243 protein-coding genes, 2 tRNA genes, 2 riboswitches and 1 other annotated feature (1 of these 248 running past the window's edge) are annotated in these 230,686 nt (G+C 42.5%); of the genes, 164 read left to right on the forward strand and 81 right to left on the reverse strand.

Going from position 1 to position 230,686, the window contains the following annotated elements; all coding sequences use genetic code 11:
- The 3 genes from LC036_RS00655 to LC036_RS00665 form a co-directional block, all read right to left on the reverse strand.
- A protein-coding gene (locus LC036_RS00655; RefSeq protein WP_226576741.1) for a YtxH domain-containing protein crosses the window boundary here: on the reverse strand, window positions 1-13 show its 5' portion. Its footprint begins 395 nt before the window's first position; only the first 13 of its 408 coding nucleotides appear in the window; it begins with the start codon at window positions 11-13; its stop codon lies off the left edge, out of view.
- Between the two features lie 152 nt (window positions 14-165).
- The gene (locus LC036_RS00660; RefSeq protein WP_226576744.1) at window positions 166-702 is read right to left on the reverse strand and encodes a tryptophan transporter; all 537 of its coding nucleotides are present in this window, start codon (window positions 700-702) and stop codon (window positions 166-168) included.
- A gap of 125 nt (window positions 703-827) precedes the next feature.
- Window positions 828-1,256 carry an HIT family protein gene (locus LC036_RS00665; protein ID WP_226576746.1) on the reverse strand — a complete coding sequence of 143 codons (429 nt, stop codon included), beginning with the start codon at window positions 1,254-1,256 and terminating at the stop codon, window positions 828-830.
- A 144-nt stretch (window positions 1,257-1,400) separates the two neighbouring features.
- On the opposite strand from LC036_RS00665, the gene LC036_RS00670 reads away from it, so the two are divergent.
- Genes LC036_RS00670 through LC036_RS00680 form a run of 3 tightly spaced genes read left to right on the forward strand, consistent with a single transcriptional unit; the run spans window position 1,401 to window position 4,108 of the window.
- Window positions 1,401-2,144: an ABC transporter ATP-binding protein gene (locus LC036_RS00670; RefSeq protein WP_226579914.1), complete on the forward strand. Its 744-nt coding sequence runs from the start codon at window positions 1,401-1,403 to the stop codon at window positions 2,142-2,144.
- A complete protein-coding gene (locus LC036_RS00675) occupies window positions 2,137-3,351 on the forward strand; it encodes an ABC transporter permease (RefSeq protein WP_226576749.1) in 1,215 nt (404 codons plus the stop codon). The genes LC036_RS00670 and LC036_RS00675 overlap by 8 nt, the downstream gene beginning before the upstream one ends.
- Window positions 3,352-3,406: 55 nt before the next feature.
- Window positions 3,407-4,108 carry an EcsC family protein gene (locus LC036_RS00680; protein WP_226576752.1) on the forward strand — a complete coding sequence of 234 codons (702 nt, stop codon included), beginning with the start codon at window positions 3,407-3,409 and terminating at the stop codon, window positions 4,106-4,108.
- Here LC036_RS00680 and LC036_RS00685 read toward each other — a convergent pair.
- Window positions 4,105-5,283 (reverse strand): amidohydrolase, encoded by a 1,179-nt coding sequence (locus LC036_RS00685; protein WP_226576755.1) that lies wholly within the window; start codon window positions 5,281-5,283, stop codon window positions 4,105-4,107. The genes LC036_RS00680 and LC036_RS00685 overlap by 4 nt on opposite strands.
- 120 nt (window positions 5,284-5,403) lie before the next feature.
- Window positions 5,404-5,841 carry a ferritin-like domain-containing protein gene (locus LC036_RS00690; protein ID WP_226576758.1) on the reverse strand — a complete coding sequence of 146 codons (438 nt, stop codon included), beginning with the start codon at window positions 5,839-5,841 and terminating at the stop codon, window positions 5,404-5,406.
- Between the two features lie 136 nt (window positions 5,842-5,977).
- Between LC036_RS00690 and liaF the strand changes: the two genes are divergently transcribed.
- The 5 genes from liaF (at window position 5,978) to LC036_RS00715 (ending at window position 9,560) form a co-directional block, all read left to right on the forward strand.
- Window positions 5,978-6,796, forward strand: a complete 819-nt coding sequence (gene liaF / locus LC036_RS00695; RefSeq protein WP_226576761.1) for a cell wall-active antibiotics response protein LiaF — start codon at window positions 5,978-5,980, stop codon at window positions 6,794-6,796.
- A gap of 11 nt (window positions 6,797-6,807) precedes the next feature.
- Window positions 6,808-7,872 (forward strand): sensor histidine kinase, encoded by a 1,065-nt coding sequence (locus LC036_RS00700; protein ID WP_226576764.1) that lies wholly within the window; start codon window positions 6,808-6,810, stop codon window positions 7,870-7,872.
- Window positions 7,869-8,501 carry a response regulator gene (locus LC036_RS00705; RefSeq protein WP_226576766.1) on the forward strand — a complete coding sequence of 211 codons (633 nt, stop codon included), beginning with the start codon at window positions 7,869-7,871 and terminating at the stop codon, window positions 8,499-8,501. Before LC036_RS00700 ends, LC036_RS00705 begins: the two co-directional genes overlap by 4 nt.
- Window positions 8,502-8,643: 142 nt before the next feature.
- The gene (locus tag LC036_RS00710) at window positions 8,644-9,069 is read left to right on the forward strand and encodes a disulfide oxidoreductase (protein ID WP_226576769.1); all 426 of its coding nucleotides are present in this window, start codon (window positions 8,644-8,646) and stop codon (window positions 9,067-9,069) included.
- Window positions 9,066-9,560, forward strand: coding sequence for a thioredoxin family protein (locus LC036_RS00715; RefSeq protein ID WP_226576782.1), 495 nt, complete (start codon window positions 9,066-9,068; stop codon window positions 9,558-9,560). Before LC036_RS00710 ends, LC036_RS00715 begins: the two co-directional genes overlap by 4 nt.
- Before the next feature lie 37 nt (window positions 9,561-9,597).
- On the opposite strand, the gene LC036_RS00720 is transcribed toward LC036_RS00715, so the two are convergent.
- Window positions 9,598-10,104: an antibiotic biosynthesis monooxygenase family protein gene (locus LC036_RS00720; RefSeq protein ID WP_226576785.1), complete on the reverse strand. Its 507-nt coding sequence runs from the start codon at window positions 10,102-10,104 to the stop codon at window positions 9,598-9,600.
- A gap of 53 nt (window positions 10,105-10,157) precedes the next feature.
- Between LC036_RS00720 and LC036_RS00725 the strand changes: the two genes are divergently transcribed.
- The 5 genes from LC036_RS00725 to LC036_RS00745 all read left to right on the forward strand — a co-directional run bounded on the left by LC036_RS00725 (window position 10,158) and on the right by LC036_RS00745 (window position 17,039).
- Entirely contained in the window at window positions 10,158-12,359 is a 2,202-nt protein-coding gene (locus LC036_RS00725) for a transglycosylase domain-containing protein (protein WP_226576788.1), read from the forward strand.
- Between the two features lie 108 nt (window positions 12,360-12,467).
- The gene (gene hemE / locus LC036_RS00730) at window positions 12,468-13,505 is read left to right on the forward strand and encodes a uroporphyrinogen decarboxylase (protein ID WP_226576791.1); all 1,038 of its coding nucleotides are present in this window, start codon (window positions 12,468-12,470) and stop codon (window positions 13,503-13,505) included.
- A 13-nt stretch (window positions 13,506-13,518) separates the two neighbouring features.
- Entirely contained in the window at window positions 13,519-14,448 is a 930-nt protein-coding gene (gene hemH / locus LC036_RS00735; protein WP_226576794.1) for a ferrochelatase, read from the forward strand.
- A gap of 7 nt (window positions 14,449-14,455) precedes the next feature.
- Window positions 14,456-15,862: a protoporphyrinogen oxidase gene (gene hemY / locus LC036_RS00740; protein ID WP_226576797.1), complete on the forward strand. Its 1,407-nt coding sequence runs from the start codon at window positions 14,456-14,458 to the stop codon at window positions 15,860-15,862.
- Between the two features lie 163 nt (window positions 15,863-16,025).
- Window positions 16,026-17,039, forward strand: coding sequence for a LacI family DNA-binding transcriptional regulator (locus LC036_RS00745; RefSeq protein WP_226576800.1), 1,014 nt, complete (start codon window positions 16,026-16,028; stop codon window positions 17,037-17,039).
- A 288-nt stretch (window positions 17,040-17,327) separates the two neighbouring features.
- Here the strand turns inward: LC036_RS00745 and yhfH are convergent, their stop codons facing one another.
- Window positions 17,328-17,456, reverse strand: a complete 129-nt coding sequence (gene yhfH, locus LC036_RS00750) for a protein YhfH (RefSeq protein ID WP_226576803.1) — start codon at window positions 17,454-17,456, stop codon at window positions 17,328-17,330.
- Between the two features lie 123 nt (window positions 17,457-17,579).
- Here yhfH and LC036_RS00755 point away from each other — a divergent pair, with 123 nt between their 5' ends.
- The 3 genes from LC036_RS00755 (at window position 17,580) to LC036_RS00765 (ending at window position 21,074) form a co-directional block, all read left to right on the forward strand.
- A complete protein-coding gene (locus LC036_RS00755; protein WP_226576805.1) occupies window positions 17,580-18,311 on the forward strand; it encodes an MBL fold metallo-hydrolase in 732 nt (243 codons plus the stop codon).
- Window positions 18,312-18,377: 66 nt separating this feature from the next.
- A complete protein-coding gene (locus LC036_RS00760; protein ID WP_226579917.1) occupies window positions 18,378-19,379 on the forward strand; it encodes a lipoate--protein ligase in 1,002 nt (333 codons plus the stop codon).
- A 156-nt stretch (window positions 19,380-19,535) separates the two neighbouring features.
- Window positions 19,536-21,074 (forward strand): fatty acid--CoA ligase family protein, encoded by a 1,539-nt coding sequence (locus LC036_RS00765; RefSeq protein ID WP_226576808.1) that lies wholly within the window; start codon window positions 19,536-19,538, stop codon window positions 21,072-21,074.
- Window positions 21,075-21,478: 404 nt separating this feature from the next.
- Here LC036_RS00765 and LC036_RS00770 read toward each other — a convergent pair whose 3' ends face one another.
- A complete protein-coding gene (locus LC036_RS00770) occupies window positions 21,479-21,946 on the reverse strand; it encodes a DUF3939 domain-containing protein (RefSeq protein ID WP_226576811.1) in 468 nt (155 codons plus the stop codon).
- Window positions 21,947-21,991: 45 nt separating this feature from the next.
- Between LC036_RS00770 and LC036_RS18425 the strand changes: the two genes are divergently transcribed.
- Entirely contained in the window at window positions 21,992-22,123 is a 132-nt protein-coding gene (locus LC036_RS18425; RefSeq protein WP_264188057.1) for a hypothetical protein, read from the forward strand.
- 128 nt (window positions 22,124-22,251) lie between these two features.
- Window positions 22,252-22,785 (forward strand): competence protein ComK, encoded by a 534-nt coding sequence (locus tag LC036_RS00775; protein WP_226576814.1) that lies wholly within the window; start codon window positions 22,252-22,254, stop codon window positions 22,783-22,785.
- On the opposite strand, the gene LC036_RS00780 is transcribed toward LC036_RS00775, so the two are convergent.
- Window positions 22,700-23,122, reverse strand: coding sequence for a hypothetical protein (locus LC036_RS00780; protein WP_226576817.1), 423 nt, complete (start codon window positions 23,120-23,122; stop codon window positions 22,700-22,702). The two genes, LC036_RS00775 and LC036_RS00780, sit on opposite strands and share 86 nt — an antisense overlap.
- A 212-nt stretch (window positions 23,123-23,334) precedes the next feature.
- On the opposite strand from LC036_RS00780, the gene LC036_RS00785 reads away from it, so the two are divergent.
- The 5 genes from LC036_RS00785 (at window position 23,335) to LC036_RS00805 (ending at window position 32,288) form a co-directional block, all read left to right on the forward strand.
- Window positions 23,335-23,982, forward strand: a complete 648-nt coding sequence (locus LC036_RS00785) for a TVP38/TMEM64 family protein (RefSeq protein ID WP_226576820.1) — start codon at window positions 23,335-23,337, stop codon at window positions 23,980-23,982.
- Between the two features lie 54 nt (window positions 23,983-24,036).
- A complete protein-coding gene (gene lepB / locus LC036_RS00790) occupies window positions 24,037-24,576 on the forward strand; it encodes a signal peptidase I (RefSeq protein ID WP_226576823.1) in 540 nt (179 codons plus the stop codon).
- Between the two features lie 221 nt (window positions 24,577-24,797).
- Entirely contained in the window at window positions 24,798-28,298 is a 3,501-nt protein-coding gene (gene addB / locus LC036_RS00795) for a helicase-exonuclease AddAB subunit AddB (RefSeq protein WP_226576825.1), read from the forward strand.
- A complete protein-coding gene (gene addA / locus LC036_RS00800) occupies window positions 28,298-32,020 on the forward strand; it encodes a helicase-exonuclease AddAB subunit AddA (protein WP_226576828.1) in 3,723 nt (1,240 codons plus the stop codon). The genes addB and addA overlap by 1 nt, the downstream gene beginning before the upstream one ends.
- Window positions 32,004-32,288, forward strand: a complete 285-nt coding sequence (locus LC036_RS00805; protein WP_226576831.1) for an HNH endonuclease — start codon at window positions 32,004-32,006, stop codon at window positions 32,286-32,288. Before addA ends, LC036_RS00805 begins: the two co-directional genes overlap by 17 nt.
- A 107-nt stretch (window positions 32,289-32,395) precedes the next feature.
- On the opposite strand, the gene LC036_RS00810 is transcribed toward LC036_RS00805, so the two are convergent.
- The 6 genes from LC036_RS00810 to LC036_RS00835 all read right to left on the reverse strand — a co-directional run bounded on the left by LC036_RS00810 (window position 32,396) and on the right by LC036_RS00835 (window position 34,296).
- Complete coding sequence (locus LC036_RS00810; protein WP_226576834.1) at window positions 32,396-32,614, reverse strand: spore germination protein; 219 nt, start codon at window positions 32,612-32,614, stop codon at window positions 32,396-32,398.
- Between the two features lie 63 nt (window positions 32,615-32,677).
- A complete protein-coding gene (locus LC036_RS00815; RefSeq protein WP_226576837.1) occupies window positions 32,678-33,046 on the reverse strand; it encodes a spore germination protein GerPE in 369 nt (122 codons plus the stop codon).
- Window positions 33,039-33,242 (reverse strand): spore gernimation protein GerPD, encoded by a 204-nt coding sequence (locus LC036_RS00820; protein WP_226576840.1) that lies wholly within the window; start codon window positions 33,240-33,242, stop codon window positions 33,039-33,041. The genes LC036_RS00815 and LC036_RS00820 overlap by 8 nt, the downstream gene beginning before the upstream one ends.
- Window positions 33,242-33,793, reverse strand: a complete 552-nt coding sequence (gerPC, locus tag LC036_RS00825) for a spore germination protein GerPC (RefSeq protein WP_226576843.1) — start codon at window positions 33,791-33,793, stop codon at window positions 33,242-33,244. The genes LC036_RS00820 and gerPC overlap by 1 nt, the downstream gene beginning before the upstream one ends.
- A 43-nt stretch (window positions 33,794-33,836) precedes the next feature.
- Window positions 33,837-34,064 (reverse strand): spore germination protein GerPB, encoded by a 228-nt coding sequence (locus LC036_RS00830; RefSeq protein ID WP_226576846.1) that lies wholly within the window; start codon window positions 34,062-34,064, stop codon window positions 33,837-33,839.
- Between the two features lie 10 nt (window positions 34,065-34,074).
- Window positions 34,075-34,296 carry a spore germination protein gene (locus tag LC036_RS00835; RefSeq protein WP_226576849.1) on the reverse strand — a complete coding sequence of 74 codons (222 nt, stop codon included), beginning with the start codon at window positions 34,294-34,296 and terminating at the stop codon, window positions 34,075-34,077.
- Window positions 34,297-34,382: 86 nt separating this feature from the next.
- Between LC036_RS00835 and LC036_RS00840 the strand changes: the two genes are divergently transcribed.
- The 3 genes from LC036_RS00840 to LC036_RS00850 are packed head-to-tail and all read left to right on the forward strand — an operon-like array spanning window position 34,383 to window position 37,291.
- Window positions 34,383-35,573, forward strand: coding sequence for a DUF418 domain-containing protein (locus LC036_RS00840; RefSeq protein ID WP_226576851.1), 1,191 nt, complete (start codon window positions 34,383-34,385; stop codon window positions 35,571-35,573).
- 18 nt (window positions 35,574-35,591) lie between these two features.
- On the forward strand, window positions 35,592-36,791 hold the full coding sequence (locus LC036_RS00845) for a DUF2157 domain-containing protein (protein ID WP_226576854.1): 1,200 nt from the start codon (window positions 35,592-35,594) through the stop codon (window positions 36,789-36,791).
- Window positions 36,788-37,291, forward strand: coding sequence for a GDYXXLXY domain-containing protein (locus LC036_RS00850; protein ID WP_226576857.1), 504 nt, complete (start codon window positions 36,788-36,790; stop codon window positions 37,289-37,291). The genes LC036_RS00845 and LC036_RS00850 overlap by 4 nt, the downstream gene beginning before the upstream one ends.
- A gap of 105 nt (window positions 37,292-37,396) precedes the next feature.
- Here the strand turns inward: LC036_RS00850 and LC036_RS00855 are convergent, their stop codons facing one another.
- Window positions 37,397-38,596, reverse strand: a complete 1,200-nt coding sequence (locus LC036_RS00855; RefSeq protein WP_226576860.1) for an ornithine--oxo-acid transaminase — start codon at window positions 38,594-38,596, stop codon at window positions 37,397-37,399.
- Between the two features lie 159 nt (window positions 38,597-38,755).
- Here LC036_RS00855 and LC036_RS00860 point away from each other — a divergent pair, with 159 nt between their 5' ends.
- The 3 genes from LC036_RS00860 to LC036_RS00870 all read left to right on the forward strand — a co-directional run bounded on the left by LC036_RS00860 (window position 38,756) and on the right by LC036_RS00870 (window position 42,800).
- Entirely contained in the window at window positions 38,756-39,115 is a 360-nt protein-coding gene (locus LC036_RS00860; RefSeq protein ID WP_226576863.1) for a YisL family protein, read from the forward strand.
- Between the two features lie 263 nt (window positions 39,116-39,378).
- Complete coding sequence (gene asnB, locus LC036_RS00865) at window positions 39,379-41,220, forward strand: asparagine synthase (glutamine-hydrolyzing) (protein ID WP_226576866.1); 1,842 nt, start codon at window positions 39,379-39,381, stop codon at window positions 41,218-41,220.
- Between the two features lie 167 nt (window positions 41,221-41,387).
- Complete coding sequence (locus tag LC036_RS00870; RefSeq protein ID WP_226576869.1) at window positions 41,388-42,800, forward strand: alpha-amylase family glycosyl hydrolase; 1,413 nt, start codon at window positions 41,388-41,390, stop codon at window positions 42,798-42,800.
- A 166-nt stretch (window positions 42,801-42,966) separates the two neighbouring features.
- Here LC036_RS00870 and LC036_RS00875 read toward each other — a convergent pair whose 3' ends face one another.
- Complete coding sequence (locus LC036_RS00875) at window positions 42,967-43,827, reverse strand: DegV family protein (RefSeq protein ID WP_226576871.1); 861 nt, start codon at window positions 43,825-43,827, stop codon at window positions 42,967-42,969.
- A gap of 183 nt (window positions 43,828-44,010) precedes the next feature.
- Between LC036_RS00875 and LC036_RS00880 the strand changes: the two genes are divergently transcribed.
- Both LC036_RS00880 and LC036_RS00885 read left to right on the forward strand, forming a co-directional pair.
- Window positions 44,011-44,859 (forward strand): YitT family protein, encoded by an 849-nt coding sequence (locus LC036_RS00880; protein WP_226576874.1) that lies wholly within the window; start codon window positions 44,011-44,013, stop codon window positions 44,857-44,859.
- Window positions 44,860-44,921: 62 nt separating this feature from the next.
- The gene (locus tag LC036_RS00885) at window positions 44,922-45,836 is read left to right on the forward strand and encodes a BsuPI-related putative proteinase inhibitor (RefSeq protein WP_226576877.1); all 915 of its coding nucleotides are present in this window, start codon (window positions 44,922-44,924) and stop codon (window positions 45,834-45,836) included.
- A 30-nt stretch (window positions 45,837-45,866) separates the two neighbouring features.
- On the opposite strand, the gene LC036_RS00890 is transcribed toward LC036_RS00885, so the two are convergent.
- On the reverse strand, window positions 45,867-46,130 hold the full coding sequence (locus tag LC036_RS00890) for a NifU N-terminal domain-containing protein (protein ID WP_226576879.1): 264 nt from the start codon (window positions 46,128-46,130) through the stop codon (window positions 45,867-45,869).
- 130 nt (window positions 46,131-46,260) lie between these two features.
- Here LC036_RS00890 and LC036_RS00895 point away from each other — a divergent pair, with 130 nt between their 5' ends.
- Together LC036_RS00895 and LC036_RS00900 are read left to right on the forward strand one after the other, a co-directional pair.
- Window positions 46,261-47,091 carry a DUF2785 domain-containing protein gene (locus tag LC036_RS00895; RefSeq protein ID WP_226576882.1) on the forward strand — a complete coding sequence of 277 codons (831 nt, stop codon included), beginning with the start codon at window positions 46,261-46,263 and terminating at the stop codon, window positions 47,089-47,091.
- 15 nt (window positions 47,092-47,106) lie between these two features.
- Window positions 47,107-47,532 carry a hypothetical protein gene (locus LC036_RS00900; RefSeq protein WP_226576885.1) on the forward strand — a complete coding sequence of 142 codons (426 nt, stop codon included), beginning with the start codon at window positions 47,107-47,109 and terminating at the stop codon, window positions 47,530-47,532.
- Here the strand turns inward: LC036_RS00900 and LC036_RS00905 are convergent.
- The 4 genes from LC036_RS00905 to LC036_RS00920 form a co-directional block, all read right to left on the reverse strand.
- Complete coding sequence (locus LC036_RS00905) at window positions 47,529-48,095, reverse strand: DUF6944 family repetitive protein (RefSeq protein ID WP_226576888.1); 567 nt, start codon at window positions 48,093-48,095, stop codon at window positions 47,529-47,531. The genes LC036_RS00900 and LC036_RS00905 overlap by 4 nt on opposite strands.
- 293 nt (window positions 48,096-48,388) lie before the next feature.
- Window positions 48,389-48,598 (reverse strand): DUF3813 family protein, encoded by a 210-nt coding sequence (locus tag LC036_RS00910; protein ID WP_226576891.1) that lies wholly within the window; start codon window positions 48,596-48,598, stop codon window positions 48,389-48,391.
- Between the two features lie 2 nt (window positions 48,599-48,600).
- Window positions 48,601-48,747 carry a hypothetical protein gene (locus tag LC036_RS00915; protein WP_226576894.1) on the reverse strand — a complete coding sequence of 49 codons (147 nt, stop codon included), beginning with the start codon at window positions 48,745-48,747 and terminating at the stop codon, window positions 48,601-48,603.
- A 94-nt stretch (window positions 48,748-48,841) separates the two neighbouring features.
- A complete protein-coding gene (locus tag LC036_RS00920; RefSeq protein WP_226576897.1) occupies window positions 48,842-49,660 on the reverse strand; it encodes a Cof-type HAD-IIB family hydrolase in 819 nt (272 codons plus the stop codon).
- Window positions 49,661-49,840: 180 nt separating this feature from the next.
- Between LC036_RS00920 and LC036_RS00925 the strand changes: the two genes are divergently transcribed.
- The 5 genes from LC036_RS00925 (at window position 49,841) to moaD (ending at window position 52,396) form a co-directional block, all read left to right on the forward strand.
- Window positions 49,841-50,605 (forward strand): alpha/beta fold hydrolase, encoded by a 765-nt coding sequence (locus LC036_RS00925; RefSeq protein WP_226576900.1) that lies wholly within the window; start codon window positions 49,841-49,843, stop codon window positions 50,603-50,605.
- A gap of 104 nt (window positions 50,606-50,709) precedes the next feature.
- Window positions 50,710-50,994, forward strand: a complete 285-nt coding sequence (locus tag LC036_RS00930) for a metal-sulfur cluster assembly factor (protein ID WP_226579920.1) — start codon at window positions 50,710-50,712, stop codon at window positions 50,992-50,994.
- Window positions 50,995-51,189: 195 nt separating this feature from the next.
- Window positions 51,190-51,711, forward strand: coding sequence for a molybdopterin-guanine dinucleotide biosynthesis protein B (gene mobB, locus LC036_RS00935; protein WP_226576903.1), 522 nt, complete (start codon window positions 51,190-51,192; stop codon window positions 51,709-51,711).
- Window positions 51,708-52,166 carry a molybdenum cofactor biosynthesis protein MoaE gene (locus LC036_RS00940; RefSeq protein ID WP_226576906.1) on the forward strand — a complete coding sequence of 153 codons (459 nt, stop codon included), beginning with the start codon at window positions 51,708-51,710 and terminating at the stop codon, window positions 52,164-52,166. The genes mobB and LC036_RS00940 overlap by 4 nt, the downstream gene beginning before the upstream one ends.
- On the forward strand, window positions 52,163-52,396 hold the full coding sequence (gene moaD, locus LC036_RS00945; protein WP_226576909.1) for a molybdopterin converting factor subunit 1: 234 nt from the start codon (window positions 52,163-52,165) through the stop codon (window positions 52,394-52,396). Before LC036_RS00940 ends, moaD begins: the two co-directional genes overlap by 4 nt.
- 79 nt (window positions 52,397-52,475) lie before the next feature.
- Here the strand turns inward: moaD and LC036_RS00950 are convergent, their stop codons facing one another.
- Window positions 52,476-53,285 carry an undecaprenyl-diphosphate phosphatase gene (locus LC036_RS00950; protein ID WP_226576911.1) on the reverse strand — a complete coding sequence of 270 codons (810 nt, stop codon included), beginning with the start codon at window positions 53,283-53,285 and terminating at the stop codon, window positions 52,476-52,478.
- A 162-nt stretch (window positions 53,286-53,447) separates the two neighbouring features.
- Complete coding sequence (locus LC036_RS00955) at window positions 53,448-53,621, reverse strand: YjzD family protein (protein ID WP_226576914.1); 174 nt, start codon at window positions 53,619-53,621, stop codon at window positions 53,448-53,450.
- A gap of 134 nt (window positions 53,622-53,755) precedes the next feature.
- Between LC036_RS00955 and LC036_RS00960 the strand changes: the two genes are divergently transcribed.
- Window positions 53,756-54,274, forward strand: a complete 519-nt coding sequence (locus LC036_RS00960; protein WP_226576917.1) for a hypothetical protein — start codon at window positions 53,756-53,758, stop codon at window positions 54,272-54,274.
- An 83-nt stretch (window positions 54,275-54,357) separates the two neighbouring features.
- Complete coding sequence (locus tag LC036_RS00965; RefSeq protein ID WP_226576920.1) at window positions 54,358-55,305, forward strand: BMP family ABC transporter substrate-binding protein; 948 nt, start codon at window positions 54,358-54,360, stop codon at window positions 55,303-55,305.
- An 89-nt stretch (window positions 55,306-55,394) separates the two neighbouring features.
- On the opposite strand, the gene LC036_RS00970 is transcribed toward LC036_RS00965, so the two are convergent.
- Window positions 55,395-55,580, reverse strand: a complete 186-nt coding sequence (locus LC036_RS00970; protein WP_226576923.1) for a hypothetical protein — start codon at window positions 55,578-55,580, stop codon at window positions 55,395-55,397.
- A 185-nt stretch (window positions 55,581-55,765) separates the two neighbouring features.
- Here LC036_RS00970 and LC036_RS00975 point away from each other — a divergent pair, with 185 nt between their 5' ends.
- Window positions 55,766-56,704 carry a beta-ketoacyl-ACP synthase III gene (locus LC036_RS00975; RefSeq protein WP_226576924.1) on the forward strand — a complete coding sequence of 313 codons (939 nt, stop codon included), beginning with the start codon at window positions 55,766-55,768 and terminating at the stop codon, window positions 56,702-56,704.
- A 16-nt stretch (window positions 56,705-56,720) separates the two neighbouring features.
- Entirely contained in the window at window positions 56,721-57,962 is a 1,242-nt protein-coding gene (fabF, locus tag LC036_RS00980) for a beta-ketoacyl-ACP synthase II (protein ID WP_226576927.1), read from the forward strand.
- A 16-nt stretch (window positions 57,963-57,978) separates the two neighbouring features.
- Here the strand turns inward: fabF and LC036_RS00985 are convergent, their stop codons facing one another.
- Window positions 57,979-58,995: an LCP family protein gene (locus LC036_RS00985; protein WP_226576930.1), complete on the reverse strand. Its 1,017-nt coding sequence runs from the start codon at window positions 58,993-58,995 to the stop codon at window positions 57,979-57,981.
- A gap of 154 nt (window positions 58,996-59,149) precedes the next feature.
- On the opposite strand from LC036_RS00985, the gene LC036_RS00990 reads away from it, so the two are divergent.
- Window positions 59,150-59,350, forward strand: coding sequence for a hypothetical protein (locus LC036_RS00990; RefSeq protein ID WP_226576933.1), 201 nt, complete (start codon window positions 59,150-59,152; stop codon window positions 59,348-59,350).
- 90 nt (window positions 59,351-59,440) lie between these two features.
- Window positions 59,441-60,202 (forward strand): YjbA family protein, encoded by a 762-nt coding sequence (locus tag LC036_RS00995; RefSeq protein ID WP_226576936.1) that lies wholly within the window; start codon window positions 59,441-59,443, stop codon window positions 60,200-60,202.
- Window positions 60,203-60,239: 37 nt separating this feature from the next.
- Here the strand turns inward: LC036_RS00995 and trpS are convergent, their stop codons facing one another.
- Complete coding sequence (gene trpS, locus LC036_RS01000; RefSeq protein WP_226576939.1) at window positions 60,240-61,244, reverse strand: tryptophan--tRNA ligase; 1,005 nt, start codon at window positions 61,242-61,244, stop codon at window positions 60,240-60,242.
- 138 nt (window positions 61,245-61,382) lie between these two features.
- Window positions 61,383-61,579: a binding site (T-box leader), on the reverse strand.
- 52 nt (window positions 61,580-61,631) lie between these two features.
- Complete coding sequence (locus LC036_RS01005) at window positions 61,632-61,994, reverse strand: DUF3899 domain-containing protein (RefSeq protein ID WP_226579923.1); 363 nt, start codon at window positions 61,992-61,994, stop codon at window positions 61,632-61,634.
- Window positions 61,995-62,410: 416 nt separating this feature from the next.
- On the opposite strand from LC036_RS01005, the gene LC036_RS01010 reads away from it, so the two are divergent.
- The 8 genes from LC036_RS01010 (at window position 62,411) to spxA (ending at window position 71,340) form a co-directional block, all read left to right on the forward strand.
- Window positions 62,411-64,108 (forward strand): peptide ABC transporter substrate-binding protein, encoded by a 1,698-nt coding sequence (locus LC036_RS01010; protein WP_226576942.1) that lies wholly within the window; start codon window positions 62,411-62,413, stop codon window positions 64,106-64,108.
- 178 nt (window positions 64,109-64,286) lie between these two features.
- A complete protein-coding gene (gene opp3b, locus LC036_RS01015; RefSeq protein WP_226576945.1) occupies window positions 64,287-65,213 on the forward strand; it encodes an oligopeptide ABC transporter permease in 927 nt (308 codons plus the stop codon).
- 6 nt (window positions 65,214-65,219) lie between these two features.
- A complete protein-coding gene (gene opp3C / locus LC036_RS01020) occupies window positions 65,220-66,350 on the forward strand; it encodes an oligopeptide ABC transporter permease (protein ID WP_226576947.1) in 1,131 nt (376 codons plus the stop codon).
- Between the two features lie 16 nt (window positions 66,351-66,366).
- Window positions 66,367-67,425, forward strand: a complete 1,059-nt coding sequence (locus LC036_RS01025; protein ID WP_226576949.1) for an ABC transporter ATP-binding protein — start codon at window positions 66,367-66,369, stop codon at window positions 67,423-67,425.
- On the forward strand, window positions 67,422-68,360 hold the full coding sequence (locus tag LC036_RS01030) for an ABC transporter ATP-binding protein (protein WP_226576952.1): 939 nt from the start codon (window positions 67,422-67,424) through the stop codon (window positions 68,358-68,360). Before LC036_RS01025 ends, LC036_RS01030 begins: the two co-directional genes overlap by 4 nt.
- A 276-nt stretch (window positions 68,361-68,636) precedes the next feature.
- Entirely contained in the window at window positions 68,637-69,851 is a 1,215-nt protein-coding gene (locus tag LC036_RS01035) for a putative glycoside hydrolase (protein WP_226576955.1), read from the forward strand.
- Window positions 69,852-70,080: 229 nt separating this feature from the next.
- Complete coding sequence (locus LC036_RS01040; protein ID WP_226576958.1) at window positions 70,081-70,671, forward strand: GNAT family N-acetyltransferase; 591 nt, start codon at window positions 70,081-70,083, stop codon at window positions 70,669-70,671.
- 273 nt (window positions 70,672-70,944) lie between these two features.
- Window positions 70,945-71,340, forward strand: a complete 396-nt coding sequence (gene spxA / locus LC036_RS01045) for a transcriptional regulator SpxA (protein WP_226576960.1) — start codon at window positions 70,945-70,947, stop codon at window positions 71,338-71,340.
- A gap of 66 nt (window positions 71,341-71,406) precedes the next feature.
- Here the strand turns inward: spxA and LC036_RS01050 are convergent, their stop codons facing one another.
- A complete protein-coding gene (locus tag LC036_RS01050) occupies window positions 71,407-72,072 on the reverse strand; it encodes a TerC family protein (RefSeq protein WP_226576963.1) in 666 nt (221 codons plus the stop codon).
- 295 nt (window positions 72,073-72,367) lie between these two features.
- Here LC036_RS01050 and mecA point away from each other — a divergent pair, with 295 nt between their 5' ends.
- The 3 genes from mecA to pepF all read left to right on the forward strand — a co-directional run bounded on the left by mecA (window position 72,368) and on the right by pepF (window position 76,182).
- Window positions 72,368-73,072 carry an adaptor protein MecA gene (gene mecA / locus LC036_RS01055; protein ID WP_226576967.1) on the forward strand — a complete coding sequence of 235 codons (705 nt, stop codon included), beginning with the start codon at window positions 72,368-72,370 and terminating at the stop codon, window positions 73,070-73,072.
- 86 nt (window positions 73,073-73,158) lie between these two features.
- A complete protein-coding gene (locus LC036_RS01060; protein WP_226576970.1) occupies window positions 73,159-74,301 on the forward strand; it encodes a competence protein CoiA in 1,143 nt (380 codons plus the stop codon).
- 72 nt (window positions 74,302-74,373) lie between these two features.
- Window positions 74,374-76,182, forward strand: coding sequence for an oligoendopeptidase F (pepF, locus tag LC036_RS01065; RefSeq protein ID WP_226576973.1), 1,809 nt, complete (start codon window positions 74,374-74,376; stop codon window positions 76,180-76,182).
- Between the two features lie 380 nt (window positions 76,183-76,562).
- On the opposite strand, the gene LC036_RS01075 is transcribed toward pepF, so the two are convergent.
- From LC036_RS01075 to LC036_RS01085, 3 genes are read right to left on the reverse strand one after another with little or no spacing between them, the layout of a single operon-like run.
- Window positions 76,563-77,450, reverse strand: a complete 888-nt coding sequence (locus LC036_RS01075) for a ClpXP adapter SpxH family protein (RefSeq protein ID WP_319004420.1) — start codon at window positions 77,448-77,450, stop codon at window positions 76,563-76,565.
- Between the two features lie 2 nt (window positions 77,451-77,452).
- Window positions 77,453-77,845: a globin gene (locus tag LC036_RS01080; RefSeq protein WP_226576976.1), complete on the reverse strand. Its 393-nt coding sequence runs from the start codon at window positions 77,843-77,845 to the stop codon at window positions 77,453-77,455.
- 55 nt (window positions 77,846-77,900) lie between these two features.
- Window positions 77,901-78,482: a CYTH domain-containing protein gene (locus tag LC036_RS01085; protein ID WP_226576979.1), complete on the reverse strand. Its 582-nt coding sequence runs from the start codon at window positions 78,480-78,482 to the stop codon at window positions 77,901-77,903.
- A gap of 133 nt (window positions 78,483-78,615) precedes the next feature.
- Here LC036_RS01085 and LC036_RS01090 point away from each other — a divergent pair, with 133 nt between their 5' ends.
- The 3 genes from LC036_RS01090 to LC036_RS01100 are packed head-to-tail and all read left to right on the forward strand — an operon-like array spanning window position 78,616 to window position 80,946.
- Complete coding sequence (locus LC036_RS01090; RefSeq protein ID WP_226576982.1) at window positions 78,616-79,254, forward strand: GTP pyrophosphokinase family protein; 639 nt, start codon at window positions 78,616-78,618, stop codon at window positions 79,252-79,254.
- Window positions 79,255-79,268: 14 nt separating this feature from the next.
- Window positions 79,269-80,075, forward strand: coding sequence for an NAD kinase (locus tag LC036_RS01095; protein WP_226576985.1), 807 nt, complete (start codon window positions 79,269-79,271; stop codon window positions 80,073-80,075).
- Complete coding sequence (locus tag LC036_RS01100; protein WP_226576988.1) at window positions 80,059-80,946, forward strand: RluA family pseudouridine synthase; 888 nt, start codon at window positions 80,059-80,061, stop codon at window positions 80,944-80,946. The genes LC036_RS01095 and LC036_RS01100 overlap by 17 nt, the downstream gene beginning before the upstream one ends.
- A 110-nt stretch (window positions 80,947-81,056) precedes the next feature.
- On the opposite strand, the gene prpE is transcribed toward LC036_RS01100, so the two are convergent.
- Entirely contained in the window at window positions 81,057-81,788 is a 732-nt protein-coding gene (gene prpE / locus LC036_RS01105) for a bis(5'-nucleosyl)-tetraphosphatase PrpE (protein ID WP_226576990.1), read from the reverse strand.
- Between the two features lie 256 nt (window positions 81,789-82,044).
- On the opposite strand from prpE, the gene mgtE reads away from it, so the two are divergent.
- From mgtE to fabI, 3 genes are all read left to right on the forward strand, one after another.
- Window positions 82,045-83,409 (forward strand): magnesium transporter, encoded by a 1,365-nt coding sequence (mgtE, locus tag LC036_RS01110; protein ID WP_226576993.1) that lies wholly within the window; start codon window positions 82,045-82,047, stop codon window positions 83,407-83,409.
- Window positions 83,410-83,425: 16 nt separating this feature from the next.
- On the forward strand, window positions 83,426-85,288 hold the full coding sequence (locus tag LC036_RS01115) for a monovalent cation:proton antiporter family protein (protein WP_226576995.1): 1,863 nt from the start codon (window positions 83,426-83,428) through the stop codon (window positions 85,286-85,288).
- A gap of 440 nt (window positions 85,289-85,728) precedes the next feature.
- Window positions 85,729-86,508: an enoyl-ACP reductase FabI gene (gene fabI / locus LC036_RS01120; RefSeq protein ID WP_226576998.1), complete on the forward strand. Its 780-nt coding sequence runs from the start codon at window positions 85,729-85,731 to the stop codon at window positions 86,506-86,508.
- Between the two features lie 25 nt (window positions 86,509-86,533).
- Here the strand turns inward: fabI and LC036_RS01125 are convergent, their stop codons facing one another.
- Window positions 86,534-87,562, reverse strand: a complete 1,029-nt coding sequence (locus tag LC036_RS01125) for an EAL domain-containing protein (protein WP_226577001.1) — start codon at window positions 87,560-87,562, stop codon at window positions 86,534-86,536.
- A gap of 182 nt (window positions 87,563-87,744) precedes the next feature.
- On the opposite strand from LC036_RS01125, the gene LC036_RS01130 reads away from it, so the two are divergent.
- Window positions 87,745-88,296: a CotO family spore coat protein gene (locus LC036_RS01130; RefSeq protein WP_226577004.1), complete on the forward strand. Its 552-nt coding sequence runs from the start codon at window positions 87,745-87,747 to the stop codon at window positions 88,294-88,296.
- Between the two features lie 48 nt (window positions 88,297-88,344).
- On the opposite strand, the gene LC036_RS01135 is transcribed toward LC036_RS01130, so the two are convergent.
- Window positions 88,345-88,842: a CotY/CotZ family spore coat protein gene (locus LC036_RS01135; RefSeq protein WP_226577006.1), complete on the reverse strand. Its 498-nt coding sequence runs from the start codon at window positions 88,840-88,842 to the stop codon at window positions 88,345-88,347.
- Between the two features lie 190 nt (window positions 88,843-89,032).
- Between LC036_RS01135 and LC036_RS01140 the strand changes: the two genes are divergently transcribed.
- The 5 genes from LC036_RS01140 (at window position 89,033) to LC036_RS01160 (ending at window position 91,168) form a co-directional block, all read left to right on the forward strand.
- Entirely contained in the window at window positions 89,033-89,263 is a 231-nt protein-coding gene (locus tag LC036_RS01140) for a hypothetical protein (RefSeq protein ID WP_226577008.1), read from the forward strand.
- 65 nt (window positions 89,264-89,328) lie between these two features.
- Window positions 89,329-89,655 carry a DUF1360 domain-containing protein gene (locus tag LC036_RS01145; protein ID WP_226577011.1) on the forward strand — a complete coding sequence of 109 codons (327 nt, stop codon included), beginning with the start codon at window positions 89,329-89,331 and terminating at the stop codon, window positions 89,653-89,655.
- Window positions 89,652-89,879 carry a hypothetical protein gene (locus LC036_RS01150; protein WP_226577012.1) on the forward strand — a complete coding sequence of 76 codons (228 nt, stop codon included), beginning with the start codon at window positions 89,652-89,654 and terminating at the stop codon, window positions 89,877-89,879. The genes LC036_RS01145 and LC036_RS01150 overlap by 4 nt, the downstream gene beginning before the upstream one ends.
- Before the next feature lie 69 nt (window positions 89,880-89,948).
- The gene (locus LC036_RS01155) at window positions 89,949-90,245 is read left to right on the forward strand and encodes a hypothetical protein (RefSeq protein WP_226577015.1); all 297 of its coding nucleotides are present in this window, start codon (window positions 89,949-89,951) and stop codon (window positions 90,243-90,245) included.
- Window positions 90,242-91,168, forward strand: coding sequence for an MBL fold metallo-hydrolase (locus LC036_RS01160; protein WP_226577018.1), 927 nt, complete (start codon window positions 90,242-90,244; stop codon window positions 91,166-91,168). Before LC036_RS01155 ends, LC036_RS01160 begins: the two co-directional genes overlap by 4 nt.
- Here LC036_RS01160 and LC036_RS01165 read toward each other — a convergent pair.
- The 4 genes from LC036_RS01165 to LC036_RS01180 form a co-directional block, all read right to left on the reverse strand.
- Window positions 91,155-91,832 (reverse strand): DUF421 domain-containing protein, encoded by a 678-nt coding sequence (locus LC036_RS01165; RefSeq protein WP_226577021.1) that lies wholly within the window; start codon window positions 91,830-91,832, stop codon window positions 91,155-91,157. The genes LC036_RS01160 and LC036_RS01165 overlap by 14 nt on opposite strands.
- 112 nt (window positions 91,833-91,944) lie before the next feature.
- A complete protein-coding gene (locus LC036_RS01170) occupies window positions 91,945-92,373 on the reverse strand; it encodes a GNAT family N-acetyltransferase (RefSeq protein WP_226577024.1) in 429 nt (142 codons plus the stop codon).
- 6 nt (window positions 92,374-92,379) lie between these two features.
- Window positions 92,380-92,895, reverse strand: a complete 516-nt coding sequence (locus LC036_RS01175; protein WP_226577027.1) for a 2'-5' RNA ligase family protein — start codon at window positions 92,893-92,895, stop codon at window positions 92,380-92,382.
- Between the two features lie 29 nt (window positions 92,896-92,924).
- Complete coding sequence (locus LC036_RS01180; protein ID WP_226577030.1) at window positions 92,925-93,653, reverse strand: alpha/beta hydrolase; 729 nt, start codon at window positions 93,651-93,653, stop codon at window positions 92,925-92,927.
- A gap of 238 nt (window positions 93,654-93,891) precedes the next feature.
- On the opposite strand from LC036_RS01180, the gene LC036_RS01185 reads away from it, so the two are divergent.
- Together LC036_RS01185 and LC036_RS01190 are read left to right on the forward strand one after the other, a co-directional pair.
- Window positions 93,892-93,964 (forward strand) — tRNA-Val (locus tag LC036_RS01185).
- A 322-nt stretch (window positions 93,965-94,286) separates the two neighbouring features.
- A riboswitch (SAM riboswitch) is annotated at window positions 94,287-94,389 on the forward strand.
- Window positions 94,390-94,481: 92 nt separating this feature from the next.
- Window positions 94,482-95,495, forward strand: a complete 1,014-nt coding sequence (locus LC036_RS01190) for a homocysteine S-methyltransferase family protein (RefSeq protein WP_226577033.1) — start codon at window positions 94,482-94,484, stop codon at window positions 95,493-95,495.
- Window positions 95,496-95,603: 108 nt separating this feature from the next.
- Here the strand turns inward: LC036_RS01190 and LC036_RS01195 are convergent, their stop codons facing one another.
- Window positions 95,604-96,923, reverse strand: a complete 1,320-nt coding sequence (locus LC036_RS01195) for a DUF2254 domain-containing protein (RefSeq protein WP_226577036.1) — start codon at window positions 96,921-96,923, stop codon at window positions 95,604-95,606.
- 184 nt (window positions 96,924-97,107) lie between these two features.
- Between LC036_RS01195 and LC036_RS01200 the strand changes: the two genes are divergently transcribed.
- A tRNA-Val gene (locus LC036_RS01200) sits at window positions 97,108-97,180 on the forward strand.
- A 171-nt stretch (window positions 97,181-97,351) separates the two neighbouring features.
- Here LC036_RS01200 and LC036_RS01205 read toward each other — a convergent pair.
- Window positions 97,352-97,843 (reverse strand): hypothetical protein, encoded by a 492-nt coding sequence (locus LC036_RS01205; RefSeq protein WP_226577039.1) that lies wholly within the window; start codon window positions 97,841-97,843, stop codon window positions 97,352-97,354.
- 298 nt (window positions 97,844-98,141) lie between these two features.
- A complete protein-coding gene (locus LC036_RS01210; protein WP_226577042.1) occupies window positions 98,142-99,005 on the reverse strand; it encodes an SDR family oxidoreductase in 864 nt (287 codons plus the stop codon).
- A gap of 242 nt (window positions 99,006-99,247) precedes the next feature.
- On the opposite strand from LC036_RS01210, the gene LC036_RS01215 reads away from it, so the two are divergent.
- The 12 genes from LC036_RS01215 (at window position 99,248) to LC036_RS01270 (ending at window position 114,103) form a co-directional block, all read left to right on the forward strand.
- Window positions 99,248-100,720 carry a CoA-acylating methylmalonate-semialdehyde dehydrogenase gene (locus LC036_RS01215; protein WP_226577044.1) on the forward strand — a complete coding sequence of 491 codons (1,473 nt, stop codon included), beginning with the start codon at window positions 99,248-99,250 and terminating at the stop codon, window positions 100,718-100,720.
- Between the two features lie 293 nt (window positions 100,721-101,013).
- The gene (locus LC036_RS01220; protein WP_226577046.1) at window positions 101,014-101,904 is read left to right on the forward strand and encodes a nitrilase-related carbon-nitrogen hydrolase; all 891 of its coding nucleotides are present in this window, start codon (window positions 101,014-101,016) and stop codon (window positions 101,902-101,904) included.
- 255 nt (window positions 101,905-102,159) lie between these two features.
- Window positions 102,160-103,539: an NAD(P)-dependent oxidoreductase gene (locus LC036_RS01225; protein ID WP_226577049.1), complete on the forward strand. Its 1,380-nt coding sequence runs from the start codon at window positions 102,160-102,162 to the stop codon at window positions 103,537-103,539.
- 18 nt (window positions 103,540-103,557) lie between these two features.
- Window positions 103,558-104,844, forward strand: a complete 1,287-nt coding sequence (gene preA, locus LC036_RS01230; protein ID WP_226577052.1) for an NAD-dependent dihydropyrimidine dehydrogenase subunit PreA — start codon at window positions 103,558-103,560, stop codon at window positions 104,842-104,844.
- Window positions 104,845-104,866: 22 nt separating this feature from the next.
- Window positions 104,867-106,282 (forward strand): dihydropyrimidinase, encoded by a 1,416-nt coding sequence (gene hydA / locus LC036_RS01235; protein ID WP_226577055.1) that lies wholly within the window; start codon window positions 104,867-104,869, stop codon window positions 106,280-106,282.
- A 148-nt stretch (window positions 106,283-106,430) separates the two neighbouring features.
- Complete coding sequence (locus LC036_RS01240; RefSeq protein WP_226577057.1) at window positions 106,431-107,924, forward strand: NCS1 family transporter; 1,494 nt, start codon at window positions 106,431-106,433, stop codon at window positions 107,922-107,924.
- Window positions 107,925-107,938: 14 nt separating this feature from the next.
- Window positions 107,939-108,187, forward strand: a complete 249-nt coding sequence (locus LC036_RS01245) for a hypothetical protein (RefSeq protein ID WP_226577059.1) — start codon at window positions 107,939-107,941, stop codon at window positions 108,185-108,187.
- A 118-nt stretch (window positions 108,188-108,305) separates the two neighbouring features.
- Entirely contained in the window at window positions 108,306-109,898 is a 1,593-nt protein-coding gene (locus tag LC036_RS01250) for a PucR family transcriptional regulator (protein ID WP_226577062.1), read from the forward strand.
- Window positions 109,899-110,115: 217 nt separating this feature from the next.
- A complete protein-coding gene (locus LC036_RS01255) occupies window positions 110,116-111,456 on the forward strand; it encodes an aspartate aminotransferase family protein (protein WP_413229806.1) in 1,341 nt (446 codons plus the stop codon).
- Between the two features lie 22 nt (window positions 111,457-111,478).
- Window positions 111,479-112,609 (forward strand): alanine dehydrogenase, encoded by a 1,131-nt coding sequence (gene ald, locus LC036_RS01260; protein WP_226577069.1) that lies wholly within the window; start codon window positions 111,479-111,481, stop codon window positions 112,607-112,609.
- A 157-nt stretch (window positions 112,610-112,766) separates the two neighbouring features.
- On the forward strand, window positions 112,767-113,759 hold the full coding sequence (locus tag LC036_RS01265; protein WP_226577072.1) for an NADPH:quinone reductase: 993 nt from the start codon (window positions 112,767-112,769) through the stop codon (window positions 113,757-113,759).
- Window positions 113,760-113,848: 89 nt separating this feature from the next.
- Window positions 113,849-114,103 carry a phage holin family protein gene (locus LC036_RS01270; RefSeq protein ID WP_226577075.1) on the forward strand — a complete coding sequence of 85 codons (255 nt, stop codon included), beginning with the start codon at window positions 113,849-113,851 and terminating at the stop codon, window positions 114,101-114,103.
- 112 nt (window positions 114,104-114,215) lie between these two features.
- Here LC036_RS01270 and LC036_RS01275 read toward each other — a convergent pair whose 3' ends face one another.
- The 5 genes from LC036_RS01275 to rlmN all read right to left on the reverse strand — a co-directional run bounded on the left by LC036_RS01275 (window position 114,216) and on the right by rlmN (window position 117,898).
- Window positions 114,216-115,025 carry an undecaprenyl-diphosphate phosphatase gene (locus LC036_RS01275; RefSeq protein WP_226577078.1) on the reverse strand — a complete coding sequence of 270 codons (810 nt, stop codon included), beginning with the start codon at window positions 115,023-115,025 and terminating at the stop codon, window positions 114,216-114,218.
- A 10-nt stretch (window positions 115,026-115,035) separates the two neighbouring features.
- Window positions 115,036-115,638, reverse strand: a complete 603-nt coding sequence (locus LC036_RS01280) for a DedA family protein (protein WP_226577080.1) — start codon at window positions 115,636-115,638, stop codon at window positions 115,036-115,038.
- 79 nt (window positions 115,639-115,717) lie between these two features.
- The gene (locus LC036_RS01285; protein WP_226577083.1) at window positions 115,718-115,903 is read right to left on the reverse strand and encodes a hypothetical protein; all 186 of its coding nucleotides are present in this window, start codon (window positions 115,901-115,903) and stop codon (window positions 115,718-115,720) included.
- A gap of 225 nt (window positions 115,904-116,128) precedes the next feature.
- Window positions 116,129-116,593: an excalibur calcium-binding domain-containing protein gene (locus LC036_RS01290; RefSeq protein WP_226577086.1), complete on the reverse strand. Its 465-nt coding sequence runs from the start codon at window positions 116,591-116,593 to the stop codon at window positions 116,129-116,131.
- A gap of 219 nt (window positions 116,594-116,812) precedes the next feature.
- Window positions 116,813-117,898 (reverse strand): 23S rRNA (adenine(2503)-C(2))-methyltransferase RlmN, encoded by a 1,086-nt coding sequence (gene rlmN / locus LC036_RS01295; protein WP_226577089.1) that lies wholly within the window; start codon window positions 117,896-117,898, stop codon window positions 116,813-116,815.
- A gap of 207 nt (window positions 117,899-118,105) precedes the next feature.
- On the opposite strand from rlmN, the gene LC036_RS01300 reads away from it, so the two are divergent.
- Window positions 118,106-118,585: a M50 family metallopeptidase gene (locus tag LC036_RS01300; protein ID WP_226577092.1), complete on the forward strand. Its 480-nt coding sequence runs from the start codon at window positions 118,106-118,108 to the stop codon at window positions 118,583-118,585.
- A 43-nt stretch (window positions 118,586-118,628) separates the two neighbouring features.
- On the opposite strand, the gene LC036_RS01305 is transcribed toward LC036_RS01300, so the two are convergent.
- Window positions 118,629-118,964, reverse strand: a complete 336-nt coding sequence (locus LC036_RS01305; RefSeq protein WP_226577095.1) for a nucleoside triphosphate pyrophosphohydrolase — start codon at window positions 118,962-118,964, stop codon at window positions 118,629-118,631.
- Window positions 118,965-119,593: 629 nt separating this feature from the next.
- Window positions 119,594-120,187 carry a TetR/AcrR family transcriptional regulator gene (locus tag LC036_RS01310; protein WP_226577098.1) on the reverse strand — a complete coding sequence of 198 codons (594 nt, stop codon included), beginning with the start codon at window positions 120,185-120,187 and terminating at the stop codon, window positions 119,594-119,596.
- Window positions 120,188-120,338: 151 nt separating this feature from the next.
- Here LC036_RS01310 and LC036_RS01315 point away from each other — a divergent pair, with 151 nt between their 5' ends.
- The 3 genes from LC036_RS01315 (at window position 120,339) to LC036_RS01325 (ending at window position 124,231) form a co-directional block, all read left to right on the forward strand.
- Entirely contained in the window at window positions 120,339-121,343 is a 1,005-nt protein-coding gene (locus LC036_RS01315) for an NADPH:quinone oxidoreductase family protein (RefSeq protein ID WP_226577100.1), read from the forward strand.
- A 213-nt stretch (window positions 121,344-121,556) separates the two neighbouring features.
- Window positions 121,557-122,009 carry an SRPBCC family protein gene (locus tag LC036_RS01320; protein ID WP_226577103.1) on the forward strand — a complete coding sequence of 151 codons (453 nt, stop codon included), beginning with the start codon at window positions 121,557-121,559 and terminating at the stop codon, window positions 122,007-122,009.
- Window positions 122,010-122,275: 266 nt separating this feature from the next.
- Window positions 122,276-124,231: a phospholipase D-like domain-containing protein gene (locus tag LC036_RS01325; RefSeq protein WP_226577106.1), complete on the forward strand. Its 1,956-nt coding sequence runs from the start codon at window positions 122,276-122,278 to the stop codon at window positions 124,229-124,231.
- A 130-nt stretch (window positions 124,232-124,361) separates the two neighbouring features.
- On the opposite strand, the gene LC036_RS01330 is transcribed toward LC036_RS01325, so the two are convergent.
- The gene (locus LC036_RS01330) at window positions 124,362-124,916 is read right to left on the reverse strand and encodes a thermonuclease family protein (protein WP_226579932.1); all 555 of its coding nucleotides are present in this window, start codon (window positions 124,914-124,916) and stop codon (window positions 124,362-124,364) included.
- Window positions 124,917-125,030: 114 nt separating this feature from the next.
- Here LC036_RS01330 and LC036_RS01335 point away from each other — a divergent pair, with 114 nt between their 5' ends.
- Window positions 125,031-125,270: an indolepyruvate ferredoxin oxidoreductase subunit alpha gene (locus LC036_RS01335; RefSeq protein ID WP_226577109.1), complete on the forward strand. Its 240-nt coding sequence runs from the start codon at window positions 125,031-125,033 to the stop codon at window positions 125,268-125,270.
- 153 nt (window positions 125,271-125,423) lie between these two features.
- Window positions 125,424-125,612 carry a hypothetical protein gene (locus tag LC036_RS01340; protein WP_226577113.1) on the forward strand — a complete coding sequence of 63 codons (189 nt, stop codon included), beginning with the start codon at window positions 125,424-125,426 and terminating at the stop codon, window positions 125,610-125,612.
- Window positions 125,613-126,028: 416 nt separating this feature from the next.
- Here LC036_RS01340 and LC036_RS01345 read toward each other — a convergent pair whose 3' ends face one another.
- The 4 genes from LC036_RS01345 to LC036_RS01360 form a co-directional block, all read right to left on the reverse strand.
- Window positions 126,029-126,154 carry a YjcZ family sporulation protein gene (locus LC036_RS01345; RefSeq protein ID WP_226577116.1) on the reverse strand — a complete coding sequence of 42 codons (126 nt, stop codon included), beginning with the start codon at window positions 126,152-126,154 and terminating at the stop codon, window positions 126,029-126,031.
- A 108-nt stretch (window positions 126,155-126,262) separates the two neighbouring features.
- Window positions 126,263-127,486 carry a methyl-accepting chemotaxis protein gene (locus tag LC036_RS01350; RefSeq protein ID WP_226577119.1) on the reverse strand — a complete coding sequence of 408 codons (1,224 nt, stop codon included), beginning with the start codon at window positions 127,484-127,486 and terminating at the stop codon, window positions 126,263-126,265.
- Window positions 127,483-128,091 carry an ECF transporter S component gene (locus LC036_RS01355; protein WP_226577122.1) on the reverse strand — a complete coding sequence of 203 codons (609 nt, stop codon included), beginning with the start codon at window positions 128,089-128,091 and terminating at the stop codon, window positions 127,483-127,485. Before LC036_RS01355 ends, LC036_RS01350 begins: the two co-directional genes overlap by 4 nt.
- A 358-nt stretch (window positions 128,092-128,449) precedes the next feature.
- Window positions 128,450-129,001, reverse strand: a complete 552-nt coding sequence (locus LC036_RS01360; RefSeq protein ID WP_226577126.1) for a DICT sensory domain-containing protein — start codon at window positions 128,999-129,001, stop codon at window positions 128,450-128,452.
- Between the two features lie 485 nt (window positions 129,002-129,486).
- On the opposite strand from LC036_RS01360, the gene ilvE reads away from it, so the two are divergent.
- The 15 genes from ilvE (at window position 129,487) to LC036_RS01435 (ending at window position 144,533) form a co-directional block, all read left to right on the forward strand.
- Window positions 129,487-130,389: a branched-chain-amino-acid transaminase gene (ilvE, locus tag LC036_RS01365; RefSeq protein WP_226577128.1), complete on the forward strand. Its 903-nt coding sequence runs from the start codon at window positions 129,487-129,489 to the stop codon at window positions 130,387-130,389.
- A 416-nt stretch (window positions 130,390-130,805) separates the two neighbouring features.
- Window positions 130,806-132,521, forward strand: coding sequence for a biosynthetic-type acetolactate synthase large subunit (ilvB, locus tag LC036_RS01370; RefSeq protein WP_226577161.1), 1,716 nt, complete (start codon window positions 130,806-130,808; stop codon window positions 132,519-132,521).
- Window positions 132,518-133,039 (forward strand): acetolactate synthase small subunit, encoded by a 522-nt coding sequence (gene ilvN / locus LC036_RS01375; protein WP_226577165.1) that lies wholly within the window; start codon window positions 132,518-132,520, stop codon window positions 133,037-133,039. Before ilvB ends, ilvN begins: the two co-directional genes overlap by 4 nt.
- 23 nt (window positions 133,040-133,062) lie before the next feature.
- Window positions 133,063-134,094 (forward strand): ketol-acid reductoisomerase, encoded by a 1,032-nt coding sequence (gene ilvC, locus LC036_RS01380; RefSeq protein WP_226577168.1) that lies wholly within the window; start codon window positions 133,063-133,065, stop codon window positions 134,092-134,094.
- Entirely contained in the window at window positions 134,081-135,628 is a 1,548-nt protein-coding gene (locus LC036_RS01385) for a 2-isopropylmalate synthase (protein ID WP_226577171.1), read from the forward strand. The genes ilvC and LC036_RS01385 overlap by 14 nt, the downstream gene beginning before the upstream one ends.
- A 17-nt stretch (window positions 135,629-135,645) precedes the next feature.
- Window positions 135,646-136,752 (forward strand): 3-isopropylmalate dehydrogenase, encoded by a 1,107-nt coding sequence (gene leuB, locus LC036_RS01390; RefSeq protein ID WP_226577173.1) that lies wholly within the window; start codon window positions 135,646-135,648, stop codon window positions 136,750-136,752.
- Window positions 136,753-136,778: 26 nt separating this feature from the next.
- Window positions 136,779-138,191 carry a 3-isopropylmalate dehydratase large subunit gene (gene leuC / locus LC036_RS01395; protein ID WP_226577176.1) on the forward strand — a complete coding sequence of 471 codons (1,413 nt, stop codon included), beginning with the start codon at window positions 136,779-136,781 and terminating at the stop codon, window positions 138,189-138,191.
- A gap of 4 nt (window positions 138,192-138,195) precedes the next feature.
- Entirely contained in the window at window positions 138,196-138,801 is a 606-nt protein-coding gene (gene leuD, locus LC036_RS01400) for a 3-isopropylmalate dehydratase small subunit (protein WP_226577179.1), read from the forward strand.
- A gap of 14 nt (window positions 138,802-138,815) precedes the next feature.
- On the forward strand, window positions 138,816-139,775 hold the full coding sequence (gene ilvA / locus LC036_RS01405; RefSeq protein WP_226577180.1) for a threonine ammonia-lyase: 960 nt from the start codon (window positions 138,816-138,818) through the stop codon (window positions 139,773-139,775).
- A 224-nt stretch (window positions 139,776-139,999) separates the two neighbouring features.
- Window positions 140,000-141,163, forward strand: a complete 1,164-nt coding sequence (locus LC036_RS01410) for an iron-containing alcohol dehydrogenase (RefSeq protein ID WP_226577183.1) — start codon at window positions 140,000-140,002, stop codon at window positions 141,161-141,163.
- A 213-nt stretch (window positions 141,164-141,376) separates the two neighbouring features.
- Window positions 141,377-142,501: a D-alanyl-D-alanine carboxypeptidase family protein gene (locus LC036_RS01415; protein WP_226577185.1), complete on the forward strand. Its 1,125-nt coding sequence runs from the start codon at window positions 141,377-141,379 to the stop codon at window positions 142,499-142,501.
- A gap of 113 nt (window positions 142,502-142,614) precedes the next feature.
- On the forward strand, window positions 142,615-143,043 hold the full coding sequence (locus LC036_RS01420; protein ID WP_226577187.1) for a DUF1801 domain-containing protein: 429 nt from the start codon (window positions 142,615-142,617) through the stop codon (window positions 143,041-143,043).
- Between the two features lie 69 nt (window positions 143,044-143,112).
- Window positions 143,113-143,505: a VOC family protein gene (locus LC036_RS01425; RefSeq protein ID WP_226577191.1), complete on the forward strand. Its 393-nt coding sequence runs from the start codon at window positions 143,113-143,115 to the stop codon at window positions 143,503-143,505.
- 213 nt (window positions 143,506-143,718) lie between these two features.
- Entirely contained in the window at window positions 143,719-143,877 is a 159-nt protein-coding gene (locus tag LC036_RS01430) for a hypothetical protein (RefSeq protein ID WP_413229808.1), read from the forward strand.
- A 92-nt stretch (window positions 143,878-143,969) separates the two neighbouring features.
- Entirely contained in the window at window positions 143,970-144,533 is a 564-nt protein-coding gene (locus LC036_RS01435) for a DUF4256 domain-containing protein (RefSeq protein ID WP_226577193.1), read from the forward strand.
- A 142-nt stretch (window positions 144,534-144,675) separates the two neighbouring features.
- On the opposite strand, the gene LC036_RS01440 is transcribed toward LC036_RS01435, so the two are convergent.
- Window positions 144,676-145,437, reverse strand: a complete 762-nt coding sequence (locus LC036_RS01440) for an MBL fold metallo-hydrolase (RefSeq protein ID WP_226577196.1) — start codon at window positions 145,435-145,437, stop codon at window positions 144,676-144,678.
- A gap of 118 nt (window positions 145,438-145,555) precedes the next feature.
- Between LC036_RS01440 and LC036_RS01445 the strand changes: the two genes are divergently transcribed.
- Window positions 145,556-145,969, forward strand: coding sequence for an Lrp/AsnC family transcriptional regulator (locus tag LC036_RS01445; RefSeq protein ID WP_226577199.1), 414 nt, complete (start codon window positions 145,556-145,558; stop codon window positions 145,967-145,969).
- Window positions 145,970-146,347: 378 nt separating this feature from the next.
- On the opposite strand, the gene LC036_RS01450 is transcribed toward LC036_RS01445, so the two are convergent.
- The 6 genes from LC036_RS01450 to LC036_RS01475 form a co-directional block, all read right to left on the reverse strand.
- A complete protein-coding gene (locus LC036_RS01450; protein ID WP_226577203.1) occupies window positions 146,348-147,874 on the reverse strand; it encodes an AbgT family transporter in 1,527 nt (508 codons plus the stop codon).
- Between the two features lie 72 nt (window positions 147,875-147,946).
- Window positions 147,947-149,254, reverse strand: a complete 1,308-nt coding sequence (locus LC036_RS01455) for a hypothetical protein (RefSeq protein WP_226577206.1) — start codon at window positions 149,252-149,254, stop codon at window positions 147,947-147,949.
- Window positions 149,251-150,498, reverse strand: coding sequence for a M20 family metallo-hydrolase (locus tag LC036_RS01460; RefSeq protein ID WP_226577210.1), 1,248 nt, complete (start codon window positions 150,496-150,498; stop codon window positions 149,251-149,253). Before LC036_RS01460 ends, LC036_RS01455 begins: the two co-directional genes overlap by 4 nt.
- Window positions 150,495-151,799, reverse strand: a complete 1,305-nt coding sequence (locus LC036_RS01465) for an amidohydrolase (RefSeq protein ID WP_226577213.1) — start codon at window positions 151,797-151,799, stop codon at window positions 150,495-150,497. The genes LC036_RS01460 and LC036_RS01465 overlap by 4 nt, the downstream gene beginning before the upstream one ends.
- A gap of 2 nt (window positions 151,800-151,801) precedes the next feature.
- On the reverse strand, window positions 151,802-153,001 hold the full coding sequence (locus tag LC036_RS01470; protein WP_226577215.1) for a M20 metallopeptidase family protein: 1,200 nt from the start codon (window positions 152,999-153,001) through the stop codon (window positions 151,802-151,804).
- Between the two features lie 408 nt (window positions 153,002-153,409).
- Window positions 153,410-154,996 carry a M4 family metallopeptidase gene (locus LC036_RS01475; RefSeq protein WP_226577219.1) on the reverse strand — a complete coding sequence of 529 codons (1,587 nt, stop codon included), beginning with the start codon at window positions 154,994-154,996 and terminating at the stop codon, window positions 153,410-153,412.
- 379 nt (window positions 154,997-155,375) lie between these two features.
- Between LC036_RS01475 and LC036_RS01480 the strand changes: the two genes are divergently transcribed.
- Both LC036_RS01480 and LC036_RS01485 read left to right on the forward strand, forming a co-directional pair.
- Window positions 155,376-155,915, forward strand: coding sequence for a hypothetical protein (locus LC036_RS01480; RefSeq protein ID WP_226577221.1), 540 nt, complete (start codon window positions 155,376-155,378; stop codon window positions 155,913-155,915).
- A 53-nt stretch (window positions 155,916-155,968) separates the two neighbouring features.
- Window positions 155,969-156,760 (forward strand): class I SAM-dependent methyltransferase, encoded by a 792-nt coding sequence (locus LC036_RS01485; RefSeq protein ID WP_226577224.1) that lies wholly within the window; start codon window positions 155,969-155,971, stop codon window positions 156,758-156,760.
- A gap of 47 nt (window positions 156,761-156,807) precedes the next feature.
- Here the strand turns inward: LC036_RS01485 and LC036_RS01490 are convergent, their stop codons facing one another.
- A complete protein-coding gene (locus LC036_RS01490) occupies window positions 156,808-157,263 on the reverse strand; it encodes a hypothetical protein (RefSeq protein ID WP_226580056.1) in 456 nt (151 codons plus the stop codon).
- A gap of 53 nt (window positions 157,264-157,316) precedes the next feature.
- Here LC036_RS01490 and LC036_RS01495 point away from each other — a divergent pair, with 53 nt between their 5' ends.
- The 3 genes from LC036_RS01495 (at window position 157,317) to panF (ending at window position 159,509) form a co-directional block, all read left to right on the forward strand.
- Window positions 157,317-157,565 carry a hypothetical protein gene (locus tag LC036_RS01495; protein WP_226577227.1) on the forward strand — a complete coding sequence of 83 codons (249 nt, stop codon included), beginning with the start codon at window positions 157,317-157,319 and terminating at the stop codon, window positions 157,563-157,565.
- Between the two features lie 196 nt (window positions 157,566-157,761).
- Window positions 157,762-158,046, forward strand: a complete 285-nt coding sequence (locus LC036_RS01500) for a YhdT family protein (protein WP_226577230.1) — start codon at window positions 157,762-157,764, stop codon at window positions 158,044-158,046.
- Window positions 158,043-159,509, forward strand: coding sequence for a sodium/pantothenate symporter (gene panF, locus LC036_RS01505; protein WP_226577232.1), 1,467 nt, complete (start codon window positions 158,043-158,045; stop codon window positions 159,507-159,509). Before LC036_RS01500 ends, panF begins: the two co-directional genes overlap by 4 nt.
- 144 nt (window positions 159,510-159,653) lie before the next feature.
- On the opposite strand, the gene LC036_RS01510 is transcribed toward panF, so the two are convergent.
- On the reverse strand, window positions 159,654-160,214 hold the full coding sequence (locus LC036_RS01510; protein ID WP_226577235.1) for a hypothetical protein: 561 nt from the start codon (window positions 160,212-160,214) through the stop codon (window positions 159,654-159,656).
- A 283-nt stretch (window positions 160,215-160,497) separates the two neighbouring features.
- On the opposite strand from LC036_RS01510, the gene LC036_RS01515 reads away from it, so the two are divergent.
- From LC036_RS01515 to LC036_RS01525, 3 genes are all read left to right on the forward strand, one after another.
- Window positions 160,498-161,463: a hypothetical protein gene (locus LC036_RS01515; protein ID WP_226577237.1), complete on the forward strand. Its 966-nt coding sequence runs from the start codon at window positions 160,498-160,500 to the stop codon at window positions 161,461-161,463.
- A gap of 249 nt (window positions 161,464-161,712) precedes the next feature.
- The gene (gene fdhA / locus LC036_RS01520; RefSeq protein ID WP_226577240.1) at window positions 161,713-162,924 is read left to right on the forward strand and encodes a formaldehyde dehydrogenase, glutathione-independent; all 1,212 of its coding nucleotides are present in this window, start codon (window positions 161,713-161,715) and stop codon (window positions 162,922-162,924) included.
- Between the two features lie 99 nt (window positions 162,925-163,023).
- Window positions 163,024-163,173: a hypothetical protein gene (locus LC036_RS01525; RefSeq protein WP_226577242.1), complete on the forward strand. Its 150-nt coding sequence runs from the start codon at window positions 163,024-163,026 to the stop codon at window positions 163,171-163,173.
- A gap of 40 nt (window positions 163,174-163,213) precedes the next feature.
- Here LC036_RS01525 and LC036_RS01530 read toward each other — a convergent pair whose 3' ends face one another.
- Together LC036_RS01530 and LC036_RS01535 are read right to left on the reverse strand one after the other, a co-directional pair.
- A complete protein-coding gene (locus tag LC036_RS01530) occupies window positions 163,214-164,449 on the reverse strand; it encodes a Zn-dependent hydrolase (RefSeq protein WP_226579934.1) in 1,236 nt (411 codons plus the stop codon).
- A gap of 242 nt (window positions 164,450-164,691) precedes the next feature.
- A complete protein-coding gene (locus LC036_RS01535; RefSeq protein ID WP_226577245.1) occupies window positions 164,692-165,033 on the reverse strand; it encodes a winged helix-turn-helix transcriptional regulator in 342 nt (113 codons plus the stop codon).
- Window positions 165,034-165,151: 118 nt separating this feature from the next.
- Between LC036_RS01535 and LC036_RS01540 the strand changes: the two genes are divergently transcribed.
- On the forward strand, window positions 165,152-165,646 hold the full coding sequence (locus LC036_RS01540) for a lactoylglutathione lyase family protein (protein ID WP_226577248.1): 495 nt from the start codon (window positions 165,152-165,154) through the stop codon (window positions 165,644-165,646).
- 114 nt (window positions 165,647-165,760) lie between these two features.
- Here the strand turns inward: LC036_RS01540 and LC036_RS01545 are convergent, their stop codons facing one another.
- Window positions 165,761-167,395: a cell wall-binding repeat-containing protein gene (locus LC036_RS01545; protein ID WP_226577251.1), complete on the reverse strand. Its 1,635-nt coding sequence runs from the start codon at window positions 167,393-167,395 to the stop codon at window positions 165,761-165,763.
- Between the two features lie 581 nt (window positions 167,396-167,976).
- Complete coding sequence (locus LC036_RS01550) at window positions 167,977-168,426, reverse strand: hypothetical protein (RefSeq protein ID WP_226577253.1); 450 nt, start codon at window positions 168,424-168,426, stop codon at window positions 167,977-167,979.
- 343 nt (window positions 168,427-168,769) lie between these two features.
- On the opposite strand from LC036_RS01550, the gene LC036_RS01555 reads away from it, so the two are divergent.
- A complete protein-coding gene (locus tag LC036_RS01555) occupies window positions 168,770-168,994 on the forward strand; it encodes a hypothetical protein (protein ID WP_226577256.1) in 225 nt (74 codons plus the stop codon).
- A gap of 51 nt (window positions 168,995-169,045) precedes the next feature.
- On the opposite strand, the gene LC036_RS01560 is transcribed toward LC036_RS01555, so the two are convergent.
- Window positions 169,046-169,231: a YjzC family protein gene (locus tag LC036_RS01560; RefSeq protein WP_226577259.1), complete on the reverse strand. Its 186-nt coding sequence runs from the start codon at window positions 169,229-169,231 to the stop codon at window positions 169,046-169,048.
- Between the two features lie 300 nt (window positions 169,232-169,531).
- Between LC036_RS01560 and LC036_RS01565 the strand changes: the two genes are divergently transcribed.
- The 4 genes from LC036_RS01565 to LC036_RS01580 all read left to right on the forward strand — a co-directional run bounded on the left by LC036_RS01565 (window position 169,532) and on the right by LC036_RS01580 (window position 173,131).
- The gene (locus LC036_RS01565) at window positions 169,532-170,158 is read left to right on the forward strand and encodes an FMN-dependent NADH-azoreductase (RefSeq protein ID WP_226577262.1); all 627 of its coding nucleotides are present in this window, start codon (window positions 169,532-169,534) and stop codon (window positions 170,156-170,158) included.
- A gap of 123 nt (window positions 170,159-170,281) precedes the next feature.
- A complete protein-coding gene (locus LC036_RS01570; RefSeq protein ID WP_226577266.1) occupies window positions 170,282-170,806 on the forward strand; it encodes a YcxB family protein in 525 nt (174 codons plus the stop codon).
- Between the two features lie 119 nt (window positions 170,807-170,925).
- Window positions 170,926-172,236 carry a Glu/Leu/Phe/Val dehydrogenase gene (locus LC036_RS01575; RefSeq protein WP_319004421.1) on the forward strand — a complete coding sequence of 437 codons (1,311 nt, stop codon included), beginning with the start codon at window positions 170,926-170,928 and terminating at the stop codon, window positions 172,234-172,236.
- A 250-nt stretch (window positions 172,237-172,486) separates the two neighbouring features.
- Window positions 172,487-173,131: a fumarylacetoacetate hydrolase family protein gene (locus LC036_RS01580; RefSeq protein ID WP_226577270.1), complete on the forward strand. Its 645-nt coding sequence runs from the start codon at window positions 172,487-172,489 to the stop codon at window positions 173,129-173,131.
- Between the two features lie 42 nt (window positions 173,132-173,173).
- Here the strand turns inward: LC036_RS01580 and LC036_RS01585 are convergent, their stop codons facing one another.
- Together LC036_RS01585 and LC036_RS01590 are read right to left on the reverse strand one after the other, a co-directional pair.
- Window positions 173,174-174,613: an aldehyde dehydrogenase family protein gene (locus LC036_RS01585; RefSeq protein ID WP_226577273.1), complete on the reverse strand. Its 1,440-nt coding sequence runs from the start codon at window positions 174,611-174,613 to the stop codon at window positions 173,174-173,176.
- A 9-nt stretch (window positions 174,614-174,622) separates the two neighbouring features.
- Window positions 174,623-176,257, reverse strand: a complete 1,635-nt coding sequence (locus LC036_RS01590; RefSeq protein ID WP_226577276.1) for an acetolactate synthase large subunit — start codon at window positions 176,255-176,257, stop codon at window positions 174,623-174,625.
- A 153-nt stretch (window positions 176,258-176,410) separates the two neighbouring features.
- On the opposite strand from LC036_RS01590, the gene LC036_RS01595 reads away from it, so the two are divergent.
- Complete coding sequence (locus tag LC036_RS01595) at window positions 176,411-176,839, forward strand: hypothetical protein (protein ID WP_226577279.1); 429 nt, start codon at window positions 176,411-176,413, stop codon at window positions 176,837-176,839.
- Window positions 176,840-176,864: 25 nt separating this feature from the next.
- Window positions 176,865-177,179, forward strand: coding sequence for a hypothetical protein (locus tag LC036_RS01600; RefSeq protein WP_226577282.1), 315 nt, complete (start codon window positions 176,865-176,867; stop codon window positions 177,177-177,179).
- Between the two features lie 118 nt (window positions 177,180-177,297).
- Here LC036_RS01600 and LC036_RS01605 read toward each other — a convergent pair whose 3' ends face one another.
- The gene (locus tag LC036_RS01605; RefSeq protein ID WP_226577285.1) at window positions 177,298-178,044 is read right to left on the reverse strand and encodes an IucA/IucC family C-terminal-domain containing protein; all 747 of its coding nucleotides are present in this window, start codon (window positions 178,042-178,044) and stop codon (window positions 177,298-177,300) included.
- 201 nt (window positions 178,045-178,245) lie between these two features.
- Here LC036_RS01605 and LC036_RS01610 point away from each other — a divergent pair, with 201 nt between their 5' ends.
- The 13 genes from LC036_RS01610 to LC036_RS01670 all read left to right on the forward strand — a co-directional run bounded on the left by LC036_RS01610 (window position 178,246) and on the right by LC036_RS01670 (window position 194,459).
- A complete protein-coding gene (locus tag LC036_RS01610; RefSeq protein WP_226577288.1) occupies window positions 178,246-180,126 on the forward strand; it encodes an IucA/IucC family protein in 1,881 nt (626 codons plus the stop codon).
- Window positions 180,126-182,117, forward strand: a complete 1,992-nt coding sequence (locus LC036_RS01615; protein WP_226579940.1) for an IucA/IucC family protein — start codon at window positions 180,126-180,128, stop codon at window positions 182,115-182,117. Before LC036_RS01610 ends, LC036_RS01615 begins: the two co-directional genes overlap by 1 nt.
- A 3-nt stretch (window positions 182,118-182,120) precedes the next feature.
- Window positions 182,121-183,302: a type III PLP-dependent enzyme gene (locus LC036_RS01620; RefSeq protein WP_226577291.1), complete on the forward strand. Its 1,182-nt coding sequence runs from the start codon at window positions 182,121-182,123 to the stop codon at window positions 183,300-183,302.
- A gap of 140 nt (window positions 183,303-183,442) precedes the next feature.
- Window positions 183,443-184,081, forward strand: coding sequence for a lysozyme family protein (locus LC036_RS01625; protein WP_226577294.1), 639 nt, complete (start codon window positions 183,443-183,445; stop codon window positions 184,079-184,081).
- Between the two features lie 265 nt (window positions 184,082-184,346).
- Window positions 184,347-185,216, forward strand: a complete 870-nt coding sequence (locus LC036_RS01630) for an alpha/beta fold hydrolase (RefSeq protein WP_226577298.1) — start codon at window positions 184,347-184,349, stop codon at window positions 185,214-185,216.
- Window positions 185,217-185,237: 21 nt separating this feature from the next.
- On the forward strand, window positions 185,238-185,972 hold the full coding sequence (locus tag LC036_RS01635; protein WP_226577301.1) for a class I SAM-dependent methyltransferase: 735 nt from the start codon (window positions 185,238-185,240) through the stop codon (window positions 185,970-185,972).
- Between the two features lie 13 nt (window positions 185,973-185,985).
- Window positions 185,986-186,552 (forward strand): histidine phosphatase family protein, encoded by a 567-nt coding sequence (locus LC036_RS01640; RefSeq protein WP_226577304.1) that lies wholly within the window; start codon window positions 185,986-185,988, stop codon window positions 186,550-186,552.
- Between the two features lie 79 nt (window positions 186,553-186,631).
- Entirely contained in the window at window positions 186,632-187,417 is a 786-nt protein-coding gene (locus tag LC036_RS01645; RefSeq protein ID WP_226577307.1) for a hypothetical protein, read from the forward strand.
- A 196-nt stretch (window positions 187,418-187,613) separates the two neighbouring features.
- Window positions 187,614-188,564, forward strand: a complete 951-nt coding sequence (locus LC036_RS01650) for a GNAT family N-acetyltransferase (RefSeq protein WP_226577309.1) — start codon at window positions 187,614-187,616, stop codon at window positions 188,562-188,564.
- A gap of 55 nt (window positions 188,565-188,619) precedes the next feature.
- Window positions 188,620-189,477 carry a DUF2785 domain-containing protein gene (locus tag LC036_RS01655; RefSeq protein ID WP_226577311.1) on the forward strand — a complete coding sequence of 286 codons (858 nt, stop codon included), beginning with the start codon at window positions 188,620-188,622 and terminating at the stop codon, window positions 189,475-189,477.
- Between the two features lie 36 nt (window positions 189,478-189,513).
- Entirely contained in the window at window positions 189,514-190,014 is a 501-nt protein-coding gene (locus LC036_RS01660; RefSeq protein ID WP_226577314.1) for a GNAT family N-acetyltransferase, read from the forward strand.
- A gap of 87 nt (window positions 190,015-190,101) precedes the next feature.
- Complete coding sequence (locus tag LC036_RS01665; RefSeq protein ID WP_226577317.1) at window positions 190,102-190,818, forward strand: phosphatase PAP2 family protein; 717 nt, start codon at window positions 190,102-190,104, stop codon at window positions 190,816-190,818.
- 233 nt (window positions 190,819-191,051) lie between these two features.
- Entirely contained in the window at window positions 191,052-194,459 is a 3,408-nt protein-coding gene (locus LC036_RS01670) for a hypothetical protein (RefSeq protein ID WP_226577319.1), read from the forward strand.
- An 80-nt stretch (window positions 194,460-194,539) separates the two neighbouring features.
- On the opposite strand, the gene LC036_RS01675 is transcribed toward LC036_RS01670, so the two are convergent.
- Entirely contained in the window at window positions 194,540-194,719 is a 180-nt protein-coding gene (locus LC036_RS01675) for a hypothetical protein (RefSeq protein WP_226577322.1), read from the reverse strand.
- Between the two features lie 918 nt (window positions 194,720-195,637).
- Window positions 195,638-196,828, reverse strand: a complete 1,191-nt coding sequence (locus tag LC036_RS01680) for an MFS transporter (RefSeq protein ID WP_226577325.1) — start codon at window positions 196,826-196,828, stop codon at window positions 195,638-195,640.
- 114 nt (window positions 196,829-196,942) lie between these two features.
- Here LC036_RS01680 and LC036_RS01685 point away from each other — a divergent pair, with 114 nt between their 5' ends.
- Window positions 196,943-197,761 carry a helix-turn-helix domain-containing protein gene (locus LC036_RS01685; protein ID WP_226577327.1) on the forward strand — a complete coding sequence of 273 codons (819 nt, stop codon included), beginning with the start codon at window positions 196,943-196,945 and terminating at the stop codon, window positions 197,759-197,761.
- A gap of 168 nt (window positions 197,762-197,929) precedes the next feature.
- Here LC036_RS01685 and LC036_RS01690 read toward each other — a convergent pair whose 3' ends face one another.
- Both LC036_RS01690 and LC036_RS01695 read right to left on the reverse strand, forming a co-directional pair.
- A complete protein-coding gene (locus LC036_RS01690) occupies window positions 197,930-198,826 on the reverse strand; it encodes a metallophosphoesterase (RefSeq protein WP_226577330.1) in 897 nt (298 codons plus the stop codon).
- Complete coding sequence (locus LC036_RS01695; protein WP_226577333.1) at window positions 198,823-199,293, reverse strand: potassium channel family protein; 471 nt, start codon at window positions 199,291-199,293, stop codon at window positions 198,823-198,825. The genes LC036_RS01690 and LC036_RS01695 overlap by 4 nt, the downstream gene beginning before the upstream one ends.
- Before the next feature lie 157 nt (window positions 199,294-199,450).
- On the opposite strand from LC036_RS01695, the gene LC036_RS01700 reads away from it, so the two are divergent.
- Genes LC036_RS01700 through LC036_RS01710 form a run of 3 tightly spaced genes read left to right on the forward strand, consistent with a single transcriptional unit; the run spans window position 199,451 to window position 202,209 of the window.
- The gene (locus LC036_RS01700) at window positions 199,451-199,960 is read left to right on the forward strand and encodes an NADPH-dependent FMN reductase (protein WP_226577335.1); all 510 of its coding nucleotides are present in this window, start codon (window positions 199,451-199,453) and stop codon (window positions 199,958-199,960) included.
- Window positions 199,961-199,973: 13 nt separating this feature from the next.
- Window positions 199,974-201,551 (forward strand): GAF domain-containing sensor histidine kinase, encoded by a 1,578-nt coding sequence (locus LC036_RS01705; RefSeq protein WP_226577338.1) that lies wholly within the window; start codon window positions 199,974-199,976, stop codon window positions 201,549-201,551.
- A 4-nt stretch (window positions 201,552-201,555) separates the two neighbouring features.
- On the forward strand, window positions 201,556-202,209 hold the full coding sequence (locus LC036_RS01710) for a response regulator (protein ID WP_226577340.1): 654 nt from the start codon (window positions 201,556-201,558) through the stop codon (window positions 202,207-202,209).
- 73 nt (window positions 202,210-202,282) lie between these two features.
- On the opposite strand, the gene LC036_RS01715 is transcribed toward LC036_RS01710, so the two are convergent.
- Window positions 202,283-202,951, reverse strand: coding sequence for a type 1 glutamine amidotransferase domain-containing protein (locus LC036_RS01715; RefSeq protein WP_226577343.1), 669 nt, complete (start codon window positions 202,949-202,951; stop codon window positions 202,283-202,285).
- Window positions 202,952-203,586: 635 nt separating this feature from the next.
- Here LC036_RS01715 and LC036_RS01720 point away from each other — a divergent pair.
- Together LC036_RS01720 and dacB are read left to right on the forward strand one after the other, a co-directional pair.
- Window positions 203,587-204,105 (forward strand): GrpB family protein, encoded by a 519-nt coding sequence (locus LC036_RS01720; RefSeq protein WP_226577346.1) that lies wholly within the window; start codon window positions 203,587-203,589, stop codon window positions 204,103-204,105.
- Window positions 204,106-204,279: 174 nt separating this feature from the next.
- Window positions 204,280-205,776 carry a D-alanyl-D-alanine carboxypeptidase/D-alanyl-D-alanine-endopeptidase gene (gene dacB, locus LC036_RS01725; protein WP_226577348.1) on the forward strand — a complete coding sequence of 499 codons (1,497 nt, stop codon included), beginning with the start codon at window positions 204,280-204,282 and terminating at the stop codon, window positions 205,774-205,776.
- A 38-nt stretch (window positions 205,777-205,814) separates the two neighbouring features.
- Here the strand turns inward: dacB and LC036_RS01730 are convergent, their stop codons facing one another.
- Complete coding sequence (locus tag LC036_RS01730; RefSeq protein ID WP_226577351.1) at window positions 205,815-207,044, reverse strand: dicarboxylate/amino acid:cation symporter; 1,230 nt, start codon at window positions 207,042-207,044, stop codon at window positions 205,815-205,817.
- A 188-nt stretch (window positions 207,045-207,232) separates the two neighbouring features.
- Here LC036_RS01730 and LC036_RS01735 point away from each other — a divergent pair, with 188 nt between their 5' ends.
- The 9 genes from LC036_RS01735 to LC036_RS01775 all read left to right on the forward strand — a co-directional run bounded on the left by LC036_RS01735 (window position 207,233) and on the right by LC036_RS01775 (window position 211,852).
- Window positions 207,233-207,685, forward strand: coding sequence for a VOC family protein (locus tag LC036_RS01735; RefSeq protein WP_226577354.1), 453 nt, complete (start codon window positions 207,233-207,235; stop codon window positions 207,683-207,685).
- Window positions 207,667-208,344 carry a hypothetical protein gene (locus LC036_RS01740; RefSeq protein WP_226577356.1) on the forward strand — a complete coding sequence of 226 codons (678 nt, stop codon included), beginning with the start codon at window positions 207,667-207,669 and terminating at the stop codon, window positions 208,342-208,344. Before LC036_RS01735 ends, LC036_RS01740 begins: the two co-directional genes overlap by 19 nt.
- A 123-nt stretch (window positions 208,345-208,467) precedes the next feature.
- A complete protein-coding gene (locus LC036_RS01745; protein WP_226577359.1) occupies window positions 208,468-208,641 on the forward strand; it encodes a hypothetical protein in 174 nt (57 codons plus the stop codon).
- Between the two features lie 268 nt (window positions 208,642-208,909).
- Complete coding sequence (locus tag LC036_RS01750; RefSeq protein ID WP_226577361.1) at window positions 208,910-209,215, forward strand: hypothetical protein; 306 nt, start codon at window positions 208,910-208,912, stop codon at window positions 209,213-209,215.
- A 46-nt stretch (window positions 209,216-209,261) separates the two neighbouring features.
- Window positions 209,262-209,609 carry an alpha/beta fold hydrolase gene (locus LC036_RS01755; protein WP_226577364.1) on the forward strand — a complete coding sequence of 116 codons (348 nt, stop codon included), beginning with the start codon at window positions 209,262-209,264 and terminating at the stop codon, window positions 209,607-209,609.
- A 245-nt stretch (window positions 209,610-209,854) separates the two neighbouring features.
- Complete coding sequence (locus tag LC036_RS01760) at window positions 209,855-210,091, forward strand: alpha/beta fold hydrolase (protein ID WP_226577367.1); 237 nt, start codon at window positions 209,855-209,857, stop codon at window positions 210,089-210,091.
- Window positions 210,092-210,124: 33 nt separating this feature from the next.
- Window positions 210,125-210,469 (forward strand): DUF4260 domain-containing protein, encoded by a 345-nt coding sequence (locus LC036_RS01765; protein ID WP_226577369.1) that lies wholly within the window; start codon window positions 210,125-210,127, stop codon window positions 210,467-210,469.
- Window positions 210,470-210,534: 65 nt separating this feature from the next.
- On the forward strand, window positions 210,535-210,957 hold the full coding sequence (locus tag LC036_RS01770) for a hypothetical protein (RefSeq protein ID WP_226577372.1): 423 nt from the start codon (window positions 210,535-210,537) through the stop codon (window positions 210,955-210,957).
- 55 nt (window positions 210,958-211,012) lie between these two features.
- The gene (locus tag LC036_RS01775) at window positions 211,013-211,852 is read left to right on the forward strand and encodes a GNAT family N-acetyltransferase (RefSeq protein WP_226577375.1); all 840 of its coding nucleotides are present in this window, start codon (window positions 211,013-211,015) and stop codon (window positions 211,850-211,852) included.
- A 99-nt stretch (window positions 211,853-211,951) separates the two neighbouring features.
- Here the strand turns inward: LC036_RS01775 and LC036_RS01780 are convergent, their stop codons facing one another.
- Both LC036_RS01780 and LC036_RS01785 read right to left on the reverse strand, forming a co-directional pair.
- Window positions 211,952-213,484, reverse strand: coding sequence for a BCCT family transporter (locus LC036_RS01780; protein ID WP_226579943.1), 1,533 nt, complete (start codon window positions 213,482-213,484; stop codon window positions 211,952-211,954).
- 413 nt (window positions 213,485-213,897) lie between these two features.
- Complete coding sequence (locus LC036_RS01785) at window positions 213,898-214,905, reverse strand: hypothetical protein (protein ID WP_226577378.1); 1,008 nt, start codon at window positions 214,903-214,905, stop codon at window positions 213,898-213,900.
- 302 nt (window positions 214,906-215,207) lie between these two features.
- On the opposite strand from LC036_RS01785, the gene LC036_RS01790 reads away from it, so the two are divergent.
- From LC036_RS01790 to LC036_RS01810, 5 genes are all read left to right on the forward strand, one after another.
- Entirely contained in the window at window positions 215,208-215,393 is a 186-nt protein-coding gene (locus LC036_RS01790; protein ID WP_226577380.1) for a hypothetical protein, read from the forward strand.
- Between the two features lie 137 nt (window positions 215,394-215,530).
- Window positions 215,531-216,229, forward strand: coding sequence for an HAD family hydrolase (locus LC036_RS01795; RefSeq protein ID WP_226577382.1), 699 nt, complete (start codon window positions 215,531-215,533; stop codon window positions 216,227-216,229).
- Window positions 216,230-216,525: 296 nt separating this feature from the next.
- A complete protein-coding gene (locus tag LC036_RS01800) occupies window positions 216,526-217,437 on the forward strand; it encodes an esterase/lipase family protein (protein ID WP_226577385.1) in 912 nt (303 codons plus the stop codon).
- 216 nt (window positions 217,438-217,653) lie between these two features.
- Complete coding sequence (locus LC036_RS01805) at window positions 217,654-218,334, forward strand: HAD family hydrolase (RefSeq protein WP_226577388.1); 681 nt, start codon at window positions 217,654-217,656, stop codon at window positions 218,332-218,334.
- Between the two features lie 44 nt (window positions 218,335-218,378).
- Window positions 218,379-219,521 carry a serine hydrolase domain-containing protein gene (locus LC036_RS01810; RefSeq protein WP_226577391.1) on the forward strand — a complete coding sequence of 381 codons (1,143 nt, stop codon included), beginning with the start codon at window positions 218,379-218,381 and terminating at the stop codon, window positions 219,519-219,521.
- 54 nt (window positions 219,522-219,575) lie between these two features.
- On the opposite strand, the gene LC036_RS01815 is transcribed toward LC036_RS01810, so the two are convergent.
- On the reverse strand, window positions 219,576-219,734 hold the full coding sequence (locus LC036_RS01815; protein WP_226577394.1) for a hypothetical protein: 159 nt from the start codon (window positions 219,732-219,734) through the stop codon (window positions 219,576-219,578).
- A gap of 516 nt (window positions 219,735-220,250) precedes the next feature.
- On the opposite strand from LC036_RS01815, the gene LC036_RS01820 reads away from it, so the two are divergent.
- Window positions 220,251-220,760: a GNAT family N-acetyltransferase gene (locus tag LC036_RS01820; protein ID WP_226577397.1), complete on the forward strand. Its 510-nt coding sequence runs from the start codon at window positions 220,251-220,253 to the stop codon at window positions 220,758-220,760.
- Between the two features lie 184 nt (window positions 220,761-220,944).
- Complete coding sequence (locus LC036_RS01825) at window positions 220,945-221,484, forward strand: hypothetical protein (protein WP_226577400.1); 540 nt, start codon at window positions 220,945-220,947, stop codon at window positions 221,482-221,484.
- An 84-nt stretch (window positions 221,485-221,568) separates the two neighbouring features.
- Here the strand turns inward: LC036_RS01825 and LC036_RS01830 are convergent, their stop codons facing one another.
- Window positions 221,569-222,759, reverse strand: coding sequence for a NupC/NupG family nucleoside CNT transporter (locus LC036_RS01830; protein ID WP_226577402.1), 1,191 nt, complete (start codon window positions 222,757-222,759; stop codon window positions 221,569-221,571).
- Between the two features lie 135 nt (window positions 222,760-222,894).
- A riboswitch (purine riboswitch) is annotated at window positions 222,895-222,996 on the reverse strand.
- Window positions 222,997-223,313: 317 nt separating this feature from the next.
- Here LC036_RS01830 and LC036_RS01835 point away from each other — a divergent pair.
- The 9 genes from LC036_RS01835 (at window position 223,314) to LC036_RS01875 (ending at window position 230,619) form a co-directional block, all read left to right on the forward strand.
- Window positions 223,314-223,661 carry a VOC family protein gene (locus tag LC036_RS01835; RefSeq protein WP_226577405.1) on the forward strand — a complete coding sequence of 116 codons (348 nt, stop codon included), beginning with the start codon at window positions 223,314-223,316 and terminating at the stop codon, window positions 223,659-223,661.
- Window positions 223,662-223,680: 19 nt separating this feature from the next.
- On the forward strand, window positions 223,681-224,673 hold the full coding sequence (locus LC036_RS01840) for a S66 peptidase family protein (RefSeq protein ID WP_226577408.1): 993 nt from the start codon (window positions 223,681-223,683) through the stop codon (window positions 224,671-224,673).
- Between the two features lie 6 nt (window positions 224,674-224,679).
- Window positions 224,680-225,258 carry a class I SAM-dependent methyltransferase gene (locus LC036_RS01845; protein ID WP_226577410.1) on the forward strand — a complete coding sequence of 193 codons (579 nt, stop codon included), beginning with the start codon at window positions 224,680-224,682 and terminating at the stop codon, window positions 225,256-225,258.
- 50 nt (window positions 225,259-225,308) lie between these two features.
- Entirely contained in the window at window positions 225,309-225,881 is a 573-nt protein-coding gene (locus tag LC036_RS01850; protein ID WP_226577413.1) for a GNAT family N-acetyltransferase, read from the forward strand.
- Window positions 225,878-226,519, forward strand: coding sequence for a hypothetical protein (locus LC036_RS01855; protein ID WP_226577417.1), 642 nt, complete (start codon window positions 225,878-225,880; stop codon window positions 226,517-226,519). The genes LC036_RS01850 and LC036_RS01855 overlap by 4 nt, the downstream gene beginning before the upstream one ends.
- A 19-nt stretch (window positions 226,520-226,538) precedes the next feature.
- Window positions 226,539-226,877, forward strand: a complete 339-nt coding sequence (locus tag LC036_RS01860) for a hypothetical protein (RefSeq protein WP_226577420.1) — start codon at window positions 226,539-226,541, stop codon at window positions 226,875-226,877.
- Window positions 226,878-227,079: 202 nt separating this feature from the next.
- On the forward strand, window positions 227,080-227,787 hold the full coding sequence (locus LC036_RS01865; protein ID WP_226577423.1) for a hypothetical protein: 708 nt from the start codon (window positions 227,080-227,082) through the stop codon (window positions 227,785-227,787).
- A gap of 376 nt (window positions 227,788-228,163) precedes the next feature.
- Window positions 228,164-229,717, forward strand: a complete 1,554-nt coding sequence (locus LC036_RS01870) for a methyl-accepting chemotaxis protein (RefSeq protein ID WP_226577426.1) — start codon at window positions 228,164-228,166, stop codon at window positions 229,715-229,717.
- A gap of 410 nt (window positions 229,718-230,127) precedes the next feature.
- Entirely contained in the window at window positions 230,128-230,619 is a 492-nt protein-coding gene (locus tag LC036_RS01875) for a GNAT family N-acetyltransferase (RefSeq protein ID WP_226577428.1), read from the forward strand.
- Window positions 230,620-230,686: the final 67 nt, after the last annotated feature.

The raw sequence follows: 230,686 nt of genomic DNA on the forward strand, positions 1-230,686 counted from the left end.
TTCCGTTTGGCATATCCGTCATTCTCCTTTCAAATCCATCTCTTATATTTCTATTTTCTCTTTATATGTATGAATGAAACCTTAAAAACATAAAAAACTTAATGATTCAGACGGTTAAAAATAAAGGCACTACAGATTATGTAGTGCCTTTGGTGTAAGTTTAATCTAAATGTTCGCTGCTTCTGCAGATTTAGCAAGAGAAGTTCTTTTCATAATCTTGCTGGCAATCGGATACATAACTCCGACAAATAAAACGTTGAATGCGGCTGCCGGCAGGACAACACTGATAAATAATGCCAGGAAGCTGCTTTCCAGCAAGCCTATAACATATAAGGCTACACTGATAAAAATAGCTCCACTAATCATAGTACCCAGCGCTGTTAAAGCAGCCAGTGTGAATTTATGATGAGAAATCTTCTTAGTTAATAGAACGAGTCCCAAAAAAGCAAAGGCTGTCAAAGGCTTGTCAATAATGTTGGCAAGCTGCCCGCCTGGAACTGTGGTAGTCATCGCTGATATAAATCCTGTCGCCAGTGACAGAACCAAAACATAAGGCGCTTTCGGGAACAGCATAATCCCTAAAAACATCATCGGCAGCATGGTATCAGGTCTCATGCCAAAAAGAAAAGGCGGTGCTACGGCATGAAGAACGGCACCTATTCCTACTAACAACGATAACATAATTAAAACACGGGTATTCATTTTTACATCTCTCCTCAACTATTCTAATCTCAACTGATTTTATATTCCACACGTATCCTTATGACCGTGTGCGAATATATAAAGGTATTATAACAGGTATGTGCAGGTAAAATCAAAGAGTCTCTTTAATTAGAGATATTTTGATTGATTTCTCCAGCAATCGTTTGTAATTCTTCAGGAGAGTAATCATCGGAATGAACTTCCCATTTAGCATCAAAACCATCTTCATTTCCATACCGGGGAATAAGGTGGATATGTAAATGAAAGACGGATTGACCTGCAGATTCTTCATTATTGTTTAGGATGTTTAAACCGATTGGTGCATATGTTTGTTTAATAGCATTAGCAATCTTAGGAACTTTTGAAAACAGCTTTTCTGCTGTTACAGGATCTGTATGGTAAATGTCTTTCGAATGCTGCTTCGGAATGACTAGTGTGTGACCTTTAGTGACTTGACTGATATCTAAAAAAGCGTACACCTCATCATCCTCATAAACTTTTGCTGAAGGAATCTCTCCGTCAATAATTTTACAAAAAATGCATGATTCTGTCATGATTGACACTCCTTTCTATTTGTTAGCATTGTACCATAGAGCTGGAGGTAATCTCGACGATAGACCCTGCGGGCAGAGTGTAACGGACCTGGAAATATGATAAAATTTATGAAGAATGTGAGATTAATGAAAAGAGGGATACGCATGCAGTCTTTACTACATATTGAAGACCTCCATGGGGGTTATACACATAAAAACGTCCTGCACGGCATTTCTTTTGACGTACGGCCAAAAGAAATTGTCGGCTTGATCGGCTTGAACGGTGCAGGTAAAAGTACAACGATTAAACATATCATCGGCATGATGCAGGCGAAAAAAGGAAAGGTAGCCATTAATGGCACCCTCTTTGAAGAAAATCCTGAAGAATACCGGCAGCAGCTTGGATACATTCCTGAAATGCCGATCCTTTATGATGAGCTTACTTTATATGAACACCTTCACTTAACGGCTATGGCTTATAACATACCTGAAGACGTGTTTAAAAAACGGCTGGATCCACTGCTGCGGGAATTTCGATTAGAAAAGAAATTGAAATGGTTCCCGGTTCATTTTTCTAAAGGTATGCGTCAGAAAGTGATGATTATGTGCGCATTTCTGATTGAACCTGAACTCTATATAGTTGACGAACCGTTTGTAGGCTTGGACCCTCTTGGGATTCAATCCTACCTGCAAATGATGGTGGATATGAAGGAGAAAGGGGCGGGAATACTCATGTCGACTCACATTTTAGCGACGGCTGAGAAATATTGTGACCGGTTTGTAATTCTCCATGACGGTGTCATTCGCGCTCAAGGAACCTTAGAAGAGCTCAGGGATTCTTTTGGAAAACCAAGGGCATCTCTCGATGATATCTATGTGCAGTTAACAAAGGAAGAACACGATGATTAATGCGCGGGAATTTTGGACCAAACGATTCTCGGAACATATGAAAGAGACCAGCCGTTACCTGAAATACATTTTTAACGGGCATATTGCCGTAGCCATGTTATTTTTCATTTCAGCACTAGCTTACTATTACCAACAGTGGCTTCAAGATCTTCCGGAAAGTTTTCCAACCCCATTAGTGGTGGGGGTAGCTTTTGGTTTTCTTGCCAGTTACAGTCCTGTCCGAACGCTGCTCAAAGAACCGGACTTAGTTTTTCTGTTACCTGCAGAATATAAACTCGGAGCATACTTTAAACGATGTTTATACTATAGTTACATCGTTCAGCTCTACGTGATCTTCCTTGTCGCAGCTGCTTTGGGACCATTGTACTTCGCGACGTTTCCACAGTTGGGAACCCGGTACTACTTAATGATGATCGCCGTTGTCCTCTTTGTTAAAGGATGGAATATGGTGTCCAACTGGTGGATGTTAAAGGAAAGGAATCCACGCTTGCGTCTGCTTGATCAAATTGCCAAGTTTTTATTAAACGTCGCTATCTTTTACTTTCTATCTCAAGGGAACTGGGTTTTTGCAGGTGTTGTGACGGTGTTATTAGTCGGGCTCGTTTTATATACGTATACAATCGCTAACCAAAAAGCCGGTCTTGCCTGGGATTTATTAGTGGAAAAGGACCAGCAGAGAATGAGGACATTCTATCGTATAGCAAATATGTTTACAGATGTTCCTCATTTGAAAAATACAGTCAAAAAACGCCATGGATTGGTAAGTGCTGTAGTTTCCAGGGTTCCTTACCGCCAGGATCAAACCTTCAGTTATTTGTATAGAATTACATTTATACGGAGCAGTGATTATCTGGGGATGTACCTTCGTTTAATCGCTATTGGAGGCCTGGCTGTCTGGTTTGTACCAAATCTATGGGTAAAAGCAGCTTTTGCTTTATTATTCTTGTATTTGAGTGCGTTTCAAATGATGACCCTTTGGAATCATCATAGAACCATCGCATGGATGGATATATACCCTCTACAAAGAGATTGGAAAGAACAAGCGCTGCTTCGATGGCTGCAGCAGATTATGTATTTTCAAACGTTTTTGTTCGGTCTACTCTTCCTTATGCAGTGGGAATGGTTTGGAATGGTACTCGTGTGGACGAGCGGGAGCTTGTTCAGCTATTTGTTTATTCAAAGTTATGTGAAACAAAAATTAACATAAGGTGGAAGGGAGAGACTGGTGTGCAGTCTCTCTTTTTTAAAACGGAGGTATAGCGGTGGGTTATGAACAGAGAGTGAAGAAAGAGGCGCTACGTTGGAGTAAATCTCTTGATAAACGTTCAACAATTTTACATAGGACTTCTAAGCAGTTCCAGACAAAAATCAATAAGAAGATCCCTGACCGCATTCATAGTATTGTTACAGAGAGTATCCGAACTATGATAAAGGCAGCTATGACATCATCGGAATATATCAGGCCCGTGGAGGTTGATCCGAAATGGAGTTTTCAAGAGCGTGAAGAGAAGGTAAAACAACTGCTCAAGGACTATAAATGGACTGCTTCTATTGAAGGAGCGGGTACAGGAGTTGGTGGTCTCTGGCTAGGGATGGTTGATTTTCCTTTGCTGCTCAGCATTAAAATGAAATTCTTATTTGATGCTGCTCAAATTTATGGTTTAAATATTCACTCCTATGAAGAACGGGCTTATCTGCTCCATGTGTTTATGCTGGCTTACTCTAGTGATGCTGCACGAGGGGAAATAAAGGAACGCCTGATTCATTGGGATGAAACCCCAATCGATCAAAAGCACGTAGATTGGCAGACATTACAGGTGGAGTACCGGGATACACTCGATTTTATGAAAATACTCCAGCTTGTGCCGGGATTTGGGGCGGTTGTTGGTTATGTAGCAAACAGGAGGTTATTAGAGCAATTGGGAGAGACGACAATTCAATCTTGCCGCCTCCGTCTTATTTAAGAATGATTCTTTTCCTGATAGCTGATATAAGCTTGGAATAACGACTTCGCTGCGTGAGGGAGGGCTTTTTCATCAAAATCAAACTTTGGATGGTGATGAGGGTAATAGTGATCTGGAATCTGCGCTCCTGTGAAATAAAAAGCACCTGGTCTTTCTAATAAATAATACGCAAAATCCTCTCCGGCCATCACAGGTTCGACTTCTTCTGTTCTTAATGAAGCATCAGACTTGTGGGCATGTTGCAGCACAAGGTCTGCCTCTTCGATATGATTTACTACAGGCGGGTAGCCTTTTTCATATAAAAAGTCGTAATCAGCGTCATACCCTGTACACGTTCCTTTAATGATTTTTTCCATTTCGTCAATAATTAAATCCTGGACTTCAGAATCAAAGGTGCGTACAGTCCCGGTTAGTTTAGCGGAGTCAGCAATGATATTGAAAGTTGTGCCTGCTTCAAATGTCCCGACAGTTAGAACAGCTGTTTTAAGTGGGTCCACGCGTCTGCTGACGACTTGTTGTAAAGAGGTGACCAGTTGGGAAGCGATCACGACAGCATCTTTTGTCTGGTGGGGCTGGGCACCATGTCCGCCTTTCCCTTGTATAGTAATTTCAAAGCGGTCGGCTCCAGCCATAAATGGCCCTTTAGATGTCTGGATGACACCTGTTGGAGTGTTCACCCACAAATGCGTACCAAAAACAGCATCGACCTGTTTTAAGGCACCTGATTCAATCATTGGTTTGGCTCCGCCTGGGGCATATTCTTCGGCATGTTGGTGCAAAAAGATAACGGTACCTGGAATGTCCTGCTGATAAGGCAGAAGCGCTTCGGCTAGTCCAAGCAGGGCTGCTGTGTGTCCGTCATGTCCGCAGGCATGCATAGCTCCATCGTTTTTGGACTTATAGGGGACATCGTTTAGTTCCTGGATTGGCAAAGCATCAAAATCGGCTCTTAATGCCACGGTTTTCCCAGGTTTACCGCCTTCTAATTTTGCAATGACACCGTTCCCTCCGACATGACTTTCATAAGGAATACCCAGCTTTTCGTATGTATTAACGATAAACCGGGCGGTTTTTTCCTCATGAAATGAAACTTCTGGATACTGGTGCAGGTATCGGCGTGTTTCTACCATTTTGGTATACTGTTCATCGATCGCTTGGAAAATATCCTCCCACATATTCGTTCCTCCTCTTCCGTTTGTTAATAAAGTGTAATACACTATCTGAATATTCTCAAATATAGGGAATAGACCATAAAATAAAAAAGAGCCCCACATTTATGTGGGACTCATAATCCATTAATTCTGCAGACGGGAGTCTTCCAGTAACCGGCCGATTTCTTCCATATGGCCTGTCTCATCTGCAATCATATCGTCAAGTTTTACCGATAACTCTGTCAAGCCGAGTTCTTCCGCCTGCACTTTCCGTTCTTCGTACCGCTTAATAGTCTGGCGCTCCGCTTCTCTTGCTTCTTCCAACATCGGTCTGACATCGGCCAGCTGTTTCACCGGAGCGGGAGTTGTCGTGGGGGTACCGCCTAATGTGCTGATCTTTTCTGCTAAATAAAGTGCATGCCCCTGTTCATCCGTTACTTCACTTTCGAAAAACGGTTTTAAAACAGAACGATATAAACCTGTTACAACAGCTGCATTATACGTATACATAATGGAGGCAGCATATTCATGAGCTAAATCCTCATTCAGTCCGTCGATAAGGGCTTGCTTCTTTTCGTCCATCAACAACATCCTTTCTTTAATTATTCTCACCTAACAATATTCCCTTAAACTTCTCAATTAAACATGATATCTCCGCCTCAGGACGGAGACAATTCCATCCCAAGGATTGTTCCTAAACATGACGATGAGGGATAGAATGAAGAGGAATCACAAAACTTTTGTTGAACTAATTCTGGAGGGAAAGAAAAGGGTGGTGCCATTGCGAAAAAAATTTATTGAAGTATTCATAGCCTCCCTGTTTGTAGTTGGAGGGGTAGTTTTATTATTGTCGAATTTAAGCATTATTTCCCTGGAAATGAAATGGACATGGGGAAATATTTATCCTTTCCTCCTGTTCATTATCGGAGTGAAATTATGGGGAGATGCGTTGTTCAATAGAGGCGGGAGCTGGGTGTTTGGCTCTTTTCTTACGATTTTCGGCGGACTTCTTTTGTTAGACAGGTTTAAAGTCATTGAGTATTCTTTTCTAGATCTTTGGCAGCTATGGCCGCTTATATTTATTTATGCAGGGGTCCGTATGTTCTTTAGGAAAAGGTCTGCGTCTTCTGTTAAGTATGATTCAGGTGATCCATCTGTGAAAATGGCACCAAAATCCAAGCCTATGGTTATCGGAGATCATTCATTCAATGAAGAGAACTGGAAGGTAGAACCAATGAACTTATGGAATGGGGTGGGCGATTATAAGTTTGATTTTACCAAAGCTTTTATTCCTGATGAAGATACACCTATTACGGTGCGGGGATGGGTAGGAGATGTAAAAATGTTTGTCCCTCAGCATATTCCTTACCGCGTAGAGGCAAAAGTGAAAACAGGTGACATTAAAGTGTCCGGTCATAAGGCAGAAGGGTTCAATCGAACACTGAATTACGAGACGGATGACTACGAAACAGCTACGAGAAGATTAACAATTCACATTGATTTAGGGGTCGGATCAATTAAAATTGTACAGGTTTGAGGTGGAAAATCATGTTGAAAAAACTAAATAGTATCCGCTACATGTTCATCCGCTCTCATCTATATGGACTTGTCTTAAACATATTTGTCCTTCTATCCATATTGCTTTCCATCTATGTTTGGTTTGCGCCTTCCTGGCTCCATGCGGGAGGGGTTTTGTTCTTCATTGTGCTTTACACAGTCGTCGGTTTTTTTATGTCTCTATATGCCGGGTTTCGTTCTAGTGGAGATATGAAACAACGTCTTGACTATATCACCACCATGATCACTCAACTGGCGAGAGGAAAATTTTCCTCCAAAATTTATTTTCAGGAAGACGATGAGATTGCCGGCATTGGAGATGAATTAAATACTTTGGGAGAGAAGCTTCAACATCAAAAGGAATCTCTTCTTAAATTAGCTGATGAAAAAGGAGAGCTGGCACGGTCAGCTCACAAAGCGGCGACGATAGAGGAAAGGCAGCGTCTTGCTCGTGATTTACATGATGCGGTGAGTCAACAGTTATTCGCTTTAACAATGATGGCTCAGGCGACCGAGAAAATCTACGATCGTCATCCTGAGCAAGCGAAGGAACAGCTTGGGGAAATCACTCAGATGGCCCTGCAGGCACAAACAGAGATGAGGGCGCTTCTTCTTCATTTACGTCCTGTTCACCTGTCTGGAGAGCCATTAACGGAAGGGCTTTCTTCTTTAATAGAGGAATTGAAACAGAAATGTCAAATTCATTTTGATTTAAAGATTGAGGAGGTAGAAGGCCTGACAGAAACAATGGAAGAGCAGTTGTTCCGTATCATGCAGGAAGCTTTATCAAATATTTTAAGGCATGCGAATGCTTCTGAAGTGAAAGTAGAAGTGTCTGAAGCTGGGGAAGAAGTTTATCTTCATGTATCTGATAACGGAAATGGTTTTGATACGGAAGAGAAGAAAGGTAGTAAAACATCCTATGGCTTGAAAACGATGAAAGAGCGATGTGAGGAAATCGGGGGTACCTACTCATTACGGTCGAGAAAAGGAGAAGGAACTCATATTGATCTTCGTGTTCCTATTCAAGTAAGAATGAAGGAGGAAGAAGCATGATACGTGTAGTGGTTATTGATGATCATGATGTTGTCCGCAAAGGGATTATTGCTTATTTAAATACTGAGGAGGACCTTGATGTAGTGGGAGAGGCCTCAAGCGGGTTTGAAGGAGCGGCATTAGTGAAAGAAAAATCACCTGATGTGGTGTTGATGGATTTGATTATGGAAAACGGAACAGGGATAGAAGCAACAGAGGAAATCATGAAAACAGAATCATGCAAAATCATAATTTTAACCAGTTATTATGACGATGAAAAAGTCTTTCCAGCTCTGGAAGCGGGGGCTTTCAGTTATATGCTTAAAACATCTTCAGCAGAAGAAATTGCAGAAGCTGTCAAAAAGGCGGCACGAGGAGAAAATGTGATAGAGCCTAAAGTAGCAACTAAAATGATGACACGGTTCAGACAGGAAAAGAAGCCTCATGAAGATCTGACAAAAAGAGAGCTCGAAGTTCTTAAATGTGTAGGAGAGGGAATGACCAATCAGGAAATTGGCGATGAACTGTTCATTGGTATTAAAACAGTAAAGACTCATGTGAGCAATGTTTTGAGTAAACTGGGTGTTCATGATCGGACACAAGCGGCAGTCTATGCCCATCGTAATGGTTTGTTAAAAGAAAAGAAATAAAACGGCCACTCTATGAGTGGTCGTTTTTGATGGGAGAACTCGTGATACTCATGTGCCTCTAATTCACTTGGAAGAAACCATTTTGTTTTCAAATAGATACCTAGTATAATAGCAGGAGAGAGAGGTAGAAAGGAATAAAACTATGAAGAGAAATTTAGAAATAGGGATGTTTATATTATGGGCAGTGTCGCTCGTAGCTACAGCGGGAAGTTTATTTTTTTCTGAAGTACTGGGCTATGCGCCTTGTGAACTTTGCTGGTATCAAAGAATCTTGATGTACCCGCTTGTTCTAATTTATGGAACAGCTCTTCTTAAGAAAAAAATCGATGTGGCCATGCCCGGGCTTATTATGAGCGGGATTGGATTCCTTGTATCAACTTACCATTACAGCCTGCAGAAGGTGCCGTCACTTTCATCGGGGGATGCGTGCGGACTGGTTCCTTGTAACGGCCAGTATATAAATATCTTCGGTTTTGTGACCATTCCATTTTTAGCGGGAACAGCCTTTATAGTGATCTTTATCATTCACTTTTTTATGGTGAAAAAGAAAGGAAGTAAATCCGTATGAAAAAAGCTATGATTATATTTGCAAGTGTCCTTGTGGTCCTTGTAGTCGTGTTAATCTTTGTCGTTAACTATCAGAACTCTCAAAAGACCGCAGATAACCCTTATGGGAAGGAAGACTTGAATCAGGCTACGATTGATCAGCTGGACGATCCAAATTATAAAAACCAGATCCAGCCTGATGAACTGGAAGAACAGATTGAGTCAGGCGAACCAACAACGGTTTATTTCTACAGTCCAACATGCAGCCATTGTCAACGGACTACACCGGTGCTTATCCCAATGGTACAGGAACTGGGGATTGATATGAAGAAAATGAATTTATTAGAGTTTGATGTTTGGAAAGAGTATCAAGTGAAGGCAACGCCAACCTTGGTCCACTATGAAAATGGCGAAGAACAGGCAAGGCTTGTTGGAGAGCAGCCTGTTACTGTCTTCGATGACTTCTTCCATCAGGAAGTATTAGAAGATGCGCCTGAAAAAGAAGAAGAATAAAAAAAGTGAGCGGTTCATACCGCTCACTTTTGCTATGCTAATCGTCTAATTGAATCATCTGATATTTCGTGATGTAAGCATCACCGTCAATAAAGGAAGGTTTCTTTGCATGTTTAGGTCCGGATTTTTTATGAGCGTCATCGAACGATTTGGAATTCTTCCAGTCTTCAAAGTCCTGTTCGCTGCGCCACTGAGTAAGGACAACATATGTACTTCCTTTCAATGGCCGCAAAATACGGATGGCTTGGAAGCCTTCACGATTTTCAACATTTCCAGCTCTCTGCTTAAATCGATCTTCGAATACGGGGCGTCCTTCCTGGCTGACAGGAATATTATTCATGACCACATACCCTTTAGAATGAAAGTCTCCTACGTAATCGACGGTTTCATATTCCCGCGCCTCCTCAAAGATAGAGGTACCTTCCCCCTCACAGTAGGCGACGGTTTTGTCTTGATCCTGCATGAAAAAGAGCGGAACTTCAGGATGTTTTTCACTTAGTTTGGATAAGTAATTCAATGTACCACTTGTCATCGATACTTTCATAGCCGATATCTCCTTTCCTTCCTTTCAATCAGTTTATCAATAGGAATTCCATGGTGGCAAGTTTAAAGGCAACGAATAGAAAGGATGCACATGTATTGAAACTTAAAGAATGGAAGGAACACTTCCCCAGCTGGATCAAATATTTGAAGTGGCCGGGCATTATTTTCGGGGTTTTTCTAATTTTATCTTTAGCCGGCTATTTAGCCGTTGTATTCGGTGGACGATTCGTCGTTAATGAGGAGGATTTAATCCTGGATGAAATGACGAGAGTGGAGACCGCAGATGGAGAAGTAATTGAACGTATTTATACAAAGAACAGACAGAATGTAGACCTTGCCTCTGTACCTGAGCATGTTCAGGATGCGTTTATTGCCATTGAGGATAGTCGATTCCGTGAACATTCCGGTGTTGATTTTAAAGGGATATTAAGAGCCGTTTATAAAGATATTGTGGCAATGAAAAAAGTTGAGGGAGCAAGTACGGTCACTCAGCAGTTAGCCAAGAACCTTTTTCTGAGTAATGATAAGACATGGATGCGGAAAACAAAAGAAGTGATGGCTGCGATCTATTTGGAACGTAATTACAGTAAAGATGATATTTTGGAACTGTATTTAAATCGTATTTATTTTGGGGAAGGGACATATGGGATAGAAGCAGCCTCCCAGCATTATTTCCAGTCCTCTGTATCAGAACTGACCATTGCTCAAGGAGCCTTGCTTGCCGGACTTCCCAAAGCTCCAAATACTTACTCTCCGTTTGACCACCCGGAAAAGGCAAAACAACGGAGAAATGTTGTCCTGGCCCGTATGTATGATGTAGGAAGCATTGATGCATCTGTTATGAAACAAATGCAGGGATCAACACTGGCAGTTGAGAGACAAGAAAAAGGCCGGGAAACATGGTCAAACAGTTATGTAGACCTTGTTATTAGTGAAGCAGCACATAAGTACCACATCTCCCGTGATGAGTTGAAACGAGGGGGATACACGATTATGGTCGAAATGGACCCAGCGATTCAGAGAATTGCTGCTGACGAAATGAAGAATGGAGAATTTGTCCCCGGATCAGGGGGGCCTGTAGAAGGTGCCCTTACGCTTATGGATCATGAGACCGGTGGAATTGTCGCTGCTGTTGGAGGAAGGGACTTTGAACACGGAGACTATAACCGTGTGGGAGCGAAACGCCCCCCAGCTTCTGTCATTAAGCCATTGGCTGTTTATGGTCCAGCACTTATGACCAAGGATTATGACCCTTTCTCCCTGTTATCCGATGAGAGACAGACTTTCGGTGGAGACTTTAACCCCCGCAACCATAATGACCAGTATGAAGGTCAAGTGTCTTTATATGAAGCATTGATGGAATCCAAAAATGTGTCGGCCGTCTGGCTGCTTGATCAAATTGGAATTTCCTATGCAAAAAGCTATCTGGATAAATTAGGTCTGTCTACTGAGGATGAAGGTCTCGCTATTGCTTTAGGGGGGCTTTCTGAAGGATACACTCCTCAGCAGATTACGGAAGCCTATGGAGCTCTTGCGCAGGGAGGGACAAGAAAAGAAAGTTACACGATTCAAAAAATACTGGATCGTAATGGTGAGGTACTGTATGAACATAAGCAGATCTCCACCAAAGTATTTAACAAGCAGACCTCCTGGTATTTGACGAAAATGCTTCAGTCTACTGTTAACGACGGAACAGCAAGTGCTGGAAGCTATGCAAAAGCATTAGCTGGAAAAACAGGAACCCATCAGGACAAAGATGTCTGGTTTGCAGGGTATACTCCTGCGTATGCCGGAGCCTTATGGATGGGGTACGACCGTTCGGAGGGGGACGGAAAGGTACTTGAAGGAAGCAGTGTTTATCCAACCAAGCTTATGAAATCCATCCTTACACGCGTAGACAGACAGAAAAACTTAGCGGCTGATTTTGAAAAGCCTGAAGGTGTAAAAGATCTTCCGCCTCCCATTGATCTTCCAGTAATTACAGACCTTAAAGGGAGCCTCGATTTCTCTGGACTGGCTCTTTTACGCGGAAACCTTACTTGGTCGACGCCGGAAGATGGCCGGATTGTTTATCGTATTTTTAGGGAAGAAGAGGGAGAAGATGTTAAAGTCGGGGAAGTTACAGGAAAAGGAAAATTCAAAGTGAATGCCTTTGGTGTGTTTGATCAGACCGAATATTATGTTGTCCCCTTTGACCCTCTCACAGGAAAAGAAGGGCAGCCTTCAAATTCCGTCCAGTTAAACTGGGACCTGTGAAAAAAAGCACAAAATCGTGACAAATGATTCATTTACCTATACAGAATCCGTATAAATCGTTATAGTTGTAAGCGGATAAATGATGATCGTGGAAAAGGAGTCCTGAAGATGAACAAAATTGAGAATGACACAATATTGAGAGCTTTTCGAGGTGAAAAAACGGAACATACACCTGTGTGGTTTATGCGGCAGGCAGGACGGTCTCAGCCTGAGTACCGTAAATTAAAAGAAAAATATTCTTTATTCGAAATTACTCATGAACCAGAGCTGTGTGCTTATGTAACAAGACTTCCCGTCGAGCAGTATGGCGTAGATGCTGCTATCCTATACAAAGACATTATGTCTCCTCTACCGGCAATTGGAGTAGACGTTGAAATTAAAAAAGGGATCGGCCCTGTTATTCATAACCCGGTGCGTACCAAAGCGGACATTGAAAAGTTAGGAACCATTGATCCTGAATCAGACGTTCCTTACGTTATGGACACCATCCGCCTATTAACAAAAGAACAGCTGAACGTTCCATTGATTGGGTTCAGCGGGGCTCCTTTCACTCTGGCAAGCTACATGATTGAAGGGGGACCTTCAAAAAATTACAATAAAACTAAATCCCTTATGTACAGCGAGCCGATGACCTGGTTTGCTTTAATGGATAAGTTAGCTGATATGGTGATTACCTATGTGAAAGCGCAGGTCGCAGCGGGTGCTAAAGCCATTCAGATTTTCGACTCGTGGGTCGGATCTTTGAACGTGGAAGATTATAGAACGTTTATTAAACCGGTCATGCAGCGGATTTTTTCAGAGCTTAAAGAAGAAGGCGTTCCCTTAATCACGTTTGGTGTAGGTGCGAGACACCTTATCCATGAATGGGATGATCTTCCTGTCGATGTCATTGGCCTTGACTGGAGAATGTCTATCACAGAGGCAAGAAAAGCCGGTATTACCAAACCGCTTCAGGGTAATCTTGACCCTTCCACAATGCTGGCCGATTGGGACGTGATTGAAGAACGTGCAAAACGTATTATAGATGAAGGTAGGGAACACCCTGCTCACATCTTCAACCTCGGGCATGGAGTAACGCCGGATATTCAGCCGGAAAAACTAAAACGATTGACCAATTTGATCCATGATTATTCAAAACAGAAATAAGAGGTGAATGAAAATGGCAAAAAAACAAATGGGTTTATTAGTGATGGCCTATGGAACACCCTATAAAGAAGAGGATTTAGAAAGGTACTATACACATATCCGCCGCGGGCGTAAGCCTTCAGATGAAATGCTCCAGGATTTACGGGACCGATATGATGCTATAGGCGGCATTTCCCCTTTGGCGCGTATCACCGATGATCAGGCTGAAGCGGTTAAAGACGCTCTTAATGAAAAGCAGGATGAGATTGAGTTTAAAGTGTATCTTGGTCTAAAGCATATAGAACCGTTCGTTGAAGATGCGGTCGCTCAAATGTCAGAAGACGGGATCGAGGAAGCTGTCTCTATCGTGCTTGCTCCACACTATTCGACTTACAGCGTCAAGTCGTATAATGGCCGTGCGAAAGAAGAAGCTGATAAACACGGAATTACGATTCGTTCCGTAGAAAGCTGGTACGATGCACCTGGCTTTATCGATTACTGGAAAGATGTAATTGAAGCAGAATACAGCAAAATGGACGAAGATGAAAAAGAAAAAGCCTGTCTGGTTGTATCTGCTCACAGTCTTCCTTTGAAAATACTAGAAGGAGGAGACCCGTATCCGGATCAATTGAAGAAAACAGCCGAGCTGATTTCAGAAGCGACAGGAATTACACAATATGAAATTGGCTGGCAGAGTGAAGGGAATACCCCCGACCCATGGATTGGGCCCGATGTGCAGGACCTTACCAGTGATCTCTACAATGAAAAAGGCTATCGAAGCTTCGTATATGCACCTGTAGGCTTTGTTTCCGACCACCTGGAAGTTCTTTATGACAATGACTATGAATGTAAAGTTGTCTGTGATGAAGTAGGTGCCAACTACTATCGTCCAGAAATGCCAAACACGAATCCTAAGTTTATCCAGACACTGGCTGAAGTTGTTATGGATAAAGTGAAAGAGTAGGATATCAATGGGAGAACAAAAACGTGTGGTTGTCATTGGTGGAGGAATTACTGGATTGACTTCTGCTTACTATCTGCAGAAAGAAGCGAGAGAAAAAGGTCTTCCTATTAATGTTCAGCTCATAGAGGCGAGTGATCGTTTAGGTGGAAAGATTCAATCAATGAAAAAGGATGGGTTCACGATAGAGCGGGGACCTGATTCTTTTTTAGCCCGGAAAGAAAGCGCAGGAAGGCTGGCACATGAAGTAGGGTTAGGGGATGAACTTGTCCCTAATGGAACCGGCCAGTCTTATATATTAGTAGATGGGAAGCTCCATAAAATGCCAAGCGGATCGTTTATGGGAATTCCTACCCGTGTCCGCCCTTTTCTGTTTTCTAATCTATTTACACCAGCAGGGAAAGCAAGAGCTGCTATGGATTTAATTAAATCAAAGAAAACAGTGGATGGTGATCAGTCCCTCGGCTTGTTCTTCCGCAGACGCCTTGGAAATCAAGTCGTAGAGAACCTGATTGAACCCTTACTATCAGGGATTTATGCCGGAGACATTGACCAGTTAAGTCTGCAATCTACTTTTCCTAATTTTTATGATTTGGAACAGGAGCATGGAAGCTTGATAAAGGGCTTAAGAAAGACCCGCCCGATCAAGAAACCGAAAAAAGGGGAACAAAAGCCCAGTATGTTCCGAACATTGGAGCACGGCCTTAGTTCTCTTGTTGAGGCTGTCGAAGCAAGACTTGATCCGGGATCGGTCCATAAAGGAACCCGTGTGAACCATATAGAGAAGCAAAGCGGCCGTTATCACCTTCTATTGAATGATGGAACGGTAAAAGAGGCAGATGCTGTCATTATGGCTGCTCCTCACTTTGCTGTGCAGCGTATGCTTTCTCAATATGATTTCCTGGCCCCTTATAAAGAGACAAATGCTACATCCGTAGCAAATGTGGCTATGGCGTTTGATGCATCAGCTATAAAAAAAGACATTGATGGCACTGGTTTTGTTGTTTCTAGAAACAGCGATTTCCGGATTACCGCCTGCACATGGACTCACAAGAAATGGCCCCACTCTACACCGGAAGGGAAAGTTCTTCTTCGCTGTTATGTGGGCAAACCATCAGATCAAGAAGTGGTCCATCTATCAGATGAAGAAATTCAGAAGATCGTTTTAGACGACTTAAATAAAACGATGGACATTACAGCTAAACCAGATTTTGCTGTCGTAACCAGATGGTATGATGCCATGCCTCAATATAAAGTTGGCCATAAGGAGCGCTTAACAAAGATTACTCAGCAGATGGAAGAAGAATTACCGGGTGTTTACCTTGCCGGCAACTCTTACCGGGGCATCGGGCTCCCGGACTGTATTGATCAGGGAGAAGCTGCTGTACAGAAAGTTCTGCACCATTTATATGGTTAAAGAAACACCTCTGTTAAAGGGGTGTTTTTTTTATGGCTGGGAAAAGGAGGTTTTTTATTCTATATTGATTTTTTATATGTCATGAAAGGGCTTGCAACTTTAGGGAAGGATTAGTATTATGATAATTGGAAACGTTTTCAAAAAGCATCAAGGGGGAGTAAGTATGGCTACAATTGAAGATGTAGCGAAGCTGGCTGGATTATCTAGAACAACGGTATCCCGTGTCATCAATGATCAGCCTTACGTGACAGAAGAGAAAAGGCAGCGCATCAGCCAAGCCATGAAGGAGCTTGGTTATGTCCCCAATTCTTCCGCCCGCCGCCTGCGCAGTCAAAAAACAGAGACAATTGCTGTGTTGCTGCCTCGTTTGACCAATCCCTTTTTTGGTAACTTAATAGAAGCAATGGAAGAAAAAGCATCGGAGTGGGGTTACCAGGTGATTGTTTGTCAGACACATGATTCTAAGAAAAAAGAGATGGACTACTTACAGCTTTTAAAAACGAAGCAGGTAGATGGCGTCATTATGGCATCTCTCGTCAATGATTGGAAAAAGATAGAACCTTATTTGGGATCAGGTCCCATTGTATTTTGTAACGAATATATGGATGAGCCTTCTATACCGATGGTTCATATGGATCATAAACAAGCGGCCTATGAAGCGGCTTGTCATCTTCTAGAACAAGGTTGTCAGAATATCGCTTACGTCAGCGGTGGACCGGAAAGCCATTTATCCAAAATGCGCAAAGAGGGATTTACAGAAGCGTTAAATGACCATGGGAAATCTTTTTTGGATGAGATGAGCATCGAATGGGCGATTGATGTTAGTGATGGTCAAAAGTTATTTCATTTGATTAAAAGCGACTTTCCCTATGTAGATGGTGTATTCACAGGTTCTGATGAAGTAGCGGCCGGGTTGATTTATGAAGCGGCTTCTTCTGATTGGAAAATTCCAGACGATCTTGCTGTGGTAGGATTTGATAATCAAATGATTTCTTTATTAATGGTTCCTTCTGTAACTACGATTGAGCAGCCAGTTAAGGATATGGCTGAAAAGACGGTAGAAGTACTTATTCAACAATTACTCCATCCCGGTGCATTGGCGCCGAAGAAATATGTCTATCCACATCAGCTTCTGGTAAGAAATTCAACAAAACGTAAAAAGGTAACCATTCAGTAGACTATCTACCGGATGGTTTTTTTATTTGTAAGGCTCTATGTTAAACATTGGAGTCAACTTTTCATAACAATATCATTCAGAAATAGTGAAGGTTCAAAATTTTTATATTTCAGATCCGTAGGGAACGACTTTTACATTTTTATTTAAAGCTTTCTAATATGAGAGTTCAAGGGGATAGAGTTTAGCTGATATCACTAAGAGGTATAACGGAGACAAAATAAAAAAAGCAGCTTTTTACGGCTGCTCCAATCTTATGTTCTTTCTTCTGTTTTTTGTGGAATACTAGAATCAGCGGGCAGGATGGTCACAGTCGTCACAAATGTTGCCGTAGCAGTCAGCTTTTTCCTGAATGACGTTCCCACAGTTGGAGCAGTGCTTTTTCGGAAGGTTACGGAAGAACTCTACAATATTCATCATCTGTAAATCGCCTCCAAATCATTTTTTTAATGTATACCCATTGTATTATAACAATATTCAGAAATCAAGTATCTGTTATAAAACAATGTAAATTTGGGCTGAAAAATTTAAGGAGTGAAGAGAATGAAAGTAACGGTCATCGGTTATTGGGGAGCTTACCCCGCGGCAGGAAGTGCGACATCCGGCTATTTGTTTGAAAAAGATGGATTTACTATGCTTGTCGATTGTGGCAGCGGTGTCTTATCCCGCCTCCAGCAGTATAAGAACATTGAGTCTATTGATGCTGTTGTTCTCTCTCATTACCACCACGATCATGTAGCAGATATAGGACCATTGCAATATGCATGCCTGGTAAAGCATACCCTGGCAGGGACGAAAGGAAACCTGCCTATCTACGGACATGATGAAGTACCGCGTAAGCTGGAAACATTAACCCATCAGCATACAAAAGGCGTGGCCTATGATCCTGAGAAAACTTTAGAAGTCGGTCCCTTTACCATTCAATTTCAAAAAACACAACATCCGGTCCCTTGTTATGGTATGCGGATTGAGGAAGGGGACAACACTGTTGTTTATACAGCAGACACAGGTTACTTCCCAGAGTGGGCTTCTTTTGCCAGGCATGCAGATTTATTAATCACTGACACCAACTTCTATAAAGGGATGGACGGGAAGGGGCCTGGGCATATGACAAGTACAGAAGCCGCTTCTATCGCCGCCGAAGCTCAAGTTCAAGAGTTGTGGCTTAGTCATCTGCCGCACTTTGGAAAACTTACAAGTCTTCTTCAGGAAGCAGAAGATGTATTCAGCGGTACCATTCGACTGGCAGAGGAAGGTTTATCCTGGAGTAAATAGATTGTCTATCTTGTATGAAACCATTACAATAGACATGGATGAAACGGAAAGGAAAGGATGATCCGCATGCTTTTTATCGATCACGAAGGAATTAACGACCCACGCATTAATTTAGCTATTGAAGAATATGCGCTGAAAAATCTCGATATTAACGAGACATACTTACTTTTTTATATTAACGAACCTTCCATTATCATAGGTAAAAACCAGAACACAGTTGAAGAGATTAACACGAACTACGTAGAGGAAAATGGCATTCATGTTGTCCGTCGTCTGTCTGGTGGAGGGGCGGTTTATCATGACCTCGGAAATTTAAACTTCAGTTTCATTACCAAGGACGACGGAGATAGTTTCCACGACTTCGCTAAATTTACTGAACCTGTTACGGAAGCTTTGAAAAAACTTGGTGTGAATGCTGAACTGTCCGGGCGAAATGACATCGTAGCTGAAGACGGTCGAAAAATCTCAGGCAATGCTCAATTCTCAACAAAGGGCCGGATGTTCAGTCATGGTACATTAATGTTGGATTCAGAGATTGAGAACGTTGTTTCCGCTCTGAACGTGAAAACAGAAAAAATAAAGTCTAAAGGAATCAAATCAATTCGAAGCCGGGTGGCGAACGTTTCTGAATTCCTGGATGAGAAAATCTCGATGGATGAATTCAAAAACTTAATCCTGCGCTATATCTTTGATGTGGAAGATGTGAAGGATGTACCACAATATAAATTAACTGCTGAGGACTGGGACAACATTTACGAGCTTGCTGAAGAGCGTTATAAAAACTGGGACTGGAACTACGGCAAATCGCCAAAGTTCAACATTCAACATACAAAACGTATTGAGGGTGCAGGCAGCTATGATATCCGATTGGATGTAGCGAAAGGGACAATTAAGAATGCGAAGATCTTCGGAGATTTCTTTGGTGTCGGGGATATTAACGATGTAGAAGAAAAGTTAATTGGTACACGGTATGAGCGTCAGGCAATTTCTGATGCTTTAGGAGATATGGAGATTTCCCATTACCTTGGGAAAATTACAAAAGAAGACTTTCTTAATATGGTCTACTAATAAGAGCTGAAAGATTCTGTCCCTGGACAGAATCTTTTTTTTGCTTATAGGAAGAAGTTTAGACAAAAGTTGATAAAAAGTTTTCAGTATTTTATAATTATATAGAAAATTAGTTTAATGAATGACCATTCATTCATGGACGAGAGGGGAGCTCAAATGAATTTAAGCGAACAATTATGGCTTACGGCAAAAAGTAACCCTTCAAAAGATGCCTACATATTCCAGGGGCAGCGGGTGAGTTATGGGGAGTTCGATGCATCAGTTACAAGATTCGCTTCAAATTTAACCAGACTTGGTTATAGAAAAGGAGATCACATTGCGTTAGTCAGTGGAAACAGCCCATTATTTATGATTGGTTTATATGGAGCGCTAAGAGCAGGGTTGACGGTTATTCCTATCAATCCTACATACACGGCTGACGAGATGAGTTACATTTTAAAAAATGGAGATGTTAAAGCGGTTATCACCATGGATGTCCTCGTGGAATTATTCGAGCACATGGACGAAGCTCTGGATGTTTATCACTACTTCGTAGCCGATACAGGTTCTGGAATAAATCTGGAAGCATCTTCTTTATCCAAGAAAATGAAATCGTTTACAAAGGTGTTGGGAGAAGAAATCTCTGAGTATGATGGTCCGGCCATTGATAGTGAAGATGTAGGGGTAATTCTCTATACATCCGGGACAACTGGGAAGCCGAAAGGGGCAATGCTTACTCACAAAAACCTTTACTCCAATGCCACTGACGTAGCCGATTACTTGAAAATTTCCTCTGAAGACCGTGTCATTGCCACTCTGCCGATGTTTCATGTTTTTTGCTTGACCGTATGTCTAAATGCTCCAGTTATGAATGGAGGGACTGTCCTGATTGTTCCTAAGTTCTCACCACAAGAAATATTTACGATTGCGGAGGAATACAAGGCAACTGTTTTTGCCGGCGTGCCAACGATGTATAATTATTTGCAGCAAACAGGAAAAGAGTACACCCAGACCTTTCGACATATGAGATTGTGTATTTCTGGAGGGTCTTCTCTGCCTGTATCCCTTTTGGAGTCCTTTGAAAAACAATTCAATGTCCGTATTTCAGAGGGGTATGGTTTGTCCGAAGCATCTCCAGTTACCGCATTTAATCCACTTGACCGCCCTAGAAAAGCCGGGTCTATCGGACGTAATATAATAAATGTGGAAAACAAGGTAGTAGATGAGCTTGGTGAAGAACTACCGCCGGGAGAAGTCGGTGAGTTAATTGTCCGTGGTCCAAACGTCATGAAAGGATATTATAAACTTCCAGAAGAAACAGCTGTTGCGATCCGTGACGGATGGCTTTATACAGGAGATATGGCTCGTGTAGATGAAGAAGGCTATTTTTATATTGTGGATCGTAAAAAGGACATGGTCCTCGTCGGCGGCTATAATGTTTATCCGCGTGAAGTAGAAGAAGTGTTGTACAGTCATGCTGATATTACAGAAGCAGCGGTGGTTGGAGCTCCAGATCCAGAGCTTGGAGAAACGGTCATAAGCTTTGTTGTTTCAAGAAACCCATCTTTGACCGAACGTGAACTCATGGACTACTGTTCGGAACATCTGGCTAAATATAAACGTCCGTCCCGGATTGAGTTTATGAGTGAACTGCCGAAAAATACCACAGGGAAGATTTTACGGAAAAACCTGCGGGAACAGCTTACTCAATCTTAGTAAAAGAAGGCGCTCAAACTTCGGTTTGAGCGCTTTTATGTGTGTGTTCAGTCTATGGTAAGGCGTGTTGAAGGAGGTTAGGATGTCATTTCCTGGTAATTGCGCAATGGGTTGCGGTACTCCGCAACTTTTTTTCGGTGAAGAGCTTCCTTAGATGTATTACAATAGAAACAGATAAGCGGTGATGCTTATTTATCTCAAACTATTTATGATTTGGTTGTCATAAATAGGTCAGTAATTGTATTTACTGATGAGTGCATTGAAAAGAGTCTTCCCTCTCAGAAGGACTTTTCAAACAATTTATTCCCTCACTCAAAAGTTAACCAGTCGTCTCTTTGGCCAATGCTCTCGTGAGCATTGGCTCTTTTTTTATGCCTTTAAGCCCTGTCCGGGTCCTGAGGACGCTACTCAGGTTTTTTATAAGTAATCATGTGTTCTTCATTAGTAAGATAAAAGTCCCGGTTTGGACGCTTTTGTAACAAGTAAAGACGCTCAAGCTTATAATAACTTATCCGCTTATATGGGTCCGTGTCTATGATAGGAAGTTCCTGCATCTGCTTAATGTACTCATCGACGGCATGCTGTACATGATCGATCTCTAATGCCAGTTCGTAATCCTTTTCTTCAAAAAGCTCATACGTCTCTCGTGACATATAATACTTTTTATTTGGGATTCCCTGAAGGTAAGGGGCCAGCAGTTCATAATCTAAGGTAAGGTCTTCCTTAATAATGACACTTAAGGGAACCTCACTTGGTTTCTTATCTGCATAGGCATGGACAGCTTTACGGACATCATGAATAGAGAGGTCTTGTCTTTTTAAAGGTTCTTTTTCTGAAGAGTGAGGTTTCTTCTTTTTCTTGCGATTCCACACATCGATTCCTCCTAAGGCTAGAATTTAATGAAAGAGGTGTTTGCGTTGAATAATCAACCTGAACTTGAATTTTTCACTTTACTGAATCCGAACTTTGGTTATGAAGGTGAAGAAAATGGAGAAGGAGAAGAAGAAAGTCTAAGCAAAGGCAGGTGTAACTGTAGTATAGCAGAATAGTTGAAATTCAACATTTTTTAAGAATGTTTAGACTTTCCTCCTGTGATTTGGTAAATTAAAGAAGATAAGCGGTGAGTTCGACCCAGGTAGGGCTGCCGCTAATGAAATGAGAGAGGATGTTGAAGTGGATGACTTATATCCAAAAAAATGAATATGAAATTAACCCGCAGACCATGGCTCTTGTGGCTAAGGAAAAAGAAGGTGGACAAGTCTTCACCGAAGTCAAGGAACGCAATCAATGTTTTGAAGTACCTTTGTGTCCGAGTGCAATTGTTGATAATTCCTGTCGTTATTTTGCAAGCAGTCTGGATGGACGCCTCGCAGGTACCAAACAGCTGACCAGCTATACCCATAAACCTCCCATTGTCATATCAGAAGCCATGGGTATTTATTTCTTTCCTATTATTTCCCCTAAACGCAAAGAGTGTTCCTGGGTTGCCCACAAATACATCCGCTCATACAAAGGTGAACATAATAAGACAACCACTGTCCAGTTCGCCAATGGCCTTTCCATTAATTTCCCTGTTTCAGACGGTATGTTCGCAAATCAAGTTCAACGCACAGCCCACCTGCGTGTCATTCTCGAAGACCGCTTCCATTTGTCTCCTTCTGCTGCTGGGTCTGATATTCGAACTGACCGGGTTGCTGAGACTTTTTCATAAGCTCAAAAAGAATATTTTCCACCTTTTTTCTAATGGCCGGGTTAAAGTAGTTTCGCTTTTCCTCATACCCATGTGCAAGAAACAAAAAGGAGGTAAAGGAATCGTTTCTTCCCGATTCAACGACCTGCAGTTTCATATGGTCCATCTGCTTCCTGAGTTCCTTACGTTCTTTACGCGCTTCCAGTTCCATTTTTCCCAATAATTCCATATAAGGTTCTTTAATTTTAAATTTCCCCTGTTCCATGTGTTTCCTGTCTTGACGGATTACTGTAATAGCCATGGATAAAAACAAGTAACGGGAAGCGAGATCGAGTTCTTTCTGTTGTAAATACCTCATGTCATTCCCCTCCGAATAACGAACGTGTGTTCTTGTTATGTATTATACCACGTACTCCTCCTCACTATGCAAGGAGTTTTGAGAATAGGTTAAAAGTGGCAGGGAGGGGAACGTTCGGGGATATTTAACTGAAGGTAGGCAGAATGCTTCGTTTTCGTATAAAATAGAAGAAAAGAATGCACTGGCTTTTAGTGTACATAAGGAGTTTCATCATGGATTCAGTGACAGGGAAAATTGATCAATGGCGACGTATGGCTGAGAATGATCAGCTGTTTGAGTATGTGATTAAACAGTTGGAAGAACTGGAACGGTTTGGCCCTCTGCCGGGCATTATTCTTCCGTTATTGGAAGCTTTCCTGCCAGTCCTGCCATTAGTTGCGTTTGTGCTCGCAAACTCTGTGGTGTATGGACTGTTAAAAGGTTTTTTGTATTCATGGATTGGTTCAGTTATTGGAGCGATCGGCGTCTTTTTTATCATTCGTCGATTAGGGAATAAACGTTTTTTTCAGGCCATTACAAGACAAAAACAAGTGAAAAGGGTCATGGTGTGGGTAGAAGAACATGGTTTTGGACCGTTGTTTTTACTCATGTGCTTTCCATTTTCACCTTCCTCTATTATTAATGTCGTATCAGGTTTGTCTAAGGTCAGCCAGCAGCAGTTTATCTTAGCTGTGCTGTTAGGAAAGTCTGTAATGATCTTTACCATTGCTTACGTAGGTTCAAGCATCGCTTCTTTTGCGCAGAGTCCAATTAAATCAGTAGTAGTCGGGATTTGTATTCTCCTCTTTTGGGGACTCGGAAAATATTTGGAAAACCGAATTCAAAAGAAAGCGGAACGAAAAGCGTACCAGGGGGATTAAGTTTGTTTCGGGCAGGGTAAAATGTTGGTAGACCAACACCTGGAGGAACGAATGATGAAAAAATACCGCAGATGGATACGCACAATCTTATTCGCCTTACTGTTGGCTTTTGTTTTTCGGTCCTATTTGTTTGCCAGCTATATTGTTGATGGAGAATCAATGGAGCCTACACTCTATGATGGAAATCTGTTGATGGTTAACAAAGCGGTGTATGACTGGACGGATATTGACCGACAGCAAGTGATCGTTTTTCATGCGAATGAAGAAGAAGACTATGTGAAACGGGTAATTGGCGTTGCAGGTGATGAAATTGAAGTGAAAGACGATCAGCTGTACATCAATGGAAAGTTAATGGACGAAAGCTATCTGGATCCCCTTCGTCCGGATGATGGGTTTGCTTTTACGGAGGATTTTACTCTAAAAGAAGTGACGGGGGAAACGACAGTGCCTGAAGGTCATTTGTTCGTAATGGGTGATAATCGCAGGGACAGCCTGGACAGCCGTTATTTTGGTTTCGTGCCAAGCGAGACGGTAGTGGGAAAAGTCGATGTCCGTTATTGGCCTTTTAACCAGTTAGGCTTACAGTTCAAATAATGTCATGCCGTCCTTGGTGGGGCGGTTTTTTATTTGTGCCGGATCCTTGCTTCTATTAAACTGCAGGATCATAGAAGCAAGGATCCGGGGTTATGATAGGTTACATAAATCCCGTTCCATCTACCAGCAACAACATGAGGCAGAGCCGGGAAGCAGTCACTCATAGAGTTCGTAAAAATGATAAAATAGAGGGAGCATACACGTAGAGAGGAGCGACCGATATGGGTTTGCGTTTTTTGCTCGGACGTTCAGGAGCAGGAAAAAGTACACGGTGTTTAAATGAAATTGAATCGAAATTGAAAGAAAAGCCGAGGGGCCCCGCTATTATTTATATTGTCCCTGACCAAATGACGTTTCAACAGGAATATGGGCTGTTGAAGCGAAAGGGGGTTGAAGGATCTATACGTGCGCAGGTCTTCAGTTTTTCAAGACTGGCCTGGCGGGTTCTTCAGGAAACAGGTGGCGGCACACGGAAGTTTATTACCTCTACGGGCGTCCAAATGATGTTGCGGAAACTCGTTGAGGAACGGACTTCTGAGTGGCGTGTTTTTCAAAAAGCTGTCGAAAAACAGGGGTTCATTGAGCAATTAGAAGGAATGATAACGGAGTTTAAACGTTACAGAATCACCCCAGAAGATTTACATGCCCAAATGGATGCGCTTGATCAATTTGTGCATTCGACAAGCGAAGAGCAAGGCCTCCGTGACAAACTGGATGACTTGACGTATATATACGACCGCCTTGTTGATGCGTTAAAAGAGCAGTACATAGATAGTGAGGATCAACTTCAACTACTGGCTGATCAAATACCGAACGCCTCTTATTTAGAAGGAGCTGAGGTGTACATTGATGGCTTTCACAGCTTTACTCCTCAAGAGTATGGAGTGATGGAAGCCTTATTGAAGAAAGTAGACACCGTCCATGTGACGTTGACAACCGATCAACCTCAGGAAGGACAGAACCCGGAGCTTGATCTTTTCCATGAAACGAAACAAACCTACTTAGACCTTATAAGGGTAGCTGAGGAAGCTGGTGTCAGCGTGGATGACACGGAAATTCTTGACCATACAGCTGGGAGGATGAAAGACCAGCCTGCCTTTAGACATTTGGAAAAGTATTTTGATGTAAGACCCGGAGAACCTTACCTGGAAGATGCCCCCATTCACGTGGCCGAGGCTGTTCACCCCCGGGCTGAAGTGGAAGGAGTAGCTCAGGAGATTCTACACCTTGTCCGCGATCAGGGATACCGATTCAAGGATATCGCGGTTCTCATGCGTGAACCCGATGTGTACCACAGTCTCATTGAAACCTTGTTCGATGATTATGACATTCCTGTGTTTATTGACGAAAAAAGAACGATGTTGAACCATCCACTGATTGAGCTTGTTCGATCCGGTCTTGATGTAATTGAGGGGAACTTCCGTTATGATGCGGTTTTCCGCCTGTTAAAAACAGGGTTTATACCCGCGGTAGATCGGACTTTTCCCCTTACGGAAGATGCGATTGATGAACTTGAGAACTATGTCTTGGAGTATGGGATACGTGGCCGCAGCCAATGGTTTTCGGAGGATCCCTGGGTGTACCAGCGTTTTCGCGGTTTTGAACAGGCGTCTCAGACGGATGAGGAAAAGCAGAAACAAAAACGGATTAATGCCTACCGGGAACAAGTACGTCAGGCATTGCAGCCTTTTGATGAGCAGTTGAGGGCTTCTGAAACGATCGAAGAACGGTCCCGGGTTATTTATTTGTGGCTTGAAGGCCTGCGTGTGCCGGACCAGCTGGAATCGTGGCGGAATTTCTATGATGAACAAGGAGATATTGAGCGTGGCCGTGAACAGGAACAGGTGTGGGATGAATTCCTCCAATTGCTCGATGAGATGGTTGAAATGGCGGGAGATGAGAAGATGTCCCTCCAGATTTTTCGAAATACGATAGACAGCGGGCTGGAATCTCTTACATTTGCTCATGTGCCGCCGAGTATGGATCACGTAATCGTAGGGAGTGTGGACCGTTCAAGAATTACAGGTATTAAGGCATCCTTTCTCCTTGGAGTAACAGATGGCATGTGGCCGATGAAACCGCCAAGTGACGGCATGATCTCAGAACAGGAACGATCGCTGCTCGCCGAGCATGGATTGAAGCTTGCTGATGGGAGCAATCGTCAACTGCTGGATGACCGCTTTTACGTGTACCTTGCATTGACAATGCCGGCCGATCAGCTTTGGATCAGCTACCCGCTCAGTAATGAGGAAGGGAAGTCAAAAGTACCAGCGACACTTATTCAGCGTATAGAAGAACTCTTTCCATCCTGTCAGGAACATGTATTATGGCAGGATCCGGATGACCTGCATGATGCCACACGTTTTATTACGAACCCATCTAAAACACGGTCAGCCCTTACAGCGCAGTTCGCCCGTTATTTGAAAGGGTATGTGATGCAGCCGGTGTGGTGGGAGTTGTTGAATTGGTACATCGAACAGGAACCTCCCCATGGTCTGACCAACCGGGTGCTGCAGAGTCTTTTTTATAAAAATAAGCCCGTTGACTTGTCCAGGGAAACGACTGGTCAGTTGTTTGATAAAACAATGAAGACGAGTGTTTCACGTTTGGAAACGTATCATCGATGTTCTTATCAGTACTTTGCTCAGCACAGTTTAGGACTTGAGGAAAGACGGACTTATAAACTCGACGCTCCGGATATCGGCCAGCTTTTCCACGAAGCACTTAAACAAATTACGGAATGGGTGCAGGCAGAAGGGCGCGACTTTTCTCAACTGGGCAGGGAAGAAACGGATCAGTATGCAGAAAAAGCAACAAGCAGTTTAGCGCCGATTCTACAAAATCAAATTCTGAAGAGTTCAAATCGTTATCAATATATCCAGAAGAAACTGCAGCAGGTAATCGCCCAGGCTGCCTTCGTATTAAGTGAGCAGGCAAGGAAAAGCCAGTTTTCGCCGGTGGGATTAGAACTGGGGTTTGGAACGGGGGCCGATGCTAAGCTGCCGCCGCTTAGCTTTGATCTGCCAAACGGCTATGAATTAATGCTCAGAGGGCGGATCGACCGTGTTGATAAGGCTCTGTCTGAAGAAGATTTATTTCTGAGAATCATCGATTATAAATCAAGCAGCAAAGGGTTAAATCTCGTGGACGTTTTCTATGGGCTGTCTCTTCAGATGCTCGCTTATCTTGATGTTGTGTTGACGAATGCTGAGCAGTGGCTTGGAATGAACGCTACTCCTGGTGGTGTTTTGTACTTCCACGTTCACAACCCAATGATTACAGGAAAACAGCTGCTACAGGATGAGCAGATTGAAGAAGAGATTTTTAAAAAGTTCAAAATGCAGGGCTTACTGCTTGAAAATGAACGTGTTGTCCAGATGATGGACACGGGTCTTGATAAAGGATACAGCCAGATTGTTCCAGCTGCTTTAAAAGCCAAAGGCGGTTTTTATAAGAGTTCAAGAACGGCTGATGCGGAACGCTTCGAACAGTTAAAGCAATATATCCGCGGATTAATGACAGAAGCGGGGACGAAGATTACAGATGGCAGAGTCGACCTCGATCCATTTCAGAAGAAGCAGCAGGTTGCCTGTGAATTCTGTTCGTACCGGTCTGTCTGCCAGTTCGACCCGACGCTTGAAGAAAATCAATATCGTAAGCTTCAGGAATTGAAAGATGATGATGTATTAGAGCGATTGACGAAGAGAGAGGGGGATGCCTGATGGTCAGCTGGACAGAAGAACAGGAGCGTGCCATTTACTCGCACGGTTCCAACATTCTCGTGGCCGCAGCTGCGGGTTCTGGGAAAACGGCCGTGCTTGTGGAACGAATTATTCAGAAACTTTTACACAAGAGCGATCCTGTGGATATTGACTCTTTACTTGTCGTTACATTTACAAATGCTGCCGCCCAGGAGATGAGAAACCGTGTAGGCCAGGCACTTGCGAAGGCGCTCGAAGAGAATCCAGGTTCTCATCATTTGAAAAAACAGTTGTCTTTATTGCAAAATGCGTCTATATCTACCCTGCACGCCTTTTGTATGGATGTTGTAAGACGCTATGCTTATATGCTTGATCTCGATCCTGGGTTTCGGATTGCGGATACAGTGGAGTCAGACTTAATTCAACAGGAAGTGCTGGAAGATCTTTTTGAAGATTGGTATGGAAAAGAGGGACAAGAGCAGGAGAGGTTCTTCGATGTTGTGGAACGCTTCTCCAGCGATCGAAGCGACCTTGATGTTGAAAAATTAGTGCTTGATCTTTATACCTTTGCCACTCAGAATCCGTGGCCCGATGCATGGCTTGATCAAATGGTGCAGATGTATCAAGTGGAGAACGTGGAAGGGGAAACAGACCTTCCTTGGCTTCAGCTTTTAAAGCAGGAGGTGAGCAGTCAGTTAAAGGCAATGGAAGTGGAAGCAAGGCAGGTCCTTGAGCTGACTCGTGAGCCGGATGGCCCTCATGCCTATGGTGAGACAGCAGAAGCGGACCTTGAGATGATTCAGAACGCAAAAGGAGCGCTTGCTCACTCCTGGACAGAGATGCAGGGATTTATGTCTGATCAAAAGTTTGCCACTCTGTCACGCAAGAAGATGGATTGTGATGCAGATAAAAAAGAGCAGGCAAAGAAAATTCGCGACCGTTATAAGAAGCGATGGAATGATGTACGTGACGAATGGTTTTCCCGCTCGCTGGAAAGTTATTTGAAGGATATGCAGGACCTTCATCCTGTCATGGAGCAGCTCGCCGTTTTAGTAAAAGACTTTAAAGGTCGATATGAACAGCTGAAAAAGGAGAAAGCCATTGTTGATTTCTCTGACCTTGAGCACTATTGTCTGCATATCTTACTTGATGAAACAGCCACACCGGAAGAACTCATTCCTTCAAACGTGGCGCAAAGCTTCCAAAGACAGTTCACAGAAGTCTTGATCGATGAGTATCAGGATACCAACCTCGTTCAGGAAACACTGCTCCGCCTGCTTACAGAAGGACAGGAAGCTGGGCATTTGTTTATGGTAGGCGACGTGAAACAGAGTATCTATCGTTTCCGGCACGCGGAACCTTCGCTGTTTTTAAATAAGTATAAGGCTTACGGGACGACAGAAGATCATGGAGAACGTATTGATCTGGCCCGGAACTTTAGAAGTCGTAAGCAGGTACTCGATGCGACCAACTATATCTTTCGTCAGGTACTGGATGAAGAGGTTGGAGAGATGGAGTATGAAAAAGAGGCAGAACTAATTTATAGCAACACCATTTATGATGAGTTAACAGCGGATGATGCGGATGCTGAACTTTTCCTCATTGACCGGGAGTCACAAGACGGAGAATCAGAAGAAGATGAGGCTTATAAGGACCTTGAGAAAGCCCAGCTTGAAGCTCGCGCATATGGAAGGATGATTCGTAAGTGGCTGGGATATGAAGGAGGGGAGCCCCTTCAAATTGTTGACAAAGAAACGGGTACCAAGCGCTCTTTACAATACCGGGACATCGTTATTTTAATGCGCTCAATGACTTGGGCACCAACCATTGTCGATGAGTTGAAGCAGCAGGGAATTCCGATTTATGCCGAGCTGTCTACCGGGTATTTTGAAGCGATTGAAATTAAAATCATGCTCAGTTTATTAAAGGTGATCGACAATCCTATGCAGGACATCCCTTTGGCATCTGTGTTGAAGTCCCCTATTGTAGGACTGAATGAAGATGATCTTGCACAAATCCGGCTGGCGAAGAAGCGTGTGACCTATTACGAAGCCATGAAAGCGTATGTGGTAAAAGATGAACTCGGACGAAAGATTGATGGGTTTCTTGCTCAACTGAAAAGTTTCCGTGAACGTGCGCGCCAGGGGGCACTGTCTGAACTCATTTGGGATATTTTTCGTGAAACGGGCTATTACGACTTTGTTGGAGGAATGCCTGGAGGGCGCCAAAGACAAGCGAATTTACGTGCTTTATATGACCGGGCGCGTTCCTACGAGGCTACGTCATTCCGAGGGTTATTCCGATTTTTAAGATTCATTGAGCGAATTGAAGAGCGTGGGGATGACCTTGGATCTGCCCGTGCACTTGGAGAGCAGGAAGATGTTGTCCGCATTATGACCATCCACAAAAGCAAAGGGCTCGAGTTTCCTGTTGTCATTCTCGGAGCGATGGACAAACAGTTTAACATGATGGACTTGAAGAACCGTTACCTGCTTCACAAAGATTACGGGTTTGGTTCGCGCTATATTAATCCGGAAAAGAGACTCATGTATCCAACGCTTGCTTATCACGCTCTTAAAGAAGCAAAGCGCAGAGAATTACTGGCAGAAGAAATGCGTGTCTTATATGTAGCCCTTACAAGAGCTAAGGAAAAGCTTGTCATGGTAGGCAACGTCGCTTCTTTTGAAAAGAAACAGGAAAAGTGGCAGTCGTTCGTTGAGACGAAGGACTGGGTACTGCCGCCTCATGATCGACTGGAGGCGAAATCATATTTGGACTGGGTTGGACCAGCGCTTATTCGTCACCAGCACACCCCGGAACTGCGGGGGGATATTGAGGTGAAGACCGCTGAGGAAATTCATTATGATAACTCTCAGTGGCGGGTCAACATTGCTCATGGCAGTGAGTTCTCTGTCCTTGATGAAGTGATTGAAAAACGTGACGAACAGCTGCAAAGGGCAATTGAAGAATGGAAGCCCGTAGAGGTGGAATCTGGTACGGACACGTCATATGTCAGCCGTTTGGATTTTGTTTACCCGCATAAACAAGCAGCCTACACACGGGCTAAGCAGACGGTTACAGAAATTAAGCGTCAGCGCGAGACTAAGGATGAGTATTCCAGTGACCAGCTGTTGATTCCTTATCGCGCCCCCATTGTGAAGCGGCCTAGGTTTATGCAGGAAGATAAGCAAACGACAGCGGCCGAACGTGGAACAGCTTTGCATACGGTCATGCAGCACATTCCTTTTACCAAAGTGTGGACAGAGGAAGAGGTCGAGGAGTACGTGGAACATCTTGTCCTGCGCGAAATCCTGCGTAGAGAAGAAGCGGATGTAATTGATTTTAAAGCGGTGGCAGACTTTTTCAAAACATCTATAGGTGCGCTTGTTTTACAAAGTGAATTTGTAGAGCGGGAAGTTCCTTTCAGTTTAACCCTTCCAGCAGACGAAGTGTATGCCCGTTGGGACAATGTTGAAACAGAAGAACAGGTGTTTATACAAGGGGTAATTGATGCAATGATTCCATATGAAGATGGATGGATGATTGTAGATTATAAATCCGATGCCATTCCTGGTGATCCAGAAAGGGTGGAAAAACAATTAGCCGGCCGGTACCGCACACAGCTTGGAATGTATAAAGTCGCGCTTGAAAAAATATGGAAGCAGCCGGTTCGTAAAAGCTGTTTGTACTTCTTTGATGGACCGCTTGTAGTGGAGGTCGATCCTGGTGGAAAAGACGTGTGATTTGTGTCACCGTTATCCGGTGAAAACAACAGAACATCATCTGATTCCTAAACAGTTCGGCGGTGTAGAAGGACCGACGGCGATGTTGTGCACCGCCTGCCACAGGCAGATTCATGCACTGTTTACAAATGAAGAACTTGCTTCTTTTTATCATTCTATTGAACGTCTGCAGGACCATCCTGCTATGAAGAAGTATCTACGCTGGGTGAAAAAACAGGATCCTGAGAAGAAAATTACAACAAGAAAATCCAATCGTAAAAAAAGATAAAAAAGCAACGAATCAGGCTCCCCCTGGTTCGTTGCTTTTTGGTTTACTCCTCCAACCAGTCGACAGAAAGGATGTTATTAAGGAGATACCAATTATAAATATCGCTTTTAGGCATTCGCTGTAATGTTCTGGTCTGCTCCATCCGGATCAAAAGGGTTTGTTGAGCTTAACCCGTTATTTGTGATGATCCAGTTCCCCGTGTTGAGTGCTCCTGATCCGGCATTCGTTTTACCAGAGGATTTGGGTGATAAATAAAACGAATCTCCAAAGTTTACGACTCCGCCACCTACACTGTTAATATTTATGGGACCGACTATTGCCGGCATCGCAATCGCCTCCTTCTTGGTGCGATTCAAGCATTATAGTTACAACCTATGCATGACGAGTGTCTATTGTTCTTCTTCAAGGACTCGGAAGTGTTTCGTATAGCTGATTGCGTCAATATGGTCGATGCCGCCCACTTGGGAGATCCCCGCTGTTGATATACCAATAACCCGGACATCATCCACTTCAATTGGACGGTTTTGATAGGAAAATGATTCAATAGAGAGTGGAACTAAAGGGGGAGAACTTTCTTTTGAGAAAATGGAAAAATCCTCGAACTCATAAATATCAGACTGGAACCGTACCCCTTCTTTCTGCACGGCCAGGACTCTCGAAGAAGGGGCTGCGCGGTAAACATCTCCTATATCGACAATCGATCCGATGAGCACGGAGGTGACGTCCATGTTACGAACATAAACCATCCGCTTAATCATTCTGTTCCATCTCTACATTTGAATTTTCCTCGATATTGTCAAACGGACCGATAATCAGGGACTCGGGAGGGGTGTCAAAAAAGGATTGAAGGCGGATGGTTTTGTTATCACCAATTAGAAAAACGGAAGAACCAGAAACACCCGTCACGCGAATGTTCCCTACGTGCAGGCCATAATTGTGAACGATGTGATTCATCAATCATCATCTCCTCTATAAGTTTCAAAGTATTGCGTAATGGAATGCTGGATTTCCGTCTGGATTTGATGAAAAAGCGTTTCGGGAGGCGCTTCAGGGTCTTGGTTACGATAATATTCCAAGCGCTGCGGCAGCTGCTTTCTGACATCTGCAATCATACGCTCTTTATGGTCTTCGCTTATTTGTATGTCATGATCACGGCAGTACTGATTCATCCAGGCAGGGATATCAGATACCATGTATTCTTGAAGGAAATGTAAAGCTTGATCGTCCGTTTGTGGGAGCTGCTTGTTGTGATTACTATATAAATCACCGATATCGGATAGGTCTGAGCCATTTGGTGTGAGACCGATCTGCAGGGTTCCTTCGAGTGTCTCAATTTTTAGTTGATCGAAATGGTATTCAATTTTTTCTATAACAGTCTTCGGCGGTGATTCAATGGTTTGAAGCTGTTCGATTTTTTTCTGTAACTGTTCGATCATTTTTTGCTGCTGTTCCATTTGCTGCATCATCTGCTGAATCCAGGCCTGCCAAGAATAATACTGATTCAAATGTGCTCACCCCCTATCCAATAATATGAGAAAAGAGGCACGTCTATGTTATGGAAAGTGGAACCAGTGTACCCGCTTCAGCCTCAGGGATAGTGACGTTTCCATCTTTCGGCTGTGCTTTAGGGGCGGGCTGTTGGTAACCTCCAGTGTTGAAAAGATCTGATTTAGCTTGAATGACCCCGGAACTTCCAATTTGAACGACAGAGGAATTCGCAACACTGCCTATGCGTAACACATGAATATAGATGGACTGATGGACAGTCAGATTCATAATATTCCTCCTAAGCATTATTGGCAATCGGCTGATCGATGAGCTCAGAATCATTAACGAAGGTTTCTGAACGGTTTATGTTGATGCGGATGCCGTCACCAGTATTAAATGATCCCCCTCCAGCAAAGGTTTTGGCTTGAGCCTGAGGAGCCATATTGTATACATCACCGATATTAAAAATACTCGAGGATGAGAGGGATATAACTTTAACGGCTCCCACTTTTGCGGGCATATACAAAACTCCTTTCTATATCTTATGAAACCTCATTGTTTAAATAACGTAAGAAAAGTAAAATAAAGAGCAGAGGAGGAATACATATGATTAAGACAGCTTCACCATTACAAGAGTCAGAAAGGCTCGACTGGGTTGACGCCGCCAGGGGGCTCGCAATCTTTGGGATTTTTATGGTTAATGTTCCAGCGTTTAATGCCCCTTATTTTTTATATGGGGGACAGGAAATATTCTGGGCATCTCCCTTGAGTCATACCATCCAGAACATCATTGATATTTTCTTCCAGGCGAGTTTTTACACATTGTTTTCATTTATGTTTGGCTTTGGTATTCAGATGATGAAAGACCGTCTTGTAGAAAAAGGCCTCTCGTTTCGTCCCATCATTTTTAGACGCCTTCTTGTATTAACGGGCTTTGGTCTCATCCATGCTTTTATCATCTGGCACGGAGATATTTTGTTATCTTATGGTATGCTCGGTTTACTTCTCCTCGCGTTTTTCCACACATCTCCCAGGACTTTATTATACTGGGCTTATGGAATGCTTGCTTTTCTTGTTCTTCCCCTTACATTTTCCTTGTATATGATCCGTGATCAACTGCAGGGAATTGTTCATCGGCCGGCTATAGAACAGGCTCTTATTAATTATGGAAATGGAAACATTTTCGATATCTGGCGGCAGAACCTCAATGATTGGGTGTATGCAAATCAGTGGGGCAACCTTCCATTTCTTGCTTTGAGTCTGCTTCCAATGTTCTTGTTCGGCATGTATATCTGTCGGAAGCGCTGGCTTCATGAACCGGGAAAACACCTTCCATCAATCCGGAAAACATGGGTGTTTACAGGGGTTTTATTTCTCCTGTTTAAAGCTTTGCCACACCTGTATGGAAGCCCCGAATGGTTCCAGCTCGCGCAGGACAGTATAGGTGGATCCGCCTCGGCAGTGTTTTATGTCTTATCTATTACTCTATTGTACAGAACTTCATTTGGTGCGAGGATTATTCATCCTTTAACGTGGGTCGGTCGAATGTCACTGACGAACTATATTCTCCAGTCCATGGTCAGTTTTATTCTCTTTTATTCTGTAGGGTTCGGGCTTTATGGAGACGTTCCCCCGGTTGGAAGTGTGGCAATCGTTGTTGTCTTCTACAGTTTGCAGATGTTCTTAAGCAGAATCTGGTTGAAGCAATTCCGCTTTGGACCTTTAGAGTGGTTGTGGCGCACGTTGACATATGGCAGAAGGCAGCCATTAAAACGCCGTAGTAAGGCTGTTTCATAAGAGAAGGGGGCAGAGGTTTTGAATCGTGATCAACTCATAAAAGAAAGTAAGAAATGGGTGGAAGAGGCGATTATCAGTGATGCCCAGCGCGAACTGCTGATCGAACGATATCCAAAAAAACAAAATAAACCGCTGCTTTTGACGTTTGCGGCAATTTTCATCGGCCTCGGATTTTTAACGTTTATTGCTTCAAACTGGTCCTACCTGACAGATTTAGGGAGAATGGGAATCCTGCTGACCTCTTTAACGGGGTTTTATTTGGGAGGAGACTGGGTCTATAGAAAGCGTTCTAAGCGTGTAGGAATTAGTTTAATTCTTATTGCCCTGCTTGTGTTCGGTTCCAGTATATTTTTGATTGGCCAGATGTACCACTATACATCCTTTAGTGCCTTTCCATTTCTTTTATGGTCTATTGCTGGATTTGTCTTGTACATTTTCTTTAAAGACACAACATTTTTTTATACGACCATTGCCATCATTTCAGCCGGGCAGATATACAGCGCACTGGTTTACCAGAGCTTTCATGTGTGGATGAGTCTATTATTCATTGCTGGACTGGGCTGGATTATGGTGAAGAAAAACACATATCCTCAGCGGCTGGTCTTTGGAACTGGGTATATACTTCAGGTCATTCTTCTTGTTTTAAGTGAGGGAATTCCCTATTACTGGCTGTTAACCTTCTTCCTGCTTCTCTATATCATTGATGATTACGTTATTGAGAAAGGGAAAACACATGTATTTAAAACCATTAGTATTTTCTCTGTTTTTATTTTGCTTACATTTCAGGTATTCTTTCTTGGCGATGACTATGTTGGAGAATTGACGGAGTCCTCCTTGTACTTTTTTCTGGTGTGGGCTGCTTTGTTTGTTTTTGCCGTTATTCGGTCAGCGCTCAGTTCAACAAACTATTATTGGATTGACCTTCTGCTTTTTGTCCCTGTGTTTCGTTTTGGGTTTGGAGACCTGCTTTCTTTAATTCTCTTATTTATGTATGCCCTGCTATGGCTTATTTCCGGCTATCAGCAGGAAGTGGCTCGCTGGGTGAACAAAGGAACGTTCGTTTTTCTGATCACGACTTTTATCGCTTACTTTCAACTGGCCTGGGATTTTATGGATCGATCTTTGTTCTTCTTTGTGGGCGGAGTTATGCTGTTTGCTCTCAGTTATTTTCTTGAGAAGAAAAGACGGACCATCTATAAAGGAGGCGGGGAGAAGTGAAGAAAAACAAATGGTTTTATGGGTTTGTCCTTCTCCAGGTGTTCTTTCTAATCTTAATGTCCGTATCCTACTATGCCATGGATATATTCGGAGAGACCATTACATTGAAAACAGTTCCTGTTGATCCAAGAGATCCTTTTTATGGGGACTATATTACGCTGGAATATGAAATTGAACAAATACCCAAGGAAAAGTGGGCCGTTGAGAAGCCGCTTACCAGAGGAGAAAAGGTCTTTCTTTTGCTTGAGAAAAGTGAATCAGAAGTCTATGAGCTTGTGAGAGCTTCTACTATATGGCCGGACGCTTCAAACGCTCAAGTGGTTCTGTCTTCTAAATATCGCTGGTCGGACTCTTCAACTGCTCAATATCAAGTGGATATCGGTTTAGATCGTTTTTATATTGAAGAGAATTCCGGGGCTTTATGGGAACAGAGGAAAGAGAGGGTGGCAGAAATCGTGCTGGCTCCGTGGAAGCAGAAGAAAATCGTTACAGTAAAATAAGTGTACCTTTCTTTCTTCTGCCTTCTTTTTTACAGCAGTTATCTAAGGATGCATATAAAAAAAGTGCCGGATCTCTTCATGAGATCCGGCACTTTTTATGGGTCTCTATTCACTTAAGACATGTTTAATTTGATGAATCGCCCAATCCAGATCATCTTTTTTAATAACTAAAGGAGGAGCGAAACGGATGACATTTTCATGCGTCTCTTTACACAGCAGGCCTTTTTCTTTAAGAGCCTCGCAATACTTTCGGGCAGGCTCTGTCATTTCTACACCGATAAATAACCCTTTTCCCCGCACTTCTTTAATTTTAGGATTATTAATAGACTTCAGCTCCTGCATCATATAGGTGCCTAATTCAAGAGAGCGCCCAGGGAGATTTTCTTCTTCAAGTACCTCAAGAGATGCGACGGAAACAGCACAGGCGAGTGGGTTTCCTCCAAAGGTTGAACCATGTGAACCCGGGTTAAACACCCCTAGTATATCTCTGTTGGCTACTACGCAGGAAATTGGAAATACACCGCCGCCTAATGCTTTCCCGAGGATAAGCATATCAGGACTGACACCCTCCCAGTCGCAGGCAAACATCTTACCACTGCGGCCAAGGCCGGCTTGAATTTCATCTGCAATAAAGAGAACATTTTCTTTATTACATAGGTCATAAGCCTCTTTAAGGAATCCTTCAGGAGGCATAACAATACCTGCCTCTCCCTGAATCGGCTCTAAAAGAAAAGCGGCCGTGTTGTCCGTGATGGCTTCTTTTAAGGCTTCTATGTCGCCGTAGGGAACAAGCTTTATTCCTGGAAGCATAGGACCGAAACCTCGTTTGTATTCCTTCTCTGAAGAAAGAGATACCGCAGACATCGTACGTCCGTGAAAGTTTCCTGTACATGCAATAATCTCTGCTTTATTATCTTCGACTTTTTTGACATCATACGCCCAGCGACGTGCGGCCTTAATGGCTGTTTCTACTGCTTCAGCCCCCGTGTTCATAGGAAGAGCCATTTCTTTATTTGTTATCTTACAAATCTTTTCATACCAAGGACCAAGCTGGTCATTATGAAAAGCTCGTGAAGTCAAAGTCACACGGTTCGCCTGGTCATTCAGCGCCTGAATAATTTTTGGATGACGATGTCCCTGATTCACGGCAGAGTAAGCGCTTAACATATCCATGTAGCGTTTTCCTTCCGGATCTTCCACCCAGACACCCTCCGCTTTAGCGATGACAATCGGAAGCGGGTGGTAATTCTTCGCCCCGTACTCCTGGGTTTGGTCGATAATGTTTTGACTGCTTATGACAGACATGTGATCCCCTCCCATTTCATTTAAATCTCCCATCATTATAACAGGTTATGTGTGATTTTTCTTATTATTGAAAAAATATTGAAAGTATCATTTTAATAGGAATCTTGTAATCAATCATGGTATCATATCGTTAGATTCATATGAAAAGGAGGAGAAACTATGGCGCACTTACATATTACTTCCTGGGTAATCGCTTTCGTCCTTGTTGGACTTGTGACAACGTTCTCCCGTAACGGAAATGAAAAAGCAGCGAAGATCTCTCACATGATTCTTCGTCTATTCTACCTGCTTATTTTATATTCGGGAGGCTCATTGTTTGCCAGCTATTCAGAGTACGGGGCGCTGATTATTATTAAGGTGCTTGTTGGACTTTGGGCTATTGCTTCAATGGAAATGGTTGCCATTAAGTACAAGAAGAAGAAGCCGGCAGCTGCCTGGTGGGGTCAATTGCTTGTGGCAGGTGTCATTGCTATTATTCTAGGATTTGGTTTCTTAGGCGCAGGAATTCTGCCTGCATAAAAATAACGCTGCATGCGATGATCGCATGCAGCGTTTTATTTTTTGAAAAGGGGGCTTTTTATCTGTCAATGACCTGTTACTTGGGGGGTAACATTGATCAGTCTAATCACCTATAATGATAATCATTATCAATGGATAAGTCAACACATGGATTTGTTTTTCATAACTAAAATAAGGCGGTCATATAGTGAGTCATGATGGTTTTTTATTGTAAATGCTGCCCGTGGCAGGCGCATTTGTTATGAAAAGGATGGTGAGGCACGATGTGTGGAATTGTGGGATGGATTGATGCGGCATATAAAGAAGAGGAAAAGGCTTCCATATTGGATCGGATGGCAGCTACATTGCAGCACCGGGGGCCCGATGATTATCAGAAATGGATAGGTGGACCTGCAGCTTTTGGTCACCAACGGCTGATTGTAGTAGATCCCGCGGGTGGAAAACAGCCCATGATCCGAAAGGCTCGAGATGAAGAGTTCATTTTGTGTTATAACGGGGAACTTTACAATACAGATGATGTTCGTGATAAATTGAAAGCCAAAGGATGGAGCTTTTCCTCTCATTCGGATACAGAAGTGGTGCTTGTCAGCTACATGGAATGGGGGAGTGCGTGCGTTGAAGAATTAAATGGCATCTTTGCTTTCAGTGTTTGGGAAAAGAACCGGAAGCGCTTGTTTTTGGCACGCGACCGCCTTGGGGTGAAGCCGCTTTTTTATAGTGATCGAGGGCAGGGAATAATGTTTGCTTCAGAAATGAAAGCGATTCTTGCTCATCCCGACGTGAAGCCTTCTGTCGACAAAGATGGTGTTCATGAGATTTTATCACTCGGACCTTCGCGAACTCCCGGGCAGGGCATATTTAAAGAGCTTTTTGAGATAAGACCGGGACATCGGGCAGTTTGGGAGAATGGCAGAATGTCCATTGACCGGTATTGGAATGTGAAGAGTAAACCTCATGAAGATACCTTTGATGAAACGGTAGCTAGAGTGCGCGAACTTTTTATGGACGCATCCCAACGTCAGCTCGTATCAGATGTTAAGCTCGGTACATTTTTATCTGGCGGGGTAGATTCAAGTGCGATTACAGCGGTGGCTGCTGAAAAATATAAACAAGATCAGCTAGGAACGCTGCAGACATTTTCTATTGATTATAAGGATCAGGAAAAGTATTTTAAAAAGAATGCATTTCAACCAGATCGAGATGAAGCATTTATTAAACTTGTAAGCGATCAGAATAAAACTCACCACTTGATAAAAGAAGCAAGCACCGAGGATTTAGTCAGTCGTCTGAAACGGGCTGTCGAGCTTAGGGATCTACCGGGGATGGCAGATGTGGACTCTTCTTTATTATGGTTTTGTGAGGAGATTAAAAACCATGTCACTGTTGCTTTATCTGGTGAATGCGCAGATGAAATTTTTGGGGGATATCCATGGTTCTATCGTAAAGAAGATAAGGAAAGAAAAGGTTTCCCTTGGATCCGATCCCTTCACGAACGGACGACATTAGTCAGAGATGATATTAAGGGTGATATTGATATTGAATGGTATATGCTGAAGCGTTACCAGGAAACAGTAGATGAAACGCCACTGCTTGCAGGTGAAAATGAAGATGCGAAAAGACACCGGCAGATGTCCTACTTAAATATGAACTGGTTCATGCAGACCTTACTTGAGAGAAAAGATCGCATGAGTATGGGGGCAAGTCTTGAGGTACGTGTACCTTTTAGCGATCACCGGCTTGTAGAATACGTGTGGAATGTACCTTGGAGTATGAAGTTTTATAATAATCAGGAGAAAGGACTGCTTCGTCAAGCGCTGCGGGGCATTCTTCCAGATAAAGTGCTGTTTCGTAAGAAGAATCCTTATCCTAAGACTTTCCACCCTGATTACACGAAGGCTGTGTGTATGTGGATGGATGAAATATTGGGGGATGCGGATGCCCCGATATTTACTATTTTTGATCGGGGTCAAGTGAGAAAGTTGAATCATTCAGAGGGGAAATCTATTGACACTCCTTGGTTTGGTCAATTAATGACAGGCCCGCAGTTAATCGCTCATCTCTGCCAGATGGACCATTGGATGAGAACATATAAAGTAGAACTATAGACCGCCGCCTTAAAGGGCGGCTTTTTTTATGAATCTATTATGTACGGGAAACATCTATTCGTCCCTTTGTTATGAACACTTTGTGTCTCCTTCTCAGAGTAATTGACGGAGCATAGGCGAAAGAGATACTCTAGGATAAGAAGGATGAGAAAGAAGGAGGACGGAACATGAGAAAGGCAGCCATCGTGTTTATGGTCATTCCGTTTCTTTTTTTAAGCAGCCTGTCTATAAGTGCAGCTGAAAGAGAAGAACGCAAATGGCAGGATGAAAGCATTTATTATATTGTAGTTGACCGCTTTATGAATGGAGAAATGAGCAATAACCAAGAGGCTGACTTGGATGATCCAAAAGCTTATCATGGCGGGGATTTAGCAGGAATTATTGATCAGTTGGATTACATAAAGGAAATGGGATTTACAGCAATTCAGCTCTCGCCGATTATGCAGAATGGTGAAAAAGGATTTCATGGGCTCTGGGTGACAGATTTTCAGGCAGTAGAAGGTCACTTTGGCACCCTGAAGGAAGCGCGCCAATTGGTAAAGAAGGCGCATGAACAGGACTTGAAGGTTATTTTTGACCTTCCTGTCAGTTTTACGGGAGAGGAGCATCCTTGGACCAGCGATGAGGGGAAGACTGACTGGTTTACTTCTGAAAACGTGAACAGTGAACTCCCTTGGTTGAAGAATCTTCCACAGATGAACCTCTCGAATCAAGAGGTGCAGGAATATTTTCTCGAAACTATGAACTTCTGGATAGATGAAACAGGTGCCGATGGTTTTCGACTGCTCTCAACTTCCGATGCAGGTGAAGAGATGACTTCTATTAATCAGGATTCCTTTGTATTTTCTGAAGATATAACAAGTGAATCTTTGTTTCTGTCCTCGTCACGGGAAGCATTTAAGGCAGCTGGTAAATCTCTGGATGGCCTTGTGAAAGATATTAATCATCAAAGTGTCCACAAGTTGGATGGGTATGAGGTGGAGCGTTTCACTCATTTGGCCGTAGTGGAGGGTCAGAATCCAATTACGAGGTGGAAGCTGGCGCTGACTTATTTGTTTACAACCCCGGGGATCCCGCAGCTGTATTACGGGTCTGAGATACCGATGGATGATGGGGGAAATCTTGAGGACTTACCGATGATGAATTTTAAAGCAGGCGATGAAGGACTGAAGAAGCGGGTAGAGAAGCTGCTCTCTATAAGGGAACAATTCCCTGCCTTAACACGGGGAGAATATAAGTCGTTGTATAACAAAGAAGGGCTGGCTGTTTTCGAGAGAACATACGAAGATCAGACCATTATCATCGCTATTAATAATGCGGAAGAAACAAAGTCTATGGAGCTTAAAGGTTTAGATGATGACCTTCAGTTGAGAGGTTTGCTGCAAGATGGACTTGTACGGCAGCAAGGGGAAGGGACATACAAACTTGGTATGGAGCGTGAGACGGCTGATGTGTTTGTGATTGAATCCAACAGTGGCTACAATTGGTTGTTCATCGGATTTGTCGGTGGAGTGCTTGCTTTATTTGTCACCGCTGTTATTGTTATCAGTTTAAGGAGCCGGCGTGACGTAGATCAGTAAATTTAAAATCTTCAGCAGGAAAAAAAGGACCGTTTTTCAATTCTAACTGAAAAACGGTCCTTTCTGCTTCGTACCAACCTTAAAGAAAGGGAACAGGATGGAGGGCGCTTGTATTTCAACAATTATCTGAAACTAGGGGACTAGGGCTGCCCGTATAAGGGAATGTCTATTTATAAGCAGCGTTAAGGAAAAACAAGGCAATGGTTCCAGGGCCTGAATGGGCACCGATGGTTGCTCCTACATAATCGATATGGATGTCATCTATCCCATACTGGTCCTTGATCATCTCACCTAACTGTTCCGCCCGCTCATAATCATCACCGTGACTGATTGCGATCCTCTGGTTTTTTAAGTCAGTGCCTCGTTCGTCCATGACTTCAATCATCCGTTTTAGCACTTTTTTTGATCCTCTTATTTTTTCAAGAGGGATGAGTCTGCCGTCCTCCATATGTAGCAGGGGTTTGATTTTCAACATTCCCCCGACAAAGGCCGCAGTCCGGCTGACCCTTCCTCCGCGCTGAAGGTATTCCAGGTCATCTACGGTGAAAATGTGTTCCATGTGTTCGGCGTGATAGGCCCCGAGCTGCATGATTTCTTCATAACTTCCGTTTTCTTTTGCTAGTTCTGCTGCTCTTAATACAATTAGTCCATATCCAAGGGAAGCTGCCTTTGTATCAATCACGGCAAATTGAGCGTCTTTGTATTCTTCTTTCACTTCGTTCTCAATCATTTTTGCTGTCTGATAGGTTCCTGAAAGCTCGGAAGAAAAAGCGAAGTAAATGAAGGGCTGGCCTTTTTGAGCATATTCTGTAAATGTTTCACGGAAAGCCTGGGGAGAAACTTGAGCGGTTTTAATTGTTTCTCCATCTCTTAAACGTTCGTAAACTTCTTTCGGTGTAATGGACTGACCATCTTCGTATTCTTCTGTATTTATAATGACTTTAAGTGGAAGGGATTGAATCGAGAGTTTATCTAACGTTTCCTGATTCAAATCACTTGCTGAATCACACAATATTTTTATAGTCATTGGCATCCCCTTCTATTTTTGAAATGTACTTTTAGTTTAGGCACAATCTATAGGATAGTCAAAAATAAATGAATGTCCAATCATTTTACGACAAAACTTTACATGTTTCCCTTAGCAATGACTTGATTTTGCCAACGCCCGGTGATAAAAATGAATAGATGATATAGGTGAGGAGGTTGTTTTTTGTTTACAGTTGAAATAAAACGAATAGTGATTGTATTATTTGGTGCTTTTTTAAATGCGATATCACTGAACTTATTCTTAATTGAAGCCAATGTTTATGCAAGTGGATTTACCGGGGTTGCTCAGTTGCTTACGAGTATCCTGACTGACTTTGCAGGGATACCCGTCAGTACGGGTATGCTCTTATTTATACTTAACATTCCAGTTGCTATCTTAGGCTGGTACAAAGTAGGAAGGGGTTTTACTGTATATAGTGCGGTGTCAGTAGCTTTCACTACCCTTTTCCTGGAAGTCATTCCTATTCAGCAATTATCTGAAGATATTATCCTAAATGCCGTGTTTGGCGGGGTTATTGGTGGTACAGGTGTCGGAATTACGCTGAAATGGGGGGCTTCAACCGGTGGTTTGGATATTGTGGCCATGGTCCTGTCACGGATGAAGGACCGTCCCATCGGTATTTACTTCTTAATTCTGAACAGTGCAATTATAGCCATTGCGGGGATTCTTTATGAACCGGAGAATGCACTATACACATTACTTACTTTATATGTGACAACAAGGGTCATTGATGCTATTCATACCCGCCATGAGAAGTTGACAGCTATGATTATTACTACGAAAGCAGATGAATTGGAAAAAGCCATTCATGGTCATATGGTTCGTGGGATTACAACCCTTCCTGCAAGAGGAGCTTTCACTCAGCGCGACAAAAATATGCTCATCATGGTTATTACACGTTATGAGCTGTATGATCTACAGCACATTATACAAGAAGTAGATCCGAAAGCTTTTACAAATATTGTTCAAACTACAGGTATTTTTGGTTTCTTCCGAAAAGATGATCAATAGTGTAACGTTTTCCCCCCTTAGACGACTCATTAAATAAATAGAATAGGTAGAGGAGTGGCGTTATGAAAAGAATATCAGCCATTATCATCGGGTGTGTGCTGCTCATTTTAGCTGCATGCACCAATGATTCAGAAGCGAATGAAGTAAACGGGGAGGAGGGAGAAGCGGTTGTTAAGGATGTGTCAGATGGTGAACAGACCGAAATTGATATGGAAGCGTTAATTGATCAGCTGGCAATGGATGCAGCTATTGATTCTAAACCGGATAAAGTTACATTCAATTTCTCTCTTGAGAATAAAGGAGATGATCCGCTGCTCCTGGGTTTTACTTCAAGTCAGAAGTATGATATTCAGGTGAAGAATGCTGAAGGAGAAGTTGTCTATACCTATTCTGCCAACCGAATGTTTGCTCAGGGTCTGACGACAGAAGATCTTGGAAAAGGGGATGTCCTCTCGGCTGAAGAATCTTGGAATGATGTGAAGGAATCCGGAGAGTATGAGGCGACCATGACGTTCCTTGTGAATACGATAAACGATCAGCCGATGGAAGCGAATCCTTTTCAGGTAACTCAAAGCTTTACAGTGAAATCAGAAAATGCACAGGAACAAAAAACAGATCAGACAGGCATAGATGCAACGAAACCTAAGAGCTTTCCAGGGGATGGAAAAGCTTTTCGTGATATAACCATTTCAGGAGATCGCGGATCGTATATCGTGAAAGGACAAGCGCGTGTTATAGAGGGTAGTTTCCTCTACAGTGTAGAGGATGGACATAATGTTCAAGTCAAACCAACGCCTGTCCAAGTCGAAGAAGGAGCCCCGGCATGGTCTTCTTTTGAGATATCGATCAACATTCCGGAAGCTTCAGTACCTGAATATGGTATGCTGACCCTTACTCTCTTTGAAAAAAGTGGAGAAGACGGCCGCCCGATGAATGTCAATTATATCCCTTTAGACCAAATGGCAACAACAGAATAAAAAAAAGGCCATACAATGTATGGCCTTTTTTTAATATCCGTATTCCTCAAGTGTGCTTTTCACTTTGTCTGATAGTTCATCCCAATCGGCTTGAGGCAGTTTGTTTACTGTAATAAAATTTTGGAATCCAAAAACGTTATCTACGCCATCCAATTCCATTAAGTCGTTCATGATTTTATGCTCGCTGGTTTGTCCAGGCATCACAGATACACTTCCATCTCCCTGGAAAATCATAGATCCGGTAGTGAATTTTCGTGCATTCGGGTTTGGTGTTTCTTGTACTTCTATAGCCATATTCATATCCTCCTCTGTTGCGTCTGTATTTAGTTTACCAAAAAAACAGGCATATCAAAACTATGAAACGCTTGGAAGCATGATTGTTTTCGATATGTGATACAATGAAGTAAATATTTAGGAGGTGTGAATGGTGGAATCAAGATTAATAGATGTATTGCAGCCGATTAAGGATAACGATTTTACATTGCCGGAAGGGCAGAACCTTCAGGAACTAACAACGATGATGCTGCAGAGAATCGGCTCTGTCCATCCAGTATTAAGAGATGATTTAATCCATTCCGTTTTTACGACGTTCATTGAACGGGGACATTATTCAAATGAACAACTAAAAAATATACTCCAGTCCGTGTTAAACAAGAATTACCTTTTTTACCGGATTGGTACCTCCAAAAACGAAGAAGATGCTGTATTTAAAAGGAGTTTCTCTGTTCTGCTTATTCCTCCAATCATGGAAAAACACAGGGAGTCCTCTTTTTTAAAGCCGGAAGAAGTGCATCGTGTATGGGATAACTTAAAAAAATATATGCAGCAGGAGAAAGACCACAGAGGTTATGTAAAGGAAAAAGGATGGGCCCATGCTATGGCTCATGCTGGAGATGCCATCTATAGTGTGGCGGCTTGTGAGGAAATTACCTCACAAGAGGTTCTTGAAATCCTTCCTGTAATTAGAGATCAATTTTTAATTGACCAGCCCTATCTTTTTGATGAGGAAGAGAGAATGGTTACTGCTGTATTAATGATGTTTCAAAAAATTAATCATTCAGAAAGGATTGCATGGCTTGAAACTCTTCTTTATATCCGTGATGGCTGGCAGGATCCGAATGAGGACATCATCATCAATAATAGTAAGCATTTCATGAGGGCTCTTTATTTCCGTATGCTTGAGGGGAATTACCGGGAGCTTCGACAGGTTTTAGAAAACCTGTTGAGGGAACTTAGAAAGCAAGAAGCTTACTAAACCTGGAGGAAACTTATGATTCGATGGGGATTTTTTATAGGATCGACATCAGGAATTGTTCTTGGACTTTATATGTGGTTTGTAGAGAAGATGACAGGGGAGAAAGTGTACACTCTGCTTATGAACGTGGATTTTATACCCGTTATCGGAAGTATTGACTGGCCGGTAATTATAGAATGGTTGTTTCATATGATTATCTCATGGGCAATCGGTATATTCTATGCCTATGTGTTTATGTATCGCCTTAAGGCAACAAATCGGAGGCGCTGGCTTGCTGCTATTCTATTGACTGCTGGAGCCGCAACCACTTATGTTCCTTTAACTCTTCTTGCTATTAAAGAAACCCCTCCAGTGACGGACGGGACAGCGATTACTTACTGGTTGATCGGTCATGTCTTATATGCCGTTACCTTAAAAAGATCGTACGACCGATTCTATTAAAGCCGGGGCCGTCCCCCGGCTTTATGTACGTTTAAAAGGTTTGTCTGTTGTTTTTTGGTTTCTGCAAGAGCAACAATAACTGCCCCGATTGCTTGAATCCAGCTCCCGGCAGCTTCTAATTGTCTGCTTTCTATGCCTTGTTTTTCTTTCCCTGCTGCAATGGCTTGTAGTGAGTTGCCAATGACCTCGAGTAATTCACCGTTTCGTTTATAGGCGTTGAGGATAGAAGGGGAAATATGAAAGGTGTCTGAAAAATTTATGCTGCCCCCAAGAGCTTGAAGGAGGTTTCCCTTGATAACAAGGTTTAGCCGGTCTTCTCTCTTAAGGTCTGCCAAAATGCTGTAGACAATGGTTGTATTTCCTGAAGATTGGATGAGGCTGCCTGAAAGGTCTAACGCTGTTCTAGCACCATTTGCTGTCAGAGCGTTCCCGGATGCTTGGAGCGAATTTCCAATTAAATTTAATCCTTCTGCTTCGCGGTCTAAAGAAGCACTAACTGCTGATGCGATTGTACCTGCAGCAATAACCCATAACCCTCCTAATGTAAGATGGTCCTCTTCCATTTATCTCGCCTCCATTGATATATCATACACAGTTTTACATTTGATGTGCTTTGGAATAAAGAGATCCTTGCTTGAAGAGACAGGGCAACCGTGTACCCTCGCACCGTGTTTATCACGGTGTTTGAAGCAGCATTTAACCATAAAACAGCGAAGAACCTGATTGTGCACTCAATCAAGTTCTTCGCTGCGCTGTTTAGAAAATCATTAGGGGGTACTCATTATATACCCGAAACCTGATGTTTATAACAGTTTCTTTAAAAAAACAGGCCGGAAGACCGACCTGTTTCCATTTGCTATTGCAAATTGTTGTGGTGAGCTTCGATTTCCTGCTCCAACTGCTGTAGCTGTTGTTTCTCCTGTTGTGAACATGAACTATAGGCAGCTTGGATCGCTTGTTTCGCGGCCTGCATATCATGCTGGCTCGCTTGACCATTCTGGCCCCCACGTTTTTGAGTGAAACGGTTTACCGCTTCGCGCGCGTTTTGAAAAAGGTTTTTCTCCATGGTTAAAACCCTCCTACTGTATGCTGGTCTGCTTCGATTTCTTTACGATTCGCTTCTGTAAGCCGTTTGGACTCCATCTCACTTTCGTCGAATTTTCGAACTTCTGTCCAGCGTCTTTCCTTGCGATTGGTTTTCTTTTGCTGCTCCATGACAAGACCCTCCTGTCATAAAAAAGCCTGAACGCTTTCACGTTCAAGCTTAGTATGGCTGCATCGCTTTTCATTAACCATGGAAAAAAGTCCCTTACATGGCGTGTTTGCTAACTTCTAAGTAGTTATCTAAAAAGATGCTGATCCCATCTTCTTCGTTGCTTTGAGTCACATAATTAGAGACATCTTTTAACTCATTGATTGCATTTCCCATAGCAACCCCGACACCTGCATATTCAATCATTTCCAGGTCGTTATCTTCATCTCCAAAAGCTATGATACGTTCTTTCGGAATGTGAAAGTATCTGGATATCTTGTCTAATCCTACTGCTTTATTCATGCCTGCCCGTACGATTTCAATGACGTGCCATGGGGCGCCCCACTTACGGTGGTCAATTAACGACGCATGGTCATCCAATTCGTCTCGAAGCTGCTGGATTTTTTCTTCTTCTGGATGAATAAGAATAGAGGTTGGATCCTCTTTCAAATTTGACTGAAGACCTCCGACTGTAATCGGGTCATTTTTTGTTTGAAAAATGCTCATAATTTCTTCGTCGTATTGATCGAGATAGACCTTATCCTTAACCTCTGCCAGAATATTTTTCACGCCGAGTTTTTGGCAGATATATATAATTTTATGGGCTGTACGAATACCTATAGGAGAATGTATGGCGTCCCAATTGTGATTGGAAGGGTGGTGGATTAAAGCGCCATTAAAATTGACCATAGGTGTATCTAAGCCGAGTTCATGATAATAGTTAATGCTCGCTCTGTGAGGCCTGCCTGTCGCGATAACAACGATATGACCTTGATCCATCACATTTTGAATGGTTTTTTTTGTCTTTTCACTAATGGTTTTGTTATCAGTGAGTAGAGTGCCGTCTAAGTCTAATGCAATTAAATGCTGCTCCATTTTCTTCACCTCATTTGTATCTTTAGTTTATCGGGTTGATGGGTAAATTGTAAAGAAATTCCGATGACATGACCTAACACTTTCCAATCCTTAATGGCAGTGTTAGGATTAAATTATATTCTAAAATTTTTAATACCATCTAAATGACATGTAAAGATTTAGAGAAAGGAAATAGAACAAATGATTGGCATTTACCGTAATACATTCGCTAAAGTACCCGTACTAACTGTTGTAGACGATTCAAAAAGGGACCAGCCGCTGCCTGTTTTTATTTATTTTCATGGCTTTACTTCCGCAAAAGAACATAATTTACCCCAAGCCTATATGCTGGCGCAGAAAGGGTACCGCGTCCTCCTGCCGGATAGTGCCTATCACGGTGAAAGAGATGAGGACTTAGCTAAAAAAGAACTCGATTTTAAATTCTGGGATATTGTATATCAAAACTTAAAAGAGCTTCAGGATATAAAAGACGAATTGGATCGACTTGATCTTGTTGAAGATCGTCGTATTGGAGTTGGTGGAACCTCCATGGGAGGCGTAACGACAAGCGCCGCGCTGACAATGTACCCTTGGATTCAGGCGTCTGCTGTAATGATGGGTTCACCGAAACCGGTTGAATTTGCCAAGCGTCTTATTGATGCAATGGAACAGGCAGGTGTTGATCTGCCAATGAATCATTCTGAAAAAGAAGACCTGTATAAATCACTTGCAGGGATTGACTTATCCATGAATAAAGACAAGTTATTAGGCAGACCGCTTTTTTTCTGGCATGGAGATGCAGATCCGCTTGTTCCTTTTGAGCATTCCTATGATTTCTATAATGAAGCAATTGAACATTACAAGAATCCGGAAAACATTCGATTTCTACGTGAAGTCGGCCGTGATCACAAAGTCAGTCGTTTTGGCATGATTGAAATGGTTAACTGGTTGGAGTTAGTCCTTTAAACAGCAGGAATATTTTATTATCTCCTGAATTTTGTTTATAATAGAGTTTGAAAATATGTGAAGGGGGAACAACTGTGAGTACAACTGCACTTGAAGAAAATGCAATGGGTGCCCTTGAAAATGTCATTGACCCTGAACTTGGCATTGATATCGTAAATCTTGGACTAGTCTATGGTGTCGATATAGATGATAATGGTGATACGAAGGTGACGATGACATTAACCGCAATGGGCTGCCCGCTTGCGGGTCATATCGAACAAGACGTGAAGCGATGCTTAGCTGACCTTCCGGAATTAAACGAAGTAACTGTAAATATTGTTTGGAATCCACCTTGGACGAAAGACCGTATGAGCCGTTACGCCAAGATTGCTCTTGGTATTCCAGATTGATGAATGGTATGCCCCTGCCGTGCTAACTGCGGTAGGGGTTTTTACATAGGCAAAGACACTAGCTGCACTTAAGTCATTCCACTCGAATGGTTGATCTGTAAGCATGCTCTTCTGTGTAAAGGTTGTCACCGTGTTTTGATCTTTTCTAATTAGGCGGACATGGGACGGCACATAACTAATGAAGGAGGAAGAGGCATGTACAATGCACCCGTATTCCAAATTGTCGGATATAAGAACAGCGGCAAAACGTCACTGCTCTCAGATTTGATTGCCTATGCGGCAGATCGCGGAGAGAAGGTGGCGGCTATTAAGCATCATAGTCATCATGAACCTTTAAAAGTGATGCATCACGAAACCGATAGTTACCGGCTGCACGAATCGGGAGCATTCATAACAGGGGTGGACAGTCCAAGAAGATTTCAGTTGGAATTAACTCATGAAGAGGATTTTCCACTACATGAGCTTATATCCATTTATCAACACTTTACTCCTGATTTAATCGCAGTGGAAGGATACAAGCAGGAACCGTACCCTAAAGCTGTCATTATAAAGAGGGAAGAAGATCTGCCCTTATTAGATGAACTTTCTAATATCAAGTTTGTAATCTCATGGGATGAAGCTTTAACAGAAGATGTTTCGCCACCTGTCATCCTGCTGAACCATTGGAGAGAGCGCTTAACTGAGGTTTTTCGTATAGCGAAGGAGCGAGAAGAATGAAAAAAAGATGTTGGATTACGGAACATCCGCTTGATGTTAACTCAGTGGTGAATCAAGCGTCTAGAAGAGAAGCTGGTGCGATCAACACCTTTATTGGCACAGTAAGGGAGTTTACCAAGGGGAAACGCACGCTGTTTTTACAATATGAAGCCTATCCAGCTATGGCAGAAAAAAAGCTTGAACAGATTGCGGAAGAAATTAATCAGAAATGGCCAGGATCGGAAACGGTTATTGTTCACAGAACCGGCCGGTTAGAAATAACAGATATTGCTGTCATTATCGCTGTTTCTACTCCTCATCGAGCGGATGCTTTTGAAGCAAGTCGTTATGCTATTGAACGTATTAAGGAGATTGTTCCCATTTGGAAAAAAGAACATTGGGAAGATGGGGAAGAGTGGATCGGTAATCAAAAAGAAACGAAGAGCGGAATACCAGTAAAGGAGGAGAATTCTTGAACAAGATCTTGTTTTTTGCGGGACTTCGTGAAGTCGTTGGAAAAGAAGAAGTAAAGTGGGATGCTGCTGGATTAACGGTAGCGGATGTAAAACAAAAAGTGTACAGCGAATATAAAAATGACCAGATTCAATCCAGTATGATTGCTGTTAATGAAGAGTTTGTACGAAATGACAGAACAATAGAAGAGGGCGATACGATAGCCTTCATTCCCCCTGTGAGCGGTGGATAATTGTAATATCACGGCATGTGTATAGAAAAAAGCTCTGAGCTTAAGCTCAGAGCTTTTTTTGGTCATATACTTTATCCTTTTATAAGAATAAGACGACAAGTCCGCCAACGATGAAACAATAAAAAGCGAAGTACTTCAAATTTCCACTTGCCATGATGTTCATAAACCATTTCAATGAGAAATAAGAAGCGACTACAGACCCCGCAAAGGCTAACGCATAAGCAAACCACATATTACCAGAATCTGCGTTTGCAATAACATCCTCGATTGAAAGGAGCATTGTGCCAAGACTTACAGGAATGAATAGCAAGAAAGAGAATCGCAAAGCAGTTTCTTGTTTCATACCGAGAAACATCGCTGCTACAATCGTTGCTCCCGAACGGCTGATCCCCGGTATTAAAGCTACGGCTTGTCCAAGACCAACAATAACGGCGTCTTTCCAAGTCAGTTGTCCGTCCCCTTTACGCCCGCGGAGATTTCTTATCAACCATAAAGCGATCCCGGTAATAATGAGTGTGATTCCCACTGTTTGGACACTTGATAAAGACTCAATGGCATCTCCCAGAAGAATACCAAGTACACCTGCAGGAATCGTCCCGATGATTAGATAAATGATAAAGTCAAAATCTTCTTTTTGACGGGTGTCCTTACTTATTATGTAGCCGACTCCATTACGAACCAAGCGTATTAAATCATCACGGTAGATAATTAATACGGCTACAAGAGATCCAAAGTTGACTAACACTTCAAAGGAAAGCCCTTCTAAATGTAAATCCATCAGTTCCTGGACAATGACCAGGTGTCCACTGGATGAGATCGGAATCGGCTCTGTGAACCCTTGGAAAATTCCCAGAAATAAATATTTAATCAATAACCATAGTTCTTCCATAATATTCTCCTCCTAACCAAGCAAGTCCAGCTTAAACAAGATATCGTTCAATGATTTTTATGTATGATCAGACGATTTATTCATCTTCGCAAGATATGTTGGTATTGTTTGAACAAAAGAAAAAACGCTGCCACCCGAAGATAGCAACGCTCTATAAAAGGCTTATGCTTCGTCCTTAATAATTCCATCCCCAAGAACCACAGCGGCTAAAGTGAAAAGAATTGTCATAATAATGACTTGAGAGAAAGCGAAACTGCCTCCTGACATGTTGCTCACTACATAAGCCGACATTAAGCTTAGTAAGAAAGCCCAAATGATTGTCCAAATCATCCGCATCGTTACTCACCTCATTTGTACACATTCTACCTCTATACTAGCAGAAGGCTTGAAAAAAAGAAATATGAAATCGCTTCATGATTGTAAAGGAAAACGAATAAAATGTAAGAAGTCATAAAGGAAGGAGCGATCCTATGCTGGTCACCGTTCATCCGTGCTTCCACTGGGTGGGATTTCATACGAGCACTCACCTTCTTCAAGAAGGAGTGGAAGTGATTGGTGTTGATCCTATCGAAGATAAACGTGCGGATTTTCTATATATGTATGTAGGACGTAATAGTAACTTTCAACATTTTTTTCAAGAAGCGGATAAGGATAATCATGTCCATCAAACCGAAGATGAGATTGTTGTTGAGTATGTAGAGAACAGTGTACATGTCCGGCACTCCAATGGAAATGAAAAGTGGATTGAACTCCCGAAGCTATATGGAGAATGGATGGATTTAGAAAAGATCGGCGTTCAAAATGAAAGTAGACTTATGGAATGGGTAAAGAAGAATGAAGCCGTCTACATCGGGGATTTTGTAGAAGACCTTATTCCTTTTCTTTGTAAAGGAGTTCCTTTTGAGCTGACTGTGGCGCAGAAGGAAGAACAAATAGCGGACAGAGTAAGTGCCGTATGGCGCTGTCAGGAACTTCTGGAAAGACTTTAGAGCTTTTGTGCATTTACTTTTTGAATCCAAAACATGTAGAATAAAGGAGGATTCAAGTCGTGGTCTTTTAGGAGTGCATAAAGTTGAAAACATGTTCAGTCATGCTCATTTCTCTCCTGATTTTCCTTACCGGGTGTCAATGGTTTCCTTCCTATGAAAAAGATATACAGGTCGGTATGCTTGTCGAAACAACGATTCATGACCAAGCATGGGGACAGCAAGGCTATAAGGGATTGCAAACGATTCAGGAGGAATATGGAGTAGACATCTATTTTAAAGAGGGTGTCAAAAACTATAACCAGACAGCAGCGGCTGTTGAGGATCTTGTTCAACAGGGAGCCGATGTTATTTTTGGTCATAGCAATATTTATGGTAATCACTTTCGTGAGCTGCACCAAGCTTATCCTGAAATTGATTTTATATATTTTAATGGTCAATTCTCTGCTGAGAACGTAACCAGTTTAAATTTTGACGCAAGAGCAATGGGCTTCTTTGCTGGAATGGTAGCAGGAGAAATGACGAAATCAAACAAAGTTGGCTTAATTGGCGTTTTTGAGTGGCAGCCGGAAGTTGAAGGTTTTTATGAAGGTGTCATTTACCAAAACCCGAAAGCTGAAGTGGATATAGCCTTAACGAACAGCTGGGAAAACATAGAACTTGCGAGGATGCATTATGAACAGATGAGTGAGGACGGAGCGGATGTATTTTATCCGACAGGGGACCTGTTTACTGCCTCCATTATTGAAGAGGCTCAAAAAGACGGAAATTTTGCAATTGGCTATGTGGAAGACCATGCTTCCACTGGAGAGTACACGGTGTTAACAAGTACAGTTCAAAAGGTCGATGAAGTTTATCGGCTGGCTATGGAACGATATATAGATGGTGAACTTCCTGGAAAAGCCATGACATTTGACTTTCAGGAAGGGGCCATAGAAATGGGGCGCTATAGTCCAGTGGTTCCCGATAAATTCCAAGAGAAGATGAAAGAAGTTGTGGAACAATATAAAGAAACAGGAGAGTTACCGCAGTAAATAAAAGAACTCTGAAGTTGATACTTCAGAGTTCTTTTATATAGGCCGTGCTTGTTAAACTCGACACACGGACAAATCTATCCAATTCTTTACTTCTTAAAGCGGTCCAGCATAGGTTTAATCATTGGTGACATTGATTTCCAAGTCTTAGAAGCTTCTTTAAATAAGTCTGGGAAATTCACCTGTTCGTTTTCCTGTTGATCATCTTTGCTGCTGTTCTCCTTTTTGTTAAATCCCCAGAAGTCATCGAAAGGAGAAGTGTTTCTTTTCGTCATTTGAGCGCACCCCCTCTACTATTAAGTTATGAGTGAACGCACTTTACTTGTGGGCAGAAAACTCAAGGATCAAACTTCTACAGGCGGGGACAAGGGAGAACTTGCACTATGACCACTTATGAATTAAAATTAGTACCAAGTCATAAGAATTGATATTAGATATTACCTTTAAGGGGATGAATATAATGAAGGCAGGATTCTTAGGTGTAGGACACTACACACCGGAAAAAGTATTGACCAATCAGGATTTGGAAAAAATGGTGGATACAAGTGATGAATGGATCCGTACTCGAACTGGTATCGAAGAACGCCGCATTGCTTCTGATGATATGGATACTTCAGATCTTGCAGTACGCGCTGCTGAGGAAGCATTAAAAGATGCGGATATGGACGCAAAGGATCTCGACATGATTTTAGTAGCGACCGTTACGCCGGACACACCTTTCCCATCCGTTGCTACAATGCTTCAAGAAAAGCTGGGAGCAAACAAAGTGGCTGCGATGGACTTGAGTGCTGCCTGCGCCGGTTTCATGTATGGAGTGATTACAGCTAAACAGTTTATTGAAACTCATGCCTATACGAATGTATTAGTGGTTGGGGTTGAAAAGCTATCTAAGATTACGGATTGGAATGATCGTAATACATGTGTGCTTTTTGGTGATGGCGCTGGTGCGGCTGTTATAGGTCCAGTGAGTGAAGATAAAGGAATTCTTTCCTTTGAGCTGGGCTCAGATGGAAGCGGAGGGTCCCATCTTTATCAAAAACCAGAAGAAAAACTGCAGATGAATGGCCGCGAGGTCTTTAAATTTGCTGTTAGACAAATGCCGGAATCCTCTGTGAACGTTGTGAAGAAAATTGGCTTAAGTGAGCAGGATGTCGATTACCTTATTCCACACCAGGCGAATATTCGAATTATGGAAGCCGCCCGCCAACGTCTAGGAATTCCTGAAGAGAAAATGTCAACATCTGTGAAGCGTTACGGAAATACATCTTCCGCATCTATTCCAATTGCTTTGTCAGAAGATGTGAAGGCAGGTAAAATCAAAGATAATGATCTAGTCGTTCTTGTCGGATTTGGCGGCGGACTCACATGGGGTGCCGTTGCTCTTCGATGGGGTAAGTAATCAAGGAGGAATATTCATGGATAAACATCGTGTAGTTATTACCGGAATGGGAGCCGTAACTCCTGTTGGTAATTCAGTTGAAGAAATGTGGAAAAATATAAAAAATGGCGTATCAGGAGTAGGAGAAATTACAAAAGTGAACAAGGATGATTATCCTGTTCATGTCGCTGCAGAAGTGAAAGATTTTGACCCTTCTCAGTACGTTGATCGCAAGGATGCCCGCAGAATGGATCCTTTTGTTCAATATGCAATGGTCGCTTCACATATGGCGGTAGAAGATGCCGGCCTGGAAATTACCGATGATATTGCTCCTCGTACAGGAGTCTGGATCGGTTCAGGAATTGGCGGAATGGGAACATATGAATCCCAGTTTGAAACGTTCCAGCAAAAAGGATATCGTCGTGTAAGTCCATTCTTTATCCCAATGATGATTCCTGATATGGCTGCAGGCCAGGTCTCCATTTCTCTAGGGGCTAAGGGAATCAATTCTTGTACCGTTACTGCCTGTGCCTCAGGTGCAAACTCTATTGGTGATGCATTCAAAGTTATTCAAAGAGGCGATGCAGATATCATGATTGCAGGTGGTACAGAAGCACCTATGACTAAAATGTCCTTTGCCGGTTTTGCGTCTGCAAGAGCGCTATCCCTGAATGAAGACCCGAATACAGCGAGCCGTCCTTTTGATAAAAACCGTGATGGTTTCGTTATGGGGGAAGGAGCAGGAATCCTCATTCTTGAGACGCTGGAGTCTGCGAAAAAACGCGGAGCGAAAATTTACGGGGAATTAAAAGGATATGGATCCACAGGGGATGCGTATCACATTACTTCTCCAGCACCGGAGGGCGACGGTGCCTACCGCGCTATGAGACAAGCTATTGATGATGCAGGACTTCAACCGGAAGACATTGACTATCTCAATGCGCATGGTACGTCTACAGAATTGAATGACAAATTTGAAACCCACGCAGCGAAAACGGTCTTCCAAGACCATGCAAACAAGCTTGCGATCTCTTCTACAAAGTCTATGACAGGACATTTGCTTGGAGCAGCTGGTGCGGTTGAAGCGGTTATTTCATTAAAGGCTATTAATGACGGAATTCTTCCGCCAACCATTAATTATGAAACGCCGGATCCAGAGTGTGATCTTGATTATGTGCCGAATGAAGCGCGTAAACAGGATGTAAATATCGTCATGAGTAACTCTCTTGGTTTTGGTGGTCATAACGCAAGCCTGATTTTCCAAAAGTATGAAGAATAAAAAAAACCCGATGTCATTATCTGACATCGGGTTTTTTTATCTGGGTTCCAAAAAATTGATGAAGAGTAGCAGCCGTTTTCGGACGGTCGTGGTTGAGTACCAACCCTACTGGATAGTTTTTTCTCTCATTCCATACGTTATCGTCTGTGGGAATGCTTAACATGTCCATATCCTCTATAGAACCCATTAAAGCATCTTTTCCAGCTTGAAGAACTTTATCGCTGCTAATATTTGTGTCAATATAAGGCTGGATAGAACCAATAAGACGAGGCGTCTTTAAGACTCCTTGAAAGGATAAGATTTCATCTTTTAAGAGACTCAGAACTTTTTGCTGCCTTTCCACACGTCCAAAGTCACCACGAGCATCACTTCTAAAACGTACATAGCCCAAAAGTTCTTCCCCGTTTAATGTCTGCACCCCTTCCTTCAGATTTATGTTCGTCGTTTCATCACCAGATACATACTGCATATCTTTCTCAACATCAATCTCCAAACCGTCAGGGGACAGGATGTCTACGATCTGTGAGAATCCATTGAAATCTACAATAGAATAATATTCTGGTTCGATTTGAAAGTTTTTCTCAATGGTTTCTCTTAGTAATTCAGGCCCGCCGATGGCAAACGCTGCGTTTAACTTATTGAAACCATGACCCGGAATGTCTACATATAAATCTCTCATTAAAGATGCAATTTTTGTGCTTTTTGTTGTCCTGTCATATTGGGCAAGCATGATTGTGTCCGTTCTAGATGTTTCGGCCCCTCTTTGGTCAATACCTAGTAATAATACCATCCATTGATCATCGCCATTATCTTTTCCTTTAAATGTATCCTGGTATATACTTTTCGCTGATTCAACGTAAGGAGCGTCTTCTGCTGCCGATGCCTGTCTGCTTAAAGAACGGTGTTTTCCTAATAAGTATTCATACCCGGAATACCCAACGGCCAATAAAAAGAAGAGGACCAGGAAGGCAATGATGCCTTTTCGTCTTTTTCTCTTTTTGGCTTGTTTATGTGAAGAGCGGGAGTGTGACAATCACTATCATCCTTTCAAAGGAAAGCTTTCTGATAATAATGTACCCGTATTTATGACGGATGTAAAGACTAGGATTTAACCGGATTTATCCGCATTTCCAAGCGGTTGTTTTCATAGGATAGCTATAGGAGGACGAGCCGGAAGGGAGAAGGCTATGTGGTACTGGTTATTGCTTTTGACAGGTTTCGGTTTCGCTGTAGCAGGAGGAACGGTGACGATTACGTACTTAAATCTTGTACCAGCAGGGTTGAGTTGGATTGAGTTTATGTTTTTAATTCGGACAAGGGTGGAGTGTTATATGTTTCCCGCGGGAATTTTGCTGATCACAACAGCCCTGATTCTTATGGAAGATTAATTTTCTAAAATATGGATTGAAAGAATAAAAAAGCCAGTATTGGTCATAATGTAACCAAAAGAGATCACCGATTGAAAGTGAGGGTCCGAAATGTTATATATGCATGATCTGTGGGTGAACTGGTTTGAAGGTGAAGAGAATGGATACAATGTGTGCCGTTTTCATGAATGGCGGAAGGAAGACGGAATTGAGTTAATTGATCAAATCCCTCTAATTTTTGTGGAAGACCACTTGTTCAACTTTATTGAAAATGATCTTCAGGATTTACCGGCATCTTTGCTTCAGGATGTTCATCGTAAGACATACATGAAAAAGAACCAGGAACGGCAGACTGTTGAATATGCCGCCGTTATAACGAATGGGAAGGACGTTATTGTCTTTGACACGATCGGTTACACTCTCCCGGTTAAGAAGAGTCGGTTAATTCCTCGTCAGGAGCGCTTAGTATTTGAAATGGTTCAAGGAAAAGATCCGGAAATTTACTTAATAGAAGAAAATGTTTCCAAAGAGCATCATATCTTGTCGCTTGAGCCGACTAAAATGTCTGGTCTGACAAGAAGAGAGCGGCAATTAAAGCAATTATTAATGATGGCCCTTGACCAATTAAAACATTCTGATCACCCTGAGGAAGTCCGTTACTGGTTGACAGAATGGGATCCTGCGCAATACCCAACCATTAAACAATTTTCTAATGAAGAGGCATGGGACCGGTTATATGAAGGAACTTGCAATGGATGGTCCAAGGTACATGAAGAGCTATGCATGAAGATGGTGAAGGGACAGCCCTTTTTTGAAACCATCTGGCAGGGAGAAAATGAAAGAGTTTCCCAGCATATGAAAAGCCAGAATTGAGTCGATACTCAATTCTGGCTTTCTTTGATCGTTGTAATTATTTTTTCTTTTTTACTCGTCCGAGCCCCATGGCTTTTTTCGCCTTGCGTATCATTTTACCAGCTTCATAAGAGGCTTTATCAGCACCTGCATCTAAAATATCATCCAGCTCATCTGAGTTAATAAGTGATTCATAACGTTCCTGGATAGGTTTTAATAAAGCGATGACAGCTTCTGCTACTCCCTGCTTGAAGTCCCCATATCCTTTTCCTTCATATTTCTCTTCCAATTGTGCAATCGATTGACCAGTACACGCTGACTCAATGACTAGTAGGTTCGAAACTCCAGGCTTGTTTTCTTTATCGAACTTAACGATTCCATCTGAGTCGGTTACGGCACTTTTTATTTTCTTCATAATCTTTTTCTCATCATCGAGCATAGAGATGAAAGCTTTCTGATTTTCATCCGATTTGCTCATTTTTTTGGTCGGGTCTTGAAGAGACATAATACGTGCGCCTTCTTTTGGAATTCTAACTTCCGGCACAGTGAAGATATCATTGTATTTGTTATTAAAACGCTGAGCTAAATTCCTTGTCAGCTCCAAATGCTGTTTCTGGTCATCTCCTACAGGAACAACGTCTGTATTATAGAGAAGAATATCAGCAGCCATGAGTGGAGGGTACGTAAGAAGGCCGGAAGAAACACCATCTTTACCACCAGCAGCGGACTTGTCCTTAAACTGCGTCATCCGCTCAAGTTCCCCGATATAGCTCACACACTGTAACATCCATCCCAGCTGGGTATGCGCGGGTACTTCAGATTGAATGAAAAGTGTAGACTTCTCTGGATCAATTCCTGTGGCCAGGTAGATAGCCGCCAGAGAACGGATGTTTTCTCTCAAAGCAAGTCTGTCTTGAGGTACAGTTATAGCGTGCTCATCCACAATACAGAAATAACAGTTGTTCTCTTCCTGTAAATCAGTAAAGTGTTTCATTGCTCCAATGTAGTTTCCTAAAGTTAAAGTACCGCTGGGCTGAATTCCTGAAAAAATCGTTTTTGTCATGTTATCACCTCATAAGTGTAGTTGAATAATCTGGTTTTTAAGTGGAGGGGAGAGAAGGAGGGTGTATCGCTGATATGTCACTTTTCCCCATTACCTGTAAAACCATTAAAAAAAGTCATTCATCTCTTCCGTATATATGGAAGGGACGAATGACCGCGGTGCCACCCTTATTACTTCTCTAAAAAGAAGTCAGCTTAAGATCGTTAACGCCGATTTACGTCGTAAAGAAGCTCCGAAGGTCCAATTCCGAAAGAAGGTCTTAGCTGTTTTCAGCAGACACAGCCTCTCTATAAAGATTACTTCTCCCGTACTCTATCCTTCATCTTTGCTTTTCGTTCATATGAGTAATTTAGAATTATATAGGAATGCTAATTCATATGCAAGTCATTACATCTTGTAATAAATAAATAGTAAAGCAAGTAAACCTATCGTTAACATAGTCCCGTGAAACAAGAAGAACATGGGCCATGATTTTGAAATCGTCTGCGAAGGGAGCGGCTTTTCTTTCCAATCATCTAAATAATCTTTATTTCTGGACATTGTGCTTGTAAATCTTCGGAACCCATAAGTGATCCCGTCAAAGAACCCACCGCGGATTACCCACATGATGATTCCAATGAATATATAGAAATAAGCCATATAAAAAAGCTGATTAATATAATGGAAAAGATCATAGACGGGAGAAAGGACTACATATAGAAGAGTCACAATCAAAATGTTTATGACTGCCATCAGCCATTTATTTCTCATAATGCTCACATGGTCTCCACCTTTCTTAAAAACTCGAGTAACATTATATCATGTTTGGCAATTATTAAGGAATTGTATACGAATTAAATAAACAGAAAATTCATGATTGATAAAATATTGAATGGAATATACAAATACTTTAGTGGATAACCGTATTAAATAACATATATGCAAAATCCCATACCTTTTTTTATGCATATCCACTTATAAATAATAGTTTTAGAACAAGAATATTGTAAAATAAACTAGGTAAAAAGACTCATTTTGTGTTAATGAAACGTAATAATGGTGGGAATCCTGTAGATATTCAGAAAAAAAGGTAATGCAAAATAGTTAGAAAACTTGTATAATTCGATATGTGGACAAAACGCCACGACAAATTTTTAGAAAATTTTTTAGGGGAGGTCATTTTCTACATGAAAAAGACAAATTGGTTATTGCTAGTACTTGCACTAGTACTAAGCATGTTCCTTGCTGCTTGTTCTGGAGGGTCAGACGAATCGTCAGACTCAGCAGATAGTGGAGAGGACACTACAGAATCAGATTCTTCTGATGAAGCTTCAGGAGACAGTGAGCAAGTACTTAACATTATGGATACGGCAGAGATCCCAACTATGGACGCATCTCTTGCAACTGATGCCGTTGCATTCCAATGGTTAGGTTCTACAACAGACGGTCTTTATCGTCTTGGTGAGAACGCACAACCTGAGCCAGGAATTGCAAAATCCCACGAAGTAAGTGAAGACGGTCTTGAGTGGACTTTCGAACTTCGTGAAGACGCTGTTTGGTCAAACGGCGATCCTGTAACAGCAAACGACTTCGTATATGCGTGGCAGCGTGCTGTTAACCCGGATATTGGATCAGAGTATGGTCCATATATGATGGGTGGAGTAATTAAAAATGCTGCAGAAATTGCTGATCCAGAAAGCGGCATGCCTGTAGAAGAACTTGGTGTAGAAGCTGTAGACGATTATACGTTTAAAGTAACGCTTGAAAAGCCAGTACCTTACTTTGAATCTTTGACTACATTTGGTACATTCCTTCCATTGAACCAGAAGTTCGTTGAAGAACAAGGTGATCAATATGCTCTTGAAGCAGATACAATTCTTGCTAACGGACCATTCAAGATTACTGAATGGAATCACGGCGAAGGCTGGACGTTAGAGAAGAACGAAGATTACTGGGATGCAGAAAATGTAAACCTTGATCAAATCAATGTAAAAGTTGTTAAAGAAACAGCTACAGGTGTAAACCTTTATGACACTGGTGAAGTTGACCGTGTAAACCTTACATCTGAATTCGTTGATCAGTACCGTACATCTGATGATTTCCAAATCGCTGAGAAACCTGTATTGTTCTACTTGAAGATGAACCAGGAAAATGAAGTTCTAGGTAACTTGAATGCTCGTAAAGCTATTCAGATGATCATCGACCGTCAGTCTATGGTTGACGTTATCCTGAATAATGGTTCTATTCCTTCTGTAGGTCATGTACCACAAAACTTCACAAAACACCCAGAAACGGAAGAGGATTTCCGTGAAATCAACGGCGACCTTGTAGAAACAAACAAAGAAACAGCTCAAGAGCTTTGGTCTAAAGCGAAAGAAGAGCTGGGTGTAGAAGAAGTTGAACTTGGCTACCTAGGTGGAGACACTGAAACAGCTTTGGATATGGACGCTTACATTAAAGACCAGCTTGAAGAACTTGAAGGCTTGACTGTAACTGTACAATCCGTACCATTTAAAGAGCGTCTAGCTCGTGACGAGAACATGGAATATGACATTCAAAACTCCGGTTGGGGTCCTGACTATATCGACCCGAACACATTCTTGAACATGTTTATTACTGATGGTGGAAACAATAAGACTGGCTACTCAAATGAAGAGTATGACAGCATGATTGAAAAAGCCAACAATGAGCTTGCTCAAGAACCAGTGGAACGTTTTGAAACATTCCTTGAAGCAGAGAAAATGTTGATTCAAGATGATGCAGTTCTTGCACCTCTTTATCAGCGTGCTCTTGCTCAACTTTGGAAGCCATATGTTAAAGATGTAATTGTAAACCCTATGGGTCCTGATTACACTTACAAGTACGCTCAAATCGAAGGTAAATAATTGATTTGATCAATAATTCCAACCACATATAGGCTTGCTTTATAGGGAGGAGAGTATATGTCCAACGTGTTGGCGTATGCTCTCTTTTTCCCTGTTAACCTATTTTTCAGATAATAATAAAATTTCAGTCAATTTAGCGCAACAAGAGAAAAGGCTCTATCTAAACGGAGGTGTTCACATGACTCGTTATATATTCCAACGCTTAATTTATATGGTCATAACGATGTTCTTAATTGCTACCTTAACGTTCTTTCTGATGAAGTTTTTACCTGGTACTCCCCTAAGTGCTGCAGATAAATTATCAGAAGAACAGCAGGCAGTAGTATTAGAAAAATATGGATTAGATGATCCAGTGCCCGTACAATATTTCAATTATATGGTCGGCTTGGCGCAAGGTGATCTAGGTATCTCCTTTCAGTTTGACAACCGTGAAGTAACAAACATTATCATGGAAAGAATTGGTCCATCCATGCAGCTTGGTATTCAGGCTATGGTTATTGGTACAATTATAGGGATGCTTTTAGGACTAGTATCAGCTATCTACCATAATGGTCCTCTAGATTACACATCAACGTTCTTAGCTGTGCTGGGACAATCGATTCCGTCATTTGTCTTTGCTGGTTTATTGCAATATTACATTGGTGTAAAGTTCGGCTGGTTTCCAGTTGCCTTGTGGGAAGGCTGGGAGTACACCGTTTTACCAACCGTATCGTTGGCCATCTTCCCAATTGCAATTGCAGCCCGCTTTATGAGAACAGAGATGCTGGAAGTTATGGGATCTGATTACATTGTTACAGCAAGAGCAAAAGGAGTTAATAAGTTTGGAGTCGTGTTTAAACATGGACTTAGAAACGCATTGATTCCTTTAATTACAGTTCTTGGACCACTTGCTGTTGGTTTAATGACAGGTACGCTCGTTATTGAGAATATCTTTGCTGTACCAGGAATCGGTGAACAGTTTGTTAAGGCGATTAACATGAATGATTACCCAATCATTATGGGTACTACGCTTTTGCTGGCTTTCATGTTTATTTTCATCATCCTGATCATTGATTTACTTTATGGTGTCATTGATCCAAGAATCCGACTGGCAGAAGGAGAGTAGTCATTAATGGATAATCACAAACCATCTAAAGATTTATTTGTACCTGTAGATACGACAAACGATGAAAGTGATAAGATCACTCGACCAAGTCTGTCCTTTTGGCAGGATTCATTCATTCGTTTGCGAAAAAACGTAGGAGCTATGATCGGTTTATTCGTTCTAATTATCCTGACGGTTATGGCGATTTTCGGTCCATATATGAACGAATACGGGGAGTATGATCAAGATTTGTCACGATCTAAGATGCCCCCTAAAGTTGAAGGCCTAGGCTGGCTGGGTATGGATGGGATGTTGACTGACGTTCAGTCAGCTGACACCTTGGAAAGAGCCCAGGAAAAAGCGTTGATGCGTTTCAATAACCAAGATGAATTTATTGAAACAGAAGTATTGAATGACGGTTCTAATGGAGAAAAAGCTGAAGTTCAGGCTACGTATGATGTTTATGCAGCAAAAGGTATGGAAGAGAATTTCTGGTTTGGAACAGACGGTCTTGGTCGTGACCAATGGACACGTACCTGGATCGGAACACGCGTTTCCTTATATATCGCCTTTTTAGCGGCAGCCATTGATATGCTGATCGGTGTCACTTATGGTGGTATCTCTGCCTACTACGGCGGCCGTGTGGACAACTATATGCAGCGTTTCATTGAAATCCTTGTAGGGATTCCTAACCTTGTATTAGTTATCTTGATGATTCTGATCCTTGAACCAGGGATATTATCCATCACGATAGCCCTCGCCATTGCCGGTTGGATTAGTATGGCGCGGATTGTCCGGGGTCAAATATTGAAACTGAAAAATCAGGAGTTTGTGTTAGCATCAAGAACGCTGGGTGCAAAGGACAACCGTATTCTACAAAAACACCTAATTCCAAACGTGTTAGGTTTGATCATTATTAATACGATGTTCTCCATCCCTTCTGCGATTTTCTTTGAAGCTTTCTTGAGCTTTATTGGTTTAGGTCTTCCTACACCAATGGCATCGTTGGGGACACTAATTAATGCAGGTTTCCAATCCTTGCAGATTTACCCTCACATTTTATTATTCCCGGCAATTATAATCTCTCTTATCATGATTGCCTTTAACGTCTTAGCGGATGGTCTGCGTGATGCATTCGATCCGAAGATGCGTGAATAGGAGGTAGGTGTTTACAATGGAAAAATTATTAGAAGTAAAAAATATGCATGTATCCTTTGACACCTACGGCGGTGAAGTTAAAGCTGTACGTGGGGTCAACTTCGATTTAAATAAAGGTGAAACCCTTGCTATTGTAGGTGAGTCCGGTTCAGGGAAGTCTGTAACTACCAAGGCTCTGATGCAGTTAATCCCTCAGCCTCCTGGACGTATCAAAGAGGGTGAAATCCTCTTTGAAGGACGAGACCTTGCAAAGATGAGTGAAAAGCAGATGCAGAAGATTCGTGGTAAAGAAATTTCTATGATCTTCCAAGATCCTATGACTTCTTTAAACCCTACAATGAAAGTAGGGAATCAGATCATGGAAGGTCTGATTAAGCACCAGAAAATGAATAAAACACAGGCGCGTCAGAGAGTTGTAGAATTATTGGAACTTGTAGGGATCCCGGATGCGGAAAACCGCATGAAACAATATCCACACCAATTCTCTGGTGGAATGAGACAGCGTGTTGTTGTTGCCATTGCTCTTGCTTGTAATCCAAAACTTTTAATTGCCGATGAGCCGACAACTGCATTGGATGTGACTATTCAAGCTCAAATTTTAGAGCTTATGAAAGATATACAGAAGAAGACAGATTCAGCTACCATTTTCATTACTCACGACCTTGGTGTTGTGGCTAACGTAGCAGACCGTGTTGCGGTTATGTATGCTGGAAAGATTGTAGAGGTTGGTACGGTTGATGACATCTTCTATAATCCGAAGCACCCTTATACATGGGGACTGCTTGGTTCTATGCCTTCTCTTGATAGTGACGATGAAGAACTCTTTGCCATTCCAGGTTCACCTCCAGATCTTTTGAACCCGCCAAAAGGGGATGCCTTCGCAGCTCGGAATGAATATGCGATGAAGATTGATTTGGAGCAGGAGCCGCCAATGTTTAAAGTGAGTGACACCCATTACGCAGCAACATGGCTGCTTCACGAAAATGCGCCGGATGTTGATCCTCCAGCCGCTGTTAAAAAGCGTATGGAAGGCATGGCAAAAACGTCCGACAATTCGAAAGGTGAGCGCGTATGAGTCAAGAAAAATTAGTTGAAATAAAGAATCTAAAACAGCACTTTAAAACAGGTCGCCACAGTGTAGTAAAAGCTGTGGATGGTTTGAACTTCGATATATATAAAGGGGAGACGTTTGGTCTGGTTGGTGAATCCGGGTGCGGAAAATCCACAACAGGCCGCACGATCATCCGCCTTTACGATGCAACTGATGGAGAAGTTATCTTTAATGGAGAGAACGTTCATGGTAAGAAATCACGTGAACAGCTGAAGAAATTCAACCGCGAAATGCAGATGATTTTCCAGGATCCATATGCTTCTCTGAACCCTCGTATGAAGGTTGAAGATATTATCGCTGAAGGAATGGATATTCACGGACTTGCTAAAGATGCAGAAGCAAGAAAAGCCAAGGTTCATGAATTACTTGAAACAGTTGGACTGAATAAAGAACACGCGAACCGTTATCCACACGAATTCAGTGGCGGCCAGCGTCAGCGTATTGGTATTGCCCGTGCCCTGGCTGTTGATCCAAGCTTTATCATTGCCGATGAGCCGATCTCAGCATTAGATGTATCCATTCAAGCTCAGGTTGTTAACTTGTTGAAGAAACTACAGGAGGAGAATGGTTTAACGTATTTATTCATCGCCCATGACTTGTCGATGGTTAAATATATAAGTGATCGTATCGGTGTGATGTACTTCGGCAATATGGTTGAACTTGCAGATGCTGAAGAGCTTTATAAGCATCCGATTCACCCTTATACGCAGTCTCTGCTTTCTGCGATTCCTCTTCCTGATCCGGACTACGAGCGTTCCCGTGAACGTTTCACATATGATCCGAGTCAGCATGATACAAGTGAAGAGCCTGAGTTCCGTGAAGTACGACCTGGACATTTCGTCCTATGTACAACCAAGGAATATGAACAGTATCGAAAAGAACATGCGGTTGTAGAATAATGAGAAATGAAAGACCCTGTCGAGTGCAGGGTCTTTTTTTTATAAGCTACGTTAAAAAAAACTTAGGATCGTGCTGTTCGAACGCTCTGAAATTCTCGCAATTAAAACCTTTCCCGCTGCTCCTAATTCACAAGGGCATCTCGTGAATAAGGCTGCTTAATAGGAACTAAACGTAAAAGATAAAAAACTTTAAGAAAATTCATGCCAGCACTGTTATAACATGGCAACCTCTTTTATAATGAATATAGAAAAATAAGGAATAGGAGTAGGATGTAAATGGGGAAAAAACAACTATTGATGATGATCTTCACTGGGGTTCTCCTTTTGGGGGCAGCGTTCCCGCTACATAGTGTTAACGCAGAAGAAGGAGCAGAGGTGAAAGGTGCTGCTTTGCTGGCGAAGAAGCAGCTAAGTGTAAAAGAGCTTCAAGTGCCAAGTCCAGCAGCAAGATTCACCTATAACTCTGGACTGAATTTTGAATATCCGGACGCTGTACGAGGAATTTACGTCACCGGCCCATCGGCAGGGGGCGCAAAAATGAAGGAATTAACGGACCTTGTTGAACAGACAGAATTGAATGCGATGGTTATAGACATCAAAGAGGATCATGGGAATATTACATTTGAACCGGAAGAGGGCTCCCCATATGCGGAAGTTGCTGAGCCCTTCATCGATGATCCGAGGAAGATGCTTGAAGAGCTTGAAGCTAAGGGAATATATCCAATTGCCCGTGTAGTTGTTTTTAAAGACAGCCTTTTGGCAGAAAAACGTCCCGACCTTTCCTTTACTCAAAATGGGCAGGTTTGGAAAAATGGAAAGGGCGAATCCTTTGTTAATCCGTTTATGGAAGAAGTTTGGGAATACAATGTAGAGCTTGCTAAAACTGCTGCAGAAATGGGCTTTGAGGAGATCCAATATGATTATGTTCGATTCCCCGAAGGCTTTGATTCCCGTGATGACATATTGGAATATGGACAGGGCAAGTACGGAGATATGGAAATGGATAATGTTCAAAAGCGTGTGCAGGCGGTTACAGATTTCGTAGAGTTTGCAAGAAATGAATTGGAATACTATGGTGTGGATGTTTCTGTAGATATCTTTGGGTATGCTGCTACAATTACAGAAGCTCCAAACATTGGTCAAAACTTTTCTAAGATTTCTTCCAACGTTGATGTCATTTCGGCTATGATTTATCCAAGTCACTGGGGTCCATACTTTGGTATTTCTAAACCCGATACAGAACCATATAATCTGATTAATGAGTATGCCAAAGTGGAAACTGAGGTCTTAAACCAATTGGAAGATCAGCCTACATCGAGACCCTGGCTGCAGGATTTTGAAGCCCCATGGCTCTACTCAGGAGCTACAAAACAATATGGTAAAGCAGAAGTAGAAGCACAAATAAAAGCTCTGAATGAAAATGGTATTAACGAATTCCTATTGTGGAATGCCGGTAACAACTATACGAGAAACGTCGATTATACACCTTAATTAAAAGGAATGCTGGAGTCTGCCAGCATTCCTTTTTCTCATAAAATTTAAGGTTATCTGCATCCTATTTCTTAGAGATTCTCTTACTCCAGCATAAAAAAGTGTGAAACATATAAGTGAAAGTAATCGTATGTGACACGACATGTGTAGAGTTTCTGTATAGGTTTGATTTAACATAAGAAAGGTTATTCGTTATAATAGAATAGACTAATGATAAGGGAGTAGATCAATGAATTGGTATGAGAAGTTGAACGAATATTTTCCAGTAGAGGAAATGAAATCGAAAGAACACATGGAAGCACTATTAAAAGAAAAAAGTGACGTTTACTACAAGGATGAGGGAGAACACCATGTACTGATGTACGCTGAGTTCGATACTTTTATCTTTATTGATTATGTATACGTTTCCACTGCTTCACGTGGTCAAGGACTTGGTCATAAACTCATTGAGAAAATGAAAGCAAAGAGAAAGCCGATCATACTTGAAGTCGAACCTGTGGATTATGATGACACAGACACGGAGGCGAGGCTGCGCTTTTATCAGCGTGAAGGTTTTCAACATGCCCAATCCATCGGTTACAAAAGGCGTTCGGTTGTTACAAATGAAATCAATCAGATGGAGATTCTCTACTGGTCCCCGGATGATGCATCTGAAGAACAAATTTATGAGCAGATGAAAAAGATGTATACAGAAATCCACACGTATAAAGATGAGCAATTCTACGGGAAGTCCTATCAGCCTGTAGAAGAAGTCCTGACTAGAGATGATGAACGGGATACAGAAGATATTCTCAGTGAATTGGATAAAGCAAAAAATTAACCGATTACATACCCGCCTTTTTGGTGGGTATTTTTCAATGAAAAAACAGTAGTTGAAAATGATTTTTTCTGTAAAAATAGGTTTAATGGGTAAATTACCGTGGTATAAGTTAATGGAAACCAAATATAATTGCTTTTCTGTAACGTATGTTCGTGTTTTCATAGAAAAAACTTGACAGTTATGTTATAGTATAAACATAGTCAGATTGTATTGATTATAAATAAATAAGCAATTAAATCTCTACCATAAAATATTGAGGAGTGAAGTTTCTGTATGGTTACACTTTATACCTCACCAAGTTGTACATCATGTCGAAAAGCGAAAGCTTGGCTTGAAGAACACGACATCGCTTATACTGAGCGAAACATTTTCTCTGAGCCTTTAACGCTTGATGAGATCAAAGAAATTCTTCGTATGACGGAAGATGGAACGGAAGAGATCATTTCTACTCGGTCAAAAGTTTTTCAGAAATTGGAAGTTGATTTTGATCAACTTCCAATGCAGGATCTTTTTGACCTCATCCAAGAGAATCCCGGCTTGTTGCGTCGTCCTATCATCATCGATGATAAACGTTTGCAGGTAGGATACAATGAAGATGAAATTCGTCGCTTTCTACCACGTAGCGTACGCACATTCCAATTAAAAGAAGCTCAGCGTTTAGTAAACTAACATAAACGAGAAAAGCTGTGACGGCATAACGACGTCAACAGCTTTTCTTTGTTTTATGATAATTTTTTATACCGCCGTGTCTTTATCTTTGTTCTTTAAATATCCTAAAGTAATCACAACAATAACCATGAAGACTGCAAACCATTGATGGAAAAGTGGGAAGTCCTCTAAATATTGCATAATGTAACGATCCTCACTCACCATTTCTGCTGCTGTATAGGCTAAAATCCCAGCTCCAAAGTAGATGAGAAGAGGGAATTTATCCATTAACTTAAGGATAATTCGACTCCCCCATACAATAATGGGAACAGATACTAAAAGCCCGATAACGACAAGAATAATGTTATTGTGAGAAGCACCAGCAATCGCCAACACGTTATCAAACCCCATAACAATATCTGCAAACACGATGGTCTTTACAGCTGCAGCCAGGCTGTCTCCCGCTTTAATGCCTTCTGTTTCTTCTGTATCAGTCAGCAATTTCATGGCAATATAAAAGAGAAGCAGTCCTCCGATTAATTGAAGGAAGGGAATTTGGAGAAGATAAAGAGCAATCATTGTTAATAGTACTCGTGCAGCTATTGCGAGGCCTGTCCCCAATAAAATTGCTTTATTCCTTTGATCCGGCGGCAAGTTACGACTTGCCAAAGCAATGACAACGGCATTATCACCACCAAGGATGATATCAATACTGATGATGATAAGTAGTGGTTCGAGCAAGTCCCAGTTCATAGAAAAATCCTCCTGCTATGTAGTGACAAACCTAAGGGAATAAGCTAAAATAATAAACCAACCACCCAAAAGAGGGTCCTGTTTTCATGTTATTCATGACGTGAATAGTTATATGCTGAAATCGAGCAATTTGTTTTCCATTTAGCTGCTGCTGTCATACAATAGAAGTACATCAACCCTTACAACTAAACATCATTACGGTTGAAGATTGGACCTAACGGGTAAGGTTCTATAAGCAACACGAGGGTGAGTGTTCCCTTCCCCCTTAAAACATGATAAGAAGGGAGAGAAACGTATGGAAATTGAACGCATTAATGAAAATACCGTAAAATTTTACGTGACATATCAGGATGTAGAACAACGAGGTTTTGACCGAGAAGAAATTTGGTATAACCGCGAAAGAAGTGAACAACTTTTCTGGGAAATGATGGATGAAGTTAATGATCAGGAAAATTTCCAGGCAGACGGTCCTTTATGGATTCAAGTTCAAGCTATGGACAAAGGCCTGGAGGTTATTGTTACGAAAGCACAGGTATCTCAAGATGGTCAAAAGCTCGAACTTCCAAATGATGAAGGTAAGGCAATTGATGTTCCGGTGGATGAAAAGCTGGAATCTCTACTTGATGATAAGATTCACGGATCCGATGGTTACGATCAGAAAGATGATGAAGATGGAGATGAGGTAGAGGGCGATTCCGATGAACCATTGACTTTCACGCTGAAGTTTAATGAATTTGAGGATATTATTCAACTTAGTCACTACATGTCAACACCGGAATCAGTGGAGCAGCGCTTATTCCACTATGAAGATCGTTACTATTTATATATTCAATTTACAGATGAAGATATGAGTGATGATGAGCAGGAAAATATTTTAAGTCAGCTTATGGAATATGGTTATGAATCACCAATGACTGTTCATAGGCTTGAGGAATATGGAAAAGTAATCTTTTCTGAACAAGCTTTATCATCTGTCAAAACCTATTTTCCTGTTGATTGATTCACTGAGCACACAATTTTGTGTGCTTTTTTTGTTTTGCAGGGAAACGTAGATTTTTGTCGAATGTATGAGGGAGGTGATATTTAGTGTTATATGCGATTAATGCTAAAAAAAAGCTGCAGTCTCTCTACCAAATGTCTAAAAGTGAGCTTGAGCTTGCAAAACAAACTCCCTTTTGGTGCCCCGTTTGCGAAGAAACTGTTTCTGTTCGGATAGGATCGAAGGTTATTCCACATTTTGCGCATAGGCCTGATAGCACCTGTGCTTCTAATAAAGGTTCAGAGTCTATGGAACATGAAAAAGGAAAATGGACGTTGTATCACTGGCTTCGAAATCAAGGATATCACGCACAGCTGGAGCATTATATTAAAAGCCTGAAGCAAAAACCTGATCTATGGGTGAAAACATCATCTAAGCGCATAGCCATCGAATATCAGTGCTCAACTATAACGGTTAAAGAAGTACAGAGACGTACAGCCAAGTATCTATCCACTGGTATCTTTCCGTTCTGGTTGTTGGGGAATAAACACTTTCAAAAACAAGGTTTCCAACAACTGAACCTGAACGCTTTTGTGCGAACGTTTCTCTACCATTGGCCCCATGGATATCAATTGTTCTTTTTCGATTCCAATCAGAATCGAGTAAATCGAGCATCTCACATCAAGTGGACGGGACCCCGTCAAGCACTTGCCTCCATCCAGTCTTATCCCCTGAAAGAAATTTCTTTTCCACAGCTTTTTTCTCCTGACGATTCGTTTATACCCCATCATCTTTATCAACATTTGAAAAAGTCATGGCATGATAATCGTACTCACTACAGGAAGCAGGTAGGCTCAGCAGAAAGGAATTACAGGCAGTACCTTTACTTGAGAGGGTACCATTTTTCCATGATTCCAAGCCTTTGTTATTTACCTGTAGATGGACAAGTTCAGATGGATATCCCCCCTTATATATGGCAGACCCGCTTAATGATTGATCACTTTATGGACGTTCCTAATGAATCCATCCTCCACTTTCCTGCTGTTTATCCAAATCCAACACTAAACGGATACAAACCTGATTTAGCTCAGCAATATTTAAGCTTACTGTCCAAGTTAAATATTGTAAGGAAAACAGGGAAGAATAATTGGGTGAAAATCAAACAGGTTTCCTTTCATCAGTTTATGGAAGATGGACTCAGGGATGATCAAACAACATTAGAACATTTGAAAAACATAAAAAGAATTTGAATTTTAGAAAGGAATCTTTTTATAAAACGAGAAAATTATAAGGATACCGATATACTTGAAGGAGGATGCTAATTGTCGTCTACAAAAGAACTACCAAAAAGAGATGAAATACCTAAAGAAAAAACATGGGATTTAGAATCCATGTTTGCTTCCGACGATCAATGGTATAAAGAATTAGAAGAAACAAAAGAATTGTTACCTGAACTGGAAAAATATCAAGGAAAGCTTGGAGAATCTGCTGAACAACTCCATGAGCTTCTATCTTTTCAGGATAAATTATCTCATAAGATTGGTTTACTCTATACCTATGCTCATATGCGGAATGATCAAGATACAACAAACGCCCACTACCAGGAAATGAATGCTAAGGCTGAAAACTTAATGACGAAAATAGCCTCTGCTATGAGCTTCATCGTTCCTGAAATCCTGGCCTTGCCTGAAGGACAAGTGGAGCGCTTTATGGAGTCCTACGAGCCGCTTAAGTTATATGAACATACGCTTGATGAAATCACCCGTCAGCGGGCTCACGTTTTGAGTGAAAAGGAAGAAAAGCTGCTGGCCGGCTTCTCTGAAATCGGAGCCAGTCCTTCTCAGACTTTCGGGGCATTGAATAATGCGGACCTTACTTTTCCTACCATCCAGAATGAAAAAGGGGAAGAGGTAAACTTAACTCATGGACGTTATATCAATTTCCTGAAGTCAGATAATCGAGAGGTTCGTAAATCAGCATTTGATGCGATGTATGATACGTTTGGCTCATTTAAGAATACATTCGCTTCCACTCTGAGCGGTCATGTGAAAAAGAACAATTTTAATGCAACCGTGCGAAAATATGACAGGGCCCGTCAAGCAAAGCTTGATAATAATAACATTCCTGAGTCTGTATACGATAACCTGCTTGACGCTGTAAACGATCGACTGCCACTACTGCATCGCTATGTTGAATTACGTAAAGAGGTCCTTGAGCTGGATGACGTTCACATGTACGACCTTTATACACCTCTAGTCAAAGATGCTGAAATGGAAGTTTCTTATGAAGAGGCGCAGGAGCTTGTTTTGAAAGGCTTAGAGCCATTAGGCGAAGAATATGTAAGCATTGTGAAAGAAGGATTTGAGAATCGTTGGATTGATGTCGAGGAAAATAAAGGGAAAAGAAGCGGTGCTTATTCTTCTGGACATTATGGAACCAATCCGTATATCTTGATGAACTGGCAGGACAACGTGAACAATTTATTTACTTTAGCCCATGAGCTTGGTCATTCCCTTCACAGTTACTATACACATAAGAATCAACCTTACCGTTATGGCAACTATTCCATTTTTGTTGCAGAAGTCGCATCTACCTGTAATGAAGCTCTGCTGAATGATTACATGATTAAAAACACAAATAGTGATAAAGAGAAATTATATTTGTTAAACAACTTTTTGGAAGGTTTTCGTGGAACGGTTTTCCGTCAAACAATGTTTGCTGAATTTGAACATGAGATTCATATCCAGCAGCAAAACGGGGAAGCGCTCACGGCTGAGAAGTTGACGGAAATTTATTACGACTTAAACAAGAAGTACTTTGGAGAAAACATTGTAGTTGATGAAAAAATTGGTTTGGAATGGGCGAGGATTCCACATTTTTATATGGGTTACTACGTTTATCAGTATTCGACAGGGTATGCGGCTGCTCAGGCATTGGCTGGTCAGATCCTTACGGAAGGTGAGGAAGCGGTTGAGCGTTATAAGAGCTTCTTAAAAGCCGGCAGCAGTGATTATCCTATAGAAGTATTGAAGCGTGCAGGGGTTGACATGACCTCGAAAGATCCTATTCTCTCTGCGCTTGATGTGTTTGAGGAAAAGTTGGAGGAAATGGAACAGTTGTTAAGAAAATAACCATAAAAGGCCCTCGTGTGGAAGACGGGGCCTTTTATTTGAATCCACGGAATGTTTTTTTGTGAGAGGTGAAAGAGATCAATAAATAAATGGAAATGAAGAGTAAAGGGGAGCTGATATACAAAGGATATAAGTGCATCAGAGCAAATAAATGAAACGCTAGCACTAAACAAAGGGATAATATCATAACGATGATCCCCCACAGCTTCATGCGATCCTCCTCCTTCTAGTTTATTTTATGAGAGAGTGAGAAGCGTCATGCCTTTTACAAGGAGTGGGGAGGTCGGAGATGTGTACAGAAAGCCATGTGTTCTCTAGTCAGTTTTAAATGAGGATTACATATGTTTATAAAAAAAAGCTCCCGGAAACGGGAGCTTTTTCTATGAACCGATATATTGCCAGAATGCCCCGTGCTTCACAGGGATTTCACGTACCTGCTGTTTTAATACAAGTTTTTTCATTTCTCGTTTTGCTTCCTGCTCTGTCCAATCGTACACAACAGCGACCTCTTTGTTTGCAACAAAGCGATAGTGGTGTAAGAAATCCTCCAAAGCAGGCTTAACGCCTGGTTTTGGATCTTTTTGCAGCATTTCTTTCAACACTTTCACATAGACCTCATAAGAATACAAACCTGTAATCTTAAGGCCTGCGTCTTCTTCTGATTCATTGAAGACAACAATGGTCGGTGTTGATTCAACTTCCATCTCATGGGCAAGCTTTAAATCGCATTGCAGGGCACGCTGAGCGGCATCTGAATGGAGGTCTTTCTTGAATTCATGAACATCAAGTCTGCATTTTTCAGCACATTCGATGAGTACGTCTTCATCGGAGATGTTCTGCTTTTCAAGAAACACATATTCCTGTACTTTCCTCAGAAAGCGCATGCCGGATTTTTTCCCTTGAAGTTCGGCAGCTTTTACAGCAAGAGCTGTGGCTAAGGGAGATGAGACCGGATTCTCCAGCCAAACATCGCCATCACAACACATGCCGGTGCGTGATCCTGTCTTATCCCATGTTTCTTTCAGATTTTCAGGTTTCTTTATCTTGTTCTGCTGTAAGGAAGATAACTTCCCACTTATGATCGGGCGGATGGTAAAGAAGCGTCCGTATTCGATCGTGAGCTTTTTTAGAAATGGTTCAAGTGACCAACATTCGGGACAGAGGGGATCTATAAAGACGTATATCTCGATTGGGCGTTTCAGTAATTTGAAAAAGCCGCTAGCTGTTCCGTTTGTCTCATTGTCACTATTTAAACTTTTCCAACTCACATCTATTCTCCTTTCTCATCCTCTGGTGTATTCATCATATGATTAGCTGTCATGGTAAGTCGTTCAAACATTACGGAACGGTAAGGTTCGTCAATCTCTACTTCATTCATTGCGCCTGACATGCAGGACAGCCATGCGTCTCTTCGTGCCGGGGTGATTTGGAAAGGCAGGTGCCTTGCGCGAAGCATAGGGTGACCATGTTCTTCGATATATAGAGGCGGACCTCCAAAGAATTGTGTTAAGAATTGTTTCTGCTTGCGAATGGTTTCAGTGAAGTCATCTGGAAAGATAGGAATCAAATCCGGATGCTCACTTACTCTTTTATAAAAAGCTTCTACCAGTTCATCAATTTTCTCTTTGCCTAAGTCATCATAAATGGTGCGATGGTGTTGCATAAAATCCCTTCCTGTCTGTTCATACATTTTAGCAATGAGAATTGCGGAACAGCAACTATTCTGATTGCAGCTTTGCTTTGTAGAAGCGTTTGATCTTATTATCTGTTTTTCTCTCAGGAATATTGCAGGCGGTCAGAATTTGTTTAATCACTCGTTTTCCATCCGTATGACTCTTTGCTTCTACTTCGAGTTCATAATCTTCCTGATCATAATAAAGACTGTGGTCAAGGACGACTGTGGCTCCTTCATGCTCGACTTCTTTCCGTCGTGTTGTCAATGAACCTAAGTAGTGAAGGTCATCGATATGGATGCCAAGTTCGTGCAGCTGCTTAAATACAGCAGGTTTTTCTGTCATTTTATCTTGTATCCACAGGTTTGCTTCTTCCTCAGTCAGCGAATCGTGAGTTTCAAGCAGTCCTTTCTCATGGGGCTGTTTTAAAGTTAAAGTCCACTGATCGTTTTTCTTGCGAATGCGTAACGCAGATCCCTGCTGCTTTAGTTTTTGATCTTCTGTTTCAAAATAATAATTGGTTTGTTCAATAAGTTCAACTGATTTGAATGGTAAAAAATGATAGACTTGTTCATATTCGTCTTTTGTAAGCAAGTTCTTAAATTCAATTTCGATTTCCTGAGTCATAATTGTGACCTCCTGGAATTGGAATATACTCAAGCGCTCTGCTTATTTTACAGGCTAACTTTATGATACAATGAATGGGAGAGAAAACGCACATAATTACTATGAAGATTGGATACATAAAGGTGGGCGCTAAATGAATTGGGATATATTTATAGCACCTTATGCTCAAGTGGTTGAAGAGCTGAAAATTAAATTAAGGGGAATGCGCCGTCAGTTTGAATATGAGGAGGAACATTCTCCTATTGAATTTGTGACAGGCCGTGTTAAGCCAAAAACAAGCATTATTGAAAAAGCCCGTCGAAAGGGCATTAACCCTGAAAACATCGAGAAGGATCTGCAGGATATCGCCGGTGTGCGAGTCGTTTGTCAATTTGTTGATGATATTTATGCTGTTGTCAATATGCTGCGCAATCGTCACGATTTTAACATTGTCGAGGAGAAGGATTATGTTTCCTGGAAAAAGGATAGTGGATACCGATCGTTTCACGTTATTATCCAGTATCCGGTTGAGACCATCCACGGTGAGAAAAGAGTACTTGCGGAAATACAGATTCGTACGCTGGCTATGAACTTCTGGGCAACAAATGAACATTCGTTAAACTACAAATATTCGGGTAAAATACCAACAGAGATTAAATCCCGTTTAAAACGAGCAGGAGAAGCTGCCTTTCAATTGGATGAAGAAATGTCCAAGATAAAGAATGAAGTTCAAGAAGCTCAACGAGCCTTCTTGAATAAAGAAGAGCAAAAGAAAAATCCGAAAAGTACGTAGAGGAGTGGTGACCGATGAAGTTCTCGATTTTATCAAAGGGAGACGAAAAATCGAACAAAATCCGTTCTAAGATTAAAAACTATTTGACTGAGTTCCAATTAGAATACAATGAGGAAGAGCCTGACTTAGCTATTTCCGTAGGTGGAGATGGAACGCTTCTTGAAGCGTTTCACAGATATGTGGACCGACTGGATAAAACAGCTTTTATCGGTATACATACCGGACATCTGGGCTTTTATGCAGATTGGATGCCCGAAGAGCTGGAAAAGTTAATTATTGAGATTGCCAAAACTCCCTTTCAAGTCGTTGAATATCCACTCCTTGAAGTAACGATTCGTCCTAAAGATGGAAGTGAGGAAGACCGTTATCTTGCTCTGAATGAATGTACAATTAAAACATCTGAAGGATCCGTAGTCATGGATATTGAAATAAAAGGGGATCACTTCGAAACGTTCCGTGGAGATGGACTATGCGTCTCTACTCCATCAGGAAGTACAGCTTACAACAAAGCCTTAGGAGGAGCTATTCTGCATCCTTCACTGGAAGCCTTCCAAATTGCAGAGATGGCCTCCATCAATAATCGAGTGTTCCGTACTATTGGTTCACCATTGATTTTACCGAGTCATCATACGTGTATGTTTAAACCCATACATGACCGAAGCTTTTTGTTTACAATTGACCATATCACCCGCACATATAAGGACGTGAAATCGATTCAGTGCCGTGTGGCTGAAGAAAAAGTGCGCTTTGCACGGTTCCGTCCATTCCCTTTCTGGAAACGCGTCCATGATTCATTTGTCGCTGATGACTATTCCGATTAATGTTTCAAAAACCTGGAGCGTACGTCCACCATTTGCCGGCCGGTCCATACGGGATTTTCTTTTTGAGGGTGCTGATTTTTCCCGGCAGCTGCTAAAGAAAGTTCGGATGAATGGAAAAGTTTATATTAATGATGAGGAAAGAAAGATATGGCAGTCAGTGGAAACGGGAGATGTTCTGACTGTCATTTTTCCAGAAGAAGAAAAAGGAGCGATTGTCCCTATCCAGGGAAAGCTGTCTATCGTTTACGAGGACGAGGATGTTCTTGTCATAGATAAACCATCCCGACTTCCAGTTGTTCCTACACAGGACTCGAAAGAGCCTTCTGTGGCAAGTCTTCTCCTATATCGGTACGAGCAGGCCTTTCATCCCTGCACTGTCCATATTGTTACTCGCTTAGATAAGGACACATCAGGGTTAATGCTTATTGCTAAACATGCCTACAGTCACAGGCTTTTAACAAAAGGATTGAAAAGTGTAGAACGACGGTACCGCGCTGTCGTTCACGGTGTGCTGACTGAAAAGGAAGGGCTGATTGATAAACCGATTGGAAGAAAAGAGGGATCCATCATTGAGAGAGCCGTGGCAGCACATGGAAAGCCATCCCAAACGCTGTATGAAGTTGAAAGTCAATCAGACTCTTATACATGGTTACGCTTAAGGCTTTTCACTGGACGAACCCATCAAATCCGCGTTCATCTCTCTGACGATGGTTATCCACTCGCAGGGGATACCCTGTATGGAGGTAGAGAAGTCGAGGGGATCAGTGGCCAGGCGCTTCACTGTTCCAGGCTGGTCTTCAGGCATCCTTGGACAAAAAATAGAATGACATTTACTTCAGAACCGCCGGAAGCATGGGGGATTTTTAATTAAGACCTAAAGCTTACCGGGCGGTTTTTTATATAAAAAGGAGTAGGGATGTAAAGAATAGAGGCTTAGAATAAGGGACTAAATGAGGGGAGTTATGGAAACTCCCCGTTGGTTTAATACCTGAACTTTTCTTCCACTCTTGGCATGGATGAAGGAACACTGACGATTTCTTCTTCAGGAAGCCGGAAAGCTGTTAAGTCACCACCGAAAACACATCCTGTGTCTATGTTTACGGTTTTATTTACAAAACGGGGCTCCCGGACAGGTGTGTGGCCATACACAATCCATCGATCTCCATGATAATGCTGGGCCCAGTCCCTGCGGACAGGACGACCGTCTGGGAGTTTTTCCCCTGTAATGTCTCCATACAGTACGAAGGTTTCGATACTTTTGCTTTTGTGGCCGATATCTTTTTCCCTGATGCCTGCATGTGCAACGACAGCCTGGACGTCTTCCAGAATAATATGAAGTGGAGATTCCTCATATAAATGCTTGAATTGTTCTTTTACTTCTTTTTGTTTTTCAGAAGAGAGGGAACGGTATTCCTCTGCAGTTGTTTCAAGACCGTGTTTCTCCTTGACAGGGTTACCTAAGAAAAAGCGGTATAGTTTGTTGCAGTGATTCCCGGGGACATATAGAGCTCCTTTTTCTTTCACTAATTGAAACACCAGCTGAATACATGAAATAGACTCAGGCCCACGGTCAGTAATGTCTCCGACAAAGACCGGGATACGTCCTGCCGGATGCTCAGGAACCCCATTTTTCCACTCGTACCCGAGTTTCTTGAACAATTGCTTCAGCTCATCTAAACACCCATGGACATCTCCAATGATATCGTAGTTCATTGACATGCTCCTTTTCACAACAAGGATCTTTTTTTCCTTTTATTATGAATGATATTTTTCCCAGGCACTCAAATACTAAACATATGTAAACTCTATTCCCTTTGCCTGTTTTCTTCTGTTACACTACGATTATGCACGTGCGTCTTATGATACGATAACAGAACGTATAAAGATATGTGCCTTTCGTTGACAAACCTGAAATTCGCGATTAAGATTAAACGGTCAAAAACGAAATAGACGCTGGGGAGGGTTGCTTATGGAACACTTAGATGACCAAGAGCGCCAAGAGGTTTGGGCTACTATTAAAGATGCCTTATTTAATGATTATATCGATCAATTCCGAGCTGAATTTCTGGAACTGCACCCCTATGATCAGGCGAGGATTTTTGAAGGATTAGATGCCGAAGTCCGTATGCAGATATACACGTATCTCTCACCAGAAGAAGCAGCAGACGTGATGGAGCATATTGACTATGATGATATAGAACCATTCTTTACAGAGATGGATCCTAGGTTTGCAGCCCAGGTATTTGCGGAAATGTCAGCCGATGATGCGGTCGATATTTTTAATGAGTTAGATAAAGATAAAGTCGCAAGCTTTTTAACGATCATGGATGATGAAGCAGCAGACGAAATTAAGGACCTGCTTCATTATGAAGAGAAAACAGCGGGATCTATTATGACAACGGAATTTGTTGTTGTAAGGGCTGGTATGACAATTAAAGAGGCGATGATTCATCTAAGAACAGAAGCCCCTGATGCCGAGACTATCTATTATACGTACGTTATAGATGAAGATAAACGGCTCGTCGGCGTTATTTCGTTGAGGGATTTGATAATTTCAGAAGAAGACTGGCTGATATCTGACGTGATGAATGAACGGGTGGTATCGGTCTCAGTTGGAGAAGACCAGGAAGAAGTAGCCCGAATGGTGCGTGACTATGACTTCCTGGCCCTGCCGGTTGTTGACTTTCAGGATCACTTACTCGGAATTATAACAGTCGATGATATTATGGATGTTATGGAAGAAGAGGCAAGTGATGACTATTCAAAACTTGCAGCGATCTCAGACGTAGATAGTCCAGATGACAATGCTTTTGCTTCTGCTAAAAAGCGGCTGCCCTGGCTTGTCATTCTTCTCTTCTTAGGAAGTCTGACTGCAAGTTTAATTGGTCGTTTTGAAAATACCTTGGATAAAGTAGCCATTTTGGCTATTTTCATACCACTGATCGCTGGTATGGGAGGGAACACCGGAACCCAGGCTCTCGCTGTTGCTGTGCGTGGGATTGCAACAGGAGAAATAGAGAAACAAGGTAAATGGAAGATGATGATGAGAGAAGCAGGAACAGGTGTAATCACAGGGGTCTCCTGTGGTGTGCTGATTATGCTTATCGTTTATATATGGCAGGGAAACTTTTTCTTAGGCTTATTAGTTGGTTTGTCGATTTTCTTGACGTTAATTGTAGCTACACTGGCTGGATCTCTCGTCCCCCTTATTATGCATCGTTTGAATATTGACCCCGCTGTTGCCTCGGGTCCATTTATTACTACAGTAAATGACTTGATATCGATCCTTATTTACTTTGGAATGGCGACAGCATTCATGAATTTACTGATTTAAAGGAAGGAGGGCGAGTATGGAACATGGTGCTTCAGTAACTTCTTTAGTTATTGTCATTATTGCAGCATTCATTACTCCCATCCTACTACACCGCTTTAAGCTCAATATGATTCCGGTAGTAGTAGCAGAAATCATTGTTGGTTTAATTATAGGTCATAGTGGTTTAGACCTTGTTGAACAAGGCAGCTGGCTTGAAATTCTTTCCACCCTTGGGTTCATTTTTCTAATGTTCCTGAGTGGTTTGGAGATTGACTTTTCTATTTTCGCAAGCAGAAAAAAGAGAGCGAAACCAGAAAATAAAGGAGCAGGCGCTCCAAATCCTGTGTGGGTAGCGGTTATCGTATTTATAGGAATTTTCGTTATTTCACTGGGCTTATCCTATTTATTTGTGTTAGCAGGATTTATAGACAATGCCTTTTTAATGACGCTGATCATATCAACCATTTCTTTAGGCGTTGTTGTACCAACGTTGAAAGATGCACAGATGATGAAAACAACCATCGGGCAGACGATCTTACTGATTGCTGTTATTGCTGACCTGGTTACGATGATCCTGCTGGCAGTCTTTGTTTCCATTTACGGCGAAAACGGTGGAAATACCTGGCTTCTGTTAATCTTATTTGCAGCAGGTGTGTTGTTCTACTATATCGGCAAAAAATTTCGTCATCAGTCCTTTGTGGAAACGATGGCCAAAGGGACGATCCAAATCGACACCCGTGCTGTTTTCACCTTGATTCTTTTACTTGTGGCTCTTTCTGAGACAGTTGGTGCGGAGAATATTCTTGGTGCCTTCCTGGCAGGTACGCTTGTGTCGTTGTTATCACCTGACCCTGAGATGGTGAAAAGGCTGGATAGCTTTGGATATGGCTTCTTAATTCCAATCTTCTTCGTAATGGTTGGTGTAGAAATCGATATATGGACGTTATTCACTGATTCCCGGGTCTTGTTATTAATACCGCTGCTGTTTATTGCATTACTTGTGTCTAAGATTGTCCCTGCTCTTATCTTAAGTAAATGGTATGATAAGAAGACAGTTTTTGGTTCCGGATTTATTCTCACTTCCACGTTATCGCTGGTTATCGCAGCGGCAGCTATAGGGAAGCGGGAAGGAATGATTGATGACCAGATGGAAGGGGCTCTTATCCTTGTTGCAGTCCTGACTTGTCTTGTTGCGCCGATCGTATTTAAGAAAATATATGGTCGTTTTGAGGATGAGGATCATAAGACTGTCGTTTCCTTTATCGGTTCCAATCGTATGACAATGCCTGTCGTACGCGAGTTAGATATAAATGCGTACGAAACACACCTGTATCATACAAAAGTGGATAAAATCGATGAACGGATCAGTCGAAACTGCTTTGATATAAAAGAGCTTGATGGATACGAAGTAGAAAACATGAAAGAACTCGGTGTTTTCGATGTCGATCTGGTTGTAGCTTCCACAGGTGATGAAGAACGCAATGCAGAAATCGCACGATATGCGAAGGAACAAGGGGTCGAGCGTATCATCGTTCGTGTCGAGTCACCAGAGCTTTCTCAGGAAATGAAAGATTTAAATATCAGTGTCTTCTCTGTATTCCTATCTTCAAAAGCTCTGCTGAAAGCGATGATTGAAGCTCCGAATGTTCTTGATATTCTCACAAAACAAGATAGTGCTCTCTACCAAATTAATATGAATAACTCCGTATACAACGGCATCCATATTCGTGAGTTCCCTTTTACCGGCGACGTCATTATGGTCCGTATTTTCAGAGGGAAAGATTCCATCGTTCCTCATGGAGATACGGAATTGAAGATGGGAGACCGTTTAATTGTAACGGGATCTAATGAGTATGTAGATGAACTGAAAATGGAACTGGAATATTGTGAATGGTGCTGATCCAGAAGCTTCTCTCCTTTAATTTAGGAGGGAAGCTTTTTTTTCTATTACAGGTGATGCCGGTTTTGTTTTGTATAGTATCGAAGGGGAGAGCAGCTTTTAGTCCCTGCATTTTTATGGGAAAGGACGCGGTGAAGGATAAGACTCCCGCGGGATAAGGTCTGGGAGAGACCCCTGATAGGGCACTGCCTGGGGAAGCCTGCTAACTCCCGCAGGAAAGCAAATCCTTTCTCAACGTCCATTAGTAAATCACAATACTACCGGAATCAAGTCTTCAAGCTGGGATTCAATGGTAATCTCGTGAAAATATGGGCTTATGGCCGTTGTTTTCGGGAAAGTATATAGGGATGTTTGTTTTTGCAAAGAGGATGCTTTAAAATAGGAGCAGGTACTAATAACAAATACTAAGTGTACAATTGAAACCTCAAGGAGGGCTTTAGATGAATTTTTCATTAGAAGGACGTACGTATGTAGTCATGGGAGTGGCGAATAAGCGAAGTATTGCGTGGGGGATCGCGCGGTCATTGCATTCAGCAGGTGCGCGCCTGATTTTTACAGTAGCATCTGCGCGATTTAAGAAGTCTGTTCAAGATCTTGCTGATACACTCGAGGGTGGAGAAGAGTCTCTTGTTTATGAGTGTGATGTAACGAATGATGAGGCAATCATTCAGACGTTTGAACAGATTGGTAAGGATGTAGGAACCATTCATGGACTTGCCCACTGCATCGCTTTTGCAAACCGTGATGAACTGAAGGATGAGTTCTTAAATACGAGCCGTGATGGTTTCCTTACTGCTCACAACATCAGCTCTTATTCACTGACTGCTGTTGCCCGTGCAGCCCAGCCATTAATGACTGATGGTGGAAGCATTGTTACGCTTACTTATCTTGGCGGTGAGCAAGTGGTGAAAAACTATAACGTTATGGGTGTAGCAAAAGCAAGCCTGGATGCCAGCGTGAAGTACTTAGCGAACGATCTTGGTAAACATAACATTCGTGTGAATGCCATTTCAGCTGGTCCTATCCGTACGCTTTCTGCTAAAGGTGTCGGAGATTTCAACCAGATTCTTAAAGTGATTGAAGAACGTGCTCCATTGCGCCGCCCGGTTACCCAGGAGGAAGTTGGGGATACAGGATATTACCTGATGAGTGATCTTTCCCGTGGTGTTACAGGTGAAATTATTCATGTAGATTCCGGTTTCAGTATTGTCGCTTACTAAACAAAAAAACAGTTCCTTTTTCTTATTAAGAAGAAGGGGCTGTTTTTTTCATCCAATGTAGAAGAAGGGGCCAGGCCTCAGACTCCTTTTCTGACCAGTGATTACCCATGAACCTATAAAGTTCGTTCAGGGGGATTACTGCTTTGGTATGATGGGACTTCATGATAACAAATCGATGGTCAACAGGGCCCTGATACTGAGAAATCCAATATACTAAATCCTCAAATGTCGTCTCCTCATAAATGGTAAGTGGAAATCGGCTTTCATTATATTTATTTCGTAAACGTCTGGTCGTTTTGCTGCCCAGGGATTGAGGTGGATAGCCCGGCTTTGCGAAATAGTACCCTTGGAGAAGTTCAATGCCCATATGAATAAGCTGCAGACACTCCTCATCTTTTTCTACTCCTTCAGCTACGATTTCTGCCCCCATCTTTGTGCCTATCTGCTGTAAAGCTTCTACCATACATTGCTTTTCACTTTCTACATGAATATCTGATATAAGGGATCGATCTACCTTGAGATATTCAGGCTTTAATTCTGATATCGTCTGTAAAGAAGAGTATCCTGCGCCCACATCATCGATGGCTATTTTAAATCCTTGTTTTCTGTAGTGATTCAATAGTCTCTTAAAACTTGAGAAATTCTTAATAGCTGAATGCTCTGTAATTTCAAATACTATCTGTTCTGGAGATATGTTTGTTCCTTCTAAGATGGAATGAGTGAATCCTGGTGTAAAGTGACGGTCATGAATAACGGTTGGCGTTAAGTTCACCCATAATTGCTGATGGGATTGCAGATAAGGAGAGATCCTGTCAATAGCTAGTTTACGAGTATGTTTCTCTAACTGGAACAGGCTGCCTGTTGAATCAGCCAGCTGAAACAGCTCAATCGGGCTTTTAAATGAATCATTCATCGGAAACCTTGTTAGAGCTTCAAACCCCTGTATACGTTCTTCTGTGATGTTAACAATTGGCTGGAAATGGGTGAACAGATGGTTGTTCTGTATCAATGATGAAAGTTCTTGTTTGGAGTAATTCTCTTTAGCCACAGGCATATAAACACTCCTACGTCATAATTTAAGATAAATGTACCAAACGTATTTCAAGATGCTCGTTTTCTTGTGTTAATTTTATGTAAAAGGTAGAGAGGTTTTGTCAAAAAAGGAAGGAAACGAACATGAAGGAGAACTTGGGCATATACATACAATGATGACTGAATGGAAAAGGAGAGATCTATATGGCCGAAGATAGACGACTTGCTAAGCAGCCGATGCTTTACATTGTACAGCCGAAAAATTTAAAACCTGCTGAAGTACCTATGCAGACGAGTTTTCGTACGCAGCGATCTTCTGTCTCGAAACCAAGCACAGGTGAACAATCGCCCTCGAAAGAAACGCCTATTCAAGAAAGAGAAATTCGGATGCGCAGACAGCAGTCTCCTCACATAGAGGAACTATCAAAATTAAATACAGAGACTCCTATGGATGAAGAAGAGGATGTAGCAGAAGTAGAAGAAAAAGAAAGTTCGGAAGTTGTGGGTCGGTCATCTTCTCGGGAACGCAGACAGCGGTTTCATGACTTGTCCTTAGAAGAAAAAGTGAATTATTTCTTTAATTTGTCTCCACATGTTCCAAAAATGAAATGTGAAGTATCCACAGAGGTCGACCAATATCGGGGTTACATTACGGATTATCAAGAGGAGATCGTCCACATGAAGGTCTTTCAACGTCCTTTTCATAGGGAGATTCCTTTTGAAGATATTAAGGACATCCGTCTGCTCGGGTTTTAAAGAAAGAAATATAAAAAACCGCGCCAATAAGCGCGGTTCCCAAGTGGTTTACAGCGTTTGGGCAGCTGGTAGACAAGTTACATGACAGAAGCAGTTCAAGTCTACTGTAATGCAGATGCCGGAAGCACGAAGGTTTCTGCAGCTTTGGTCAGCTGGAGATTTAGGATCATCGTCTTTATGACGGGATGATTCTACTTCATCTCCGTTATCTTCATGGCGACGGCGTTCTGCAAAAAGAAGCTCAAGAATTGCACATCCATCGTCGTCTACAGACTTGACGCGGAAGAAAAAGCTTCCTCTAACATTACAGCGCTCCCCACTTCGACTAGAACCGTACCCTTTGAAAGGTGTGCATCCATCTTTACAGTATAGGATGACTGGAACTGTGTCGAAGCCGGAACCTCCACCAGTGTCACCAAGAAGGTCTGCGATTGATTGCTCACAGCTTGTCGTGCAATCGTGCATGACATCATTTTGAGCATCGACGATATCTTTAAGGATGTCGATTACACAAGAGCCTGAATCAAATTTTTTACCACAGCTCATTAATATTTTCCCCTTTCCATACGCATTGACGTATTGTCTTTACTAGAATATGAATTGCTGTCATGTCGGTGTGGGCATTTGTCCTTTTTATTCGAATCGTTAAGTTTTTTGTCCTGAATGGGCAGGAGACTATACCCATTTGGGGCAAACACCATAGATTAACAATGAATTCGAATAAGGAGTGAATGGAATGTCTGAAAGAAAAAAGGTCATCCGTGTGAAAGACCTTGTCATACAAGCGGATAACGTCATCATTGAACCACAACGACGTAATCGTCACGAAGACCGTGAAGACTGGGTTGATCCATTTTTCGGACCGAGACGTAGAGTAGAAGCGGCAGAAGAAAGCAGCAGTAGTTCAAGTTCCAGACATCATAAAGATGAATCCTCTGATCGCCGCGAAGGGTTTCGCTGGTTTTAAGTGAAAGAGAGAAGCCACTACCTTTAAATGTAGTGGCTTCTTCTTCATGAGAAAGGGTGAAGGGTATGCTGAGTGTTTTTGAATTTGTCTTATTGGGATTAGCAAGCTTTCGACTGACCCGCCTGATTGTCAGGGATTATATTATGGAATGGTTAAGGCGGCCATTTTTCACCGTGGAAGTCATTACAAATGACGATGGGGACGAAGAAGAATGGATGGAGCCTAAAGGGTTTATTGGGGAAGGGTTAAGCTGTCAATGGTGTGTCGGAGTGTGGTCGGCCATGATTATGCTTTTCTTCTATATTATAGTCCCATATGGTGAATGGCTTGTCCTTGTATTAGCACTGGCTGGTCTGCAATCCATGATTTATGCCTGGACGAATCGTTTATGACGCAGAAAAAAGAAAAAAAGAAAGAGAAGACATTATTTGAAGTGCTGCAGGAAATCGATGTTGAAACGTCGAAAATGAATGGCATCATCAAACAGCCGGAGAAAAAATTCAAAGAATGGGAAAAGGACTTTGGTGCCTGGGAACGTCGGTTTACGAAGCAAATGACAGATATGGAGAAGTTTTTAAATAAACAGGCGGGTAAATTGGAGAAGTTCTTTGAGTGACAACTGAATAAGCGTCTGGACGTATGAGAGTTCTCATTACAGGGTATTGAAGACTAAGGAGGCGTGATTATGGGGTATATTCTGCCTGTGAACCATTATCAATACCAAGATTATCAGATACGGACGACTCAGCAGGAACGCTCCCCTTTTGCTATAGAAAAAGTAGTAAAAGCAAGCTTGGACAGTAAATTCAGACATGGTCAATGCCGTGAACAGGACCGCCTTGATTATCAACGTATAAGCGGCATCTACACATCCAAACACTTTCATGCAGCAGCAAAATCCAGCCCCCTAAATAGAAAAGAGATCGAGAAATTGTATTCCAAACTGACAGGAAAAGGGCTGAACTTTAGCGAAACAGTATGAAAACAGCTAAAGGAGCCATTGTGATGTCGTTTCAACAAATCAATACTTCGTGCTTTTATTATCAGAGTTCTGTCAATATAGGTTATGTAAAACAGGGAGACACCGGACTGCTCATTGATGCTGGAATTGATCGTTCTTCCGTGAAAAAGGTGCTCAAAGAGCTTCGTAAACGAGAGCTTCCTCTGACGCACCTTTTTATTACACATGCGCACGCAGACCATTATGGCGGTGGTGCTTATGTACAAGATCAATATAACGTTCATACTTCTGCCCCTGTTTTTGAAGAAGCAGTCTTAAGAAACCCTGCCCTTGAGCCGCTTTATCTTTTCGGCGGGAATGATCCTCTGCCGGAATTAAAAAATAAATTTCTGCAGGGTCCCCCCTTGAAAATTGATTCTGTGGTCGAGGAAGGTCCGGTATCTTTTGGGGAAATCAGTGCCGATGTGTTTTGTCTCCCCGGTCACAGCTATCAACAAATGGCAATAAAGATCAATGACACGTTATATGCGGCCGATAGTTATTTTAGTGAAGAGACATTATTCAAGCACCGCATCCCTTATATAACGGATATATCTAAAACCATTGAAAGTTTAAAGCGGTTGAGAACCCTGCCTTTTAACGGATCTGTCCCTGGGCACGGGGTGTTTGAAAAAGATCCATCCGCTACCATTCAGAGCAATCTCAACTATCATCAGGGGCTGCTGAATTGGCTACTTGAATACATAAAGGAAGAAGGGGAAGTGTCTCAAGAAACCATCGTTTCATCCATGTGTAAGCACTTTGACGTCCATGCCCCAGGTCTTTCTCAGTGGCTGTTATATAAAACGGCCGTTACCGCCTACTTGCTCGGATTAATGGATAAAGGGCTGATAGAAGACCGTTTCGTTGATTATACATGGGTGTTTTACGTTAAGTGCCAATAACGTACAGGTTCTGTTCGCCTTCTTTATGTTCGGCATAAATGACTTCCTTTGGTTCACTGTAGTTTTGTGCTTTCAGCTGTTCAGTAAGCCATTTTTCATCAAATCCAGCTTCCCTGAGGTTGTCCCATATCACTTCTCCATCACTAATGATTGTCCGGGGAAGGGGCACGTTCTGTGGGGACAGATTCATATCGTCACGGGTTACGTTTTGATATTGGGATGCTTTGAGTACCGAAATGGTTCCATCTGTTTCCAGTACAGCATATTGAACTTCTCTTATTGAAAAAACATCCTTTGAACGGAGCAGATGCTGGAGCTGATTGATATCCAATTTGTTTTTCTTCAATTGCTCCCGGTCAATTCTTCCTTTATAAATGACGAGGGAAGGGCTTCCCTCGAGCAGCTTCCGGGTTCCTTTGAACTTTTCGGTAATGAGTTCTGTCGTATAGATAAGGATGCTCCATAATACAATTGCAAAACCTACATTAAGGATTCCTACGTCTTTATCATATAAGGCGTTCCCAACCAGTTCCCCAAGTACTAGTGCGGCAATAAAATCGAAGGCTGTAATCTGGGTGATCTGTGACTTACCCAATACCTTTGTCATTATGAATAGTGCAATAAATCCAAATAATGTTTCGGCAGTTATTTGTAGATACTCCATAGAATTCTCACAATCCCTCACTTTGTCCTATAAGCACCATTGTAGACAAAATGAAAAGAGAATAAACAAAAAATCCCCCGCCTTTCATGATTAAAAGGGCGGGGGATTTTCCTTATTCTTTTAACTCTTTCACCATCGTTACATGAGGGATACCGGCATCCAAGAATTTATCAGAAATTCTTACGTATCCAAGAGTTTCATAGAAAGACTCGGCCTGCGTTTGAGCATTGAGTTTTGCTTTGTTAAAAGAGTATTCTTTAATGACGCTTTCCATTTCCTTCATCATTTGTTGACCAAACGAGCGCCCGCGATAGTCCTGGAGTACACAAACGCGCTCAAGCTTTCCATGTCCTTGAGAAAAGCGTAAACGTGCAGCGGCTACAGGCTTACCATCTTCATAACCTACAAAATGGAGAGCGGTTTGATCATGTTCATCCATCTCCATTTCCTCCGGCACTTGCTGTTCATGGACAAATACTTCGCGTCTCACATGATACGCGTCTTCTTCCTGTTGTTTACTCTTTACTCTAATGATGTCCACTAATGATCACCCTTTACCTAAACGGAATGTTTCATATACACTCCATGCTCCATTCTCGAGCTGATATAAGAGCTGAAAACGATCAACTTTGTCATTAAGGTCAAATTTCAACATTCTTAAACTGCCGTATACATCAGAAAACTCTTCATCGGAAAGTTTCTGAGCGATTGTGATGTGAGGGACAAAAGCAAAGTCCTTCTTTTCTGGCAGCTCACCTGCATGAAGCTTGTCATTCAGGTCAAAGATCTCATCAGACGGTTCAATCTTTAAATAAATCGTGTTCGTTACAGGAGAAAATGAGCTTACCTTATAAACACCATACGAAAAAGGCTGGGTGTTTTTCGCAATTTCGCTCAGCTCAGGAATAATTTTATTTTCGATTTCTTCTTCTTCTGCTTCAAACGCTTCTTTCATTGTGATATGTGGGGGAATCAGCGCATAATGAGGGTCATATCTTTTGCGGTATGAATTCGCCACATCCTGTACTTTTTTTGATGGAAACACTGCTATTCCGTATTTCATTGGGCTAACCTCCTGATTCTTCCTTTAAGTTATTCCTTACCAAACATGTTCAATAAAGCACGTTCAAAATCCTTCTGCCACGTGCCCCAAGTGTGATCTCCATCGAGTTCATGATACGTATAGGCAAGGGGCTGACGATTTAAGAATGTACGGAGCTCACGGTTTGGTTCAAGGAAATTCTTCCTCGCACCCTCAGTCGTTTCGACATCTGATTCTTCTTTTCCAATTGTGTGATAGATCGTTAAGGAAGAGAAGTCTCTGGTTGATTCGACAACTTCTTTCACATGTTCATCCACATAGGGGCTCTGCATAATCACATTACCGAAAATATTTGGGAACTTAACGGCTGTCATAAGCGCAAGAGTACCCGCAAGAGAATCACCAACAAGTGTCCGGCCGCGCCCCATACAGTAACCGGGGAGTTCTTCATCTAGAAAAGGTACGACCTCACGTATCAAGAAGTTCACATAGTCGCCCTGTTTTTTGCCATCTGGATGGTACTTATCCTGCCTGTCGTACTTGTTGTTATAATGAATGCCGATGAAAATCGTCTTCTCAATTTTCTCTTCTTCGTGCAGCTTATCACTAAGCGTGGCCGCACGCCCCATGGAGTAATAATCATTTCCATCCTGCATAATACAGAAATGGTACTTATACAATGGAGAGAAATTTTTCGGAGTGTATACCCGAAGTGTCATCGTTTCCTGTAAATATTGACTGTCGATAGTATATTCTTTCATGGATCCATCTCTACCCATCTCGACCACCTCCTCACAGCATGGAAGTTTATAAAAAATTCCCACTATTTATGTGGTGTAAACGTTCCAACATCTATTTTATCACAGAATTGTGCAAAAAGTTTACTAGAAGCGAAATGGTAATATATGTGGCGAATGAAGATGGACAGCTTTAAATCTTAGAAAAGTGTTGACACTATATTTCTTTCATAGTATATTAATTTTTGTCAGCAAAAACAGTCGACAAAATTCTACATACGATTCCGTAGCTCAGCTGGGAGAGCGCCACCTTGACAGGGTGGAGGTCGTTGGTTCGAGCCCAATCGGAATCATCCATACTAAGTGCCGGAGTGGCGCGGTTTCCTAACCAGGGGAGGCCGCGTCATTTCTTTTATTCTTCTGAAAACTTTCATCTCTAACATACATCTTATTATGAACAATTGAGAGTGGTGTTAAAAAAGATGAAAATATCCTGCTGGTCCTATGAGGTTTTTCATGGAGACAGATAAGATTTCATATTGTTGAGTATATGATTAATAGAAGAAAGCAGGGGTATGGAGAATTGTGTTGATAGAAATTTTAGAAAAATCTAACATTCGTATTGACCCCTTGAGGAGTCATCCTTTATAATTCATAACTAACTTAATAGTAATACTCTTATTAAGAGAGGCTGAGGGAAAGGCCCGATGAAGCCCGGCAACCGTTCACATGAAAAAGGTGCTAAATCCTGCAGACTTAAACGTCTGGAAGATAAGAGGAGGAATCTGGACATCGTACCTCTTCTTATGAAGAGGTTTTTTTATTGTCTTTATTACTAAAATTTATTAAACAGCAAAGGGTGTAGCCAAAATGAAGCGAACGTTAGAACAACGATTGAAAGATGGACCGGTGATATGCGGGGAAGGTTATTTATTTGATTTGGAGCGGAGAGGATATCTCAAGGCTGGTTCCTTTGTTCCTGAAGTAGCTTTAGAGGCTCCGGAAGCTTTAAAGCAGACGTATCGTGACTTTATGAAAGCAGGCTCTGATGTCGTCTTAGCTTTTACTTATAATGCGAACAGGGAGAAAATGCGGTTGATAGGGAAAGAAGAGTTATTGGAACCACTCAATCGTGCTGCCGTCCGGATAGCAAAGGAAGTAGCTCAAGAGCATCCAACAGAAGAAGCTCTAGTCGCCGGGAACATTTCCAATACGAATTTGTTTGATCCAGCGGATCCTGCTTCAAAGGAACTTGTGCGGGGGATGTTTGCTGAAATGATTGGGTGGTGCAAGGAAGAAGGAGTGGACTTCGTTAACGGAGAGACGTTCTATTATTATGAAGAAGCGAAGATTGCCTTAGAGGAAATACAAAAGCAGGGGCTGGAGGCTGTTATTACACTTGGTTTGCTGGACGAGTATGAACTTAGAGATGGATACTCAGTGGAAGAAGCCTGCCGGCTGCTGGAAGAGCAGGGAGCCCTTGTTGTAGGGATGAACTGTTTCCGCGGACCAGCTACCATGCAGCCTTATGTGGGAAAAATTAGAGATGCATGTGAAGGATATGTTGGAGCACTTCCCGTGCCTTACCGTACAACAGAAGAGAACCCAACATTCTTCAGCCTTCCAGATGGGGGTTGTTCGTGTCACCCACCACTGGAAACCCCTTATCCGACAGCTTTAGATCCTTTAATGTGTAACCGCTATGAACTGGCTCAATGGGCAGAACAAGCGTATAAGTCCGGTGTTAATTACTTTGGTCTTTGTTGCGGTGCCTACCCAAGCATGCTTCGTGAAGTTGCAGAAACCGTCGGGCGTGAAGCGGTTAACTCGAAGTTTTCGCCTGATACAAAAAACAACTATAACAGCATCCATAATCATGTGTAATGCTTTTGTTTCGGAATTGTTTAGGTAGGCAAGGATATCTTACTACCCAGAGGTCGCTTAAAAAGTGAAAAAGGACGCAGCACTTATCAGGGATAAGGCTGCATCCTTTCATTTTTGTTTGAATTGTATTTGTTCTCCACATGCGTCCGCCATCTTCTGCACTTGATGGTTAAAACGTTCAAAATCCAATTCATCCATACTTTCAACATCAATAGCGCTGATCATGTAATTTCCAAACTTCCAAACATCCTGCTGGATTTCATGACCATGAACACAGGCGATTTTATAGAGAACTTCAATCACACCGTTCATCACAGAAATGTCATGCTTTCCGTATATTCGAATTTGATAAAAGCTTTTGTATAAATACTCTCTATAAGGTTTAGGTTCAGCTATTAAACGAAGGTTCTGCTCATCATCTGAATAGTAACGGATCGGTTCATAGACAGAGCCTAATTCAACAAGGAGGGAACCAATACGGTTGATACAGTTCGTGGCTGTGTGAGGATCATTCATACTTGGGGAGATCGCACGGACAGCGATTTCCACCAGTTTTTGTATGGAAAATTCAACATCCTGTGTATCAATTCGCTCATTGCCAATTAAAACATACTCTGTAATCTGTTCAATTTGCAGTTTCTCGTTTTCTTCTAATTGCCAGTAAAAGAACAGTGGCATCCCTTTTTGAATATACTCACCAATATAAAAATCAGCCTCCAAAACAAGATCGTTTTTTCTTGCCCACTGAATCAAGGGTTGAAACTGTACATTTTGTATATATCCGGACTCAACAGCCTGTACAACTTCTGGATTTCGTTCTCTTAGGTTATCGATTTCTGTTTGATCCCAGTCTGTAGACTCATTATAGTCTTTCTCTGCGAATGTCGTTTGTATGAGTTTTGAAGTGCTTATGCGGATCTGCCCTATTAAGTTATTTACTTTAAGAAAACGTGAGGAATGGTGAATAAACAGAATAAAAAAGGCAAGGCATATAATGGAGACAATGACTGTGAAGAGAGGACTGACTAAGCCGATTCCAGGTTCTTTGCCAAGGAGGAACAAGTTCAAAAGAGAGAAAATAAATCCAAAAGAAAAAACACCCAGCACGTGCTGAGTTACGCTGTTTTTCATAAAATCTTGAAGCGTACGTGGTGAGAACTGTGTTGTGTAGGTAGTGAGTACAACCATGATGGTAGAAAAACTGATGGTTGTCATAGTTAAGATGGATGTAACCATTGATCCATATAAGGTTTGAGCGACGGATTTTTGAGTAAGTAAAATGCTGGGGATACTGTCTTTCATTTCTGAGATTACCCATATATCAATTAAACTGGCAATGGCTACTGCCACCATTGAAAATAAACTGTAAACGGTCGGTAAAAACCAAAAACTGTCTCTTAGGTTGATCCACACTTTGCTTTTATTCATACTTAGCCTCACCTTCTGTGTATCATGATCGTGTCTATTACTTATTATGAACGAAATCAATGGTCTTACAAGTTAAAAGTGATTTACAACCTTAAAAATAATAATCAAGTCTTGTTGACACTTTTTCAAATACATAGTATATTATTATTTGTCAGCAGGCCCGCTGCTGATTCAATTTACATATGATTCCGTAGCTCAGCTGGGAGAGCGCCACCTTGACAGGGTGGAGGTCGTTGGTTCGAGCCCAATCGGAATCATCCTAACAACGTGTTGAAATGGCGCAGTTTCTCATTTATGGAGAGGCTGCGCCATTTCTTTTTTTTTGCAGACGAAAAAGAAAAGAGAAGGACTGGCTCGAATAGATCCGCAGGAATGAACTGCTACGCTCCAATCCTTCTAAAACTCCTCTCAGTCCACTAAAACTCCTCTCAGTCCACTAAAACCACAAAATGATTTCCTTCTACAGCGATAGGCGGCATTTTAAAGATATTAGAGTAGATGGCGCTCATTTCATCATATAACTCCTTCGAATGAATGGTCTTTAAATAGGGATCCGGGTTATCTTTCATAGACTGAAGTTTATACAAGTCCAGGTCTACACTGTAAGAATAGTAACGTTCTGTACATCGGAGGAAAGGTTTCTCCTGCGGGTTTTGGTTATCATTCTTGAGAGGTTCTTTCGTATGTATTCTCATTTTCTTAGGGGTGGACTCATCTTCCTCCATTTCACTTGTGACACCATAAAATGTCGTGAAAGGAGGTTTTGTCTGAGTGTCAGGATAAGTGGTTTTAAAACTAAATTCAATGGCTCCTTTTTCACCCGTTACGACACAAAAAGCAAGGTAAGAGCGTTTCGTGGTTATTCCACGCATGAGTTCTTCTTGATTGCTGAAGCAGTGACAGAAGCTTGTCCGAACCATAACCAGCACCATCCTCGTGAGCAAAAGTTTATGGATAATTATAACATGAGACGGACAAGAACACGCGATTAAAAGATTCGATCAATGGAACTTTACAGGATCTAGAGTCACTTCGGGATGAAAAAATGTGGAGGGGTGGACTTTTGAAGCGCACCAGAGGGGATTGCCTGGTCAGTCCTGAAAGTTATTTATACGAACCTAAGAATCCAGAGGATGAGAGTATAAGGTAGCGATAAATGACACAAAATCTAATACATAAAAAGAGACGTCCCAGCTCAGCTGTGACGTCTCTCTATCTCTATCCATTTACAGGGATTCCGCCATTAACGTGTATCATCTGTCCTGTTACATAACTTGAGTCATTGCTTGCTAAATAAACATACGCAGGGGCGACTTCTCTAGGCTGGCCTGGACGTCCCATTGGATTGTCAGATCCAAATTCAGCAACTTGCTGCTTATCAAAACTTGCAGGGATTAAAGGTGTCCAGATGGGTCCTGGAGCTACACCGTTTACACGTATCCCTTTACTCACCAGCGAACCTGCTAAAGAGCGGGTGAAGGAAGTAATGGCTCCCTTTGTGGAAGAGTAGTCGATTAGCTGGTCATTTCCTTTATAAGCTGTCACTGATGAGGAGTTGATAATCGTGCTGCCTTTTTTAAGGTGGGGAAGGACAGCCTTGGCCATGTATACATAGGAAAAGAAGTTGACCCGGAATGTTTCGGTAAGCTGCTCGTTCGATATACTCAACAGGTCCTCCTGGGGATACTGGACAGCAGCATTATTGACCAGGATGTCAATCTGTCCATAGCTTTTCATGATCCGTTCGACTGCTGTTTCACAAAATTCTGCTCCTCCAATATCTCCGTTATATAGTTCACATCTTCTTCCTTCAGCTTCAACCAAAGCTTTTGTTTTTTCTGCATCCTCCTGTTCATCCAGATAGAGTACAGCTATATCTGCCCCTTCTTTAGCAAAGTGAACGCTGACTGCCCGTCCAATTCCACTGTCTCCTCCACTAATAACAGCGACTTTCCCTTCTAATTTTCCACTTCCTTTATAGGTCTCATCAATAAATTCCGGCAATGGCTTCATGTCGTGCTCAAAACCTGGCTGGCGTTCCTGGTGTTGTTTTGGTTGAATTTCTCTTTTTTTATCTGCCACTTTACGACCTCCTATGTACAAATCATTCCTATTGATTGAATTCGATTCCATTGGTTAGGGTGCCCTTCTCTTTGAGATATAATCGTAAAATTTCCCAGGAAAGGATGGTTAAGGAGAAAGGTCATAGTGTTAATTTCATCAGGAATTGATTTGACACTTCGTCCATTGATGTTTAAATTTTCTGAATTTATACTATATTCGAAGGGTGCAAAAGAACAGAAACTACTAATAGAGGTGAAAAAATGGAGACAACTTTCTCAAAGACAAATCAGGTGGTTATTCAAAATTTCATTAATGGCGAATGGGTTTCATCTGAAGGAGGCAAGGCGGAGGACGTACCTAATCCTGCAACAGGAGAAATCATCGCAAGCGTGCCGATTTCAACAAAAGAAGATGTTGATAAAGCCGTTCGATCCGCACGCGAAGCGTTTAAGAGCTGGAAAAAGACACCGGTCCCTAAGCGCGCCAGAATTATGTTTAAGTATCACCAGCTTTTAGTAGAAAATCGTGAAGAATTAGCCAAAGCACTCACACAGGAGAACGGAAAAACAATGAAAGATGCAACAGGTGAAGTGCAGCGGGGGATTGAGTGTGTAGAATTTGCAGCTGGTGCTCCCAGTCTTATGATGGGAGATGTGCTGCCGGATATCGCTGAAGGTATTGATTCTGGAATGTATCGATACCCTGTAGGTGTGGTAGGAGGCATTACACCTTTCAACTTCCCGATGATGGTGCCGTTATGGATGTTCCCGCTGGCGATTGTATGTGGAAACACGTTTGTGCTGAAACCATCAGAACGCACGCCAATCTTAGCTAAAATGCTTGTTGAACTCCTTCATGAAGCCGGCCTTCCAAAAGGAGTCATTAATGTTGTGAACGGGGCCCATGATGTCGTGAATGGTCTGCTCGAACATGATGATGTAGATGCAATCTCCTTCGTTGGTTCCCAGCCGGTTGCAGAGTACGTATATAAAACAGCTGGAAATTACGGCAAGCGAGTTCAGGCGCTGGCAGGTGCAAAGAACCATTCCATCGTGCTGCCGGACTGTAACTTGGATAAGTCGGTCGAGGGCATTATTAATGCAGCTTTTGGCAGCGCAGGTGAACGTTGTATGGCTTGTTCGGTTGTAGTTGCGGTTGGAGATGTGGCTGATGATCTCGTTGCAAAATTAAAAGAAGCGGCAGACAATCTGAACGTAGGCAACGGTCTAGACGAAGAAACCAACCTGGGTCCATTAATAAGAGACTCCCATCGGGAGCGTGTGCTCGGTTATATTGAGGCTGGTGAAGGCGACAATGCCAAGCTTATACGTGATGGAAGAGTGGAACTGCGCGAAAATGAGTCCGGTTATTTCCTGGGTGCCACTATCTTTGATCATGTAACTGAGGATATGAGTATATGGAAAGATGAAATTTTTGCTCCGGTATTGAGTATCGTTCGAGCCGATACGTTAGATGAAGCCATTGAAACGGCAAATAAATCAGAGTTTGCCAATGGAGCTGTTATCTATACATCAAGCGGAAAAGCTGTTCAGCAATTTAGAGAAGAAATGGACGCAGGTATGCTGGGAGTAAACGTCAATGTCCCTGCTCCGATGGCTTTCTTCCCATTTTCCGGCAACAAGAAATCCTTCTATGGTGACCTTCATGCGAATGGAAAAGACGGCCTGAACTTCTACACGAAACGAAAAATGCTTACCCAGCGCTGGTATTAAAAGAAGGAAGCGCGGAAACGTTCACACGTTTTCCGCCTTCTTTTATGACAGACCTATCCCATACCTTCAATAGATATGAATCGATTATCTTCTTCTGATTTTTACAATTCATCAAAGAATCCATCATCATCATTTTACAATATGTATAATGGCAAACCAGTCAAAGTCATGTAAACTAAATTTAAATTACTGAAAATTAAGATAATTTGAAGTGATGAAGAGAGTAGAAGGATGCGCTTTATTGTAAACGTACTCTCACTTAAATTAAATGATTTACATAAGGAGGAAATAAGATGCCGGATAAAGTTCAGATCGGTTTGATTCAGGCTTCCCATGATGTAGATGGGAATGAACCAGTAGAGGTCCATAAGCGTGAATCTATCGAAAAGCATATTAAACTAGTAAGGGAAGCTGCGGAAAAAGGGGCACAGATCATTTGTTTACAGGAGATCTTCTACGGTCCTTACTTCTGCTCCGAGCAGAACTCCAAATGGTATGAAGCGGCTGAAGAGATCCCGAATGGACCTACAACCATCCGTTTTCAAGAACTCGCAAAAGAATTAAGTGTGGTCATTGTTCTCCCGATTTACGAAAGAGAAGGTATTGCTACTTATTACAATACCGCGGCCGTCATTGATGCAGATGGATCCTATCTAGGTAAATATCGTAAGCATCATATCCCGCAGGTAGCTGCCGGGGATAAGGGATATGGTTTCTGGGAGAAATATTACTTTAAGCCTGGCAATCTCGGGTACCCGGTTTTCGATACGGCTTATGCAAAAGTAGGGGTTTATATTTGTTATGACCGCCATTTCCCTGAAGGCGCAAGGGTGCTTGGATTGAATGGAGCAGAAATCGTCTTTAATCCATCAGCAACTGTGGCAGGGACATCTGAATATTTATGGAAGCTTGAGCAGCCGGCACATGCGGTTGCAAACGGATATTACTTAGGTGCGATCAACCGCGTTGGCTATGAAGGCCCTTGGAACATGGGTGAATTTTACGGGCAGTCCTATCTTGTAGATCCCCGTGGAGATTTTGTAGCTACAGGCAGCCGTGATCAGGATGAAGTAATCATCGGAGAAATGGATAAAACATTCATTCGTGAAGTCCGTGATACATGGCAGTTCTATCGTGATCGTCGACCTGAAACGTATGAAAAGATGGGGCAGCTGCTTCCTTAATCGTTCCAGCACGTCACAAGATGGAGTTCTGCATAGGACAAAGGAAAAGAATAAATTTTCCCTGTGCAGAACTTTTTTAAATGAATGGGCATGATCAGTCCTTGAGCGATGGAAGGGTAGGAAGCTCAAAGGAAACGTCTCTCAAAGTCATAATGTCAATCAGGTAGATGGAAGTATACTTCCACTTCGCTGTTGGTCTTAAACTTGGCAGAGATCTAAGTTGCTCCCGCTTTTATTAAAAGGAGGTAACCAACATTGACTCAGTTAAAGAGTAAAGGAATTTCTTTAGAAAATTTGAAATTAAATTTTGAAGAAGTGCATGACGGGCTGAATGCTCAAGAAGCGATGGAAGAATCCAATCGATGTCTTTATTGCTACGATGCCCCCTGTATACAAGCATGTCCGACGGGCATTGATATTCCGAAATTCATAAAAAAAATAGCCTCAGGTAATCTGAAAGGATCGGCCACTACAATCATGTCCTCGAACCCTGTCGGAGCGACTTGCGCACGTGTATGTCCGACGGAAGAATTGTGTGAAGGAGCGTGCGTCCTTAACCATTCCACAGAACCCATCCTTATCGGTGATCTTCAAAGATTCGCCACGGACTGGGCCATAAAAAATGAACAGCTCTTGTTTAAACCCGGAGAGAAAAACGGGAAGCGGGTCGCTGTTGTCGGCGGTGGTCCTGCAGGGCTGGCAGCTGCACGGGAGCTTGCCCGTTTTGGATATGACGTGACAATTTTTGAAGCAGCGGAAGAAGCCGGCGGTCTCGATACTTATGGAATCGTCTCTTTCCGACTACCGCAGGACATCTCCCGCTGGGAAGTGGATCAAGTAGAAAAATTGGATGTTGAAATTCGTACAAACACACGTGTAGGTACAGATGTTACCTTTGCCGAGCTGTCCGAAGACTATGATTCTATTGTTCTTACAATTGGTATGGGGCATGTTCCGATGCTTGGAATTGAGGGCGAAAACCTGGAGGGTGTACATGATGCCATTGAATTTGTGAAGAGTACCAAGTCTGGTGAAATAACGGAAGACCTTCTAGGTAAGAATGTGATTGTTGTGGGTGCAGGTAATACGGCCATTGATGCAGCCACTTGTGCAGCCCGCAAAGGGGCGGGGGATGTGAAAATCGTCTACCGTCGTACACGAAATGAAATGACAGCCTATGAGTTTGAATATGATTTCGCTAAACAGGATGATATTGAATTCAACTGGTTAACACAGCCGATTGAAATCATTGGGGATGAGCGCGGAAAAGTGACGCACCTCAAATGCGTGAAGATGGCTCTCGGTGACCCTGATGAAGACGGCCGAAGAAGACCTGCCCCGGTAGAGGGTTCTGAGTTCGTAATGGAAGTGGATGCTGTCATTAAAGCCATCGGACAGTCCCGGTATACGGATTTAATTGAAGACTTTGGTCTTGAACACGAGGGTGGCGTTGTAAAAGTCAACCCGGTTACATTACAAACCTCAAACCCGAATGTATACGCAGCAGGTGATGTCATTTTTGCTAAAGGGCAGGGAGAAGCCATGGTTGTTACAGCGGCTCAGCAAGGGAAAGAAGTCGCAATGGCTATTCATAAACAACTGGCCCCGACACCAACGGCATCTATACAAAACTAATTATCTAGGAGGAATTATATGGCTGACTTGAGTTTGAATCTAGCAGGAATTAAATCTCCGAACCCTTTTTGGCTTGCCTCTGCACCTCCGACGAATTCGGGGTATCAAGTACAGAGGGCATTTGAAGCCGGCTGGGGCGGAGCCGTTTGGAAGACCCTTGGAGAACCGATCTTGAACGTATCCTCCCGCTTTGCTGCTGTTGGTTTTAATGGGAAAAAAGTAGCGGGCTTTAACAATATTGAACTGATTACTGATCGACCGCTTGAAGTGAATTTAAAAGAAATCTATGAAACGAAGAAACGGTTCCCCAATCATGCGATTATTGCTTCTCTCATGGTAGAGCCAACGCAGGAGAAGTGGCACGAAATCGTCAAGCGGGTGGAAGATGTCGGCGTCGATGGCCTGGAATTGAACTTTGGGTGTCCGCACGGCATGGCTGAACGTGGCATGGGTGCTGCATCGGGACAGGTGCCGGAGCTCGTCGAGAAGCAGACCACCTGGGCTAAAGAAGTCGCTCAGACACCAGTCATCGTCAAACTGACTCCAAATATTACAGATATAACCTTTACAGCGGAGGCTGCCGTAAATGGTGGAGCGGATGCTGTCAGTATGATCAACACCATCAACAGTTTAGCCGGGGTGGATATTGACTCGTGGGACACTATTCCAAACGTTGCTGGAAAAGGCGCGCATGGAGGATATTGTGGGCCGGCGGTCAAACCTATTGCCTTAAATATGGTAGCTGAATGTGCACGCCATCCTAAAATTAATGTTCCGATTTCAGGGATGGGTGGAGTATCCAGCTGGCGTGAAGCTGTTGAGTTTATGCTGATGGGAGCTACCGGTGTTCAAGTCTGTACCGCTGCGATGCACCATGGTTTCAGCATCGTTGAAGATATGAATGATGGATTAAACAATTACTTAGATGAAAAAGGCATCGACTCTGTTATGGATCTTGTTGGTAAATCGGTGGAGAAGTATTCGGATTGGGGTAACCTGGACCTTAATCATCAGGTTGTCGCTCAAATTAATAATGATGTCTGTATTAATTGTAATAAGTGTCATATTGCCTGCGAGGATACTTCCCACCAGTGTATCGATATGCTGAAAGATGTCGATGGCAATGACATTTTGAAAGTGCGTGAAGAGGACTGTGTCGGTTGTAACTTGTGCAGTATCGTCTGCCCGGTGGATGGAGCGATCGATATGGTCGAGTACGCCAATGGAAAACCACCGATGACTTGGAATGAAAGACAGGCAGCTATAGGAGCCGCTACTTCTTGTGACGTAAATTTAATTAAATAATCGATTAAAACGGAGGGGTAAGATGAAAAAAATTATTAAGAATGGAACGATTGTAACGGCAGCGGATACGTATAAGGCAGACATTTTAGTTGAAGATGGAAAAATTGCTCTCATCGGCCAGGATTTATCCGATTCAGCAGCCGAAGTGGTCGATGCCCAGGGGCATTACGTCTTTCCGGGAGCCATTGACCCTCATACACATTTAGAAATGCCTTTTGGCGGAACGGTTAGTAAAGATGATTTTGAGACAGGGACTATTGCGGCTGCTCATGGCGGAACGACAACGGTGATTGACTTCTGTCTGACGGATAAAGGGAAGCCTCTACAAAATTCCATCGATCAGTGGCATGCGAAGTCGCATGATAAATCTGTCATCGACTATAGCTTTCATTTAATGATTGGTGAAATCAATGAAGACGTTCTTGAACAGCTTCCAAGCGTAATTGAGGATGAAGGAATTACATCATTTAAAGTATTCATGGCTTATAAAAATGTCTTTCAGGCCGATGACGGCACTCTATTCCGTACATTGGAAGAAGCGAAAAAACTAGGCGCTCTCGTCATGGTGCACGCGGAGAATGGGGATGTTATCGACCATTTAGTCACCAAAGCGCTCGAAGCCGGTCAGACGGATCCTATTTATCACGCTCTGACACGTCCGCCTGAAGTAGAAGGTGAAGCGACCAATCGGGCAGCGGAACTGACAGGACTTGCGGACTCCCAGCTTTATGTCGTTCACGTCACCTGTGAGGAAGCTGTTACTGCCATTGCAAATGCAAGGAAGAAAGGCTATAAAGTCATAGGTGAAACCTGTCCACAGTATTTGGTGTTGGACCAAAGTTATCTTGAGAAGCCGAACTTTGAAGGAGCTAAATATGTGTGGTCGCCGCCATTACGTGAAAAGCATCATCAGGAAGTATTATGGAATGCTTTGAAAACAGGTGATTTGCAGACGCTTGGATCTGACCAATGCTCTTTTGATTTTAAAGGACAGAAAGATTTAGGAAAAGGAGACTTTACGAAGATACCGAACGGAGGACCAATTATTGAGGACCGGGTCAGCATTCTGTTCTCTGAAGGTGTCAAAAAAGGTAGATTAAGCTTAAATGAATTCGTCAATATTACATCGACTAAGATTGCCAAGACATTCGGTCTTTTCCCACAAAAAGGAACAATCTCGGTCGGGGCAGATGCGGATATCGTCATTTTTGATCCAAATGTTGAACGGACAATTTCTGTAGAGACAAGCCATATGGCAGCTGACTACAATCCGTTTGAAGGGATGAAAGTAACAGGCCAGCCGGTGAGCGTTCTATCCCGTGGTGATTATGTAATCAAGGACAAAGAATTTGTCGGTAAGATTGGTTCTGGACAGTACTTGAAACGCTCTCGTTTTGGTGAACTAACGACCTCTCAAGAAGAGCTTTATCAAAAATAAGAAGTGATGGAATGGAAGTGGAAAGGCTGCTCAGCGGAGTATAGGCTGAGCAGCCTTTCAATAAAAACGCACTCTAAAAGCATTCTTCGCTCACTCAGCTCTGCGGACAGAAAGAAAATACAGGTATACTTAGGAGGAGTCCTTTTATATGGACAATAAAGATAATCATTTAATGTCACCCGATCTTATGCCCATTCCTCATAAGGAAAAGAAAATAGGAACGCTTGGGTTTACATTTATGTGGGTTGGGATGGCGGTTGTATTAGCTGCTTTCGCTATCGGTGGCGCAGGTGTTCAGTCTATACCGCTCATCTGGGTTGTACTTGGGACACTGCTTGGAACGCTGTTGATCGGTCTTGCAATTACGCTTACTGCCGACATTGGGATTGAGCATGGGATCTCGTTTCCAGTTTATATGCGGGCCCCTTTTGGTACGCTTGGAACTCATTTCCCCTCCATTGTCAGAGGGTTGGCCGCATCCATGTGGTTCGGGATCAATACATTTTTTGGATCTACTGCAATCAACGGAATTTTAAATATACTTACAGGATTTGATAACTGGTTCATCTGTTATATCCTCTTTGCATTATTCCAATTATTTAACACAGCTCTTGGAATTAAAGCCGTAGAAAAATTTGCAGACTTGGCTGCTCCTATTATTATTCTTATTGGAGTCTGGATGTATTTCACTCTGGCCGGAACCGCAACTGAGCAGGGGAAAGATATTTGGGCATGGGTGGAAAGCCCTGTAACAGGCGGAGCAGCGTTTACTGCTTTTGTTGTAGTTGTAGTTAGTAATATGGGGTATTGGTCAACTCTCGCCGCAGACATTTCTTCTATTTCACGCTTCATAAAAGCTCCTAAACATGAAAGAAACTGGTTTAAGAGAAACAAAGGCGCCATGGTTGGCAGTTTAGTCGGCCTGCCCCTTACACAAACCTTCATCGTTGTTTTAGGAGCCGTTTCCTACATTGCCGTTTCAAACTTCGACCCTGTTGTTGCTCTGCAGGAGTCAGCCAGTGGACTGGTATTAGGTGTTTTATTATTGATGATTGTATTAGCTCAGTGGTCTACCAACGTTTCAGCTAACATTGTTCCCGCTGCTACAATATTCTCCAACGTCGGAGGTCCGAAACTTCCATTCTGGGCCGGTGTATTTATTGCAGGGCTTATCGGGACTGTCATTCAGCCCTGGAGCGTCTTCAATTTACTCATACCAGTCCTCCTTATTGCAGCTGCGATTCTATCAGTAATTGTAGGGATCATCTTTGCTGATTATTACTTATTAAGAAAAAGACGAATGAACGTGTATGACTTGTATAAAAGCGGTGGGCAGTTTCATTATGATGGCGGCGTGAACTGGGCTGGAATCATTTCCTGGGTAATCGGAAGTGTTTTTGCTTACACATTCAGCACGTATTCCTTCTTTGTTGGGTTTGGGGCAGGTGCACTTCTCTACTTCTTACTCGCTAAGTTCTGGTACTTTAAAAAGCACCCGCAGGCAGAAATTGAAAATCCAAGCGATGATGAATACTTAGGCATTACTGTTGGAAGAGATTGGGTCATTGGTGAAGGGTTTGTGGAAGAGAGCTTGAAAAGAAAGACAGGAACTGAAGGGGTTAATCAAAAAGCAGATGCTTAAAAGGAGGAAAAATGATGTCAGATCATCGTGAATTTGAAGCAGAAAGGGAAAAAATCGATTTTCTACTTGAACAAGGCTACATTATTAAAGAGGTTACTGAGAACATGAGTGGAGCTTTTGTTGGATTTGAATACACCGGTAGTGATGCAGAGAAAAGCCAGTATGAACGTTTACACCTTCTCCATCCTGATTCAAGAAAGTATTTCTCTACCATCCTTGTCCAGCAGCAGAAAAAACAAAAAGTGAATGAAACCAGCCCTTAATATGAATCGACTTCGGTCGATTCTTTTTTTATGCGTTTTTCTTACTATTGTTAGATTATCTTACAAAGAGTTAGATTTTTCTGACTCTTTGTTGTATGTTAGAAGAGGGGGGCATTCGATGAAAGGTCACATGTTGATAAAAGATATTCTGCAAAGAAAGCATTTTGCTTCTGCTTCCGTTATTGCTGGTGAAGACGGGATCGACCGGATGGTTAAGTGGGTCCACGTTTTTGAAATGATTGAGGTGAAAGGGAATCTCAAAGGTGGTGAACTTGTCCTATCGACAGGTTTTGGCTGGAAAGATGATGACACGTTATTCCTATCCTTACTAGAGCAGCTCATTGAACGGGAGGTTTCAGGATTATGTATTGAGATGGGGAGTTTTGTTACTTCACTTCCAGATGAAGCCATCGCGTTAGCAGATCAACATAGTTTTCCAATCATTCTATTTAATGAGGAAGTTTCGTTTGTTGAAATCACTCAGGATATCCATGCGGAGCTGATCAATGATCAGTATGAGAAGATTTCCAGTTTGGAGGATTATTCTCAACGACTAAATAAAAGACTGCTCTCACTCGATAACTATTTTGATATTCTTAAGAACCTGCAGCAATATGTAAATTGTCAACTTGTGTATATAGCTAAAGACCATACTATTGTCACAATTCCGGCTCTTCGTGACAAGGAACGCGAAAAAACACTCGCTGAACTCAGTACACCTGAAGGATCGTCTGCCAGGTGGGTGTTAAAGCAGCCCGTCCAAGTGTTTGAGCGTGAATTTGCTACCATATACCTCATGTGTAATCGAAGGGTACTGGGTGAATTTGAGTCACTCTTGCTCGATCGTACAGCTACTGCTCTCGCTCAATACCTATTACGTGAGCTTTATACTGAGGAAAAAAGGAAAGCGAAAGAAACAGAATGGCTCATTGAATGGCTGCAGGGCGAACATACTATAGAAGATATTCAAAATCGTTTAGCTTATTATAAATTGAATCATACTCTTTCAGGCGGTATCGTCCTTACAATAAAAGTAAACATGAAAGACCAGCAGAAATCCAACCCCGATGTCACCTATTTAAATATGCTGATCCAAAATATTTTTGATCAGAATGGTTATTATGTATTTCCAGTTGAAAGGCGTCACCTGCTGACTTTTATTCTCTTAAATAGAAAAGGAGAGGAAGATTGGAAGAAGCGCATGAAGAAAGGTCTTGAGCGTTTAAGGAATATCAGTCTGCTTAATGACTCCAGTATTTCTTCTTTTCATATTGCAGCCGGGAAATACATCAAAGAATTAAATCAATTGCATGAAAGTTTTACAACAGCCCAGGAAACACTCACACTTCAAAGCAAACTGCCAAAGGATCAGCACAGGTGTTTTTATGATGATATGCACATGTATCGGTTGATATCTCTTGTACATAAACATAGCAACTTAGGAGCATTAGTGGAAGAATATTTGGAGCCTATCATTGAGTATGATCAAAAAAACAACACCAATCTGCTTGAAACTCTGCGTGTATATATGGCCTGTAACGGGTCAAAGAAGGAAACAGCGGATAAGGTTTTTGTCGTCAGGCAGACCCTTTATCACCGATTGGAGAAATTAGAAAAACTGCTGGGTGAGGATTTTATGGAGTGTGAAAAGAGGCAGGTCATTGAATTTGCTTTATTGGCACATGAGTATCAACAGGCAGTATATTCCTAGAGTAGAAAAAACACCTATTCCCCGTGAATAGGTGTTTTCTAGTTTGGATATCATTGGATGACCTGATTTCGAGACTCTAACATAAAAGGTCCGTAGGCATTATGTGAAACAGGAAGAAGGAAGGTTTGACACAATGTCTAATGAAACTGGTTTACATTTGTTAGATAATTGAGACAATTCTAAATATAATTGGATGCTATATAAGGAGGGTTCTCCATTGACCAAAGCGGATGTTAAAAATGAAATGCTGACAAAGGATGAAAAGTATATCTGGCACTCGATGAAGCCTTATCAGCCACAGAATACAATGGTTGCAAAAGAGGCAAAAGGTTCATGGATTACAGATGTTGAGGGGAATAGGTTCCTTGATGCCATGTCAGGGTTATGGTGTGTCAATATAGGATATGGACGGGAAGAACTGGCACAGGCCGCCTATGACCAGCTGAAGGAACTTTCATATATGCCGATGACTCAGAGCCATGAGCCTGCTATTAAGCTTGGTGAAAAAGTTAGCGAGCTTTTGGGGGATGACTACGTTGTGTTTTTCTCTAACAGTGGATCAGAAGCAAATGAAGCCGCCTTTAAAATGGTCCGGCAGTATCATCAGCAGAAGGGGGACCATTATCGTTCAAAATTTATCTCCCGTTACCGGGCTTATCACGGAAACTCTACGAGTTCCCTGGCAGCAACCGGACAGGCTCAGCGTAAATATAAATATGAGCCATTAGGACCCGGTTTTTTACATGTCGCGCCGCCTGATGAATACCGAAATGATCATAGTGAACGGGACCGCTGGGGAGCAGAGGAGATCGATCAGGTAATGAAATGGGAGCACAGCGAGTCTATAGCCGGTGTGATTATGGAGCCGATTATTACAGGTGGCGGAGTGATTATGCCCCCGGAGGACTATATGAAAGAAGTGAAAAAAATCTGCGATAAGCACGGAGCTCTATTGATTGTAGATGAAGTTATCTGCGGTTTTGGTCGAACGGGCAAACCCTTTGGTTTTATGAATTACGGAGTGAAGCCGGATATCGTTACGATGGCGAAAGGGATTACGAGTGCTTACCTTCCTTTATCAGCCACTGCTGTTAAACGGGAAATCTATGAAGCGTTCTGCGGGGATGACACGTACGACTTTTTCAGGCATATCAATACATTTGGTGGAAATCCTGCTGCCTGTGCTGTTGCGCTTAAAAATATCGAAATTATGGAAAAAGAAAATCTCTTTGATCGATCAAGACAATTGGGGGACAGGATGAAGAATGAATTACTTCATCGGCTGCAGACTCATCCACATGTAGGGAATGTGCGGGGAGAGGGTCTTTTAATTGGAATTGAAATGGTCGAAGACAAGGCAGGTAAGGAACCATTGGCCATCGAAAAAGTGAATCAGGTGATCAGTTATTGTAAGAAGAAGGGAATAATCATTGGAAAGAACGGCATGACGGTTGCCGGTTTTAATAATGTCCTGACTCTTGCACCGCCTCTGTCCATTGAAGAAGAAGATGTAAACTTTTTATTGGAAACATTCGTTGAGGCTGTTCATACTCTTTAGTCAGGAACAGGAGGTTGAAAGAGTGCGTATTGGTATTCCTAGAGAAATAAAGAATAATGAGAACCGTGTAGCCATAACTCCAGCGGGTGCTGTGAACTTGTTAAATGAAGGACATCAGGTGTTTGTAGAAACACTGGCAGGAGAAAGATCCGGTTTTTCTGATGACGACTATAAAGAAGCGGGTGTGACCATTGTGGATTCAGCAGAGGAAGCATGGTCGCAGGAAATGGTTCTTAAAGTAAAAGAACCACTTGCTGAAGAATATGATTATTTTTATGAGGGACTCATCTTATTTACGTACCTTCACTTGGCAGCAGATGAAGAGCTGACGAAGGCGCTTGCGAAGAAGAAGGTAGTCGCTATTGCTTATGAAACGGTTCAGTCCGCGAATGGATCCCTCCCGCTTTTGACTCCAATGAGTGAGGTAGCCGGGCGAATGGCGACACAAAAAGGAGCTCAATTCCTGGAACGGATTCACGGAGGGAAAGGGATCCTTCTTGGGAGTGTCCCTGGTGTTAAAAGAGGAAAAGTTACCATTATCGGCGGCGGTGTAGTAGGAACAAACGCTGCCAAAATAGCTGTAGGACTTGGTGCAGATGTAACGATTATTGATTTGAGTCCTGAGCGGCTTCGTGAGCTGGACGATATATTTGGTTCGGCCATTAATACGCTGATTTCTAATTCTTATAATTTGAGTGAAGCCGTTCGAGAATCTGATCTAGTCATTGGAGCTGTTCTTATTCCCGGGGCTAAGGCACCTAAACTCGTGACAGAAGAGATGATTAAGTCGATGAGCAAAGGAAGCGTGGTTGTTGACGTAGCGGTTGATCAGGGAGGGATTGTTGAAACGGTTGATCACGTTACAACTCATGATGACCCTGTTTATATTAAGCACGGAGTAGTTCATTACGCCGTTGGGAATATGCCTGGCGCTGTTCCGCAGACTTCGACACTGGCATTGACAAACGTTACGATTCCCTACGCTGTCCAGATTGCTAATAAAGGCTATCAAAAAGCATGTTTGGAGAACGAGTCATTGTTAAAAGGGGTTAATGTTGTGAAGGGCAGTGTGACTTATAAAGAAGTAGCTGAAGCTCACGATATGGACTTTGTAGATGTGAAAGATGCGCTCGGACCTAAATCATTTGTCTGACCAGTAGTCAGGAAGCATAAAAAAGGGAATGGGATAATGAAACCATTCCCTTTTTTATTTATATCTGACTTTAGGATTTGTACCTCAGAATACCTGGTTGAATCCTATATGTTCCACTTGGGAATAGTATAAAAATCAACAAAAAGGAGGAACTTGAGTGAAAGCAGCATGGTTTGAGCAGTTTGGTCGAGCAGAGGATGTTTTGAAAACTGGTGAGAAAGAGCGTCCTGTGCCGGGTCCTGGAGAAGTCCTCATAAAAATGAGAACATCAGGGGTGAATCCCTCTGATACCAAAAAACGGGACGGAGCTTTTCAAGATTTACTTGATGGCGGCCCGGTCATACCTAACAGTGATGGGGCCGGGGTGATTGAAGAGGCCGGACTGGGAGTTCCTCACTCCAGAATCGGGGAGAGGGTATGGGTGTATCAGGCGCAGTTTCAAAGAAAACATGGGACCGCCGCCGAGTATCTTGCTATCGATAGTAAGCGGGCGATCCGCCTGCCCGAGCACATAGATTTTGATATTGGGGCGTGCCTGGGTATTCCTGCAATGACGGCTCACCGCTGCGTTTTTGCAGATGGTCCGGTTGAAGGACAGGTTCTTTTTATTACTGGTGGAGCAGGAAGAGTAGGAAATTATGCGATCCAGTGGGCTAAATTAGCCGGTGCGACCGTCATCTCAACAGCAAGTAATTCAGAAGCTTATCATTATTGTATCGAAGCAGGTGCGGATCTCGTTGTCGATTACAAGGAAGAATCCATGGTGCAGGAGATTCTTGACTTTACCGGCGGAGCACGTGTCGACCGCGTCATCGATGTGGAATTCGGAGCTAATCTCCCGAGAGTGTTGGAACTCATTAGAGTGGGTGGAGTGATTGCGACTTATTCTTCCATGCTTGTCCCTGAACCGAAGCTTCCTTTTCGACAAATGATGTTTATGGATTTAACGGTTCGAATGGTGATTGTTTATGCAATGCCTGAACATGCGAAACAAGCAGCAATTCAGGATATTACATCAGCTCTGAATGAAAACAGGCTCATCCATCGGATTGCTGAGACATTTCCTTTGGAAAGGATCGCTGATGCGAACAACCTTATAGAAGAGGGAAACCAATATGGATGTGCAGTCATTCGGTTGGGAGAAGAATAACTAAACTTAGTATTAGAGGTCTATAGTGTGTGAGAACCTAATATTTTATGATAAAGGCATTTATCATATTTTAAAGGGGATCCCCAATTATGGACATCTTAAGTCAGTTTACTCCTTATGTAGGTTTGGCTGTGGTTTTGTATGCTATACGGCAGACTGAACGCGTTTCTAATCGTTTTATTCCAACCATTGCTATCATTCTCGGTATTGCTTTTTCCTTTTGGGAAAATGGTTTTAGTCCTGATTCTGCTGTTACAGGGCTCAAATATGCACTGCTTGGTATAGGAACAGTAGCAGGCATTAAATATTTTATTGAAAAAAGAGAGGATCAGTCGAAGAAATAGAAAAGAGCGGGCGCTTACTGGAAGCGTCCGCCTTTTTATTTTTTTGTCAGTATAGGACGAAGGTTAAGTTCGAGTAATATGGAGTCCGGTTAATTTTGTCTTTTTGCGAGCCTTAAAAATAAACGAGGTAGATGACAAGGGTTAATAATAATCGATAGACAGCAAACGGAATGAGCCTGACACGATTAATTAAATGTAAAAAGAACTGGATTGATAGAAGAGCAAAAATGAATGCACTAAAAAAACCGACTGTAAGAAAAGGAAAAAGATCTGTAGTAAAAGAAGTCATATTTTTAATTAAGGAGAGTGTACTTGCTCCAATCATAATTGGAACAGCCATGATAAATGTAAAGTCAGCGGCTGCACGGTGGCTCAAGCCGACAAGGACCCCTGCAGAAATGGTTGCACCAGAACGTGAAAAACCCGGCCAGAGGGATAGACACTGAAACAACCCAATGGTAAAAGCCTGTCTGTAGGTTAGTTGGTCAATTGTCCGTAAAGAATCTTTCGGTTTTCTCAGGTCTGCGACAATCATTAAAAGCGCACCAATGACCAGACCAACCATCACCGTTTGAATAGTGAACAAATAGTTATCAATATAGTCTTCAAGCAGGAAGCCGATGAGCGTGGCAGGGAGAAGACCGATCAAAATGTGGTTCATACTTAAACGTTCCTGTTTTCCTGGATTCCTGAGAAGTAAATCACGAAACCGTTCATGAAATACGACAACAACAGCGAGTATGGAACCGAGCTGGATGACAATTTTAAATGTATTTGCTGCTTGTCTGCCAAGAAAATCATCGGAATGAAGCCACATTTCATCGACGAGAATCATGTGGCCGGTGGAAGAGATAGGAGCAAACTCAGTCAATCCTTCAAACATGCCAAGCAGAACAACCTTAAGAAATTCTATAAGTTCCATGCGTATCTCCTTATAATTTCCTCTTTGAATAGTAGAATAGGAAGATTAGAAAGAAAATGACTAACGCTGTCGTAATGATGGTGGAGTAATAGTGGATCAGCGTAACGACCTCAGGCCAAGATTGTCCAAGTTTCACGCCGGCTGTAACAAGGATTGTGTTCCAGGCAGACGTTCCAATTAGAGTGAAGAGGACAAAGGGGAACAGGTTCATTTTCGTCATTCCAGCTGGAAATGAAATCAAGCTGCGGACCAGTGGTATCATTCGACCAAACATAACAGCCAGGGGCCCGTACTTTTTAAACCATGATTCAGCTCTATGAACATCCGCCACATTTATTCTTACAACCTTACCCCAGCGTTTCAGGAATCTGTTTAACTTCTCCTCATCTAAATAGGCCCCGAAACCGTAAAGGACACATGAACCAATTAAGGAACCTGAAGTAGCATAAAACAACATCCATTTAAGAGACAGTTGGGTCTGAGTCGTTAAAAAACCACTGAAGGGAAGAACCACCTCTGATGGGATGGGCGGGAATATGTTTTCTAATGCCATCATAAAGAACACACCAAGGTAGCCGAATTCTTCCAACACATCCATGATCCATTGCACCATGCCGTTCCCTCGCTGTCTTCTATAGTCAATAAAGCATATCGAAACTAAGAAGAATTTAGAACCAAGAGGAGGAGGATATCTAGTTCATTCCTATGATGGCCTTTAACTCTTCGGTATTCAGCATACTCCAGGAAAAGTCCACCCCGTATTCCGACCAGTTCACACCGGATATCCATCCGGATAGAAAGATGCCTCCAAACATGAGAGTATAAATGAAAATCATCAAACCATAATACTCGATGGAATCACGATTAAATTTCTTCATATTTTTCTCCTTTGTCGTTGTGCCGACATTGTATTCTTTTCCTTCTCTTGGTAGAAATAGTATAGCAGGTGCAGGATTTAGTAGATAGAGGTCTTAAAATAAAGTTTGAACGGAGAAAAACGTACGAATTCTATTAGTCAGGCCTTTGCTTAGCTTCTCAGCCAAATAAAAAAGACGAGCGTAAAAACTCGTCTGAGTGGGGGATGGTTGGATTATACTTTAACTTTACTGTTCTCTACGGACTGCAAGGGCGATCCCGCCTAATAGAGAAAGACTCATCCCGAACAACGCATATGTAGCAAACGGTGCTGAGGTCTCTGGAAGTTCGCCGCCTTCTTCTTCGTCATTGGCCATTGTGTCTTCTTCGGAACTTTCTCCTTCGTCATCGACCATTGTGTCTTCTTCAGAACTTTCTTCTTCCATGTCTCCATCATCGGAACTCATATCTTCTGATGAATCGCTCGATGAACCATAGTCAGAGTCTTCACAAGGAATGCCGTCACCATCTCCATCTAATCGTTCAGGATCATTTTCGGCAGAATATCCTTTTTCATCCCAATATGCTTTCGCTTCTTCTTCAGAACCAAAATCAGGACAGTCTTTATCTCCGTCATGATTATCGGCACTGACAACGCCAAAACTGCTGAAAATCAAACTAAGTGCAAATAGACCAGCGAATAGTTTTTTCAAATAAATAAACTCCCTTAATGATGGATTAACCATCACCCCTTGGTAATATTTGTATATCTGTTATCTCTTTTCCTTACTTATCGTCAAAATAAACCATATTTTTGGAAAAATCTTATGATTTTGTTCTGAAGGAACATAATCAGAGGATCATTAAGTTTCACGTGTTTTAGATTCATTCGTAGAGAAATAAAAAAGCATGAGGCTTTAAGCCTCATGCTTTTAGTTGCTCTGCAGTTGTTTTTTCTTACGTGCTTTTTCTTTTTCAATCTGCTTACTGCGCAGTTGTCCGCAGGCAGCATCGATATCGGTTCCATGTTCTGTACGGACGCCGCACTTAATCCCGCGGTCCATCAACGTTTGATAGAACGTAAGGATAGCTTCTTTTTCACTGCGTTCATAAGGGTGGTCAGCAACAGGATTATAAGGAATAAGGTTCACATAAGATAGGTGTCGCTTATCCTTCAGCAGGTCAGCAAGCTGCTCTGCTTCCTTTTTATGATCGTTGACGTCTCTCAGAAGGATATACTCAAATGTAATCCGTCGGTTCGTTTTCTCAAGGTAGTAGTCAATCGCCGGCATTAATTTCTCCAATGGGTATGCCCGGTTAATCTTCATGATTTGAGTACGCAATTCGTTGTTTGGAGCATGAATGGAAAGTGCCAGATTAATCTGAATTCCTTCATCAGCAAATTCGTACATTTTCGGAGCAATCCCACTTGTCGAAACGGTAATATGGCGGGCACCAATGGATAAACCTTTCTTATCATTGACAACTTTCAAAAAGTCGATCAAGTTGTCGTAGTTATCGAAAGGTTCACCAATACCCATAACAACAATGTGACTGACACGTTCGTCATTGCCCTGCTTATCCAAATGCTGCTGGACCTGCATAATTTGTTCTACAATTTCACCGCTTGTAAGGTCCCGGCTTTTGCGCAGGATTCCACTTGCACAGAAGGAACAGCCGATATTACAGCCGACCTGAGTGGTCACACAAACTGAAAGTCCGTAGTTAAAGCGCATGAGTACTGTTTCTATGACGTTTCCGTCGTCTAATTTAAATAGGAATTTAACCGTTCCATCTTTAGATTCTTGTTTAATCTCTTCAGATAATGTCTCTATCGTAAAGTGTTCTTCAAGAAGATCGATGCAGGATTGGTTAACATTCTTCATCTGTGAAAATTCGGTTACACGTTTCTGATATAGCCAGTCCCAAACTTGTTTGGAACGGAACTTTTTCTCACCATGCTCTATAATCCAATCTGTCAATTGTTCAAACGTCAATCCGTATATGGATCGTTTCATATATACGCTCCTCTAAAAAAAAATCGCTATTCCTATAATAATCGATTTGGATAACAGAAACAACCTCAAAGTGAATGGGATTATTATACAGATGGTAAATGTTCGTTAAGTTAGGAAAATGGATGTGTTTTTCGACTATTAGGTTATAGAAAAAAAGAAAGGGGAATGAAGATTCCATCACTAAGAAACGCTGAGGGAGGGTTCCTGATGTTCACCATGAATGATATACCAATGTTTATACTTAATTTCTTCTTAATCCTTCCACTTGTTACCCTCGTACATGAAGCAGGGCATGTTGTTGCAGCCCGTTTATTCGGCGGGAAGATTCACTTTTGCATAGGTACAGGAAAGATGATGTTTCAACTCGGATCATTTGAAGTAAGACGGATGTACTTTATGGAGGGCTGGTGTCAATACAAGGATTTGAGATATAACAAAACGTGGGCACACGTTTCTATATATTTAGCTGGAAGCTTATTTAATTTACTTGTGATTTTAACTTTGAATCTCCTTATTAGTCATAAGGTAATCCCAGTTGATCTCTTTTTCTATCAGTATTCCTACTTCTCGTTTTACTTTATCTTCTTCTCTTTGTTTCCTTATAGGAATGGGGATGGAAAACCGAGTGATGGAATGGCTATATATGACGTGATCCGTCATGGAAAGACATCAGATCCAATTGATTAATAGGAAAGAAAACAGCCGGAAGAACACTTCTCCCGGCTGTTTTTTACTCCTTTTCATCAATTTCGTACAGCAGCGTGCGATTCATAAATCCACCATGTTCCTTGCGGCGGTGCTGGCGGATATGTTCAAGCTCTTCTATAGATGCTCCGTGGGCATAAGAAAGAGCGTGGATAACTTCAAGAAGATCGGCAAGTTTTGTCAGAGCATTCCTGCTGTCCTTTGGATGTAAATAGTCCTGCATCTCTTCTTTTAGTTTGTTCTTTAAATATTGATTGTACTCTGCAGGACCGAGGGTTCTAGTCCGGAACGCTCTGCCGGATGTTTCAAGCATCTGGGGAATGTTATCACGTACGAGCTTCATAGGTTTGTAATCACTCAATGCTTTTCTCTCCTTTCAACTATACCTTTCCTTAACCGATTATTGTGTCGAAAAAACTTTTATTCGTTAATCATCTATAAGAAATCTGATTATGGTCGGATACTTGGAAAAATCCCATGTTCAGTCATTCTTTTATAAAAAATTTCTGGTAAGAGAGGACAGATCAACATAGTTGAAGGAAGATAAGTGTGACAAAAGTAGAGAGATAGATAATAAATAAGGTGAAAGGTCCCAGTTTAACTGGAATATGGCTGTGGAAAACAAGAGAGTAAACAAAGGAGGAGATAATCATGAACATCATTCGCTCAATCATCCATACTATTGTAGATATCCTTCTATTTATTCCACGTACACTTGGAAGATTAATAAAGAAGATTGTTTAAATAAAAGGAAGACGCCCGTCCAACAATGATGGAGCGTCTTCCTTTTATTTATATCTTGTGAACTTTTAAATAAACGCAGCGACAGTATGAGAGGGTTTCAATTCAGGCGGTTCCATCTATGTTGGTTAAAAAAATATCGTTAGGGAAAATTATATAAGTAAGGTGTCTGCAACTAACAGAACATAGAAACGTGAGTGTCCGTTCAGTATCCATGACCTGGTCACTCTGCACATGGACCAAGAGATTTTATTTTTCCACTTGTAATAGCCTTAAGATTGATTGATGGCATAAAGACTTGTAGTAAGCGTGCAGGTCATCTTCGTCTCTCATCAACCACTGAATTAGAGAACCGTCAATGATACTGCGAATGCTGTGCGCAGCTTGTTCTTTGTCAGAGACACGAAATATCCCTTCATTAATGCCCTGATTAACAATATCTGTACCTAAAGACCAGCAGTTCTCATAAAATTGCCGGTTAATCTCTTGGTAACGTTGATGATTCTTTGATTGGGATAGGAAATCTAAGTAAACACGGTAAAAGGTTTTATTTTCTTCAGGGCTTATGAAAACTTGATTTATATAAGCTTCTAATTGTTCAAGTGCGGTGTTTTTTTCTTTAATTGAAGCCGCTTCTTTTTCATAAATTCTTGTGGTAATCCATTCAAGAAGGTGGGCGAAAACATCCACTTTATTCTCAAAGTAATAGTTGGTTACTCCCTTGCTTACATCTGCATAGTCCGCAATATCCTGGAGGGTTACAGACTCGTATCCTTTGTCTGACACTGCATCAAAAGCTGCTTTCAAAATCTGTTGTCGTCGTTGTTCTGCTTTCTTCGCCATTGGTTAACCTCCATAAAGTTCATTAAGTGTAGTATACAAGATGATCACCAACAAGGTAAATAGTTAAACTGACCAGACAAAATAATTTGACCAGTCAGTATAATTTGTAATAGGATGAAGGTAATCCAAGTAAGAGAGGGGAATAAATGTTATGTCTGAAAATTTCAAGGCGTTAGTTGTGAATAAAACGGAAGAGGATTTCACGGTTAATGTAGAATCTCTAACTTTCGATGACCTACCTGAAGGAGACGTGTTAATCCGCGTTCATTATTCCAGCGTCAATTATAAAGATGGTCTGGCAAGTACTCCAAATGGAAAAATTGTTCAATCTTATCCTTTTGTACCTGGTATAGATCTTGCGGGGACTGTTGTTTCCTCTCAGGATGACCGTTATGAAGAAGGGCAGCAGGTCATTGTGACAAGCTATGAACTGGGCGTATCCCACTATGGAGGATATAGTGAATATGCGAATGTCCCTGGTGACTGGGTTGTGCCACTTCCGGAAGGGTTAACACTGAAAGAGGCAATGGCATTTGGTACAGCTGGATTTACGGCAGCTCTATCTGTCCAAAAGCTGGAGGAAAGCGGGCTTACGCCGGAAGATGGACCTGTTCTAGTCTCAGGTGCTACCGGTGGTGTTGGAAGTATGGCTGTAGCTATGCTTGCAAAAAGAGGTTATGACGTAACCGCAAGTACCGGTAAGGAATCAGAACATGGTTACCTTAAAGAGCTAGGTGCCAAAGATATCGTTTCTAGAGAAGAAGTAACACCAGAGAAGCTCCGTCCTCTTAGTAAACAACGATGGGCAGGTGCTGTGGACCCAGTGGGTGGTAAAACGCTGGCTTCTATTCTAAGTAATACCCAGTACGGCGGCTCTGTTGCTGTTAGTGGTTTAACAGCCGGTATCGATGTTCCGACCACTGTTTTTCCATTTATCCTTCGCAGTGTAAACCTGCTGGGTATTGATTCTGTCTACTGCCCTCGTGACCTGCGCGTGTCATTATGGAATCGAATCGCAGAAGACCTGAAACCTGAAGGGCTGGAAGAGATTATGAATGAGGTATCTCTCAACGAACTGCCTCAAACTTTATCGGATATTCTTAAAGGTAAGACACGCGGGAGAACGGTTGTAAATCTAACAAATGAAGATTCTTAAATCGATTTGTTAAAAGGCCCAAATTTCTGATTGAAGGCAGATCATAAGAGGATAGTTCGTCCATTACGGGACGGACTATCCTTTTTTATTGTTGGTGGTGATTTTTTTTAAGAGAGTCATTTACGTATAGCTTGCAATTCATAATGACCTTTCTTATGCTCACGATAAGTTCATTGAGCAAGTTCAGTATAGAAGCATAAAAGGGGATTAACTATGCCGGTTATTAAACACAGCCTATATATTCAGGCACCTGTAGGAGTATGTTTCGACCTTGCCCGCAATGTTGATATTCATACAAAGACAACATACTCAACAAAGGAAGAAGCAGTCGGAGGTGTAACAGAAGGTTTGATGGAAGAAGGGGACAGTGTCACTTGGGAAGCGACTCATTTTGGAATCCGTCAAAGATTGACAGCAAAAATTATCCGGATGGATCGGCCAAATGAATTTGTAGATGTAATGGTCAAGGGTGCTTTCAAATCCTTCACTCATACTCATCAGTTTATTGACGACGAAAATGGGACGTTGATGATCGATATTTTCGAATACGAGTCTCCTCTTGGAGTCTTGGGCAGGCTGGCAGATCGGTTGTTCCTGGAAGATTATATGAAGAAATTCATCATTCAACGTGCAGAAGAGTTGAAGAAGTTCGCCGAACAGGTGTAACCAAATTCCTATTCACATCGTAACTTGGTTTTGACTTTTTAATATTGTATTAACAGAGATCCATTTGCTACATTGGATAATCTCATTTTATGTAGATTATTGTAAATATATGAAAAATACTAATTCTAAAAGTCTATCGGATTTCAGTGCTTTACAGGTCAATGGAACGGTTTGTGTTAATGATTTGTAAATTCAGACGATTCTCACCTCCTGTATGTTACTTTAAAAACGTTGAGTAAAACACACACATCACAGGGGGCTTACAAATGAAGAGGAACACTTGGTTTGTCGGAGCATTGGTTTTTATACTTGCTGCCATAGGAATGCCGGTTTTACATTCTGCACAGGCAGCAGAAAAAAATGATATCGTCATTAATGAAATTGCCTGGATGGGCACAAATGTGAGTTATAACGATGAATGGGTGGAACTATACAATACGACAGATTCATCTGTTTCTTTAGAAGGCTGGACGTTAAATGCAGCAGACGGTTCTCCTCAAATTACTTTATCTGGTGCGATTCCAGCAAATGGGTATTACTTGTTAGAAAGAACGAGTGATGCAACCGTACCTGAAGCTGAGGCAGACGTGATTTATTCTGGTTCTTTAAGTAATTCCGGAGAAACATTGGAATTAAATGATGGAACACAAGTGATTGACAGCGTCGATGCCTGGTATGCAGGTGACAATAGTACAAAAGCAACAATGGAGCGTGAAGACCCTCAAGTGAGTGGTACGAGCAGCTCAAATTGGACTACAGCTACAAATACATATTCAGAAGGTATAGGTACACCGAAAGCGGCAGAAACGGCCGCTGCAGGATGTCCAACGGAAGCTGAACAATTAAATAACATAAGTGATGATCCAGGAAGCATTAACGTTTACTTTAATAAATGTGCGTATGATAATTATGCCTCAGCAGGCAACGAAGCGAATTATAACGTGAATCTAGAAGATCGCTTAATTCATCGCATCAATCAAGCCACAACGTCGATTGATCTTGCAACCTATGAAATCAATCTGCCGGAAGTCATTGATGCGCTGATGGTTAAAGCAGCCGAAGGGGTCGATGTCCGAGTAATAGCAGACGCTAAAGACGGCAGTGATCCGCACTATGCAGAACGCTATAAGACAATGCGTCTTTTTGTGGAAAAATTAGTACGTGGTCAAGATAACGTAATTGGAACGAATGATGATACGACAGTATTCTCTGATTCTATTATGTTAGCAGTCGAAGATGAAGCCCTTCGCCAGCAATATGGCCTTCCAACCTCAACGACTGGAATGAATGAAGTGACAGTCGAAGTAGGAAGCGGAACAGAGACAGGATACCTGCTTGCCGATGCTGAGCAGAAAAGTGCCGGAAGCTATTATTCCCCAGGTAATCAAATGCATAACAAATTCGCTGTCATTGATGGTAAATGGGTGTTTACAGGAAGTTGGAACTTTACAGTTACGGGACTCTATGGTTCTGAAGAAAATAGGCAGAATGATGTCCTAGGAGGAAACACACAGCACGTAGTTGAATTGAATTCAAGCGACCTTGCCAGTGTTTTCAAGACAGAATTTAATGAAATGTGGGGAAGTAATGGGTTGAATCCAGACCCCCTTGCTTCTAACTATCATGGTCGTAAGATTGATAATACACCTCATACGGTTAATGTAGGTGGTAAAGAAGTGGAGGTTTATTTCTCAGCGGGGGATGACGCCGTCGGACAAATGACCTCTTTGGTAAAAAATGAAGCGGACTACAGTAGTTACTTCTCTATTTTTGCCTGGAGTGATCAAGCCCTGGTAGATGAACTGAAATACAAGTGGGAAGGGTCTTACAATGACCTTGAGGGAAGCCTGACAGGATTTGACGTGCGTGGTGTTTTCGATCAAAGTTTTTGGAATCAGTGGTGGTCTGCATCCATAGAAATGACAGGCCGCACAGCAAGCCAAACGTCCACAAACAATCCAAACGTGAGGTGGAACAATGCGGCGCCTGTATATGAAGATCAAGAAGACCGGAAAATGCATGCCAAGACAATGTTAATTGATGCAACACACCCAACAAGCGATCCAACCGCCATTATCGGTTCAACAAACTGGAGTACAAATGGAAATGACATCAATGATGAGAATATGCTGTTCATTCATGATGCCGGAGTAACGAATCAATTCTTACAGGAATTTTATGCTCGTTATGACGCAGCAGGCGGTCAAATTCCATCTCAATAAAATAGGTAATGATAACGGGTTCCTTTCGTTTATAGACGAGAAAGGGACCTGTTTTTTTATGATACAGTCTCAAAAGTTCCCACTGTATATAAAAAAGACCTTTCCAGCTAAAGAGAGGTCTTTTCTACATTTACAGGCTTTCACAAACCAGTCCATCCTTGTCATTTCCATCTAAGCGGTGCGGGTCTGACGCAGGACCGCCGGCAGCTTCATAGAATGCCTGGGCTGATTCCTGAGTAGAAAAATCACTGCAGTCGCGGTCAGGACCCTCTGGATCGTAGGGCAGTCCGGAGGTATTGGGAGAATCCGGTGTTTCTGGCTCTGATGTTTCCTGTTCCTTTGATCGAAACCCATTGTCAGTCACATATCCGTCGATGCTCCATATTCCTTTTTGCTGACGTTTGGCCCGGTTTTCAGCTGTCTTCATATCTTCTGCATGAGTGTAGGGGGGATGATAGACATAAGCATAACGCGCAAGCCCTTTTTCGATCAGTTCCTGATTATAAATTTCCCCATCCAGCCAAATATAAGCAAGCAGCCGGTCATACCGATCACGTTTAGGCCCATCATATTCAATTCTCACTCTTTCTCCTGAAAGGGTTTCTTTGGCGTAAGCACTTGCTTCCCGACCAAATGGCTGCACTGGTTTATCAGGGTGTACAGTCTCAGGTGTGTCGACCAGCAGTAATCCATATAAAGAAAAATGCCAACAGGGGCAGAGTGTTGATCAATAACCGTTGACAAACACTGTGAATTTTCGAGAAACTAGAAGCAATCAGATTAATAGGGAGAGATACATATGGCATTTGTCATTACACAACCATGTGAAGGGGAACAAGCAGGCGAATGTGTAACTGTCTGTCCAGTCGATTGTATTGAAAAAGGGGAAGACCAGTATTATATCAATCCTGATCTATGTATAGATTGTGGGGCTTGTGTTTCCGTTTGTCCTGTAGATGCAATTGTTGAAGAATACGAGTTGAGACCAGAGGAAGAACCGTATTTGGAGAAAGCTGAAAAGTTTTTTGGGAATATATAAAAAAGACTGCCGACAGGGCAGTCTTTTTGTTTGGGTTCATTCATAAAAATACTAGATTTTAAACCTCTTTTTTAAGAAGTACATTTAGGAAAGAGGAAATAAGGGTATAGGTCTAGAAAGGTATTATTATCATTTATTTCAGGAGTTGATTAGATGCTGAAGTCACCCTATCCACCCGAAGAATCCTTTACAGACAGATACGTGCTCATTGAGGAATTATTAAGGGATTTTGGGTACACCGAAGATCTTCTTGGGAAGAAGACCGATGAAATGACACTGCCAGAGTTGCAGCAAATCTACATCAACTTGGAGTACCAAAAGAAAAGAACAGGAGAAGGATAATACAAAAGCCGGAGTATGAACTCCGGCTTTTGATATGGAGAGACCGGTGAGCGGCGATGATTAAGCGTGATGTGTTACCGGCGATCTCTATAAAGAGTATAGTCATTATATAGAAATAATAAACAAAAAACCAGAGCTCTTTTATCGCTCTGGTTTAATAGAAAAAGTATAACAAATAAAAGCTTCCTTTTTTTGCTATACTTCCTCAAATGCTTAACCATTCCTATTCTGGAAAAACAATGTTCCGGCAGGATTTTTCTACATCAGGCTCAATGAATAATGAACCAGAAGGTGGTGAATACCTCTGGTTCTTTTTCTTTGATTATTTTTGATTACTCAAACATCCATTGTCTGGCGTCTGATGATCGATGGACCACTTCAAAACGGGTAGCAGCGGTCCAATCGAACAAATCAAATTAGCTATAGAAAGAAGCTCCTACAATAATCAAAAGGATGAACAAAACAACGATTAGTACGAAAGTGCTTCCTCCGTAGTAACCGCCATAACCGCCGCCGTAACCGCAGCCACCATACCAGCCCATGTCTTTCACCACCTTTATTTATGCTATATGACAAAATATGTCGGTGGAGTGAATAGTGGAAGGGCGAATGACTAGTTACCCAAAAAGAACGTGTCTCTTTCCTTAAAATCAGGAGGTTGCTTTCTCATTGCGCTCATTTAATTCCGCAGGACGCAGCCAACGAACCTTTTCCTGGTTTGTCCGGTACCCATCCAATGTATCTTTCATTTCTGTAAGATGCTGTGTCATTGTCATTGCTGTCATGTCAAGCTCCATCATTGTTGCCTGCTGTTCCATAATTTTCTCTGACGACCCTTCAGTTTTCAAAGATAATCCATGTGTCATTTCCTTCAGTTCCTGGAACGTATTTTGAAAATGATGTTTCTCTTCAATCACTTTCTCTGAATGCGAACGGACCTCAACAGTATCCTCGTGCATAGATAAAATGTTTGTCAGCACTTCGTCAAAAATATTTGTCATCTCATCTGCTTTTACTCTTCCTTCATTCAGGTAACGAGTCTCATCTGCAAATGATTGCTTTTGATGTTCTATGCTGTTGTTTGCTTGATTAATCACAGATTCTATTTTACCGGCACTTTCTTTAACTTGTTCAGAAAGTTTGCGGATTTCATCAGCAACTACGCCGAATCCCCTGCCATGCTGCCCGGCCCGTGCAGCTTCAATCGACGCATTTAACGCGAGAAGGTTGGTCTGATTGGAGATGTATTCGATAGACTTTAAAGCCTCTGTAACTTTTTCCATCTGTGTCAGAAGTTTTTCATTGAATTTTCCAAATTGCTCCGTAGCAGAAATGATTTCTGAAAAAACTTGATTGAAGGCATCGACTTCCTGCTTTCCCTTTATAGAAAGGCTTTGGACATGTGTGGATTTATGATTCGTCGTATCGATCATTTCTCCAAGGGATTCAATCATTTGATCGATCGTTGTCATCTGTTCATTAAAACGGGTAAGCAGGGTTTGCTCGGTTTGAATATCTTCCACCATCTCAGCCAGTTGAGAATTAACGAGTTCTGATGTGTGTGATGATTGTTGATTCATCGTATTCAGGTGCTCGTGATGTGCCTCTACGTGGCGGAGTTCTTCTAAAACTTTGGTAATAGCCTGTGTATCCAAAGATTCATCAGTTTCTTCCTTAACATCTTGCTCCGTGGTTGTTTTGTTTGTTTTTTTCTTGAAGTAAGCTCCCGCGGTCATGAAAATTCCTGTTAATAACAGAAAGCCTATCCAACTGAACTCAGGATCAGTTAAGAAGGGGAGGAGGTAGGATAAAGCTCCATATAAGAGGATGAAGCCCGCAGCAAAAAAGTTCATATTTTTTCTAAGTAAGTTCATATAAAGGCTCTCTTTCTATTAACATTGAGGACATTATTTAACCGTAAGGAAAATGGAACACCGATTAAATACACCATGGAAACTTTAATTAAATTAAAAGGGACAATAACATAAAGGACAGCTGTCTTAAAATCTGTAGCTAAAGGATTGAAAGCAGTGAAACCTTCAATATATTGTGCTTCACTGATTCCTAACAGACCCATAATGGAAGGAAGAATAAAATAGAAGTTCAACAGATACATAGCCGTCAGGAAAATCATAATGGAAATCGTATAGCTCACAGTGTTGAGCCTTTTTTGTATGTAGTAGATGGTTCCAATGAGGCCGACCATTAATGACCCAGACAGGAAGTTGGCAATCTGTCCCACGGGGAGTCCAACATAACTGCCATGAGAGACGTAATCTACAATGTTCTTTAAGAACTGAATCAATATGCCGGCGAGAGGTCCCATAGTAAGAGCCCCTACTAAAGCGGGAATATCACTTAAATCCAGTGTTAAAAATAAAGGGAAGAACGGGACGGGGAACTTAAAATAATACAATATGATGCTGCAGGCCGAGAGTATACCAATTGTTGTCATCGTCCTCAAGGGGATTCGTTTCATGCATCTTTCTCCTTTTCTTATGTCTATATATTTTATAGGAAAATGATCTTTTCTATGGTTCGACAACCAAATAATCCAATAATTTAGTGGATGTCTAATAGATTTCAAAACACAAACAGGGGGACAATATCTGGAATGCTCATGTCTAAGCTGCAGCTTCCAGCACCGGGCACAATCCATCTCCTCTCAATAGTGGAGATCCAGTCTATCCCCCTCGTAGTAATATCAAACGATTCATGTAAGAGAGTAATAGACTTAGAAAGAGGTTTTACCAGAAAGAAAGATTCATTTTCATTATACTCATTCCTCTTCTTGAACAACTCATACTCAAAGTAAACGACTCAATGGTCAAGAGGTTTTACGTCAGGCTCGCAATTGAGCTGGTATGTGGTTTTAACAACTGTACAGCCTGATCCACAATTTTAGGGTTTGACGTTTTTGCACCTTTGAACTTTCGATTTTCTTCAACTTCGTGGATGCCGAACCCCTCCATGTCATAAGCCACCATCATCGACTTGAAATTAGGTGCATCGACAACCAGGAACCATTCACGTACGAGACTGCTCTTTGGTGGGAGGGCGATGTAATTAATTCCGTCGTTTTCATCCATCTGTGTATCGGCTTCTCCGAAGATATGTACATCTGAGTATTCTGTCATGGCCTGAAAGCGGTCAATGACGTTTTTAGATCGGGAAAGTTTTTGGAAACCTGCATACACTTGTCCCTGTAATTTTTTCATTAGAACCATATTCTCCATCATTAAACACATATACTCCAACTGGGGAACTTTACTTTCAAATTTCATTGAACTTTGCTGCAGCTGAGAAAGCCCGGCCTTACTCAGATCGTTTGTTTCAGCTTCAACAGAACCAAAGCATTCATGGAACAATGATATTTCTTCAATTTTCATGTTTTCTGCCTCCTAAAAATTTTTATGCTTTAAGTGAGTATAAAGATTCAATTTGGGTGTTTGACTGAATCTTTTGATGTAGGATTAAATACCCTCTTTCCATTATAGCAAACATCCTTATTATAGTTTTTCTTTTCTGAATTTTTCGGTTGATTTTCTTATGAATTGAGATAAAAAAGAAAAAAAGAAAGTTGTGGAAGAGCTACTGAAGCCAATCACATCAAAGGTGTAAGCGCTTCATCTTTATTTTTAATAATTGCATTGTTCAGAAAATTTAATTAAAACCTGTTGACCTTCTCCTGAAATCCGTTTAAAGTAGTCCTCAATCAACCACATCGACCGCAGCAAATCGATCGGTTGGTTCATGTGGAAAGCCCTGACTTGGACCCTGAAAAATAAAACATATTTTTACAAAGGGTCCGATTTTTCTTTAACATTCTTTAATCAATTTAAACATTAAACTATAAAAGAAAGGAGTGCTGAGAATGAGCAGCCAATGGATTTATATGAGCGGCGAATATGTAAGGAAAGAAGAGGCCGTCGTATCCGTCTATGACCATGGTTTTTTATATGGAGATGGGGTGTTCGAAGGAATTCGTGTTTATGATGGAAACATCTTCAAACTCGATGACCATCTGGACCGCCTTTATGATTCTGCAAAATCTATCATGCTTCAAATTCCATATGAAAAGGAGGAGCTTGAGGAGATTATTGCTGAAACGGTTCGCAAAAACCAATTGGAGACGGCTTATATTCGCGTCGTTGTATCCCGCGGAGCTGGAAACCTTGGACTTGATCCAGCAACCTGCGCGGAGCCCAGACTGGTTGTCATTGCTGAAGCACTCGCTTTGTTTCCGAAAGAATTATATGAACGAGGCGTCCGGTTAGCTTCTGTGTCCTACCGCAGAAACCGCCCGGATGTATTACCTCCACAAGTGAAATCATTGAACTACCTGAATAATATTCTTGTCAAAATGGAAGCCAATCAAAAGGGCGTGGATGAAGCGCTGATGCTGAACGACCAGGGGTATGTAACGGAAGGATCAGCAGATAACATTTTTATTGTTAAAAAAGGCACGATTTATACGCCTCCTACTTATTTAGGAGCCCTTGAAGGAATCACTAGAAATGCAATTATGGATCTGGCTGAAGAGAAAGGTTACAAAGTTAAGGAACAGCCATTTACACGTCATGATGTATATGTAGCTGATGAGGTGTTCTTAACAGGTACCGCCGCTGAAGTCATTGCTGTAGTTGAAGTGGACCAGAGAGAGGTTGGAGATGGAAAACCAGGTGTAATTACCAATCATCTGCTTTCAGAGTTCAGAAAGATCACGACAACAGACGGTTACAAAGTGTACAGCAAAGACCAGGCGCACGTAAGCTGACGCTAAATGATATTTGACAATTAAATCCTTTTAAACACGAAGATAGGAATAAAGGAATAAAGCTTTGTATTCCCAGAGAGCCGGGGTTGCTGGAAGCCCGGAAATACATCTTATTCCGACATCATCCTTGAGTGTCCTTGCTGAACGGTTATCAAGTAGGCAGGACCAGGTGTCTCACAGCACCTGTTATCAAAAGGAGTTCTTAGAACTCCATAAGGTGAAGCCTTTTGGCTTCATAAATGAGGGTGGTACCGTGGAAGTATAGAGAGACCTTTTCACCCCTCACTTTCTTATAACACAAACGTGCTATAGGAATCTGAGGAGGAAGAAGGTCTCTTTTTTATTCGACAAAAGTCAAGTTCTTCAACTATAAAAGCTGACGATTACATCCATATCAACACAGGAGGGATGAAAAAATGAAAGCACAGGCAAGTGCGGAAGAAAAAACCGCAGCAAAGACAGGAGCCGATCTGCTCGTGGAAGCGTTAATTGGTCAAGGTGTTGACACGTTATTCGGATATCCAGGAGGAGCGGTTCTGCCGATTTATGACGCGATCTATAGAGCGGAGGGAAGTTTTGATCACGTTCTTCCAAGACATGAACAAGGAGCTATTCACGCCGCTGAAGGATATGCACGTGTTTCCGGCCGCGCGGGTGTTGTAATCGGAACCTCGGGTCCAGGGGCAACAAATTTAGTTACTGGAATTGCTGATGCGATGATGGATTCTATTCCGCTTGTCATCTTTACAGGGCAGGTTGCCAAAGGGGTCATCGGTACAGATGCTTTTCAGGAATCTGACATCATGGGAATTACGACACCAATAACTAAACATAATTATCAGGTTCAGCAGATCGAAGACTTACCGAGAGTCGTAAAGGAAGCTTTTCATATCGCGACTACCGGTCGTCCTGGTCCTGTCGTTGTTGATATTCCAAAAGATATCAGTTCAACAGCCTGTCTTGAGGATGTAAGTGATGAATTTCACCTCCCGGGCTATCAGCCTAATCTGAAACCGAACCCGCTTCAGATTAATAAACTGCATGAAGCTCTTGTAGAGGCAAAAAAACCAGTCGTACTTGCCGGTTCAGGTGTCATTCACGCAGGGGCATCTGAAGAATTAAGAACTTTTATCAGGAATTATCAGCTCCCTGTGACAACAACCCTTCTTGGACTTGGCAGTTATCCCGGAAGTGATCCTTTGTCACTTGGAATGGCAGGCATGCACGGAACATATTCAGCAAACATGGCTTTGTATGAGTGTGATTTGCTGATCAACATCGGTTCAAGATTTGACGATCGATTAACAGGAAATCTGAAATACTTTGCTCCAAATGCAACGATTGCTCATGTGGATATTGATCCAGCTGAGATCGGAAAGAATCTTCCAACTCAAATTCCTATCGTTTCTGATGCGAAGGCAGCTTTAAGCTCTTTAAACAGCAAGCCTGTGAAAGGTCTCGATCATAAAGGCTGGATGGACAGTATTGAAAAAAACAAGTTGGATTATCCGCTGTGGCATGAACAGTCGGAAGGGGAAATCGCTCCCCAATGGCTGCTGCAAAAGGTTTATGAATACACCGAAGGCAAAGCAGTTGTAACTACAGACGTAGGTCAGCATCAAATGTGGGCTGCGCAATATTATCATTTCGATGAACCGAATCGATGGGTAACATCCGGCGGATTAGGGACCATGGGGTACGGGTTCCCGGCGGCAATCGGAGCGCAGCTGGCAGACAGGGACTCCACCTGCGTCGCCGTTGTTGGTGATGGTGGTTTTCAAATGACACTCCAGGAACTTTCCGTATTGCAGGAAAGACGACTTCCGGTGAAGGTGTTAATTGTAAACAATCAATCACTGGGAATGGTGAGACAGTGGCAGGAAAAGTTCTATAGTGAACGGTATTCCCAGTCGATCATCGATACTCAGCCTGATTTTGTGAAGCTGGCAGAAAGCTACCAAATACCGGGATATAAGATCGAGACTCAGGAACAATTGTTGGAAATGCTGCCGCAAGTGCTTACGGATGATCAACCGGCAGTGATCGACTGTCGTGTCCTTAAGAAAGAAAATGTCTATCCAATGATTGCACCTGGAAAAGGACTACACGAGATGATTGGGGTGAAACGATGAAGCGAATTGTCACAGCGATCGTTCATAATCGCAGCGGCGTCCTCAACCGGGTGACCGGTTTACTCGCAAAAAGGCAGTTTAATATTGAGAGCATCTCGGTCGGGCGAACAGAGACCGAGGGAGTTTCTAAGATGACGTTCGTTGTGGATGTTGAAGATGATCGAAAATTAGAGCAGTTGACGAAGCAGTTAAACAAGCAGATTGATGTTCTAAAAGTATCTGACATTACTGATAAGGCGATTGTTGCCAGGGAACTTGCGATGGTTAAGGTGATCAGCAACCCTCAAATCCGCAGCGAGATTCAAGGTATCATTGAGCCTTTCCGGGCAGCAATCATTGATGTCAGTAAAGAAAGTGTCACGGTGCAGGTGACTGGAAAATCCGATAAAGTCGATGCGCTCATCGATCTTTTAAGGCCATATGGCATTAAAGAACTTGCCCGCACGGGTCTGACAGCGTTCACCCGTGGTCATCAACCACAAGTGGCAGAATTTAAATCATACTCTCTACTAAAATAACTTTTTGAAAGGATGGATGAAACATGGCACACGTATACTATCACAATGATATTCAAGATGAGGTACTAAAAAATAAGAAGGTAGCTGTCGTAGGTTACGGTTCCCAGGGTCATGCTCACGCACGAAACTTGAAAGAGAGCGGTCATAACGTTGTTGTTGGTCTTCGTAAAGGAAAATCATGGGATCAAGCGGAAGAGGATGGTCTGGAAGTGAAACTCGTAGCGGATGCTGTAGCAGATGCTGATGTCGTCATGGTTCTTCTTCCGGATGAATACCAGCCGAAAGTGTACGAAGAGCATATCAAACCAAACTTAAAATCAGGTGCAGCCCTTGCTTTTGCACACGGGTTTAACGTTCATTTCAACCAAGTAGTTCCTCCATCTGATGTGGATGTATTCCTTGTTGCACCTAAAGGCCCGGGACATCTTGTCCGCCGCACATTTGAAGAGGGTGCAGGAGTACCGGCACTTATTGGCGTCGAGCAGGATGTATCAGGGGAAGCGAAAGAAATCGCTCTTGCTTATGCGAAAGGAATCGGCGGCGGTCGTGCAGGTGTTCTGGAAACGTCCTTCCAGGAAGAAACAGAAACGGACTTGTTCGGTGAGCAGGCTGTTCTGTGTGGCGGACTTACAAGTCTTGTAAAAGCAGGATTTGAAACGTTGACAGAAGCCGGCTACCAACCAGAGGTTGCCTACTTTGAATGTATGCACGAGCTGAAGCTGATCGTTGACTTGATGTATGAAGGCGGCCTTGAAGGCATGCGTTATTCCATCTCCGATACAGCACAGTGGGGAGACTTCGTTTCCGGTCCACGCGTTGTGGATGAAGGAACAAAAGCCCGCATGAAAGATGTACTCACTGATATCCAGACAGGTAAATTCGCTAAAGGCTGGATCCTTGAAAACCAGGTGAACCGTCCTGAATTCAATGCCATCAATAACCGTGAGAATAATCATCAAATCGAGAAGGTGGGTAGAGAGCTTCGTGAATTAATGCCGTTCGTTAAGAAGTCCCAATCCAAAGAAAAGGATGTGGTATCACATGGCTCACGTTAATGTTTTCGACACAACCCTTAGAGACGGAGAACAGTCCGCTGGCGTCAATTTGAACCGTTTAGAAAAAGTAGAAATTGCCAAACAGCTGGAACGTTTAGGTGTAGATATTATGGAGGCGGGTTTTCCCGCTTCCTCTCAAGCCGATTTTGAGGCGGTTAAGGAAATCGCCGATACCGTCAAAGGTTGTTCGGTGACAGGGTTGGCAAGAGCTAACAAACGTGACATTGATATTGCTTGGGAAGCATTGAAAGGCGGAGCGGAACCACGACTGCATGTGTTTATCGCAACTTCTCCGATCCATATGACGCATAAGCTGAAAAAAACACCGGAAGAGGTCACCCAGACAGCCGTTGAGATGGTTTCTTATGCCAAGGAGAAATTCGCACATGTACAGTTCTCGGCTGAAGATGCCCTGCGTTCAGATCGTGAGTTTCTCGTTCATATTATTGAGAAAGTCATTGATGCAGGTGCAAGTGTCATCAACCTTCCAGACACGGTTGGTTATACCACTCCCGATGAAATTGGCCGCCTCTTCCGCTATGTAAGAGAGCATGTACCAAATATCGACCGGGCCATTTTGTCGACGCACAATCACGACGATTTGGGAATGGCGGTAAGTAACTCCCTTGCAGCAATTGAGAGTGGGGCCCGTCAGATTGAAGGCACCATCAATGGAATTGGGGAACGTGCAGGAAATGCCGCTCTTGAGGAAATTGCTGTCGCCTTGAAGATACGCCAAGACCGCTTTGATTTCTCTACCAATCTTGTACTTAAAGAAATTAAGCGGACAAGCGACCTTGTCAGTCGTTTAACAGGAATGATGGTCCCGGGAAATAAAGCGGTAGTGGGTCGAAACGCTTTTGCCCACGAATCCGGAATTCATCAGGATGGCATGCTGAAAGATGCATCGACCTATGAAATTATTACTCCAGCTATGGTTGGAATCGATTCGAGCCAAATGGTGCTTGGAAAGCATTCAGGCCGCCACGCATTTAAACAAAGAGCCGAAGAACTTGGATTTGAACTTAGCGAAAGTAAGCTCAAAGAAGCTTTTGACTCTTTCAAAGTTCTGACAGGCAAGAAAAAAGAAGTCACAGATGAAGACCTATTTGCGATCTTAACGGATACACAAACGGAAAATGAAGATCAGCCGAAATATGAACTAAAAGCATTCCAGGTCCAATATGGAAGCATTAACCGGCCGACAGCAACAGTTCTTCTGACAAATCCTGATGGAGAAGAAGTTGAAAAAGCCAATACAGGAGAAGGAAGCGTTGAAGCCATCTATAATACGCTGGATGATCTTATTGATGCCGATGTTCATTTACAGGACTACCAGTTAAGCTCCATCGGTAAAGGGCGCGATGCTCTTGCAGAAGTTCATGTTCAGTTGACTGTAGACGGGGTGAAGGCTTCCGGTCGCGGATCCGCTCAGGACGTACTTGAAGCTTCAGCTCATGCTTTCTTGAACGCCGTGAACCGCACACTATATCAAGTAAAACGTCAATCTGGTTATCAAAAAATGCAAGTCTAATTAATGGGGGGATGAACATGGAGAAACATATCGTTCTTTTGCCAGGGGATGGCATCGGTCCTGAGGTGACCAAGGCTGCCAAGCGCGTGCTGCAGGCTGTCGCGGATCGTTACCAGCATTCATTTACATTTGAAAATCATGACATCGGAGGAGTGGCGATTGATCAACAAGGCACACCACTCCCGGAAGATACCGTTCAAGCAGCTAAAAAAGCAGATGCCATTTTTCTCGGTGCCGTTGGAGGACCGAAGTGGGATCAGCTGCCGGGTCACATGAGACCGGAAAAAGGGCTGCTTGGCATACGTAAACAGCTGGGCTTGTTTGCAAATCTCCGCCCTGTCAAAGCATTTAATCAGTTGCTCCATGCCTCGCCGTTGAAACAAGAAGTTGTTCAAGCCAGTGATCTATTAATCGTTCGTGAATTGACGGGAGGTCTTTATTTCGGGCAGCCGAGTGAACGCAGGAATAATGGAGAAGAGGTTGTGGATACTCTCGCTTACGAAAGAAGAGAGATTGAAAGAATTGTCGATCAAGCCTTTCAAAGTGCCCAGGTCAGAAGAAAGCACCTCACATCTGTTGATAAAGCAAACGTGTTGGAATCCAGCCGGATGTGGAGGGAAGTCGTTGAAGAAAAGAAAGCGGCCTATCCTGACGTTTCCGTTGAACACATGCTGGTGGATGCTGCAGCAATGAAACTTGTGACAAATCCGACTTATTTTGACGTCATCGTGACGGAAAATATGTTTGGGGATATCTTGAGTGATGAAGCCTCCGTTTTGACTGGATCTCTTGGAATGCTTCCTTCAGCAAGTCTAAATGAAAACGGGGTAGGTCTTTACGAACCTGTCCATGGATCTGCACCGGATATTGCCGGAGAAGATAAGGCCAACCCGCTTGCCAGTATTCTTTCTGTAGCGATGATGCTTAAGCATTCCTTTGGCTTAGAGGAAGAAGCAGAACAAGTGGAGACGGCCGTACAGGAAGTTCTTAGTGGAGGGTATCACACAGCTGACATTGATGTGAAAGGTGGAACAAAGGTCAGCGGAAGTGAACTGGCAGCTAAGGTTGTTGATCAGATAGGAAGCAATGATACTACTGAAAATATTATGCGTTGTTACGTATAAAAACAGAAAGAAGGGAGCGGAACGGAATGAGTCAGCCAAAAACCATTGTAGAAAAAATTTGGGATCAGCATGTCGTCCACGAAGAAGAAGGGAAGCCGAATCTCCTCTATATCGACTTGCATTTGATTCATGAGGTGACCTCTCCCCAGGCATTCGAAGGATTACGAATGAGCGGAAGAAAGGTAAGACGTCCGGATCGTACATTTGCAACCATGGACCACAATGTACCTACGATCCATCGGAATGTGATTAAAGATGAAGTATCAAAAAAACAGATGGAGACACTTGAGTCCAACTGTAAAGAATTCGGCGTTCACCTAGCTGATATTAATCATCCGGATCAAGGGATTGTGCATGTTATTGGTCCGGAACTTGGACTTACACAGCCTGGGAAGACAATTGTGTGCGGGGACAGCCATACATCTACACACGGCGCATTTGGTGCCCTGGCGTTTGGTATCGGTACAAGTGAGGTTGAACATGTGTTGGCTACTCAATCCTTGTGGCAGGCCCGTCCTAAAACACTGCAGGTGAAAGTTGATGGAGTACTTGGCACAGGGGTGACGGCTAAAGATTTAATTCTCGCTATTATTGGAAAATACGGGGTTCGTTTTGGAACGGGTCACGTCATTGAATACACTGGTGAAGCAGTTCGAAACCTTTCAATGGAAGAGCGGATGACCGTTTGTAACATGTCGATTGAAGCTGGTGCGCGGGCAGGTCTTATTAGTCCTGACGCAGCAACCGTGGATTATCTAAAAGGCAAGCGGTATGTTCCGGAAGGAGAGGACTTTGAAGAGGCAGCAGAAGCGTGGCTTTCTCTAGCAACGGATGAGGGTGCCGAATATGACCAGACGCTCTCTATTCACGCCGATGAAATAGAGCCGCAGGTCACCTGGGGAACGAACCCATCTCAATGTGTTCCCGTCAGTGGTCGCGTACCCGATCCTGAAAAAGCAGAAGATGACAGGGACGGAATTGAAAGAGCTATTGCTTATATGGGTCTGGAAGCTAATCAAGACATCGAATCGATTCCGATTGAGCATGTATTCATTGGATCTTGTACGAACTCCAGGTTAAGCGACCTTCAAAGAGCAGCCGAAATTGTAAAAGGCGGCCGCGTTCATGAAGGGGTCCGTGCACTTGTCGTACCTGGATCTAAATCAGTAAAAGAAGCGGCTGAGGCAGAAGGACTGGATACGATCTTCCTTACCGCCGGCTTCGAGTGGCGCGATGCCGGATGCAGCATGTGTCTAGCTATGAATGATGACATTGTACCGCCGGGGGAACGCTGCGCTTCTACATCAAACCGAAACTTTGAGGGCCGGCAGGGAAATGGAGCCCGTACTCATCTTGTGAGTCCTGAAATGGCAGCGGCGGCTGCTTTGGAAGGACGCTTTGTAGACGTCAGAAAATACGCCAGTACTGTAGGAGGGTGAACCGATGGAACCAATCAATCAGCATAAAGGTCTGGTCTACCCATTGAATCGATCAAATGTCGATACCGATCAGATTATTCCAAAACAGTTTCTTAAACGAATTGAACGCCAAGGATTCGGTCAGTTCCTCTTTTACAACTGGCGTTTCCATGACGATGGGACGCCAAGGGGAGACTTCTCATTGAATGACCCCAAATACGACGGGGCTTCTATCCTTGTCGGAGGCGAAAACTTTGGCTGCGGTTCCTCAAGAGAACACGCGCCATGGGCGATTCAGGACTTTGGATTTAAGGTTGTCATTGCCCCGAGTTTCGCCGACATTTTTTATAACAACTGCTTCAAAAACGGGATTTTACCCATTCAGTTACCGAAGCCGGTTGTTGATCAGCTGATGGAAAAGGCTCAGAAAGAAAAGTATGAACTGCAGGTCAATTTGGAAAAGCAGATCATTGATGATGGCGACTTAGAAGTTTCTTTTCACATTCAACCCTACCATAAGGAGATGTTGTTGAATGGATGGGATGAGATTGCTGTCACATTGACGTATGAAGACAAAATTGACCAGTACGAAAACAAATCAAAAGGAGTGAAGACGTTGGGGATTTCTTAACGCTAGCAAAAGTAATGGATGCACAGGAACAACTGCAAGGGGTGGTGCACCGAACCCCTCTGCAAACATCAACGACCTTCAATGAAAAGACCGGGCAGCATGTGTATTTGAAGATGGAAAACCAGCAGAAAACAGGTGCTTTCAAGGTGCGGGGGGCTTCTTATAAAGTCGCTTGTCTGACAGAAGAAGAAGCTTCCCGCGGAGTGATTGCCGCATCTGCCGGCAATCATGCTCAAGGGGTAGCCCTCGCTGCTAAAAAACGTGGCATTACAGCTAAAATCTTTATGCCCGAAGCAACGCCCCAGGCAAAAGTGGAAGCGACTAAGAGTTACGGTGCTACCATCGTATTGACAGGGGAATCCTTCCAGGAAGCTTATCAGGAAGCTGTTCTTGAGCAAAAGCGCACGGGAGCAACTTTCCTTCATCCATTCGATGATTATGAAGTGATGGCTGGGCAGGCGACGGTAGCTGTTGAAATGCTTCAGCAGCAGCCGGACTTGGATCGTATCTTCGTCCCCATTGGCGGAGGCGGGTTAATCAGCGGGGTTGCTTTTGCAGCCAAGCAGCTGAAACCTGATATCAAGGTGATTGGTGTACAATCCGCCAAAGCACCTTCCACGTATAATGCCTTGTATAAAGCAGGTCCTGAAAAACTGACCTCTGTCTCAACGATTGCTGACGGAATTGCCGTGAAGGAACATGGGAAATTGACCTACACGTGCATCCAGAAATACGTGGATCAGGTGATTACCGTAGAGGAACATGAAATCGCTCAAGCTATGCTTTTGTTACTGGAACGAGAGAAGACACTTGTCGAAGGCGCAGGAGCTACAGCACTTGCAGGCCTCCTTCGTACATGTGAATCGTTTGGGGAAGAACAATGCGGCGTCGTCTTGAGCGGTGGGAATATGGATTTGTCCCGGTTACCGCTGGTCCACAAGCTAGCCAACCCAAAAAAGGTGGTCATCGCGTAAGATGACGAACAGGAAAAGAGTTCCACTCTTTTCCTGTTTTTTTTATGTTCAATAGGATAAGAATACATCATTATGCGGGACAGCCTATGGTAGCTTTTTTCTACTTTCCGATTCCTGCTATTATTAATGATTTTGATAAGTGGTATTAAAACACATCACTAACAGCGTTCTTAAAAGAGGTGTTACAATAGCTTGGTCTCGAAAAAATACCTAGAGGTGAAATGATGAATAACTTTTTACAACATAATCCAACCAAACTTTATTTCGGTAAAGGGCAGATAGAACAAATTACCAATGAAATTGGAAAAAGAGCAAAAGTACTCGTCATTTATGGCGGGGGGAGCATTAAACGTAACGGCGTTTATGATGATGTTATAAGGCAGCTGAATGCTGTAGATGCTGAGATTTATGAGTTGTCCGGTGTTGATCCTAATCCACGTCTTGCGACAGTTCGTAAAGGAGTGGAGATCTGTAAACAGGAAGGCATTGACTTTCTTCTTGCTGTTGGCGGGGGGAGCGTAATCGATTGTACGAAGGCCATCGCAGCAGGTGCGGAGTATGAAGGAGATGCCTGGGATTTGATCACCCAGCAGGCACCGATTGAAAAAGCTCTGCCTATTGGTACCGTCCTGACCTTAGCGGCGACAGGGTCTGAAATGAATGCTGTTTCTGTGATTACGAACTGGGAAGCAAAAGACAAACTCGGGTGGGGGTCTCCGCTCGTTTATCCAACTTTCTCTATTCTCGATCCGACCTATACCTTCTCTGTACCGGAGAATCAGACTGTATATGGAATTGTCGACAGTATGTCTCATGCGCTGGAACATTACTTCCACCGCACACCGAATACACCGATGATTGATGGATTTATTGAGTCCCTCCTGCGAACGGCTATTGAAACGGGACCGAAGCTGATTGAAAACCCTCAATCGTACGAATACCGTGAAACGATGATGTACTTGAGTACAACAGCTTTCAACGGTACATTGATGAACGGAACTGATGGTGGGGATTGGGCAACACACCGGATTGAACATGCCATATCAGCCGTCTATGATATTCCGCACGGCGGTGGATTGGCGATTCTTTTCCCGAACTGGCTCGAACATGTACTGGAAGATGACCCAAGCCGGGTGAAGCAGCTTGCGGTGAACGTACTAAACGTTGATCCAACCGGTAAAGAAGACAAAGAAACTGCCCGTGAAGGGGCGCAGGCGCTGCGTGATTTTTGGAATTCTTTAGGTGCACCACAGACGTTAAGAGATTATGACATTGATGATCGAGACTTCGATGCGATTATAGAGAAGACATTCATTAAACCTGGTGTAGGCACCTATAAAGAAATGAACAAAGAAAGTGTACGTGACATCTTGAAACGTTCTTTATAAAACTAAAAGGAGGATCCGGCATTTGTCGGGTCCTTTTTATATCCTGGTTTTTACATTTTTTTCATCTGTTAGGGTGTTTTTTTACAAAATGATTAAAATTTATTTTCTCTGCATGCATTTTTGAAATTTGTCGATATACTTGTAGGTACGTGAAAATTTCCCCGCTAATAAAACGACTAAACTATTTACTATTGATACAGGGAGTTATAGATTTTGAGAACATTTATTCTATTCATCACACTCATGTTTACGATTAATTTTACTCATGCGGTTTCGGTTGCAGCTGTTTCTTCTCCTGAAGCACCTAACATCTCGAGCGATGCTGCCATTGTTCTGGAGGAAAATACGGGAGCAGTCCTTTATGAAAAAAATGCAGACGTTCCTATGTATCCCGCAAGCTTAACAAAGATGGCTACGGCTATATATGCGTTGGAACGTGGAAATGAAGAAGATATAGTCACGGTAAGTGAAGAAGCGAGAAATACAGGTGGATCCAGTGTTTATCTTATGGAAGATGAGCAGGTACAATTGAAGGAATTAGTTCAAGGGTTGTTGATTAATTCCGGAAATGATGCCGGAGTTGCGATTGCTGAACATATGAGTGGAAGCGTTGAACAATTTGCAGCAGACTTAAATCAGTATCTTGAAGAAGAAGTTGGTGTGAAGCAGACGCACTTTGAAAATCCTCATGGACTATTTAATGAGGACCATAAAACAACAGCAAAAGATCTCGCTGCCATTACACGGTATGCGATGAAGAATGAACAATTCAGAGATATATTTGGTACAAAAGAATTGGAATGGTCAGGGGAATCGTGGGAGACGACTCTCTATACACATCACAAATTAATGAGAGAAGATCCGTATGATGGGATTACGGGAGGTAAAACCGGCTATGTTTTTCAATCCGGATTTACACTTGCCACAACAGCATCCCGAGGCAAGACCGATCTCATTGTCATTACGTTGAAGAGTGACCTGCAGGATCAATCTTATACAGATACGGAAATTTTATTGGATTATGGATTTGAACATTATGAGACCTCCGAATTAGAAGCAGCAGGGAACTTTAAAGAAGCGAAAGAAACCTATGTTCTTCCCGAACACCTTCTCTATACCCATTTAAAAGGCAGTGAAACCGACAGCACCATAGACTCATCTGGTCGTTTAACAATTTCCTATGAGGACGGAACGCCTATTACATCGCTAAAGCTCGAAAAAGCTGAGGAGAAAAAAGAGCCTTCCCCAACTGAAAGTCACGAATCCGGTTGGACAGAATACGTTCAATACTTGATATTCTCCCCTACTTTCTGGGCGGTCGAAGTATTAAAGATATAGATTAAAAAGAGTTTCCTTTTATTAGGGAGCTCTTTTTTTGTTTTCTACAAAAAGAGGGTTTCAGAGCTTACAAATCGAAAGACAAGAATACTAACCAAAAGGAGAGGTTTTTCATGGCATATGAATTGAAAACGAAAGAAAATGACCGTGATGTTCTCGAATTTATAGAGTCCGTGGAACATCCAAAAAAGAAAGAAGATGCCTATAGACTGTTAGATATTTTCACAGAAACCACTGGTTATGAAGCAAAGATGTGGGGAAGCAGTATCATTGGATTTGGTTCTTATCACTACAAGTATAAGACGGGTCATGAGGGGGATGCGCCGCTCGTCGGGTTTTCTCCACGGAAGGCAAAGATCAGTCTTTATTTTGCTACAGGAGATGAGGAAAGAGAAGAGCTGCTTAGTCAATTTGGAAAACATAAGGCAGGGAAGGCCTGTGTGTACATCAATAAAGTGGATGACATTGATATCGAGGTTTTAAAGTCACTCATTCAACAATCTATAGCATTTTTACAAAAAAGGTACCCTGTGAGTTCATAAGAGAAGGAAGATAGAACAGTCGCTGCGATCTTCGTAGTGAATCTCACGCGTGGATAGGAGAATAAATCTATGATATTCGAATTAACGAATCAACTACGAGTTTCTAATATTAATGAAGGAATAAGCTGGTATGAACAGTTGTTTCAAAAGCAGCCTGACTTTATTCCGCATGAAGGGTTTGTTGAGTGGGAGATGGTAACAGGGTCCTGGCTTCAGATAGCCGAGGGTGTTCCCTCTAAGGAAAGCGGTCCGTTACGTTTAGGGGTGACAAATATTGAAGCTCAACGGTCAAGAGTAATGAAGGATCTTGGTGTTGAAGAATTTGAAATTCATTCACGAGAGGAAGTTCCGGTGAAGTGGGGGACCTTCCTTGATCCATGGGGAAACAGCATCGGATTTTACGAATACCTGGATAAAAAAGAGGAGAAAGACCGTATTGATACGGTGTTCAACCGGGGGTAGGAGCGTCTGGTTTTTCATTCACACCAGAACGGGAACTTCTATTAAGATAAAAGAAGCTTAAAACGGAATCTTTCATTTGTGAGCAAGTTATTTGGAAGGTTCAGTTTTAAGTATGTATCCCTATCTATTGAAAACAGGAGGGGTTAAATGGAGATTTATTCATTCAAAAAAGAGTACGGCAGGGAAATCACATAGTTCGATTCCAACTTCATTATGTCACGTATTACCCATACGCAAAAAACTGCTCATATCGGATGTATGCATGTAGAGAAGGACGGAGATGAAATCAAAACAGAAGCCGGCTTAACTGCTATTGTGATTGAAAGTGAAGAGCTGGATCCTTCAGCTATGACATTATTCAATAACTCATAACAATCCTTATAAAGTGTTTCGTCAGCGGGGACGATATTATTTAGGATGAATACTTCTGGTGATACACCTGCAGGAAAAGAGGAGGCATTTATATGACAACGAAAAGAGAATTATCCGTAGAACAAAGGAAAGAACTACTCAGTACATTGAAAGCTCGTTTTGAGAAAAACATGGACCGCCATAAAGGCTTTGAATGGGATGAAGTACAATCAAAACTTGAAGCGGATCATGAGTCATTATGGTCGCTTCATGAAATGGAAAAAACAAAAGGCGAACCGGATGTGGTCGGGTATGATAAAGATACGAGTGAATACATTTTTTACGATTGTTCCGTGGAGAGTCCTAAAGGGCGGAGAAGTGTATGTTATGACCGTAAAGCATTGGAATCAAGAAAAAAATATAAACCGGAAAATAACGCTCTGGATATGGCGGCTGCCATGGGGATTGAACTTTTAACTGAGGAACAATACCGGGATCTGCAGCAACTTGGAACATTCGATTTGAAAACCTCGAGCTGGGTGCAGACACCTGCTGATATTAGAGAACTTGGCGGAGCTCTCTTTTGTGATCGTCGCTACGACACCGTCTTTGTGTACCATAATGGTGCAGAATCCTACTATGCGGCAAGGGGGTTCCGTGGGGCAGTGAGGGTATAATCATGTGCACAAATCCAGAATAGATGAAATCCAGCATCAGGTGCGAATACCGAAGCAGGTGAACGACCTGTTTTAATTGATGTTGTGTACATAATAGAAAAGGGATATACCGGTGGTGGGATATCCCTTTTTTCGTATGAATTTAAAAGGAATAGGAGTCGCCGTCATCTGGAACTAAAACTTGAGAAGCGAATCCTTCATGTTCTGTAAAGTCCTTTAACTCTTCTCTGGATAATGTCCAGTGGTTAACGGCTTCCATATGGACGACGATAATCTTTGACTGAGGAGAAGCTTTATATACTTCATAGATATCCTCTTTCCCCATGACGAGCGATCCTCCTTCATGGAATTGGTTGTCCCCGCCATTCACAACGATGATTTCTGGATGGTGCTGGACGATTTCATTTTTGATGTCTCCATACCATACTGTATCTCCAGCGACATATAGGATCTGCTCGTCCTGATGTTTAAAAACGACACCGCAAACCTCCCCGGTAAGGTTCAGGATTTCACCCCTGCCGTGTTGTCCTTCTGTCTTAATTAATTGAATCCCTTCAAATGCCGAGTCTTTTGATAAAACTTCTACGTTTAGAAAGCCAGCCTGTTTCACTTCCAGAGCGTCTGCTTCATTTTGAACAAACATTTGAATGTTTTTTGGCAGAGCATCTTTGGCTGCATCATCAAAGTGGTCAAGGTGTAAATGCGTAATAATGACAGCGTCGACATTTTCTATTATATTGTCGATGGAAATTGGTAATCGGACTAGCGGATTATTCTGATCTTGTCTTTCGGAATTTGGAAATGGAGGGTAGGACCCTTTCTCAGCCAGCATAGGATCAATTAAGAACCTTTTACCAGCATAATGTATGAAAAGCGTTGCATTTCGGATGTGTTGGATATCCATATTTCCAGCTCCTTTTCTTATTATTATCTATATTTTATACTTAGATGAATGACCGAATACAGAGATAAATTCAAGTCTTTCGGTAGTTTTACTTGATAAATGAAAGGATTAATACCACATGCTGGATCAAACAGATATGAATATATTGAACGAATTAAAAGGAAACAGTCGGATTACTATGAAAGAACTAGGGGATAAAGTTCATTTAACAGGTCAAGCTGCCGCAGCCAGGGTGGCTAAGTTAGAAGATCAGGGAGTAATTGAAGAGTACACCATTCAGGTCAATCAGTCTGAAATGGGATATTTCATTCATGCCTTTCTGACGATCTACACACAAAACACCTTTCACAAGTCCTATCTAACATGGGTGGAAACCGAAAAGGACTTTGTCATCAATCATTATAAAATTAGTGGGGATGGATGCTATATCCTCGAGTGTCAATTTCCTTCTTATGAAAGATTGAATGAATTTTTAGTAGACTTAAATCGTCATGCAAACTACAAATTGTCCATCGTTATTAATAAACAGTGAATGGAACTAAAGGACACACAATCTCTTATAAAAGAGGGCAGATCATAACAATGGGATCTGCCTTCTTTTTTGTGCCTTCTTTATCAATGAAGGAGACAGGGTGTTGGCAGAACGAATGAAGTCTTCATATCTATGGGGGGATTTAGTCTTTTTCTATTAAAAATTAAAGGAAGAGGATGTTGGAAAATCACCCATGCAGGGGTTGGTTGATGAAGATCATAGATACTTTAAGATGAAATATAGGTAAAATTCAATATGTACCTGATGACCGGTTCGACTTTGGAAAAAGATAGTTTGTAAAGAGTAAAAAGGCCGCTTGAAATAGTTCAAGCGGCCTTTTTTTACTCTTCATAGAGAAGGAATTTATAGTTTGCTGGATTAATTGATATACATGCCAACCCCTGGGCCGAATGGTATGCCTAAGAGAGCAAAGGCAAGTAGTAAAACGATCCAGACACTTAGGAAGATGACGGCATATGGCAGCATAAGTGCAATCAATGTACCGAGTCCTGCTTTCTTATCGTATTCTTTCATAAATGCAAGAACGATAATGATATACGGGTTCATCGGTGTAATGATGTTTGTAGATGAATCGGCAATACGATAAGCGGCTTGAATGAACGCCGGATGATAATCCAACAGATAGAACATCTTCAAGAAAATCGGTGCTTCAAGCGCCCACTGGGCTGATCCACTGAAAATAAACATGTTCATCACAGCTGTCAAAAAGACAAATCCAATGACGACAGGAAGACCTGTCATATCTATCGAACCTAAGAAGTTTGCTCCACTGACCGCAATCCATGTACCGATATTTGTCCAATCGAAGTAAGCAATGAACTGGGCAGCAGCGAAAATCAGGACAATGAATCCAGACATTTCTTTCATGGCTTCGCCCATGTATCCGGAAATATCACGTGTGGAAGTGATATTCTTAACGGTTACTCCATAAGCGACACCGATGGTAATAAAGAATAGGAGAATAATAGGAACAATTCCGTCTAAGAATGGAGAAGGGATGATGCCGCCTTCTTCATTTCGTAATGCTGAACCAGGTATGGCAATCGCAATAATCAGCAGAGCAATGAATCCAAGAGCTGCCAGCACAGCGTTTCTGAACCCGCGTTTTTCCAATTTCGTACTTTCTTCTAACTCTGTACCGCCTTCGCCTTCGTATTTTCCTAGACGAGGTTCAACGATTTTTTCAGTAACTAATGCACCTGTGACGGATAAAAGGACGACAGAAGCAATCATGAAATACCAGTTGTCCACTGGTGTTACGACGATGTTTGAATCCAGACTCTCCATGACTTCTGTAGAAATACCGGAAAGCAGTGCATCTGTCCCTGCAATGATGATGTTGGCTGTGAAACCTGAACCGACACCGGCAAAACCTGCAGCGAGTCCGGCCAGTGGGTGACGGCCGAGTGTGTAAAATACCATGGCAGCTAGAGGAGGGACAATGACGAACGCTGCATCTGAAGCTAAGTTACCTAAAATACCAACGAAAATAACGGCATAAGTAATCATTGATTTCGGAGCTTTTAAAATGGTGCTCTTAATCGCTGTTTCCAATAGACCGACTTTATTAGCCAGACCAATACCGAGCATCATGGCCAGTACAAGTCCGAGGGGCTTAAAGCCGGTGAAGTTTTCGAGCATAGAGGTGAGGATATATTGTAATCCTTCTCCGGAAGCTAAGCTTTTGATGGGGATTTCTTCTCCTGTCCCTGGCTGTGTTGTCGTGACTCCAAAGAGGGAAATGATCCAGGAACCTATAATGGTGAAGACAGATAGGTAAACAAACAACATAAATGGATCAGGAAGTTTATTCCCCACTTTCTCTACGCCATTTAACAGTTTTGAAAAGCCTTGTGCTTTCTTTTTTGTGCTTTTCTTGCTCATGTTGACCATCCTTTCTATATTTAGGAAAAAATCCTTTATTGTTCCGTAAATGAAAGAGGAAGGAAAGGAGGGTTACTCCTCCCTTACGAACTGATAGACCTTTCTCGGTCTTCCTCTTTCGCCGGATTGCTGTTCACCAGCCTGTTCCACAATACCTACGCGCTCAAGTTCAGACAGGATCCTCCGGCCATTACGTTCTGTGCTTTTCAACCAGCGGGACAAATCCTGGGAAGAGAAATATTCGCGGTGGTATTGCTTGGAATAGGAAATGACCTTGGATATGACTCCGGGGCTAAGGTTTGCTTCTTTCATTTTATTTTGCAGGGCATGACCAATTTCGGTCGTAGGATAACTCAATGTCTTCTGTCGATGCTTCAATGAAATGGACTGATCTTCATCGACAATGAGAAGCTGGGGCTCCTGCTCTTCTTTAATGTGACGGAAGCCGATACGTACATGGTTTTCTGCCTGGGAGACAGTCTCGCCAAAGCCTATAGAAACCCGGGCGGTTAAACTCGTCTGGAGGCGGATGTCTTCAATAAGCGTGAAGAGATCTGTTTCAGACTCTTCACTTAACTCACCGCGTGTGGTGAAAATGAAGAAGAGTCCATCTCCGAGCTGCATGACAGAACCATTTGTTTTCTCTGCAATGGACAGAAGCTGCCGTCGTACATCAAGCTCTTGATATTTGGTTTTAAACGAATAGTAGTTTTCTTCTGAGTGGGAGGCGTTCATCTCGACGCGACAGCCGATAATCGCCACTTGTGAATTGCGGAAATGCTTGGATTGGGCACGTTCCTCTAAAAATTTTATAATCATTTTAATGGATAGGTAAGAGGGAGTGACCCGGAATACAGGGACATGATTTTCTTTTAATTCTTTGTATACAGATTTGATGGATGTGATGACGACTTCAGTTTTTCCTTGTTCGTACAATTCGCGGTGAAACCGTGTAAGTTCATCTGCATGACGGACTTCCTCAAATGGGAAGTTCTCATACTTAAGAGCATCTAATTGGTAATAGGACAGGATCTTATCAAATTCCTCACTGGCAATCGTATCGATGCTGACTTTTCGGTACACTTGATTTGAGGTCAGTTGAGCTTCCAATAAGATTCCAAAAAAACTGGACCCGTGCAGGGGGGGATAGGCACTTTCTTCTTCAGTGATCAGTCCGTTTTCCATAGCATAGGTGTGATTAAGAACTCCTGAGAAGAACCATTGATCGACTTCGTGCCTGTGCTGTTTTAAAATGTCCGTTACATCTGACAGTTTCTCATAAGCATAAGGATAGAAAGTAATCTGATCGAATTCCTCAGCTACATACATAATTTGTTCTACGGAATCTTTTGGTCCAATCACACCGATTTTAGTTTTCATCCTTGCTCACCTGCTGTTGATTCAATGTAGGCGGCCAATACATTCGTCCCTTTGTTCAAGTCTTCAATGGAAGCATGCTCTTTGGGATGATGGCTGATTCCTTCACGGCAGGGGATAAAAATAAGCCCTGATGGCCAGCGAACCGCCATGTTCATTACGTCATGACCTGCGCCACTGTCCATTGAGTGAGCGCGGTATCCCGCTGTTTCGGTGATATCTTGAAGTTTCTCTTGAATGGATGAATCCAAATAGACCGAATCATTATCGACAAGCGTGTGTACATGAACATCTAAGCGGCTGGATTGATTCATTGTTTCACAATAATTACGGATTTGGTCAGCGAGGCTTCTTTTCAGTTCATCGTCGACACTTCGAATGTCTATTCCCAGCTGAACTTCTCCCGGAATCACATTCATTACGTTCGGGGAGAGCTGAACGGTGCTTACTGTTGCTACAATAGGTGTAGATTGAACTTCATTTAATTCGCGGGCCTGTTCCTCTACATAAGTAACTAATGGAGCCGCTGCAACGAAAGCATCTGCACGATTGTTCATCGGTGTAGTTCCGGTGTGATTGGCCATTCCTTTAACAGTAACCTGCAGCCTTACAGGACAGGCAACACCACGGACGATGCCGATTTCTGCTTTGTTGTCCTCAATTTGAGTCCCTTGTTCGATATGGAGTTCAAGAAAACTTTCGATATCCTCTGTGCTTTTTTCTGCTTGGTCAATGGAGTTCCAAGATAGACCATAGGATTCAACTGCTTCTTTAATAGTTATTCCGTCGGCATCGACGACACGTCCTAGTTCCTCTTTATCAATCATGCCGGCAGTTGCTTTGCTTCCGACGGTAGAGACGCCGAAGCGGGCAGATTCTTCTGATGCAAAACAGACAATATCAATGTTCTTTTCTGGTTGGAAGCCTTTATCTTTCAAGACTTTGACGGCAGCTAAGCCTGTCAGAACTCCGGCTGCACCATCGTATCCTCCACCTGCGCTGACTGTATCCAGGTGGGATCCGATAGCGATGGCAGGTGCACTTTCTTGAACGCCTTTCCATCGGGCCCATAGATTGCCGGCCTCATCTTGTGTTACATCAAGATTCAATTCTTTGGCAACATTTATGAATGCCTCATGGGCCTGTTTTTCTTCTTCGGTATAGCTGAGTCTGGTAAATCCATTTTCTTCATCCATCTCATCTGTTACGTTGAGTTGTAACAGCTTCTCTTCTAACCATTGCTTCATTGGGTATTTCCTCCTCTTAAAACGTGCGCATAAGCAGCTAGTGCCACCGGTAAAACTTCCTCGTCAAAATCGAATGCCGGCGAGTGGTGGTTCGATGGCAGATGCGTCCCGAACAACATATAAGTGGCCTGACCGCCGTGCGCTTGGACAGCATTCATCATGAAACTGGCATCCTCTGAACCAGACACATTGGCTACCGGGTGGATATGGTTAATCCATGAACTGTGTTGACAATGCTCTTGAATCATAGGAATAAGTGAATCGTCACAGGTGATCGTTTCTGTTTCTCCCACAAATTCAATGTCTACACTTACGTCATACATGGAAGCTGAGGACTGAATGATCCGTTTTGCTTCTTGCTGCATGAAGGAATTGATCGGCTTTGACTCTCCGCGCGTTTCAATTTCCAAATATCCGGAGTCCGCTATGATATTGCGTCCTGCGCCAGCCACAAGCTTGCCAACATTGACACGGCTTACACCTTCACTATGGCGGGGGATGGCATGCAGCTGTGTGGCTGTTGTTGCTGCGGCAAGTAAAGCATTTCGTCCATCTTCCGGCTTCATCCCCGCATGAGAGGATTGTCCGCTGAACGTTACGTTTAACTTTGAAGAAGCGAGAAACCCTTTTGTTACTGCGGCAATGGTGCCAACAGGGAGGGAATTGATCCCAATGTGACCGGAATAAAATTGATCTACGTCTTCAAGCCATCCTAGGTCCGTCATTGCTTTTGCCCCACGTCCGCCTTCTTCAGCCGGCTGAAACAGGAAGGTGAATTTTCCTGAAAGCTGCTCTTTAAAATGGGCAGTTAAATGAGCAAGTCCGAGCCCGATACTAGCGTGCCCGTCATGCCCACAGGCGTGCATGAGACCTTCCAGCTTAGAAGAGAACTTATCCGCATAGGGCTGATGGTCACTATCTGATGCTTCTAATATCGGAAGCGCATCAATGTCAAAACGAAAAGCGAGGTGGGGACCTTCTTTTTTTGTGTCCCATGTGGCGGCAAGGCCGGTGTGACCACCCTTCATGAGGTCCATCCACTCCTGGGGGACACCATTGTCTAAGGCTTGTGTTTCAGCTCTTTGCAGTTCATGTTTGGGAGGCACACCGTACCGGGACTTACTCTTGACGGCATCTTTTCCGATATGGATGGAAAACCCTAGTTTTTCTAACTCTTTTCCTATTTTGTAGGTAGTTTGATATTCAAGAAAGCCCAGTTCGGGCTGCTGATGGAGCTCACGACGCCATGAAATCAACTGGGGCTTAAGTTTCTGAATAAAGGAATCAAATGCGTTTATCATCTTCACCCCTCCTGGTTAGAAAGAGATTGCAGCGTGTCTACAGCCACTTCCGCTAAGAAACGACTGCCCATCGGCAATGCTTTTTCATCCAACTGGAACCCCGGATCGTGAAGGGGTTTTTGTTCAGAAGCCTCTTCTATCTGCGTGCCGAGCCAGATAAATGCACCTGGATAATGGAGTAAAAAGCGTGAGAAATCTTCTCCTGCAAGGGCTGGGTCTACATCTGGTGCTACATTTTCTCCAAAGAGCCGCTGAGCTGTTTTCCTGGCTTGCTGAGCATAGGCTGGAGTATTGATTGTGGCCGGGTAGCCATCTAAGTATTCAACGTCGATCTCTGCTTCAAATGCTTCAGCTGTCTGATTTAGAATGGTGTGGAAACGCTTCTTAATCATCTCTTTTACTTCTGGCTTGTACGTTCGAACCGTGCCCTCGATCGTGACCTCTTTCGGGATGACGTTATAGCGGTGGCCGCCTTCAATTCTGCCAATCGTAACGACAGCTGAATCCAGGGGATTGACGTTCCTGCTTACGATAGTCTGTAGGCTGGAAATCATCTGGTTAGCAACAATGATTGCGTCGTTTCCTTCATGAGGCATGCTGGCATGGCCTCCTCTTCCAGTTACTGTAACAGTAAAGCGGTCGGATGCGCCCATCATCTCCTTGTCACGGATGCCCATCTTACCAACTGGAAGTGCCGGCCAGACGTGCTGTCCATAAATGACGTCCGGTTTGTATTCATCAAATACGCCGTCCTCCATCATTGGACCAGAACCACCGATGGGGGAGGATTCTTCTGCTGGCTGAAATACGAGAAGAACCGTTCCTTTAATCCGATCCTCTATTTGTTTAAGTGCATATCCAGCACCAAGAAGCATGGCTGTATGGGCATCGTGCCCGCAGGCGTGCATTTTTCCATCCACTTCCGAAATGTATGCATGATCGTTAGTTTCCTGAATGGGAAGAGCATCCATGTCGGCTCTTAAAGCTACGGTCTTTCCGGGTTTTCCGCCCTGGATGATGCCAAGGACACCTGTCCCGGCAAAACCACTTTTGTAGGTGATTCCGTATTCTTCGAGTTTTTGTTTTACAACCATGGACGTATTTGTTTCTTCTCCACTCAATTCTGGATATTTATGCAAATGTCGTCGTATATGGTAGATGTCGTTTTCGATGTCGTTTATATGTGATTGTAAGGTTTCCAAAAGAGGACACCCCTTTATGTTATTTTGGACATTGTCCTTAAATGTTCCGTTATTTATGTACTATAACAAAAAACTTATGAAAATTCATTACTATATCAGATAATTTTCAGAAATTTACCTCATTTTTTCTCGTGTAAACGTCTGAATATCAAGGATTGGGTGTTAATGAAATTTTTTTATAAATAGGAAGGTGGTCATTCATATTTATGGTGAAATAATCTTTTTCTGTAAAAGATTACTATAGAAAGGAGGGGAATGTTTATATGAAAAGATAAGGGAATGCCTCGTGAATGAAGTTTGGGTGTGGTGCAGGGGAAGGGGGCACTTTGTGCAGTGATTTTAAAAAAAGCGTCCAGGGGTCTCCCTGAACGCTTTAATAGGCTTGTTCAACTTTTTTACTGTTTACTTTTAATAAACACCTACGTTATCCCATGCTTGAGATACTGCATTCGCTGCTGATGTACCATATAAATCCTGAGCAGATTGTTCCAATGCTTCTCTAGCATTTGTGAAACTGCTGTTCGGTGTCAGATAAACCGTCAATGCACGGTAATAAATTTGTTCGGACTGCGCAATTCCAAGGCTGTTAATTGTATAATAAGCCGCTTTATTAGGAATTCCACTATTGATGTGGACTCCGCCCCAGTCACCAGCTTCTGTATTCGGAAGGTTCTGGTATTCATTCATATGATCTGGTTGATCGTAGGCGTTTGGATTGGATAATGAGCGGAGAGCATCTCCAGATCGACCTGGTGTGTATACGTCTTCACCCATCAACCAATCCTCTGAATCTACAAAGAAACCAAAGACGTCAGAGAATGATTCATTCAGCGCACCGGATTGGTTTTCGTAAACTAACTCAGCCGTTGTATCTGTTACCGCATGAGTCAATTCGTGAGCAACGATATCATCGGCTCCTGATAGGTAAGTGAATGTAGATCCATCTCCATCACCATAAATCATTTGGTTCCCTGTCCAGGCCGCATTGTTGTAATTGCTGCCATAATGGACAGTAGAACGGATGTCGCCACCCTGGTTATCATAGCTCACCCGCCCAAATTGGTCATAGTAATAATCAAAGACTTCTCCAGCATAGTAATGGGCATCAACGGCAGCTTTCTGTCTCTGGCTGTAAAAGGTGTTGCCTGTGTCTGTTACATAGTACCCAGGCAGACTGTAATATTCTCCGCCGTAGTTATCGAACGTTTCAATAACTCCGTTCATCGGTTTGGTTGTATCGAAGAGATAGTACGTGTTGTTATAGAAGTAGGTGTTCAAAGATTTTGTATCGCCAAGTACACCAGTACCTGTGCCTGTTGCTTCATGAACGACATTCATAGATTTAAGGATTTCTCCGTTTTCAGCGTTAATATAAAGCTGCCAGTTTGCAGGGTAAGGCTGAGAAAACTGCAGCTCTACGTGGTAAGCAAGTGTGTATTCTCCGTCTTCATAGTGGACGACGAGATCAGAGTTCTCTGTCAGAGTATTAAAGTCTTCTCCTTTTAAACTCTTTTGCACATGATCGGCTTCAGAACGACTGACATCGATTTGATCCCAGGCTAAATCTAAAGCTTCTTTTTTATTAATCTCTTTCGTCTGTTTGATTTTAGAAGGGGCCTTCTCATGCAGCTCACCGTTTACCGCAGTCACATTTCCGTCTTTATCTGTGTGTACGAGAATTTTAGAATTCGCAACAGGGACCTGACCAATGAGGCGTTGGTATGTATAGTGCGTCATTCCAAGGTCATCCGTCTCAGATTTTAGCAGTTTTAAATCTTTGTTCGGCTTCAATTGGAAAGTTTTCTGGTTCTGTTCAAAGAACTCTTTTACTTCTTTTTCGGACTTTACGTTTTTTCCGTTAAAATCTTCCTTCATAAAGATGGAGGCATCCGCCTGTTGTTTCCCGTTGTTTCCTGCCTCTGCATGCGTGATTGTTCCAGTAGTTACCAGGCTTGTCCCTAATACAAAAGTAGCCATTGCATGTTTCCAATTCATAATAAAATCCCTCCAGTTTTTTGACGCAATTACAATGTATCATAATATTCTGACTTCATGTTTGTGAAAGTCAGGGGGCATAAGTCCTGCTTAAGGGCGATAAAGAAGGGGGACTTGTGAATGTAATAAATTGAATTGAAAATGGTTCAATGAACGTGTATGAAAGCCTAGTTTTAACCATCTTTAGGGAGGATTTCCTTTTCTGGATGGCAGCTACTCTATGATATATAGAATGGAATTTTAGAAGATTATTAAACTAATACATTTGGAGGGGGGATAAAAGAGTTCTGTGCGGAGAAGTGCAGCGTAGTAAAATGGAAAAGGATGAACCAAGTGTTTTTTCTACCATAGAGAAGAAAGCTTAGGAGGGTGAAAAATCATGCATAGAACAAAAGTGATTACAATTGCTTCTGTTTCAGGTGGGGGAAAGACTACTATAACGAAGGAGTTACAAAAAAGGCTGAGTCACTCAGCTGCTTTGTTTTTTGATGACTACAATTTTAATGGCGCTCCTGAGGATTTAATGAACTGGGTGGAAGAAGGACCTGATTATAATCAGTGGGATTTAAAACCGCTTATAGAAGAGGTGGAGGCTTTATTGGCATGCGGGTCATCCACTGACTACATTCTGCTGGATTATCCTTTTTCTTATAAAAACGATGCGTTAAAGAATTTTATTGATTTGTCGATTTATATTGATACTCCATTAGATATAGCACTGGCCCGGCGGCTGATAAGAGACTATGCTGAAGGCACGTATCATGAAATACATAACGATGTAGATTTTTATTTAGAATCGGGCAGAGGTGCCTACCTGGAGATGGAAAACACCATAAAACCAAATGCAGATGTAATCGTAGATGGATCTTTAAAAGTTGATGAAATAGCCGATGTGATTTTACCAGTAATTCGATCCTGAGCAATCATTTTACTGGGAATAGAGTGAATGTTCTTTCAGGGAGGCAAGGGAAAGTGGATGTGTATGGAACGGATTTATTTAAAGGTTCGGCTTGGTATTACTCGAAATATAGACCTATGTATCCCTCATCTCTCATTAGATTTTTAGTCGAAAGGTTTTCATTAACAGGAGAGCAGAACCTCCTTGATTTAGGATGTGGGACAGGGCAGTTTACAATAAGATTCTCAGATTGGTGTCATAAAATAGTCGGAATAGATACAGAGCCTGAAATGATTGAGGAAGCTGAGCGCCTCCACCAGGAAATCAGGATGGGTCAGATTGATTGGTTTAATGGAACGCTGGAGAAATATAAAGCCGGACATCAGGGCCAGTTTCATCTCGTAACAATCGCGAAGGCTTTTCACTGGATGGACAGACCTGCAGTTTTAGAGGAGTTATATGAAATGATTCCGAAGGGCGGCGGGGTGGCTGTTATCGACAACTATCATCCTGATCAATCACTCAGACCGTGGCAGGTAAGACTGAATGAAAAGATAGAAAAGTGGTATGGAAAAGAACGAAAGGCAGGAAAAACGACTTATTCTCACCCGGTTATTCGTCATGAAGAAGTCTTGAAAAAATCAAATTTCGATGTAGAAGTACATACACTGCCTGCATACGAAATCCATTGGACCGTTGAATCAATTCTGGGAAACTTATATTCCACGTCTTATGGATCCAGACGGTTTTTAGGAGCAGATTTAAGGAAGTTTGAGCAAGAAGTCAAAGGGGCATTAATGGATATTTCGCCTGCTGATGACTTTAGGGAAACAGTGAAAATTTCAGTGAAACTTGGTATAAAATAAAAACCCCACATAAAACATGTGGGGAGTGTGTTCAGCTGTTTTTATGATTAAAGACATCTAGAAAAGCATGATAAATCTCTGTTCCTTGGTAAGAAAGAAGAGATAAAGCGGTTAATGAAAACATACCGATCATAATCATTCGAAAAAATAACATTGTTGTTTCCCCCTTTTGAGTTATATAGGAATGATGCAAACTCAAAAGGTAAAATAAAGTTATTGGACTGATAAAAGACCGGCGATAAAAAGATCAGCCTTCGGATATGCTCCACCATATCAGGAACAAAATATGAACCAGACATCACAGCAAGAACCCACAGCAGGATGAAACCTAACCGTACGGCCTTCTGATCATGGTGATCTGGAGAAGGGCTCAGGTCTGTTGTGAGGATATGACTTTCCTGAATTTCTCCTTCTACATAATAAGGTTGGTCATGGTGGTGCATAAACAGTAAGGAGAAACTTAATACTGCAAAGACAATTAAAATCGGCAGTCGTTTGTTCAAGAAAGCCCTCCTTTCTGGCGGGAATATTCTTATTATACAAGAGGTTTAGAATTGTGCAACATAAAACGGTCGACAAACAATTTTCTCTCTGCTTTTATAATTATGAGCATGCCTTGTCCTTTATCATTACTCTTCATAACAGGAAAAATGGGGACAAGTTAAATGCGTTTTATAATGAAAACATTTATATCAGCACAAATAATTCAACGGTATTGCTCCGGACGGTAACTCCTGTGGAATACATAGCATTGCAAAAGCTCCTGATCAATTATGTAAGGGCTGTCAATCTTTTGGAAGATTAAGTACGCATGTAAAAAATTTTTCCTTTTCACAAGTCAAAAGGAGTAGTAAAGTATCCTTATGATTCACCTAACTAGAGAGTGCGTTTCTGCTGAATTTCTGTGCTGGCAAATGACAAATAATGGACATTGGTTAATCTTAAAAATTGGGAAATAAAGCTGGGCTTAAGCGACGTTAGAGAAGAGGGAGGAAGAATACATGAAACAGAAAAAAGCGCTCCGGGATGACCCACGCTACCGTGTGGCGAACCGCGAAGCGCTGATAGGAGCAGGGCTTGTTCTGCTGAATTTCATTATGTGGTTTGGTTTTGCTTATGGACTCGGGTCAAAGCCCGTTGAAGAGTACCAGTACATCTGGGGAATGCCGGCTTGGTTCTTTTATAGTTGTATCGTAACAACGATCTCGATTATTACCTTAGTTGTGCTTGCTGTTGTGTTTCTATTTAAAGAGGTGCCTCTTGATGAGGAGGGTGATGAACAATGAATTGGGAAGTGATCATACCGCTCCTCGTTTTCCTTGTATTTATCTTTTTTACAGGTTTATATGCTTCGAAACATTTAAAGACAACGTCAAACTTTCTTCAGGAATACTTTCTAGGCAGCAGGCAGCTGGGCGGATTTATTTTAGCTATGACCATGATTGCAACGTACGGCAGTGCCAGCAGTTTCGTTGGCGGTCCGGGGGTCGCATATACAATGGGACTCGGGTGGGTGCTGTTGTCGATGACGCAGCTTGCTACCGGGTATTTCGTCCTTTCGGTCCTTGGAAAAAAGTTTGCCATTATGGCACGCAAAATCCGGGCTGTCACATTGATTGACTTCTTGAAGGAGCGCTATCAAAGCAAGTGGGTGGTAATTTTGTCTGCCCTCAGTATCATTATCTTTTTATTTTCAGCTATGGCTGCCCAGTGGGTGGGGGGAGCCAGACTTATCGAGTCATTAACAGGGCTTTCCTATACCGCAGCATTGTTTATTTTTGCTGTATCTGTTCTTGTCTACGTTATTATTGGAGGCTTCCGTGCCGTTGCCATCACAGATACCGTCCAGGGAGTGGTCATGTTTCTTGGTACACTTATTATTTTGGCTGGTACCATTATTGCTGGAGGCGGTGTCGGAAACATTATGACAGATCTGGCTGCTGAGAACCCCGACTTGATTTCTCCCTATGGAGCTGACCGTTCGTTGACACCGCTCTTTGTATCTTCTTTCTGGATCTTAGTAGGTGTTGGTGTTGTCGGGCTTCCTCAGGTGGCCGTCAGAGCAATGTCTTATAAAAGTTCAAGAGGGATGCATAAAGCGTTGATTATCGGAACCGTCGTGGTCGGTTTTATAATGCTCGGGATGCACCTGACAGGCGTATTTGCACGAGCTGTTTTACCCGGCATTGAAGTTGGGGATACAGTCATGCCGAAAATTGCGATGGAGGTCCTTCCTCCGTGGCTTGCAGGAATAGTACTGGCAGCGCCGATGGCAGCTATCATGTCTACAGTGGATTCTCTTCTGCTTCTGGTCAGTTCTGCTATTGTGAAGGATGTTTATTTAAACTATGTAAAACCAGAAGCCAATGATCAAACCATCAAGCGTTTCAGTATGGCTGTGACGACGGTTATCGGAGTGTTGGTTTTCGCCATGGCGGTAAATCCTCCCGAACTGCTGATCTGGCTGAATTTATTCTCCTTTGGAGGCCTTGAAGCAGCATTTATATGGCCGGTCATTATGGGGCTTTATTGGAAAAAAGGAAATGCCGGCGGCGCAATTGCGTCTATTTTGACAGGCGTGTTCAGCTATATTCTGTTTCACACGTTCATGCCGAATGCTTTTGGTATGCACACCGTCGTGCTCCCTGTCCTGTTATCTTTGTTGGCTTATGTTTTAATCAGCTTATTAACAGCTGAAAAGTATGAACAGGTCCAACAAGAAGTGATTACAAAACTTTGGAGCGCTTAATAAAGCTTGAAAAGTAATCCGGATGGTTTTTAATGGAATCATACGTAAATTTATTCTGTATATAAAAAAAGAGTCCTTGACGGGCTCTTTTTTTCGCTTATGGGGATTATAATTGGTTCCCGACAGTTTGATAAAAATGCGGAATCATTTTATAGTCCGTGGCGGCGATTTAATCTCGGCACCGTTTTTGTTGTAAAAACTAAGGTGAGCGGGGAAAGGATCTTTTATATCCTTAGGAAATTTCTTATACCGGACAAAATTCTCATCATCTTTGACTCCTGCTGTGAAACGAAAGGGCTCATCAGCTAAATTCACAGCAAAATAATCTATCTCCAAGTCTGGGTTTCTACCATATACTACGCCATACGTTCCTTGATTTGTTTCTACGTTTTGATAATCCACGATGTTTGTTCCATATCCAGATTGGTCCATTTTATATTTTCCATTCCAACCTTTTATCATATGGGCATAACCTATATCTTTGCTTTGAGTCTGATATAAAAGAATATAGGAACGTGTGTCATCCAGTTGTACGATCTTAATAACGTCGGGATTGATATCTTCTGAGCCTCTGTTCGACCATTCTTTTAAATTAGACTGGACAGCGTCCTGGTTATCTTCTATATGATATTGAGTTCCATAAAACCAGGAGTAACCAAACGTTAGGATGACCAAAAATGAAATCAGGTACGTTAGTTTTTTCAATAGACTACCTCCTTATATACCTTTTTTTCTTGGGAGAAGTGATGTATGTGCACCACCTATGCGGTTGTCCTATGTACCGATGTTTGATGATATCAGGAATAGAAGGAGGACACAATCCAGTCATGAAAGGCACAAGGATGTAGAAATCTAAAGATTGGGCATGTGAATGGAGTATAAAATGGATGGAGGGCGGATTCGTCTTTATCTAAGTACAAAGAGGAAATGAATCTTGTATTTACTTCCATCACAACTTGTGAAATAATTCACATGTGGAGGTGTTGTTATGAATCGTATGACTATAACGGCAGCGTCTGCTGTTGGTGGAATCGTCTCGTTTTTAGCTTTAATTGTTCTGCAGATCATGACTGATACCCATGTTCATGATGTGGTGGCATCTGTTTTCTGGCTTGGTATTGTTGGATTTGCATTGTCTCTTTCTTATGGAATACCAGTTTCTCTTTTTACTGACTGGATGCTGATGAAAATGAACATACAATCAAGAGCAGTCTGTCATGGACTCTTTATTCTTTCACTCGTTCTATTTGGAACGATTATTCCGATCTTAGGTAATCTGGTAGGATTTCTGTTTGCCATTACATACCTTCTGCTCGTTAATGGGAAGTATAAACCGGTGCTGTTTATCAATCTTTGTGCTTTATTTCTTATAACATCTGGAATTATTCTGGAAGTGAATAGCGGCAATATGACCTTTACAAATATGACGCCATTCTTTGTTTTGTATGGGGCAGGGACGCTTGTCATAGCGGTGTTTGTGTTTCTGTTATTTGATGGAACTAATAAAAGAAAGACGATGATCACTAGCTTGAGTGTTTTGCTTGTGTTTCTTCCCAGCTCGATTCATCTTGTCTACGAACATCATCAATTTGAGACACAATATCAGCAAAAACCGGAAATAGCCCATGTCTATGACCTTCTTAATCAAACGGACTATGGATTGGAAGTGGATCTTATAGGTAGTTTTGAAAATGGAGACTACCTCGATCTTACGATACATAAGCATACCGATGGCTTTGTTTCACGGGAGATAGAGCGTGTTACCGAATTAATCCCTGAACGGTCCGGAGGTTATTATCTGCAGATTTATGCAGAGGAAGAATATTTATATCTCACTTTGGATTCTGAAAATGGTTTGATTGAATGTGAACATGTGAGTGCTCCTGAGAGTGTTTGTGAAAAGCTGGAACATGTAAGTCAAACACGTCAATTCAAGGACAGAAATAAAGATTAAAACTGTTAACTGAATGAAAGACTTCCTCAGCAGAGTCTTAATAGAGATCGTGATAGTTAAACTCCTGTAGATGAAGTTTCAGAGGCAATAACACTTAAGTCCAATATCATCTCTAGATCAATCTGAATCACTTTTTCTTGTTTGAGAAAATAATAAAAGGGGAACATTTCCAATAATTGTTTTGGTAATTTTTGGTTTGTGGCTGGATGTCTGCTTATGGACAGTGATTTCTATGAGGAGGAAACCTGAATGACCAAGAATCGTGCAGTAGCGTACACAGGAAATGGCGGGGTAACAGTTAAAGAGATTGATTTTCCGGAACTGGTCCTTCGTGATGGACCTGGAGTAAACCCACAGAATGTAGGGCGAAAATGTGAGCACGGCGTTATTTTGAAAGTCGTATCCACTAATATCTGTGGCAGTGATCAGCATATGGTACGTGGTAGAACGACAGCGCCGGAAGGGCTGGTACTCGGACATGAAATTACAGGAGAAGTGATCGAAACCGGACGGGATGTCGAGTTTGTGAAAAAAGGTGATTTGGTCTCAGTTCCGTTTAATATCGCCTGCGGCAGATGCAGGAATTGTATTGAAGGTAAAACTCATATCTGCTTACATGTGAATCCTGACCGTCCCGGATCTGCGTATGGGTACGTCGATATGGGAGGCTGGGTTGGCGGCCAGTCGGAATATGTGATGGTTCCATATGCCGACTTCCAAGTACTGAAATTTCCCGATAAAGATCAGGCGATGGAAAAGATGCTTGACTTAACAATGCTTTCTGATATTTTTCCTACCGGTTTCCATGGTGCCTGCACAGCCGGCGTGAAGATGGGATCAACTGTCTATATTGCAGGCGCAGGTCCTGTGGGACTGGCTGCAGCTCATTCAGCCCAGCTGCTGGGAGCATCTGTAGTTATTGTTGGTGATTTAATCGAAGAGCGTTTAGCCCAGGCGCGTAGTTTTGGCTGTGAGACAATTAATGTAGGAGAGCATGACGATCTTTCAGAACAGATTGAACAGATTATTGGAGTGCCTGAAGTTGACGCTGCTGTCGACTGTGTCGGTTTTGAAGCTCATGGACATAATCACCAGGAAGCTCCTGCGGCGGTCTTAAATTCAGTAATGGAAGCGACCCGTGCTGGTGGCGGGCTCGGGATCCCTGGGCTTTACGTAACGGAAGATCCGGGAGCATCCGATGAAGATGCCAGAAGAGGAACGTTAAAATTGGATTTCGGGTTAGGGTGGGCGAAAGCTCAAACCTTTGTCACCGGGCAGACGCCTGTCATGCAGTATCATAGAGGACTAATGATGTCCATCTTAAAAGGGAAAGCCAACATTGCTAAAGCGGTAAATGCTACCGTTATTGGTCTGGAAGATGCACCGAAAGGGTACGAAGAATTCGACAGTGGTGCAGCGAAAAAATTTGTGCTCGATCCTCATGGTTTGTTAAGGGGATAATGCAATGGAGTGGAAGGGAACGATTATTTTCTGGTGAAGTTCTTTCTATTATTAGAAACCCCCTTTCTTCGTGCGGAAGCCGAAGAAGGGGGTTTTTGTATGGTTTATTCAGCTGTTATGAACCATATAATACAAATTGAAAAAGAGGGCTGTAAGGAAGTCCTGAGTCAGTCCTCTACATTCGCGCGCCACCTGACGAAGGGTATGGACACTTTGTCCAAATTCCTTCATCAAATGCCGCTGTTCTGATAAATATTCTTATTAAGTTTAAGCTTTCTAATCTTTCCGTTTAGGACTGTGCGATCTTGACGGCGGTTTGGTAGAGTAGTTCCACACCTTTTTGCAAGTCTTCCATTTCGGCGTATTCCAGAGGGTTATGGCTGATTCCTTTTTCACAGCGTACAAATATCATGCCGTAGTCACTGATGTAGGACATAAATAAAGCATCATGGAAAGGGCCGCTCATAAGAGTAGGAGACTCATATCCGAGTTTTTCATCCTCTTCTTTCATGATGTCCTTAATCCAGTCGGCACAGTAGCGGGGATCACTTCTTGTATCTTCGCTTATCGAGTATTCAAGATTTAACGTTTTACTAGTGTCTTCAATGATCTGATAAAGTTTCTTCTCCAATCTCGTACGCGCATCCAGGTCGATATCACGCAGGTCGATGGTGAATTCTACTTTTTCAGGAATGATGTTACGGGAATTAGGGAAGGTCTGAACACTGCCGACCGTTCCGACAGTATTAGGAGTTCCTTCATTTCGAACCAGTTCATTGAATTCTTTTGTAATGGTTGCAGCACCTAAGAAAGCGTCCTGTCGAAGGTTCATTGGAACAGAACCAGCATGCCCGGCAAATCCTTCTAACGTAACGGTTAACCAGATTGGACCTGAGATAGCGGATACGATTCCGACCGGTTTGTCTTGTGATTCCAGTACAGGACCCTGTTCAATATGCAGCTCCAGGAATGCTTCTATGTCACCGGACTCATAAACGGGGCTCTGACTGAAGTCAGGCTCCACCCCAAATTCGCGCAGGGCTTCGAGGCGGGTCATGCCATTTTTGTCTTTCCGTTCTAATTCACCTTCTTCGAGCTGTCCAATGATTCCACGGACACCAAAGACGCCTTTGTTGAACCTGGATCCTTCCTCGTCAGAAAAACAAATGACTTCGATTGTCCGGTTTGGAACAATGTCATTATCTTTTAATGTATGTACCACTTCAATAGCTCCCAGCGCACCTGCTGTACCATCGAAGCGTCCGCCATAGGGCTGGGAATCGATATGAGAACCAAGCATAAGAATCGGTTTTTCTTTATCCTGTCCTTCTATACGGCCGACTAAGTTTCCGAATCCATCAATGCGCGTCTCAAGACCAGCTTCTTCCATCCAGATCTTCACGACATCCACGGCTTCTCTATCTTCTTTTGAATGGGCAAGACGACAGACGCCGGTTTCTCCGATCTTTCCAATTTTGGCTAAGGTGTTGATATGTTCTTCAAACCTGTTTCTATTGATTTGCAACATAATTCCCTCCTTGTATTGGTACTCACTATATCAATATCTCAATTGTCTGACAATTGACAAAATGTAAAATAAAAAAAGCCATCTGGCTAACTTTGGATGTATTTCGATTCATTATAAGGGGGGAGAGGACAGGAAGGAATGGAGGGCTCCTGGTAGAAGAGGGCTGTCATTAATAAAGAAGACGAAAGCTGCTTAAGCTTCCGCCTTAGTAATGTACATAACGTATGGGGAGAAAGAAGTCAGGATGAACTGCTGGAACTGTGTTCTGTTCCCCAAATATGCATTTGTTCAAGTATAGGCATCAGTGTCTTTCCTAAGTCTGTCATTGAATATTCTACTTTCGGGGGGATGGTGTGATATTGGACGCGGTTAATGAAATGATCCTCTTCCAGTTCTTTTAGCTGCTGACTCATTACTTTATGAGAAACACCAGGGAGAAGTCTTCTCAGCTCATTATATCTGTGCGTTCCATCCACCCCCAGGTGCCATAATATGACTGTTTTCCACTTACCGCCAATTTTACCCAGCGTATATTCAATCGAACAATTAAGTTTTCCATCTTTATCTATCGGAGCGCTCATCTATTCGTATTCCTTTCTTACCTTTAGGTTAGCGTCTTACAAAAAAGTGCATACTTACATACCTGCTCACCAAAAATTATAATACAAGTTGAAAGAAGATATAAGGAGGAACAAAAACATGAAGCCTTTTCCAAGAACATTTTCTCATATAGGAATATCTGTACCAAACCTAGAAGACGCAATTAACTTTTATACCGGGGTGTTTGGCTGGTATGTCATTATGGAGCCATCAGAAGTGAAGAATGACGATACTCCAATTGGTCAAATGTGTCGTGATGTATTTGGTGATGACTGGGACGAATTTAGGATTGCCCATCTAGCTACTGGTGATAAAATCGGGATCGAGATGTTCGAGTTTCCGGACAATGAACAACCAGAGAACAACTTTGAATATTGGAAGACAGGACTGTTTCACTTTTGTGTTCAAGATCCTGATATAGAAGGGATTGTAGAAAAGATTAAGCAGCATGGTGGAAAACAACGCATGCCTATCCGCGAATATTATCCTGGTGAGAAACCATTTAAGATGGTTTATGTAGAGGATCCTTTTGGGAATATTTTTGAAATCTATACGCACAGTTATGAATTAACTTATTCAGAGGGTGCTTATTAACGCCAGCATCATCGTTCTATCTTCCACACTCCGTTCATTTTTTTACTTGCCTATACTTCAAGAATAGCAAAGAGGGACAGGTGTAGTTTTTCCTACACCTGTCCCTCTCATTCTTTATTGTATTTCCTGAAGTAACTCTTCTGTAACGGATTGATTAACGGCTCCCGGCCCGCCTAATATTGTGAAGTGGCGGACACCAAGTACCTCGGCCGCATCAGCGATGGAGTCATCAAGGCTGGTCGGTGGTACCAGCAGGAACGTACTGTTTGTTTTTGCAGCAAGGACAGAGCCTGTCAGAGCATCAGCGAAATTCGCTCCTGTTGCAATAAACGCTTTATCTTGAGGATTTAGGATTGTTGCCACCTGGGCTGATGTTTCGTAACGATCCTCACCGCCATACCGTGCAGCGTCAGGAAGCATATCGAATACAGTCTCGGATACAACCGCACTTCCACCAATAACAATGCTGGACTGTAAGCTTGATAGTGCTGTTTTCGTAACATCAGGAAGTGTGTTCTGCTTGGTTAATAGAATTGGATAACCTCTTTCTGCTGCATAAGAAGCGATGGAAAGGGCATCTGGAAAGTTCATACCATTCGCTATGACAGCCTGATCAGAGTCACCGTTTAAGTAAGCCGCTATATTTGCAGCAGTGGCAAAGCGATCTTTTCCTCCGATTCGCTCGACATCAAGCCCCATACCTTTTAGTTCTTTCTCTACATCTGTAGTTACAGCGTTCGCTCCTCCAAGGATTACCGCCTTTTTAGCTTTCAATCTTACTAGTTCATCTTTCACTGACTGGGAAAGCGTATCCTCCGTTAATAAGATAGGTGCATCCATCTTATAGGCAAGAGGCGCACCTGCAAGAGCGTCAGGGAAGTCATCACCGCGGGCGATGAAGACTGTTTCTGCTTCACCCCATCCATGTTCGGAGATTTGTACGGCTGTTTCATAACGGTCTTGTCCTGAAAGGCGTTCAGAAGATGCTGGTATGACAGACTTAATGGCATGCCAGAATTCCTCTGAGATTCTTTGGTAACCCTCTGGTCCTGGATGGACGTTTTCAGGGTTTGGAAGGTACGTCGGATAATCCTCACTAATGGCATCAAAAGTAGGGACGTAACCACTGCCGGTTCCAGATGAGACAGCTTGAATGACTTGATTCAAGGCTTTCATAAGCGGAGTTAATTCTGCTTGCTGCTCTGCAGGGTAAGCGTAGAATGGGTTGTAATAACCCATCACAAAAATTTTGGCGTCAGGATTCAGCGCTCGAATGTTTCCGAGGATTCCCTTGTAATTGTCGCCTGCCTGTTCAAGCAGGTCTTTGACAACTTCCGGGTTCTTCAACTTTTCCGGGTCGTTTTTAAATACTTCAAGGAAATCATTGGCGCCTACGCTCACTGTAATGAGATCGGCTTGAGTGACTGCAAGCTGAGCATCAGGGTTTGTCTGTAGTTGTGTTAAGAGGCCTTCAGATGTTAAACCGGGCACGGCAAATTCCTTCGTAAATGATCCTAAGCGGTAAATGTTCTCCAAATCATCTGCAATGTAGTCCGCATAACTGACACCAGCGGTATTATCGTATTGAATTCCATAGGCTAACGAGTCCCCAAGCGCGACATAGCTCCATTCTTCGACACCATGGTCTGTCTGCGCAGCTGAAACGATCGATGGAAAAACCAACATCATGACGAGTGACAGGATTGCAAATAACCGAATCTTTTTCTTGCCGACCTTCTTTTGATTCAACAGTTTCCCCTCCTCATTTTGATATCCTGTTTAATAAAAATATTGTTTACTAAAGGACATCACTCTTATATAATTTGCTCTTTTTACCATTAATCCTGCTAATTCGAGATTATAAATGAGGATGTATGACCTATATTTTTCAGAATACAATTGAAACGTATCTCTCATGTAGTACGTATAGCACATTTAGATTCATGTATGCCTATAAGTTGTGTTAGGAATAAGAAGGGGGCTTTCATTAGGGGGAGTAATAAGAAGAATGGGTTCACCGACATAAAGTTTCATTATATAATCGCAATTGCATCCCTCGTGTCCTGGCTGTTGCATTTTGCTGCCAATTTGGATTTATACCATAAGGAGGAACTATATTCTGGGATAACTTTTATCTGCATAGCTGTCTCTGTTTATCTGGCATGCGTATTTACATATAAGCGATTAAAATAGGTTTTCTATCATTAGAGTACCTGCTTTTATAAGATAGACTGTAAAAATAACGCTACACATGAAAGATCGAAGCCATTGTTGGACTCGTTTCTTATGCAGAATACATTTCTTAAGGGGGATTGCAGCTGTATGATTCACTATTTCTCTTGAACACACAACCATACATCACCATTCGTCAACTCGGCAAAAACGGCATAATCACAACCTTCTATGATCGTATCTGCTTTTTTCTCTACTATGTTTGAACCTTTTTCTATAGTAAATGTACGATCGCTTGATCGGCCGTCAATCTTACCGTAGTTTTCTACGTAATAATCATTCTCATCTTTCCAATGGTGGATCGTCCGATTATTTTTTGCTTCATTCAGATTTGAGTTGAATAGAGTGAAAATAATACAAAAAGAACCAAACGCGATAAATCCCCATCCGACATACTTAATTGTGTCTAAAGTGTTTTTTTTTAGATTAAGTGTTTCTTTCCGAATGACACGAACTAAAATAATTCCTCCCAGTAAAACAAGTGAAAACAATAAAAGTAGTCCCCATTGAACTTCCGAAGTGCCATACTCTAACAAAACATCCTTCAATGTACTCTCTCCTTTTACCTGCTGCTGATTGATTTATATTCGTTCTGGTATATATACCCTGAGTCTGGTTCTTAGAATCTAAATAGTAGTGACTATAGTTTCTTTACTATCTGACTAATCAATATACTGAACTGACTGGAAGTGAAAGAAGAACAAAAATAGAGGGGGTTACAGATAGAGGAGGAATATTAAAAAATTGGTCAATTCCAGTTTATTTATTATCTTTTCAAGCGCTGAGAAGCCGGGTTCTGTTAAAAGAGGCAGGAACTATGATCTTTGGGCATGTTTTCCTGCACTGCTACATATCCTACTACTACTAGAGAAATTAGTAGGGAGTGAGCCTATGGCTTTTACTTACGGAAAAGATGAGCTGATCGGTGATCTGCAGGAGGTTTTTGCAAGACATAACGTCCAGTCCATTAAAGTGAAGGAACCGGGAACGTTATTTCGAGTAGAAGCGGATGGATCGTTGACAATTGGAATAGGAGCAACCATTACGTCATTCGAACGACACCCTGAAGAAAAACAAGGGGTGAAATTTAAACTGATTGATGGAAAGAAGAAATAACTAAAAATCCTGCGTGATCCTACACGCAGGATTTTTATATGTTCATTAGGTTTACGCTTTCTTCCAATAAGCTGCTTCCTTACTGGAACGTAGTGGTGGGAACGTGTCTTCCTTGCTTAGCTCAATATGTTTTTCGTCCTCAGTTACGTTATTGTTTTTACGTCCATCTACTAAACCATCGAATTCGTAAGTACCTGCTTCTGGAGCTTTTTCTCCTGTCTTGTAACGGTCTGCCATTATTAAATGCATCCTTTCAAATAAGTTTTTGTTGTGCGCACATAAGTTATATATCCGCTTTACCACATTTAAAAACCCACATTTGTAAAAAAAATACATTCAGTACATTTGAACTGAATTTCAAAAGATAAACCTTTCCGTTTGACTAATCGAATGAAGGTTATTATCATAAATACATGTAAAATAGTTTGTGTAGCAACATCATGAATTCGAAATAAAATGAGTGAAATTGCAGGCGTGTTATATATTTTTTTAATTGAGTTGCTATAACAACTAACGATATAGATGGAGGGTTTTTAAATGACTAAAGTATTATTCATTAAAGCAAATTCCAGACCAAAGGAACAATCCGTAAGCGTGAAATTGTATCACACTTTCCTTGATCACTATAAAAAGAATCATCCAGACCATGAAATCGAAGAGCTTGACCTTTTTGAAGAAAACCTGGGCTATTACGATACAGATAAAATTAACGGGATGTTTAAGCTTTCTAAAGGGATGGAATTGACGTCTGAAGAAGTGAAAGCCACGAATCAAGTAACGGCTTATTTAGATCAGTTTTTAGCAGCAGATAAAGTCGTTTTTGCTTTTCCACTTTGGAACTTTACGATTCCAGCTGTTCTGCATACGTATTTTGATTACCTCGCACAAGCTGGGAAAACGTTCCGTTATACGGAAGAAGGGCCGGTTGGACTGCTCCCTGATAAGAAGGTTGCCATTCTAAATGCCCGAGGCGGGGTCTATTCAGAGGGACCGGCACAATCGGCAGAAATGGCTGTCAATTATGTGGAGAATATTCTGCAGTTCTGGGGGATCGAGGACCGAACGACACTTGTCGTTGAAGGTCATAACCAATTCCCTGATCAGGCAGAAGAGATTGTTGAGAATGGAATAGAAAGAGCTGCGGTGGCTGCTGCGGCCTTTTAAATGAGAACGTTGAGCGCACACCAGACTTAGGTGCTGCGCTCTTTTTAAGCAGAATGGTTGAAGATCAGGGAGAAAACCACTAACCTGATTCTATATTTATAAAGGGAAAAGGAGGGGAATCAGATGAGCAGCACAGATGAGGTTAAAGTGAGCGGCATTCTAAAAAAGAACGAATATAAATTGTATCATGCCTATTATTACAGTAGTTTAATTCTGGGTCTTTTTACCATCACGCTTATTTTATTCGGTGTATTATTTTATCCGGCAGTAGATGGAAGTTTGCTTAAACGAGCGGTGTATGCTTTTGGTTTTGCGTTAGTACCGGCTGCTTTTGTTGTATTCGTTACGAAGTTTGTGATCCATCTCCGCTCCACAGGAGAATATACGAGTGATCAGTTAAATCGACACAGGTATACGTATACCATTAATGACGAGGGGATTTCACTCGAGGAAAAACAAGCAAACCAAAGCTTTACATGGAAGGACCTTCTTTCATTCCATGATCATCCGCGGATGTTTTTAGTTTATGTGACTGGAAACAATGTACTTGTTCTGCCTAAGCGTTATTTTGAAACGAATCAGCAGATAGAGTCGTTTGTGCAGATTCTCACTGATCATTCGCCCTATAAAAAAGTACGGTGTTTATAACAATAGATAAGATAAGCGTAGAGTCCCGGGCTCTACGCTTTTTTTCTCTGCCTAAATTTCTGCATAAAAAATCATTAAGTTGGCATTTTAAATAGAAGGAAAACTAGTGAGGTGACGGCATGGGAAAAGAGAAATATAATCAACCTGAATCAGATATTATGACACATGGTCAGAATCCTTATGAGATTGTGAAAGGGTTATTAAAGGAATCAGTAGGAACGCTTGGGTTAAACGAAAATATCTATCACCTGATCAAAAAGCCGATGCGTGTGTTTGAAGTGTCGATCCCTGTTCGTATGGATGACGGGACCATTAAAAATTTTACGGGTTTTCGCTCCCAGCATATTGATATTTTAGGTCCGACAAAAGGAGGCATTCGTTTTCATCCTGATGTAAATCTTGATGAAGTGAAAGCCTTGTCGATTTGGATGTCGTTAAAAGCAGCTATCGTTGATCTTCCTTTTGGTGGAGGGAAAGGGGGAGTCATTGTAGATCCAGAGCAGTTATCAGAAAGAGAATTAGAAATGCTGAGTCGGAACTACATTAAGAAGATCACCCCGATCATCGGCCCTCAAAAAGATATCCCGGCCCCGGATGTGAACACAAATCCAAAAGTGATGGGATGGATGATTGATGAATTTGATCAACTTCGCGGCTATAATATTCCAGGGATGTTAACGGGTAAACCGGTGGTCCTGGGAGGTTCACTCGGACGGCTGGAAGCGACTGGCCGGGGCGTGGCGTTTACCATACGTGAAGCCTGTAAAGTTCTTGACATCGAGCTGGAGGGAGCTACGGCCGCTATCCAGGGGTTTGGCAATGTTGGTAGTATGACAGCGAAATTCCTCCATGAATTAGGTGTGAAAATTGTGGCTGTTACAGATGCAGAGGGTGGAATTTATAAAGAAGGCGGTTTAGATATTCCGGACCTTCTTGAGTTTGTAAAAGATAAAAAGCGTTATGCTTCTGAATACCCTGAGGCTGAAGAGATTACGAATGAAAAAATGTTTGGTCTTCCCGTTGATATTCTCGTTCCAGCTGCTGTGGAAAATCAGGTGACTAAAGATACAGCTCCTACTATTCAGGCTAAAATTCTTGCCGAAGCGGCAAATGGACCGACAACGCCTGAGGGGGATCAGATTCTTGAAGAGAAAGGAATCTTCGTTATCCCTGATATTCTTTGTAATGCAGGTGGAGTGACCGTATCGTATTTTGAATGGGTGCAGAACAATATGAACTACTATTGGAAAGAAGCCGAAATCAACGAGAAACTCGAAGAGAAAATGCTGTACGGTTTTGAAAATGTTATCCAAATGCGCGAAGAGAAACAGTGCCGTATGCGGGATGCAGCCTATATGGTGGGTATCAAACACTTAGTCAAAGCTATGGATGCACGAGGCTGGATCAGCGAAAAGGATCATTCCAGCTGACAACAAGGGTTCTATTACCTTATAGGTAAGGGTAGAAAGGGCATATCTTACTTATTTAATAATAAGCGGTTCACATAGAGAGCGGAGTTTCTTCATAAGAAGCTCTGCTTTTTTATGCGATAAAAAACGGATGGGGGACAAAAGCAGAACGCGTGTCTGAACATATAGAAGAGGACGCTAAGATGTCTGAAAGAAATGTATGGTAAACTACTAGAAAACTAGAACATTTAAAGAAAGGCAGGAGAAACGAATGAATGGGGAAGAAATCCGAAATATTTATTGTGTCGGGAGAAACTATCAAAAACACGCGGTTGAATTAGGAAACGATGTCCCGAAGTCTCCTTTAATTTTCACCAAACCCACACACGCGATACATAGTACAGAAGGAGACCTGGCTCTCCCATTTGATTTAGGCAGCATCCATTATGAAGTGGAATTGGTCGTTCAATTAAAAAAAGCCTATCAGCCAGATCTGTCATTGGAAGAACTGATTTCTGGTTTTGCCATAGGCATTGACTTTACTGCGCGTGATCTACAATCAAAATTAAAAGAAAAAGGCCACCCATGGACGAAGGCGAAAGGATTCAAAGGGGCCGCTGTTGTGAGCTCTTTTCTTCCTTTTCCGGGGGGAGAGGGTTTTCAAAAGCTTCAATTTACTCTTTACAAAAATGGAGAGACTGTACAATCCGGCTCTCCTTCTTCGATGATTTTTCCCTTGCGTGAGCTGGTGGATGATATTGGAGGCGGGCTCGGACTTGGCGAAGGGGATGTAATTTATACCGGTACCCCTGAAGGAGTAGGGCCTGCGAATGTGGGCGATGTGTTTACCTTTGAAATCTTCAATCCGGAAACAAATGATACTCACTCATTTGGTCCATTACGTATTCAAGAATAAAAAGGAGAAGCTCATAAAGCGGGCTTCTCTTTTTGTTATTCTTTATTGATAAGAATCCAGGTTCAGACCAAAAAACTTCATTTCGGTCATATCTTCAACCGCGTATTTCACACCTTCTCTGCCGATACCACTTTGTTTTACCCCGCCATATGGATGATTGTCCTGGCGGTACGTGGATATTTCATTAATCCAAACGCCGCCCATCTCGAGCTTGTCGGCTACACGAAACGCTTTGTTGATATCTTTTGTGAACACACCTGCCTGAAGGCCGTAGATGGAATCATTCGCAGCTTTGACTGCTTCTTCTTCTGTATCAAAAGGAATGACAGAGACGATTGGTGCAAACACTTCCTCTGCAATGACCTTCATGTTGCTCTTCACGTCGGTCATGATCGTAGGGGTGAGAAGTGTCCCGTTCTGTTCCCCGCCTGTATGGACCTTTGCGCCATGAATGACGGCATCATCAATCCAGCTTTTGGCGCGTTCGGCTGCTTCTTCATTAATCATCGGGCCGAAATCCGTGGCCTCATCCATCGGGTCTCCAATGACCAGCTCTTCTGTTCTTTTCTTAAAATCATCTAGAAAACGGTCATAGATTGAGCGGTGGACGTAAAGGCGCTGAGCTGAAATACAGACCTGTCCGGAGAAAGCGAATGCTCCTTTTACCAAGGAAGGCACAGCTTGTTCTAAATCAGCATCTTCAAACAAAAGGTTGGGGGAATTGGATCCTAATTCAAGCGTTACTTTTTTAAAGCCGGCATTCTCACGTATGATACGACCGACGCCGAGGCTGCCTGTAAAGGTAACTTTATGGATTTTTTCATGTTTTACCAAGGGATCTCCAAGTTCTTCTCCCAACCCTAACACAAGGTTCAGCCCTCCAACGGGAAGGCCGGCTTCGTGGAACAGCTTAACGAGCATATAAGCAGAAACAGGCGTTTTCTCAGCTGGTTTTAGAACAATGGTATTACCTGCTGCGATAGCTGGTGCGATTTTGTGTAGAGACAGATTCAACGGAAAGTTAAAGGGTGTGATCGCTGCTACGACTCCTACAGGGACTCGTTTTGTAAATCCGAATCGATTTTCTCCGCCGATGGCTGCATCCATCGGAATCACTTCGCCGCTGATTTGCTTTGCGTACTCTGATGCGAAGCGGATGACCTGCATCGATCTTTTCACTTCTGCCCGACTGAACTGGATCGGTTTACCGGCCTCTTTTGTGATAATTTGTGCGAAATCTTCCAGCCGATCCTCCAGGAGTTCGGCTGCTTTAAGCAAAATATCTGCCCGTTTATGGGCGGGCATCGTTTTCATTGTATGGTGGAAGGTTTCGTAGCTGTTGTCGATCGCAGCATTTAATTCATTTTCGTCTGCTAACTGGACTTCCGCCACACGTTCTTGATTGTGAGGGTTATACACCATCAAGGTTTCTTCCCGGTTGTCAATGGACTCAGCTCCATTAATGATGGATGCGATTTTCATGGATTCACCTCATTCACATGTGATGTTGTTTAATTTTTGGGTCAGCTTCATGTTCTCGTCATAATCGACAGGACAGTCAATTAAGACCGGTTTGTTCATCTTGATTGCTTCTGTTAACGCTTGTTTCAGGTCAGCGGCTTTGTTAACTTGAATCGCTTCTAAGCCAAAAGATTTGGCCATCTGGATAAAATCAGGATTGCCAAATCGAATGTTCGAAGGGCGTTCAAATTTCTTCATCTGATGCCATTCAATAAGACCGTATCCATCGTCCCGCCATAATAAAATGACAATAGCCAGGTTGAGACGGACGGCTGTTTCCATTTCCGCCCCTGTCATAAGAAATGACCCATCTCCGCAGACAGCCACAACGTTACGGGCAGGATAAGCCATTTTTGCGGCAATGGCTCCTGGAACCGCAACCCCCATAGAAGCAAGTCCATTTGAAATTAAGCATGTGTTTGGCTGGGCTGTATGATACATACGTGCCATCCACATTTTGTGAGCTCCTACATCAGAAATCGCGATATCGTCATCTTTCAGAACATCACGCAGATCAGCAATAATTTTTTGTGGTTTTACAGGGTGGGCTGTGTCGTCTTTATAAGACTCTCCTTCATCGAGCACTTTCTTTCTAATCTCCAGTGCCCAAGTCAGATCGCGTTTTTGTTCCGGTACAGCAGATACAAGGTGCTTCAAGTTCTCTTTAATATCCCCTAAAACGTTTAATAAGACAGGATAGTGGGAGTCAATTTCTGCTTCTTCTGAATCAATATGCAGAATTGGGATGATTCCTGATGGATTCCAGTTCTCAGGTGGTGTTTCCGCCATGTCAAAACCAATAGCAATAATTAAGTCCGCCTTTTGAAATCCACAGGTAATGTAATCTTTGCCGCTTAAACCGGCTGTTAAAAGGCTGAGCTCATGTTTCCATGACAGTGCTCCTTTGCCCATGAATGTATGCACGACTGGAATATTGGCCTTTTCCGCCAGCTGCCTGAGTTCATCAGAGGCTTTGGATCTTGTAATGCCATTTCCAGCTAAGATAAGCGGGTGAGTCGCTTCAGAGATGATTTTGACCGTTTCTTGAATGATCCTCTCATCTGCCTGCGGAAGCGCATGATCCGTAATAGGAAGCGGGGCACCATAGACTTCCATACTGGCTACATCTTCAGGCAGATCGATATGGGTTGCGCCCGGCTTCTCCTGAATGGCCAATTGATAGGCTTTTCGTACAACTTCAGGGACAATTTCTCCGGTTTTTATTTGTGCGTTCCATTTGGTTACCGGTTCGTAAATGTCGACAAGATCGTAATACTGGTGGGATACTTTGTGCTGTCGATTCAGTCCGGCCTGACCTGTGATCGCAATCAATGGACAGTGATCCATATTCGCATTGGCAACGCCTGTTAAAAGATTCGTTGCTCCAGGTCCTAAGGTGGCTAAGCAGACACCCGGCTTTCCAGTCAGCCTTCCGTAAGTTCCTGCCATAAACGCTGCGCTTGTTTCATGGCGGGTGGTAATGAATTCAATAGATGAATCTAAAATAGCGTCCATGACATCAATGTTCTCTTCACCAGGAACACCAAAGATATATTCGACGCCTTCATTCTCTAAACACTTAATTAACAACTGGGCCACATTCATGATCGAACCTCCTACAGCTTCATTGTTTGTTATTTTGTGTAAAGGGGCGCTATCTTATGAAGGAAAAACTGATGGTGGATAATCGTTCCATTGCTGGATTCGCAAAAAAGCTATTAAAATGGATGGCAGTATTGCATTAGAAAGGTGTTAGAAATGAGACGTTTGATTCAAAAATTAAGATCAGAAGAACGTTTGTTTTTTATTGTTTTTATAGGTGTTATCCTGCTGCTCATCAGTGGTGGTATCCTGACAGGGGAATCACTGGTGTCAGGTCAGCGGATCATTCTGACTGCTGTTGGTCTTCTTATATATCTTTGCTGCTTCCTCGGGGTGAACCCCATTGGAAAAGGGATGGCTTTAACTCTGCTTCCCATGGTTTTAACCTTTCTTTTTCATGAGATGCTGGCGTTCGTCCCTCAGGATAGTTATGATCGATGGCTCTCTCCCGATACAGCAAGAGGGGCAGGTCCTGTTTCCATTTTCTTTTTCTTATCTCTCAGGGTGGTCTTGAAAGTGTTTCGTGTTCAACCTTATTTATTAGAACTGACCAAACAGAAAGAAGAGGAAAATGCATCACGGTGAGAGCAGGAAAGGAAGAAGGAATTATTTGAAGGGAAAAGGATCACTGATTATATCCTTGATGCTGCTTGTTTTATCATTGGTTTTATACTTAGTCAGCGGTGAAAAGTTCAGCGTCCTGGGATACGGTCTTCTTTTTACGGGTTTTGCTTCGGTTACTTATCTGGAGTATTTTAGCCGGGGAAAATCAAGAAGGAAAGGTGTAGTTTTGTCGGTCATGACCGTTGGTTTTACAGTTTCGCTTTATACCCTTATGACAGAGGTGTTTCTTTATTTGATTGATGGCCGTATTCGAGCAGCTCTGGCACTGCTCCTCCACCATGTGATATCCAGAGCACTTTGAGGAGAACAATGGATTCCAAGGGTTAGGAATAGAAGAAACAATCGTCATACTATTCATTGATGGTTTATAAAAAGGAAACCCCTGCTGCGAAAGGTTCGCAGCAGGGGTTTTTTGAAGATTATTTGATTCGATCGTCACGTTCCTCATCCGGGATAAGCGGACATGTCGGACAGCATTTCTCTTTATTGGCATTATGCAGCATATATTTCATACAGCAGTGTCTGCGCACGTAGGTTTCTTTTCCGTTATCGGCTTTGTAATAACGAAATTTAAAGTGAAGAGGGTTGCGGCGGTTTTCCTGGAACAGCTCATGCGAGGTGAACCAGTGAAAAACCTTTTCCAGTCGTTCCTGATCTACATCTGTCTGGGCAAGCGCACATTTCCGCTGATGTAGATTATGAGATACGATGGAGCGCATATGTGTTGCCTTACACTTTGAAACACGTGCAACTGTCTGGAACAATGGCTGGAGGTGAAGTGTGATGAATGTGTAAATCTGCTCCTTCACCTTTTCATCGGGCAGATCTGTTGCCTTATGGACATGCTCTTCTTTTATAATATAGTTCATGGCATTCTTTTCTTTTAATTCAATGCCGATCTTTTCTGGGTGGGTTTCGATGACAAGGTCGTGTTTAACAAGGGATTCAAACAAACCCATCGTTAAAACAGAGTACATTTTGCCAAATAAAAGCCCGGCAATAGTCAGATTCGGAGCATCCAGCTGACGCATTTGTGTTTCAAGCAGTTCCCGCGTCGAATATTTATTGTCAATCAAGTCCGCGACCTCATAGGATATGCGGTCCTGATATTCAGAACCAATATAAAGTTTATGATCGTTTTGTATTTGTTCAAATGTAGTGTTCATACCAATGACTCCCACATTTAGATTTTGTAAATGATAACTGTTATCAAGTATAAAATATTTTCCCCAATTCAACAACACCAACGAGCATAATAAGCAGGTGAGTGGGAATAGGATTAGGGAATGAAGGTTCGATTACTCCCTGCTTTGTTAGGGAATAGGAGACTATACATATATGCACAGGCGTCCAATGAGGTGAAACGTATGAAAGAATTAAATTCAATCAGCTTCTATGATAATTATGAGATGTATTTAAAAGAGCATCTCCATTTACTGAAAAAGGCGGAGACCGTCATTCTGCATCAGTTGGTTCAGGCGGTGGTCCGTGAACGGGTGATCGAATGGGAGTGGTCGAAAGGCAAAAGGGAAATCGTTCTCCGCCCCGGCACGGAAGAAACGATTCGTGTCCCTGTTGGCAGGATGTATCTACTGGGTCACATAGACATTCAGGGAGACATCCTATGGGTGGATCGTAAACAAAGATCTCAGATTATTTCAGAACCGGCAGACTTTCTTACTGCTGTCTATCCGCCTGGTTCAAGAAATTCGTACCAGTCTGCGTTCTTGAAAGAAATCGTTAATAGTGTTCATAACTATGCTCTTGCCCTGATGGCTGTAGAGAAGCGGGTCCCTGCGCTTAAAGCAGAAGCAGGAAAGACAAATGATGTATGGTCCTACGTGAAGATGAAGAAAGAAGCCGATAGAGCATTTAGTCCGCTTACCTTTTTTGAACAGTGGGTTATTCAGGGACATACGATTCATCCATGTGCAAGAACAAGACTTGGTCTGAGTCCAAAAGAAGTGTTCCGGTATGCACCTGAATGGGAGGGTCAGCCGGATGTCATTCCACTTGCTGTACATAAAGAAGTTTACCAACGGACATCTATGGATAACCGAACGTTAAAATCTATTTTATTTAAGGAATATCCTGAGCTTGAAGCGTCTTTTCAGCTGGTATTACAAAATCGGGGCCTGGATGAGGATGATTACGACATCATCCCAGTACACCCTTGGCAGTTTCAGCATACTGTACAGACAAAATATGAAGAAGAATTAAAAAGAGGAACGATTATTCCTATTGAAGGAAGTTTCATTAAGATGGCAGCACTCATTTCATTCCGCACGCTTGCTCCATTAAAAGATACTCAGAAGCACCATATAAAAACAGCTGTAAACATCCAGATGACCAGCGCTGTCCGTACGGTTTCTGCCGCGTCAACGAAAAATGGACCGACGTTATCGAAGTTGTTCCAAAGGATTATTTCCAATGATGCCAACCTTGCTTCAAAGTTAACGATGATGAGCGAAGCAGCCGGCATTCATTACGAGCCAAAGGAATTTGTACCTGAAGAAGAACGTCACTTTTTGCAGAAGAATGTAGCCGCAATTATTCGGGAAAATCCGGAGCGGAACCTGGGAGTAGATGAAATCGCAGTTCCGGCAGCTGTCTTAGTGGCAGATTCTCCTCTTACGGGAAAGCTCATTTCCCAGGAAATGATGGAAGTACAGCCGGATGGATCACCGGAATTGTTCATTAGGCAGTATGCTGAGGCGCTTTTACCAGGTATGTTGATGCTTATATCGAAATATGGAATCAGCATGGAAGCTCATCTGCAGAATTGTGTCGTTATTTTCCGCAATGGCCGTCCGGAGCGTGTGGTTTTGAGAGATAACGGCGGCATCCGTATTTTAAACGAACGATTAGACCGATTTTTTGAATCCCAGCCTATTGATCCTAGTACCAACCTTTTGACAGATGATCATGAAGAGCTTCTGGCTGTTTTTTCTCACGCAGTGCTTCACAATCATTTGGGAGAAATTATCGTATCCCTGTCAAGGCGGCTGAACTTAGATGAAGAGACGTTATGGGCGGAAGTTCAGGCCGTGATTCGGGAATTTTATGACAACTTAATAGAAGAAAAAGATTACGTGAAAGAAGCTGAAAGAGATGTTTCCACTTTATTCACAAACCATTTAAAGATGAAATCTCTTGTCCGTATGCGCTTGTCCGATCAGTATACGGATAATCAGTATGTCACGACACCAAATCCGTTTGTAGATCAAAAGGGGGTCCATTACCCGTGATGTTTTCAGCAGCAGGAAAAATCAGAAAAGACTTTCCAACTCCTGTAGTCGAGGAAGAAAAATGCCTCCAATTCTTACAAGAGCACCATCCATCATTAGTTCCAGTTTTTTTAAGACAAAAAGAAAAAGGCCGTACAGGCATTTTGTGCAAATTGGCGGACTCCGTACTGCGGGAGAATATTGAAGGGATGTATGATGAAGCAGAAGATGTTCAGATGAGAGGAGGCGTGATATGGGTTGATGGGAAACACCTTTCTACGGAGCCCATTCATCAAACATTATCTGCCATACCACTAGACGAAAACTTGACGTATAAGCTTATACACAGGGATGGATATGCCCTGTTGTTTGCAATAAGAAGTGAGTATGCTTTTCGAATGGTAGAGACAACTGGTGAGATTCTTTATATCGATCATCGGGATAGTCAGGGGGTTTCTTCAGCAGCTGAGCTTGTTGAACTGCTTTTCCATGATCGTAATTTTCCTAATTTCTTTCCCTTCATTCATGAGTTGAATAATGGAACATCCAATTTAACGCTTGCTTATCTCTTTGATGAGATATGGAAAGAGGAGGTTAAGCAGGATGGGCGTCGTCTTGAGGCAGACTCGCTCCTGGAGTACTTAGAAAAGAAACAGAAGGAAAATGGGGTGTTTTCTCCCAGCTTATTTTTTGAGCAGCTTGTTGTTGAGGGGCACCACCTTCACCCTGGAGCGAAAACGAAGCTTGATTTGTCTTATGAGGATGTGTTTCGGTATTCACCGGAATTCCATCAATCCTATTCGCTCCGGTTTGTGGCGGTGAGACGAGAATGCATAGCGGTTACGGATGCTTCTATAGACATTTATTACAGAAGTCAAAGGGATGCCGCTCACCAGGAATTGCTTCAATATGGCCTTGATCCAGAACAATTTTATATTCTTCCTGCTCATCCGTGGCAGTTTGAAAATGCGATTCCGTCCATTTATCAACAAGAAATTCAAGCGGGTGAGGTCGTCCTTCTTCACGAACCCCGGATGGAAGTTGAAGCTACTTCCTCGTTCCGTACCGTTGCCCCGGTTCAGGATGGTCCGGTATTAAAGCTTGCGGTAAATAGTCAGATGACTTCCACCGTTCGTTCCATTTCTAGTCAGACCGCTTTAAATTCAACCGTTTTTACATCTTTGATTCAATCGGTTATGGAGCGTGAGAACAAACTGAAGGGGTTTGTACCACTTAACGAACTGGGGGGTGCAGCTTTCCGGTCAAGTGATGATTTGAAAAGCCGGAATTTAACGATGCTCCTGCGTGAGGATATTGATGATGTTCTGGAGGAAGGGGAGATTGCAGTGGCCGGCATGGCTTTATATGCTGGATCTCCTTATAGTGATCAGACGGTTTTAAAAGATTTTCTCGATCATTATGCCCGGGAAGAGAAGAGAAAACCGGACGCGGCAGCGGGAGATTTTTTCCAAGAGTATATTGAAACGGTGCTTCCGGGTTATCTTACTCTCATGGTGAAGTATGGCATTGCTCTTGAAGGACATTTGCAAAACAGCATTCCTGTATTCAGAAACGGTCGGATCTCCCGCTTCTTTTTCAGGGATTGGGGTGGCGCGCGTATTTATACAGACCGGCTCAGAAAGCAGCGTTTATCCCCTGTATTTGCTCCGGATTCTGTCAGTGTAACCAATAAGCGCTCTGAGATGCACAATAAATTGTATTATACGGTGTTTCAAAACCATCTTGGTGAGATGATTCGTCAGCTCGTCCAATATTCCGGAAAAGCGGAAGAGGTTTTTTGGGAGCAGGTGAAAAAGCTGACGAACAAGTTACTGGATACATTAGCGCTGGATGAAGAGATTACCGATCAGGTGGAAGAGGACCGTGAATTTTTATATCAGTCCACAGTGATGCATAAATCATTGACGAAGATGCGCTTGACCGGCAGTAAGAGCTATGGCTACAGCGAGGTGCCAAATCCATTGGCAGGAGAGAAAGCAGCGGAGGAATAAGTAATGACAATCGAACAATATATCGAAACCACAATGAAAGAAAGCAGTGACCCTGTCTGTGCCTATGTCTATGACCTTAACCAATTACGACGACATGCAGAGACGCTTAAACAGAGTCTTCCATCTTTCTGCCGTCTTTTCTATGCGGTGAAAGCAAACCCGGATCAGCGCGTATTAGAAACGCTTGGCCCGATAGTAGATGGCTTTGAAGCGGCATCAGAAGGAGAAATAAGGAAAGCTGGAAGAATCGGAAGTCATTCGATCCTTTTTGGAGCACCAGGAAAGAAGGACCGCGAAATCGAGGCGGCTATCCGTAAGGAAGTAGAGTATATCAATATCGAGAGCTTCCATGACCTTAACCGGGTGAATGAGATCGCTGGAAATATGGGTGCGGTTCTTCCTGTTTTAATCCGTGTAAACCTGCGGAAAGATGTACCTGAAAGCCATCATATGATGGCTGGTACACCGACGCAGTTCGGAGTAGATGAGGAGGATCTTCCTCTTTTAATCCAGACAGCAGAAAAACGAAAAAACCTTGTTATTCATGGTTTTCACTTCCATGCCATGTCGAATAATCTGGATGCAGAGAAGCACATGAAGTTTATACAAACCTGTGTGGAAAAAACAAAAGCATGGCGTGAGAAGTATAATCTGGAAGTTAAAGTTGTTGACGTCGGCGGTGGTGTAGGTATTAATTACTGGAACCCCTCAGAGCCTTTTAATTGGGAAGAGCTGGCTGCAGGAATCACAAACTTTGAAGCGGAAATGGATGGGCTGAAGCTGATTCTTGAACTGGGAAGGTTTATGACGGCTGGCTGTGGTTCTTATGTAACAGAGGTGTTGGACGTGAAAACAAATCATCAGCGCCCTTTTGCCTTGATCCGTGGTGGATCGCATCACCTTCGTCTGCCGGCAGCCTGGAAAATGAGTCATCCTTTCCGGATACATAAAATAGAAGGCTGGCGTTATTCCTTTGAGCGTCCGGGGGTTCGTCAGAGAGCTGTTACGATTGCCGGTGAATTGTGTACCCCAAATGATGTTCTTGTACGTGAGCAGCCTGTGGAAGAATTGAGAGCGGGGGATGTCATTATTTTTGAATATGCGGGGGCTTATGCATGGACGATCTCACACCATGAATTCTTAAGTCATCCACATCCTGATATGGTCTATATCGATCGATCGTAAGTATAACAACGTGTCTGCCTGAGAACATCGGGCAGGCACTTTTTTCTTTCTTTGATTAAGGACCATGATAAACTAGTAGTAGACAGGTGAGGACAGATGTCTTCAGTGAGTAAAAGAAAACAAAAAGGAGGAGAGGACAAATGACACAGAAGAAAGCTGGCAGCAATCTATGGATCTATGTTTTTGTTCCTTTCCTTCTTTTAGGTGTTTTCTATTTCATATTGAATGGGCAGGGCGGAGAGCCGGTCACGAGCAGTACGACAAGTGAGAATAATGAAGATTTGTCGAGACAGGTGCTTCAATATGAAGAGGAAGTAGAAGCTTATGCAAAGCAGGAAGGCATTGAGGAATATACCGATATTTTACTAGCTTTAATGATGCAGGAGTCAGGCGGCAGGGGAGACGACCCTATGCAGGCTTCTGAATCCTACTGCGGTTCTGTTGGCTGTATTGAAGATCCGGAAAAATCGATTGAACAGGGTGTTTCCTATTTTGCTCAAACGCTTGAGATGGCTGATTATGATGTAAGGCTTGCTCTTCAATCTTATAATTTCGGCACGGGTTTTATTGATTTTGTAATGAACCGGGGTGGCGAATATTCGCAGGAGCTGGCGATTGAGTTTTCCGCCGAAAAGTATGAGGAGCTTAAAGATACAGGCATCTACAGCTGTATTCGTGAGGAGGCTGAACAATACGATGCCTGTTACGGGGACATTTTCTATGTTGATGCGGTGCTGGACTATTATGAAGAAGGCTCCAATGATTTGATGGATGTGTAATGTTTTAGTAGTCTTCCTCTCAAAAACAGTAGATTCTGAAGTAACTTGAGCTTGTTTGTTTTAGAGAAGGGGGCCACGTCGCTGCCCTCCCCTGTAGAAAGAGTCAGCGATCCATAATAAAAGTGGCTGTTTTCTCCGTATTTAGAGATACTAACAAATCCAAACATCGAAAATATGGGTAAGAGACACACGCATCCAATGAGGGATGGGTGTCTTTTTGTGTACATATGTGTCGGAATTTTCTAAAATAGGGAGGGGTGATCAAATGGAAAATACTGTGCGCTATGATTATTATGTAGAAAAAGTAGGAACGGGATCTCCGCTTATCTTTCTTCCGGGAGGAGGTTTTTCTGGGAATGCGGGATTCATTATTGCCGACCGGTTAAAGCAGGATTTCGAAACTCATATGATTGACCTTCCTGGTTTAGGGAGGAGTATTGGAATCAATCAGAAAATAGATACAAGGGTGCTAGCGGACTGGATGAGAGAATATTTGGATCAGCAGCAGATTGAACGGGCGCATTTAGTCGGTCATTCACTGGGCGGAGCTATCCTTCTTGCCTTTGCGGTTCATTATCCGGAGCGGGTTAATCAATTGGTGCTGCTGGACCAAGGGCATAAATCATGCCCGAAAGTCCCTGTTTCTGAATTCGGCGCGTTTGGTTATGCTTTTCCTCTCTTGGATGCAGGGGTGAAATTGTTTGGCCGTCCTGTCTTAAGAAAACTTGCTTCCCTGTTTAAAACCGAGGATAAAGAAGTTACTGACGTACATGTTCAAAAGTTTTGTGATCATGTCGGAGTTGAACCGGATGAGTATGTGGCGCTTTCGCTTGGGACACCTGCTGAATTCTCAGCAAATGGAGTGCGCGTTTTGTTTGGCTATTATCATATGAACCTGCCTGAATTAATGAAAAAACTGAGAGTGCCTGCTCTGCTGGCCTATGCAACGTTTCGTCATCATGATGAGAAAGAATGGGATCAAACCTTCAGGGCAATTGATCACTTAAAGAGATTTAATCTACCAGTCTCGTATCGAGCGGTGGAAGGCGGTCATCACGTTCATTGGACAGATCCAACGCTGCTTGAGGATATCGAAGCTTTTTTAACCAAACGGACGGAAGCCGTACATAGATAAGATAAAAAGAGGAGGGATTCAATGGGATACCGGGGTGCTTCTGTTTATGATCAAGGAGACTTCTTTTCTCGTTATATGGCTAGAAGGCATCGAAAAGAAAGTCCAAATAATGCGATGGAAAAACCGGTAATTATGGAGTCGCTGGGTGATATCAAGGGGGCGCATATCCTGGACTTAGGGTGTGGGGACGCTGCATGGGCGTCTGAACTTTATGAAAAAGGGTGTGTTTTTTATGAAGGGGTGGAAGGTTCAGAAAACATGGTAGAAGCAGCCTGGAAGGAGGTTTCTCCATTTAATGCTGTCATTCACCATGCTTCTTTAGAGGAGTTGGATTTCCGTGAAGCTTCTTATGATTTTATCGTATCCAGGATGGTGCTGCATTACATAGAGGAGCTGGATGCTGTTTTACAAAACATTCATGAGGCGTTGAAAGTGGGTGGCCGCTTGATTTTCAGTGTGCAGCATCCTGTATTAACTTCCTCGACTGAGAGTGCCTTCCAAACAGGCAGACGAACCAACTGGATAGTGGACGATTATTTTCATCAAGGAGAAAGACGTGAGCCGTGGATGGATAAGGAAGTGATTAAGTATCACCGAACCCTGGAAGAATATTTCAAACTTTTGTTGAAAGCCGGGTTTCGAATCCATGACCTTCGAGAAGGCGAACCGGGGAAAGAGAATTTCGATTCAGATGAAGAATTAAAAAGAAGGCAGCGGATTCCGCTCTTTTTAATATTTTCGTGTGAAAAAATCTAGGAGGAGATAGACGGTGGAACTGATTTTTGTCCGACATGCCCAGGGGGAACACACAATCAATCCTCCCGACAGCTTACACCACCTGCATCCTTCTTTAACGTCAAAGGGGAGGTCACAGGCTGAGCAGTTACAGTCGGAACTTCCATTAACTTCAAGCGACCTTCTCGTCTTAAGTCCTATGAAGCGGACGATTGAAACAGCGATGATCTGGTCAGAAGGAAGTGGGGCGGATGTGATCATCAGTCCAATGGCCGACCCGCGAATGTTTCCGCAAAAACCTGGGTGGGAAGCACTTCCCTGCGATCAGACGATAGAGAAAAGCAGGATTGAACAGGAATTCTATATAGATGATTTTTCCTCCACCTCCCTTTGGGAAAAAGGAATCAACCGTATGCCGGGTGATGACTTTCAGATCGCAGCAGAGTCCTTTTTGAACTGGTTAAAGAATCATGGGAAAGAGCGGGTTTGCATGGTATCCCATGATGGAACTATTACATCCTTTAGAGAGATCATCCAAGGCTGTTCCTTCACGCGGAAAGACTTTTTAACGGACGGAGGATGGGTAAGGGAGGAGTGGTAGTTGTGTCTACCTACTGCTTTCTTGTTGGAATGTAAACGATATACTACAATGATGGAGGATTTTGAAGGGGAAAGTTGTGGTGTCGTTGAGAAATGTATTGGCGTGGCGTGTTCTTTGGATACATATCGTGATAGGTATTTTAAACCTATTCTTTCAGGTGATCTCTTATCGTAGTCTCGGTCATGGAGGGGCAGGATTTCTCTCTATGCTTCTACTGATTATAAACGTGATTGGTTATCTGCTTCTAAGTTTTCTTCTATTAAAAAATGTACGCAGGAAAAATCTATGGATATCGACAGCGGTTCTTACGGGAACAGGGCTTTTGTTATGGGTTACTCTTGTTTTTGAAAAGGAAGTTTCTCCATTATTTTCGCTCTATCATATTGCTGGTGTAAGTTCAGGGCTGTGGTTGGATTCTTCCTACGGTGGATTTTTAAACGAGCCTTCTGTACAGATTGGATTCTTATTTTCCGTGGTTCCTTCTTTACTCATTGTGACAGGATTCTATCTAAGTGAGAAATGGAATTCTATGATGTTGGTAAGAGCATCAGGCTATATGATCTGTATGATTGCTGCGATTGTCCTCACTTTTTTTACGGGTTATCAAGGCAGATGGATCGAAAACCGTGGGCAGTTAAAAGGGGCTTTTCCTATGGATACCGGTTTTCCTTTGTCGTTCGCACAGTTAAACTACCCGGAAATTGACCCGCCTCTTCCATACTACTATGGGGGAAGCTGCTGTACGATGTCGGTGATCTCTCCGCTGAATTATTGGATTTCTGCAGCTATCGTTTTTTTTCTGTTGCTGATTCTATTTGAAACGGTTTGGTTTTTGGTTAGAAAAAGAGAAAATAGGATGGAGTAAACACTCAGGAAGTTGTCTTCCTGGGTTTTTTAATGTCTATACAGCTCAAGGCTATGGCGGATTTATAAGGATGTACTGTCTTTTTTTACCTGAAGTGATAAAGTTAAGATATGTCAATTACATAAAATAAGAGTTTTTAGAAGGTAGGTCGGAATATGCACCTACCTAAGAATCGTAATGGAAAAGGGGAGGACTTATGGACAATGAAAAAACGTTGAACGGGCATCTCTATGACCTGGAGACAACCTTACTTAGAGCGGAAACACGGAAATCAAGGGAGCAGCTTGATGAATTACTAGCCCCGGATTTTATGGAAATTTCAAGCACAGGAAATGTATTTGATAAAGCAAACGTTCTTGATCGTCTGCCAAAAGAAAACGACCCGGGGATTACGTGCAGGAATTTTGAAATGCGGGAACTTTCTTCTACAACAGCCCTGACGACGTTTGAAATTTTTATTGAAAGTAAGGGGCAGCATTCGCTGCGCAGTTCGGTGTGGAGACGTACATACGGAAAGTGGCAGATGTGCTTTCATCAGGGAACGGTTACAGAGGCTAAGGATGAGGAAGAGGAATCGATGACTTTTGAAAGCTATCTTAAAAGCCTACCTGATTTTGAAACCTCACGTTTACGACTAAGAAAGCTCAAATTTTCAGATGTAAACGATGTTTATGAATTTTGTTCCAATCCTAAAGTGGCTTATCCGATGACTTGGGAAACCAATGCATCTCCCGATGTAACAAGAGAATTCCTGACTGCGGCTATTTCCGGTTATGAGACCGGGGAATCCGGAGAGTGGGCTGTTGAATGGAAGGATACAGGTAAAGTGATCGGAGTAGCTGCCTTTATTGACTGGAGCAACTTACATAAAAGTATCGAGCTCGGCTACTTTCTATCCGAAGAGTATTGGGGGAAAGGGGTGGCCACAGAAGCTCTTGAAAAACTGGTTTCTTATGGTCTCCATGAATTAAAGGCGAACCGGATAGAAGGAAGATGTGACACGGACAACTTTGGTTCACAGCGGGTCATGGAGAAGGTAGGAATGGTCTATGAAGGAACGTTAAGAAAGAATGAATACATTAAGGGTGAATTTAGAGATACCCAGGTCTATGCCTTGTTAAATCATGACTATCAGCTATCTCAGTGAATTCACCAGAAATAGGAACTTGTATAAGTAGTGTGAAAGGCGATTTCAACAATGAATGGAGAGGTTTACAATCGTTTATTATCTAGGTATTCATGACATAGATATGAAAGAAAAAATCCGGACCATTATAAAAGGGGACAATAGTCAGCTGGAGCAAACCAACGCCTATGAAGTGGTGAAGCAGATCACAGCTGTCCTTGGTTCACCTGATCCGGAACTCCGGGATGAGTTAGGGTATCAGGCACTTATCAAATTACTGATTCAGGACCGGCTTCTCAACACATATGAGTTACAGGAATTGATGGAAGAGATGCTGTCAGAGGATAAACTGTTTTATAGGATTGGAGAAGAAGGGGAAGACAGTGTTTTTCTCCGTTCTTTTTCTTCTCTTGTCTTAGCACTGCTGATCCACCGTGATCAACAGGAGCCTTTTCTTTCACGCCCGGATTTTACAAAAGTGGTGGAGAGTCTTGCCCGATATTGTCATATGGAGAAGGATTACCGTGGGTTTGTAGAAGGAAAAGGGTGGGCCCATGCTCCAGCACATATTTCGGATGTTATGGATGAATGTGTCATTCATCGGTATTCAGACGTTGATGTATGCAGGGATGTGTGGGAAGCAATGAAACAATTAGTGCTCCATGCCCCAAGGGTTTTTGATGCAGAAGAAGAGGAGAGAATGGCAACGGCTGTATGTGGGATGGTTGGTGTTAAAGGTATGACGCTGACCACTCTTAAGGAATGGACCAATGATCTCGCATCATCAGATTATGAGCTTCATACGAAAATAAATGTGAAGAACTTTGTGCGGTCTGTCGGCCTCAGGCTTTTAGTGAAGGAGCCCGCTGTCGACCTGAGGGAATGGATGATAGAGTTGGAAACCACATATAATCCGGGGTTTTCTCAACAATAATGTATAGGTTAAAAATGTGACGTGGAAGGTGGAGAAATGGAAACAGAACGACTTCTGTTTCGTCCTTATGAAGGCCATGATTTTGATTTTCTTCATACTTTGCTGACAGATCCAGATATGATCCGGTATATAGGAAAAGGTCAGGTGAAAGACAGGAAAGGATCAGAAGATTTTTATCAGTGGATCCAAGAGACTTATAAAAAAGGCAGATTCTATGGTCTGCAGGTCATGGTTAGAAAATCAGATGGGGAACGAATCGGGCATGCGGGGCTTGTGCCGCAAATGATAAATGATCAAGAAGAAGTGGAAGTCGGATATTGGATCAGACCTGAATCCTGGGGACAGGGGTATGCATCAGAAGCAGCATCGTCCCTTGTGAAGGTTGGATTAAAGCATTTGAAGCTTCCCAAGCTCTTTTCTCTCATTCAGAAGGGCAACTCTCCATCTATGAGAATAGCCGAAAAAGCGGGGATGACATGTGCTGAAGTGAGCGTGCGCCAGGGAAGAGAAGTTTACATATTCTCAAGGACTTCTTGAAAAAATTAGTAGGTGATCTTTTGTTTCAAACATGCTCATCGAAGGGTAAAGGTTAGGTAACTTTACATTTTGTCAGGAGGAGAGCTTTTGCTTTTTAAAGGAATTCATCCATCCAATCCTTCTAAAGCTTCGATCGCAACGATTATCATTGGTTTCTTTCTTATGGGCGCTGCTTTTTATAGTTTTATTGTCCTCGCAGAAGAAGTGGTTGAAGAACAGAAGTTTGCGATTGACCAGATGGCCACAGATTTTGTGAGCGCTGTGAATACACCATCATTGGAGAACTTTATGGGGACGATTACGGAAACCGGAGCGGTATGGTGGCTGACTTCGGGATCTCTTCTCATTCTGGTCTATCTCATTTTTATTTCAGATAAAAGTAACTGGCTGTGGATCTTTTTTGTGATTAATATGATCGGCATCAGCGCTTTAACAAAGGGACTGAAACTGATCTTTGAACGCCAGCGGCCTGAAGTTCTTGCTAAATATGATGGTGTAGGATTCAGCTTTCCGAGTGGTCATTCGTCTGGATCCATCACCTTTTACGGATTCTTAATCTATTTAGTAGCCGTTAGTCATCTCAACCAAAAATGGAAGTGGGTCATCAATATCCTGCTTGGCCTATTAACTATAACCATTGCCGTCAGCCGTACCTTTATCGGCGTACATTACTTTACAGATATTCTAGCCGGGCTGGCACTTGGACTGGGGTGGCTGCTCATTTGTATTGCATCTCTTGAAATGATGTTATTCCGTAAAAGACGGAGAAAATCATCTTCTAAAAAAGAAACGATGTCTTCGTAAGAAGTCGTTCTGGATTCAGGTGTCAACCTGGATTAGAACGGCTTTTTTATGTCCTTAAATACCATGGTATTTTTTTACATAAACATGCTATCATGAAAGGGAAATGCTGTTAGGTTTAAATGTACTGCCTCTTTGTGGTTAATGAGACCTATGGCTTGGTCATAGAGTTAAAAGAGGGTATAGGCAAGGATGTTGTTTGTAAATGAATATAAAAAAGGTAAAGGGGAGGTTTGATGGAGGATAGATGGGATGAAAAAGAGGGGAAACACTTCAGGGAACGTCTGGAACACTTATGGAAAAGCGGCTACATAAATAACGAAACCTATTTCCGGGCTTTGGAAGCCGATCGTTCCTATATCGTAGATCAAGAATCGTTACGTGAAAGGGAGACGGAAGTAAGTGAAGAGCCTGTGCCTCCTGATGCACCTTTTTCAAAAGAGGTCAGTAAGTCTGCTCCAGTGAAGAAGAAAGTGAAAACGAAAGAACAAATCCGTGAACGGAACATTACCTGGTCCTTAATTCTTGGCGTGACGCTGCTTCTTTTGACGGGTTTAATCATTGCGACAAGTCAGTGGGAACAAATGGGGGCGGGAGCTAAAGTTGCTGCCATTGCCTTTGTATCACTGTTTTTCTTCGGACTGAGTTATGTGACGGGGCGCTTTCTTCGCATTCATCAGACCGCTTTTGCATTTTTAACACTAGGCAGTTTGTTGATTCCGATTGGTATTGTAGCGATCGGCTATTTTGAACTGCTGGGAAACTACCTTTCGCTTTGGGGAGAAGGCAGGCACATCCTCGGGCTGATTGGTTCTTTATTATCCCTGCCGATCTATCTCAGACATGCACTCGTTCATCAGTCCAGATTCTACGTGTGGGTTTCTTTTATTTTTATGACGCTTACGGCAGGATTTTTACTCGGATCACTGCCCCTGGGTACAGATGCCTTCTATTTAGGTATGATGGTCTATAATGCTGGATTAATCACTTTTTACGTTCGTTCTCATAAAACAGGGCCGTTGAAATTGTTTACAAAAGAACTGCCTTTGTTCACTCAGGGAAACCTTGTTCTTTCTACTCTTCTCATGCTGTTCTTCTTTGATAATGAAGTGTTTTACAGCTTCAATCTGTTGTTGACCGCCTGCATCTATATGGCTATGGTGTTTGTCTACCAAACGAAAGAATATCAGTTTGTCTTTTCTGTTATGGTCGTCTATGCGGCCTATCAGCTTGTCGAGCACTCCCCTCTGCAGCAGGTGGACCTCATTATTTATGCAGTCACGGGCTTTATATATTTAGGCCTTTCCTATGTATTTAAAGACCATTCCCGTATCAATCAGTTGTTTCGTTATATTAGCGGGATCGTCTCGTTCCTGGCATTTGTTTACATCAGTTATGAAAGTCTATTCCTTCGCGGAGAAGAGGGGTCATGGCTTTTATTTTTGGCTTATGTGGGTATTACCGTCAATTACCTTCTCCTTGCACATGTGACAAGATATCCAGGATTTCAGTATTTAACACCTGTCTTTTTCTTTATCAGCCTGTGGCAGCTTTGGGAACTCATCGGGGCCGGCCGGCTGTCTGTATGGATGTTCGTTCTGGCATCCTTTGTGTCTCTTGTTCCTGGTATGTGGGCAGGGAAAAGCATTTTGCGGTCGGTAAAGGAGAGCACGTTCTACACAGCCCTTGTCGTTATGGCCGGATGTATCTCATACAGCTTTTATGCAGGGGCTTATGGGGAAACTTCGTTTATGTTTTTCGTGTTAGGTGGACTGGCTTATACAGCCAGCCAATTCTCCCGTGAGGAAAGCGTGAAAAAGGCTGCTGTCTGGGGGCACCCTGGCGCTTTTGCTGTTTCAGGTGCACTTTTTTACGAGCCACTCGTGGCATGGATCCCAGCTTATGAGGAAGGGCTGGCGTTTCCATTCCACCTTGCAGTGACCGGGATTCTATTACTAGCTGTTCACTTAATGTTGAAAAAATGGGGCAAGAGGAATCTCGCATCCACGACGTTTTATATCGCTCAAGGGTCGTATCTAACTGCCATTCTCCTGCTTATCAATCATCCGGGTGTCGATCCTATGATTGTCCGTCCTCTGATTCTATTGACCGGCATCGGTGTATCGTACTGGTTGGTGCGTGTGGCCGGAAATACGAGTTTATGGGGGGTTGTATCCCTTGTCACACTGGCTTTTTACTTTTCAATGGTGGATCCGCTGGGGATTGAACGGTTTGACTGGTTCCTTGTTTATCTGTTGTTTGCACCTGTTCTTCTGGTGATGGCAGGGGAGTGGGGAAAGAATAGGTGGATCGGTATGCGTCCTTATTTTTACTGGCTCGCTCATATCATCCAGCCATTTCTTTTGCTGCTTCTTTTATTGAATCAAATGGGAATGGAGAAGGTACATCCGCTTCTTCTGCTGGTGCCAGTTGCGCTGTATTCATACAGCGCCTGGAAAGCCCAACGGGAAGCAGAAATCAAGGCGATGCTCTATGCAGCTTGTACCGTATTTTTCTTCCTTGTATTTACTGTTCCTGATTACTATGACATGTGGCCGGCAGGATCAGAACCATACGCCTTTTTATTCACCAGTCTTATTCTCTCAGGTCTGTGGTTCCTGTTTTCTTCTTTATGGAAACGTCGCCTGGACTGGTATTGGATTCCGTTTTCTATTCTCGGTCTGTACATGATGATACTGATGGAGAATATATCAAATGTTGAACTTGTGCCCATCGTTTCTTACGCGTGTCTGATTCTTTTCTTTTTACACAAAAGAAAATGGTCTGCAGCTCGTTTTATCCCGCTGCTTATGATTCTTACCCTTATCGGGGCAGTGAGCCAGACGTGGGAGCAGTCCGTGACGATTCTCTCTTTGTTGGTCTCCAGCGCTGTGCTTATGGCGGCCGGGCGCGTGTTTCATCCTTATTTAATAGGAAGCAGCTTCGATATAGACACGTATTCCTGGTCTGCTCTCGTCTATATGATGTATATGAGTTTCTTCACATCAGGAGATGGGAATGTCTGGATTCGTATTCTTCCTGTTTTACTCGTAGGTGTCTGGCTTCTGGTAACGGCTCCTGGATGGAGACAGGATATGCCGTCAAGAATCTTCATTTCTACGGGCATCTTTTGTTTCTATGTTTCGTATCTTTTTATTCTTCTAGACTACGAGCCGGTGATCCCTGACCTACTGGAAGCAGAATTGCAGGCTCTTCCTGGGCTTGGATTATTATTCTACTTGAAAAAACGTACATGGAGCTCATATGCATCCATTATGAGTCACGTTCAGTCTGCTGTTCTTCTGTTTATTGCTGCTTATCTTGTCGTTGACGCGATTCAAAGTCATACGCTTTTAGATGCGTGGATAATTGGAGGTTTATCGCTTGCTTCAATGGTTGCGGGGATGCAGTTGAAAATTAAGTCCTACTTTTTCGTCGGTATGGGTGTGTTGGTGTTTAATGTTCTTTACCAGACGAAACCTTACTGGGGAAGCGCTCCGTGGTGGGTATATTTATTGACTGCCGGTGTCCTGCTTATCGGCATAGCGAGTTATAATGAATGGAAAAAGCAGCAGTCCGAAGATTCCCAGCCGTTTGAAAGAAAACTCAAGCGTTTATGGTTGTCTTTCAAAGAATGGGATTAAAAAAAGAACGTCATAGATGCCTATGACGTTCTTTTTGTCTGGAAACTTCCCGTACCGGTATGATTGGTATGAAAAGCGGTTTAATCGTCTTTTTGAGTTAGCTTATGGTCGTTCATCCCGCATTCGGGACATTGTGTCCAAATATTGTAAGCGACTTTTTCAGAAAACTCTCTTGGAGTCACTTTAATAATCTTTAACTTGTTATGGTAACAGCTTGTACATCTTTCCTGTATCAGCTGACCAATTTGATAATGTAACATAATCTCCTCCTAATAAGTCATTTTCCATGAGGAGAGCACGGAATTTCGAGAAGGTTTTCTAGTATAACGTATTCTCAATTAGAAATCAAAGGGATAAGGGAGAAAATGCTGTATGAGGAGCTCCCGGCTTAAGCGGGATGCGTCCTGGAGGGTAATTGTGAGGTGGATGCGGGGCATTTTTCTAGCATGAAGATGTCGGCAGAATTCATTGTCAGCCTATAAATTAAAAGGTAAATCCATCTCCTTGGAACTATTCTGAAACGATAGAAAACCGTAGGGAATCGTTTCAGATAAATAGGGTTGGTTGTCTCACATAGAGTGATTATTTAGCAGGAGAAGGAAAAGTGAACAGGACGTCCTTCGGTTAAAGGAGGGCAGTTTCACAAATAGAAAGAGGAACTAGACGAATCTTTTTACTTCCCAGTAGATGTGATTGATGATGTTGGAGTTAATCTTATTTGCGAAGCATTCGGCCTGGGCCCGATTCTTGAATAACTTGGCTCGATCGGAAGATGCATGCTTTAAGGTTACCACTTTACCTTTGAAATTCTTGCAGAGGATATAAATCGCTGCCACCTCCCTGTGAAATCTTTTTCTAGGATAACTTTATAAGACAATTATATCGTTAATAATTGTTGATTTATAGGAAAATTCAGACAAAAATACTGACAAATTAAGTGCTCATTGGACAAGGGATGAGCGGTTTTGTTTACCCTCCTGAATTAAAAATGACGAATCTTCTTAGTCCCAATAATTTTCATTCCTATATCCTTAAAACTTTTATGGAAACAACTGGATTTTTTGGGAGGGTTAAACCTAAAGAAGGAAGACCCAGGTAAGGGTCTTCCTTCTATTATTTAAACTCATAATGTTGTCTCCCTGAAAACTCTATAAACCGTGTTTGTACGGCGTCGTTTGTTACCCTGTTTCCTTTAAACGATCTGGTTCCGGGTCCATGAGATTCAACGCTTTGGTCTGACTTAGTCCTCCTATGAGTATGAGGATCGTCACGGTCAAAAATAAAGCCTCCCCGCCAAACTGAGATAATAACAGACCTCCTAATAAGGGGCCGAGGGAGCGGGAAAGGTCCCAATGTAATCCGAATAAAGCGAAGTATCTTCCCTTGTTTTCGTCAGGTGCCAGTAAACTTACTGTCGTCTGCATGTGGTTGAGTGTTAAGATCGCCCCCACACAAAACAGAAGCTGTGATAAAATGAAACCAGACAAATGGTAGGAAAATCCAAAACCTATCGCAGCGAGCGCATACAACAAATAGCCGGCCAGAATCACATGTCTCCGTGCGAATTTTTGTGTTCGGTTAATGAGTACGACTTCAAATAAAATGAAAACGATGGTCCCTATCGTTTCTAATAACGAGAATAAAAATAAGTAATTGCCGATATTTTCTTTCAGGAAGACAGGCCAGTTTGTTTCCATCTGCGCATGGAAAAGGCTGAGCGGAAGCATGCCGCAAGCCAGCCATCCGAGTTTTTTGTAACCTGTGGAGTTTTGTTTTTTTACTTCTTTTTTAACCCCTGCAGGCTTTGATTCAGGCAGCCATCGTAAGCAGATGAGAGTATAAATAAGAATCAGCAGGGCCATCCAAGCAAATAGAAGTTTTTCATTGTATTGAAAAAGAAAAGCTCCCAAGAGCGGTCCTCCCAGAGCGCCGATGCTTGAGGCTGTGTTGAGCAGGGCGAACGTTTCTGATTGTTTTTCATGATGGATAGTATCTGAGATTTGAGCTCTGGCAGCCGGGATGTAAACGAAACGACCAAGGCCATTAATAAAAAGAAAGAATAGAAATGCCCAAATGGATGAGGCGAAAATAAAACCAATCATAGCTCCAAGCTGAAAGAGAAGGGAACCGAGCATTACAGAGCGGCGTCCAAACCGGTCGATCCATCCGCCCAATAAAAAAGTAAACAGAATTTCTGTGAAGGGTTGAACGCCGATTATGAGAGTTGTGACAATCAGGTTATTTTCAAATTGGTCATACATATACAGAGTTAAAAAGGGTAGAAGAATGATCGATATAAATGAGGTGAGCGCATGTCCTTCGGCTTGTATCCATACGACCAGAGGGAACTGCTTAAAGTACTTTCTCATAGAGCTACATCTCCTTTGTGCTGCAGAATAAAAATAGTGTAAGGGAGATATAACCATGGGAACTACTCAATGCTTGCTTGACGATGAGCAGATCTTGCGAAAGGAAGCTTTACGATGGAAATGAGACTTGACCTTGAACATACAGGTGTTCTGACCTTTGATTTAGAGAGAGGGGAAGCGGATGAGAGGCACACTCATAACCACTATCAGATCAGTGTGCCGCTATCGGGAGATCTATTAACCTTTCATAATGATCAACCGACAAAGATTAAAGACGAAGAGGTGCTGCTCGTACCGCCGGGGGATATTCATCAGCACGAAGCAGCAGAGGGCCGGAAGCGGATTATGCTGATCAGCTTCAATGAAACTATGTTGGAGAAAGCGTATCAATCCTACACGGGAAGCAGGCCTGAGATCATTGACTTTTCTCCTGTGCAGCCTGGGTCTCCATCTCTATTAAAAAAAGCAAGATCACTGTTTCAGACAGCGTCGTTTGATGGGGTGGAGGCGGCTATGAAACTGGAAGAAGAACTGACAGGGGTCATCCTTGATCAGATGAAAGGGTCTCATACAGAGGAATGGCAGAAGGCGAAGGAAAGACAGCTGATTCCGGAACCCCTTATAAAAGCAGCTAGAGATTATATCCAAACTTTTTATGATGAGGACATGGACTTGGAACGGCTTGCCTCCCAATTGAATGTAAGTAAATATCATCTTCATCGTTCTTTTTCAAAACAGGTAGGAAAGACCCCGAGGGAGTTTCTGCATTTCGTGCGTCTGGAAAAAGCAGGTCTGCTCCTAAAGAAAGGACACCGGGATATTACTCATGTCGCTTATTCTGTCGGGTATCAGTCCATCAGTACGTTCAACCGAGCCTTTAAAGCAAGGTACGGACAAACCCCAACTCAGTTTGTTAAGGACCGGTGTATTTGAAAAGGTTCGGTTTTCAACGACTCCTGATCAGAAGAAAGCAAGTCGCGGGATCCTCGAAGGCCTGGTTTAGTAATAAGGGGCTTCGGGAAAGAAATCACTTCCCCGAAACCCCTTATTCAATCACCAATACTCTCGACATAGGTCCGTCCCTTATCCCGTAAAGTGATGTTATTCAGCTTTCAGCTGGAAGACTGTAATTTCCGGAGGGTTGTTAATTCGTATAGGCACAATACTTAACCCAATCCCCCGGTTTACATACAGTTCATTACCGTCTGATCCATAGCTGTCCGTCACCCATCCATCGACATGAGCCTCATCGGATGGCAGCAGGTCTTTCCATGACCAGTGGGGAGTGAAGGGAATACGGATCTGACCCCCGTGCGAGTGTCCGGCGGTTGAAACAGGTGCTTTTTCTTCTGGAATGTTGTTAAATGTTTCCGGATTATGCATAAAGACAAAACGAGGGGCAGAGTCTGGAACCTGCTGAAAGGCTGTCGCGACTTCCGCTTCATCCGGCCAATTCGCGCCGATCCCTGTTAAGTATAAAGGTGACTTAGAGTTATCATTCAATTGAAGAGGGACCGATTTATTGTGGAGCATTTCCACACCTAACTCTTGGAGTGTTTCATCCACACGTTGAGCGGTTTCCATGTTTGGTTCTTTCTTTTTACTGCTCATCCCGTAATCATGATTTCCCTTTACGGCGAAAACCGGAATATCCGTTTCGGTTAAAGGACGTAAGTATTCAGCGACTTTGTCCATTTCTTCCTGATGGTTGTCTGTGGAGTGATAGACATAATCGCCCAGTAAAAGAACTGCTTCGGGATCACGCTTAATCAGTGTGTCCACAACATCAGAGAGGTTAGAGGCATTGTCCATCCACATGCCGACTTGAAAGTCACCCATGACGGCAATCTCTTTCCCTTCCCATTTATCCGGTAGGTTATCGATTGGAGCAGTTTCTTCTTCTACATCCACCTGATAGGGTTCAAACAATCCCCAGATCAGCAAGATTACAATTACCACCCCTATAAAGATGGCAGATTTTTTCATTATTTTCTTCATTCTTCATCCTCTCCTTGGCTACGTATGGGTTGATTCTGTTGGTTTTTGGATACATCCAAAGCCTTCATAAAATAAGCGGTCGGGAGCAGAATCCCGATCATGGATTCAAGTAATGCAAAAAGCCGGGTCACTCCGATTGGCAGCATATCCCCATACCCGACGCTGAAGAGGGTTTCTCCACTAAAGTAAAGAAGGTCGAGAAAATCAGGGGCTATCGGTTTACGAGAAGAAAGGCTCGTAATAAGAACGACATCCTTTAATGAAAGAAGGTAATAAAGAACACCGAATCCAACTAACACGCTTGTCATAACAATAAAAAGTTTGAAGAAGAGAGCTGTACTGAAGTAGCTCTGTCGATACGTTTGATTACGAAAGAAATAAATAAGGTTGATACAAATAAATATAAGTGTAACTACCACTAAAGCGTTGACCATTCCATCACCTACTCTTGTAATATGAAGTACCATTCCCAATTGAAAACAGGAGATAAACGTGTGATTTTCTCCTAATCTAAAAATACGAACATTTGTTTTCGGTCTATAGATGTAGGGGTTGTTGGTTCCTTCCTCTGATTCCATTTCCCCGTCTTTGACGTAACCTAGTGGTATATAGGAGGTTATGGAAATGACAATTGTTGTAATCAGCGGTACACCAAGAAAACAAGGAAGAACGAGAGTAGCTGCCAAGGAAGTAGCAGAAAGGCTGCAGGCCGAGCTGGTTGATTTAAGTCAATTAAAGCTGCCCCTGTTTGACGGAGAAACAGAACAAGATCAGCATCCCGCTGTTCAGGAGCTTAGAAAAACAGCAGAAGAAGCGGACGCATTTGTATGGGTATCCCCGGAATACCATAATGGAATGAGCGGTGCCTTGAAGAATGCATTGGAGTTTCTCGGTGCTGGACATTTTAAGCGGAAGCCGACTCTCTTGTTAGCGGTTTCCGGAGGCGGAAAGGGTGGAATGAACGCAATTAATCAAATGCGTACAGTAGGAAGAGGCTTAAATGCCATGGTTATACCCGATCAAATGGTCTTTGACCCTGCCGATTTCAGCAAACATGGAGTGAACGCAGAAGGTAGACTGGTAAGAATTTTAGAGGAGTTTCAAACCTATTTGTTTGTAAAGCATGCCATATAGATGAGGTGAACAGATGAGTGCATATGATCGAGTAGAAGAGTTAACGATTCTGAAAGTCATCGCGGAAACACTTAATCGATGTAATGATGAGGAGCAGATGCTGCAGGATGTTCTTGAAAAGCTGCTGAAGCTGACAAAACTTGAAAGCGGGTGGATTTTTTTAGTTCATGAGAAACCGGACTTTACGTTGATCGCTGAATACGGTCTTCCCCCCGCTTTGAGCTGGGGAAACAAACAGCCGATGTGCCAAGGGGGGTGCCACTGTCTAAACCGATACTGGAACGGAAATCTAAATGAGCCTGTCAACATTATCGAATGCAAGCGGCTGAATGATGCCATTCAATATGACTGGGGCGACACAGAAGGGATTACCCACCATGCGACGGTGCCGCTCGGGGACGGGGAAGAGTTTTTTGGACTCATTAATGTTGCTTCTCCTCATAAAGAAACGTTTTCAAAAGAAGAATTGACGCTGCTTCAGTCCATAGCGTTTCAAATTGGGACAGCAGTCAAACGTACACGGCTGTATTGGGAAGAACAAAAGAGGGCTGAAAGTTATGAGCGGTTAAATACATTCGTCCGACACATAGGGAAAACTCAGGACATCGAAACGCTTGCAAAAACCATCGTTCACAAAGGGGGCGAAGTTTTCCAATGGTCATGGGCTGACTTGTATGTGAAAGAAGGAAATGCTTTACGACTAAAGGCCTCATTTAATAAAGAAGAGTCAGCGGGTTCTTTGTCTTTGGACGACGATACGGACATTACTAAGGCATTTAATCAGCAGAAGCAGCTCGTATCCTCAGATCAAAAAGTAATCTTTACTCCTGTTTTATCAAAGGGAGAACCACTTGGTGTTATGGTGATGGCTGCACCTGAAAATGAGGCCTATCATTCTGTGGATCTAGAAATGGTTGATGCTCTTTCGCGCAATGTCTCTCTCGTCTTTGAAAGCATCCGCCTGCAGGAACGCCGCCAGGAAATTCTTCTTCATGAAGAGAGAAAACGTCTCGCCCGTGACTTGCATGATTCGGTGAATCAAACGTTGTTCTCCTTATCGCTGACAGCAAGGGGGGCCAAGGAAATCATTCCAAAAGAAAATCAAGATCTCCGTGAGCTTCTGGATGAGATGCTGCAAATGTCTCAGAATTCTATGAAAGAAATGCGGTCCTTGATCTGGCAGCTCCGCCCTGTTGGTATAGATGAAGGCGTCGTAACAGCTATGAAAAAGTATAGCGAACATCTGGGCCTCTCCGTCACCTTTGATATGACAGAAGTCCCTGACTGGCCGAAGTCCATTGAAGAAACGATCTGGCGCATCAGTCAGGAAGCCTTAAATAATGTTAAGAAGCATACTCAATCAAACGAAGCCCGGATTCACCTTTACGAAACAGAGGAAGGCGTCGGGATGGAGGTCAGCGATGATGGGGAAGGCTTTGATGAGCAGAAGAATCAAAAGAAAAAGACCCTTGGGCTGACAAGTATGAAAGAACGGGCCGAGTTAGTCGGCGGGAGTTTTACAATGAAGAGTGAGAAAAAGAAAGGAACAACCATCTGCGTGTTTCTTCCTTTTGAATTTAAAGGAGAGTGATGTCATGAACATTCGTGTCATGCTTGTGGATGATCATTTAGTTGTGCTGCGGGGATTGAAGTTTTTCTTGAATACACAGCCTGACATTGAGGTGGTCGGGGAAGTGGAAAACGGAAAAAAAGCACTGGAGAACTTAGAATCTCTCCGCCCGGATGTCATTTTAATGGATTTGATGATGCCCGTGATGGATGGGGTGGAGGCAACGAAGAAAATTCTCGAGAAGGATTCTGAAGCAAAGGTCGTCGTTCTGACCAGTTATTCCGATCAGGAACACGTCATTCCTGCTCTTCAGGCAGGGGCTGCTGGGTATCAATTAAAAGATATGGACCCAGATGAATTGGTAAAGACAATTCGTGCAGCTTATAAAGGGGAAAAACTGCTGCATCCAAAAGCCACCAGCCTGCTTTTATCTGAGATGAATAATGAAAAGGGGAAGAAGGATTCCGGTACGCCTTTTAAGTTAACGAAACGTGAAAAAGATGTACTTTATCAAATTACTCTTGGGAAGAGCAACAAAGAAATTTCTTCTGCCCTCTACATAACAGAAAAAACCGTAAAAACCCATGTCAGCAATATCTTAAGTAAGCTCGATGTCCATGACCGGACGCAGGCAGCCATCTATGCGATGAAAGAGAAGCTGTTCGAGACGGAATTGTAAGGAACCTTAAAACAAAACTCCCCCGCCTCCAGAAGGCGGGGGAATTTAATATGCTTTGAGGCAGTTGAAAGGTTTATTCTTTTTCTTTCAGTGCTTCGACCATTTTTTCTGCTGCTTTTTCACTGGACATTGGGTTTTGTCCTGTGACAAGGTTGCCGTCACGGACCGCATAAGGCGTCCAGTCTTCACCTTTTGTATAGTTTCCGCCTTTATTCTTAAGCTCTGTTTCAAGCATAAACGGCATATGCTGATCCAGATTCATCGCGATTTCTTCAGAGTCAGAGAACCCTGTCACATTTTTTCCGCTCACGATCGGAGTTCCATCTTCATACGTCGCATAGACAAGACCGCTTGGACCGTGACAGACAGAGCCGATGACGTTTCCTTGTTCGGCATGCTGCTTAAGAACGTACTGCAGGGTTTCATTTTCCGGGAAGTCAAACATTGTTCCGTGTCCGCCTGGCAGGAAGATGCCGTCAAATCCATTGGCGTCTTCTTTAGACAATTGGGCGGTATCTTTTAATTTTTCGCTTGCTTCTGCCCATTCTTTTACTTCTTCTTCAGGAATACTGTTTGGATCAAGAGGTACTTCGCCGCCTTGGATGCTTGTGACTTTCACATCATAGCCCTGCTCTTTAAAAGCGTTGTAAGGGACGGCATATTCCTCAAGCCAAAGCCCTGTTTTATGGTCATCGGTGATTTTTGTGTGGTTTGTTACAACCATTAATACACGTTTACTCATGTTGTTCCCTCCTATAGAAAAATGGTGCACTGTCAGTTATACACCTATTTCCGCTTGAACAAAAATAGTTTGCTCAAGGAGCGTTAAAATAAACATGGAGCCATGGTTTGGATCTGATTTTGACGAAATAAGAGGGGGTCGCTTTCCTGCGGGGGAAAGAGGTAGGCTTTCTCGGTCGTTTACACTCTCTTCATTGTCCCGCCCATCCCCTTCTCCAGTGGGACACTTGCCATGCTTCTTCTCATGCAGGATTGGAGGAGCACTCTGTAGATGGGTGGACCAGACAGATTAGACTATGAAAGAATAAATCTTAGGAAGAGTAAAGGGGGATGTCATTGTTGAAGCGGATGAAGATCATTGTGACAACATCAAGTTTGTTCATTTTCATAATAGGTCTACTCCTGATATTTAATTCTGCAAGCTATGGGGATAGACTAATCTTTGTCCTTATTTTAGGGGCATTTATTACTATCTGCCAAAAGATAATGATCATGGTTTTAGAGAGTAAGTTTAATAAAAGAAGCCTCACTAAAGGATCAACTAGGAGAAGAAATCAATAACTCTCATTACATATTTATTTGTATTAGAATTAACATTTACATTTCAAATTTAAGTGAAAACGAAGGAGGGGTTTTATGAGAAGGGTAGAGGTCAGGCCTTATGATGAAAAATGGATTGATTTATTTGAGGAGGAAAAGAAAAAGCTGTCTTCTTTGTTTCAGTCTCAACTTGTCGCGATTCACCATATCGGGAGTACGTCTGTGAGTGGTTTAAGTGCGAAGCCTGTAATCGACATTCTGCCTGTTGTTAAGGAAATCGGGCGTGTGGATGGTTACAATGAAAACATGCGCGCACTTGGATATGAAGCCAGGGGTGAAAATGGTCTGCCCGGCCGTCGTTTTTTCTTAAAAGGTGGAGAGGACCGGACCCATCACGTTCATGTGTTTGAACAAGGGAATGATGAAATTACGAGGCATCTCGCTTTTCGGGATTATCTACGGAATCACCCCTCAGACCGTAATCAGTATGCAAGGGTGAAACGAGAGTTGGCTGAACGGTATCCTTATGACATAGAGTCATACATAGAAGGAAAGAACCAACTTGTTTCAGTAATTCAAACGAAGGCGCTGGAATGGTTTAACAAAGATGGCTGAATGGCTCAGGGTATAAAGGAAAGAATAAAGCAAACCATGGATGATATAAGAACCTGTATTACATAATGAACGTGCGGTGGTTTCAAGGGTGGATAGAGTTACTGGCTGGTGGAGAAATGGGAAAGGCAAAGATTAATAGTGGCAGATATCAATTAGGATAAGGAGGCCCATACTGTGAATGTTCATAAAGGAATCCATCTGGCTGTCCCTTTTTTGATATCACTGGTGCTGTTTTTGCTGCCTCCTCAGGACGTTAAAGAGGATCAGGAAAAAGATATTCCTGCATTGTCCAGTCAACTGGATGAGATCTTAGCGGATCAAAAGCTGGATGGTGCACTTGCGGGAGTAAGTGTCCGCCTGGCCGAAACGGGGGAAGTAATTTATGAAAAGAATGCCAGCTTAAGGCTCAAGCCGGCTTCTAATATGAAGCTTTTAACCGGTGCTGCTGCTCTTGAGACGCTGGGTGCTGATTATATCTTTGCTACAGAAGTGTGGACTGACGGTGTTATGAAAGGTCAAAAACTGCACGGGGATCTATATCTTAAAGGTAAAGGAGATCCAACATTACAAGTGGAAGACTTGAATAAAATAGCTGAGCGCCTTAAAAATCAGGGTATTCTTGAAGTGACTGGAAATTTGATCGCAGACGACACGTGGTATGATGACGAACGGCTGTCGGAAGATCTCACTTGGAAGGATGAAACGTACTGGTATGGTGCACAAATTTCCGCGCTGACCGTTTCACCTAATAAAGATTATGATCCGGGGACAGTGATCGTAGCTGTTTATCCCACAAATGAAGGGGAACCCGCCCGGATCGAAGTGATCCCGGATACAGATTATGTTGAAATCATCAATCATAGTGAGACAATTAATGCAGAAGGTGAAGAGGACATTATACTTACACGAAAGCACGGAACGAATGAAATCGTTGTAGAAGGTACGATACCTATTGAGAGCAGGCGCTTCAGGGAATGGGTGTCGGTATCTGAACCGACCGGGCTCGCTTTAAGCCTCTTCCATGATTCGCTTATAGAACAGGGCATTAAAGTGAATGGCGGGAAAGTGGGAAACAGACGCGTGCCGGACACAGCTGAGAGACTGATCAGCTACAATTCCATGCCGCTTCAAGATTTGTTTATTCCGTTTATGAAACTGAGCAACAACGGCCATGCGGAAGGGCTCGTAAAGGAGATGGGAAAAGTTGTTTATGGTGAGGGAAGCTGGGAGAAAGGGTTGGAAGTTGTCGAAGACTATTTAAGGGGCACGGGCATCAATACCAAAACTCTTTTTCTTAGAGACGGATCGGGGATTTCACATGTAACGATGGTTCCAGCTCATGAGATATCTGAACTTTTGTTCCAGATTCAAAATAAAGCCTGGTTTCATACTTATATAAATTCCCTCCCTGTTGCCGGCGAAAAGGAACGGTTAACCGGCGGTACGCTGCGCTTACGGATGCACGAAACAGCGGCAGAAGGGAACGTACAGGCGAAGACAGGCTCCTTGACAGGTGTTTCCTCTTTGTCCGGGTTTGTGACGACGAAAGATGGTGTAAGATTGATCTTCTCTATTATCCTGAACAATTACTTAGACGAAGATATCAAAGACATAGAAGATCAGATTGCTGTGACCCTGGCGGAACATCGTTATGGTAAAGGAGATAAATAAAAAAGGCGGACATGGTAAAACAAGTCCGCCTTTTTGTTTTAGGAAGCAGCTTTATTGTCTTCTTTTCGGTCGACAACAGCTGAACCGACGATGTCACCGAGAACGTTGGAAGCTGTCCCGGCCATGCCGATCAAGACATCCACACCTGCGATCAAAGCAACGATCTCAAGAGGCAGGTTGAACATAGTCAAAACAGCAGCCAGGGTCACGAGACCGGCCGCCGGAATGCCGGCTGTTCCTATGGAAAGAAGGGTGCCGATAATGACGATCGTGATAAAATCCATAGCGGATAAATCGAGTCCGGTTACGTTCGCAGCAAATACAATCGAAACACCCATTCTCAATGCTCCGCCATCTGAATTGAAGACAGCCCCGATTGGCAGGGAAAATTGAGAGGTTTTCTCCGATATCCCAGCTTTTTTCGCTGATTCCATCGCGACAGGTAGAGAAGCAATACTGCTGGATGTGAAGAATGCTGTAAAATAAGCTTCTTTGGTATTTGTAAAGAAATCCTTAATGCTGAACTTCGCATATTTAAGGAACGATGTGTAAATAACCACCCACAACACTAAGACTCCAAGGTAAAAGACGCCGGTAAACGCAAGCAGGGACTGAAATGTCTGCCATCCTTGATTCCCAAAGGAAGATGCGCCGATCGCAAAGATCCCAATCGGTGCGTAAAGAAGAATCCCCTGCAGTAAAAGGAAAAATAGATCATTAGCAGCCGAAAACAGACGGTGAAGCCTTTCGCCTGACTCCTGAAGCTCTGTTTTGTCTGAAAAACGCATCTTAGCCATAGTCAAACCAATGATGACAGCAAGAAACAAAATGCCCATAAGCTGCCCGGAAGAAAATGCCTGGAATAAATTGTCCGGTACGATGTTTAATAAAACATCAGAGAATCCGGGGGTTTCTGGTTTTTCTACCTGCGCATCAGGCAGGCTCAGCCCGGCACCAGGATTGATCCATAAGGAAAGAGCTACTCCGATGAGAACCGCAGCGGCTGTCGTCAGCCCGTAGTAGATGAGCAGTTTCCCACCTAGTCGTCCAAGGTGTTTCGGATCCATTTGATTAATGGCCAGAACAACGGTCAGGAAAATAACTGGAACCGCAATTAAGTTCAGCAGGTTGATTAAGATCGTACCCAGTGGTTTCACAATATCCATTTGGGCACCAAACACCACCCCTGCCGTTATTCCAAGTAAAAAGCCGATGGTCATTTTTAAAAGGAAAGAAGAATGTTTGTATAAATGCCAGATTCTTTTCATGTTTTCACTCCTTTTTTAGTCATAACTTCTATTGTAACAGGAATTAGACAGGTTCCTTAGAAGTCTTAATTTTCTTTTTCCTTTCCGTCAAAAGTCGTATCCAAACGTCCTTCCTGCAGCTGATGTGGAAAGTGTGGAAGCCATGTAGTCTTAAACTAGAAAAGGTCAGAAACAAAGGAGAGGGATAAATGATTGAAGGATTGTATGAAGCTCATGTGCCTGTCAAAGATCTCAACAGATCGATTGAATTTTATAAGAAGCTGGACTTGGAGCTGGCATGGAAGAACGAAACGGTCGCTTTTTTTTGGATTGAAAAGGAGAAAAGCTGGCTTGGACTATGGGAAGGAGAATCCTATAAAACGCCTTATCACCCGTCCCTTCGCCACGTGGCATTCCGTATCTCTTTTGAAAAGATGGATCAGGCACTCGACTGGTTAAAGGAGCGTGGAATAGAAGCGAGGCCGTTTGGAAGCCGGACCTCTCCTGCACCATTTATCCGCACCTATCAGGGGAATGCCTCCGTTTACTTTGATGACCCCGATGGGAACAGTCTGGAATTGATGTGTACGGTAGATGTACCGGAGACTTGGAAAGAAAGAGAAGAACACCTGTCGCTTAAACAATGGAAGGATGGCGTGTGAAAAGAAAGGAGACGACTATGCAGTTATTTCACTATCATTGGTGGACAGACAAAGTAGAAGCGATGGAAGAGTTTTATAAGCAGATGGGTTTTAAAACCGTGATACGTGCAGGGCGGTTCAATGGGGAGATGCAGACATTTAATCCTCCTTTAACCTGGGATGATTTTAGAGGTAAAAACATTACTTTCCGGATTATTGAAATGGTGAAAGGTCAAACCAATCTCACATTCGGATACGGAACAAAAGATCGGTTTGACCATATCGGCCTCTTAGTAAATGAAGAAGAGTATCTTGAAATCATCGAGAGAGCCCACCACATGAATGGGAAAGTAATGGAAGGGGAGCGGAGAACATTTATTTCTACTCCTTATAATCTGAGAATTGAACTGCAGAAGAGAAGCGATGTAGTGACAGAAGAGAACCACACAAGAATTCATTCGATGGAGATCGGTCTTCCTTTCGGTGAAAATCCCGAATGGATGGCTGATCTGTTGAATCTTCGTATCACTGAAAAACAGGCCGGAAAAATGAAGCTTGAAAGTGATCATTGGAGTCTCATTTTTAATAAGGAGAACAAGGTACGACTAATATCCGTCGTCTATCAGGATGGGACTTGGAATAGTGTCGATCCTGCTGGAACCAAACTAGTAAGGGGTTAGTTCCCTGCGAATAAATCCCGCATCCGAATTTATGGAAAAAGCAGGGCAATAGACCTTTGTATAGAAGAGAGTTAGTGCAACCGTATGCCTTATGATGAATTCTATAACAAGGGGGCCCTTCTCATGTTGTGGCTGATTTATGCCATTCCAGCTGTTCTCATTGCAGTGACGGTCTTTTTTGACCAGAAAAGAAAAAAGGAAAGAGCCTATCACACGACCAGTGCTTTTGAAGAAATGTACCGCTGCTCTTCAGCCGGAGATAAAGCGACTGACAAGAGATACTCCAAAAATTTCTAGAGGAAAACACCGGAAGCCTCTGAGAAGGGCCTTCCGGTGTTTTTTTATTCAGCTTTTTATTGGCATCCACAGCCAAGCGAGCGGGGTCTTATCCGTCCGAAGTTGTAGATGAAATCCGTCCACCCCCTGAGGTTTCTGGCTTTAATTCTTAGTAGGCTGATACTAAGAATAAGAATTGTGCCGGCTGCTTGGCGGTCAGATCAGATGACGGTTTATGAGATGAGTATGAATAAGCTCAACTATAGCTGATTACTAAGGAGGAAAAGGTATGGGAGAAATACAAGCTTTGTGGCTGGATGAACGAAGAGAAGTTGGGATCGTAAAGTGCAGCGACCATGTTTTCGGTGTCGCTTATCATCCCATTCAAATAATGGGAAAGAAAAATTCATACAAAGTGATCGAACAACTCTGGTATACGACTTATAACGGGGCAAGGCAGTATTTCAGATTTTATACAAACTCCTTCCAGGTAACAGGCCGGATGAGGCAGGTGTGCTCTGAAAGTGTTTCTGTCAAAGAGGTGGAGGGGGATGGAAATGAAACGGAAAGGATTTATTTGGAACCTTTTGGATAAAGAAACGTAGGTGAAAAGAGAAAATGATTTAGAGAGGATAAAGAGTGTGGAACAGGATATGGATGCAGGAGAAAGTCGTATCTATATAAAACTGATAGGCCGTGGGGAGCCACTGGTTTTCCTGCATGGAGGTCCTGGAAGTGAACATCATTACTTTCTGCCTCAAATGGAAGAGCTGGCGGATCACTTTGAGCTTGTGTTCTATGATCAGACAGGGTGCGGAAAATCAGATCCTGTCAATGAGTATTCGATGGAAAAAGAAATCGAGGTTTTGGAAAAAGTCAGGAGAGAGCTTGGCTTTGAAAAGATCCATTTATTCGGAGAATCCTGGGGTCTATGCTTGCTTTGGTGTATGCATCTTCCTATCCGGAACGTATCGGGCGGATTCTATTAACAGTTGCCATTGGAGCTCATGCCGGCGGCTTGAAGCGTTTTTCTGAGGAACTTGAAAAACGAGTCACGAAATAAGACCAGCAGAAGATCGCAGCGATTGATGAGAAAATAGCCGCAGGGGAGGCTTCTGTTTCTGACATTTTCAAAGTGTTAGATCCATACTACGTTTATTCACCTGATGTACTGACAGGAATAAAGAAATGGCACAGTTCTGAAGAACCTAATAGAAAAATTGGGAGAGACATCATGGAGAATTACGATATCACGAGACGGGCAGGAAGTTTGAAAGAGATTCCTATTCAAATCCTGCAAGGAAGCAATGATATCTTAACACCGTCACATATCGAAGAACTTCTGCTTCCTTACATTCCCCATGCTGAGCTTACAGTGGTGGACCAGTGCGGTCATTGGACGGTCATTGAAAAGCCTGAGTTCATAAAGAAACAGGTCCGGAAATTTCTTGCGGATGATGTGCGTGTATAATGTTCCTCAACTTATTAAAAAGGGGTGGATGGTATGAAAGTCTGGCTTCACATGGAAGGGGCTGTAGTTTTGGCAGCATCGATCTATTTCTATGGACAGACGACGGCTCCGTGGTGGCTTTTTTTCCTGCTGCTCTTATCTCCTGACATCACGATGCTTGGATATGCCTTTAATGATAAAGCGGGAGCGTTCGTTTATAATGTCGGTCATTCCTATGTTTTACCAGTGGTGACTCTGATTTTTAGTTTTTATCTGAATGGTGATTTGATCCTTTCGCTCACTCTTATTTGGATGGCCCACATTGGAATGGACAGGACGGCTGGATATGGATTAAAGAGTACAAAAGGGTTTAAAGAGACTCATTTACAAAAAATATGAGGGGCGAAAATGCAGGGGTTTTGTAATTGGGACAGATTTTAGAAAGGATAGAGTTTATGACGGATATGAGCCTTGTATTAGTTTTCTTCTTAGCTTTTGTTCTGCTGTTCAGTTTCTATGTGAAAATCTGGATAAGAATTATTGTTGCCGCCTACTATACGGTTGTCCTTTATTTGTTCAGCAGAGGATACAAAGAGCTGATAAGTGAGCGGGACAGCTACGTTGAGAAAAATGGGTACAACCCGGATAATCAAAAAGACCTTTGGGCATTGGAAAGGTTTTGGGATGAAAAGAGTGCCTATGTCGATCATTATTCTGGTTTAGTGGGGGTCCCACTGTTTATCTTCCTTATTTATTCGTACTATACATGGTTCAGCCGTGTAGAGGAGCGTAAACATAAGGTATTCATTCTACTGAGTGCTATTCCAGTAGGGTTTATTTACTTGATCTGCATGCTTTTTTTTGCCATGCAGGGGTATCAGCCATAAGGCCTTCTGCCTGTATGTAGAGTAATGAGTGATGACCATAAGGGAGGGAAGATAAATGAATTCATACCGTTTTACAACTAGAATGGAAAGGATCTTTGAAATCGCCCGTGATGGTAATGAAAAAGGGATCATAGTTCCGGTTGATCTGTTTATCGCTGCATGTAAAGAGGGGACGGGGGTTTGTGGAGAGTTGTATTTGTATTTACGGAAGCATTTAGGTGATGATTTTATTCATCAGATTGATGATAGAAGTGGGACCCTTGTACGTAATGGGTATGTTCACTTGAATCATCTCAAAATCTCAGAAGAGACAAGCCGTTTATTAAAGCGTGCGGGTGAAAGGAAAGACCACTATGGACAAACCCTGATTAATGAGGGCCATGTCATTCAGAGTATATTAGAATCGGATGAAAGATTAGGAGAGGTGCTGTCAGATGAAGTTAAAGCCGGGATTATTGATATCGCGTGCGTACCGAGAGACCTTATCGTTCACCTTCCGTCATTCAGCAGAGAAAGCCTCTCTAAAAATAAAAACGCGATCAGAAGAGCTGACCATGCCGACCTTTCCCAGTTAAGAAGCTTTATTACACAGGAATTTGGAGAACGCTGGCTTCATCATTTACATAACGTGGAGGCTGAAAAGAGGCTTCCTATTTTTATTGCTGAACGTGATGGGGAAATCATAGGGTTTGCCTGTTATGACCTGGTTCGGAATAAGAAGGGGCTGTTTGGTCCGATGGGAACTTCCTGTCAGCAGCGCTTTCATTCTGTTGGAAAAGAATTGTTATATACGTGTTTACAAGAGATGTCACAGATGGGGTATGAGTATGCGGTCATAGGTGAAGCTGGTCCGATAGAATTTTATGAAAAGTCTTGCCAGGCCAAGTTGATATAGTCGCTGTAACTTGAATTACACATATACGAATGATAATAGTAAAGGATTCAAAAAAAGTAACGCTCTCTTTAGAAAGAGGGCGTTACTTATAGACTCTGGTTATTTGCTTTTCTTCAGATCCACTTTCTTTGCATCCTCATTAAACTGTTTGTAAAGAGAGAAGCAGATAAGAATCATGATGAATGTGAACGGAAAGGCTGCGATGATGGCTGCGGTCTGCAGAGCTCCCAGTCCACCTGTCCATAATAGAACGGCTGCAGCACCTGCCTGAATCACTCCCCAAGTAAATTTCACTTGGTTTTTCGGGTTCAGACTGCCGTTCGTTGTCTGCATACCCAGAACAAATGTAGCCGAGTCAGCAGATGTGATAAAGAACGTACTGATCAGCAGCAGACCGATAAAGGACATGATGCCGCCGAGTGGGACGTGCTCGAGCATAGAGAACAGAGCAACTTCTGTACCTAATTCAGTCATGTCCTGGTTAATGTTAATCCCTTCAAAGTATTCAAGGAAGATTGTCGTTCCACCGAATACAGAGAACCATATGGCACCGAAAATAGTCGGTACCAATAGTACACCCAGAATAAATTCTCGGATTGTACGTCCTCTGGATACACGGGCGATAAATGTTCCTACGAAAGGAGCCCAGGAAATCCACCAAGCCCAATAGAAGATTGTCCAACCCTCTACCCAGGTGCTTTCTTCCTGAAATGGCTGCATGCGGAAACTCATGTACGGTAAATCACGGAGATAAGATCCGAATGTAGTCGTAAGGATGTCCATGATAAAATTCGTAGGCCCTGCAAATAACATGAAGCACATGAGTAATAGGGCCAGTACAACATTGGTATTACTCAAGTATTTGATTCCTTTGTTCAAACCGGTCATGGCAGAAATCATAAATAATACCGTGACAACAGCAATGATAATCAACTGTAGTGTAAAGGTATCGTCTACCCCCGGAATGGTAAAGGCGAGTCCACTTGAAATTTGAAGTGCACCCAGTCCAAGAGATGTGGCCACACCAAAAATTGTAGCGAATACAGCGATGAAATCGACGGTTGTTCCTATTGGTCCTTTGACTCGTTTCTCACCTAGTACAGGAGTTAAGGCTGCACTGATCACACCTGGTGCGTCTTTTCTGAACTTGAAGTACGCAAGCGCTAATGCCAGCACAGCATATATCGCCCATGGGTGAAGTCCCCAGTGGAAAAAGCTGTACTTCAACGCAGCTTGAGCGGCTTCTTCTGAGGTTGGCTCGATTCCTGGTACCGGCGTCGAATGGAAGTGAGACAACGGCTCCGCTGCCCCCCAGAAAACAAGTCCGATACCCATACCGGCACTGAATAACATGGAGAACCACGTAATGTATGGATACTCGGGTTCATCATCAGGTTTACCTAATTTCAGCTTTCCGTATTTGGAGAACACGAGATAAATAGCGAAGATTAAGAATCCTGTTGCGGAAAGTAAGTAGAACCACCCGAATTTCTCAGTTAAGAATCCTTGTATCTGCGATGTAACGTTTGATAAGTTCGCTGACCCCAGCACATCATTAGGAATGACTCCCCAAATGATAAATAAGAAGGCTACAACAACGGAAATGTAAAATACATTTGTAACTTGTTTGATGAAGATCACCCCTTCTGTTTAGTTTTTTTCAGGGAAACTGAAAAGCTTGCATTTCCCGTTTCGTATGACGATGGTACTTTCATTGAGCTGTCAGCTGCCTGTAGGAACGCTGAATCCCTCGATTTTTCTTTTTATATTCTGCAAAGTTGTTCGAAATTATTCGCTTCTGTAAAGTGCTCATGCATTTTTTTTCTTTTTCGCTGCATGGACTCCCACAATAAACAGCCCCAAACGATAATGCATTAAAAGTGAGCGTGTAGATATACTGAAGCCTCATTCGCTTTGCGAGAGGAGTCGGTCGATACTCCTACAATGAAACAGTTGATTTGACGCAGTATTCAAGATTTGTATAAAAAATTCTTAAGGATAGTTATCCATCACCTTCCTGATAGTCAGGTAGGACAACCGTGGCATTAATCTTCTCCGTTATCCTTTTTCAGGGCGAAGCGGAAATTTTCAAAGTTATAATAATGTATTCCAATCACGTTCCCTAATACATCTGTGTCTATTGCACCTTTGACATTGGTCATTTTACTACCATCACTAATGGATACTTTAACAGCAAAGTTGTAAGAGTTAGGAAGTTCATCACTTTCTTCAAATGTAATTTCCTCGGCTTTTAATTCATAGTCAGGATGCGCAATTTTCAAGAAAGTAAATGCCTCATTCTCTCTTACAAATGCCTCATAAAAACGGTCACTAAGATAAGGTTTAAAATTCTTTTTATTATATTCCTTAAGCATATCAGCATAATTCTTTAAATCACCACCAGAACCTTCCAATAACTTTTCCTGCTTCCCGTCAGGCCCATTAAATAGGTTCTGTAAAACAGCACGTATGTTTCTAATCCTTTCACTTTCTTCGATGACATATAAAAGCTCTCTATCATTAGAATAGCTGATGTCAGTCATTTTTCCTTCTTCATTTGTTTGTATAACACCTCTTACAGGGATGGTTTTACGATCCTTCCGTCCGTTCTTCACGGCGGTCACCTCCACAGTGAAGGAATAAGAATTTTCAGCAGTTCTACTTTCTTCAATCGTTATATCATGAATGTTTAACTCATAACCATGTTTATGGGAAGCATGCAGGTAATTATAAGATTCAACTAAATCACCGTCCTGGCCGGTGGCTTCCTCACTAAAATACGGTTTTAAGTTCACCTGTATATATTCATCTAAAGTCTTTATGCTTCGTTCATATTCTTCCTTATTGCCTGGGTTAAGGTCGTCGTAGATCTCTTCCAGCTCCTCACCTGGACCATTAAAAATTTCGTTTAATACTTTCCGTATATTACTCTCGCTATCATTTCCTACTTTAATTGCTGCTTCTTTTTCCGTATTCGAGCAGCCCGCAGAAATCAGTAGAATTCCTAATATAAGGAAAGGTATAAAGCCTTTCCTCACTCTTTTCATGTTCATCGTATGACCCCTCCGACATTATGATATTCGTTCATCTTACCTACTTGATACGAATGGAAAGTCTTAGATGTTTCAAAATATCCCCTGTTTGTAAATGCCGGAACATACAAATGTAATAGAAATACAAGCCTTTTCATTCGCTTATCATCCAACAGTTGGAAATACGATGTAGAAATATGTCCTGCAAGGCGTTCCTTCCCCCTTAGTCAACGTTGGAATTTGCAGGAAGTCTCAGGGTGACTATAGAAGGTAAGAAGAGAAGTACGCACTAGATAAAAATACATAAAGGAGTGAACGAATGGATGGGGCACGTATTATTAACGGGGGTTTTAATAGTTCTCGCCTGTTTATTGACGATTAAAGGGGTTCGGGAGAGAAGTATATGGATGAATATTCTTCAATTCGGCTTTTTGGGAATAGGAGTATTTCTGATCGCTATTTCAATTGTAGGAATTGTAATCTTAGGAGAACAGAGTGGAAGTTATTAACCCTATAGATAACGTCATGGGTGGAAGTGTGGGTGCCTTATCTAATTGTAAGTATTAAATGAATGCTAATGATACATAAACTTTCATGTTTCGTTTTGAAATGAAATCTCCATGAATCATTGTGGGAGGAGTTAGACTTGATAAAAGCTGTTATTTTTGATTTAGATGGAACACTTTTAAACCGGGATGCATCCGTAGAGGAATTTATTGAAAAACAGTATGACAGGTGGGGAAAGTTTCTACATCACATTCCGAGACGAAAGTATATGGAGAGGTTTATTGCCCTCGATCATCGTGGTTATGTGTGGAAAGATATCGTGTATCAAAAGATGATCGATGAATTATCTATCAAAGGGTTGACGTGGGAGGACCTGCTTCAGGATTACTCGGATTATTTTATAGATAGTTGTGTACCGTTTCCTCACCTTAAAGACATGCTTGAAGAACTAAAACACGATCATTTTCATATTGGGATCATCACCAATGGTAAAGGTCAATTTCAGATGGATAATATCAAGGCTTTAGGTATTCACCACTACACCGATACGATTCTTATTTCGGATTGGGAAGGTGTGAAAAAGCCTGATCCACTCATCTTCCAAAGAGCAGCAGACAGTCTTGATGTCTCTATACAGGAATGTGTGTTTATAGGCGATCATCCAGAGAAGGATGTGAAGGCAGCTAAAGACACTGGAATGAAGGGAGTCTGGAAAAGGGACGATGAATGGAGTGGAGTAGAAGCTGATGCGGTGGTGGATGATTTATGTGCAATACCACGTTTAATTCAACAGATGAATACTACTCTTCAAATTCAGGAGAAGAGCAGGAGTATGTAAGCGATATTGAGTATACTATTACATTTGAGTATGAAGTGAAAAATCAAAAAGCGGGAGCGGGCACAGAATACAAGTAAAAGCGGGTTCGGGAGATTTTGTGTTCCATTAAATCAAAGGCAGGTAGAAGAAACGAGGGGGAAACAATTGACAGCGCTTTCATAAACCTGTTACTCTATAGTAGAAGATTATAGTTATTACGGATAAACGGAGTTCCTCAGCGATGATTACCCACACGATGGGTTGATTTGCTGGGGGCTTTTTTTTATTAAAGAAAGGAGGAGGCATTTGTAAACGGGATGAGCCTGACGGGATTCTGCCAATTAAAAACGGGAGGCGTTTATCAAGTGAAACTGTTGTTTGTTATTGCGTTGACTTCTTTTCTAGTGCTTCTTTTTCTACCCATGGGAAATGATAAAGCTGCAGCAGAGACTTCCGGAAGCTTCTTATTAAAAGAAGGAATTCCACCCCTGGGAGCCAACGACCCAACTTGTCAGCCTGATGAAACCCATCCTAAGCCAATTGTTCTCGTTCCAGGAACATTTGAGTCGATGAGCCAGAACTGGTCCAGCCTTGCACCTGCACTGAAGACTAAGGGGTATTGTGTGTATTCCTTAAACTACGGTTTCACCACCTCAGGACACTCCACTGGACCTATAGAAGATTCGGCTGAGGAGCTTAATATTTTTATAGATCAAGTTCTCCAGCATACAGGTGCAGAGGAAGTTTCTATTGTCGGACACAGCCAGGGAGGAATGATGCCTCGTTATTACCTCAAGTTTCTAGGTGGTGAGAAGAAAGTCGATGACCTCGTCGGACTGGTCCCTTCCAATCATGGAACAGATGGTTTAGCGGGCTTCTCTTATATAACGGGCGCAGCCGCTGAACTCTTGACCGAATGTATGGCCTGCCGCCAGCAGCTGACAGGTTCAGAGTTCCTTACCCATTTAAATCAAGGAGATGAGACACCAGGGCAAGTCTCTTATACGAACGTAACAACAAGAAAAGATCAAGTGGTCGTCCCTTACACGTCAGCTTTCCTTAAAGAGTCCAGCCAAGTCACTAATATTACGATACAGGATTATTTTCCACTTGATTTAGTAGGCCACCAGTTTATCGCCCAAGATCCATTAGCGTTTAAATTTGTATTTGATGCCCTCGCTTATGAAGGACCGGCGGATCCAGAAAGAGCTGTCTCTCACTTTAAGTAGTAACAGAAAAAAATAGAAAGGCAGACCTGCTGATTCAGCAGGTCTGCCTTTCTATTTTTACGACTGGCATCCAGGAAGCTGAGCTTTTCCTGCTCATCTGCCTGTAAGTTATAGGCAGGGATTTAACAGCTGTTCATGGAATAGGTTAGAGAAAATGTAAATTGGTGGATTGTTTTTTATAGAGGCAGAAATTGGGTTTTAGAAAGGGAAGTGTATATGTTTAAAGCGGGGATTTTCACTGAAAGAAACCAACCAGATAGGGATGGTAAGCATGATAGTATTATTTTTGATTTAGACGGCACCTTGTGGGATCCGATAGATACCGTTCTTCAGGCATGGAATAGCTCCTTGAAGGAACATGATCAGAGTAAAAGTGAGTTGACAAGGACAGATTTTGAAGGGACCATGGGGCTTCAAATAGATGAAATTAGTGAACAATTGTTTCCCTATCTAAATGAAGATGTTCGGGGGCAGGTTATGACGGCTTGTATGCAGAAGGAACAAAGGTTTTTAAAGAAAATGGGCGGCACTCTTTTTCCTCATGTAGAAGATACCCTCCAGACGCTTTCCGAAGACTATAAACTTTATATCGTTAGTAATTGTCAGGACGGCTATATAGAATCGTTTTATGAATACCATCAACTAGAAAAGTACTTTTTAGATTATGAGAATCCCGGCCGGACGGGTCTTTCAAAAGGAGAGAATATTAACTTAATCATTGAACGGAACCAATTATCTCATCCAACTTATATTGGAGACACCCAGGGAGATTTAAATGCGTCCAGGTATGCAGGCATTCCTTTTATCTATGCAGCGTATGGTTTTGGACAAGTGGATGACTATGATTACAGGCTCAGGAGATTTGATGATCTTATTCATATTTTCAACAAAGTATAAGGGACGGAAGTAAGATAATCACTAAATTAATCCTTACAGATCTAATGGAGGTAACAATGGAACAGGCAGCTATAACATATAATCAGATTACAAAAACGGTTCAAGAAATAATAGAAGAAAAACAGGGATTTGGTTTGAGTGTTGCAGTGGTTAAGGACTCAGACATCATTTATTCAAGAGGTTTTGGTTCTTCCAGAATTGAACCCATGCATCAATCGATGGAAGCTGAGACAAGAATGAGTATTCAAAGTATCTCTAAGAATTTTGCAGCTGTATCTATTATGCAGCTTGTTGAGGAAGGTAAGGTATCTTTGGATCAGCCGGTTGTGAACTATCTGCCATACTTTAGAACGAAGGATAAACAACAGAGCGATACCATTACCATACGGCATATTTTATCGCATACCGCAGGATTCCCTTCAGAATTAGGAATAGCTAATATGCTGGCACCTAATGTGAAAGAAATATTCTCCGATACACCAACAGAATTTCAAGAAGCGTTGGATTACTATAACCTTACCGAAGAAGAACTTAATCGTGTCCACAATCGTGAAGATGTAACGAAATGGTTTCAGAAGGTGGAGTTGGAGTACCCGCCGGGCGATGGATGGAATTATTGTACAGATGCCTATGTGATTCTTGCTGATTTAATTGAAAAAGTAACCGGTGACCGTTGGGAAACGTATCTTCAAGAGAAGATTCTAACTCCCTTAGGTATGGATCGGACTAATAGCGATGCCCAGGTAGTTGAAAAGGATGATAACAGCGCGAGGTACTATTTAGGGGAAGATCAAGTGGAAACGCCCTTTCCGGTAAATTCGATAGCTGCTCCGATCGGTTATTTATATTCCACAGCTGTTGATTTAGGAAGGTATTTACTCTTTCATTTAACTAAAGAGTCGAACGTTTTACGTTCCGAGTCCATTGAAGAAATGCAAAAGCCCATTCACCGCGTCAGCGACGAATGGAAGTTCGGAAGTGAGGATAGAAGCTATGGTCTTGCATGGTTTATTGATACATACAGAGGTTTCAAGATTGTTGAACATGGAGGAGGTCAAATGGCAGTGAGATCGTTAATGACTATGGTACCAGAGCTCAACCTGGGAGTCGTTGTCCTGATGAATACTGACGGAACGCTGCATCATGATGTGTGTGATGAAATTATAGACATTTTTATTGACTCCTGAGGGGGCTATTGTATACACATGTCAAAGGCAGGAGTCCTACCGCTGGGACTCCTGTTAATTGCTTATATCTATTAATTTTTGCAGCTGAATGGATATCGCCATTAGTAAAGGTATGACAAAACCAATCAATAGACCTAAGGATCCTGAAATAACAAAGCCTATGACACCACCAACGAGCAAGTAAATGATTAAAAGTAAAATCCAGTCATTCATTGGATCCCTCCGCGCTCATGATATCACATAGATCCTTTCCATCTGTATTCCACACATGTACTCTTGTAGAGTTAAAATTACAGGAGATGGATAGAAGACTTCAATGGAGCCTTTAGAAGATGAGAAAAATTTGTGAGGAATAATGGAATTTGAAATAATTAGGAGAACAAAAGCTCGTACAGGTGATTGTCATTATGAAAATGATATTAAAACTTTGCTCATCCTTATTTCAGGGCTTTTCATTTCTCTTATTTGTAAGTCCGTTTCTTTTATATTGGTTCATTCACGGAGACAAGGAGCGGTATTTGTGGATTATAAACGGACCCTATCCCTTCAGTCATTTAGGAGGAGGTCCATTTCAAATTTGGATGGGAATAGGACTTCTATTTTCAGCATTCCTTTGTTTGATCGTATCTTTTGTATGCTTAATCCTTTACAAAAGAATGTAGATTTTGTGCTTCAAAAGAAGGATAGAATAAAGAATTGAATAAAAGCTGGTAGAGAGGAGGACGGGGGATGGTTCAAATTGTAAAAGCTGGAGAAGAGCATGTAGAGGGGATTGTGGATATATGCACACGTGGAAATCAGGCCGCCTATCAGCACATTTACACACAATCCTATTTAGAGCTCGTCATAAAAGAATTTTATAACCCGGAGCGGATTTTAGAAGAAGTCACCCATTCGAGCAGGGATTGGGGCGGATACTTCGCAGCTATAGAAAACGGTAAAGTTGCAGGCGCCTGCGGAGGCGGCATGATTAGTGATAAGGCTGGTGAAGTTTATGTGCTGTACCTGGATCCTGACAGGCGCGGAGAAGGAATCGGTACAAAGCTGCTGGAAGTTTTAACGAAACAGCAGAAAGAAGAGTTCGGAGCTGTTGAGCAGTGGGTGTCTGTGCAGAAAGGAAACAACCGGGGGATTCCTTTTTACGAAGCAAGAGGCTTTCATTTTCAACGGGAAGAAAAAGGTTATGGCAGTGAAGAAGCTGCCAGCTATGTATCTCTCAGATACTCCCGACCTATATAGAGGAAGTTTGTCGAGTACAAATGGAATAATCTCAAAAGAAGCAAAGGAGAAGCCGGCAAGTTTCTCCTTTGCTTCTTTTAATAGCAGTGTTAAGGATGATGGTTCATATCTTGAAACGAAAATGGGTGTTCGTCCGTATGTAATGATAGAGGATTAAATACGAATAGACCGGAGGGGACACTTTATGAAAAAATACAAGAATTACTTGCTGCCGTTGACGCTGTTGGGAATTCTTCTACTGGCTGCTGGCTGCACAGAGGTGGGGAATAGCTCAGATGAAAGTGAGAGTCAAAACCAAGGTGAGGATAATATTTCAACTGTACTTGAAAATGTATTCGATGGACCCGGAGAAGAACAGGAAGCGTTACTGGCATCTGATAGTGATGTGGAAGATAAAGGAGAAAAGCTTGATGAATATTATAAGGAAAATTTCCAGCCGTATATGAGTGAAAGCTTTTTTGAGAGATTTGTAAACACGAATGGAGCATGGACGTTCTTACAACCAGCTTATCCCGAATATGCGCTGATAGTTGATGAAATCACACTTGAAGAAAAAGATGAAGAAGGCCATCATAGCTTCACTGTGAAAGTGTCCTATACAAATAATGAATCGGGTGAAAGTGAAACGATGACTGTGGAAGGGACAGCGTACACGAATGAAGACGGGAAACTTACGAGCATTCAATATATCAACGATGAAGAATTACGAACCGCATTAAATTAAGAAAATGACTGAAAGATTGAACCCCCTGTTTGTAGATGACAAACAGGGGGTTTCTTCATATCCATAAAAAATTTTATGAGAGCTTTATATAAACATAGAAACAAAGATGGCTGTAATAAAGCTGGCCAGTGTACCGCCGATAATCGCTTTTAGTCCAAGTTTTGAAACTTGTGTCTTTTTATTAGGGGCAAGAGATCCAAGACCAACAATCAGCTGCCCGATGGAGGACAAGTTTGCAAAGTTACAAAGGGCTACGGACATAATGGCGACGGTTTTCGGGGAAAGCTCACTCATCATGTCTGTCAGGTTCGCGTAGGCCAGGAACTCATTGGCTGCAAGCTTTGTTCCAATAAGAGATGCCGCCTGGAAGGCATCCGCTAACGGAATTCCGATTAAGAGTGCAAAAGGATAAAAGATAAAGCCGAAGATCGTGGATAAGTCTGTATTCACAAGTCCAAGCACTCCGTTAACTAGAGCGATGACACTGATAAAGGCAATGAGAAGGCCGCCGATGTTTGCTGCCAGCTTCACACCATTAACGGCACCATCAGAAATAGCTTCAAATACGTTGGCGTGATCTCCTTTAGCCATTTGAATTTCTTCGTTCAGCTCTGACGTTTCTGTTTCTGGCTCAAGAAGCTTAGCTACGACAAGGGAGACAAATGGGACGCTGAAAATAGAAATGATTAAATACCTTAGGTCAATTCCCATGCCGACATAACCGACAAGAATGGCACCACTTGCTGAGGCTGTTCCACCCACCATGATGGCAAAAGTCTCAGAACGTGTCATCCGATCTAAATACGGTTTGACTAAAAGCGGGGCTTCAGCGACACCTAAAAATGTGTTTCCGACAGCACTGAAGGATTCAACTTTCGAGGTTTTCAGTACTTTTCCAACAATGGTACCTAAAAACTTAACAATAAGAGGCAGGAGACGTATATGATAAAGCGCTGAAATTAAAGCAGATATAAAGATAAGAGCACCAAGTACGTTGATTCCAAATAAGAAGTTAATGTCTGTTTGTGCAAAGAGAGGTCCGAAAACAAATTCAATCCCGGCTGAACTGTAGTCGATAATTCCTTGGATAAATAGCGCGGTTTTCTTAAGCAGGTACTGTCCAAAAGAAACGTTCAGCATGGTATAAACAAATAACCCTTCCAGAGCAAGCCCGACAACGATCGTCTGCCATTTGATCATTTTCCTGTTGCTGCTGAGAAGCCAGCATAGTGCGATAATAACAACTAGTGAGAGTAGTCCTGTAATTAAATTCATGATGTGTTCCTCCTTAGAATATAACGGATCCCTCATAGGTAGTAAGACGTCAGACCACTATGAAAATAAAAAAAACCTCTTTCCAATTGAAAAAAGGAAAGAGGTAGAATAGGGGCTCCTGTTTAAAGAAACCCTGCAATTCTATACTTTCCTTATAGTCCAGCCATTTACGGTAGCCAGGTAGAGACTTGTGGACCATATTTCCACATTTATATAAGGAATCCGTGTAAAGTGATTTGATTAGGATTCTAGCAGAGGGGTGAATGGATAACAAGAGTAAATGATAATGTTTAAAAATGGCGAAATTTCTTATAAATTGTTGAAATCCCTTTCTTTTAGATTGAGATATTTCCTCTTTTTTGAAATAATTAAAAAGATGTATGTGTATCATATAAGGCACAATGTCGGGGCGGTTAACTAAAGGAATGACAGATGATTTGGGTTGTTTCCTCTATAATGGAAGCCCTTTATTAGCCGCTGTTTTTACTCCGTGACAGCCTGGTGTTTTCCATTAGTCTTACTTAATTTGACCTTATTGAATAGGGAGGATTCGCATGATCGATCGAATTGATACGATATGTGTAACGGTGCAGGATTTACCTGCGTCCAAGAAATGGTATCAAACACGTCTGGGATTTGAAGCCGTATTTGAAGGAGAGGGATACTGCGTGCTACGTGTTGGAAGTGGCGGAACGCCTTTGACCATAGAAGAAGGAGAAAGAATGGACCGGATAAACCAAACGACGTATCCTATTTTCTACTCCCATTCTATTGAAGAAACCTATCAGTCTTTAAAGGAAAAGAATGTTCAAGTCGGAAAACTGATGAAGGATAGCGACAACCATTACTTTGATTTTTATGACCCTGATGGAAACCGCCTGCAGGTCTGCTTTTTTGAATAGATTCATAAGGAGTGACGCTATGTTCCGTCCACTAAAGAAAGGGGATACGATTGGTCTTTTTACACCTTCCTCCCCGGCAACGGTTACAGCTGAAGAAAGGTATAAACGGGGAAAAAGATTCCTTGAAGAAAAAGGATTTCGAATAAAAGAAGGCAGGTTAACCGGAAAGTCTGAGATTTATCGATCCGGCACACCTAAAGAAAGGGCGGAGGAGTTTAATGAGCTCATCCAGGATCCCGAAATTTCAATGGTCATGTCCACCATTGGAGGTACAAATTCCAACAGCCTTCTTCCTTACATCGACTACAAGACCTTTGCTGAACATCCTAAGATTGTAGTTGGCTACTCCGATACGACCGCTTTGTTGCTTTCGCTATATGCCAAAACGGGAATTCCCACGTATTACGGCCCCGGACTGATTCCTTCGTTTGGAGAATTTGCCCCGCTTGTTCACGATACATACCGTTATTTTGAAAATTATTTTGTGAACGAAGAAAGGATCCCATATTCTGTTCCAATGCCTTCTTACTGGTCTGATGAACCAGTGAACTGGCTTGAGAAAACGACCGAAAAAACGCTTTATTCAAATGAATGGATCACAGGAATAGAAGGAAGGGCTGAAGGACGTGTAATTGGTGGTAATGTGAATGCGATGTATGGATTTATCGGTTCGGAATATTTTCCTGAAATTAAAGAGGGAGATATTCTTTTAATGGAGGACTGCAATAAAAATGCTGCGGTTGTTGAAAAGAATCTGGCCATGTTAAACGTTCATGGCGTTTTTGATAAAGTCTCAGGAATTCTACTTGGAAAGCACGAGCAATATGATGATCTGGGAACTGGTAAACAGACTCTGGATCTATTACTGGAGCAGCTGGATGGGAGGCAGATCCCGATACTTGCTGACTTTGATACCTGCCATACGCACCCGATGCATCCGCTTGCGATTGGAAGAAGGGTGAGAATCGACACGGTGGAAAAGAGTGTACAGTGCATAGAAACGTGGTTATAGGAGTGAATGATAATGAATCAGGTCGATGATAAAAAAGTAGTCATCGGGGCAGGACCTTACAACAATAATCCGGGGTGGTACCACACACAGGAAGATGAATTGGATCTTCTGAAGGAAGAAACATGGCAGCAAAGGTTCACTCCCTCTACTTTATCAGCGGTGTTAGCTGAACATGTGTGGGAGCACCTTACATATGAAGAGGGAGTAAAAGCAGCGCAGGTTTGTAAGAAATACCTGAAGGAAAACGGGTATATCCGCTGCGCGGTGCCTGATGGCTTTTTTAAAGATGAAAAGTATCAGCGGATTGTCCAGGTAGGAGGGCCGGGTTCTCTTGACCACCCAGCTGCCAGTCATAAAATCGTACATACTTATATATCGTTAAGCCGTCTTTTTGAAGAAGCGGGATTTGAAGTGAAGCTTTTGGAGTACTGTGATGAAAATGGCAGTTTTCGCGAAAACGAGTGGAGCGGGGAGGACGGGGTGATTTTCCGTTCGAGTAAATATGACCCTAGAAATGAAGAAGCATTGACGGTACCATCCTTAATTGTGGATGCCATCAAGCGCGAAGATTCTCAACGGATTTGAACTGAATTGTATCCGAAATATATGAACAATGTATGATAAGAGGTGTTCCATTGACAGAGTTTACAGTAGCAAGAGAAACAGAACGATTGATCATTCGACCGCTGAAAAAATCCGATTACACATTATGGCTTTCCTCATTTGAAGCTCGTTCCCCGTCCTTACATAAACATGACCCCGGGCGCTTAGATATGACTGAATGCACAGAAACCTGGTTTAATCACTTGGTGGAGAGACACCAGACGCTGGCTGTAGAAGATACAGCTCACGTGTTTGCTGTCTTCCGAAAAGAGGATGACCAGCATATAGGAATGGTGGATTTTTCGACCCTGGCAAGAGACAAATTTCAGTGGGCGAGAATCGGCTACACGATTCACAACCAGTATTGGAAAAAAGGATACGGCAAAGAAGCGGTCAAATCCGCTTTAGACATCGCCTTTTATGACCTTGGATTTCACAGGATTGAAGCTCATATCTGTGTTGATAACGAGGCATCCAGGAAATTGTCCGAGAGTGTTGGACTGACCTTTGAATGTATTCGTGAAGGATTCATCTATGAAAATGACGAATGGACGGATCATGCCGTTTATGCGAAAAATGCAGAGCAGGTGGTGGGAGCATCATGACTACTGTTGGAATTCTAGGAATGACACACGATGAGGAAATGCAGAAGAAGTACCGCTACCCCTTATCTCTGGTAGAAAAATTGATAGAGGAATTCAACCCTGACGTTATTTGTGGAGAAGTCCACCCCAAAAGCTGGGAGCTCTATCTTATAGAGGGAAAGCCTTATGGAATCTTAGGTGAAACACAAGAGGAGTATCCATCGTTGATTTTCCCGTATTGTGAGAAAAACAATATTTCCTTTATTCCTGTTAACTGGTTTGAAGAGGATGTATTTGAAGAAGAACCCTTTGACAGGTATGGGGTGGAGAAGCGTAAACTCCTGGAAAAGGAACACATGCAGTGGCAGGAAGAGCAGTTATCTGCGTGGAATGCTGACAGGATTCCATTGAATTCCTTTGAGTACGATGAAGTGACTGAAAAGATGTATAAATGGCTTCATACCGTAAACCCTGACGTTCAGAATGTAGTATGGAATGCGCGGCACTTTATCATGCTGGCAAGGGTTAAAAATGCCGTAAGAAAATACGAGGGTAAAAGAATTTTGTGCATCCACGGAGCTGATCACAACTATTGGTACTATAAAACCCTGGCTGAAGAAGACAACATTGAATTGGTATATCCTTTAAGAACAAAATAATAGAAAGAGGTTAAATCTCATGAAAAACATCCGAAAAGTCTTTTTTGATAATCATTATGCGATGACGAACGAAACACCGAAAGCTATGGAATTTGAACATAGGGAGAATGGGGATTTCATCTATATTCTGCCTAATAAGCAGTTGACTATTGTACTGCATCCAGAAAAAGTAGAGGCCGATGAAGAACTTTACAATAAAGCTTCAAAGGAAACCCATAGTACAGCATTAAGAGAGTTTCCAAAACGCGCTCATACAGGAAAACAGCCGATTCAATATGGCTATGCCTTTGTATTCCAATCGAACGAGGAGTGCTCTCAATTCTTAAAAGAGTTGGAAATGACGTCCATGACTCAATGAATTTTAGTATAAGAGTGGTACAAATAGAAGAATCATAGGGAAAAGAAAGTCTGGAATTTAATTTTTCCGTAAAATACAACCGGTCCCAAACCGTGTATAATAGAGGGAGAATAAAGAGTGAAGGCGCAGGTTTAACCAAGTTCTTTAACTGCTGAAGCTTTTAAAGAAAAACCCCTTCCTATTTAGTGAAAAGGAGGCCCTTATGCGACACGACATACAGCCGAATGAGCGAGCATTCTCGACAAAAGAAGTGGCCGAAGAAGTGGGCATTGCGACAACAACGGTTCGCAGGTATGGCCAGATCCTCGAACGGAACGGATATGAATTCTTTAAGGATGGTGACCGCCGGATTTTTGTCCGGACGGATATTGATGCTTTAAAGTCCATACGGGACACGGACCTTTCTCAGGACGAGCAGGCGAAGATCCTTGTAGATGAGCAGAAGGAAATGCTGGGCGGATACACAGAAACGGCGCTTACCATATCCGATACATACAATCAATCTCTGCAGAATCCAGAGCAGACGAAAGAACTGTTGAAGCTTCTCGCGAATGAGCTTGCTGCAAGCCGTGAGATGAACGTTCAACTGCGGCAGGACATGACGGAACTGAAGTCCACCGTTTCCAGGCTTCAACAGGATCACCATGTCATCAGTTCAGGAGTTGGGAATTTTTCTCAGAAGACCCACACAAAAATGGACAAAATGATGGAACAGCAGAAGAATCAGTATGAAACACTGCTTGAAGAAGAAAAAGAGCGAAGTGAAATGCTGAAGCAGGAATTACAGCAAATGAGACAGGATCAGAAAAAAGAGTGGCAGGCGCAGAATGAATTTAATCAGCAGTTGGAAGTAACGGTGAAGAGGTCGAAGAGTACCTGGGAAAAACTCTTTGATTTGTTTCGAAAGTGATCAATGTGAAAAGGAAAAGGTGGATACAATCCATAATACTTGCTGTCTTTCTTTCAATCGGAACGACTTCTAACTATTATGCCTTTCACCAAGCAAAAAACGCATGCTTGAACGAAGGGAAAACCCCTGTGGTTGAACAGACTTTCTTAGCGGTTCACTGGTCGGTTTCCTGTCCATAAGAAAAGAACAGGAGAAATTAAAGTCGGAATGTGAGGAGATCCTATCATTGGATCTCCTTTTTTAGAAGGAAATGATCGTTCGTATAGAGAATATATAAGTTTAGGTATCTTGAATTGAGGATATATGGGGGTAAGATACATAGGACAGAAGAATTGGTTTTAAAATACTATTTTTTATAAAAGGAAGGAACGATCTTTTGGTTAATCAGAAAAATCGTACGATGCTGTTGTTTGCCGGGATTGGTATATTTCTCTCATTCGTTATTCATTTTATTCACCGCGCCATTCCAATGAATTGGACACCATTACAAATGCAGGCTTATCTTCCGTTTCTTTACGTAAGTTTAGGAATACCCGTTGTGCTTTTTGTAATCAGCCTCTATTTCTTTCGCAGGAATCCAGCCCATGCTGGTTTACCGTGGATGAATAGTATGCTGTTTACCTTTATCACCCTGGCAATGATAGTGAATGGAGAAGGAATGGTTGTCTATCATTTTTCAATCTTCTTGGTAGTCTCTTTGCTTGCTTTTTACGATCGAATCGATGTACTTGCACTGATGACCGGGGTTTTTGCCCTTATTCATATAGCAGCGATGTTTATTGGAACAGCTTTTCTATATGGGTCCAATCAGTACACGTGGTTTATGTTTGCCCTTCACGCTATTTATCTTGTTTTAACCAGCTTAGGAACATCCTATCAAATACGACTTAAAAATCACCATGTCCAGACTTTAGAGAACGAGAATAGAAAAAAGGAAAAGCGAATGAAATCTGTGCTTTCCCAAATGGAGAGGGTATCTAATTCTGTAAACGAGACAATCGGCCATTTAAATCAGGTTTCTCAATCTTCATCCCAGTCCTTCGAAGGGGTAACAGACCTTGTGGAAGATCGAAACCGAAGGGCTGAAGAGCAGGCTGATCAGTATGAAAGCAGCGCTCATAACTTATCAGAAGTATTGAGTGCTTTGGAGCAGATCAACCGGAGCATTGAAGCTGTTTCCGAACAATCCACACAAACAACTGCCGCCACACATCAAGGAAATACGTCCCTTCAGCATGTGTCCATGAATATGAAAGAAACAGAAGACACCCTTGAGCAGACGAGTTCAATCATTCAACAGTTAAGTCAGCAGTCAGCCGACATTGGAAGTATCACTTCCGAGATCTCATCGATTACTGAACATACAAACCTGTTAGCACTAAATGCCTCCATAGAAGCTGCGCGGGCTGGTGAACAAGGAAGAGGGTTTAGTGTCGTAGCGGATGAAGTAAGGAAACTGGCCCTTCAGTCTGAAGAAGCCACGAAACGGATTCTGTCCATAGTCGAGAAGATTCAAAATCAAATCGGCCAGGCGGATGAAGCTTCAAAGAGAGGAGTCCTTCAAATGAAAGATAGTCAGATACACTTGGATGACTCCGTACAGTTACTTGCTTCCATTTCTCACAAGTCAGAAGAAGTGGAAACTCAGACGAATGAAGTCATGGCTGCGAGTCAACATTTGCTATCCCATGTTCAAACTGTTTCTACTACATTTGATCAAATGGCTTCTTTTGCAAAAGAAGGAACCGCTTATAATGAAAATCTACATAAGAAGGCAAAGGATCAGATGGATTCCATTGTACAAATTAGTCATCAATTTAAGTCTTTAACCTCAATGACTGCTGAAATGAATCAACTGATAAGAGAAATCAACGAAGAACAACCGAGGGATACTTCTGTACCTGTTGTACACTTAAGAGCAGTAGGCTGATGAATAGGAGCTGATCAAAGGCTACTCTGTCTTTGTATCCTATTAAGTACCTGGTTTAGGATTCCTACTTTAGGTGTTACTCTTTTGAAGGTATGGTAAAATATTGTAAACGATATAATTCAACATTCAATGATAAAGAGAGTAGTGATCTGGGAAGAACAAGCGAGTAAGGGGAGGTGGGAGCCTTACACGGAACAGGTCATGAAGCGCACTTTGGAGAAGCCTTTTGTAGGAAAAGCCGGGGAGAAACCTCGTTATCAATGATTGAGTGGTTTTTTAACAATTAGAGTGGTACCGCGGAGACTATAAAAGCCTTCGCCTCTTTCAAAGAGGTGGAGGCTTTTTTTGATTTGATTACATTCCGGGTAACCCACTTTAAACGTAAAGGGGAGAATAAACGAATGCCTTATATGAAGACAAAGAGACTGACTCTCACTACATTTACAGCTGAAATGATGGAAGCCTCCTTACATAGTCCGGGACAGCTAGAGCAATTATCCAAGTGCCGGGTTCCTGAGGGGTATCCAATGGAGGTTTATAAAGAGATGCTGCCCTATAAGATTGAGCGGTTTCGTAAGTTTCCAGAAGAAAATCAGTGGGAAGGAATCATCATTAATACAGATGAACAAACCATTCTGGGTGATATGGGCTTTAAGGGCGGCCCAGATGAAAATGGGGATATGGATATAGGCTACAGCATACTGCCGGGTTTTCAGGACAGGGGATATGCGACAGAAATGGCAGCGGCCATGATTGAATGGGGCTTGAAGCAGCCCGGCGTTAAGAGGATCACAGCGAGTTGTTCCGAAGAAAATAAGCCCTCGATCCGTGTGTTGGAAAAATCAGGTTTTACACCCACAGGAGTCGAGGACGGTGAGGTTTATTGGGAGATTAAACCTTAATTCGATTGAAAAGAAAAATAATGAATACAGATTGTGTACAACTGAAGGAGAGATTTTGGGTATGCGG

Origin of the sequence: Halobacillus litoralis, from assembly GCF_020524025.1 — a bacterium.
GTDB lineage: Bacteria > Bacillota > Bacilli > Bacillales > Halobacillaceae > Halobacillus > Halobacillus litoralis_D.

Coding starts and splice junctions, on each gene's coding strand:
- LC036_RS00690 (WP_226576758.1), bottom strand. CDS start 5,841: ATGGACGAAAAGAAGCAAGCCCTTATCGACGGACTGAATGAGGATTTA.
- leuC (WP_226577176.1), top strand. CDS start 136,779: ATGAGTCAGCCAAAAACCATTGTAGAAAAAATTTGGGATCAGCATGTC.
- LC036_RS01705 (WP_226577338.1), top strand. CDS start 199,974: ATGAGTGCATATGATCGAGTAGAAGAGTTAACGATTCTGAAAGTCATC.
- LC036_RS00720 (WP_226576785.1), bottom strand. CDS start 10,104: ATGAAAGTATCGATGACAAGTGGTACATTGAATTACTTATCCAAACTA.
- LC036_RS01690 (WP_226577330.1), bottom strand. CDS start 198,826: ATGAAGAAAATAATGAAAAAATCTGCCATCTTTATAGGGGTGGTAATT.
- LC036_RS01220 (WP_226577046.1), top strand. CDS start 101,014: ATGCCGGATAAAGTTCAGATCGGTTTGATTCAGGCTTCCCATGATGTA.
- LC036_RS01345 (WP_226577116.1), bottom strand. CDS start 126,154: ATGGGCTGGTATGGTGGCTGCGGTTACGGCGGCGGTTATGGCGGTTAC.
- LC036_RS00715 (WP_226576782.1), top strand. CDS start 9,066: ATGAAAAAAGCTATGATTATATTTGCAAGTGTCCTTGTGGTCCTTGTA.
- asnB (WP_226576866.1), top strand. CDS start 39,379: ATGTGTGGAATTGTGGGATGGATTGATGCGGCATATAAAGAAGAGGAA.
- LC036_RS01180 (WP_226577030.1), bottom strand. CDS start 93,653: ATGGGTAGAGATGGATCCATGAAAGAATATACTATCGACAGTCAATAT.
- LC036_RS01420 (WP_226577187.1), top strand. CDS start 142,615: ATGGCATATGAATTGAAAACGAAAGAAAATGACCGTGATGTTCTCGAA.
- LC036_RS01050 (WP_226576963.1), bottom strand. CDS start 72,072: ATGAACTGGGACTTGCTCGAACCACTACTTATCATCATCAGTATTGAT.
- LC036_RS01615 (WP_226579940.1), top strand. CDS start 180,126: ATGTTTTCAGCAGCAGGAAAAATCAGAAAAGACTTTCCAACTCCTGTA.
- LC036_RS00950 (WP_226576911.1), bottom strand. CDS start 53,285: ATGGAAGAACTATGGTTATTGATTAAATATTTATTTCTGGGAATTTTC.
- LC036_RS01855 (WP_226577417.1), top strand. CDS start 225,878: ATGACTACTGTTGGAATTCTAGGAATGACACACGATGAGGAAATGCAG.
- LC036_RS01115 (WP_226576995.1), top strand. CDS start 83,426: ATGGAACATGGTGCTTCAGTAACTTCTTTAGTTATTGTCATTATTGCA.
- LC036_RS01300 (WP_226577092.1), top strand. CDS start 118,106: ATGTTCACCATGAATGATATACCAATGTTTATACTTAATTTCTTCTTA.
- LC036_RS00810 (WP_226576834.1), bottom strand. CDS start 32,614: ATGCCGGCAATAGTCGGTCCCATAAATATTAACAGTGTAGGTGGCGGA.
- LC036_RS00905 (WP_226576888.1), bottom strand. CDS start 48,095: ATGGAAGAGGACCATCTTACATTAGGAGGGTTATGGGTTATTGCTGCA.
- LC036_RS01500 (WP_226577230.1), top strand. CDS start 157,762: ATGAAACAGAAAAAAGCGCTCCGGGATGACCCACGCTACCGTGTGGCG.
- LC036_RS00700 (WP_226576764.1), top strand. CDS start 6,808: ATGTTGAAAAAACTAAATAGTATCCGCTACATGTTCATCCGCTCTCAT.
- LC036_RS00925 (WP_226576900.1), top strand. CDS start 49,841: ATGATTGGCATTTACCGTAATACATTCGCTAAAGTACCCGTACTAACT.
- LC036_RS01250 (WP_226577062.1), top strand. CDS start 108,306: ATGAAAGGTCACATGTTGATAAAAGATATTCTGCAAAGAAAGCATTTT.
- opp3b (WP_226576945.1), top strand. CDS start 64,287: ATGACTCGTTATATATTCCAACGCTTAATTTATATGGTCATAACGATG.
- liaF (WP_226576761.1), top strand. CDS start 5,978: ATGAAGAGGAATCACAAAACTTTTGTTGAACTAATTCTGGAGGGAAAG.
- LC036_RS01740 (WP_226577356.1), top strand. CDS start 207,667: ATGGAAGGATGGCGTGTGAAAAGAAAGGAGACGACTATGCAGTTATTT.
- LC036_RS01555 (WP_226577256.1), top strand. CDS start 168,770: ATGGCTTTTACTTACGGAAAAGATGAGCTGATCGGTGATCTGCAGGAG.
- LC036_RS01355 (WP_226577122.1), bottom strand. CDS start 128,091: ATGAAACGAATCCCCTTGAGGACGATGACAACAATTGGTATACTCTCG.
- LC036_RS01860 (WP_226577420.1), top strand. CDS start 226,539: ATGAAAAACATCCGAAAAGTCTTTTTTGATAATCATTATGCGATGACG.
- LC036_RS01625 (WP_226577294.1), top strand. CDS start 183,443: ATGACACAGAAGAAAGCTGGCAGCAATCTATGGATCTATGTTTTTGTT.
- panF (WP_226577232.1), top strand. CDS start 158,043: ATGAATTGGGAAGTGATCATACCGCTCCTCGTTTTCCTTGTATTTATC.
- LC036_RS01435 (WP_226577193.1), top strand. CDS start 143,970: ATGACAACGAAAAGAGAATTATCCGTAGAACAAAGGAAAGAACTACTC.
- LC036_RS01335 (WP_226577109.1), top strand. CDS start 125,031: ATGGCATTTGTCATTACACAACCATGTGAAGGGGAACAAGCAGGCGAA.
- LC036_RS01385 (WP_226577171.1), top strand. CDS start 134,081: ATGGCTCACGTTAATGTTTTCGACACAACCCTTAGAGACGGAGAACAG.
- LC036_RS00915 (WP_226576894.1), bottom strand. CDS start 48,747: ATGGAGCAGCAAAAGAAAACCAATCGCAAGGAAAGACGCTGGACAGAA.
- LC036_RS01720 (WP_226577346.1), top strand. CDS start 203,587: ATGAGAAGGGTAGAGGTCAGGCCTTATGATGAAAAATGGATTGATTTA.
- LC036_RS01820 (WP_226577397.1), top strand. CDS start 220,251: ATGGTTCAAATTGTAAAAGCTGGAGAAGAGCATGTAGAGGGGATTGTG.
- ilvB (WP_226577161.1), top strand. CDS start 130,806: ATGAAAGCACAGGCAAGTGCGGAAGAAAAAACCGCAGCAAAGACAGGA.
- LC036_RS01610 (WP_226577288.1), top strand. CDS start 178,246: ATGAAAGAATTAAATTCAATCAGCTTCTATGATAATTATGAGATGTAT.
- LC036_RS01460 (WP_226577210.1), bottom strand. CDS start 150,498: ATGAAGCAATGGTTAGAAGAGAAGCTGTTACAACTCAACGTAACAGAT.
- LC036_RS01760 (WP_226577367.1), top strand. CDS start 209,855: ATGGAGAATTACGATATCACGAGACGGGCAGGAAGTTTGAAAGAGATT.
- LC036_RS01275 (WP_226577078.1), bottom strand. CDS start 115,025: ATGGAACTTATAGAATTTCTTAAGGTTGTTCTGCTTGGCATGTTTGAA.
- LC036_RS01535 (WP_226577245.1), bottom strand. CDS start 165,033: ATGAGCGCTCCGATAGATAAAGATGGAAAACTTAATTGTTCGATTGAA.
- hemY (WP_226576797.1), top strand. CDS start 14,456: ATGGGAGAACAAAAACGTGTGGTTGTCATTGGTGGAGGAATTACTGGA.
- lepB (WP_226576823.1), top strand. CDS start 24,037: ATGAAAAAATACCGCAGATGGATACGCACAATCTTATTCGCCTTACTG.
- LC036_RS00960 (WP_226576917.1), top strand. CDS start 53,756: ATGCTGGTCACCGTTCATCCGTGCTTCCACTGGGTGGGATTTCATACG.
- LC036_RS00815 (WP_226576837.1), bottom strand. CDS start 33,046: ATGATTAAGCGGATGGTTTATGTTCGTAACATGGACGTCACCTCCGTG.
- LC036_RS01155 (WP_226577015.1), top strand. CDS start 89,949: ATGGGGTATATTCTGCCTGTGAACCATTATCAATACCAAGATTATCAG.
- LC036_RS01465 (WP_226577213.1), bottom strand. CDS start 151,799: ATGATAAACGCATTTGATTCCTTTATTCAGAAACTTAAGCCCCAGTTG.
- LC036_RS01150 (WP_226577012.1), top strand. CDS start 89,652: ATGACGCAGAAAAAAGAAAAAAAGAAAGAGAAGACATTATTTGAAGTG.
- LC036_RS01875 (WP_226577428.1), top strand. CDS start 230,128: ATGAAGACAAAGAGACTGACTCTCACTACATTTACAGCTGAAATGATG.
- prpE (WP_226576990.1), bottom strand. CDS start 81,788: ATGAACTACGATATCATTGGAGATGTCCATGGGTGTTTAGATGAGCTG.
- LC036_RS01100 (WP_226576988.1), top strand. CDS start 80,059: ATGACTATTCCGATTAATGTTTCAAAAACCTGGAGCGTACGTCCACCA.
- LC036_RS01240 (WP_226577057.1), top strand. CDS start 106,431: ATGGACAATAAAGATAATCATTTAATGTCACCCGATCTTATGCCCATT.
- LC036_RS01010 (WP_226576942.1), top strand. CDS start 62,411: ATGAAAAAGACAAATTGGTTATTGCTAGTACTTGCACTAGTACTAAGC.
- LC036_RS01785 (WP_226577378.1), bottom strand. CDS start 214,905: ATGAACATGAAAAGAGTGAGGAAAGGCTTTATACCTTTCCTTATATTA.
- LC036_RS00835 (WP_226576849.1), bottom strand. CDS start 34,296: ATGCCCGCAAAAGTGGGAGCCGTTAAAGTTATATCCCTCTCATCCTCG.
- LC036_RS00970 (WP_226576923.1), bottom strand. CDS start 55,580: ATGACGAAAAGAAACACTTCTCCTTTCGATGACTTCTGGGGATTTAAC.
- LC036_RS01775 (WP_226577375.1), top strand. CDS start 211,013: ATGAATTCATACCGTTTTACAACTAGAATGGAAAGGATCTTTGAAATC.
- LC036_RS01865 (WP_226577423.1), top strand. CDS start 227,080: ATGCGACACGACATACAGCCGAATGAGCGAGCATTCTCGACAAAAGAA.
- LC036_RS01660 (WP_226577314.1), top strand. CDS start 189,514: ATGGAAACAGAACGACTTCTGTTTCGTCCTTATGAAGGCCATGATTTT.
- LC036_RS01315 (WP_226577100.1), top strand. CDS start 120,339: ATGTCTGAAAATTTCAAGGCGTTAGTTGTGAATAAAACGGAAGAGGAT.
- LC036_RS01580 (WP_226577270.1), top strand. CDS start 172,487: ATGAATGGGGAAGAAATCCGAAATATTTATTGTGTCGGGAGAAACTAT.
- LC036_RS00710 (WP_226576769.1), top strand. CDS start 8,644: ATGAAGAGAAATTTAGAAATAGGGATGTTTATATTATGGGCAGTGTCG.
- LC036_RS01175 (WP_226577027.1), bottom strand. CDS start 92,895: ATGAAATACGGAATAGCAGTGTTTCCATCAAAAAAAGTACAGGATGTG.
- LC036_RS01025 (WP_226576949.1), top strand. CDS start 66,367: ATGGAAAAATTATTAGAAGTAAAAAATATGCATGTATCCTTTGACACC.
- LC036_RS00675 (WP_226576749.1), top strand. CDS start 2,137: ATGATTAATGCGCGGGAATTTTGGACCAAACGATTCTCGGAACATATG.
- LC036_RS01205 (WP_226577039.1), bottom strand. CDS start 97,843: ATGGTTCGGACAAGCTTCTGTCACTGCTTCAGCAATCAAGAAGAACTC.
- LC036_RS01030 (WP_226576952.1), top strand. CDS start 67,422: ATGAGTCAAGAAAAATTAGTTGAAATAAAGAATCTAAAACAGCACTTT.
- LC036_RS01320 (WP_226577103.1), top strand. CDS start 121,557: ATGCCGGTTATTAAACACAGCCTATATATTCAGGCACCTGTAGGAGTA.
- ilvN (WP_226577165.1), top strand. CDS start 132,518: ATGAAGCGAATTGTCACAGCGATCGTTCATAATCGCAGCGGCGTCCTC.
- LC036_RS01040 (WP_226576958.1), top strand. CDS start 70,081: ATGAATTGGTATGAGAAGTTGAACGAATATTTTCCAGTAGAGGAAATG.
- LC036_RS00775 (WP_226576814.1), top strand. CDS start 22,252: ATGACTTATATCCAAAAAAATGAATATGAAATTAACCCGCAGACCATG.
- LC036_RS00940 (WP_226576906.1), top strand. CDS start 51,708: ATGAAAAAAAGATGTTGGATTACGGAACATCCGCTTGATGTTAACTCA.
- LC036_RS01410 (WP_226577183.1), top strand. CDS start 140,000: ATGAATAACTTTTTACAACATAATCCAACCAAACTTTATTTCGGTAAA.
- LC036_RS00930 (WP_226579920.1), top strand. CDS start 50,710: ATGGGTGCCCTTGAAAATGTCATTGACCCTGAACTTGGCATTGATATC.
- trpS (WP_226576939.1), bottom strand. CDS start 61,244: ATGACAAAAACGATTTTTTCAGGAATTCAGCCCAGCGGTACTTTAACT.
- LC036_RS01325 (WP_226577106.1), top strand. CDS start 122,276: ATGAAGAGGAACACTTGGTTTGTCGGAGCATTGGTTTTTATACTTGCT.
- LC036_RS00910 (WP_226576891.1), bottom strand. CDS start 48,598: ATGGAGAAAAACCTTTTTCAAAACGCGCGCGAAGCGGTAAACCGTTTC.
- LC036_RS01340 (WP_226577113.1), top strand. CDS start 125,424: ATGCTGAAGTCACCCTATCCACCCGAAGAATCCTTTACAGACAGATAC.
- LC036_RS01160 (WP_226577018.1), top strand. CDS start 90,242: ATGAAAACAGCTAAAGGAGCCATTGTGATGTCGTTTCAACAAATCAAT.
- yhfH (WP_226576803.1), bottom strand. CDS start 17,456: ATGATGAATATTGTAGAGTTCTTCCGTAACCTTCCGAAAAAGCACTGC.
- LC036_RS00745 (WP_226576800.1), top strand. CDS start 16,026: ATGGCTACAATTGAAGATGTAGCGAAGCTGGCTGGATTATCTAGAACA.
- LC036_RS01825 (WP_226577400.1), top strand. CDS start 220,945: ATGAAAAAATACAAGAATTACTTGCTGCCGTTGACGCTGTTGGGAATT.
- LC036_RS01440 (WP_226577196.1), bottom strand. CDS start 145,437: ATGGATATCCAACACATCCGAAATGCAACGCTTTTCATACATTATGCT.
- LC036_RS01360 (WP_226577126.1), bottom strand. CDS start 129,001: ATGAAAATTGAAGAAATATCATTGTTCCATGAATGCTTTGGTTCTGTT.
- LC036_RS01565 (WP_226577262.1), top strand. CDS start 169,532: ATGACTAAAGTATTATTCATTAAAGCAAATTCCAGACCAAAGGAACAA.
- LC036_RS00860 (WP_226576863.1), top strand. CDS start 38,756: ATGGCGCACTTACATATTACTTCCTGGGTAATCGCTTTCGTCCTTGTT.
- LC036_RS01830 (WP_226577402.1), bottom strand. CDS start 222,759: ATGAATTTAATTACAGGACTACTCTCACTAGTTGTTATTATCGCACTA.
- LC036_RS00975 (WP_226576924.1), top strand. CDS start 55,766: ATGAAGGCAGGATTCTTAGGTGTAGGACACTACACACCGGAAAAAGTA.
- LC036_RS01285 (WP_226577083.1), bottom strand. CDS start 115,903: ATGAAGAAATTTAATCGTGATTCCATCGAGTATTATGGTTTGATGATT.
- LC036_RS01790 (WP_226577380.1), top strand. CDS start 215,208: ATGGGGCACGTATTATTAACGGGGGTTTTAATAGTTCTCGCCTGTTTA.
- LC036_RS01245 (WP_226577059.1), top strand. CDS start 107,939: ATGTCAGATCATCGTGAATTTGAAGCAGAAAGGGAAAAAATCGATTTT.
- LC036_RS01675 (WP_226577322.1), bottom strand. CDS start 194,719: ATGTTACATTATCAAATTGGTCAGCTGATACAGGAAAGATGTACAAGC.
- LC036_RS01605 (WP_226577285.1), bottom strand. CDS start 178,044: ATGAACACTACATTTGAACAAATACAAAACGATCATAAACTTTATATT.
- LC036_RS01445 (WP_226577199.1), top strand. CDS start 145,556: ATGCTGGATCAAACAGATATGAATATATTGAACGAATTAAAAGGAAAC.
- LC036_RS00785 (WP_226576820.1), top strand. CDS start 23,335: ATGGATTCAGTGACAGGGAAAATTGATCAATGGCGACGTATGGCTGAG.
- LC036_RS01650 (WP_226577309.1), top strand. CDS start 187,614: ATGGACAATGAAAAAACGTTGAACGGGCATCTCTATGACCTGGAGACA.
- preA (WP_226577052.1), top strand. CDS start 103,558: ATGGCTGACTTGAGTTTGAATCTAGCAGGAATTAAATCTCCGAACCCT.
- LC036_RS00660 (WP_226576744.1), bottom strand. CDS start 702: ATGAATACCCGTGTTTTAATTATGTTATCGTTGTTAGTAGGAATAGGT.
- ilvE (WP_226577128.1), top strand. CDS start 129,487: ATGAGCAGCCAATGGATTTATATGAGCGGCGAATATGTAAGGAAAGAA.
- hemE (WP_226576791.1), top strand. CDS start 12,468: ATGAACAAAATTGAGAATGACACAATATTGAGAGCTTTTCGAGGTGAA.
- LC036_RS01560 (WP_226577259.1), bottom strand. CDS start 169,231: ATGGCAGACCGTTACAAGACAGGAGAAAAAGCTCCAGAAGCAGGTACT.
- LC036_RS01595 (WP_226577279.1), top strand. CDS start 176,411: ATGAGACGTTTGATTCAAAAATTAAGATCAGAAGAACGTTTGTTTTTT.
- LC036_RS01710 (WP_226577340.1), top strand. CDS start 201,556: ATGAACATTCGTGTCATGCTTGTGGATGATCATTTAGTTGTGCTGCGG.
- LC036_RS01425 (WP_226577191.1), top strand. CDS start 143,113: ATGATATTCGAATTAACGAATCAACTACGAGTTTCTAATATTAATGAA.
- LC036_RS00900 (WP_226576885.1), top strand. CDS start 47,107: ATGATTCGATGGGGATTTTTTATAGGATCGACATCAGGAATTGTTCTT.
- LC036_RS01135 (WP_226577006.1), bottom strand. CDS start 88,842: ATGAGCTGTGGTAAAAAATTTGATTCAGGCTCTTGTGTAATCGACATC.
- LC036_RS00830 (WP_226576846.1), bottom strand. CDS start 34,064: ATGAATCTGACTGTCCATCAGTCCATCTATATTCATGTGTTACGCATA.
- LC036_RS01810 (WP_226577391.1), top strand. CDS start 218,379: ATGGAGGTAACAATGGAACAGGCAGCTATAACATATAATCAGATTACA.
- LC036_RS01085 (WP_226576979.1), bottom strand. CDS start 78,482: ATGACTCAGGAAATCGAAATTGAATTTAAGAACTTGCTTACAAAAGAC.
- LC036_RS00755 (WP_226576805.1), top strand. CDS start 17,580: ATGAAAGTAACGGTCATCGGTTATTGGGGAGCTTACCCCGCGGCAGGA.
- LC036_RS00685 (WP_226576755.1), bottom strand. CDS start 5,283: ATGTGGGAGGATATTTTCCAAGCGATCGATGAACAGTATACCAAAATG.
- LC036_RS01695 (WP_226577333.1), bottom strand. CDS start 199,293: ATGGTACTTCATATTACAAGAGTAGGTGATGGAATGGTCAACGCTTTA.
- LC036_RS01700 (WP_226577335.1), top strand. CDS start 199,451: ATGACAATTGTTGTAATCAGCGGTACACCAAGAAAACAAGGAAGAACG.
- LC036_RS01590 (WP_226577276.1), bottom strand. CDS start 176,257: ATGAATGTGGCCCAGTTGTTAATTAAGTGTTTAGAGAATGAAGGCGTC.
- LC036_RS01350 (WP_226577119.1), bottom strand. CDS start 127,486: ATGAACTTACTTAGAAAAAATATGAACTTTTTTGCTGCGGGCTTCATC.
- LC036_RS01800 (WP_226577385.1), top strand. CDS start 216,526: ATGAGCCTGACGGGATTCTGCCAATTAAAAACGGGAGGCGTTTATCAA.
- LC036_RS01585 (WP_226577273.1), bottom strand. CDS start 174,613: ATGAAAATCGCATCCATCATTAATGGAGCTGAGTCCATTGACAACCGG.
- LC036_RS01280 (WP_226577080.1), bottom strand. CDS start 115,638: ATGGTGCAATGGATCATGGATGTGTTGGAAGAATTCGGCTACCTTGGT.
- LC036_RS01685 (WP_226577327.1), top strand. CDS start 196,943: ATGGAAATGAGACTTGACCTTGAACATACAGGTGTTCTGACCTTTGAT.
- mecA (WP_226576967.1), top strand. CDS start 72,368: ATGGAAATTGAACGCATTAATGAAAATACCGTAAAATTTTACGTGACA.
- LC036_RS01815 (WP_226577394.1), bottom strand. CDS start 219,734: ATGAATGACTGGATTTTACTTTTAATCATTTACTTGCTCGTTGGTGGT.
- LC036_RS01475 (WP_226577219.1), bottom strand. CDS start 154,996: ATGAATTGGAAACATGCAATGGCTACTTTTGTATTAGGGACAAGCCTG.
- LC036_RS01845 (WP_226577410.1), top strand. CDS start 224,680: ATGATAATGAATCAGGTCGATGATAAAAAAGTAGTCATCGGGGCAGGA.
- LC036_RS01670 (WP_226577319.1), top strand. CDS start 191,052: ATGGAGGATAGATGGGATGAAAAAGAGGGGAAACACTTCAGGGAACGT.
- LC036_RS01450 (WP_226577203.1), bottom strand. CDS start 147,874: ATGAGCAAGAAAAGCACAAAAAAGAAAGCACAAGGCTTTTCAAAACTG.
- fabI (WP_226576998.1), top strand. CDS start 85,729: ATGAATTTTTCATTAGAAGGACGTACGTATGTAGTCATGGGAGTGGCG.
- LC036_RS01715 (WP_226577343.1), bottom strand. CDS start 202,951: ATGAGTAAACGTGTATTAATGGTTGTAACAAACCACACAAAAATCACC.
- LC036_RS00990 (WP_226576933.1), top strand. CDS start 59,150: ATGTGGTACTGGTTATTGCTTTTGACAGGTTTCGGTTTCGCTGTAGCA.
- LC036_RS01125 (WP_226577001.1), bottom strand. CDS start 87,562: ATGCCTGTGGCTAAAGAGAATTACTCCAAACAAGAACTTTCATCATTG.
- spxA (WP_226576960.1), top strand. CDS start 70,945: ATGGTTACACTTTATACCTCACCAAGTTGTACATCATGTCGAAAAGCG.
- LC036_RS01215 (WP_226577044.1), top strand. CDS start 99,248: ATGGAGACAACTTTCTCAAAGACAAATCAGGTGGTTATTCAAAATTTC.
- LC036_RS00670 (WP_226579914.1), top strand. CDS start 1,401: ATGCAGTCTTTACTACATATTGAAGACCTCCATGGGGGTTATACACAT.
- addB (WP_226576825.1), top strand. CDS start 24,798: ATGGGTTTGCGTTTTTTGCTCGGACGTTCAGGAGCAGGAAAAAGTACA.
- LC036_RS01130 (WP_226577004.1), top strand. CDS start 87,745: ATGGCCGAAGATAGACGACTTGCTAAGCAGCCGATGCTTTACATTGTA.
- hydA (WP_226577055.1), top strand. CDS start 104,867: ATGAAAAAAATTATTAAGAATGGAACGATTGTAACGGCAGCGGATACG.
- LC036_RS01770 (WP_226577372.1), top strand. CDS start 210,535: ATGAGCCTTGTATTAGTTTTCTTCTTAGCTTTTGTTCTGCTGTTCAGT.
- LC036_RS01310 (WP_226577098.1), bottom strand. CDS start 120,187: ATGGCGAAGAAAGCAGAACAACGACGACAACAGATTTTGAAAGCAGCT.
- LC036_RS00760 (WP_226579917.1), top strand. CDS start 18,378: ATGCTTTTTATCGATCACGAAGGAATTAACGACCCACGCATTAATTTA.
- LC036_RS01750 (WP_226577361.1), top strand. CDS start 208,910: ATGGGAGAAATACAAGCTTTGTGGCTGGATGAACGAAGAGAAGTTGGG.
- LC036_RS00995 (WP_226576936.1), top strand. CDS start 59,441: ATGTTATATATGCATGATCTGTGGGTGAACTGGTTTGAAGGTGAAGAG.
- LC036_RS01270 (WP_226577075.1), top strand. CDS start 113,849: ATGGACATCTTAAGTCAGTTTACTCCTTATGTAGGTTTGGCTGTGGTT.
- LC036_RS01840 (WP_226577408.1), top strand. CDS start 223,681: ATGTTCCGTCCACTAAAGAAAGGGGATACGATTGGTCTTTTTACACCT.
- LC036_RS01765 (WP_226577369.1), top strand. CDS start 210,125: ATGAAAGTCTGGCTTCACATGGAAGGGGCTGTAGTTTTGGCAGCATCG.
- leuD (WP_226577179.1), top strand. CDS start 138,196: ATGGAACCAATCAATCAGCATAAAGGTCTGGTCTACCCATTGAATCGA.
- LC036_RS01515 (WP_226577237.1), top strand. CDS start 160,498: ATGAATCGTATGACTATAACGGCAGCGTCTGCTGTTGGTGGAATCGTC.
- LC036_RS00780 (WP_226576817.1), bottom strand. CDS start 23,122: ATGAGGTATTTACAACAGAAAGAACTCGATCTCGCTTCCCGTTACTTG.
- addA (WP_226576828.1), top strand. CDS start 28,298: ATGGTCAGCTGGACAGAAGAACAGGAGCGTGCCATTTACTCGCACGGT.
- LC036_RS00890 (WP_226576879.1), bottom strand. CDS start 46,130: ATGGCTATAGAAGTACAAGAAACACCAAACCCGAATGCACGAAAATTC.
- hemH (WP_226576794.1), top strand. CDS start 13,519: ATGGCAAAAAAACAAATGGGTTTATTAGTGATGGCCTATGGAACACCC.
- LC036_RS01805 (WP_226577388.1), top strand. CDS start 217,654: ATGTTTAAAGCGGGGATTTTCACTGAAAGAAACCAACCAGATAGGGAT.
- LC036_RS01480 (WP_226577221.1), top strand. CDS start 155,376: ATGCATAGAACAAAAGTGATTACAATTGCTTCTGTTTCAGGTGGGGGA.
- LC036_RS00820 (WP_226576840.1), bottom strand. CDS start 33,242: ATGAATCACATCGTTCACAATTATGGCCTGCACGTAGGGAACATTCGC.
- LC036_RS00870 (WP_226576869.1), top strand. CDS start 41,388: ATGAGAAAGGCAGCCATCGTGTTTATGGTCATTCCGTTTCTTTTTTTA.
- LC036_RS01455 (WP_226577206.1), bottom strand. CDS start 149,254: ATGAAAACTAAAATCGGTGTGATTGGACCAAAAGATTCCGTAGAACAA.
- LC036_RS01035 (WP_226576955.1), top strand. CDS start 68,637: ATGGGGAAAAAACAACTATTGATGATGATCTTCACTGGGGTTCTCCTT.
- LC036_RS01835 (WP_226577405.1), top strand. CDS start 223,314: ATGATCGATCGAATTGATACGATATGTGTAACGGTGCAGGATTTACCT.
- LC036_RS00955 (WP_226576914.1), bottom strand. CDS start 53,621: ATGCGGATGATTTGGACAATCATTTGGGCTTTCTTACTAAGCTTAATG.
- fabF (WP_226576927.1), top strand. CDS start 56,721: ATGGATAAACATCGTGTAGTTATTACCGGAATGGGAGCCGTAACTCCT.
- LC036_RS00840 (WP_226576851.1), top strand. CDS start 34,383: ATGATTAAGACAGCTTCACCATTACAAGAGTCAGAAAGGCTCGACTGG.
- LC036_RS01095 (WP_226576985.1), top strand. CDS start 79,269: ATGAAGTTCTCGATTTTATCAAAGGGAGACGAAAAATCGAACAAAATC.
- LC036_RS01570 (WP_226577266.1), top strand. CDS start 170,282: ATGAGCAGCACAGATGAGGTTAAAGTGAGCGGCATTCTAAAAAAGAAC.
- LC036_RS00705 (WP_226576766.1), top strand. CDS start 7,869: ATGATACGTGTAGTGGTTATTGATGATCATGATGTTGTCCGCAAAGGG.
- ilvA (WP_226577180.1), top strand. CDS start 138,816: ATGGATGCACAGGAACAACTGCAAGGGGTGGTGCACCGAACCCCTCTG.
- LC036_RS01005 (WP_226579923.1), bottom strand. CDS start 61,994: ATGAGAAATAAATGGCTGATGGCAGTCATAAACATTTTGATTGTGACT.
- LC036_RS01145 (WP_226577011.1), top strand. CDS start 89,329: ATGCTGAGTGTTTTTGAATTTGTCTTATTGGGATTAGCAAGCTTTCGA.
- LC036_RS00920 (WP_226576897.1), bottom strand. CDS start 49,660: ATGGAGCAGCATTTAATTGCATTAGACTTAGACGGCACTCTACTCACT.
- LC036_RS01525 (WP_226577242.1), top strand. CDS start 163,024: ATGGTTTATTCAGCTGTTATGAACCATATAATACAAATTGAAAAAGAG.
- LC036_RS01165 (WP_226577021.1), bottom strand. CDS start 91,832: ATGGAGTATCTACAAATAACTGCCGAAACATTATTTGGATTTATTGCA.
- LC036_RS00665 (WP_226576746.1), bottom strand. CDS start 1,256: ATGACAGAATCATGCATTTTTTGTAAAATTATTGACGGAGAGATTCCT.
- LC036_RS01680 (WP_226577325.1), bottom strand. CDS start 196,828: ATGAGAAAGTACTTTAAGCAGTTCCCTCTGGTCGTATGGATACAAGCC.
- LC036_RS00895 (WP_226576882.1), top strand. CDS start 46,261: ATGGTGGAATCAAGATTAATAGATGTATTGCAGCCGATTAAGGATAAC.
- opp3C (WP_226576947.1), top strand. CDS start 65,220: ATGGATAATCACAAACCATCTAAAGATTTATTTGTACCTGTAGATACG.
- LC036_RS01080 (WP_226576976.1), bottom strand. CDS start 77,845: ATGCAACACCATCGCACCATTTATGATGACTTAGGCAAAGAGAAAATT.
- LC036_RS01655 (WP_226577311.1), top strand. CDS start 188,620: ATGGAGAGGTTTACAATCGTTTATTATCTAGGTATTCATGACATAGAT.
- LC036_RS00765 (WP_226576808.1), top strand. CDS start 19,536: ATGAATTTAAGCGAACAATTATGGCTTACGGCAAAAAGTAACCCTTCA.
- LC036_RS01730 (WP_226577351.1), bottom strand. CDS start 207,044: ATGAAAAGAATCTGGCATTTATACAAACATTCTTCTTTCCTTTTAAAA.
- LC036_RS01635 (WP_226577301.1), top strand. CDS start 185,238: ATGGGATACCGGGGTGCTTCTGTTTATGATCAAGGAGACTTCTTTTCT.
- LC036_RS01735 (WP_226577354.1), top strand. CDS start 207,233: ATGATTGAAGGATTGTATGAAGCTCATGTGCCTGTCAAAGATCTCAAC.
- LC036_RS01630 (WP_226577298.1), top strand. CDS start 184,347: ATGGAAAATACTGTGCGCTATGATTATTATGTAGAAAAAGTAGGAACG.
- leuB (WP_226577173.1), top strand. CDS start 135,646: ATGGAGAAACATATCGTTCTTTTGCCAGGGGATGGCATCGGTCCTGAG.
- LC036_RS00855 (WP_226576860.1), bottom strand. CDS start 38,596: ATGTCTGTCATAAGCAGTCAAAACATTATCGACCAAACCCAGGAGTAC.
- LC036_RS01090 (WP_226576982.1), top strand. CDS start 78,616: ATGAATTGGGATATATTTATAGCACCTTATGCTCAAGTGGTTGAAGAG.
- rlmN (WP_226577089.1), bottom strand. CDS start 117,898: ATGAAACGATCCATATACGGATTGACGTTTGAACAATTGACAGATTGG.
- LC036_RS01575 (WP_319004421.1), top strand. CDS start 170,926: ATGGGAAAAGAGAAATATAATCAACCTGAATCAGATATTATGACACAT.
- LC036_RS01195 (WP_226577036.1), bottom strand. CDS start 96,923: ATGAATAAAAGCAAAGTGTGGATCAACCTAAGAGACAGTTTTTGGTTT.
- LC036_RS00875 (WP_226576871.1), bottom strand. CDS start 43,827: ATGACTATAAAAATATTGTGTGATTCAGCAAGTGATTTGAATCAGGAA.
- LC036_RS01620 (WP_226577291.1), top strand. CDS start 182,121: ATGACAATCGAACAATATATCGAAACCACAATGAAAGAAAGCAGTGAC.
- LC036_RS01540 (WP_226577248.1), top strand. CDS start 165,152: ATGAAGCCTTTTCCAAGAACATTTTCTCATATAGGAATATCTGTACCA.
- mobB (WP_226576903.1), top strand. CDS start 51,190: ATGTACAATGCACCCGTATTCCAAATTGTCGGATATAAGAACAGCGGC.
- LC036_RS01190 (WP_226577033.1), top strand. CDS start 94,482: ATGAAGCGAACGTTAGAACAACGATTGAAAGATGGACCGGTGATATGC.
- LC036_RS01430 (WP_413229808.1), top strand. CDS start 143,719: ATGTCACGTATTACCCATACGCAAAAAACTGCTCATATCGGATGTATG.
- ilvC (WP_226577168.1), top strand. CDS start 133,063: ATGGCACACGTATACTATCACAATGATATTCAAGATGAGGTACTAAAA.
- mgtE (WP_226576993.1), top strand. CDS start 82,045: ATGGAACACTTAGATGACCAAGAGCGCCAAGAGGTTTGGGCTACTATT.
- fdhA (WP_226577240.1), top strand. CDS start 161,713: ATGACCAAGAATCGTGCAGTAGCGTACACAGGAAATGGCGGGGTAACA.
- LC036_RS01745 (WP_226577359.1), top strand. CDS start 208,468: ATGTTGTGGCTGATTTATGCCATTCCAGCTGTTCTCATTGCAGTGACG.
- LC036_RS01140 (WP_226577008.1), top strand. CDS start 89,033: ATGTCTGAAAGAAAAAAGGTCATCCGTGTGAAAGACCTTGTCATACAA.
- LC036_RS00885 (WP_226576877.1), top strand. CDS start 44,922: ATGAAAAGAATATCAGCCATTATCATCGGGTGTGTGCTGCTCATTTTA.